The organism is Aquamicrobium soli, from assembly GCF_042646345.1.
GTDB classification, from domain to species: domain Bacteria; phylum Pseudomonadota; class Alphaproteobacteria; order Rhizobiales; family Rhizobiaceae; genus Mesorhizobium; species Mesorhizobium soli_A.
This window is the reverse complement of sequence record NZ_JBHRTK010000002.1, coordinates 1-169,631: the sequence shown is the minus strand read 5'-3', so window position 1 is coordinate 169,631 and position 169,631 is coordinate 1. Positions and strand designations below refer to the sequence as shown.

Annotated in this window: 159 protein-coding genes and 3 tRNA genes; 67 read left to right on the top strand and 95 right to left on the bottom strand. The window is 64.1% G+C overall.

The features are described 5' to 3' along the window. A partial coding sequence (locus ACFOHJ_RS03045) for a DUF1515 family protein (RefSeq protein ID WP_378218395.1) occupies nt 1-535 on the top strand: 535 nt, incomplete at its 5' end. Between the two features lie 130 nt (nt 536-665). Then, a complete protein-coding gene (locus ACFOHJ_RS03040) occupies nt 666-2,459 on the top strand; it encodes a DNA methyltransferase (RefSeq protein ID WP_378218393.1) in 1,794 nt (597 codons plus the stop codon). A 277-nt stretch (nt 2,460-2,736) separates the two neighbouring features. Here ACFOHJ_RS03040 and ACFOHJ_RS03035 read toward each other — a convergent pair whose 3' ends face one another. The 3 genes from ACFOHJ_RS03035 to ACFOHJ_RS03025 form a co-directional block, all read right to left on the bottom strand. After that, nucleotides 2,737-3,078 (bottom strand): hypothetical protein, encoded by a 342-nt coding sequence (locus tag ACFOHJ_RS03035; RefSeq protein ID WP_378218390.1) that lies wholly within the window; start codon nt 3,076-3,078, stop codon nt 2,737-2,739. A gap of 406 nt (nt 3,079-3,484) precedes the next feature. Continuing rightward, the gene (locus tag ACFOHJ_RS03030) at nt 3,485-4,276 is read right to left on the bottom strand and encodes a DUF4145 domain-containing protein (RefSeq protein WP_378218388.1); all 792 of its coding nucleotides are present in this window, start codon (nt 4,274-4,276) and stop codon (nt 3,485-3,487) included. A 44-nt stretch (nt 4,277-4,320) separates the two neighbouring features. After that, nucleotides 4,321-4,773: a hypothetical protein gene (locus ACFOHJ_RS03025; RefSeq protein WP_378218386.1), complete on the bottom strand. Its 453-nt coding sequence runs from the start codon at nt 4,771-4,773 to the stop codon at nt 4,321-4,323. Nucleotides 4,774-4,795: 22 nt separating this feature from the next. Between ACFOHJ_RS03025 and ACFOHJ_RS03020 the strand changes: the two genes are divergently transcribed. From ACFOHJ_RS03020 to mazG, 11 genes are all read left to right on the top strand, one after another. Further along, entirely contained in the window at nt 4,796-5,026 is a 231-nt protein-coding gene (locus tag ACFOHJ_RS03020; RefSeq protein ID WP_378218384.1) for a helix-turn-helix domain-containing protein, read from the top strand. Between the two features lie 17 nt (nt 5,027-5,043). Then, nucleotides 5,044-5,622, top strand: a complete 579-nt coding sequence (locus tag ACFOHJ_RS03015; protein ID WP_378218383.1) for a hypothetical protein — start codon at nt 5,044-5,046, stop codon at nt 5,620-5,622. A 523-nt stretch (nt 5,623-6,145) separates the two neighbouring features. Then, nucleotides 6,146-7,375: a septal ring lytic transglycosylase RlpA family protein gene (locus ACFOHJ_RS03010; protein ID WP_378218381.1), complete on the top strand. Its 1,230-nt coding sequence runs from the start codon at nt 6,146-6,148 to the stop codon at nt 7,373-7,375. Nucleotides 7,376-7,418: 43 nt separating this feature from the next. Beyond that, nucleotides 7,419-8,585: a D-alanyl-D-alanine carboxypeptidase family protein gene (locus ACFOHJ_RS03005; protein ID WP_378218379.1), complete on the top strand. Its 1,167-nt coding sequence runs from the start codon at nt 7,419-7,421 to the stop codon at nt 8,583-8,585. 81 nt (nt 8,586-8,666) lie between these two features. Continuing rightward, the gene (gene tmk, locus ACFOHJ_RS03000; RefSeq protein WP_378218377.1) at nt 8,667-9,341 is read left to right on the top strand and encodes a dTMP kinase; all 675 of its coding nucleotides are present in this window, start codon (nt 8,667-8,669) and stop codon (nt 9,339-9,341) included. After that, on the top strand, nt 9,338-10,393 hold the full coding sequence (locus tag ACFOHJ_RS02995; protein ID WP_378218375.1) for a DNA polymerase III subunit delta': 1,056 nt from the start codon (nt 9,338-9,340) through the stop codon (nt 10,391-10,393). Before tmk ends, ACFOHJ_RS02995 begins: the two co-directional genes overlap by 4 nt. A gap of 88 nt (nt 10,394-10,481) precedes the next feature. Continuing rightward, the gene (gene metG, locus ACFOHJ_RS02990) at nt 10,482-12,035 is read left to right on the top strand and encodes a methionine--tRNA ligase (protein ID WP_378218404.1); all 1,554 of its coding nucleotides are present in this window, start codon (nt 10,482-10,484) and stop codon (nt 12,033-12,035) included. Further along, nucleotides 12,035-12,826: a TatD family hydrolase gene (locus ACFOHJ_RS02985; RefSeq protein ID WP_378218373.1), complete on the top strand. Its 792-nt coding sequence runs from the start codon at nt 12,035-12,037 to the stop codon at nt 12,824-12,826. Before metG ends, ACFOHJ_RS02985 begins: the two co-directional genes overlap by 1 nt. Before the next feature lie 5 nt (nt 12,827-12,831). Continuing rightward, a complete protein-coding gene (locus ACFOHJ_RS02980; RefSeq protein WP_378218371.1) occupies nt 12,832-13,650 on the top strand; it encodes an MBL fold metallo-hydrolase in 819 nt (272 codons plus the stop codon). A gap of 358 nt (nt 13,651-14,008) precedes the next feature. Then, nucleotides 14,009-14,386 carry a YkvA family protein gene (locus ACFOHJ_RS02975; RefSeq protein WP_378218369.1) on the top strand — a complete coding sequence of 126 codons (378 nt, stop codon included), beginning with the start codon at nt 14,009-14,011 and terminating at the stop codon, nt 14,384-14,386. Between the two features lie 116 nt (nt 14,387-14,502). Further along, a complete protein-coding gene (gene mazG / locus ACFOHJ_RS02970) occupies nt 14,503-15,321 on the top strand; it encodes a nucleoside triphosphate pyrophosphohydrolase (RefSeq protein ID WP_378218367.1) in 819 nt (272 codons plus the stop codon). A gap of 11 nt (nt 15,322-15,332) precedes the next feature. Here the strand turns inward: mazG and hflX are convergent, their stop codons facing one another. From hflX to dusB, 9 genes are all read right to left on the bottom strand, one after another. Beyond that, entirely contained in the window at nt 15,333-16,727 is a 1,395-nt protein-coding gene (hflX, locus tag ACFOHJ_RS02965; protein WP_378218364.1) for a GTPase HflX, read from the bottom strand. Next, nucleotides 16,728-16,973, bottom strand: coding sequence for an RNA chaperone Hfq (gene hfq / locus ACFOHJ_RS02960; RefSeq protein ID WP_066989720.1), 246 nt, complete (start codon nt 16,971-16,973; stop codon nt 16,728-16,730). A gap of 140 nt (nt 16,974-17,113) precedes the next feature. After that, nucleotides 17,114-17,977: a D-amino-acid transaminase gene (locus ACFOHJ_RS02955; protein ID WP_378218359.1), complete on the bottom strand. Its 864-nt coding sequence runs from the start codon at nt 17,975-17,977 to the stop codon at nt 17,114-17,116. An 82-nt stretch (nt 17,978-18,059) separates the two neighbouring features. Further along, nucleotides 18,060-19,421: a nitrogen assimilation response regulator NtrX gene (ntrX, locus tag ACFOHJ_RS02950; protein ID WP_378218357.1), complete on the bottom strand. Its 1,362-nt coding sequence runs from the start codon at nt 19,419-19,421 to the stop codon at nt 18,060-18,062. Then, nucleotides 19,411-21,735, bottom strand: coding sequence for a sensor histidine kinase NtrY-like (locus ACFOHJ_RS02945; protein ID WP_378218354.1), 2,325 nt, complete (start codon nt 21,733-21,735; stop codon nt 19,411-19,413). The genes ntrX and ACFOHJ_RS02945 overlap by 11 nt, the downstream gene beginning before the upstream one ends. Nucleotides 21,736-21,924: 189 nt before the next feature. Next, nucleotides 21,925-22,167 (bottom strand): hypothetical protein, encoded by a 243-nt coding sequence (locus ACFOHJ_RS02940; RefSeq protein ID WP_378218352.1) that lies wholly within the window; start codon nt 22,165-22,167, stop codon nt 21,925-21,927. Nucleotides 22,168-22,293: 126 nt separating this feature from the next. Further along, a complete protein-coding gene (gene ntrC, locus ACFOHJ_RS02935; protein WP_378218350.1) occupies nt 22,294-23,748 on the bottom strand; it encodes a nitrogen regulation protein NR(I) in 1,455 nt (484 codons plus the stop codon). Then, the gene (locus tag ACFOHJ_RS02930; RefSeq protein ID WP_378218348.1) at nt 23,745-24,890 is read right to left on the bottom strand and encodes a two-component system sensor histidine kinase NtrB; all 1,146 of its coding nucleotides are present in this window, start codon (nt 24,888-24,890) and stop codon (nt 23,745-23,747) included. Before ACFOHJ_RS02930 ends, ntrC begins: the two co-directional genes overlap by 4 nt. Further along, nucleotides 24,887-25,900 (bottom strand): tRNA dihydrouridine synthase DusB, encoded by a 1,014-nt coding sequence (dusB, locus tag ACFOHJ_RS02925; RefSeq protein ID WP_378218346.1) that lies wholly within the window; start codon nt 25,898-25,900, stop codon nt 24,887-24,889. The genes ACFOHJ_RS02930 and dusB overlap by 4 nt, the downstream gene beginning before the upstream one ends. 163 nt (nt 25,901-26,063) lie before the next feature. On the opposite strand from dusB, the gene ACFOHJ_RS02920 reads away from it, so the two are divergent. Together ACFOHJ_RS02920 and ACFOHJ_RS02915 are read left to right on the top strand one after the other, a co-directional pair. Next, nucleotides 26,064-27,257, top strand: coding sequence for a bifunctional 2-C-methyl-D-erythritol 4-phosphate cytidylyltransferase/2-C-methyl-D-erythritol 2,4-cyclodiphosphate synthase (locus ACFOHJ_RS02920; RefSeq protein ID WP_378218344.1), 1,194 nt, complete (start codon nt 26,064-26,066; stop codon nt 27,255-27,257). Next, nucleotides 27,254-27,769 (top strand): CinA family protein, encoded by a 516-nt coding sequence (locus ACFOHJ_RS02915; protein ID WP_378218342.1) that lies wholly within the window; start codon nt 27,254-27,256, stop codon nt 27,767-27,769. Before ACFOHJ_RS02920 ends, ACFOHJ_RS02915 begins: the two co-directional genes overlap by 4 nt. Before the next feature lie 2 nt (nt 27,770-27,771). On the opposite strand, the gene ACFOHJ_RS02910 is transcribed toward ACFOHJ_RS02915, so the two are convergent. The 14 genes from ACFOHJ_RS02910 to ACFOHJ_RS02845 all read right to left on the bottom strand — a co-directional run bounded on the left by ACFOHJ_RS02910 (nt 27,772) and on the right by ACFOHJ_RS02845 (nt 41,239). After that, entirely contained in the window at nt 27,772-28,230 is a 459-nt protein-coding gene (locus tag ACFOHJ_RS02910) for a type II toxin-antitoxin system RatA family toxin (protein ID WP_378218340.1), read from the bottom strand. A 12-nt stretch (nt 28,231-28,242) separates the two neighbouring features. Next, nucleotides 28,243-29,208 (bottom strand): lipoyl synthase, encoded by a 966-nt coding sequence (gene lipA, locus ACFOHJ_RS02905; protein ID WP_378218338.1) that lies wholly within the window; start codon nt 29,206-29,208, stop codon nt 28,243-28,245. Between the two features lie 136 nt (nt 29,209-29,344). Continuing rightward, nucleotides 29,345-29,602, bottom strand: coding sequence for a GlsB/YeaQ/YmgE family stress response membrane protein (locus ACFOHJ_RS02900; RefSeq protein WP_378218336.1), 258 nt, complete (start codon nt 29,600-29,602; stop codon nt 29,345-29,347). 92 nt (nt 29,603-29,694) lie between these two features. Next, nucleotides 29,695-31,140, bottom strand: coding sequence for a dihydrolipoyl dehydrogenase (gene lpdA, locus ACFOHJ_RS02895; RefSeq protein ID WP_378218334.1), 1,446 nt, complete (start codon nt 31,138-31,140; stop codon nt 29,695-29,697). Between the two features lie 14 nt (nt 31,141-31,154). Further along, nucleotides 31,155-31,793, bottom strand: a complete 639-nt coding sequence (locus ACFOHJ_RS02890) for an SGNH/GDSL hydrolase family protein (protein WP_378218332.1) — start codon at nt 31,791-31,793, stop codon at nt 31,155-31,157. 9 nt (nt 31,794-31,802) lie between these two features. Next, nucleotides 31,803-33,149 (bottom strand): pyruvate dehydrogenase complex dihydrolipoamide acetyltransferase, encoded by a 1,347-nt coding sequence (locus ACFOHJ_RS02885; RefSeq protein WP_378218330.1) that lies wholly within the window; start codon nt 33,147-33,149, stop codon nt 31,803-31,805. 18 nt (nt 33,150-33,167) lie between these two features. Next, entirely contained in the window at nt 33,168-34,553 is a 1,386-nt protein-coding gene (locus tag ACFOHJ_RS02880) for a pyruvate dehydrogenase complex E1 component subunit beta (protein ID WP_378218328.1), read from the bottom strand. 14 nt (nt 34,554-34,567) lie between these two features. Continuing rightward, a complete protein-coding gene (gene pdhA / locus ACFOHJ_RS02875; protein WP_378218326.1) occupies nt 34,568-35,608 on the bottom strand; it encodes a pyruvate dehydrogenase (acetyl-transferring) E1 component subunit alpha in 1,041 nt (346 codons plus the stop codon). 173 nt (nt 35,609-35,781) lie between these two features. After that, the gene (locus ACFOHJ_RS02870) at nt 35,782-36,105 is read right to left on the bottom strand and encodes an FtsB family cell division protein (protein ID WP_378218324.1); all 324 of its coding nucleotides are present in this window, start codon (nt 36,103-36,105) and stop codon (nt 35,782-35,784) included. Between the two features lie 136 nt (nt 36,106-36,241). After that, on the bottom strand, nt 36,242-37,516 hold the full coding sequence (gene eno / locus ACFOHJ_RS02865) for a phosphopyruvate hydratase (RefSeq protein ID WP_378218322.1): 1,275 nt from the start codon (nt 37,514-37,516) through the stop codon (nt 36,242-36,244). Nucleotides 37,517-37,588: 72 nt separating this feature from the next. Further along, on the bottom strand, nt 37,589-38,422 hold the full coding sequence (gene kdsA, locus ACFOHJ_RS02860; RefSeq protein WP_378218320.1) for a 3-deoxy-8-phosphooctulonate synthase: 834 nt from the start codon (nt 38,420-38,422) through the stop codon (nt 37,589-37,591). A 70-nt stretch (nt 38,423-38,492) separates the two neighbouring features. Then, nucleotides 38,493-39,527 carry an L-threonine 3-dehydrogenase gene (gene tdh / locus ACFOHJ_RS02855; protein ID WP_378218318.1) on the bottom strand — a complete coding sequence of 345 codons (1,035 nt, stop codon included), beginning with the start codon at nt 39,525-39,527 and terminating at the stop codon, nt 38,493-38,495. 30 nt (nt 39,528-39,557) lie between these two features. Then, nucleotides 39,558-40,007 carry a pyridoxamine 5'-phosphate oxidase family protein gene (locus ACFOHJ_RS02850; RefSeq protein ID WP_378218316.1) on the bottom strand — a complete coding sequence of 150 codons (450 nt, stop codon included), beginning with the start codon at nt 40,005-40,007 and terminating at the stop codon, nt 39,558-39,560. Between the two features lie 44 nt (nt 40,008-40,051). Continuing rightward, a complete protein-coding gene (locus tag ACFOHJ_RS02845; RefSeq protein ID WP_378218314.1) occupies nt 40,052-41,239 on the bottom strand; it encodes a glycine C-acetyltransferase in 1,188 nt (395 codons plus the stop codon). Between the two features lie 184 nt (nt 41,240-41,423). On the opposite strand from ACFOHJ_RS02845, the gene queF reads away from it, so the two are divergent. Further along, entirely contained in the window at nt 41,424-41,885 is a 462-nt protein-coding gene (gene queF, locus ACFOHJ_RS02840; protein WP_378218312.1) for a preQ(1) synthase, read from the top strand. Nucleotides 41,886-41,918: 33 nt separating this feature from the next. On the opposite strand, the gene ACFOHJ_RS02835 is transcribed toward queF, so the two are convergent. Together ACFOHJ_RS02835 and ACFOHJ_RS02830 are read right to left on the bottom strand one after the other, a co-directional pair. After that, nucleotides 41,919-42,398, bottom strand: a complete 480-nt coding sequence (locus ACFOHJ_RS02835; protein WP_378218311.1) for a DUF3828 domain-containing protein — start codon at nt 42,396-42,398, stop codon at nt 41,919-41,921. 32 nt (nt 42,399-42,430) lie between these two features. Beyond that, the gene (locus ACFOHJ_RS02830; RefSeq protein ID WP_378218309.1) at nt 42,431-43,999 is read right to left on the bottom strand and encodes a trimethylamine methyltransferase family protein; all 1,569 of its coding nucleotides are present in this window, start codon (nt 43,997-43,999) and stop codon (nt 42,431-42,433) included. Between the two features lie 90 nt (nt 44,000-44,089). Between ACFOHJ_RS02830 and ACFOHJ_RS02825 the strand changes: the two genes are divergently transcribed. Both ACFOHJ_RS02825 and mutL read left to right on the top strand, forming a co-directional pair. After that, nucleotides 44,090-44,992 carry a LysR substrate-binding domain-containing protein gene (locus ACFOHJ_RS02825; RefSeq protein WP_378218307.1) on the top strand — a complete coding sequence of 301 codons (903 nt, stop codon included), beginning with the start codon at nt 44,090-44,092 and terminating at the stop codon, nt 44,990-44,992. A 39-nt stretch (nt 44,993-45,031) separates the two neighbouring features. Then, a complete protein-coding gene (gene mutL, locus ACFOHJ_RS02820; protein WP_378218305.1) occupies nt 45,032-46,858 on the top strand; it encodes a DNA mismatch repair endonuclease MutL in 1,827 nt (608 codons plus the stop codon). Nucleotides 46,859-46,861: 3 nt separating this feature from the next. On the opposite strand, the gene ACFOHJ_RS02815 is transcribed toward mutL, so the two are convergent. Beyond that, on the bottom strand, nt 46,862-47,749 hold the full coding sequence (locus ACFOHJ_RS02815) for a DMT family transporter (RefSeq protein WP_378218303.1): 888 nt from the start codon (nt 47,747-47,749) through the stop codon (nt 46,862-46,864). Between the two features lie 196 nt (nt 47,750-47,945). Between ACFOHJ_RS02815 and ACFOHJ_RS02810 the strand changes: the two genes are divergently transcribed. Next, nucleotides 47,946-48,179 carry a DUF2093 domain-containing protein gene (locus ACFOHJ_RS02810; RefSeq protein WP_378218301.1) on the top strand — a complete coding sequence of 78 codons (234 nt, stop codon included), beginning with the start codon at nt 47,946-47,948 and terminating at the stop codon, nt 48,177-48,179. Nucleotide 48,180: 1 nt separating this feature from the next. On the opposite strand, the gene lpxK is transcribed toward ACFOHJ_RS02810, so the two are convergent. The 8 genes from lpxK to ACFOHJ_RS02770 form a co-directional block, all read right to left on the bottom strand. After that, nucleotides 48,181-49,209, bottom strand: coding sequence for a tetraacyldisaccharide 4'-kinase (lpxK, locus tag ACFOHJ_RS02805; protein ID WP_378218299.1), 1,029 nt, complete (start codon nt 49,207-49,209; stop codon nt 48,181-48,183). A 3-nt stretch (nt 49,210-49,212) separates the two neighbouring features. Beyond that, a complete protein-coding gene (waaA, locus tag ACFOHJ_RS02800) occupies nt 49,213-50,529 on the bottom strand; it encodes a lipid IV(A) 3-deoxy-D-manno-octulosonic acid transferase (protein WP_378218297.1) in 1,317 nt (438 codons plus the stop codon). Continuing rightward, the gene (locus tag ACFOHJ_RS02795) at nt 50,526-51,311 is read right to left on the bottom strand and encodes a lysophospholipid acyltransferase family protein (protein WP_378218295.1); all 786 of its coding nucleotides are present in this window, start codon (nt 51,309-51,311) and stop codon (nt 50,526-50,528) included. Before ACFOHJ_RS02795 ends, waaA begins: the two co-directional genes overlap by 4 nt. 2 nt (nt 51,312-51,313) lie before the next feature. Beyond that, nucleotides 51,314-51,559, bottom strand: a complete 246-nt coding sequence (locus ACFOHJ_RS02790; protein ID WP_378218293.1) for a DUF4170 domain-containing protein — start codon at nt 51,557-51,559, stop codon at nt 51,314-51,316. Nucleotides 51,560-51,628: 69 nt separating this feature from the next. Further along, complete coding sequence (locus ACFOHJ_RS02785; protein ID WP_378218291.1) at nt 51,629-52,435, bottom strand: 3'(2'),5'-bisphosphate nucleotidase CysQ; 807 nt, start codon at nt 52,433-52,435, stop codon at nt 51,629-51,631. Continuing rightward, entirely contained in the window at nt 52,422-53,765 is a 1,344-nt protein-coding gene (locus ACFOHJ_RS02780; protein WP_378218289.1) for a TldD/PmbA family protein, read from the bottom strand. The genes ACFOHJ_RS02785 and ACFOHJ_RS02780 overlap by 14 nt, the downstream gene beginning before the upstream one ends. Nucleotides 53,766-53,850: 85 nt before the next feature. Further along, complete coding sequence (locus ACFOHJ_RS02775) at nt 53,851-54,210, bottom strand: diacylglycerol kinase (protein WP_378218288.1); 360 nt, start codon at nt 54,208-54,210, stop codon at nt 53,851-53,853. An 81-nt stretch (nt 54,211-54,291) separates the two neighbouring features. Continuing rightward, nucleotides 54,292-54,711, bottom strand: a complete 420-nt coding sequence (locus ACFOHJ_RS02770) for a GFA family protein (RefSeq protein WP_378218286.1) — start codon at nt 54,709-54,711, stop codon at nt 54,292-54,294. A 326-nt stretch (nt 54,712-55,037) separates the two neighbouring features. Between ACFOHJ_RS02770 and ACFOHJ_RS02765 the strand changes: the two genes are divergently transcribed. Further along, complete coding sequence (locus ACFOHJ_RS02765) at nt 55,038-56,078, top strand: diguanylate cyclase domain-containing protein (protein ID WP_378218284.1); 1,041 nt, start codon at nt 55,038-55,040, stop codon at nt 56,076-56,078. Between the two features lie 74 nt (nt 56,079-56,152). On the opposite strand, the gene ACFOHJ_RS02760 is transcribed toward ACFOHJ_RS02765, so the two are convergent. Then, nucleotides 56,153-57,526 (bottom strand): class II 3-deoxy-7-phosphoheptulonate synthase, encoded by a 1,374-nt coding sequence (locus ACFOHJ_RS02760; protein WP_378218282.1) that lies wholly within the window; start codon nt 57,524-57,526, stop codon nt 56,153-56,155. Between the two features lie 572 nt (nt 57,527-58,098). Between ACFOHJ_RS02760 and ACFOHJ_RS02755 the strand changes: the two genes are divergently transcribed. Further along, nucleotides 58,099-59,985, top strand: a complete 1,887-nt coding sequence (locus ACFOHJ_RS02755; protein ID WP_378218281.1) for an ABC transporter ATP-binding protein/permease — start codon at nt 58,099-58,101, stop codon at nt 59,983-59,985. Nucleotides 59,986-60,012: 27 nt separating this feature from the next. On the opposite strand, the gene ACFOHJ_RS02750 is transcribed toward ACFOHJ_RS02755, so the two are convergent. Then, the gene (locus ACFOHJ_RS02750) at nt 60,013-60,471 is read right to left on the bottom strand and encodes a MarR family winged helix-turn-helix transcriptional regulator (RefSeq protein ID WP_378218279.1); all 459 of its coding nucleotides are present in this window, start codon (nt 60,469-60,471) and stop codon (nt 60,013-60,015) included. A gap of 395 nt (nt 60,472-60,866) precedes the next feature. On the opposite strand from ACFOHJ_RS02750, the gene mgtE reads away from it, so the two are divergent. Continuing rightward, complete coding sequence (gene mgtE, locus ACFOHJ_RS02745; RefSeq protein WP_378218277.1) at nt 60,867-62,225, top strand: magnesium transporter; 1,359 nt, start codon at nt 60,867-60,869, stop codon at nt 62,223-62,225. A gap of 19 nt (nt 62,226-62,244) precedes the next feature. Here mgtE and gor read toward each other — a convergent pair whose 3' ends face one another. From gor to rpiA, 3 genes are all read right to left on the bottom strand, one after another. Next, nucleotides 62,245-63,636: a glutathione-disulfide reductase gene (gor, locus tag ACFOHJ_RS02740; RefSeq protein ID WP_378218275.1), complete on the bottom strand. Its 1,392-nt coding sequence runs from the start codon at nt 63,634-63,636 to the stop codon at nt 62,245-62,247. Between the two features lie 108 nt (nt 63,637-63,744). Continuing rightward, nucleotides 63,745-64,305: a DUF2059 domain-containing protein gene (locus ACFOHJ_RS02735; protein WP_378218273.1), complete on the bottom strand. Its 561-nt coding sequence runs from the start codon at nt 64,303-64,305 to the stop codon at nt 63,745-63,747. Between the two features lie 18 nt (nt 64,306-64,323). Continuing rightward, nucleotides 64,324-65,025, bottom strand: a complete 702-nt coding sequence (rpiA, locus tag ACFOHJ_RS02730) for a ribose-5-phosphate isomerase RpiA (protein ID WP_378218271.1) — start codon at nt 65,023-65,025, stop codon at nt 64,324-64,326. A 162-nt stretch (nt 65,026-65,187) separates the two neighbouring features. On the opposite strand from rpiA, the gene ACFOHJ_RS02725 reads away from it, so the two are divergent. From ACFOHJ_RS02725 to ACFOHJ_RS02710, 4 genes are all read left to right on the top strand, one after another. Next, on the top strand, nt 65,188-65,886 hold the full coding sequence (locus tag ACFOHJ_RS02725; protein ID WP_378218269.1) for a phosphoglycolate phosphatase: 699 nt from the start codon (nt 65,188-65,190) through the stop codon (nt 65,884-65,886). Nucleotides 65,887-65,961: 75 nt separating this feature from the next. Then, a tRNA-Val gene (locus ACFOHJ_RS02720) sits at nt 65,962-66,036 on the top strand. A 242-nt stretch (nt 66,037-66,278) separates the two neighbouring features. Next, a complete protein-coding gene (locus ACFOHJ_RS02715; RefSeq protein WP_378218267.1) occupies nt 66,279-66,803 on the top strand; it encodes a hypothetical protein in 525 nt (174 codons plus the stop codon). A gap of 507 nt (nt 66,804-67,310) precedes the next feature. Continuing rightward, the gene (locus ACFOHJ_RS02710; protein WP_378218265.1) at nt 67,311-67,781 is read left to right on the top strand and encodes a hypothetical protein; all 471 of its coding nucleotides are present in this window, start codon (nt 67,311-67,313) and stop codon (nt 67,779-67,781) included. Nucleotides 67,782-67,811: 30 nt separating this feature from the next. Here ACFOHJ_RS02710 and ACFOHJ_RS02705 read toward each other — a convergent pair whose 3' ends face one another. Then, on the bottom strand, nt 67,812-69,728 hold the full coding sequence (locus ACFOHJ_RS02705) for a L,D-transpeptidase family protein (protein WP_378218263.1): 1,917 nt from the start codon (nt 69,726-69,728) through the stop codon (nt 67,812-67,814). A 419-nt stretch (nt 69,729-70,147) separates the two neighbouring features. Here ACFOHJ_RS02705 and ACFOHJ_RS02700 point away from each other — a divergent pair, with 419 nt between their 5' ends. Beyond that, entirely contained in the window at nt 70,148-71,353 is a 1,206-nt protein-coding gene (locus ACFOHJ_RS02700) for an NADH-quinone oxidoreductase subunit D (protein ID WP_378218261.1), read from the top strand. 36 nt (nt 71,354-71,389) lie between these two features. Here the strand turns inward: ACFOHJ_RS02700 and ACFOHJ_RS02695 are convergent, their stop codons facing one another. The 3 genes from ACFOHJ_RS02695 to ACFOHJ_RS02685 all read right to left on the bottom strand — a co-directional run bounded on the left by ACFOHJ_RS02695 (nt 71,390) and on the right by ACFOHJ_RS02685 (nt 73,395). Further along, nucleotides 71,390-72,022: a hypothetical protein gene (locus tag ACFOHJ_RS02695; protein WP_378218258.1), complete on the bottom strand. Its 633-nt coding sequence runs from the start codon at nt 72,020-72,022 to the stop codon at nt 71,390-71,392. A 117-nt stretch (nt 72,023-72,139) separates the two neighbouring features. Then, a complete protein-coding gene (locus tag ACFOHJ_RS02690) occupies nt 72,140-73,210 on the bottom strand; it encodes a DNA topoisomerase IB (protein WP_378218403.1) in 1,071 nt (356 codons plus the stop codon). A gap of 11 nt (nt 73,211-73,221) precedes the next feature. Continuing rightward, complete coding sequence (locus tag ACFOHJ_RS02685) at nt 73,222-73,395, bottom strand: hypothetical protein (RefSeq protein ID WP_378218256.1); 174 nt, start codon at nt 73,393-73,395, stop codon at nt 73,222-73,224. Nucleotides 73,396-73,606: 211 nt separating this feature from the next. Between ACFOHJ_RS02685 and ACFOHJ_RS02680 the strand changes: the two genes are divergently transcribed. Beyond that, nucleotides 73,607-73,978, top strand: coding sequence for a hypothetical protein (locus ACFOHJ_RS02680; protein ID WP_378218254.1), 372 nt, complete (start codon nt 73,607-73,609; stop codon nt 73,976-73,978). 39 nt (nt 73,979-74,017) lie between these two features. Continuing rightward, on the top strand, nt 74,018-74,461 hold the full coding sequence (locus ACFOHJ_RS02675) for a PPC domain-containing DNA-binding protein (RefSeq protein WP_378218252.1): 444 nt from the start codon (nt 74,018-74,020) through the stop codon (nt 74,459-74,461). A gap of 36 nt (nt 74,462-74,497) precedes the next feature. Here the strand turns inward: ACFOHJ_RS02675 and ACFOHJ_RS02670 are convergent, their stop codons facing one another. Next, entirely contained in the window at nt 74,498-75,052 is a 555-nt protein-coding gene (locus ACFOHJ_RS02670; protein WP_378218250.1) for a hypothetical protein, read from the bottom strand. Nucleotides 75,053-75,246: 194 nt separating this feature from the next. Between ACFOHJ_RS02670 and ACFOHJ_RS02665 the strand changes: the two genes are divergently transcribed. Then, nucleotides 75,247-75,612: a PRC-barrel domain-containing protein gene (locus ACFOHJ_RS02665; RefSeq protein ID WP_378218248.1), complete on the top strand. Its 366-nt coding sequence runs from the start codon at nt 75,247-75,249 to the stop codon at nt 75,610-75,612. A gap of 159 nt (nt 75,613-75,771) precedes the next feature. Beyond that, complete coding sequence (locus ACFOHJ_RS02660) at nt 75,772-76,416, top strand: redoxin domain-containing protein (RefSeq protein WP_378218246.1); 645 nt, start codon at nt 75,772-75,774, stop codon at nt 76,414-76,416. A 30-nt stretch (nt 76,417-76,446) separates the two neighbouring features. Here the strand turns inward: ACFOHJ_RS02660 and ACFOHJ_RS02655 are convergent, their stop codons facing one another. Continuing rightward, complete coding sequence (locus ACFOHJ_RS02655; RefSeq protein ID WP_378218243.1) at nt 76,447-76,626, bottom strand: hypothetical protein; 180 nt, start codon at nt 76,624-76,626, stop codon at nt 76,447-76,449. 127 nt (nt 76,627-76,753) lie between these two features. On the opposite strand from ACFOHJ_RS02655, the gene ACFOHJ_RS02650 reads away from it, so the two are divergent. From ACFOHJ_RS02650 to ACFOHJ_RS02625, 6 genes are all read left to right on the top strand, one after another. Continuing rightward, complete coding sequence (locus tag ACFOHJ_RS02650) at nt 76,754-77,191, top strand: CBS domain-containing protein (RefSeq protein WP_378218242.1); 438 nt, start codon at nt 76,754-76,756, stop codon at nt 77,189-77,191. Between the two features lie 22 nt (nt 77,192-77,213). Beyond that, complete coding sequence (locus ACFOHJ_RS02645) at nt 77,214-77,381, top strand: peptide ABC transporter permease (protein WP_378218239.1); 168 nt, start codon at nt 77,214-77,216, stop codon at nt 77,379-77,381. Nucleotides 77,382-77,477: 96 nt separating this feature from the next. Beyond that, nucleotides 77,478-77,813 carry a nuclear transport factor 2 family protein gene (locus ACFOHJ_RS02640; protein ID WP_378218237.1) on the top strand — a complete coding sequence of 112 codons (336 nt, stop codon included), beginning with the start codon at nt 77,478-77,480 and terminating at the stop codon, nt 77,811-77,813. Nucleotides 77,814-77,841: 28 nt separating this feature from the next. Beyond that, nucleotides 77,842-78,120 (top strand): hypothetical protein, encoded by a 279-nt coding sequence (locus tag ACFOHJ_RS02635; protein ID WP_378218236.1) that lies wholly within the window; start codon nt 77,842-77,844, stop codon nt 78,118-78,120. Between the two features lie 117 nt (nt 78,121-78,237). Further along, entirely contained in the window at nt 78,238-79,227 is a 990-nt protein-coding gene (locus ACFOHJ_RS02630; RefSeq protein ID WP_378218234.1) for a TAXI family TRAP transporter solute-binding subunit, read from the top strand. A gap of 148 nt (nt 79,228-79,375) precedes the next feature. Beyond that, nucleotides 79,376-81,436, top strand: a complete 2,061-nt coding sequence (locus ACFOHJ_RS02625) for a TRAP transporter permease (RefSeq protein WP_378218232.1) — start codon at nt 79,376-79,378, stop codon at nt 81,434-81,436. Nucleotides 81,437-81,613: 177 nt separating this feature from the next. Here the strand turns inward: ACFOHJ_RS02625 and ACFOHJ_RS02620 are convergent. Then, nucleotides 81,614-81,687, bottom strand: a tRNA-Gln gene (locus ACFOHJ_RS02620). 298 nt (nt 81,688-81,985) lie between these two features. Here ACFOHJ_RS02620 and ACFOHJ_RS02615 point away from each other — a divergent pair. Together ACFOHJ_RS02615 and ACFOHJ_RS02610 are read left to right on the top strand one after the other, a co-directional pair. Further along, a complete protein-coding gene (locus ACFOHJ_RS02615) occupies nt 81,986-83,404 on the top strand; it encodes a Ppx/GppA phosphatase family protein (RefSeq protein WP_378218401.1) in 1,419 nt (472 codons plus the stop codon). Continuing rightward, complete coding sequence (locus ACFOHJ_RS02610; protein WP_378218230.1) at nt 83,401-84,117, top strand: RlmE family RNA methyltransferase; 717 nt, start codon at nt 83,401-83,403, stop codon at nt 84,115-84,117. Before ACFOHJ_RS02615 ends, ACFOHJ_RS02610 begins: the two co-directional genes overlap by 4 nt. A gap of 5 nt (nt 84,118-84,122) precedes the next feature. On the opposite strand, the gene ACFOHJ_RS02605 is transcribed toward ACFOHJ_RS02610, so the two are convergent. After that, nucleotides 84,123-85,547, bottom strand: coding sequence for an MFS transporter (locus tag ACFOHJ_RS02605; RefSeq protein ID WP_378218227.1), 1,425 nt, complete (start codon nt 85,545-85,547; stop codon nt 84,123-84,125). Between the two features lie 174 nt (nt 85,548-85,721). Here ACFOHJ_RS02605 and ACFOHJ_RS02600 point away from each other — a divergent pair, with 174 nt between their 5' ends. Continuing rightward, the gene (locus ACFOHJ_RS02600) at nt 85,722-86,927 is read left to right on the top strand and encodes a tyrosine-type recombinase/integrase (protein ID WP_378218226.1); all 1,206 of its coding nucleotides are present in this window, start codon (nt 85,722-85,724) and stop codon (nt 86,925-86,927) included. Nucleotides 86,928-87,545: 618 nt separating this feature from the next. On the opposite strand, the gene ACFOHJ_RS02595 is transcribed toward ACFOHJ_RS02600, so the two are convergent. Both ACFOHJ_RS02595 and ACFOHJ_RS02590 read right to left on the bottom strand, forming a co-directional pair. Then, nucleotides 87,546-90,209 (bottom strand): DUF3987 domain-containing protein, encoded by a 2,664-nt coding sequence (locus tag ACFOHJ_RS02595; RefSeq protein WP_378218224.1) that lies wholly within the window; start codon nt 90,207-90,209, stop codon nt 87,546-87,548. A gap of 211 nt (nt 90,210-90,420) precedes the next feature. Beyond that, complete coding sequence (locus ACFOHJ_RS02590) at nt 90,421-90,633, bottom strand: hypothetical protein (protein WP_378218222.1); 213 nt, start codon at nt 90,631-90,633, stop codon at nt 90,421-90,423. 196 nt (nt 90,634-90,829) lie between these two features. Here ACFOHJ_RS02590 and ACFOHJ_RS02585 point away from each other — a divergent pair, with 196 nt between their 5' ends. Next, nucleotides 90,830-91,237, top strand: a complete 408-nt coding sequence (locus tag ACFOHJ_RS02585; protein WP_378218220.1) for a hypothetical protein — start codon at nt 90,830-90,832, stop codon at nt 91,235-91,237. 70 nt (nt 91,238-91,307) lie between these two features. Further along, nucleotides 91,308-91,559, top strand: a complete 252-nt coding sequence (locus ACFOHJ_RS02580) for a helix-turn-helix domain-containing protein (RefSeq protein ID WP_378218218.1) — start codon at nt 91,308-91,310, stop codon at nt 91,557-91,559. Here the strand turns inward: ACFOHJ_RS02580 and ACFOHJ_RS02575 are convergent. The 5 genes from ACFOHJ_RS02575 to ACFOHJ_RS02555 form a co-directional block, all read right to left on the bottom strand. Beyond that, a complete protein-coding gene (locus tag ACFOHJ_RS02575) occupies nt 91,476-91,922 on the bottom strand; it encodes a hypothetical protein (protein ID WP_378218406.1) in 447 nt (148 codons plus the stop codon). The genes ACFOHJ_RS02580 and ACFOHJ_RS02575 overlap by 84 nt on opposite strands. A gap of 712 nt (nt 91,923-92,634) precedes the next feature. Next, a complete protein-coding gene (locus tag ACFOHJ_RS02570) occupies nt 92,635-93,252 on the bottom strand; it encodes a hypothetical protein (protein ID WP_378218216.1) in 618 nt (205 codons plus the stop codon). After that, nucleotides 93,227-93,526 (bottom strand): hypothetical protein, encoded by a 300-nt coding sequence (locus ACFOHJ_RS02565; protein ID WP_378218214.1) that lies wholly within the window; start codon nt 93,524-93,526, stop codon nt 93,227-93,229. The genes ACFOHJ_RS02570 and ACFOHJ_RS02565 overlap by 26 nt, the downstream gene beginning before the upstream one ends. Before the next feature lie 240 nt (nt 93,527-93,766). Further along, entirely contained in the window at nt 93,767-94,111 is a 345-nt protein-coding gene (locus ACFOHJ_RS02560) for a hypothetical protein (protein WP_378218213.1), read from the bottom strand. A 336-nt stretch (nt 94,112-94,447) separates the two neighbouring features. Further along, complete coding sequence (locus tag ACFOHJ_RS02555) at nt 94,448-95,134, bottom strand: D-lyxose/D-mannose family sugar isomerase (protein ID WP_378218212.1); 687 nt, start codon at nt 95,132-95,134, stop codon at nt 94,448-94,450. Nucleotides 95,135-95,287: 153 nt separating this feature from the next. Between ACFOHJ_RS02555 and ACFOHJ_RS02550 the strand changes: the two genes are divergently transcribed. Then, nucleotides 95,288-96,346 (top strand): D-TA family PLP-dependent enzyme, encoded by a 1,059-nt coding sequence (locus ACFOHJ_RS02550; protein WP_378218211.1) that lies wholly within the window; start codon nt 95,288-95,290, stop codon nt 96,344-96,346. 32 nt (nt 96,347-96,378) lie between these two features. Here ACFOHJ_RS02550 and ACFOHJ_RS02545 read toward each other — a convergent pair whose 3' ends face one another. The 3 genes from ACFOHJ_RS02545 to ACFOHJ_RS02535 all read right to left on the bottom strand — a co-directional run bounded on the left by ACFOHJ_RS02545 (nt 96,379) and on the right by ACFOHJ_RS02535 (nt 107,813). Beyond that, nucleotides 96,379-97,134 (bottom strand): heme ABC transporter permease, encoded by a 756-nt coding sequence (locus tag ACFOHJ_RS02545; RefSeq protein WP_378218209.1) that lies wholly within the window; start codon nt 97,132-97,134, stop codon nt 96,379-96,381. Between the two features lie 79 nt (nt 97,135-97,213). Next, nucleotides 97,214-98,992: a glucan ABC transporter ATP-binding protein/ permease gene (locus tag ACFOHJ_RS02540; protein WP_378218207.1), complete on the bottom strand. Its 1,779-nt coding sequence runs from the start codon at nt 98,990-98,992 to the stop codon at nt 97,214-97,216. 247 nt (nt 98,993-99,239) lie between these two features. Further along, the gene (locus tag ACFOHJ_RS02535) at nt 99,240-107,813 is read right to left on the bottom strand and encodes a GH36-type glycosyl hydrolase domain-containing protein (protein WP_378218205.1); all 8,574 of its coding nucleotides are present in this window, start codon (nt 107,811-107,813) and stop codon (nt 99,240-99,242) included. Here ACFOHJ_RS02535 and ACFOHJ_RS02530 point away from each other — a divergent pair. Beyond that, nucleotides 107,806-108,150, top strand: coding sequence for a hypothetical protein (locus ACFOHJ_RS02530; RefSeq protein WP_378218203.1), 345 nt, complete (start codon nt 107,806-107,808; stop codon nt 108,148-108,150). The two genes, ACFOHJ_RS02535 and ACFOHJ_RS02530, sit on opposite strands and share 8 nt — an antisense overlap. 15 nt (nt 108,151-108,165) lie before the next feature. On the opposite strand, the gene ACFOHJ_RS02525 is transcribed toward ACFOHJ_RS02530, so the two are convergent. Continuing rightward, on the bottom strand, nt 108,166-108,510 hold the full coding sequence (locus tag ACFOHJ_RS02525) for a RidA family protein (protein WP_378218201.1): 345 nt from the start codon (nt 108,508-108,510) through the stop codon (nt 108,166-108,168). A gap of 209 nt (nt 108,511-108,719) precedes the next feature. Here ACFOHJ_RS02525 and aztA point away from each other — a divergent pair, with 209 nt between their 5' ends. From aztA to ACFOHJ_RS02490, 7 genes are all read left to right on the top strand, one after another. Then, nucleotides 108,720-109,517 carry a zinc ABC transporter ATP-binding protein AztA gene (aztA, locus tag ACFOHJ_RS02520; RefSeq protein WP_378218199.1) on the top strand — a complete coding sequence of 266 codons (798 nt, stop codon included), beginning with the start codon at nt 108,720-108,722 and terminating at the stop codon, nt 109,515-109,517. Continuing rightward, on the top strand, nt 109,514-110,386 hold the full coding sequence (gene aztB / locus ACFOHJ_RS02515) for a zinc ABC transporter permease AztB (protein WP_378218198.1): 873 nt from the start codon (nt 109,514-109,516) through the stop codon (nt 110,384-110,386). The genes aztA and aztB overlap by 4 nt, the downstream gene beginning before the upstream one ends. Nucleotides 110,387-110,406: 20 nt before the next feature. Further along, nucleotides 110,407-111,369: a zinc ABC transporter substrate-binding protein AztC gene (gene aztC / locus ACFOHJ_RS02510; RefSeq protein WP_378218195.1), complete on the top strand. Its 963-nt coding sequence runs from the start codon at nt 110,407-110,409 to the stop codon at nt 111,367-111,369. A gap of 83 nt (nt 111,370-111,452) precedes the next feature. Further along, entirely contained in the window at nt 111,453-111,791 is a 339-nt protein-coding gene (locus ACFOHJ_RS02505) for a TIGR01244 family sulfur transferase (RefSeq protein WP_378218193.1), read from the top strand. A 37-nt stretch (nt 111,792-111,828) separates the two neighbouring features. Further along, nucleotides 111,829-112,608: an SDR family oxidoreductase gene (locus tag ACFOHJ_RS02500; protein WP_378218191.1), complete on the top strand. Its 780-nt coding sequence runs from the start codon at nt 111,829-111,831 to the stop codon at nt 112,606-112,608. A gap of 172 nt (nt 112,609-112,780) precedes the next feature. After that, the gene (locus ACFOHJ_RS02495; protein ID WP_378218189.1) at nt 112,781-115,105 is read left to right on the top strand and encodes an NADP-dependent malic enzyme; all 2,325 of its coding nucleotides are present in this window, start codon (nt 112,781-112,783) and stop codon (nt 115,103-115,105) included. Nucleotides 115,106-115,204: 99 nt separating this feature from the next. Next, the gene (locus ACFOHJ_RS02490; protein ID WP_378218187.1) at nt 115,205-116,329 is read left to right on the top strand and encodes a DUF2865 domain-containing protein; all 1,125 of its coding nucleotides are present in this window, start codon (nt 115,205-115,207) and stop codon (nt 116,327-116,329) included. Here ACFOHJ_RS02490 and gltX read toward each other — a convergent pair. From gltX to ACFOHJ_RS02450, 8 genes are all read right to left on the bottom strand, one after another. Beyond that, the gene (gene gltX / locus ACFOHJ_RS02485; RefSeq protein WP_378218185.1) at nt 116,247-117,620 is read right to left on the bottom strand and encodes a glutamate--tRNA ligase; all 1,374 of its coding nucleotides are present in this window, start codon (nt 117,618-117,620) and stop codon (nt 116,247-116,249) included. The genes ACFOHJ_RS02490 and gltX overlap by 83 nt on opposite strands. 101 nt (nt 117,621-117,721) lie before the next feature. After that, a complete protein-coding gene (locus tag ACFOHJ_RS02480) occupies nt 117,722-118,147 on the bottom strand; it encodes a hypothetical protein (protein ID WP_378218183.1) in 426 nt (141 codons plus the stop codon). Nucleotides 118,148-118,401: 254 nt separating this feature from the next. Further along, nucleotides 118,402-120,087, bottom strand: a complete 1,686-nt coding sequence (locus tag ACFOHJ_RS02475) for an NAD+ synthase (RefSeq protein ID WP_378218181.1) — start codon at nt 120,085-120,087, stop codon at nt 118,402-118,404. A gap of 77 nt (nt 120,088-120,164) precedes the next feature. Then, complete coding sequence (locus ACFOHJ_RS02470) at nt 120,165-121,043, bottom strand: patatin-like phospholipase family protein (RefSeq protein WP_378218179.1); 879 nt, start codon at nt 121,041-121,043, stop codon at nt 120,165-120,167. Continuing rightward, nucleotides 121,040-122,410, bottom strand: a complete 1,371-nt coding sequence (locus tag ACFOHJ_RS02465) for a M16 family metallopeptidase (protein ID WP_378218177.1) — start codon at nt 122,408-122,410, stop codon at nt 121,040-121,042. The genes ACFOHJ_RS02470 and ACFOHJ_RS02465 overlap by 4 nt, the downstream gene beginning before the upstream one ends. A 1-nt stretch (nt 122,411) precedes the next feature. After that, complete coding sequence (locus tag ACFOHJ_RS02460) at nt 122,412-123,794, bottom strand: M16 family metallopeptidase (protein ID WP_378218175.1); 1,383 nt, start codon at nt 123,792-123,794, stop codon at nt 122,412-122,414. 91 nt (nt 123,795-123,885) lie between these two features. Continuing rightward, the gene (rsmD, locus tag ACFOHJ_RS02455; RefSeq protein ID WP_378218173.1) at nt 123,886-124,440 is read right to left on the bottom strand and encodes a 16S rRNA (guanine(966)-N(2))-methyltransferase RsmD; all 555 of its coding nucleotides are present in this window, start codon (nt 124,438-124,440) and stop codon (nt 123,886-123,888) included. Then, on the bottom strand, nt 124,421-126,280 hold the full coding sequence (locus tag ACFOHJ_RS02450) for a pseudouridine synthase (RefSeq protein WP_378218171.1): 1,860 nt from the start codon (nt 126,278-126,280) through the stop codon (nt 124,421-124,423). The genes rsmD and ACFOHJ_RS02450 overlap by 20 nt, the downstream gene beginning before the upstream one ends. A 194-nt stretch (nt 126,281-126,474) precedes the next feature. Here ACFOHJ_RS02450 and ACFOHJ_RS02445 point away from each other — a divergent pair, with 194 nt between their 5' ends. Next, nucleotides 126,475-126,927, top strand: coding sequence for a nucleoside deaminase (locus tag ACFOHJ_RS02445; RefSeq protein WP_378218169.1), 453 nt, complete (start codon nt 126,475-126,477; stop codon nt 126,925-126,927). Nucleotides 126,928-126,957: 30 nt separating this feature from the next. Here the strand turns inward: ACFOHJ_RS02445 and ACFOHJ_RS02440 are convergent, their stop codons facing one another. From ACFOHJ_RS02440 to ACFOHJ_RS02430, 3 genes are all read right to left on the bottom strand, one after another. Further along, a complete protein-coding gene (locus tag ACFOHJ_RS02440) occupies nt 126,958-127,635 on the bottom strand; it encodes a hypothetical protein (protein ID WP_378218167.1) in 678 nt (225 codons plus the stop codon). Between the two features lie 186 nt (nt 127,636-127,821). After that, the gene (gene ileS / locus ACFOHJ_RS02435; protein ID WP_378218165.1) at nt 127,822-130,743 is read right to left on the bottom strand and encodes an isoleucine--tRNA ligase; all 2,922 of its coding nucleotides are present in this window, start codon (nt 130,741-130,743) and stop codon (nt 127,822-127,824) included. A gap of 220 nt (nt 130,744-130,963) precedes the next feature. Then, nucleotides 130,964-131,773: a MipA/OmpV family protein gene (locus tag ACFOHJ_RS02430; protein WP_378218163.1), complete on the bottom strand. Its 810-nt coding sequence runs from the start codon at nt 131,771-131,773 to the stop codon at nt 130,964-130,966. Between the two features lie 190 nt (nt 131,774-131,963). On the opposite strand from ACFOHJ_RS02430, the gene ACFOHJ_RS02425 reads away from it, so the two are divergent. Next, nucleotides 131,964-132,521, top strand: coding sequence for an HdeD family acid-resistance protein (locus ACFOHJ_RS02425; protein WP_378218161.1), 558 nt, complete (start codon nt 131,964-131,966; stop codon nt 132,519-132,521). Nucleotides 132,522-132,525: 4 nt separating this feature from the next. Here the strand turns inward: ACFOHJ_RS02425 and ACFOHJ_RS02420 are convergent, their stop codons facing one another. The 3 genes from ACFOHJ_RS02420 to ACFOHJ_RS02410 all read right to left on the bottom strand — a co-directional run bounded on the left by ACFOHJ_RS02420 (nt 132,526) and on the right by ACFOHJ_RS02410 (nt 135,315). Next, on the bottom strand, nt 132,526-133,509 hold the full coding sequence (locus tag ACFOHJ_RS02420) for a bifunctional riboflavin kinase/FAD synthetase (protein WP_378218159.1): 984 nt from the start codon (nt 133,507-133,509) through the stop codon (nt 132,526-132,528). 8 nt (nt 133,510-133,517) lie between these two features. Continuing rightward, a complete protein-coding gene (locus tag ACFOHJ_RS02415) occupies nt 133,518-134,378 on the bottom strand; it encodes a TIGR01459 family HAD-type hydrolase (protein ID WP_378218157.1) in 861 nt (286 codons plus the stop codon). 112 nt (nt 134,379-134,490) lie between these two features. Next, complete coding sequence (locus ACFOHJ_RS02410; protein ID WP_378218155.1) at nt 134,491-135,315, bottom strand: DUF2189 domain-containing protein; 825 nt, start codon at nt 135,313-135,315, stop codon at nt 134,491-134,493. Between the two features lie 208 nt (nt 135,316-135,523). On the opposite strand from ACFOHJ_RS02410, the gene ACFOHJ_RS02405 reads away from it, so the two are divergent. Further along, nucleotides 135,524-136,051, top strand: coding sequence for a CAP domain-containing protein (locus ACFOHJ_RS02405; RefSeq protein ID WP_378218152.1), 528 nt, complete (start codon nt 135,524-135,526; stop codon nt 136,049-136,051). A gap of 6 nt (nt 136,052-136,057) precedes the next feature. Here the strand turns inward: ACFOHJ_RS02405 and ACFOHJ_RS02400 are convergent, their stop codons facing one another. The 3 genes from ACFOHJ_RS02400 to ACFOHJ_RS02390 are packed head-to-tail and all read right to left on the bottom strand — an operon-like array spanning nt 136,058 to nt 139,277. Further along, nucleotides 136,058-137,590, bottom strand: a complete 1,533-nt coding sequence (locus ACFOHJ_RS02400) for a DHA2 family efflux MFS transporter permease subunit (protein WP_378218150.1) — start codon at nt 137,588-137,590, stop codon at nt 136,058-136,060. Between the two features lie 41 nt (nt 137,591-137,631). Next, the gene (locus ACFOHJ_RS02395; protein WP_378218148.1) at nt 137,632-138,801 is read right to left on the bottom strand and encodes an HlyD family secretion protein; all 1,170 of its coding nucleotides are present in this window, start codon (nt 138,799-138,801) and stop codon (nt 137,632-137,634) included. Then, a complete protein-coding gene (locus tag ACFOHJ_RS02390) occupies nt 138,798-139,277 on the bottom strand; it encodes a MarR family winged helix-turn-helix transcriptional regulator (protein WP_378218399.1) in 480 nt (159 codons plus the stop codon). The genes ACFOHJ_RS02395 and ACFOHJ_RS02390 overlap by 4 nt, the downstream gene beginning before the upstream one ends. A gap of 289 nt (nt 139,278-139,566) precedes the next feature. On the opposite strand from ACFOHJ_RS02390, the gene groES reads away from it, so the two are divergent. Both groES and groL read left to right on the top strand, forming a co-directional pair. After that, entirely contained in the window at nt 139,567-139,863 is a 297-nt protein-coding gene (gene groES, locus ACFOHJ_RS02385; RefSeq protein WP_378218146.1) for a co-chaperone GroES, read from the top strand. A gap of 57 nt (nt 139,864-139,920) precedes the next feature. Then, nucleotides 139,921-141,564: a chaperonin GroEL gene (gene groL, locus ACFOHJ_RS02380; protein WP_378218144.1), complete on the top strand. Its 1,644-nt coding sequence runs from the start codon at nt 139,921-139,923 to the stop codon at nt 141,562-141,564. 218 nt (nt 141,565-141,782) lie between these two features. On the opposite strand, the gene ACFOHJ_RS02375 is transcribed toward groL, so the two are convergent. Genes ACFOHJ_RS02375 through ACFOHJ_RS02360 form a run of 4 tightly spaced genes read right to left on the bottom strand, consistent with a single transcriptional unit; the run spans nt 141,783 to nt 145,819 of the window. Next, entirely contained in the window at nt 141,783-142,379 is a 597-nt protein-coding gene (locus tag ACFOHJ_RS02375; protein ID WP_378218142.1) for an ABC-type transport auxiliary lipoprotein family protein, read from the bottom strand. A 55-nt stretch (nt 142,380-142,434) separates the two neighbouring features. Further along, nucleotides 142,435-143,808, bottom strand: a complete 1,374-nt coding sequence (locus ACFOHJ_RS02370) for an MlaD family protein (RefSeq protein ID WP_378218140.1) — start codon at nt 143,806-143,808, stop codon at nt 142,435-142,437. Between the two features lie 8 nt (nt 143,809-143,816). Continuing rightward, nucleotides 143,817-144,626: an ABC transporter ATP-binding protein gene (locus ACFOHJ_RS02365; protein WP_378218138.1), complete on the bottom strand. Its 810-nt coding sequence runs from the start codon at nt 144,624-144,626 to the stop codon at nt 143,817-143,819. A 5-nt stretch (nt 144,627-144,631) separates the two neighbouring features. Next, entirely contained in the window at nt 144,632-145,819 is a 1,188-nt protein-coding gene (locus tag ACFOHJ_RS02360; RefSeq protein ID WP_378218136.1) for an MlaE family lipid ABC transporter permease subunit, read from the bottom strand. A 78-nt stretch (nt 145,820-145,897) separates the two neighbouring features. Between ACFOHJ_RS02360 and dgcA the strand changes: the two genes are divergently transcribed. After that, nucleotides 145,898-146,881 carry an N-acetyl-D-Glu racemase DgcA gene (gene dgcA, locus ACFOHJ_RS02355; protein WP_378218134.1) on the top strand — a complete coding sequence of 328 codons (984 nt, stop codon included), beginning with the start codon at nt 145,898-145,900 and terminating at the stop codon, nt 146,879-146,881. A 6-nt stretch (nt 146,882-146,887) separates the two neighbouring features. Here dgcA and ACFOHJ_RS02350 read toward each other — a convergent pair whose 3' ends face one another. After that, a complete protein-coding gene (locus ACFOHJ_RS02350; protein ID WP_378218132.1) occupies nt 146,888-148,012 on the bottom strand; it encodes a DUF2336 domain-containing protein in 1,125 nt (374 codons plus the stop codon). A gap of 144 nt (nt 148,013-148,156) precedes the next feature. On the opposite strand from ACFOHJ_RS02350, the gene ACFOHJ_RS02345 reads away from it, so the two are divergent. Continuing rightward, nucleotides 148,157-148,609 carry a MaoC family dehydratase gene (locus tag ACFOHJ_RS02345; protein WP_378218130.1) on the top strand — a complete coding sequence of 151 codons (453 nt, stop codon included), beginning with the start codon at nt 148,157-148,159 and terminating at the stop codon, nt 148,607-148,609. Beyond that, the gene (locus ACFOHJ_RS02340; protein WP_378218128.1) at nt 148,609-149,505 is read left to right on the top strand and encodes an HpcH/HpaI aldolase/citrate lyase family protein; all 897 of its coding nucleotides are present in this window, start codon (nt 148,609-148,611) and stop codon (nt 149,503-149,505) included. Before ACFOHJ_RS02345 ends, ACFOHJ_RS02340 begins: the two co-directional genes overlap by 1 nt. On the opposite strand, the gene ACFOHJ_RS02335 is transcribed toward ACFOHJ_RS02340, so the two are convergent. Beyond that, nucleotides 149,481-150,065, bottom strand: coding sequence for a nitroreductase family protein (locus ACFOHJ_RS02335; RefSeq protein WP_378218126.1), 585 nt, complete (start codon nt 150,063-150,065; stop codon nt 149,481-149,483). The two genes, ACFOHJ_RS02340 and ACFOHJ_RS02335, sit on opposite strands and share 25 nt — an antisense overlap. Before the next feature lie 119 nt (nt 150,066-150,184). Here ACFOHJ_RS02335 and ACFOHJ_RS02330 point away from each other — a divergent pair, with 119 nt between their 5' ends. Continuing rightward, nucleotides 150,185-151,150, top strand: coding sequence for a hypothetical protein (locus ACFOHJ_RS02330; RefSeq protein ID WP_378218124.1), 966 nt, complete (start codon nt 150,185-150,187; stop codon nt 151,148-151,150). Between the two features lie 74 nt (nt 151,151-151,224). Here ACFOHJ_RS02330 and thrS read toward each other — a convergent pair whose 3' ends face one another. From thrS to yidD, 3 genes are all read right to left on the bottom strand, one after another. After that, nucleotides 151,225-153,210: a threonine--tRNA ligase gene (gene thrS / locus ACFOHJ_RS02325; protein WP_378218122.1), complete on the bottom strand. Its 1,986-nt coding sequence runs from the start codon at nt 153,208-153,210 to the stop codon at nt 151,225-151,227. Nucleotides 153,211-153,346: 136 nt separating this feature from the next. Then, on the bottom strand, nt 153,347-154,540 hold the full coding sequence (locus ACFOHJ_RS02320) for a serine hydrolase (RefSeq protein WP_378218120.1): 1,194 nt from the start codon (nt 154,538-154,540) through the stop codon (nt 153,347-153,349). A gap of 119 nt (nt 154,541-154,659) precedes the next feature. Continuing rightward, nucleotides 154,660-155,019 carry a membrane protein insertion efficiency factor YidD gene (gene yidD / locus ACFOHJ_RS02315; protein WP_378218118.1) on the bottom strand — a complete coding sequence of 120 codons (360 nt, stop codon included), beginning with the start codon at nt 155,017-155,019 and terminating at the stop codon, nt 154,660-154,662. A gap of 216 nt (nt 155,020-155,235) precedes the next feature. Between yidD and ACFOHJ_RS02310 the strand changes: the two genes are divergently transcribed. Then, nucleotides 155,236-156,285 (top strand): LLM class flavin-dependent oxidoreductase, encoded by a 1,050-nt coding sequence (locus tag ACFOHJ_RS02310; protein WP_378218117.1) that lies wholly within the window; start codon nt 155,236-155,238, stop codon nt 156,283-156,285. Between the two features lie 28 nt (nt 156,286-156,313). Here the strand turns inward: ACFOHJ_RS02310 and ACFOHJ_RS02305 are convergent, their stop codons facing one another. Continuing rightward, nucleotides 156,314-156,760, bottom strand: a complete 447-nt coding sequence (locus tag ACFOHJ_RS02305) for an iron-sulfur cluster assembly scaffold protein (protein ID WP_378218397.1) — start codon at nt 156,758-156,760, stop codon at nt 156,314-156,316. Between the two features lie 230 nt (nt 156,761-156,990). On the opposite strand from ACFOHJ_RS02305, the gene folE reads away from it, so the two are divergent. The 3 genes from folE (at nt 156,991) to ACFOHJ_RS02290 (ending at nt 159,156) form a co-directional block, all read left to right on the top strand. Further along, complete coding sequence (gene folE / locus ACFOHJ_RS02300) at nt 156,991-157,623, top strand: GTP cyclohydrolase I FolE (protein WP_378218115.1); 633 nt, start codon at nt 156,991-156,993, stop codon at nt 157,621-157,623. A gap of 23 nt (nt 157,624-157,646) precedes the next feature. Continuing rightward, nucleotides 157,647-158,102 (top strand): phosphoribosyl-AMP cyclohydrolase, encoded by a 456-nt coding sequence (gene hisI, locus ACFOHJ_RS02295; RefSeq protein WP_378218113.1) that lies wholly within the window; start codon nt 157,647-157,649, stop codon nt 158,100-158,102. An 85-nt stretch (nt 158,103-158,187) separates the two neighbouring features. Continuing rightward, nucleotides 158,188-159,156 carry a patatin family protein gene (locus ACFOHJ_RS02290; protein WP_378218111.1) on the top strand — a complete coding sequence of 323 codons (969 nt, stop codon included), beginning with the start codon at nt 158,188-158,190 and terminating at the stop codon, nt 159,154-159,156. Between the two features lie 3 nt (nt 159,157-159,159). Here the strand turns inward: ACFOHJ_RS02290 and recJ are convergent, their stop codons facing one another. The 6 genes from recJ to ACFOHJ_RS02260 all read right to left on the bottom strand — a co-directional run bounded on the left by recJ (nt 159,160) and on the right by ACFOHJ_RS02260 (nt 164,784). Next, nucleotides 159,160-160,974: a single-stranded-DNA-specific exonuclease RecJ gene (gene recJ / locus ACFOHJ_RS02285; protein ID WP_378218109.1), complete on the bottom strand. Its 1,815-nt coding sequence runs from the start codon at nt 160,972-160,974 to the stop codon at nt 159,160-159,162. Nucleotides 160,975-161,039: 65 nt separating this feature from the next. Then, complete coding sequence (locus ACFOHJ_RS02280) at nt 161,040-161,369, bottom strand: hypothetical protein (protein WP_378218107.1); 330 nt, start codon at nt 161,367-161,369, stop codon at nt 161,040-161,042. A 71-nt stretch (nt 161,370-161,440) separates the two neighbouring features. Beyond that, complete coding sequence (locus ACFOHJ_RS02275) at nt 161,441-161,608, bottom strand: Thivi_2564 family membrane protein (RefSeq protein ID WP_378218105.1); 168 nt, start codon at nt 161,606-161,608, stop codon at nt 161,441-161,443. Nucleotides 161,609-161,729: 121 nt separating this feature from the next. Next, complete coding sequence (locus ACFOHJ_RS02270; RefSeq protein WP_378218104.1) at nt 161,730-163,043, bottom strand: homoserine dehydrogenase; 1,314 nt, start codon at nt 163,041-163,043, stop codon at nt 161,730-161,732. A 49-nt stretch (nt 163,044-163,092) separates the two neighbouring features. Next, nucleotides 163,093-164,310: an LL-diaminopimelate aminotransferase gene (locus ACFOHJ_RS02265; RefSeq protein WP_378218102.1), complete on the bottom strand. Its 1,218-nt coding sequence runs from the start codon at nt 164,308-164,310 to the stop codon at nt 163,093-163,095. Nucleotides 164,311-164,382: 72 nt separating this feature from the next. After that, nucleotides 164,383-164,784 (bottom strand): hypothetical protein, encoded by a 402-nt coding sequence (locus ACFOHJ_RS02260; protein WP_378218100.1) that lies wholly within the window; start codon nt 164,782-164,784, stop codon nt 164,383-164,385. Between the two features lie 97 nt (nt 164,785-164,881). On the opposite strand from ACFOHJ_RS02260, the gene phaC reads away from it, so the two are divergent. The 3 genes from phaC (at nt 164,882) to ACFOHJ_RS02245 (ending at nt 168,359) form a co-directional block, all read left to right on the top strand. Then, nucleotides 164,882-166,714 carry a class I poly(R)-hydroxyalkanoic acid synthase gene (gene phaC / locus ACFOHJ_RS02255; RefSeq protein ID WP_378218099.1) on the top strand — a complete coding sequence of 611 codons (1,833 nt, stop codon included), beginning with the start codon at nt 164,882-164,884 and terminating at the stop codon, nt 166,712-166,714. Between the two features lie 220 nt (nt 166,715-166,934). Next, nucleotides 166,935-168,116, top strand: a complete 1,182-nt coding sequence (locus tag ACFOHJ_RS02250) for a YcbK family protein (protein WP_378218097.1) — start codon at nt 166,935-166,937, stop codon at nt 168,114-168,116. A 168-nt stretch (nt 168,117-168,284) separates the two neighbouring features. Beyond that, a tRNA-Glu gene (locus ACFOHJ_RS02245) sits at nt 168,285-168,359 on the top strand. Between the two features lie 149 nt (nt 168,360-168,508). Here ACFOHJ_RS02245 and ACFOHJ_RS02240 read toward each other — a convergent pair. Next, the coding region (locus tag ACFOHJ_RS02240; protein WP_378218095.1) for a hypothetical protein at nt 168,509-169,631 on the bottom strand (1,123 nt) is incomplete at its 5' end.

Below are 169,631 nucleotides of genomic sequence, written 5' to 3'. Positions count from 1 at the left end.
TGGCGGGCTGCGCAACGACTGCGAGCAGCTGCGCGGGGTGGAAGAAACCACCCAAGGCAAATGCCCCGGTGAGCTTGGTGCAGCGCGAGGAAGCTGTAGCCCGTTATCTCGTCTCCACCGATCGCTTCGGCCAATCTCGGGGATGCTGGAAATGACTGCCAGCCTGAATGAAATCTACAAGGCGATCGGCTCGCTCGAGACTGCGGTCAAGGGGTTGGCCGCGAAAATGGATGAATCGGACGCGCGCGCCGATGCCAGCAACCGCCGTGCCGACGAGCATCGCGCCACGGTCCACCGGCGCGTCGATGAACTGGTCAGCGAGGTCGGCGTGCTCAACAGCAAGGTCGCGCATGTCGAGGGGGAGCTTTCCGGCGTCACAGCGGACCTGGCCGACACGAAAGAGGTCACGGACGAGGTGCGGGCGTGGAAGCAACGCGGCATCGGTGCGCTGGCCATCGTGGGCTTCGGCGCGTCGGGACTGACGTTTCTCATCCAGCACTATTTTGACCAGATCGCGGCGTGGTTCAGGGGGTGATCAAAAGTCGGTTTGACGCGTCCATGCTTATTCCCGAACATTGTTAAAAGTTAACGAGAACTTACCGGCATCGTCTCAATTAATTAATCATACGAGCGCACCATCAAGCTGGGAAAGAAGAGGTGGGGCCATGAGCAAGCTGTTCTTCGGAGACAATCTTGATGTGCTTAGGACTATGCCCGCCGAATGCGTTGACCTGATCTATTTGGATCCTCCATTCAACTCGAACGCCAACTACAACGTTCTTTATGGAACCAAAAGAGGGGGCGCTTCCAAAGCGCAATCTCACGCATTTGAAGATATGTGGACTTGGGGGAGAGACGCTCAGAGAGCATTGGATGAGGCCGCAGACCGGAATCTAGAAGCCGGCGCGTTGCTTGATGCATTTCAAAAGGTATTTTCGGGCAGCAATATGATGGCGTACCTTGCCATGATGACAGTCCGCCTGATCGAATTGCGCCGAGTTCTCAAGGCAACTGGATCGATTTATCTGCACTGCGACCCCACCGCAAGCCATTATATCAAAATCATGATGGACGGCATTTTTGGGCATGGAAATTTCCGAAACGAGATCGTTTGGAAGCGCACCGGGGCTCATGGCGGTGCCGGGCGATGGGGTGATATCCACGATGTCATCCTATTTTATTCGGCATCCGATCATTACACTTGGAACCGAGTTCTCCAAAAACACGATGAAGATTATGTCGACACCAAATACCGCTTCACTGATGAACGCGGCCGTTACCGTTTGGTCGTGTTAACTGGTCCTGGTACGACGCAAGGCGCTTCAGGTCAGCCTTGGAAAGGATATGACCCGACATCTGCAGGGAGGCATTGGGCTGTTCCAAAGCGTGCAATTCAAGCGTTAAAGGACGACGGGATCAACATCCCTGACGGTCTACACGAGCAATTGGATATGCTCTACGAACACGGATTCATTCGCTTTCCAGAAAAAGGCCGCCGTGGTGGTCAAGGAGTACCTGAATTCAAGCTTCATCTTGAAAACGGGCAACCAATCCAAGATGTTATTTTGGACATTCCCCCGCTCAACTCCCAAGCACAAGAGCGACTCGGTTATCCAACGCAGAAGCCGGTTGCCCTCCTCGAACGAATCCTTTTAGCGTCGTCCAATCCTGGTGACGTTGTTCTCGACCCCTTCTGCGGTTGTGGGACAACGGTGCATGCCGCACAGAGGCTCAGACGGGAGTGGATTGGCATCGATGTTACTTATCTTGCCATCCACGTTATCGAGAGCAGATTGGTGCGTTCCTTCGGAGAGGACATAAGGAAGGATTACAAGCTATTCGGCAAACCCAAAGATCCTGACGACGCTCATGTTCTCGCGGCTCGCGACTGGCTCGAGTTTCAGAAGTGGGCTGTTTTGACGCTAGGTGGTTTGCCGAAGGATAAACCCGGAGCCGATGGCGGGATTGACGGCATTATAAGGTACCACCGCGTCGGTATTGAGCAGCCAAATCGGGCAATAGTCTCTGTGAAAGGCGGGCTTCACGTTGGCGTGGATGCCATCCATAAACTGAAGTCTGTCGTTCAACGCGAAGGGGCTGAAATCGGGGTTCTAGTCTGCGTTAATCCCCCGACCGGGCCAATGGTACGTGAAGCCGCGTCAGAGGGAGAAGTGGGCCCAGCATCGAGGCGCGTTCAACGAATTCAAATCGTGACGATTGACCAACTATTCCAACCATACCCGGTGCACCTGCCTGGGATGATCGATCCGCTTGAGGCCATACCCGGACCGGGGCCGTCAAGTAAACGTGGGCGGAAGCGGGTCGAAGGTCAAACTGAGATGCTCTTTCCAATAGGTGGCGCGCACCACGCCGAAAACACGAAGAGGAAGGGAAATCGGCCTATTCGAGCAGTGAACATCGAGGTCACCCGCTCGGAATACAACCGCAAGGCCAAATAGCCCGCCGCCCTGACCATCTTCCCGACGCCAGCAACATAATCGCCAACTGCCGAAAGGTGGCGGGCGCTTTTGTCGTTTCAGGAGAGTCTTGCCCGTGCCTACCGGAAATTCTTGCTTTCGACGTTGATGATATTTCCACAGGCTACACATTCGACCCGGGTATGGCCTCGCAGCCAGCCGATGCTTTTCTTCGTCTGATAGTCGCACCTGTCGCAATAGACGCCTATCTCGTCGGCATTGTACGAGAGGTCATCAGCGGTCTTCATCTTTCGGCGTCTCATAATAGTTGGTTCCGCGCCGCGGATTCTCGATCCCGCCGACGTGTTCCGTCGGTGTCATTGTCGATCCGTCGCCTTGCTTCGGACCTGGGCGCTATCCCAGTGGCACCGCCGTCATCATTCCACTGGGCGAATGCGACCTCGTGGGCATCAACATCATGCAGATAGGCGCGAACACGATTGTGCAGGCCGCTTTCCGTGTCGTCTGGAAAGCGTTCAACCAGGAAGCGCGCAGCTGCGGTTTGGCGATCAGTCCCCGGGATCAGAGCCGGACGGACTCTGCCAAGAATTCTTTCGATCGCCTTCATGTCTTCGGAAGTAAGGTAACTGGAAGACATCATGTCCTCCTTTGGTCGGGGCTAGGGCACGATGGCCGCCCTCATCGGCAGCGCCCTTGAAACGGCTACCGACGATGTCATCATACACCATTTCCCCTGCGCGGTACTTTAATTCGTAGCCTGCGGAAGTTATCAGCAGAGGCGACGGGATTGCGGAACCTTTGTCGGCTCCAGCCGTTGTATGCTCGGTAGAAGACACCCTCTCCTACCGATCGGATGAAAATCCGAGGCCCGACGCTTTTAACGAGGCGGCGGGCTTTCTTTTTCTACTCCATTTCCGGCACGTCACCCGCGACGAACAGCGTCACCGGCGGCCCGTACTCCCCGATATCCGGGTTTGCCTCTCGGCTCCAGGCGATCACTCCGACATGCTTGTCGGCCAGCCCCTTGGCCGTTCGGATAGCTCAGTTCAGGATGGCTTCGTCACGTCTTCTGTCTGTTCGCGACGGCGAGTTTTCCGAGCGCTGGCAACCGATTTCTTTTTGCGTGGCGGCACCCTGGATTTAACTTTTGCAACCCCGTCTGCAGCTTTTTTCCTGAGTTGCGGCACCACGAACGTATCGTTGATAAAGTGTTCCAGCGTGTCCATCAAAGGATCGAGGTCCTGGAACGAAGGGTTCCATCCGCGATGCGCGGACGCATTTCCTGCGTTTATGAGGACCTCGAAACTATCCCGCTGAGATGGAGTGATGAGGCTCTTATTCTCCATTTCCGTCAGCTTATTCTCGAACCGTCTTTCCGGGTCAATCCCGAGAATCTCGGAAGCGACGTCAAATGCAGTTCTGATGCCGATGGCTGCCAAGATATTCAGGTCGTGGTCAAGTGCCTCGTAGACCTGCACGAGACAGGAAGAAAAATCGGAGGACTTGGCATTCTCAATGTCGTGCTCAAGCGTATCGAGCCAGTTGGGGCGATTCCTCTTAAACCGCGCCGGCCAGCTCTTGATGACCGGGTCGTAGTCGTATTCGGTCTTTCCTTCATGGTCATATCCGACGGGAAAATAGGATTCTGAATCGCTGTAGACGGATTGAGCAAACACATGGTCGCAACCGCAGCAGACCAGTAGATACCAATTCTGCCACCAGTCGAAATTGTCATCACCACCACTCTCGCGATGATGGCCCTTTATCTCGCAATTGCGCTGGCCTTTGCAGTTGGCGCAGAACGCCTTCAGCTTTGTCCCGATCTCGCTTTCGCTCATTGCATTCCCCCGCCGCTGCACCATCGCGCCGGCAACGCGGGGCGTCAATCCGTGGCGGCTGGGCCAGCCATTCGCTCGAGATCCTTCACCAAGCTTTCCAGTGCAGCCTTCTCGCTTTCCTCGTCATCGCCGGCCCATCGCTTTCTGACCCTGACCTTCGCGAGCATCCCGGCCAGCGTCCGAGCCCGGGTCGACATGATCTTCTCCATCAGGCGACCGGCCCGCACTGTCCGGCGTTCGAGCCGTTTCTCTGCCCTGTGCAGGCGGCTGGTGAGCTTGTCGATCTCGATCTCGATCTTCTCCACCTTCTCCGCGGTGCGTTCCTCCAGGTCTCGGGCCGCGAAAAACTCGGCCTCCAGCCGCAGGAGCTTTGCGTCGGGCCCTGTGGATATAGCTTCGCCGGTTGCCGGAAGTGATCTTTTCGGCATGGAATTGTTCGTATAGCTGTGGTCTTCTGCAAGAGCGCGATTGAACGCAGAGAAATGGCCGTCTGTCAACGTTGATTTGGACACAGTACAAATGAAGTCAGTTCAAATCAAAATGGCTAGAGCGGCTCTCGGCTGGGGCGTGCGGGAACTGGCTGAGAAGTCCGGCGTCACAGCCAACACGGTGTCGCGGATCGAGAACGGTGCGGATGCCAAGCTCTCAACCATGAATGCCCTGCAGGCAGCGTTCGAGGCAGCCGGGATAGAGTTCATCCCTGAGAACGGTGGCGGGCCAGGCGTGCGGTTGAAGAGCGCCGGGCAATAATCGCCGATGAGGATGCCATGGCTAGCAACTCATTGCTCCGGCGGGCGCTGTTCAAAATAACGCTCGACCACATCGAGGCGGCGTACAGACTGGCGTCGAAGGCGCATGTCGACATACCTAATGAGATCGAGAAGACGGGCCGCCGCACAATCGGCATTGGACCAGACGATCCCTGGCCAGATCGCAATGATGAAGATCCCTATGATCATGTGGGGCGAGCATACGACGACATGGAGGCCGCCAGTACCGAAGCATGGTACGGATCAGCGATCGTCCGCAAGGCTTTTCTGATCAGCTTGTTCCACGCATGGGAGCGCTTCATCAACGCCGAGCGCGGGGTAGAGGACTACGTCCATCCGGAGGAGTGGCTGATTTCGCGCGGCCACCAAGAATGCGCGCGTCCGATACTCGAACTCCAGAAAGCGGCGAACTGCGCCAAGCACGGTCCCGGCAACTCGTGCAAAGCACTTTTCAGGATGCGCCCCGATCTCTTCCCCGGCGTGACCGATGCGAACAAGGCATCAGACGCCCGGCTAGAAATCGGTGATGAGTTGTTGACGCATTTCTTCGAGGTCGTCCGGAAAGCCGCCTCGTAACGAAACGGGAGCGTCATTGCCGCGATTGTCAGGAGCAGAACGTCCGGTGAACATCTTGCTACCATTTTGCTACCGAACTCGGTAGCAGGATCAGGGACAGGACATAACAGATAGGTGAGGGGGACGTCTCTAACAGACTGATATTACAGCACATGAAAGGATGATCGAGTACAGGCCAATACGGCTTTGAGCGAATTTCAAGACCGCTGCCTTAAACCACTCGGCCACCCTTCCGGTTTCCCGCGCTGTATGCTTGAAGCCGCGGCTCTTTTCAAGAAGCTGAAAAAGGCAGGCGTATCGGCCCCGGCTATCGCTATCGATGGCCTCACAAGGCCGGGGCACCTGTTGCCCACAGAGCTGCCACATTCTCGTCGGTTTCCCGACATATTCGGTTAATACGCTCATAAGAAATTCCGGCGTACAAGGAATGGGTTAGGGTGGTCGGACTGTTGCCGCAGGGTTGCGTCGACCTTTCAATTCGTCAGGTGCATTGGCCTACAGTCGGCTGGGGGACGTTCAAGACATGCAGACTTCGACGCGCCTGCGTCTTAGCCGCGCTTCCGCTTTTGTGTTGCTCGCCGCTTCCGCCGCCTTGCTGGCGGCCTGCGCCACGCCGCAGCCGAAGGATTCCGCCAGGAAAAAGCACCCTAAGGAATATTTCGCCGAATCCGAATATGGCGTCAAAGCCAGTCCGCGCGTGGCCTTCAGCAAGTTCAACGTGCCGCGCGGCGGCGGTCGCGACCAGACCGGCAAGCCGTATCAGGTACGGGGAAAATGGTACTACCCCAAGGAGGAGAAGGGGTATTCCAAGGTCGGCGCCGCCTCCTGGTACGGCGATGCGTTCCATGGCCGGCTTACCGCTAACGGCGAAGTCTACGACATGACGCATCTCACCGCCGCGCATCCGACCATGCCGTTGCCGAGCTATGCGCGGGTGACCAATCTGGCCAATGGCAGTTCGGTCATCGTGCGCGTCAACGATCGCGGGCCCTATTCGGAAGGCCGCATCATCGACCTGTCCGAACGTGCGGCTTCGATGCTGGACTATGCCCATTCCGGAACGGCGAAGGTCAAGGTCGACTACATCGGCCGCGCCCCCCTCGACGGCCGCGACGACCAGTACCTGATGGCATCGTACCGCCCCGGCAACAGGGCGCCGGATCCATCGGACGGCCTGCCCACCGGCGTCATGATCGCCATGAACGGCAACACGCCGAGCGCCGATGTCGGCGCGGGCGCAATACCTTTTCCCGGCCAGTTGACCGATACCCGCCCGGCCTTCGCCGCAGAACCGGCGATGACGGCGCAGGCCGCGACCTTCGACTTCGCACCGCTGCCTGAATTCGGGCCGATCGTGCCGCAGCGGCCGGACAGCGGCCTTGCGCCCCAGCCTCCCTTCGCCATGGCGTCCCTGTCCTACGCCGACGAGCGCGTGCAGACCGCATGGGGAGCGTTCGCCGCCCTGGATAAGGGAAGGGCAGCAGCGACTGGCTGGAAGCAGGCCGCCCACCCGGCCGACGCCTCGAGCGCCGACGACTACATCGCCGCCGGCACCTACCAGACCGCTGCCGAGGCGCAGAAGGTCGCCTCGGAACTCTCCGGCATCGGCAGGAGCGTGATCGAACGGACCCGGCACGACGGCAAGGTGTGGTATTCGGTCAATCTCTATCCTACCGGCAGCGACAATCTCGATACCATGCTACAATCGGCCTGGTCGCACGGGGCGCCGGACGCCCTGGCCGTGCGCGACTGATTCATTTCCGGCCCTGGGCCAAGAGGGGAGGTCGGCTTTTCGCATGATATGTCGCCGCTCCCTGTTGTTCAGCGGGCTCTGGGGGCTCGTTCTGTCGTCGCTGCCGCTGGCCGATGCCCACGCGCAGCTTTTCGAGACCAAGGCGGCGCAGGCCTTCATGATCGATGCCGAAACCGGCACCGTGCTGTTTTCCAAGGATGCGGACAAATCCATCCAGCCCGGCTCGCTTGCCAAGCTGATGACGATGGAAGTGGTGTTCGACGCCGTAAAGTCCGGCCGGCTCAGCCTCGACGATACGTTCGTGGTCAGCGAGAACGCCTGGCGGACCGGCGGCGCGCCGTCCGGCACCTCGACCATGTTCGCCAAGATCAAGTCGACCCTGCGGCTGGAGGATCTTATCCAGGGCGTGACCGTCCAGGCCGCCAATGACGGCTGCATCGTCATTGCGGAAGGAATGTCGGGATCGGAAGCGAATTTCGCGCAGCAGATGAGCGAGCGGGCGCGCACGCTGGGGCTGGCGAACTCGGTCTTCGTCAACGCCACCGGCCTGCCGGCGGACGGCCAGAAGACTACGGTGAGGGACCTGACGCTGCTGGCGGTGCATATCTGGCGGAACTATCCCGACTTCTATCGTTACTACGGACAGGTGGATTTCACCTGGAACAAGATCACCCAACGCAACCGCAACCCACTGCTCGCCATGGATATCGGCGCGGATGGGCTCGCCGTCGGTGCCAGCGAGCAATCGGGCTTCGGCATCGTCGGCTCGGCCAGCCAGCGCGGCAAGCGCGTGATCGCGGCCATGAGCGGGCTGCCCGGCGATAAGGAGCGGGCGGAGGAAGCACGCAAGCTGTTGGAATGGGGCCTGCGCGCCTTCGACAAGACCGAACTGTTCGCGCAGGGAGAGACCGTCGGCGAGGCCGAGGTCTTCGGCGGCGCCCAATCCACGGTTCCGTTGAAGGCCAAGGGAGCCGTGGACATCTTCCTGCCCATCTCCAACCGCGACAAGCTGAAGGCGCGCATCGTCTACGAAGGGCCGCTGAAGGCTCCGGTGGAGGAGGGGCAGCCGGTCGGCACGCTGCGCATCTGGATCGGCGATACGCTGAGCCAGGAAACGCCGCTGTTCGCGGCCCAGACGGTCGAAATCGGTTCACTACCGGATCGTGCGCTGGATGCGGCGAAGGAACTGGCGATCGGCTGGTTGCGCTGACACGTCGGCGTAGACCTTTCGGCCGACGCCCATTAAGACGATGCGTCAAGCATCCGTAGCGACGAACAAGCGGCAGGCCTGGTGGCAAACGGCATTTTCATTACGTTCGAAGGCGGGGAGGGCGCCGGCAAGTCGACGCAGATCGACAGGCTTGCCCGCAAGCTCGGCGCCAAGAAATACGACGTGGTTGTCACGCGCGAACCGGGCGGCTCGCCCGGCGCCGAAGCCGTTCGCCACGTGCTCCTGTCCGGCGCCGCGGAATCGTTCGGGCCGGAAATGGAGGCCCTGCTGTTCGCTGCGGCCCGCTCGGATCACGTCGAGCAACTGATCAAGCCGGCGATCGCCCGCGGCGCCATCGTGCTTTGCGACCGCTTCATGGATTCTTCTCGGGTCTATCAGGGCGTAACCGGCGGCCTCGACGCCGATTTCATGGCGATCCTGGAGCGTATCGCCGTCAACGGAGCCGTGCCCGACCTGACGCTGATCCTCGACATCGATCCGGCCGAGGGGCTTGCACGCGCCGCCAGCCGGCGCGCGAAGGACGACATTCCCGACCGGTTCGAGAAGGAAACGCTCGCCATCCACCAGCGGCGACGCGAGGCCTTCCTTGCCATCGCCGAAGCGGAGCCGGAGCGCTGCGTCGTCATCGATGCGGGCGAACCTTCCGATGTCGTCGAGAATGCGATCACGGCAGCGGTGTTTTCCATGCTCGAACGGCGCATGGCGGCCCAGCCGAACCGCACGGCCAGCGCATGAGTTTCGAACGCATTGCCCCAGAACAGCACGATACGCTGGACGGCGTGCCGGAGCCTGCGGAAACCCCCACGCTGATCGGGCACGGCCAGGCAGCCGACATGCTTGTGGCCGCCTACCGCGCCGGCAAGATGCCGCATGCGCTGATCCTGTCCGGCCCCGCCGGCATCGGCAAGGCGACGCTGGCCTACCACCTGGCGCACCACCTGCTCAAGTATCCCGCATCCGAGGCCTCGCCCGATACGCTGGCCGTGCCCGATCCGAAATCGTCGCTGTTCCGGCAGATCGCGACCGGAGCCCATCCGTCCGTCCTGCACCTGACGCGGCCGCTGAACGAGAAGACCAAGGCCTACAAAAGCGCCGTCACTGTCGACGAGATACGCAAGGTCAACCGGTTCCTGTCAATGACCGCGCATGACGGCGGCTACCGGGTGGTGATCGTCGATCCCGCCGACGACATGAACACCAACGCGGCCAACGCCCTCCTGAAGAACCTCGAGGAGCCGCCGCCGCGCACGCTTTTCATCCTCGTCGTGCATGCGCCCGGCGGACTGCTGCCGACCATCCGCTCGCGCTGCCAGTTGGTGCGCCTGACCCCGCTCGGCGACGAAGAGCTGATGGCCGTTCTGGAAGCGATCGACCAGCCGTTGCCGGCCGAATCTGTGGCGCGTCAGGCGCTGGCGAAGCGGGCAGGGGGCAGCGTGCGCTCGGCCATCCTGCTCACCCAGTATGGCGGCGTGGAGATCGCCGAGACGCTGGACGCCCTGATCGCGGCAGGAACGCGCGACATCGCCGAGGCGCATCGCATCGCCGATGCCGTTTCGGGCCGCGACTGGGCCGTCGCGTTCGACCTGTTCAACCGCCACGTCCTCGATCGCCTGGCCGATGCCGCGCGGGAGGCAGCCATGTCCGGCGCGCTTGGCCGCGCCAAAACGCTATCGGACACTTGGCATGAGGCGCGTAACGCGATATCCGAAACCGAGACCTACAATCTCGACAAGAAGCAGCATGCCCTGATGATGATGGACCGCCTGAACGCCGCCATACGAATGTGACCGCGCCTGCCCCTCGGGTGGCGCCCGCATGACCGATGCGCTAACCCACCGCGACCTTTCCTCATTCGGCATTCACGACGGTTCGACCATGGCACGCGAAAAATTCTATATCACGACGGCGATTTCCTATCCGAACGGCAAGCCGCATATCGGCCACGCCTACGAACTCCTGGCGACCGATGCGCTCGCCCGCTTCCAGCGCCTCGACGGCAAGGATGTCTTCTTCCTCACCGGCACCGACGAGCACGGCATCAAGATGCTGCAGACGGCCCGCAAGGAAGGCATCCCCGTGCGTGAATTGGCGGACCGCAACGCCGCCGAGTTCAAGCGCATGGCGAGCGCGCTCAACGCCTCCAACGACGACTTCATCCGCACCACGGAAGAGCGCCACTATCGCGCCTCGCAGGCGATCTGGAAGGCCATGGCCGCCAATGGTGACATCTACAAGGGCGGCTATGCCGGCTGGTACTCGGTGCGCGACGAAGCCTACTACGGCGAGGAGGAAACCGAGGTCCGCGCCGACGATATACGCTACGGGCCGCAGGGAACGCCGGTGGAGTGGGTGGAGGAGGAAAGCTACTTCTTCCGCCTGTCCGCCTACCAGGACCGGCTGCTTGCGCTCTACGAAAGCCAGCCTGGTTTCATCGGCCCGTCCGAGCGCCGCAACGAGGTGATGAGCTTCGTCAGGTCCGGCCTGAAGGATCTGTCGATCTCGCGAACCACTTTCGATTGGGGCGTACCGGTGCCCGGCGACGAAAAGCACGTCATGTATGTGTGGGTAGACGCCCTGACAAACTACCTCACCGGCCTTGGCTATCCGGATGAAAACGCAGAGAAATGGCGATTCTGGCCTGCCGATGCGCACATCATCGGCAAGGATATCGTGCGCTTCCATGCCATCTACTGGCCGGCGTTCCTGATGTCGGCCGGCATCGAACTTCCGAAGCGCGTGTTCGGCCACGGGTTCCTGTTCAACCGCGGCGAGAAAATGTCCAAATCGCTCGGCAACGTCATCGACCCGTTCACGATGGTCGAGCACTACGGACTGGACCAGGTGCGCTATTTCTTCCTGCGCGAAGTGCCGTTCGGGCAGGACGGCAGCTACAGCCACGAGGCGATCGTCAACCGCACCAATGCCGATCTCGCCAACGACCTCGGCAATCTGGCGCAGCGCTCGCTGTCGATGATCGCCAAGAATTGCGGCGGCGTGGTTCCGGCCCATGGCGAACCGATCGAGGCGGACAAGGCCATTCTCGACCAGGCCGCCGCCGCGCTGGTAACGGCGCGGCAGGCGATGGCGGAGCAGGGCATCCATTTGGCGCTGGCGGCGATCTTTGGCGTGGTGGCCGAGGCCAACCGCTATTTCGCCGCGCAGGAACCGTGGGCGCTGAAGAAAACCGATCCGGCCCGCATGGAAACCGTGCTGTGGACGACCGCGGAAGTCATCCGTCGCGTGGCCATCCTGTGCCAGCCCTTCATGCCGGATTCGGCCGCCAAGCTGCTCGACCTGCTGGCTGTCGATGCCGGCAGCCGCGACCTGGCGCAGGTCGACGGCGCCCACAGCCTCGTTTCCGGCGCGGCGCTGCCGCTGCCGCAACCGGTATTCCCGCGCTATGTCGAGCCGACGCCGGACAATTCGTGATGCTGGTCGACAGTCACTGCCATCTCGACTTCCCGGACTTTTCCGAAGAACGGGAAGCCATCGTCGCACGTGCGATCGAGGCCGGAATCGGGCGCATGGTGACGATCTCTACGCGGGTAAGGAAATTTCCGCAGGTACTTGAAATCGCGGAGACTTTCGATCCCATCTATTGCTCCGTCGGCACCCATCCGCATAACGCGGACGAGGAACTGGACGTCTCCGTCGAAGACCTCGTTCGCCTGTCCAGCCATCCAAAAGTGGTCGCGATCGGCGAAGCGGGCCTCGACTATCATTACGACAAGGCCCCGCGCGAGGCACAGGCGCAAGGGTTTCGCACCCACATCGCGGCCGCGCGGCAGACGGGCCTGCCGCTGGTCATCCACGCACGGGCCGCCGACGACGACATGGCCGCGATCCTGAAAGAGGAAACAGGGAAGGGGGCCTTCCCCTTCATCCTGCACTGCTTTTCATCGGGCCGCAGCCTCGCCGAAACCGGCATCGCGCTCGGCGGTTACGTCTCGTTCTCGGGCATACTGACGTTCAAGAACTCGACCGACCTGCGGGCCATCGCGGCGGACGTGCCGCATGACCGGCTGCTGGTCGAAACCGATGCGCCGTATCTGGCCCCGGTTCCGTTTCGCGGCAAGCGCAACGAGCCTTCCTTCGTCGTGCAAACGGCGAAGGTTCTGGCCGAAACGATCGGGGTCAGCGAAGCGGAGATAGCGGAACTCACCACCGACAATTTCTTCCGCCTTTTCAAGAAGATGCCGCGCCCCGGCAGCGAGGCCTGAGCCTCGTGACGGACCGCCTGCGCCTCACCATTCTCGGCTGCGGCTCCTCGCCGGGCGTACCGCGCATTACCGGCGACTGGGGCGCCTGCGACCCGGCCAACCCGAAGAACCGGCGCATGCGCGCCTCCGCGCTGGTCGAGCGCATCTCAACTGCCGGCGGCAGGACGACCGTCGTCATCGATACCGGGCCGGATTTCCGGGCTCAGATGCTGATGGCCGGCGTGGAGCGGATCGACGCCGTCGTCTACACGCACCCGCATGCCGACCACATCCACGGCATCGACGACCTGCGCAGCTACGTGATCGAGCAGCACGACCTCATCGACATTCATGCCGACGATTTCACCATGAAGCGCCTGTACGAGGCGTTCGGTTACTGCTTCGAAACACCGCCCGGCAGTTCCTATCCGCCGATCCTGCGGCCGCACCGGATCGATCACGATACGCCGGTGACGATCGAAGGCGAGGGCGGTGCCCTCATCCTTGAGCCGCTGGTGCAGATCCACGGCGATATCGTTTCGCTGGGATTCCGCGTCGGCACCCTGGCCTATTGCTCGGATATCAGCGACTTTCCCGCTGCAACCGCCGAGCGGCTGCAAAACCTCGACGTGCTGGTGATCGACGCCTTGCAGCATAGGACGCATCCCAGCCATCTGTCGCTTGGCCAGGCCCTGGAATGGATTGCGACGCTGGCGCCCAAGAAGGCGGTCCTAACGCACATGCACGTGCCGCTCGACTATGCCGCCACGGCCGCCGAAACGCCGGACCACGTAGAGCCGGCCTATGACGGCATGGTGATCGAACTGCCGATCGCTTCCGGCTAATGCTTCGATTTCGGTTGTGACATCGCCAAGCTTACCGGAGCCCAGCGCGTCGATCACGAGACCGATTGCAGCTTTCCCAGCAGTCGGCCAGTTTGGTGAAATGGACATCGAACCGCATCGAAACCAAGCCGATACCCGTCGCTTTTTCTATGTCGATGGTTCCATAATACTTGTTATGCGACTTTTACTACGGCGAACGCGGGCGGGATAACATGGCCCCTCAATTGCCATTCGCCTATTGTCGCCGTAGTCACGCAAGCACCACCGGCGGCCGGACGGCCGGCTCCGAAGGAGATGTCGCATGAACGGCTTTGCACAAGATCGACTGAACCCCGGCCGGCACTTCGCCTGAACTCCAATGCGCTGGTTGAACCGTGCCAGGCAATGGGCGAAGGCGATCAAGCGCGACGTCGTCGCGTTGTGGATTGCTGCGCGCGACCCGCGAACGCCGGTGATGGCAAAAGTCGTAGCCGGCGCGATCGCCGCTTACGCGCTTTCGCCGATCGACCTGATCCCGGATTTCATACCGGTTCTCGGCTATCTCGACGATCTGGTGATCGTCCCGCTCGGCATCATGCTGGCGGTCTCCCTGGTTCCCGAGGGTCTGATGCGCGAGTTTCGCGCGCAAGCCAGCGAGCGCTTGGAGCGGCCGACCAGCAAGGCTGGCCTTTGGGCGGTCATCGGCCTCTGGATTGCCGCAGCGCTGGCGCTTGCCTGGCTGGTCTGGCGGCGGTGAAACCCGAAATAACAGCCGAGAAACCCTGCCCCTGTGCCAGACAAGGCTTGTGGACAATCGGGCCGGCCACCGCAGAGGCATTGGCCGGCGGCAAATCGCTGCTGTAACGTCGGTCCATGAAACCCTCCAGAGACATTTCCCGGCTGATCGAGATCATGGCAGCGTTGCGCGCGCCGGAAACCGGATGCCCTTGGGACGTCGAGCAGAATTTCGAGACCATCGCGCCCTACACCATCGAGGAAGCCTATGAAGTGGCCGACGCCATCGCGCGTGGCGATCTGGACGACCTGCGCGACGAGCTCGGCGATTTGCTGCTGCAGGTCGTCTATCACGCGCGGATGGCCGAAGAAGACGGCGTCTTTGCCTTTCCCGACGTGGTCGAAGCGATCACGACGAAAATGATCCGCCGCCACCCGCATGTCTTCGGCGACGAAAAGGCACGCAGCGCCGGCATGGCCAAGGGCGTGTGGGAGAAGATAAAGGCCGAGGAAAAGGCCGAGAAGCGCGCGGCCCGGCTCAAGCGCGGCCTCGATCCGGAAGACAATGGCAAGGGCTATCTGGACGGCATACCGCTCGCCCTGCCCGCCTTGACCCGGGCACTGAAACTTCAGGAGAAGGCTGCGCAGGTCGGCTTCGACTGGGGTGAAGCCGCGCCGATCCTGGACAAGATCGAGGAAGAAATCGGCGAACTGCGCGAAGCGATGGCCAAAGGCGATGCCGCATCCATCAAGGACGAGTTCGGCGACACATTGTTTGCGCTGGTCAATCTCGGCCGGCACCTGCACGTCGATTCGGAGGCGGCGCTTGCTGGCACCAACGAAAAATTCCGCTCGCGCTTTCACTATGTCGAACGGGAATTGCAGGCCGCCGGCCGCTCGCTCGAAGACGCCTCCCTGGAGGAAATGGAAGCGCTGTGGCAGCAAGCCAAGGGATGAGGTTCTGCCTCCTACCCTTTGAATTTACGGCTTAATCTGCTTTTGAATTCCTCACGAGTGCTTTCGGTCGCGTTTACGGAAAGTGTTACGCTGCCGTCTTCGTTATCAGCGCGCGAAACGACGTCGCCGTTGCGGTAAACCCAGTCGATGAAACCGAGTTCGGCCGGGGCGAGCGTCAGCGTCACCTGCTTCAGTTCACCCGACAGCCCAGCCTCGATCGCCGCCTCGAGCTGGGCGATCCCCTCGCCGGTTACGGCCGAAATCGCGATCGGTCGCGTGGCGGGCGGCTGCCCAGCGCTCTCGGCCAGGAGCCGCTCGCGATTGCCGTCATCGAGCCGGTCGATCTTGTTCCAGACCTCGAGAACCTTGCTGTCGTCACCGGCGTCGACGCCGAGGTCGGCAAGGATATGCTCGACATCCTCGGCCTGGGCGGCGGTGTCCGGATCCGAAATGTCGCGCAGGTGGAGCACCAGGTCGGCCTCCACCACCTCCTCCAGCGTAGCCCGGAAAGCAGCGACGAGATGGGTCGGCAGGTCGGAGATGAAGCCAACGGTATCCGATAGGATGATCGGCGTGCCATGCGGCAGGCGCACGCGCCGTAAGGTAGGATCGAGCGTGGCAAACAGCATGTTCTCGGCCAGCACGCCCGCCCCGGTCAGCCGGTTGAACAGCGTCGATTTTCCCGCATTGGTATAGCCGACGATCGCCACGACCGGAAACGGGACCTTCTTGCGCTTGGCGCGGTGCAGGTCGCGGGTTCGCCGCACCGTCTCCAGCTCGTGCTTCAGCTTCACGATCTTGTCCTGCAGGACGCGCCGGTCCGCCTCGATCTGCGTTTCGCCGGGGCCGCCGAGAAATCCGGCGCCGCCGCGCTGCCGCTCCAGGTGGGTCCAGCTACGCACCAGCCGGCCCTTCTGGTAGTTGAGATGCGCGAGTTCGACCTGCAAGGCGCCTTCCTTGGTGCGCGCCCTCTCGCCGAAAATCTCCAGGATGAGACCGGTGCGGTCCAGCACCTTGGCGTTCAGTTCCTTCTCGAGGTTGCGCTGCTGCACCGGTGTCAGCGGATGGTCCACGATGACGAGTTCGGCCTTGGATTCCTTGACCATCTCGGCGAATTCCTGGACCTTGCCGCTGCCGAGAAGCGTGGCGGGTCGCGGATCGTTGACCGTGACGATCGCCGTCCGCACGGGGTCGAGGTCGATGGCGCGGGTGAGGCCTACCGCCTCGTCGTGGCGGGCCTGCGGCGAGCGCGCAAGGCGCGGCCGGCTGGTTTCCTCGTCCCGCTCGGGCTGGCGTCCAAGAATCGGCACGATGACGACAGCACGTGTCGCTTCGCCGGTGCCCTCGCCCGTCTCGCGCTGGGGTTTTCCGCGACGCCTGCGATCTGCGCCCGTTTCGTCAGCCAATCAGGCGCCCTGGCCTTCTTCCCCGTCGAACATCTGAACCGGCTGGCTCGGCATGATCGTGGAGATCGCGTGCTTGTAGACGAGTTGGGAATGACCGTCACGGCGCAGCAGGACGCAGAAATTGTCGAAGGACGTAACAACGCCGGTCAATTTCACGCCGTTGATCAGAAAAATAGTGAGCGGATTTTTGCTCTTGCGAACCGAGTTCAGGAAGAGGTCTTGAAGATTCTGCGATCGCTCAGCCATTGTTTTTGTCTTTCGCCCGATCCCTCGACGTATATGCTGGCAAGTCAGACTTATTCAGCGAATGTCGGTTGCACAAATGTTCCTGCCGTCAAAAACGACAAGCAGAACGAGAATTTATGTCCATAACACCTTTGCGGTTATCAGGCTGGGGTTTTTTCCGCAACGTCAAAAAATGCCTGCCTGAGCGAAAGTGTAATGGAACCCGGATGGCCGTTGGCAACCGGCTGGCCATCGATTGCGACGACCGGCATCGCCGTGGTGGTGGCTGAACTCACGAAGGCCTCGCGGGCAGCCTTGGCTTCCTCCACGGTAAACGCACGTTCCTCGATCTTCATTCCGAGTTTTTCGGCTACCTTGAACAAGGTCGTGCGGGTGATGCCGCGCAGGATACCGTGTTGGGCAGGCCGTGTCACCAGCACGCCGTCCTTGGTGACGATCCAGGCATTGGCCGAGGCGCTTTCGGTGACGAACCCGTCACGGTCCACGAACCAGGCGTCATGCGCGCCCGAAGTCTTTGCCTGTTGCTTGGCCAGCACGTTGGGCAGCAGCCCGACGCTCTTGATATCGACCCGGTCCCAGCGATTCTCCGGCACCGTGACGATCTTCAAACCCGTCTCCGCCCGTCGGGCATAAAACGACGGATCGATCTTCTTCGCGGTCACCACCAGCGAGGGCCTTGTGTCCGGCGCCGGGAAAAAATGATCCCGGCCGGCCACGCCGCGCGTCACCTGGAGATAGACAAGGCCGTCGACCACGCCGTTGCGGCGGATCACCTCTCGCATGACCACCGTCAGCGCCGATCGGGCGATCGGCCACTCGATCGACAGTTCGGACAAGGATCGACCCAGCCTGTCGAGATGCCCGGTCAGGTCGATGATGAACCCACGCGATATCTCGCAAACTTCGTAGACGCCGTCACCGAACTGGTAACCGCGATCCTCGACGTGCACGGCCGCATTGGCATGCGTGAGGTAGCGGCCGTTGACGTAGGCAATACGTGGCATGATCTGTCCCCGAGGCATTCAAAATGATTGTTCTACGCGATTCCCCGCCGCTGGAACAAACCGGGAGGCGCGGTCGCGGTCGTCAGACACCGAGCGACTTCAGCTTGCGATGCAGGGCCGATCTCTCCATGCCGATGAACTCGGCCGTCTTGGAAATGTTTCCGCCGAAGCGATTGATCTGGGCCACGAGGTAATCCTTCTCAAACTGCTCGCGCGCTTCGCGCAATGGCAGCGCCATGATGTGCTGGTCAGACTTGCTTGGCGTACGCGGCATGACGTCGCCGATTTCGGCCGGCAAAAGGTCGGCGGTGATCGGCGCATCCGCGTCGTCGCCCCGCGCCAAAATCATCAGTCGCTCGATATTGTTGCGCAACTGGCGCACGTTGCCCGGCCAGTTGTGGGCCTGCAGCACGGCCATCGCGTCGTCGCCGATGCGGCGCGGCTTGATGCCCGCCTGGCGCGCGATCTGCTTCATGAAGCTGTCGACCAGGTAGGGAATGTCCTCCCGCCGCTCGGCCAGGCCCGGCACCATCACCGGAACCACCGCCAGGCGATGGTAAAGGTCCTCGCGGAAGCGCCCGTCGGCGATCATCGCCTCCAGGTTCTGCGAGGTGGAGGTGATGATGCGGACATCGACCTTGACCCGCTTGGTGCCCCCTACCCGCTCGAACTGCTGCTCGACCAGCACGCGCAGGATCTTGTTCTGCGTCTCGCGCGGCATGTCGGCAACCTCGTCGATATACAGGATGCCGCGATGGGCTTCCTCCAGCGCGCCGACCTTGCGTTCGGTACCGTTGGATTCGGTGCCGAACAGTTCGATCTCCATGCGCTCGGGCGTGATGTTGGCCGCGCTCAGCGTCACGAACGGGCCGCTCTTGCGGCTCGACAGCGTGTGGATGGCGCGCGCGGCCAGCTCCTTGCCGGAACCGGACGGGCCGATGATCATCACCCGGCTGTTGGTGGGCGCGACCCGCTCGATGGTCTGGCGCAGCTGGCTCATGGCCGAGGACATGCCGATCAGGTCGAAGGTCTCGCCGCTGCGCAGCTTGAGGTCAGAAACCTCGCGGCGAAGCTTCGAGGTCTCCAGCGCGCGTTCCGCCACGAGGATCAGCCGGTCAGCCTTGAACGGCTTTTCGATGAAGTCGTAGGCCCCGCGCCGGATCGCCGAGACCGCCGTCTCGATATTGCCGTGGCCGGAAATCATCACCACCGGCATGGTCGGGTGCATGACCTTGATCTCGTCGAGCAGGGCCAGCCCGTCCAGGCGTGAACCCTGCAGCCAGATGTCGAGGAAGATCAGACGCGGCGCGCGATCGGCGATCGCCGCCAGCGCGCTGTCGGCGTCGTGGGCGGTGCGGGTTTCATGGCCTTCGTCGCTCAAAATGCCGGCGACAAGTTCGCGAATGTCTTCTTCGTCATCGACGATGAGAATGTCAGACGCCATGGTTGACCTTTTCTATCTTTCGTCCGTTGGTATTGGCCGGATCGCTGCCGGAAGACGCCGCCAGCGGCAGGAACACGCTGACCATCGCGCCACGCCCGCCGTGGAAGTCGGCGGGGGCATCGCTGAGTTCGAGCCTGCCGCCGTGCTCCTCGACGATCTTCTTGACGATAGCGAGGCCGAGTCCGGTGCCCTTCTCCCGCGTCGTCATATAGGGCTCGAGCAGCCGCTGGCGATTGTCGCGCGGCAAGCCCTTGCCGTTGTCGATCACATCGACGCGGATGAACCCGTTTTCGCTGCCGGACTGAACCCGGATGGCGCCGGGGTCAGTCCGGTTCTCGTCACGCCCGTCAATAGCTTCGGCCGCATTCTTGATGATGTTTCCGAATGCCTGCGCCATCAGGCGGCTGTCGAAGGTGCCGCTCAGCGGCTCGTTTCCGAAGGCGCGCTCGAAGGAGATGTCGGCGCGGCTGACCTCCACCAGGAAGGAAGCCTCGCGCAAGGGATCGCGCAGGTCGATCAGCTTCATTTCCGGTTTCGGCATGCGCGCAAAGGCGGAGAACTCGTCGACCATGCGGCCGATATCTTCCACCTGGCGCACGATGGTATCGGTGCACTGGTCGAACACCTCACGATCCTCGGTGATCACCTTGCCGTAGCGGCGCTTGATGCGCTCGGCCGAAAGCTGGATCGGCGTCAGCGGGTTCTTGATCTCGTGGGCGATGCGGCGGGCAACGTCGGCCCAGGCGGAGGTGCGCTGCGCCTGCACCAGGTCGGTGATGTCGTCCACGGTCACGACATAGGACTTTTCCTCGACCGGGGCGTCGCCGTCCTCAATGGTGACCTGCACGTTCAGGGTGCGCTCGGCGGCCGCGCGATAGAACGTCACCTGCTCGCGATAGACCGGGCGGCCCGACTTGCGGCCGACCTCGAAGACGCGCCCGACATGCGGCATCAACATGGAAAGGTTCTGCCCCAGCGCCTTCTCGCCCGAGATCGCCAGCATAGTTTCGGCCGAGCGGTTGACGATGGTGACGATGCCGTCGGAATCGACGCCGATCACGCCCGCCGTCACCCCCTCCAGCACCGCTTCGGAAAAGCGCCGCCGCTCGTCGATGAGGTCCTTGGCCGAGAGGATTTCGTTGCGCTGCGATTTCAGTTCCAGGAGCATCTTGTTGAATGTATCGCCCAGCGACGCGACATCGCCGTCGGACGGCCTCACCGGGACGGAAACATCGAGATTGCCGGTGGCGACCTCGTCCGCGGCGCCGATCAACTGCCGGATCGGGCGCACCAGGCGGTCGGCAACGGCGATACCGGTCCAGATGGCCGACAGGATGATCATCAGCGTCAGGGACAGGTAGGGCAGCGCGAAGGCGACCTGAGAGGTGCGCCGGTTCGCCTCCAGCCCGCGATACTCGTCCGTGTTGGCGCGCACGATGGCACGCGCCTTGATCACCTCGGGATCGACCAGCTTGATGGTGTAGAGGAACATGCCATCAAGTTCCTTGAGCTTGATGATCGCTCCCATGATGTTGCGGGTTTCCGGCGCGATCAGCAGCGGCCTGCCGTTTTCCGCCTCCTGGATCGAGCCTTCCGGTGGCTCCGGCATGGCGAAGTTGGCATCGGTCTTGGCGCTCATCACGAATGAGCCGTCCGGATTGACGAGGGCCGCATGGGCAAGGCCACGGCCGACCGCCTCCTTGGTCAGCAGATCCAGGAAGCCGGCGCGATCGAGGCCGTAGAGCGTGCGGGCGCTGTCGAGGTCGTAGGCCATGGACAAGGTCGTGCCCTGGAGATTGCGGGCATTCTCCTGGACGTAGGCATCGGCGATGGACAGCGAGGAATTGACGATGGCCTTGGTGCGGATTTCGAACCAGCGGTCGAGCCCGATATCCAGCGTGACCGAAGCGACGATGGCGACCATGATCGCCGGGATTGCCGCCACCAGCGCGAACATGGTGACGATGCGCACATGCAGGCGCGAAGCCGCCTTGCCACGGCGCCTGGCCATGGCAATTCGGTGCAGTTCGCGCGTGACGAGCGCGACCAACGCGACGATGAAAGCGGCGTTGAGCGCGATCAGCGTCCACGTCGTTTTCTCGTCCGGCGTGATCGGCGTCGCGCCGACGAGGATGGCGAACGACACGCCGGCCGCAATCAACGCGCCGACAATGGCGATGACGCCCGGCAGTGCAAGCAATCGCCGTCCCTCGTGCGCCCTGGGCAGACTGAAAGGCGTCGCCTTCATGGTCGGTATCTGAATCGCCATATTTCCATATGATTGCAGCAATCGAGTTGCATCTATGCAGCACATTGTGGCGATTATGCAACAATTTGGGCGCACTAGAAAGTTTCGCGCCTCGATATCGACAGGCATTTCAAAGGCCGTCGGGAAGCCGAAAACGACAGGCGATTCAAGCTTGAGGCGGTGGACCCTGCATCGCTAGCCCACCGCCTCGTAAGTCAATGCGCCGGCTCGCATCCACGCCGGCGCTTCGCAGCGTTATTGGACTTCCGTCAGCATGTCGTCATAGAGCTTGCACACGCCGTCGAGATCGGTCGCCGACTGCGTCTGCGCCGCGGCCATCTTCTGGCTTACTTCGGTAGCCTTCTGCGGATCGCTTGCCGAAAGCTCCTGCAGCTTGGTGGCAAGTTCCGTCGCCTTGGCCTGAGCCTCTTCGGCAGTGCAGGCAAACGACGGAGCGGCGGCCATCAGAATGGCCAGGGCGAGCAGACAAGTTTTCATGGTCAATATCCTCGTATCGCGCCCCCACACGCCGGCCTTAGCAGCCGCTCGACGAGGCGAGAACGACAGGGCGGATCACTTAGTGTGACCAAGCGAAACGACGGCGGCCACAGCGGGCGACGCGGCCTATCTCGGCGCCTTGTAAACGCTGATGCCGAGTTCGCGGACCTTCTTGCGCAAAGTGTTCCGGTTGAGACCGAGCAGTTCCGCCGCCTTGATCTGGTTGCCGCGGGTCGCGGTCATGGCGGCAAGGATCAGCGGCCGTTCGACTTCATCCAGGACGCGCTGGTAGAGGCCGGCCGGCGGCAGGGCCTCGCCAAAGGAGCGGAAATAGCCTTGCAGGTGATTCTCGACCGCCTGCCCGAGCGGCAGGCCATCCGCTGCAGGACCGGCGCTGACCGCCGCGGCCGGCCTGTCCGATGCCTGCAATTCCGTGCGGATGATTTCTTCGGTTATCTCGTCCTGCGGGTAGAGCGCGGCGAGCCGACGCACGAGGTTTTCCAGTTCGCGCACATTGCCCGGCCACGCATAGGCCTTCATCAGTTCGATGCCGGCGGCCGAGATGTGCTTGGCCTGCAATCCCTCATTCGCCACCAGCTTGAAGAAATGGCGCACCAGATCTGGAATGTCTTCCGAGCGCTCGCGCAGCGGCGGCAGCCGCATCGGCACCACGTTCAGGCGATAGAACAGGTCTTCGCGAAAAAGGCCCTGGTCGATCAACGTGCGCAGGTCCTTGTTGGTGGCGGCGACGATGCGGACGTCGGTGCGAATGGGCGTGCGGCCGCCGACCGTGGTGTATTCTCCCTGCTGGAGCACGCGCAGCAGCCTTGTCTGCGCTTCCATCGGCATGTCGCCGATCTCGTCTAGGAACAGCGTCCCCCCTTCCGCTTGCTCGAAACGGCCGATAGAGCGGTTGTGAGCGCCGGTGAAGGCCCCCTTCTCATGCCCGAACAGCTCCGATTCGATCAGGTCGCGCGGAATCGCCGCCATGTTGATCGCCACGAACGGGCCGCCGCGCCGCCGGCCGTACTCGTGCAGGGCACGCGCCACGAGTTCCTTGCCGGTGCCGGATTCGCCGCTGACCATCACCGTCAGGTCGGTCTGCATCATGCGCGCCAGCATGCGATAGATGTCCTGCATGGTCGCCGAGCGGCCGATGAGCGGCATGGCTTCCATCTGGTCTTCGCCGCGCGCCTCGATCTTCGGGCGCCGCGGCTCGGACAAGGCGCGATTGACGATCGCAAGCAGTTCGGTGAGGTCAAAGGGCTTCGGCAAATATTCGTAGGCGCCCGCCTCGGAAGCGCGGATGGCGGTCATGAAGGTGTTTTGCGCGCTCATGACGATGACCGGCAGGTCCGGGCGCGCCTTGCGGATGCGCGGCAACATGTCGAAGGCGTTCTCGTCGGGCATGACGACGTCGGTGACGACAAGGTCGCCCTCGCCCGCCGCCACCCAGCGCCACAGCGTGGCGGCATTGGAGGTGACGCGCACGTCATGGCCGGCGCGCGACAGCGCCTGGTTGAGCACCGTACGGATCGCCGCATCGTCGTCGGCGACGAAGACCGTGCCGCGAACACTCATCGGCCAACCCTCCCGGCGTTGCCGCCTTCGCCTGCCGGTTCTCCCCTCCAGGCCGGCATCAGGATGCGGAAGACAGTACCCTTGCCGACGGCATCGTCGCATTCGACGATGCCGCCATGTTCGCCGACGATCTTGGCCACCAACGCCAGGCCGAGGCCCGAGCCGTTGAGCTTGGTGGTGATGAACGGGTCGAACAGGATCGGCAGGATGTCGCTCGATACCCCCGGTCCGTTGTCCCGCACGCAGAATTCCAGCGGCAGCGAAACGCGATCCGGCGTCCCCGGCACCGAAACGCGCATTCCGGGCTTGAATGCCGTCGACAGCGTGATTTCACCCTCCGGGTCGCTGCCGAGGGCTTCCGCAGCGTTCTTGACCAGGTTCAGGAACACCTGGGTGAGCTGGTCGCGGTTTGCATAGACCGGAGGCAACGATGGATCGTAATCCTCCATTATATTGATATTGCGGGCAAAACCGTTCTTGGCGATGGCTTTGACGTGATCGAGGACGACGTGGATGTTGACCGGGTAGCGCTCGATGGGCCGCTCGTCGGAAAATATCTCCATCCGGTCCACCAGGGCGACGATGCGGTCGGTCTCATCGGTGATAAGGCGCGTAAGCGCGCGGTCGGCATCGGAGGCCGACAGTTCCAGAAGCTGAGCCGCCCCGCGAATCCCGGACAGGGGGTTCTTGATCTCGTGGGCCAGCATCGCCGCAAGCCCGGAGACGGAACGGGCAGCGCCCCGGTGCGTCATCTGCCGGTCGATCTTGTCGGCCATCGAGCGCTCCTGGAGCATGATCACCACCGAGCCCGGATATTCGGGCACCGGCGCTACATAGAAATCCACCACCTTCTCGAGCCCGAGGCGCGGCGAGGAGATGTCGACGCGATATTCGTTCACCGGCACGCGGCGCTCGCGCACCTGCTCGACCAGCGCCAGCAGCGGGCTTCCGAACGGAATGAGTTGCGCCAGCGTGTTGCGCGCCAGAATGGTGGCGCTGGCGCGGAAAAAGTCCTCCGCGTCGGCGTTGGCAAAGCTTACATACCCGCCCTCATCGACCATGATGACCGGCCGCCGGATCGTGTTGAGCACGACCCGGGCGGTGTCTTCGGGGCCTGCGACAGGGATCGCGGCGCTGTTCATGCGGCGTCGCGCAGGATAGGCGCCTCCCGCGCAAAGGCGTCGCGCAACAGCCGGCAGACCTCGACCGGATCGCGCGACGTCAGGATGGCCTTGCGCTGCTCCGCGCCGGTTTCGGGCGCGTGGCGCTCCAGGTACCAGCCGAGATGCTTGCGCGCCTGCCGCAACCCGCTCTCGACGCCGTAAAGCGAAAGCATGTCCTGATAGTGGGCAATAACGTAGTCGCCGAGTGTATCCGGGCGCTCGGGCACCTTCGCGCCGCCGGCTGCCGCGGCGATATGGCCTGCCAGCCATGGCGCGCCATAGTGGGCCCGGCCGACCATGACGGCGTCGGCGCCGGATTGTTCGAGGATCGCCGCAGCCTCCCCAGGCGTGGAAACGTCGCCATTGGCGACGACCGGGACGGACACGGCCTGCTTGACGCTGGCGATTGCCCGCCAGTCGGCCTTGCCCTGGTAGAACTGGCAGCGCGTGCGGCCATGCACGGTCACCATCCGGACGCCGGCCTGTTCGGCCCGCTGCGCAAGCAAAGGCGCGTTGAGCGCATTCTCGTCCCAGCCGAGCCGCATTTTCAGCGTCACCGGAACGGACACGGCCCCGACGACGGCGTCGATCAGCGTCAGCGCATGGTCTAGGTCGCGCATCAGCGCCGAACCGGCATAGCCGCCGGTTATTTTCTTGGCCGGGCAACCCATGTTGATGTCGACGATGTCCGCGCCTTCGCCCACGGCGATGCGCGCGCCCTCTGCCATATGGGCGGCTTCGCGCCCAGCAAGCTGCACCATGTGGACGGGCAGGCCGGAGTGGCGGATGCGCAGGTTGTGCCCCTCCCGGCCCCTGGCCAGCTCGCCGCTTGCCACCATTTCCGACACCACCAGCCCGGCGCCGTGCTCATAGGCGCGGCGACGGAACGGCTCGTCGGTTATCCCCGACATCGGGGCGAGGAAAACGCGGTTGCGAACCTCGGTGCCCCCGACATCGAGCGGCTTTGCCAATTGCGATAAGTCAGCCATGCACAAAAACCATGCAGCGATTTAACCTGCCTATTCACTAGACAGAACGATTCCGTCGCGCAACGCGATAGACGCACATCAAGGCATATTTGGGAAAGCGCTGGCCTTCCCGTGCCGTCACGGTTAAGCCTCCCATAATCGTCCGATCGAGCAGAGTGCGACAGTGACAACAGACGAACAGGCGGCCGTGGTCATCGTGGCAGCGGGCCGGGGCGAACGCGCCGGCCAGGCCGAAGGGCCGAAGCAATATCGCAGGATCGGCGGCCGTGCGGTCATTGCGCGCACTTTGGACGCCTTTCGCACGCATCCGGCCGTCGGCCGGATCGTCGTCGTCATCCATCCCGACGACGGCAAACTGTTCCGCGATGCGGTGGACGGCCATGACGTGACGGCGGTGCCCGGCGGTTCGACGCGGCAGGAATCGGTGCTGCTTGGCCTGAGGGCGCTACAGGCCGAGCAACCGCGCCATGTGCTCATCCATGACGCCGTGCGCCCTTTCGTCGATGCCGACCTCATTACCCGCACGATCGAGGCGATCACGGAGCGCCAGGGAGCCCTGCCCTGCCTGCCGGTTTCCGACACGCTGAAGCGCGAGGCGGGCGGAATGATCGGCGAGACGGTCGCGCGGGCAGGCCTCCATGCCGCCCAGACCCCGCAAGGGTTTCCGTTTGCACCGATTCTGGCGGCGCATGAGAAGGCGCACGCGATCGGTAAGAGCGATTTCACCGACGACGCGGCCGTGGCCGAATGGGCCGGAATCCCCGTCAAGCTCGTCGCCGGTTCCCCCGACAATGTGAAACTAACCTGGGCACGCGATATAACCATGGCAGACCAGCGCCTCACGGCCCATCCGGCCGGCTTTCCCGATATCCGCACCGGCAACGGCTATGACGTGCACTCCTTCGAGCCCGGCGACCACGTCGTGCTCTGCGGCGTTTCGATCCCGCACGGCAAGAAACTGTCCGGCCATTCCGACGCCGATGTCGGCCTGCATGCGCTGACCGACGCGCTGCTGGCCACCTGCGGGGCCGGCGACATCGGCACGCATTTCCCGCCATCCGACCCGCAATGGAAAGGCGCGGCATCGCACCTGTTCGTCGAGCACGCGGTCGGCCTGGTGCGCGGGCGCGGCGGCCGCATCGCCAATGCCGATATCACGCTGATCTGCGAAGCGCCGAAAATAGGCCCGCACCGTACCGCCATGACGGCGGCACTGGCCGGCATGCTGAAGATTTCGCCCGATCGCGTCTCGGTCAAGGCAACCACAAACGAGAAACTGGGTTTCATAGGCAGACAGGAAGGCATCGCGGCGATCGCGACGGCCAGTGTCATCTACCCAGGAGAGGTGCCGGAATGAGCGAAGCGGGCACGGAAGACGCAAAGGCGGAAGATATCGGTGAGCTGGCAAACCGCTTCCTGCAAGCCTGTGCGCAAAGGAAGATTCTGGCGACGACGGCCGAAAGCTGCACCGGTGGCCTGATCATAGCGGCTCTGACCGACATTCCCGGTTCGTCCTCGATGGTCGACCGAGGCTTCATTACCTATTCCAACGACGCCAAGATGGAGATGATCGGCGTCAGCGCCGCGACCCTCGACGCGCACGGCGCGGTTTCGCTGCAAACCGCACAGGAAATGGCGGCAGGCGCGCTCGCGCGTTCACATGCGGGCATTGCCCTGGCGGTAACCGGGATCGCCGGGCCGGACGGCGGCAGCGAGGAAAAGCCCGTCGGGCTGGTCTGGTTCGGGCTGGCACTGAAGGGCAAGCCCGTCATCACCGAAAAGCGGAACTTCGACAATCGCGGCCGCGACTTCATCCGCCGCCAGACCGTCCGCCATGCGCTGGAAATGGGTCTGAAGGCGCTCGGCTGAGATCAGCCAGCCGCCGGCTTTCCGTAGACGGCGTCGGCCCGCTTCTCGAAGGCTTCGGAGAACATGCGGAAAGCCCGGTCGAACATCGTGCCCATGACCGCACCGAGAATGCGACTCTTGAACTCGTAGTCGATGAAGAAGTGCACCTCGCACCCGCCTTCGGCCGGATCGAAGCGCCAGACATTGGTCAGGTACTTGAACGGCCCATCGATATATTTCACGTCGATGAGGTTTTCGGCCGGGTTGAGCAGCACCTGCGTGGTGAAGGTCTCGCGGATCGCCTTGTAGCCGATGGTCATGTCGGCCACGAGCATGGTGCGCCCGTCCCGTTCCCGTCGCGAGCGCACGGTCAATTGCTCGCACAGCGGCAGGAACTGCGGATATTTCTCAACGTCGGCGACCAGCGCGAACATCTCGCCCGGCGCATGGGCTACGCGACGTGTGGCTTCGAATTTCGGCATCTAACCGCCAGTTTACGCGGATTTCTTCAACTGCGCGTCACGCGCCGCCCGCAGCCGCGCGAAATCGTCGCCGGCATGATGAGACGAGCGTGTCAGCGGGCTCGACGCCACCAGCAGGAAGCCCTTGGTCTTGCCGATGACGGCGAAGGACTTGAACTCCTCCGGCGTGACGAAACGCACCACCGGATGGTGCTTCTTCGTCGGCTGCAGGTACTGGCCGATGGTCATGAAATCGACGTCGGCGGAACGCAGGTCGTCCATCAGTTGCAGCACTTCGTTGCGCTCTTCGCCGAGGCCGACCATGATGCCCGACTTGGTGAACATGGAGGGGTCGAGTTCCTTCACCCGCTGCAACAGGCGGATGGAGTGGAAATAGCGGGCGCCGGGCCGCACCGTCAGGTAGTTGGACGGCACCGTCTCCAGATTGTGGTTGAACACGTCGGGCTTGGCCGCCACCACGATTTCCAGCGCGCCTTCCTTGCGCAGGAAGTCCGGCGTCAGGATTTCAATCGTCGTCACAGGGTTCTCGGCGCGGATGGCGCGAATGACATCGGCAAAGTGCTGCGCGCCGCCATCGGCAAGATCGTCACGATCGACCGAGGTGATGACGACGTGGCTGAGGCCCATCTGCCTGACCGCATGGGCGACGCGGGCCGGCTCGTCCGGGTCGAGCGCCGTCGGAATACCGGTGGCGACGTTGCAGAAGGCGCAGGCGCGCGTGCAAATCTCGCCCATGATCATGAAAGTGGCGTGCTTCTTGTCCCAGCACTCGCCGATATTGGGACAGCCGGCTTCCTCGCACACCGTCACCAGCTTGTTCGACCGCACGATCTCCCGCGTTTCCGCATAACCCTTGGAAACCGGCGCCTTGACGCGAATCCAGTCGGGCTTGCGCAGCACTTCCTGGTCCGGCCGATGAGCCTTTTCGGGATGGCGGGGGCGCGGTGCGGTGGCTGTGGTATCGAGAACCGTGACCATATGCTTTCCAATCCAGAAACCGGGCACTGGCCAGCACCCGCCTTGCACTCTCATCTAAGCCATTTGGCCATGGGAAAAAAGGCCGCCGCGGCGCATGCCGCGACGGCCTTTTTTGCATGGCGAAAATTGCCTGCGATCAGCGACGTATCATGCGGCCGACCGCAATCAGGATACAGGCGCCGATAAAGCCGGTAACCAGATAGGCGATCCAGCCGACACCCAGGCTGATGTTCAACGCCGCCAGAATGGCGTTGAGCACGATCGCCCCGACGATGCCCAGAATGATGTTCATGAAGATGCCGGTATTGCTCTTCATGAACATCTCGGCGAACCAGCCGGCAAGGCCGCCGATGATGATGGCTGCAATCCAGCCGACGCCGTTCAAGTGTTCCATTCACCCTCTCCTCGTGTGGTCGATGAAAACGCATCTGGTAACGGACTTCCCGATGTTACGTTCCATTCACGACCACGCGCAAGAGAGAACCGTCAGGCGTTGAGCGCCCGCCCGTAGGCGTCGAGCACGCTTTCCTTCATCATCTCCGAAAGGGTCGGATGCGGGAACACCGTGTGCATAAGTTCTTCCTCGGTGGTCTCGAGATTCATCGCCACGACAAAGCCCTGGATAAGTTCCGTCACCTCCGCGCCGATCATATGGGCGCCGAGCAATTGCCCGGTCTTCTTGTCGAAGATGGTCTTGATGAAGCCCTGGTCCTCGCCGAGCGCGATCGCCTTGCCGTTCGCACCGAACTGGAAGCGGCCGACACGGATATCGTGGCCGGCTTCCTGTGCCTTGGCTTCGGTCAGGCCGACCGAAGCGACCTGCGGATTGCAGTAGGTGCAGCCCGGGATCTTCGACTTGTCGAGCCCATGCACGCCCGGCACGCCGGCGATCTTTTCGATGCAGATCACGCCCTCGTGCTCGGCCTTGTGCGCCAGCATCGGCGGGCCGGCGACGTCGCCGATGGCATAGATGCCCGCCACGTTGGTACGGCCATAGCCGTCCACCGCGATGCAGCCGCGATCCGTCTTCACGCCCAGCCCCTCGAGGCCGAGGTTCTCGATATTGCCCTGGACGCCCACCGCCGAGATCATACGGTCGGCGGTGATCTTCTCCACGGTCCCGTCCTTCTTCTCGACATGGGCGGTGACCGAATCCGCGCCCTTCTCGACCTTCGTCACCTTGGCCTCGAGAATGATCTTCATGCCCTGCTTCTCGAACCGCTTCTGCGCGAATTTCGAGACTTCCGCGTCCTCGACCGGCATAACCGCCGGCATCAATTCGACGACGGTCACGTCCACGCCCATGGTGCGGTAGAAGGAGGCGAACTCGATTCCGATTGCACCCGAGCCCATGACGAGTAGCGACTTCGGCATCGCCGGCGGCACCATCGCCTCGAAATAGGTCCAGATCAGCTTGCCGTCCGGCTCGATGCCGGGCAGCGAACGCGGCCGTGCGCCGGTCGCAACGATGATATGCTTGGCGGTATAGGTGCCCTCGCCTTTCGTGCCCTTCGGCGCCGGCGGCTGCGGTTCCATCGGCTTCTTGGCGGTCTTGGAAACGACGATCTCACCGGGTTTCGACAGCTTCGCCTCGCCCCAGATCACGTCGACCTTGTTCTTCTTCATGAGGAAGCCGACGCCGCCGTTGAGCCGAAGCGACACGCCGCGCGAGCGCGCCACCACGGCGCCGAGGTCGGCGCTGACCTTGCCGTCGATCTTCAGCCCGTAGGCCTCCGGGTGATCGGCGTAATGTTTCACTTCCGCCGACCGCAGCAGCGCTTTGGTGGGAATGCAGCCCCAGTTGAGGCAGATGCCGCCCAAATGCTCCCGCTCCACGATCGCCGTCTTGAAGCCGAGCTGCGCCGAACGCACGGCCGTGACATAGCCGCCAGGGCCGGAGCCGATGATGATGACGTCGTAATTCTCAGCCACGGTTTCTCTCCCGTTCAAAGTTGCAGCATCAGGCGCACCACGGGCGCCAGCGCTTCGCCGATTTTTCGTGTATTGGCCACATCGAGATGCACGCCGTCGCGGGGGGTCGCCTGCGCCACCTTTCCGGCATCGAAGAATCCGCAGCCGGTCTCGTCGGCCACTTCCTCGTAAAGTCCGGCAAGACGCTGGGAAGACGCCTCTCCACCCGCGAACAGTTCGGTGAACTCGGCATTCTCGGTGGCCACGATCGGCGGCGGCGCGACCAGCAGGATATCCGATGCGTGGCCGCCGCCGGGATAGTCATGCGAGCGGATGATCTCGATCAGCCGCGCCATGCCACGCTTCGCCAGTTGGGGGTTGCCGTGGATGGCCGGTTTCATGTCGTTGGTGCCGAGCAGCAGGATCGAAAGGTTGATCGGCGTATGTGTGGAAAGGATGGTCGGCAGGATGCGCGCGCCATTGCGATCAGCGGAAACCAGCGGATCGTCGAACGCGGTCGTGCGGCCGTTGAGCCCTTCGGCGATCACATCCACGTTGCCGAGCGCCGCCTTGAGCACGCTCGGCCACCGATCCGGCAGCGGATGCCGCCCGCCGCCGGTCTCGGCGTCGTAGCCCCAGGTCAGGGAATCCCCGTAGCAGAGGACGGTTTTCATGCGCCGCCCCTAGACCAGCATCCCCATGGGATTCTCGATCAACTGCTTGAAGGCGACCAGCAATTCCGCGCCCAGCGCACCGTCGACGGCGCGATGGTCGGTCGACAGCGTCACCGACATGACGGTCGCCACCTTGACCTCGCCGTTCTTGACCACGGCACGCTGCTCGCCCGCGCCGACGGCCAAGATCGTCGCATGCGGCGGGTTGATGACGGCCGAAAAGTCCTTGATCCCGAACATGCCGAGGTTAGACACCGCCGTGGTGCCGCCCTGGTATTCCTCGGGCTTCAGCTTGCGCGACCGGGCACGGGAGGCCAAATCCTTCATCTCGTTGGAAATGACTGACAGCGTCTTTTCCTCCGCGCGGCGGATGATCGGGGTGATCAGGCCGCCGGGGATGGACACGGCGACGCCGACATCGGCGTGCTTGTGCTTGACCATGGCGCTGTCGGTCCACGATGCATTGGCGTCCGGCACCGCCTTCAACGCCAGCGCCATCGCCTTGATGATCATGTCGTTGACCGACAGCTTGTAGGCCGGGGCCTCCCCCTTCTCGGTCTTCTTGAGCGGGGCGGCGGCGTTCAGCTGCGAACGCAGCGAAAGCAGGGCGTCCAGTTCGCAGTCGAGCGTCAGGTAGAAATGCGGGATCGTGCTCTTGGCTTCCACCAGGCGGCGCGCGATCGTCTTGCGCATGTTGTCGTGCGGCACCAGTTCGTAGCTGCCTTCCTCGAACAGCTTCAGCACGGCGTCGTCGGACATGGGCTTCGGCGCGGGCGCAGCCGAGGCGGCGGCCGGTGCGGGAGCAGCGGCTTTCGCCCCGCCGCCCGCAATCGCTGCCTCGACATCGGCCTTGACCACGCGGCCATGCGGGCCGGTGCCCTTGACCGCCGCGACATCCACTCCCGCATCCTTGGCGATGCGGCGCGCCAGTGGCGAAGCGAAGGTACGGTCGCCGCTCGCAACCGCGCCGTTCGGCGTCGCGGCCGGTGCGGGCTGGGCCGGCGCCTTCGCGGCATCGCTCTTGGGGGCTTCGGCCTTCGCTTCGGGCTTCGCAGTCTCGGCCTTGGCCGGAGCCGCCTCACCGCCGCCCTTGGCGGCAGCGGCCACGTCCTCGCCATCGGCGGCCAGAACCGCGATCAGCGCATTGACCTTGACGCCCTCGGTGCCGGCCGGAACGACCAGCTTGGCGACCGTTCCCTCGTCGACGGCTTCCACTTCCATGGTCGCCTTGTCGGTTTCGATCTCGGCGATGACATCGCCCGGCGCTACCTTGTCACCCTCCTTCACGAGCCACTTGGCGAGGTTGCCCTCTTCCATGGTCGGCGAGAGGGCGGGCATGGTGATGTTGATCGGCATTTATTCCTCCCCCGGCGCTCAGCGATAGGTGACGGCTTTGACCGCCTCGACGACCTCGCCGACATTCGGCAACGCCAGCTTTTCGAGGTTCGCCGCATAAGGCATCGGCACGTCCTTGCCCGCAATGGTGATCACCGGCGCATCGAGGTAATCGAAAGCCTGGCGCGATACCTGGTTGGCGATGAAGTCGCCGACCGACGACTGCGGGAAGCCTTCCTCGACCACTACCAGGCGATTGGTCTTCTTCACCGAGGCGATGATGGTCTCGAGGTCGAGCGGACGGATGGTGCGAAGGTCGATGATTTCGGCGTCGATGCCCATCGCCGCCAGTTCCGCCTCGGCCTTGATCGCATAGGTCATGCCGATGCCGAACGAAACGAGCGTGACGTCCCTGCCCTGCTTGTGGATGCGGGCCTTGCCGATCGGCAGGACGAAATCATCCAGCTTCGGCACGTCGAAATGCTGCCCGTAGAGGATTTCGTTCTCGAGGAAAATGACCGGGTTCGGGTCACGGATGGCGGCCTTGAGCAGACCCTTGGCATCGGCGGCCGTGTAGGGCATCACCACTTTCAGGCCGGGGATGTGGCTGTACCACGCGGCGTAGCACTGCGAGTGCTGGGCGGCGACGCGCGCGGCAGCACCGTTGGGGCCACGGAACACGATCGGCGCGCCCATCTGCCCGCCCGACATGTAAAGCGTCTTGGCCGCCGAGTTGACGATCTGGTCGATCGCCTGCATGGCGAAGTTGAAGGTCATGAACTCCACGATCGGCTTCAGGCCGGCGAAGGCGGCGCCGACGCCGACGCCGGCAAAGCCGTGCTCGGTGATCGGGGTGTCGACCACGCGCCTGTCGCCGAATTCCTGCAGCAGGCCCTGCGTCACCTTGTAGGCGCCCTGGTATTCGGCCACTTCCTCGCCCATGACGAACACGTCGGGGTCGCGGCGCATTTCCTCGGCCATGGCGTCGCGCAGCGCCTCGCGCACGGTCGTCGAAACCATTTCCGTGCCGGCCGGAATGTCCGGATCGGCGGCGACTTCGGCCTTCGGCGCGGCAGCGACCGGAGCAGCCGCCGGCTCTTCGGCAGGCTTGGCATCGGCGGCTGGCGCCGGCGCGTCGGCCTTCGCCGGCGCGGCCGCCTTGCCAAGGTCGCCGGCGCTTTCGCCATCCTGGAGCAGGACGGCGATCGGCGTATTGACCTTGACGCCTTCGGTGCCGGCGGTGATCAGGATCTTGCCCAGCGTGCCCTCGTCGACGGCTTCGACTTCCATCGTCGCCTTGTCGGTCTCGATTTCCGCCAGAACGTCACCGGCGCTGACCTTGTCGCCTTCCTGCTTGAGCCATTTGGATACGTTGCCCTCTTCCATCGTCGGCGAGAGCGCGGGCATGAGAATTTCGATCGGCATGTCCTGCCCTCCCCTTAGCGTACGATATCGGTCCAGAGCTCGGACGCATCCGGCTCCGGGTCCGTCTGGGCAAATTCGGCGGCGTCGGCGACGATGTCGCGGACGTCCTTGTCAATGGCTTTCAGCTCGTCCTCGCTCGCCCATTTCTTTTCCATCAGCCGCGCCTTGACCTGCTCGATCGGGTCATGGTCGGAGCGCATCTTCTGCACTTCCTCCTTGGAGCGGTACTTCGCCGGGTCGGACATGGAGTGGCCGCGATAGCGGTAGGTCTGCATTTCGAGGATGATCGGGCCGTTGCCGTTGCGGCACCACTCCGTCGCCATGTCGCTGGCCGACTTCACCGCGCGGACGTCCATGCCGTCGACCTGGATGCCGGGAATCTTGAAGGAAGCGCCACGATGGGAGAAGTTCGTCTCGGCCGAGGAGCGCGTCACCGACGTGCCCATGGCATAGCGGTTGTTTTCGATCACGAAGATGACCGGCAGCTTCCACAGCGCCGCCATGTTGAAGCTTTCGTAGACCTGGCCCTGGTTGGCCGCGCCGTCGCCGAAGTAGGTCAGCGAAACATTCTTGTTGCCGCGATAGCGGTTGGCGAAGGCGAGCCCGGTGCCGAGCGGCACCTGCGCGCCGACGATGCCGTGGCCGCCGTAGAAATTGTTCTCCTTGGAGAACATGTGCATGGAGCCGCCCTTGCCGTGCGACAGCCCGCTGCGGCGCCCCGTCAGTTCGGCCATGATGCCGCGAGGCGGCAGGTCCATGGCCAGCATGTGGGCGTGATCGCGATAGGCGGTGATCATCTGGTCGCCTTCGATCATCGCCATCTTCATGCCGGTGACGACCGCTTCCTGCCCGATATAGAGGTGGCAGAAGCCGCCGATGAAACCCATGCCGTAAAGCTGGCCGGCCTTTTCCTCGAACCGCCGGATCAGCAGCATATGGCGATAGGCGGAGAGTTCGTCTTCCTTGGAAAATTCGGCTGGCTTCGGTGTCGACGGCACCGTCGCTTTCTTCTCGGTTCTGGATCTGACAGGCGCTTTTTTGGCGGCGGTAGCCATGCATCACTCCCTAATGACGTCTCTTTACGGACACTGCGGGAGACCGTTCTCCCCACCGGCTAGGAGAAAGCTAACATGCCGAATACGCTTCCGCCATGCAGAAAAAACGCATGGCTGACCTGCATCTAAATGATTATGTTTATTGGAAATATAGTCAATTAACCTGAAATAGGTTAATTCGCTGTCTCAGGCAACATGATGGTGATCTCGTCGGTGCGAGACAGATTGAGCGCCCCTCGCGCCTGCTCGTCGAGCATGTCCTTTTCGATGGTGCCATCATGCATCAGCCGCACGCGCCGTTCAAGTTCCATGCGGCGGGCCTTGACGGCGTCGAGTTGCGCTTGCAGGTCGGCGGTTTCGGCCTGCAGGCGATAGCGCGACGTGATGCCGAATTCGCCGTGATAGGCGTGATAGCCGAAATAGCTGACGAAGACCGCACAGAGCGCCGGAATGATCAGGCGGCCGGTGTTTCTCTGCTTATGCTGGCGTGTCCACATGGGGCGAATCCTAGAACCGCCCTTTTATCGGCCGATTGTGCTTAATGGACGGTTACGCGAAGGCGCGGCACCGGGTGGCACAAAAGAAAAAAGGCAGGAATTTCCTGCCTTTTTCATCCTTAACGAGGACGGCCGCTTATACCTTGAGGATCGAGGTCCCGGCGTAGCGAGCCTGCTTGCCGAGCTCCTGCTCGATGCGGATAAGCTGGTTGTATTTGGCAGTGCGGTCCGAGCGCGCCAGCGAGCCGGTCTTGATCTGCCCGCAATTGGTCGCGACGGCGAGGTCGGCGATGGTCGAATCCTCGGTTTCGCCGGAGCGGTGCGACATCACCGCAGTGTAGCCGGCCTTGTGTGCCGTCTCGACCGCGTCGAGCGTTTCCGACAGCGAGCCGATCTGGTTGACCTTCACCAGGATGGAGTTGGCGACGCCCATGCGGATGCCGTCCTTCAGGCGCGCGGTGTTGGTCACGAACAGGTCGTCGCCGACCAGTTGCACCTTGTCGCCGATGAGGTCGGTCAGGTGCTTCCAGCCTTCCCAGTCGTCCTCGGCCATGCCGTCCTCGATGGTGATGATGGGATAGTCGGCCGCCAGCTTGGCCAGGTATTTCGCCTGCGCCTTGGGATCGCGTGTCTTCTTCTCGCCCTCATAGACATAGGCGCCGTCCTTGAAGAACTCCGTCGAGGCGCAGTCGAGGCCGAGCGCCACTTCCTCGCCCGGCTTGAAGCCGGCCTTCTCGATGGACTGCACGACGAAATCGAGCGCCGCCTGCGCGCTCTTGAGGTTGGGCGCAAAGCCGCCCTCGTCGCCGACATTGGTGTTGTGGCCGGCGTCCTTCAAACGCTTCTTCAGCGTGTGGAAGATTTCGGAGCCCCAGCGCACGGCCTCGCGGACCGAGGGCGCACCGACCGGCAGGATCATGAACTCCTGGAAATCGATCGGATTGTCGGCATGGGCGCCGCCGTTGATGATGTTCATCATCGGAACCGGCAGGATATGCGCATTGGCGCCGCCGACATAGCGGTAGAGCGGCAGGCCGGAAGCTTCGGCCGCAGCCTTCGCCACCGCCAGCGAAATGCCGAGGATGGCGTTGGCGCCGAGCCGGCTCTTGTTGGGCGTGCCGTCCAGTTCGATCATCGTGCGGTCGATATGGAGCTGGTCCTCGGCCTCCATGCCGCCGATCGCCTCGAACAACTCGCCGTTGACCGCTTCCACGGCGCGCTCGACGCCCTTGCCGAGGTAGCGCGCACCGCCGTCGCGAAGCTCCACCGCCTCATGGGCGCCGGTGGAAGCGCCGGAAGGAACCGCTGCCCGGCCCATCGATCCTTCTTCGAGGAAAACGTCGACCTCCACGGTCGGATTGCCGCGGCTGTCCAGGATTTCACGGCCGACGATATCGATGATGGCGGTCATTGCAGAGCCTCGCTTGATCGATTGAAAGGTGCGCCCGTCTTAGCCAATGCCGGGCAAAACGCAATGGATTCGCTAACGCCCCTTGGCTACGCGGTCGAAGGCCATCAGCCGCTCGAGCAGGGCCGGCATGTCCTTCAGCGGCACCATGTTGGGGCCGTCGGAGGGGGCGTTGTCCGGATCCTGGTGCGTCTCGACGAACACGCCGGCAACGCCGACGGCAACGGCGGCGCGCGCCAGCGTCTCGACGAAGCGGCGGTCGCCGCCGGAGGAACCGCCCTGCCCGCCCGGCTGCTGCACCGAATGGGTGGCGTCGAAGATGACCGGCGCGCCGAACTCGGCCATGATCGGAAGCGAGCGCATGTCCGACACCAGCGTGTTGTAGCCGAAGGACGCGCCGCGCTCGGTCACCAGCACGTTGGCGTTGCCGGAGCCGGTCACCTTCGCCACGACATTCTTCATGTCCCACGGCGCCAGGAACTGGCCTTTCTTGACGTTGACGATCCTGCCGGTCCTGGCGGCGGCGACCAGAAGGTCGGTCTGCCGCGACAGGAAGGCCGGGATTTGCAGAATGTCCACATGCGGCGCGACGACCGCGCACTGTTCCTCGGTGTGAACGTCGGTCAGCACCGGCAGCGAGAATTCGCGGCGCAAATCGTCGAAGATCGGCAGCGCCGCCTCGAGGCCTGCCCCCCGTTTTCCGGAAAGCGAAGTGCGGTTCGCCTTGTCGTAGCTGGTCTTGTAGACTAGGTCGATGCCGAGCTTTGCGCACATCTCCTTCAGCGCGCCCGCCATGTCGAAAGCGTGCTGGCGCGTTTCCAGCTGGCATGGGCCGGCAATCAGCGACAGCGGACCCTGATTATCGAAAACGACCTTGCCAGCGGTCACGGCGGCGTTGGGCTTGCTCATGGGATCTCCGCAAAACACTGCACGCCGTGTGCCTCAATAGCGCGCCCGGCGCAAGATGGGCATTGCCGCCTCACCAGTCCATGACCACCTTGCCGGAATTCCCGCTTTTCATCGCCTCGAAGCCGGAAATGTAATCGTCGATCCCGATGCGATGGGTGATCAGGCCCGACACGTCGAGCGGCCCCTGCACCAGCGCGATCATCTTGTACCAGGTCTCGAACATCTCGCGGCCGTAGATGCCCTTCAGGTGCAGCATCTTGAAGATGACCTTGTTCCACTCGATCTCGAAACCGGTCGGGGCGATGCCGAGGATCGCGATCCTGCCGCCGTTGTTCATGGTATCGATCATGTCGCGGAAGGCGGGTGCAGCGCCCGACATCTCCAGGCCGACGTCGAACCCCTCGGTCATGCCGAGGCTCGGCATGACGTCCTTCAGCTTTTCCTTTGAAGCATCGACGACATGCTGGACGCCAAGCTTGCGCGCCAGTTCCAGCCGTACCGGGTTGATGTCGGTGATGACCACCTTTCGCGCGCCGACGCACTGCGCCACCAGCGCGCCCATGATGCCGATCGGCCCGGCGCCGGTCACCAGCACATCCTCTCCGACGAGGTCGAAGGAAAGAGCCGTGTGCACCGCATTGCCGAGCGGATCGAAGATGGCCGCGATCTCGTCGGGAACGTCGTCGGGGATCGGCACGACATTGTGCTGCGGAATGGCGAGATACTCGCCGAACGCCCCCGGCCGGTTGACGCCGACGCCGAGCGTGTTGCGGCACAGATGCCCCCGGCCCGCGCGGCAGTTGCGGCAGTGGCCGCACACGATATGGCCCTCGCCGGAAACGCGCTGGCCGATGCGGTATTCGCTCACCGCCGAGCCGACGTCCGCGACGGTGCCGACGAATTCGTGTCCGGTCACCATCGGCACCGGCACTGTCTTTTGTGCCCACTGGTCCCAGTTGTAGATATGGACGTCGGTGCCGCAGATCGCGGTTTTCCGTACCTTGATCAACACGTCGTTGGGGCCGATCTCGGGCACCGGCACTTCTTCCATCCAGATGCCCGGTTCGGCCCTGGCCTTTACCAGCGCCCGCATCATGTTCGACATGAAACCCTCCTGCCAGCCGCCTGCAGCGACCTAATCCTGCTCGGCGGGCGATGCCTGCCTGCCGCTGATCTCGCCGATACCGATCCGGTAGAATAAATGCGGTGTCGGTTGTTCACCCATCGGCTTCAGCCCACCTGGCTCCCACCACTGCGCGTGCTGGCTGAGCAGCGACCAGGCCCTGTCTCGCTGGACCTTGAAACCGATGCGATCCGGCAGTTCCTCATAAAGACCGGATATGACGACGCTGCGCCATTTTTGCGGACCTTCGAGCTCGTCGATCTGCACGCATACCTTCGGATTGATGCGCATCCAGTCGACCTTCTGCCCGAGCAGGGAGAACCCGTAGAGATAGCTGCCTTCGACCACAAAGCTGATCGGGACGACATAGGGCTGGCCGTCGTTGGCGCAGGCCAGCCGGCCGAAGCGGGAGTCCTTCAGCAGGGCAAGGCACGCGGCCCTGTCCATCTCGGTGACGATCATTGTGGTTTCTCCAGGTTTGGCGACACCGCTTCACGAGACCAGCGTCATATCACACCCAGTTCCCTGCCTGTTTGTTCAAAAACATCGACCGCACGGTCGATGTCGGCCGTGGAATGCGCCGCCGACATCTGCGTGCGGATTCGCGCCTGCCCCTTGGGCACGACGGGAAAAGAAAAGCCGATGACGTAGATGCCGTGCTTCAGCATCCGCGCCGCCATTTCCTGCGCCAGCGTCGCATCGCCGAGCATGACCGGAATGATCGGATGGTCGGCCCCGGCAAGCGTGAAGCCGAGTTTCGACATCGATGCCCGGAAATGCCCGGCGTTGTCATAGAGCTTGCGGCGCAGGCCGTCGCCGTGCTCGACCATGTCGAACACCTTGAGCGAGGCAGCGGCGATCGCCGGCATCAGCGTGTTGGAAAAGAGGTAGGGGCGCGAGCGCTGGCGCAGCCAGTCCACCACCTGCCGCTTGCCCGCCGTATAGCCGCCGGACGCGCCGCCCAGCGCCTTGCCGAGCGTGCCGGTGATGATATCGACCCGGCCCTCGACGCCGCAATGCTCGGCCGAGCCGCGCCCGTGCCTGCCGACGAAGCCGACCGCATGGCTGTCGTCCACCATCACCATCGCCCCATATTTCTCGGCGAGGTCGCACACGCCGCCGAGATTGGCGATGATGCCGTCCATGGAAAAGACGCCATCGGTCGCGATGAGCTTGAAGCGGCTGCCTTCGGCCTTCTTCAGTTCCTCCTCAAGTGCTGTCATGTCGTTGTTGGCGTAGCGGAAGCGCTTGGCCTTCGACAGCCGCACGCCATCGATGATCGAGGCATGGTTGAGCGCGTCGGAGATGACGGCGTCTTCCTCCGAAAGCAGCGTCTCGAACAGACCGCCATTGGCATCGAAACAGGAGGAATAGAGGATCGTATCCTCCATGCCGAGAAAGGCTGATATTCGCGCTTCCAGTTGCTTGTGCTCTTCCTGCGTGCCGCAAATGAAGCGCACCGAGGCCATGCCGTAGCCGTAGCGGTCCAGGCCCTTTTTCGCGGCATCGCGCAATTCGGCGCTGTCGGCGAGGCCAAGATAGTTGTTGGCGCAGAAGTTCAGCACCTTGTCGCCGCCCTTAACCTCGATCGCGGCACTCTGCGTGGAGGTGATGACGCGCTCGGATTTATAGAGCCCGGCAGCCTTGAGGCCTTCCAGTTCGCTGTCCAGATGGGAAAGAAAAGTCGCAGACATGCCAGCTCCCGATTTGTCATCGGGACTGTCGCGCCGCGCCTGCGAAAAATCCACCGCAAAATGTGCCAAAACGCCGGCTACCATCGAGACCGGGCGCACGTTCCGGCCGTTTTCGATCTATATCTCTATGCCGGCGCGAACTCTCGCCTTCCGCGACCGGCGCACTATACCCAAGGGGCATGCCATGACCGAAACGACAAATCTTACCCAGCTTGGCGCAAGAGCCGAGACGCCCGACAGCCCCGAACATGCGGTTCTCGAGACGGTGCCGTTTTCGCGTGGCGACGGCGCGCCGGCGATCGTGCGCTTCACCTGCCCGGAATTCACCTCGCTGTGCCCGGTCACCGGGCAGCCGGATTTCGCCCACATCGTCATCGACTACGCGCCCGACCAGCTGCTGATCGAATCTAAGTCGTTGAAACTGTTTCTGGGTTCATTCCGCAACCATGGCGCCTTCCACGAAGACTGCACCCTGTCGATCGGCCGGCGCATCGTTGCCGCGGCCAAGCCGCTATGGTTGCGCATCGGCGGCTACTGGTATCCGCGCGGCGGCATCCCGATCGACGTGTTCTGGCAGACAGGCGCGCCGCCCGAGGGCGCATGGCTGCCTGACACCGGCGTCGCCCCCTATCGCGGCAGGGGATGAGTGCCGGCCGCCATCCAGCGCAAGCGCCCGGACCTAGTCCGCGTCGTCGCCCGCCATGCAGCCGAGCTCGCTCAACCTCCAGTTATGGGTCCTGGAGGCGATGTCGGCGATCTTCCAGTCGCCGCCGACCTTTTTCAGCGACCAGAGCATCTCGCGGTCCGAATCGTCGTCATCCGCGAAAAGGCGGAAAGTCGCCGTCACCTGGGCGCTGTCGCCGTTCACCTGCTCGGAAAGCTTGAGGGTCTTGTTGAGGGTGGACTGGTCGAAGTCCTGCGCATCCAGGCCGGGATCGAAATCGATGCAGGCCAGTTGGTCGGGATTCTTGGTGATCGCCGCATCGTTCAGTTCGAACAGCTTCGTCACCGGTTCGGTGAAGCGGTCGCGATAGTCAGAATCGGCTTCGAAGCGGACCTCGGGCGTGTAGAAGAACCGCACGGCGTCCGCCGCCGGCCCGGCAACAGCCGCAACCGGCATCGAGGCGCAAAGGGCCGCAAGCAACAACAGCGATTTCATTCCGGGGCTCCGGGCCAGGGGATTCGCGGCGATCAATACCACGAATCCTGCATCCCGGCTTTTTTGCGGCCGATGAAATCCTTCAACCCGTCGTCGATGCCCGGGTCGAGCGGCGGCTCGACATAGTCGGCCAGCACCTTCTTCCACCGGCGGTTGGCGCGCACGGCGGCATCGTGGGAGCCCGCCGCCTCCCATTTTTCGTAATTCTCGTTGTCCGCGATCTCGGAATCCCAGAACGCCGTCTCGTAATTCGCCAACGTGTGCTGCGAGCCGAAGAAATGATTGCCCGGCCCGACCTCGCGGAAAGCCTCCAGCGCCAACTGGTTGTCGTCGATCTTCACGCCGTCGAGATAGGTATGCAGCGCACCGCAAAAATCGGTGTCCATGACGAATTTCTCGTAGGACATGGAAAGCAGTCCGTCGAGGAAGCCGGCCGCATGCAGGATGAAATTGGCGCCGCATTGCACCGCCGCCAGCATCGACATGGTGCCTTCGTTCATCGCCTGCGCGTCGGGCAGCTTCGAGGTGGTGAAATTGCCCGAACAGCGCAGCGGCAGCTTCAGCCGCCGCGCCAGTTGGCCCACGACCATGGAGCCGATCGCCGGCTCCGGCGTGCCGAAGGTCGGCGAACCCGAGCGCAGCGACATCGACGACAGGAAATTGCCGAAGATCACCGGCGCGCCCGGCCGCTCAAGCTGGGTGAGCGCGCAGCCCGCCATGGTTTCGGCGAGCGACTGGGCGATGGCGCCCGCATTCGTTACCGGGCCCATGGCGCCGCCGAGGATGAACGGTACCACCACCGCCGCCTGGTTGGCGCGCGCATAGGCGCGCAGCGACGTCGTCATGGTAGCGTCCCACACCAGCGGCGAGTTGACGTTTACATTACCGAGGATGACGCAGTTCTGCTCCACGAAATCGCGGCCGAAGACGATGCGCGCCATGTCGATGGAATCTTCCGCGCGTTCCTCGGCCGTCACCGAACCCATGAAGGCGCGGTCGGAATATTTTATGTGGCTGTAGACCATGTCGAGGTGGCGCTTGTTGACCGGCACGTCCACCGGTTCGCAGATGGTGCCGCCGGAATGGTGCAGCCAGGGCGAAGCCTGCGCCAGCTTCACGAAGTTGCGAAAATCCTCGATGGTGCCGTAGCGGCGGCCCTTGTCGAGGTCCATGACGAATGGCGAACCGTAGGCGGGCGAAAAGACGACGTTGTTGCCGCCGATCCGCACCGAATTGGCGGGATTGCGGGCGTGCTGCGTGAACTCGGCCGGCGCGCTCTTGAGTATTTCGCGCAGCATCCCCGGCTCGAACCTGACCAGCACGCCGTCGATTCTCGCGCCCGCCCGCCGCCACAGGTCCAGCGCTGCCGGATCGTCTCGGAACTCGATGCCGATTTCGGCAAGGATCCGGTCCGCCGTCTCCTCGATGCGCACGAGGTTTTCTTCCGACAGGATGTCGTAGGTCGGAATGTTGCGCACGATATAGGGCCCGCCATGCCCTTCCGGCCCGTGCGAGCGCAGTTCACGCCGGGCGTTGCGGCCGCCGCGCTCGCGGCGCCTGGCAGGCTCGGTGGCGGGCATGTCGATTGTATCGGTGTTCATGGTCGGCCTCACTGAATTCCGGACGAGGCTAGCGGCTGGAATAGCCGCTGTGACGCTGGAAAATCCTGATCACTTGTATAAGCTCTGTTTATGCAGAGCCTTCGCCACCTGCTGCCGTCGGCCGGCAGCCTGATCGTCTTTGAAGCGGCCGGAAGGCTGTCGAGTTTCACCGCCGCCGGGCGGGAACTGGGCATGACGCAGGCCGCGGTCTCCTATGCTGTCCGCGGCCTGGAGGACCAACTCGGCACCAAGCTGTTCGAACGGCGCCACCGGCAGGTGCTTTTGACCGATGCCGGGGCGCGCTTCCTTGCCGACGTCACGCTCGGCCTGTCGCATATCCGCAAGTCGGCCGAAGACCTCCGCGCCCGCTCCGGCGCCGCGCACGTGACGCTGTCGGCATCGACCGCCTTCACCTCGTTCTGGATGATGCCGCGGCTGCAGCAGTTCCGCGACGACTTGCCGGGCATCGACCTTCGCCTCCAGACCGCCGACCGCGACGTCGACCTTTTGGCCGAGGGCGTGCCGCTCGGCATTCGCGGCGGTGCGGCCACCGACTGGCCCGACTACGAGTTGCTGCCGATTGCCCGAGAAGAGATCTACGCCGTCGCCGGCCCGACCTACATCGCGCGCTATGGCCTGCCCGCGAGCCCGGCCGAAATCACCCTGCATCGCCTGATCCATCTCGAGGAGCCGTTCCGCCCTGCGGCGAACTGGAAGGAGTGGTTTCAGTCGGCCGGGGTCAACGGGGCGGTCGCCAACCGCGGCCTCCAGATCAACGACTACGTGCTGGTGATCCAGGCGGTGATGGAGGGTCAGGGCATCGCGCTCGGGTGGCGCCACCTGACCGACCGGCTGGTCGCCAGCGGCCTTTTGGTGCGGGTGACCGGCCATGTCCTGCGCACCGGGCTTGATTTCCACGTCGCCTGGCCGAAGAATCGGGAACTGACCGAGAGCGCGCGAAAAGTGCGGGACTGGCTTGCCTCGCAGGCCTGATTTCTATCGTCTTGCGGCGAATCCGCGTATGGTCCGCTGATGCCCATTCACCAGCTTTCCGAAACGATGATCAACCAGATCGCGGCCGGCGAGGTCATCGAGCGGCCGGCGAGCGTGGTCAAGGAACTGGTGGAGAACGCGCTCGACGCCGGAGCCACGCGCGTCGAGATCGTCACTGCCGGCGGTGGCCTCAATCTCATCCGCGTCACCGACGACGGTTCCGGCATTCCCGAACCGGAACTGGCCCTGGCGGTCTCGCGCCACTGCACTTCCAAGCTCGCCGACGATATCCACGACATCCGCTCGCTCGGCTTCCGCGGCGAGGCACTGCCGTCCATCGGCTCGATCGCGAAACTGTCGATCCGCTCGCGCACCGCGACGAGCGACAGCGCCGTGGAAATCGCCGTCGAAGGCGGTCACGTTTCGCCGGCAAGGCCGGCCGCCGCCAATCGCGGCACCACGGTGGAGGTGCGCGACCTCTTCTTCGCCACCCCTGCCCGGCTGAAATTCATGAAGGGCGAACGCGCCGAATCGAGCGCCACCGGCGACGTGGTCAAGCGCATCGCCATCGCCTTTCCGGCCGTGCGCTTCACGCTGGCCGGCAGCGATCGCTCGACGCTGGAACTGCCCGCCACCGACGACACGCCGGAAGGCCGCCTGCGCCGGATCGCGCAGGTGATGGGCAAGGACTTTCCCGACAACGCGATCCCCATCGACGCCGAGCGCGAGGGGGTGCGGCTGACCGGCCATGTCTCCATTCCCTCCTTCACGCGCGCCAACGCGCTTCAGCAATACGCCTATGTCAACGGCCGCCCGGTGCGTGACAAGCTGATCGCAGGCGCCATTCGCGGCGCCTTCGCCGATGTCCTGCCGCGCGACCGCCACGCCGTCACCGCCCTGTTCTTGTCCCTCGACCCGGCCACGGTGGACGTCAATGTCCATCCGGCCAAGGCCGATGTCCGCTTCCGCGATCCTGGCCTCGTGCGCGGGCTGATCGTCGGCGCGGTCCGGCAGGCGCTGGCGGGTGCCGGCATCCGCCCCGCCACCACCGGTGCGGCAGGCATGGTGGCGGCCTTCCGGCCGGGTGCGGCACCCTACCCCCACTCCGGGCCGGCAGGCGGACACCGTAGCTTCGAGGCGGTGCAGAGGGCGTCCGGCTTCGGCGATTTCGACCTCACCCGATCACCGCAACGGCCGCTCGACATGGGATTCGGCGAAGGCCCGCAGGCCCCGTACAGCGCCGACGCCCGCGCCGGACAGGTGGAAATGGCGGAAGCGCTGCTTTCAAAGGAACTCGGCGCGGCGCGCGCGCAGGTTCACGAAAACTACATCGTCGCCCAGACCAACGATTCGCTGATCATCGTCGACCAGCACGCCGCGCATGAGCGGTTGGTCTACGAGGCGCTGAAGAACGCGCTGCATGCGCGCCCGGTACCGGCGCAGATGCTGCTTCTGCCGGAAGTCGTCGACCTGCCGGAGGAGGACGCGGAACGGCTTGCCCTGCATGCGCCGACGCTCGCCCGGTTCGGCCTCGGCATCGAGCGTTTCGGTCCCGGTGCGGTGGCGGTGCGCGAAACACCGGCCATGCTCGGCGAGACCGACGTGCAGCAACTGGTGCGCGACCTTGCCGACGAGATCGCCGACAACGACACCGTCGACACGCTGGCGTCGAAGCTGGACCACATCGCCGCCACCATGGCCTGCCATGGCTCGGTGCGCTCCGGCCGGCTACTGAAGGCCGACGAGATGAACGCACTGCTGCGCCAGATGGAGGCGACGCCGGGCTCCGGCACCTGCAACCACGGCCGCCCGACCTATATCGAGCTGAAACTGGCCGACATCGAGCGCCTGTTCGGAAGGCGCTGAGCTTCAGCGCCTGAAATTCACCACGGCCACGCCGCCCAGCGCCAGCACGGCGCCGACGATGCCGAGCAAGGTCGGGATTTCGCCCAGCCAGAAGAAGCCGGTCAGGGTCGCGACTGGCGGGATGCAATAAAGATAATTCGTGGCGCGGGCAGCCGGCAGGCGCGACAACGCCACCGCCCAGGTCGCATAGGCGATCAGGCTCGGCACGATCCCCAGATAGATGGCGGCACCGAGGCCCGCGGAACTCGCCAGCGCCGCCTCGGCAAGGCCGCTGCCGAGGAACGGCAACAGGCACAGGGCGCCGAGGACCATGTTGGCGGCGGCCACCGTCAGCGGGTGATGGCGAGCGAAAAGCGGCTTCTGCACGATGGTCGAAACCGCCGTGCACAGCGCCGCCCCCAGCACGAACAGTGCGCCGCGATCGAAATGCAGCCCCTTGCCTTCGCCGACCGCGATAACGCCGATGCCCGCGAACGACAGCGCTGTGCCGAGCCAGCCGGCCGCTGAAAAGCGCTCGCCGAGGATCGGAACCGCCATGATCGCGGTGAGGATCGGGGCGACGTTGATGATGAAGCTCGCCGCGCCCGACGAGATGGTCTGCTCGCCAATATTGAGAAGGGCCGTATAGATGGCGATGAAAAAGACGCCGCCGAACACAAAGCGCCACCACTCGCCCGCCTTGGGCAGCGGCGGCCGCTTGACGGCGAGATAAAGGGCGCAAGGCACCGCCGCGATGGTGAAGCGCAGCGAACCGAGTTCCAGCGGGCCGAAGTCGGCAAGCCCGGCCCGGATCGCCGGAAAGGCCGAAGCCCAGCCGATGATGGTGATCGCCAGGGCGATGGCAGCGGTTACGTCGATACCCGGCTTGGCTGCCGCAGTTGCGGATGGCATGGTGTTCATTCCCTGTAGCTGCATCCCGGCTTACCGCAGGCGCGGGCCGGCCGACACCCGTTTTACGACAGGCGCCGGACGATCCTGACACGATGGCGCAGTTTCCCCAGCGGACCAATGGTGCAACACCGCCCTCGCGCTTGACCGCCGGGCGGTTTATAGCAATGGAAACTGCGACCATTTCAAAGGCCATGCCATGATGAACCGCTTTGAAGGCCCCGGCGGCAGGGAAGCCCGCATCCGCTATCTCGACGGCGATTTCCAGGTGATCAGCCCCGGCGCCTTCGTCCGCTGCGCGGTGACCGGCGAAAACATCGCGCTCGAGGAACTCAAATACTGGAGCGTCGAGCGGCAGGAGGCTTATGTCGACGCCGGCGTCTCGCTCGAACGCGAACTCGCCGCACATCCGGAATGGCGCAAGCGGCGCTGATTCAGACGCCGAGCTTGCGCCGGCCCCAGGCTTCCAGCGTCTGGCCGATGATGCGTTCCGGCATATGGTCGGAATCGAACACCGTTTCGATCTCCAGGACGTGCAACCTGTCCATGAAGCCGGCTGGCACGCGGTCCCCTTGCAGGCGCACGGCGTCTTTCGCCGTGGTGATCAGCTCAAGGCCGGCCTTTCGCGCGGCCGATTCGAGATCGGCGAGTTCGTCTTCCTGATAAAAGTGATGGTCCGGGAAGGGCCGCTTTTCCACGACCTTGCCACCGATTTCCTCGACGCTGGAAAAGAATTTTCCCGGATGGCCGATACCGGCGAAGGCCAGCCATTTCCTGCCCTCCACCGCTTCGCCGCCCCGGGGTCTGGCGCGGGCCTCGAAGACTGGGCGGCCGCTGCGCGCCACGCGCCGCACCAGCGCGTCGGCAGCCGACCCTTCGCCCATTTTCAGGATCGCATCAGCATAAAGCAACTGGTCGTATAGCCGGGCGCGGAGCGGCCCTCCGGGGATAACATGGCCGTTGCCGAGGCCGTAGCGGGCATCGACGACCAGAAGCGCATAGTCGATGTGGATATGCGCGCTCTGGAAACCGTCATCCATGATGAGGAAGTCGCAGCCGTGCTTTTCCACGAGCAGCCTCGCACCGGCCGCACGGTTGCGCGTCACGACCACCGGCGCATGCGCGGCCAGGAGAAGCGGCTCGTCCCCGACATGGCGGGCGCTGTCGTGCTGCGCGTCGACGACATGCAATTCGCCGAACGTGCCGCCGTGGCCGCGTGACAGGAAACCGGGCTTCAGGCCCATCTTGCCGGCCCGCTTCGCCAGAGCGATCGCCACCGGCGTCTTGCCGGTGCCCCCGACAGTGAAATTGCCGACGCACAGGACAGGTGCGGCAATCTTCTCGCGCGGCGCACGCTTCATGCGGTAACCCGCAATGGCGCCATAAGAAAGGGAGAGCGGCCACAACGCCCAGGCGCGCCAGTCCGGCTTTTCCCACCAGAACGGGGGCGCTTCGGAAGCCACGCGCTACCGCCCGTTCGCGCCCTTCAGGCGCGCCTTGAGGACCAGCGGCTGGATGAATGGCTCCAGTGCCTTCAACGTGCGGCCGAGCGCGCCGCGCATCTCGTCGACCGTCGCCAGCCCGGCTGCCATCATGGCATGGCGCGCGCGCTCGTTGGTCAAGAGGAAATTGACGGCGCCGGCCAGCATCGCCGGGTCGCGGACCAGCTTGGCGCCGCCCTTGTCGATCAGGCGCTGATAGGAATCCCGGAAATTCTGCACGTTGCGGCCGGAAAGCACCGCCGTGTCGAGCATCGCCGGCTCGAGCGGGTTCTGGCCGCCTTCCGACATCAGCGAGCGGCCGACGAAGGCGATCTCGGTCAGCCGCAGGTAAAGGCCCATTTCGCCGATCGTATCGCCAAGCAGGATCGCGGTGTCGGGCTCGACCGGCTCGCCGGCGCTGCGGCGCGCAACCTTCAGGCCCATGCCGGAAAACTGCTCGACAAGCGCATCGGCCCGTTCCGGATGGCGCGGCACGATGATCGTCAACAGGCCCGGATGGCGGGAGACCAGCGTCCTGTGAACCTCGGCGGCGACCGTTTCCTCGCCGTCATGCGTCGAAACGGCGGCCCAGGTCGGGCGCGCGCCGATCTCCTGCTTCAGGACATGAAGCGCGCCGTCATTGGCGGGCGGCGGCGGGGTATCGACCTTGAGGTTGCCCGAGACCGAAACCGGCCGCGCGCCGAGTTCCCGGAAGCGCTCGCCGTCGACCTCCGACTGGGCGATGACATGGGCGAGATTCTCGAACAGCGCGGCGGCGATGCTGGAACGCTTCTTCCACGACCGGAAGGAACGGTCGGAAAGCCGGCCATTGACCAGCACCTGCGGTATGCGGCGCGCCCCCAGTTCCAGGATCGTCATCGGCCAGATCTCGGACTCGGCGATAATGGCAAGGTCCGGATGCCAGTGGTCGAGGAACCGGCTGACCGCCGGCTTCAGGTCGAGCGGGACATATTGGTGGATGATCCGCCGGCCGAGACGCTCCTCCGCGACCTTCGCGGAGGTGACCGTTCCGGTGGTCAGCACGATATTGACGCCGTAGTCGAGAATGCTCTCGATCAGCGGCACCACGGCCATGGTCTCGCCGACACTTGCCGCGTGAACCCAGATCAGCGGGCCTGCCGGACGCTCGCGCCGGGTAAAGCCATAGCGCTCGCGGCTGCGATTCCGGTCTTCCTTGCCCTTGGCCACGCGCCAGGCGACGTAGGAGCCCACCAGAGGATAGGCCGCCGCACCGGCGCAGCGGTACAGCATCAACGCGGTGCGGGCCCAGCGCTCGCTCATCGCCGCTCGTCGACCATGCGGTAGGCCTCGCGCGTCGCCGCGTTCAGCGCCCTCGTCAGTTCCTGCCGCTTGCGCTCCAATTCGTCCTCGTCGGCGTCCATCGGAACCTCGACGAGTTCGCCGACCACCGTCGATCCCCGGCCGAAAGGCAGGTTGATGGTGGTCTTGTCCCAGCTCTTTTCCAGAACCTTGCGCCGGCTGGTCGTGAATGCGACCGGGAGAATGGGGCGGCCGGAAAGTTTCGCCAGAAGGATGATGCCCTGCCCCGAATCACGAGGCGTGCCATGGGGAATATCTGCGATCATGCACACGTTGGTGCCTGCACCGAGCGCTTTTTTCAAGGCTATCAGCGCCCGCGCCCCGCCCTTGTCGGTGTTCTGCGCACCTTCGCGACCGCCGGAGCCGCGGACGATCTCGATACCGAACCTCGCAAGCACGTCGGCATTGAGCTCCGCATCCGCGCTGCGCGACACCATCGCGGCAAGGCGGCGCTCCTTGGGGTAGAAGACCGGGGCGAGCAGATGCTGCCCGTGCCAGAGCGCGACGATGACCGGTTCTCGGTCCACATAAGGCCCGCCCAGTATCTTAACCGATCCCTTGACCAGCGGATTGGTCATACGCACGAAGCGCAGCCCCAGCACCAGAAGGTTGGCCAGAGCAGCCTTGACGAAGCGCGACTTCGCCAACGGCTGGCGTATCCGTTTCCACAGTGCCTTCGATTTCCGATCCCGCTTCTTCTTGGATGCGGGGGCCGGAACCTGCTCGCTTGAAGCCTGCTCCATCGTCACGCGTCGGTCTTGCCGTCCGGGTCAAGCAGCCGATGCAGATGCACGACGAAATAGCGCATATGCGCGTCATCCACGCTGGCCTGGGCCTTGGCCCGCCAGGCAGCCTCCGCCGACTGGTAGTCGGGAAAGATGCCGACGATGTCGAGTTCATGAAGATCCCGAAACTCGGTTCCGCCGACCTTTTTCAGCTCACCGCCGAAAACCAGGTGCAGAAGCTGCTTCTTTTCGCTGTCGCCAGCCATGTCGATCCTTCACAATTCGTGAGATTTTCGGCTTGTCTAGACCAAAGCCGCCGACTTGAAAACCGTCTGTTAGCTGTCGATATCCGCAATCACTGCCGCCATCGCGGCGAACAGGTCGCCGCTGCCGGCGGCCAGCACGCCATGACGAATCACGGCGCCGCCATAGGCGGGGCCGAGGCCGTCGCGGGTGACCAGTTCGCCCCCCGCCTCGCGCAGGATGAGGTCGGCCGCCGCGATATCCCAGTCATGCGCATCTGGCTTGACGAAAGTCCCGTCGAGCACGCCGCTGGCGACCATGGCCAGCCGGTAAGCCAATGACGGAATGTGAGGCGCGCGGATGAGTTGCGCCTGCCAGTCCGCGGGCAGACGGTCGATCATCGCTTTCGGCCCGGCGATCTCCATTCGCGGCCTCGCGCTCCTGACCCGGATGCTGCGACCGTTGAGAAAAGCGCCCTTGCCCGGAAGCGCCGTATAGGTTTCCTTCCTGGCGGGACATTCCAGCACCCCGGCCAGCGGCTTGCCGCCTTCGACCACGGCGACGCTGACGCACCATGTATCGAGACCCTGCAGGAAACCGCGCGTCCCGTCGATCGGATCGACGACGAAGGTCCGCCGCGCGGACAGCCTCGCCGGGTCGTCGGCGGTTTCCTCGGAAAGCCAGCCATAGTGGGGGCGAGCGGCCAGCAGCGTATTGCGCAGGAAGGCGTCGGCCGCATAGTCGGCCTCGCTGACCGGCGACGCCCCTTCTTTTATCCAGACTTCGGGATTCCTGCCGAAATAGCGCATCGCGATGGCGCCGGCCTCGCGCGCGGCTTCGCGCAGCAGGGTCAGGTCCTGTTCGGCGTCGGTCAGGGCGGTATCTTCAACTGCCGGCAAGGGTCATGCCTTCAATCAGCAGGGTCGGCGCCGCCGTGCCGAAATCGCGGTCGAGATCGCTGGCGGCGACCATGTTGAGGAACATCGTCTTCAGGTTGGACGCGATCGTCACCTCCGAGACGGGATAGGTCAATTCCCCGTTCTCGATCCAGAACCCGGAAGCTCCCCGACTGTACTCGCCGGTGACCATATTGACGCCCTGCCCGAACACCTCGGTGACGTAGAACCCGGTCTTGAGCGCGCCGATCAGTTCCTGCGGCGTCTTTTCGCCTGGTTCGATGGCGAGATTGGTCGAGGACGGCGACACGGAAGAACCACTGCGCGCGCCGCGCCCGTTGGTGGCGAGGCCGAGTTCCCGCGCCGCTGAGGTCGACAAGAACCAATGGTTCAGGATGCCGTTTTCGACCATCAGCAGCCTCCTGCCTTCGACGCCTTCGCCGTCGAAGGGGCGGGAAGCCTGGCCGCGACGGCGCAACGGGTCGTCGGTGACGGTAATGGCGGAGGCCGCGACCTTCTTGCCCATCATGTCGCGCAGGAAGCTGGTCTTGCGGGCGACGGATGCTCCATTGATCGCCCCGGCAAGATGGCTGGCGATGCCGCGTGCGACGCGGGGGTCGAACACCACGTCGACGGGGCCGGTCTTTGCCTTGCGCGCACCGAGGCGGCGCACGGCGCGCTCGCCCGCCCGCCGACCGATCGCCTCCGGCGCGTCGAGGTCGGCATAATGCTGGCGCGAGGAAAAATCGTAATCGCGCTCCATGGCTGTGCCCTCGCCCGCGATCACGCTGGTCGAGCGGGAAAACCGCGAAGCGACGTACTGGCCGACGAAACCATGCGACGTGGCAAGCACCAGCCCGCCCAACCCGGCACCGGCGGAACTGCCGCTGGAATTGGTCACGCCCTTGACCGCGAGGGCGGCTTCCTCGGCCGCCAGAGCGCTCTCCTTGAGTTGCTCGGCCGACACCTGCGTGGCATCGAACAGGTCGAGATCGACGGGCGCCTTCGCCAGCAGGGAGGCGTCCGCCAGTCCCTGGAAAGGATCCTGCGGCGATACCCTGGCCATCGCGACCGCGCGCTCGGCCAGCGCGTCGGGATCGGACGCGGCCGTGGCCGAAACGCTGGCGACCCGCTGCCCGACGAAGACACGAAGCGATACGTCCTCGCTCTCCGATGCCTCGGTCGCCTCGATCTTGCCGAGACGCACCGACACGCCGCTCGAACGGCCGCGCACCGCGACCGCGTCCGCCGCATCCGCACCGGCGCGCTTTGCCGCCTCGACGAGCGCGGCGACGCGATCCGTCAATTTCGAAGCTTCCGGCGCGTCGATCATCGGGGCGATTCCTGATTGATGGTGGTCTGCCACCGCTCCCATCTATGGTTCCCGCCAAGCTTGTGCAATGGCAGAAGCGGCGCGCTCAGGCCAAAGCCTCGACTATCCGCTCGATGAGGGCGATCGCCCACACGCCGGCGGCAAGGACGATGGCGATCAGCACCGCAAGCGAACCGCAATCCTTGGCCAGCTGAATCTCGATGTTGAACTCACGGCTGACGGCGTTGCAGGTCGCCTCGATGCCCGTGTTCAGTACCTCCACGAGGATCAGGACAAGCAGGATGCCGATCAACAGCGCATAGCCCTGCCAGGAGGTCGCGACGAACCAGCCGACCGGAACGGCCAGAGCCAGCAGGGCCAGTTCCTGCCTGAACGCCGCCTCGCTGCCTGCCAGCCGGCGAAAGGCACGAACGGAATTGAGGTACGCGTCGACTAGCCGCTTCATAACCGGGTCACTCTCGATGCTTCGGCAAGGGAATAGCCCGCCCTGCCTGGTCCACGAAAGGAAGCGCTTATCGGATGTCTTTCAATCCTGCGCAACCTTGATGGCCGGGGTCGATTTCTGGAATTGCGGCAAACCGTCCTCGATCTCGTAGTAATCGCCCTTGTCGGCGACGAAGATATGCGCCTCGCCGGCGAGGCCGGAAGGCTGGTCGAAAGAGCCGGCCATGATCGAGATCGTGTCGAGCTCCTTGTGCTTCCAGAACAGCACCGACCCACAGGTTCCGCAAAATCCGCGCCGGGCGACGTCGGAAGCTTCGTACCAGCGGATCGCGTCCTGCCCCTCGATGACGATGTCCTCATCCTTCGAGTTGGTCGAGGCCACGATGTGGCCGGTCTGCTTGCGGCATTGCGAACAATGGCAATAGACGACGCCCCGCAGCGCGCCTTTCGTCCGGAAGCGGACCGCGCCGCACAGGCATGATCCCATATGGGTGGTGGCCATGAAATCCTCCGCAAGTTTGGAGCGGGTAAGGAAGCCGCCAACCATTCCAGCTTCGGGCCGCAAGCGCCAGAGCGGTTACGACATTCGCCCCGCCCTTTGCGCCAGCGCGCCAAAAATGCATCGCCATCTGCGACCTGACGCGAAAAAACGCGCCAAGTCAGTGCATTAAGGAAACTTTAGCGACGCCGCATCTATGATCCGGTACATGGGGGACGCAATTTGGGGGCGCACTTCATCATATTCGCCTGTTCACAAGACCGCTCCCGTTGTCGTTTCGAGCATGGAGAGGTACGGGCATGCAGGCGGCACGGGCTCAGGGCGAACGAATGACCGATATCGCCGCAGCCGTCGTCGCTACCATGCGCAAGTTGGGCGTCCTCGGCATGCCGCGCAACTACGAAGTCTTCTACGAGGCCCTGACCGGGGCCAACACGGAACTGCAGTTGGCCGTGGTTTCGCTGGGCAAGCACCCGACCCAGGAAGAACTCGACCAGATCAGCCAGCGCTTCTTTGCGCAGAGCCATGGCCACCGGATCGTGGAGCAGGCGCGCGACGTGGTCGCCAGGGAACTGGAAGACATAGCCACGCTGCTTCGCAGCGAGCACAGCCACATCGAAAAATATGGCCGGATTCTCGACGAGACCTCGATCGGGCTGAGCAATCGCAATCTGGTTTCCGGCGACCTGCTGCAAAAGATCGTCAGCGCCATCTCCGCCGCCACGACATCGACCATCGACCACGGCAAGCAGGTGGCGAGCACGCTCAGCGAAAAGACAGCGGAGCTCGACAGCGTCAAGACCAAGCTGGAAGAGTACAAGCGCCTGGCCGATACGGACCCGCTCACCCAGATCTGGAACCGGCGCGCCTTCGACAAGGAAATCGCGCGGATCTACAACAGCAACAAGGGCATCCTGTTCAACGCGCTGATCCTGGCCGACATAGATCGCTTCAAGAGTATCAACGACCAGTTCGGGCATCCGGCAGGCGACAAGATCATCCAGGGCATAGCCGCCCTGCTGCAAAGCGGTGTCCGCAGCGACATCTTCGTCGCCCGCACCGGCGGCGAGGAGTTCGCGCTGATCGTCGAGGGCGTGAGCGAGGACGCGACCTACGAGATCGCCGACCGTATCCGTATCCTGATCGAGCAGACGCCGTTTTCCAGCGGCCCCGCCGGAACGAGCTGCGGTGTCGTCACCGTTTCCATGGGCATGTGTATGGCATCCGAGGCCGAAAGCCCCGAAGACCTCTACACCAAGGCCGACCAGGCGCTCTACCGATCCAAGATGACCGGCCGCAACCGCGTCACCCGCCATTCGTCGATGACCGGCCGTTCGGCCAAGAACTGGCTCCTGTACAAGACCGAATAAGCGTCTTCAGCACACGCCGCATAAAAAAAGCGCCGGACGGACCGGCGCTTTTTTCGTTCGCGATGTGCGAAACCTCAGCCGTTGACGGCCTGCTTGTGCAGGACGGGCTGGTTCTTGCGCAGAAGATCGGAAACCAGGAACGCCAGCTCGATCGCCTGGTCCGCGTTGAGGCGCGGATCGCAATGCGTGTGGTAGCGATCGTGCAGGTCCTCTGCCGTGATGGCGCGCGCGCCGCCCGTGCATTCGGTGACGTTCTTGCCGGTCATCTCGATGTGGATGCCGCCCGGGTGCGTGCCCTCGGCGCGGTGCACCTCGAAGAAGGTCTGCACCTCCTTCAGGATGCGATCGAAGGGCCGCGTCTTGTAGCCGGCCGCCGTGATCGTGTTGCCATGCATGGGATCGCACGACCACACGACGCTGCGCCCGGCCTTTCTCACCGCCCGCACCAGCGCCGGTAGATGATCGCCGACCTTGTCGGCGCCGAAACGGGCGATCAGCGTCAACCGGCCCGGCTCGTTCTCCGGATTGAGCAGGTCGATCAGTTCCAGCAACCCGTCCGCCGTCAGCGACGGGCCGCATTTCAGGCCGAGCGGGTTCTTGATGCCACGGCAGTACTCGATATGCGCGTGGTCGGGCTGGCGCGTGCGATCGCCGATCCAGATCATGTGGCCGGACGTCGCGTACCAGTCGCCGGAGGTCGAATCGACGCGGGTCAGCGCCTGCTCGTACCCCAGAAGCAGCGCCTCGTGGCTGGTATAGAAATCCGTCTCGCGCAGCGCATGGTTCGTTTCCGAGGTGATGCCGACGGCCTTCATGAAGTCCATCGTCTCGGTGATGCGGTTGGCCAGAGACTGGTACTTTTCACCCTGCGGGCTGTCGGAGACGAAGCCGAGCATCCACTTGTGCACGTTCTCCAAGCTGGCATAGCCGCCCTGAGCGAAGGCGCGCAGAAGGTTGAGCGTCGCCGCCGACTGCCGGTAGGCCATGACCTGGCGCTGCGGATCGGGAATGCGCGACTTCGCGTCGAAGTCGATGCCGTTGATGATGTCGCCGCGGTAGCTCGGCAACGTCTCCCCGCCCTTCGTCTCGTTGTCGGCCGAGCGCGGCTTGGCGAACTGCCCGGCGACGCGGCCGACTTTCACGACCGGCTGCGAACCAGCGAAGGTCAGCACCACCGACATCTGCAGGAATACGCGGAAGAAGTCGCGGATGTTGTCCGCGCCATGCTCGGCGAAGCTCTCGGCGCAATCGCCGCCCTGCAGAAGAAAAGCGTCACCGGCAGCGACAGCCGCAAGCTGCTTTTTCAGCTTGCGCGCCTCGCCTGCAAAAACCAGCGGCGGAAAGGTAGCGAGTTGGGCCTCCGTGGCATTCAGCAGATCCACGTCCGGATAAGCCGGAACCTGCTGAATAGGCATTGCTCTCCACGAATTAGGCGACCACTTCGTCATTGTAACACCAACACTTTCCGGCGGGCAAAATTACCCGCGACGCTGCTATATAGGCATGCCGGCTCCCTTACACGATGCCCTGCCGCTATTCTAGACCGGATTTGTGCGCGTGGCGACGACGCGAATCGCCCCGCGAATCACGATCACGCTTTGTTACCACCGCCGCATTTGTGTCGCGTTTCTGTCATGAAAGCCGGCGTAAAAGCGCTTCATGAAACGCGAACCGGCCCGGATTCTCCGACAAGCGCCTGCGCCCGGCCCTGCGGCCGCCTCTTTCGCTCGGTCTCGAAGACCACTAACGAATCTCAGCAACCATTTGAAACTACAAGACAATATGTATCGTCTAACTGGATGTCGCGGTTTTCCCTGTTGCCGCCAAGCCACGTCGGGCGCCTCTCGTTCGGAAGTTGGAAACTAAATTCATTGAAAATGATCAATTGCTGTTACCATCTGTAACAAAGCAAGACCGAACTGGACGGACAGTGATTCGCGACGACCGACCGCGACCTTCAATACAGAAACGATGGTACCGTGGAAGCGCGACGGAGCCGCTCCACACGCCAGTGTCCTCGATGCGAAGCTTCTGGGGACTGATCCGGGCCTACTGGTTCTCGGACCACTGGAAGGAAGCCTGGAGCCTGACGATCATCATCGCTTTGCTCACCGCGCTTTCGAGCAAGACCGGCGTGTGGTTCGCCGAGATGTCGGGAGAACTGATCAACTCGATCGCCTTCTATCACGACGCCGCCAACACCACGCCGCTGCGTTCCCTGCTGACGAGCGCCGGAATGCTGGTCCTGCTGGTGATCATCAAGGATGCCGGCATTACCGGCACCAAGACCTACATTTCCGCGACGCTGCACCGCAAATGGCGCAGCTGGCTCGACAGCCGCTTCAACGAGGCGCTGCTCGACCAGAACCACACCCATTTCCATGCGCAGAACGGCGGCGACGTGCAGGCGCCGGACAACATCGACCAGCGCATCCAGGAATCCATCAAGGGCATGACCGGCGGTGCGATCGGCCTGGCCATGGGCATCATGGCGGTGGCGAGTTCCCTTTTCTTCGTCGGCCAGAAGCTGCTGTCGATGTCGACGGAAGTTCATGGCCTGGAGATGTTCGGAGAGTACGGCAGCGCCGTGCTGGCTCTGGCCGCGGTCGCCATCTACGTTCCGCTCAACACCTACATCGCCATCCGGCTGGGCGGCCTGCTGGAGCGGCTGTCCATCCGCATGCAGACGGCGGAAGGCAGCTATCGCGGGGAGTTGACGACCTTCCTTCGCCGCAGCTTCCATGTCGCGGCCTCCCGCGGCGAGGCGGCGCAGAAAGCGATGCATGAGCGCCTCTATGTCGATATCGACCGAACCTGGGCGCGCATGAATGTCGTCAACGCCGGCTACGGCTCGTTCGAGCGCATCTACAATTTCGTCGGCGCGCGCATCGTCGCCTACGGGCCGGGCCTGGTGCCCTTCATCACCAACCGCGTCGACCTCAAAGGGTACATAACCGGGGCCGAACTGGTGAACGCGCTCATCACCCAGTGCTCCTGGTTCATCCATGTGATGCCGGCCATCGCCTCGCTGCGTGCCAACAGCCGGCGTGTCATCGACCTCGCCGAAGCCATCGAGACCGTGCAGGAACCGCGCGCCTTCTACCAGCGCAGCGGGCATTCCGATTTCCACTACGGGCTCCAGAATCCGGTCTTCGGCCTCAGTATCCAAGGGCTGGAGCTTACCCACCACGGGCAGGACGCCGCCCCGTTCCTGTCGGCCGAGCGCCTGCGCTTCAAACGCGGCGAGTGGACGTTCATCAAGGGCGAATCCGGTTGCGGCAAGACCTCGCTCATCAAGGCGATCAACGGTCTCTGGGCTTATGGACGCGGCACCGTCGTTTTCCCGGAGGGGGTGAAGACCTTCTACGCCGCGCAGGAGGTCAAGCTGCCGCCGCTGTCGCTGAAGGAACTCGTCTGCCTGCCCGAGGCCCCGGCCGACTATTCCGACACGCAGGTTGCGGCTTCGCTGCACAAGGCCGGGCTCGGCGATTTCATCGAATACCTGACCGACGACAACCAGAAGGGAAAAAGCTGGGACCAGCTTCTATCCGGCGGGCAGAAGCAGAAGCTCGTGGTGGCGCGCATCCTCCTGCAGCAGCCCGGCCTGCTTTTCCTGGACGAGGCGACCGGTGCGCTCGACCCGGACGGCAAGATCGCGTTCCACCAGGCCATCAAGGACAATTGCCGCGACGTCACCGTCATCAGCATCATGCACGAAGCCGTGCCGCCGAAGGCGGCCGACGGGACCAACTTCTACGACAGCGTCCTGGCCATCGCCGACGGCGTCGCGGTCAAGACGGCGCTCGCTCCGGTGCTGCCGGCCGAACTCACGACCATTCTCGCCCATCCGGAGAATTTCGAGGACCGCTGGAAGCGCCTGCCCCGCATCCGCATCCGCCAGAAGTAAGCCGCTTCGCCGGCCGGTGGCCGCCTCTCACGCCGCAGGATCGTGGCGTCGGCCCTCCGCCCTCGAATACCGCCCCTTGCCGTGCGTCAGGATGCGCGTCAGCACCGGCTCGATGCGCGAGAGTTCATCCAGATGCACGGCCGACAGTTCCTTCAGATAGGCCTCGGCACGCGCGGTCAGATGCAGGATGACCTTGCGGTTGTCGTTCGTGTCCTGCACGCGCACGACCAGGCCGGCCTCGACGAGGCGATCGACCAGTTCCACCGCGCTATGGTGGCGAATGCGCAGGCGCTCGGCCAGGATGCCGATCGTCACCGGTTGCTCGAAGGCCTTGATCGCCAGCAGCGCCTGATGCTGGCGCGGCTGGATGCCGGCCTCGCGCGCGGCCTTTTCGCTGAATTCCAGGAAACAGCGCAGCAGATAGCGGAAGTCCGACAATGCCTGATAGTCGGCCGGCGTTACCTCCGGCGTCGGCTTTCTGGTCATTTCCACGATTACCTTTTCTCCGACAACACTATGCGCCGTTTTTTCATCGCGCGGACCATACAAAAATAGGTGGCCACCTCAAGCGGTAACCTCGCATGCCCGCCCCTATTCAACCAGACAAGGTGAATTCGCCGGCGCCGAAGCCGTCTTCGACGGCCGGAACCGCAGGCTTCGATCACAGTATCGCGACGCTCCACGTCGCCGATGCTCCGAGCCCGGGTTCGCGGTTGACAGAAGGCGCCGCCGGCCTATGTTGCAGCCGGCTCGCACGATCTCAATGGCGAGCGGAAAGGTCACAACGCCATGCCTGGCGACAGTCACAGTCGAATAGAAGTGCCGTCCGTCTCGATGTGACCTGAAGGGCTCGCATCCTGCTGGACGGCAAGGAGTGAGCCATGAACGAATTTTCGCCCGTTGACGACGGCGACGTTGCCGTCCGCATCGCCGCCCACGATCACGTCGCCGACATCGTCGAGGCGCTGAACGACCAGCCACGCGACGCTGCCATTGCCGCCCTGAACGAACTGCCGTTCGAGCAGACGGTCGACGTCTTCGACCAGCCCGATTTCGACGACGCCGCCGAGATCATGGGCATGCTGCCGCGTGACCAGGCGACCCGCCTTCTCTCGGCGATGTCGGTCGACCGCGCCGCCGACATCATCCGCGAGTTCCCGGACGACGAGCGCGGCGCCATGCTCGGCGCGCTCGATCCGATGCTGCGCCATACGCTGCTGAATATCCTGGGATACCCCGAGGGCAGCGCCGGCTCCATCATGACCACGGAATATGTCAGCGTCCCCTCGGACTGGACGGTGGCCCGGACGCTCGAGCACATCCGCAAGGTCGAGCGCACGCGCGAAACCGTCTATGCGATCTATATCGTCGAGCCGACGACCCATGCGCTGCTTCGCGCCATTGGCTTGCGCCGCCTCATCACCGGCGCACCCGACGACAAGATCGTGTCGATCGCACCCGACAGGCAGCCGGTCACCGCCTCACCGCTGATGGACGTCGAGAAGGTGGCGCAACTGATCACCAAATACGACCTTCTGGCCGTACCTGTCGTGGAAGGCGACCAGATACTCGGCATCGTCACCGTGGACGACATCATCGACACGATGATCGAGGAAACCACCGAGGACGTGCACCGTTTCGGCGGCATGGAAGCGCTGGACGAGCCCTACATGAAGATGCGCTTCCTGCCCATGATCAGCAAGCGCGGCGGCTGGCTCTGCGCGCTGTTCCTCAGCGAGATGCTGACGGCAAGCGTCATGCAGCACTACGAGGTGGAACTCGAGAAGGCCATCGTGCTGACGCTGTTCATTCCGCTGATCATGAGTTCCGGCGGCAATTCCGGCTCGCAGGCGACGTCGCTCGTCATCCGCGCCCTGGCGCTGCGCGAAATCTCGCTGTCCGACTGGTGGCGGGTGGCGCTGCGCGAATTGCCGAGCGGGCTGGTACTCGGTACCATGCTGGGCCTGGTCGGCGTCGCCCGCATCACGCTGTGGCAACACCTGGGCTTTTACGACTATGGCTCGCACTGGTACCTGATCGCCGCGACCGTCGGCGTCGCGCTGATCGGCATCGTCACGTTCGGATCGCTGACCGGTTCCATGCTGCCCTTCATCCTGAAGCGGCTGGGCTTCGACCCGGCCAGCGCGTCGGCGCCGTTCGTCGCCACGCTGGTCGATGTCACCGGACTTGCAATCTACTTTTCGGTCGCGCTGGTGATCCTGCGCGGAACACTGCTCTAAGCAGGCAAGGGCGGACGGGTCAGTCGATCCGCTCGCCCTTCTTCACCCGGTAGCTCGGCTTGTACATGGTGACGAGTTCTTCCGCCGCCGTCGGATGAACGGCCATGGTGCGGTCGAACGCGTCCTTGTCCAGGCCGGCCTTGATCGGGATGGCGAGAAGTTGCGCCATCTCGCCGGCATCGGGCCCCAATATGTGCGCGCCGAGCACCTTGCGCGTGGCGGCGTCCACCACCAGTTTCATCAGCATCTTCTCGCGCCTGCCGGACAAGGTGTGGCGCATCGGCCGGAACGAAGCCCGGTATATCTCCAGTTCGGCGAAGCGCTTGCCCGCCTCGTCCTCGGAAAGCCCGACGGTGCCGATTTCGGGCTGCGAGAACACAGCCGTGGCGATGGTGTCGTGGTCGGGCGCGGTCGGATTGTCCTTGAACGCGGTCTCGACGAAGCACATCGCCTCGTGGATCGCCACCGGCGTCAGTTGCACGCGGTTGGTTACGTCGCCCACCGCCCAGATATTGTTGACACTGGTGCGCGAATAGGCATCGACCTCCACGGCGCCGAGCTTGTCCAGCTTCACGCCCGCCGCCTCGAGGCCGAAGTTTTCCGTGTTGGGGACACGCCCCAGCGACAGCAGCACCTGCCCCGCGACCAGCTTCTTGCCGTCGTTCGTCAGCACATCGAGTTGGCCGTCGCTCCGCTTGCTGACCACTTCGATCAGCGTCTGGCACAGGATGCGAATGCCCTTGGCTTCCATCGCCTCGTGAAGGCCGCGGCGGAGATCCATGTCGAAGCGGCTGAGGATTTCCATTCCGCGATAGACGACCGTGGTTTCGACGCCGAGCCCGTGCAGGATATTGGCGAACTCGATGGCGATATAGCCGGCGCCCTCGATCACGATGGCCTTCGGCAGTTCTTCGAGATGGAACATCTCGTTCGAGGTCACGCACAGTTCATGACCGGACAGGGAGGGATGCGCCGCGGGCCGCCCGCCCGTGGCGATGAGAATCTGATCGGCGGTCACGGTTCGACCCTCGGCTTCCAGCCGCACCGTGTGCCGGTCCACCAGGACTGCGCGCGACTGGAAGGTCTCGCCGCCCGCACCCTGGATGTTCTTTTTGTAGAGCCCTTCCAGCCGCGCGATCTCGCGGTCCTTGTTGGCAACCAGCGTCTTCCAGTCGAAGCTTGCCGGCGGAACCGTCCAGCCATAGCCGGCGGCGTCCTCGAAATGCTCGGCGAACTGCGAGGCATAGACGAACAGCTTCTTGGGCACGCAGCCGCGGATGACGCAGGTGCCGCCATACCGATATTCCTCGGCGATCCCGACACGCTTGCCGAGGGCGGCCGCCACGCGCGCCGCCCTTACCCCACCGGAGCCGCCGCCGATAACGAAAAGGTCGTAGTCATACCCGGCCATGACGGTCTCCTGAGTTATCCGGAACTGGACCTCACAGGTATGTCGTAGCCGGGAAAAAGAAAAGCCCGGTTGCCCGGGCTTTGGTTGTCGGTTCGCGAAGCCGCTACATCAATTGCCGCTGTTTTCGGCCGGGGCGGCCTCCGGCGCCGGCGCGGCAGGCGCCGTGCTGCCCACCGCCTTCTGCAGCGCTTCGCCGACCTGCTGGGCGAGGTCGCGGGCGATGCCGTTCTGCCAGATGTCGGCGGCCTTCACCAGTTCGCCGCTGACCTTGGGGCCGTCCTTCAGCAGCTTCTTGCCGGCGTCGGATGCGTAGAACGCGGCGATCGCCTTGAGGTCCTCTTCGGAAAACACCTTCGCATAGGCAAGGGCGGCTTCCTTCTCGAGGTCGGAGCGGCGCGCGGCCAGCGCCAGCGCCTTCTCACTTACGGTGCTGGTGATCAGCGCCTGCAGGTCGGGGTTCTTCTGGATCAGCTGCTGTTCCAGCGCGCCCGCGGCGCTCGGCAGGATGCCGTCGAACGAATCGGTCGCATGGATGGCGGCAATGGCGTCGCGCGCGGCCTGCAGGTGTGTTTCGGAAACTTCCTGGGAAAAAGCCGGCGACGAGAGGGCAAGCACGGCCGAAGCCGCGACGACGGCGAAAAGGCGGCGGGCCGGTTTATGCAGCATCATAGTCGGTAAAGCTCCCTGTTATCGAACAACGGCATGGATTATTTCGGCACCGCCGTCGCTGGCGATAACGGCGGCCGATGCCAGTCCGATGAAAAGACCGTGCTCGACCACCCCCGGAATGGCGTGGAGAACATTCGAAAGCGCTCTTGTATCCGGAATGCGGCCAAAAGATGCATCGAGGATAAAATGCCCATTGTCTGTAACAAAAGGCTGGTCGCCCGTCATCCTCAATGTGAGAGGTCCGGAAAGCCCCAGTTCGGCAGCGCCCACACGGATCGCGATCTCGGTCGCGCGCAGGCCGAAGCGGTTGACCTCGATCGGCAGCGGGAACTTGCCCAGCACGTCGACCACCTTGGAGCGGTCGGCGATGACGATCATGCGCTCGGAAGCCGCCGCCACGATCTTTTCGCGCAGCAGCGCCCCGCCGCCGCCCTTGATGAGGCTGAGTTCGGGATCGATCTCGTCGGCGCCGTCGATGGTAAGATCGAGCTCGGGCGTCTCTTCGAGCGTTGACAAGGGAACGCCCAGTTCCCGGCACAGCGCCGCGGTTCTCTCCGAGGTCGGCACCCCGATGACGGAAAGGCCGCCCGCGACCCGCTCGGCCAGCAGCCGCACGAAGGCCTCGGCGGTCGAGCCGGTGCCGATGCCGAGCTTCATGCCGTCGCTCACATGCGTGAGCGCGACACGTGCGGCCTCGATTTTCAGTTGCGCAGCATCCATGCCTTCACGTGCCCCAAACCACCCGGAATCCTAAACGGTGTCGGCTCCTAGCATTTTTGCCACACGGATCAAAGGCCCGCCCTGCCCGATCCGTGCTTCGACTTGCCTGAAACGGCCCCAGCGGCTATCGCCTCGCCTTGAAGAATAAGGACAGGATGAACCATGACGCGCCCGATCATTGTTTTCGACCTGGACGGTACGCTGATCGATACCGCGCCGGATCTGCTGGAAAGCCTCAACCACAGCCTGGCGACCGGCCCCATCCCGGCCGTCGACAGCGCCGGCTTCAAGCGCTTCGTCGGGCACGGTGGCCGCATCATGATCGAGCGCGCCTACCGCGAACACGAGGTGGAACTGCCCCTCGACGAGCATGATCGGCTGTTTGACCTGTTCATCGACCACTACAACATCAACATTCCGGGCAAATCGCGCCCCTATCCCGGCGTCGTCGCCGCCCTCGATCGCTTCAAAGAGGCCGGCTACCTGCTGGCGGTGTGCACCAACAAGCACGAGGTGCCGGCCAAGGCTCTGCTGACTGCGCTCGGGCTGGACAAATATTTCGCCGCCATCACCGGCCAGGACACGTTCGCCTTCCGCAAGCCGGACCCGCGCCACCTGACCGAGACGATCGCGCTGGCCGGCGGCGACCCGGAGCGCGCGGTGATGGTCGGCGATTCGCAGACCGACATCGATACCGCGAAGGCCGCCGGCATCCCGGTCGTCGCCGACGACTTCGGCTACACCGACCGCCATGTGCGCGAGTTCGAACCCACGAAAATCATCTCGCATTTCGACGAACTGACCGTGGATCTCGCCGAACAGCTCATTGCGGCCGCACATGGACGGGCGGCAGTGGCCTGAACATTTCGGACGGTAGTTGACTTCGATGGCGCGCCTCCCTTATATCGCGGCGCGCTTGGCCTTCGGGCAACGAGCGGGCGATTAGCTCAGCGGGAGAGCACACCCTTCACACGGGTGGGGTCGCAGGTTCAATCCCTGCATCGCCCACCATCCGCTCATAAATCGGCAGGACAGCTTTTACGGCCTCTGGAACACGCAGAGCGGCAGCCTCCGCGCGTAATCCTCCGCGCATGCAACTGTCGGCGAAATACGGAATCACTGCGGCCACTATGGGACACAGGCGGCCTATGAAGGAGCCCGACCGAGCAGCCGGGCTCCCGGGATTTAGCATGACGACATCAGGGCGAAGCGTCCTTACTGGTTAGCTCGGACCGCTACTTGTGGCCGCCACCATGGCTGGTGCCGCCATTCCCGTTGTCGATTCCACCGTTTCCGCTACCGGGGCCGCTGCCGCCGTTGTCCCCGCCACCATTGCCGGTATTGCCATTGTTGCCGTTCCCGTTACCGGGTCCGTCACCCGCCTGGCCGTGGTGGTTGCCGTTGTTGCCGGCACCGCCGGTATCTCCGCCACCGCCGCCCGTGGCGCCCCCACCGTTGCCGCCGTCACCCGTTACGCCACCGCCGCTGCCGCCATTGCCGCCGCTACCACCGGTACCCCCGCCCCTGTTGCCACCGCCGCCTGTACCGCTACCACTACCGCCGTTGCCTCCGGTGGTTCCACCGCCTGTACCGCCGCCGCCAGTAGTCCCGCCGCCGGCACCGCCGCCAGTATTGCCGGCGCCACTCCCGTGGTGCCCGCCGGCCCCGTTATTGTTACCGCCGGGGTCCTGGTTACTTGCAAGAGAGGTCGAAGCCGTCGCATTGCACAGCGTATCTGCATGAGGAAACTGTTTCTGGAACCGGGCCAGCGCCGATGAAGACCCGGACTCCAATATCGAAGCGCAGGTTCTCGTGAGTTCCGCTCGACTATGCTCCGGCTTTCCCACTGCAGACATCGCGTTATTTGGGATGACAATGCCGTAGCCAAGCGTAAGAGCTGCGGAAAACGTGGTTACTTGCATTGCCTTCATTACATTCGTCAGAGGGACATCATAGCCACCCTTTTTCTCAATAGATAAGAGCCCACCATGCATAAATGCCAACGATGCTTATCGTTAACACTGCATTAACCGATGTAATGAAGAGATTTGGTCAAATTTTCTGCTACACGCGGCAGTCGCGACAATTTGATCGGCATAGTCCAGGTTAGAGGCCAGCCGATATTTCTGCGGGTAGCGCCCGAGCCAGGGCGGGTCGCTTAACCGAAATTTAATGTAGATGGGGAAGAATTTTAGAATCTTCTAATTCTTATCGGCCTGGCCATCTGAACCTTCGTTTCCGCACAGGAGCATCGACTGAACTGCTATGACGACCGGCGGACGACCATGAGGTTTACCAGGGCAGCAGCCCTACTCGCACCGGCGCTTCTGGTCCTGGCTGCCGTTTCCGCTGCCAACGCCAAAGATATAGCCTCTAAAGACGGAGCGAGCCCGAGGGCAGAAGTCGTCATCCGCGACGATAGCGGTGGCTATGTGGTTGGTTATGCGATGCGCGCGGCGCAACTCAAGCGCAGCGAAACTCACGTTCGATTTGCCGGGCGTTGCGATTCCGCCTGTACGATCTATCTCGGATTGCCAAAAAGCAGCTTATGCCTGGAGCGCGGCGCTTATTTCCGGTTTCATCGACCGTCCGCGAATTCCGCGGCAACCGTTTCAGAAGCCACCCGCTTCATGATGCAAAACTATCCGTCCTGGGTACGCCAGTGGATTGCCGACAGCGGCGGCCTGACGAGTTCCCTGAAGACGATGGATTTCAGCTACGCCAGCCGGTATCTCCCGCTCTGCACCGATATCTGATCCATCGGGCGGCACCGTCGACGCCGGCCGTCACGTTGCCGGCAGGCGCACGGATTCGGTGGCCGCGATCGCTTCCTTGAGCCTCGCGTCGCGGTCGTAGACATCCGCAAAATACTCGATCTTGCCGGACTTGTCCGGCCACGCGGTGAAATAGGCCACATAGACCGGAATCTTGCGCGTGACCTTCTCGCTCGAGTGCCCCTTCTTCAGCTTGTCGGCGACGTAATCGACCGAGGTGCCGAGGACGGCGGCGGCCATGCCGCGCGGATCCTGCAACCGCACGCAGCCATGGCTGAGCGCGCGGTTGTCGCGCTGGAAAAATGACTTCTGCGGCGTGTCGTGCATGTAGATGGCATGCTTGTTCGGGAACAGGATCTTCAGTTCACCGAGCGCATTGGCCTCGCTGGGCGCCTGGCGCACGCTGAACGGCACCTTCGATCCGTACTGGCTCCAGTCGATGGCGGAGGACGGCACGCGCTTGCCCTGCGCGTTGGTCACCTCGTAGCCGGACCGGTCGAGATAACCGGGGTCGCTGCGCAGCCGCGGCAGCATCTCGTTGACGATGATCGACTGCGGCACGCCCCAGTAGGGGTTATAGTCGACCTGCTCGATCTCGTCGTAGAAGAAACTCGTCTGGTTGGTGACCCTGCCGATGACGGCGCGCGTCTTCAACTTTTCCTCGCCCCCTTCGATATAGCTGGCGGTAAAGGCCGGCTGGTTGATGAAGACGCGGGTGCTGCCGAGGTCCGAAGGCAGCCAGCGCAATTCCTCCAGCGCATACTGGACCTTGGCCAGCCTGTCGGCCTTCGAATTGCCGGCAAGCGCGGCAACCGTCCGCGGCCCGACGACGCCATCCGGCTTCAGCCCGGCCTTCTTCTGCGCCGCCTCGATGACAGGGACCAGTTCCGGCACATAGGTGTCGCTGGCGCCGAACTTGAGCAACACCTCGCTGTAGTCCCCACCCGCCTCGTCCGCGAGGTCGCGCCCGATCAGCGTCAACAGTTTCGGCAGTTCGGTACTCGTCTCGCCCGGCTTCAGGAGCAGTTTCGGATCGACGACGATCTCGTTTTCGGCGCTGGCCTCCAGCGCTTCAAGCTCGACGCGCAGCGCCTGGTATTCGGGGTTCTGCGGGTGGCGCGATTCAAGGTAGGTGCGCACCTCATGGGTGTGCGCGAGCGTGTTCAGGACGCCCTGCAGGTCGAGCGGCTTGGCTGGAAAGTCGTAGTAGGCCGAGATGCGGTTGGGGTCGATCCGCCCGTTCTGCGCATCGCGGACATAGCGCAGCACCCGCGCCGAAAGCGCCATCTCGAAACGGATGAGCTGCTTCTGCCGCTCGGTGGCGTCGACGCCCACGACTTCCGCCGGGGGAACGTCTACCGTGTAGTCCAGCGGGTTGAGCCCGTACGTGCCGGCCTCGCCGAGAACCTTGAGCGCCTCCGAGGCGTTGGCGTTCACTGCAGCATCGCTCACCCACAGGAACGAGGGATGGGCGACGTAATAGGTCGTCAGGGCCTTGGCGATGTCGCGCTCGGCCAGCAGCTCGTAGTCGGCAAGGCCGTCAAGCGCCTGGCGAAACGCATCATTTTCGGGCGCCGTGTCGGTCTTTTCTTCGGCCGGCTGGAATGCGGCGTTCTGCGCCGCCGGCGAGTCGGTTGGCGCCGGGGCCGCCTGGCTGGCGCCGGCCAGCGCCTTGAAATCTACCGACACCAGCGAATCGGCCTTGTATTTGTTGTAGGTCGGGCTGGAAATCCTGGTAATCGGCGCCGGGGCTTTTTTCTTCGCCTGGGGCGGAGGCGGAAATTCCCCCTTCAGCTTCTGGCCGTTTCTGGGGACGCCGCCGAACAGGACGTCGAACAGGCCCTGGGCACTGGCCTGCGGCAGGCCGAGCGCCAGCAGCGCTGCCACCGAAAGCGGCACCATGACGGTTCTTTTCCTGAACGAGATCATGACTTGTCTGCTCCGCTAGAGGCTGGACTGCTGCTGGCCGGCGCGACGGACATTCAAGAACGTAACCCGCTGCTCCAGCCGGTTTCCTTCGCGGCACACGCGCCACGCCAGTCACCGTGCATCGCATGTACGACGCACCTCTCTCGATTCACACCGATTCCGTTAAGCTTTCATAAATTCTGTTGGATTTGTTGCCAAACGGCTTCACATGCGCGTGACTCGCCGGCTTCAACCGGGCCAGGTCCGGCGCACGCAAGCGCCGTGATCGTCGTCACAGGCAAAAATTCGGAACCTGCCACGGCTGAACGGGTTGTGCCTGCACAGCGTGAAGCGACGCCGTGCGTATCGTTACGCCCGTCGTTCCCCTTTCCGGTCGGGCGCGACACCTAGACAGCCTGACCGAAACATGCCTCGGCAGAATGCAGGAGGCCCTGTTGCCTGAAGCACAGGTTCGCAATTTCACGATCAACTTCGGCCCGCAGCATCCTGCCGCACATGGCGTGTTGCGCCTCGTTCTCGAACTGGACGGCGAAGTGGTGGAGCGCGTCGATCCGCACATCGGCCTACTGCACCGCGGCACGGAAAAACTCATCGAGAAGAAGACCTACCTGCAGGCCCTGCCCTATTTCGACCGGCTGGACTACGTCGCGCCGATGAACCAGGAACACGCCTTCTGCCTGGCGGCCGAGAAACTGCTCGGGTTGCCGGTACCCCGGCGCGGCCAGTTGATCAGGGTGTTGTACTGCGAGATCGGGCGGCTGCTTTCCCATCTGCTCAACGTCACCACGCAGGCGATGGACGTGGGCGCACTGACGCCGCCGCTATGGGGCTTTGCCGAGCGTGAAAAGCTCATGGTTTTCTACGAGCGGGCGTCGGGGGCGCGCATGCACGCCAACTATTTCCGCATTGGCGGCGTCCATCAGGACCTTCCGCAGCAACTCATCGACGATATCGGAAAATGGACTACCCCCTTCCTGAAGGCGCTGGACGATCTGGACGAATTGCTGACGCCCAACCGCATCTTCAAGCAGCGCAATGTCGGCATTGGGGTCATTTCGGAAGCCGACGCCTGGGCATGGGGCTTTTCCGGCGTCATGGTGCGCGGTTCGGGCGCGGCCTGGGACCTTCGCAAGTCGCAACCCTACGAATGCTATTCCGAGATGGATTTCGATATCCCGGTCGGCAAGAACGGCGACTGCTACGACCGCTACCTCGTCCGCATGGAAGAGATGCGCCAGTCGGTGCGCATCATGCGCCAATGTATCGACAAGCTGGCTGCCCCGGAGGCGAGCGGACCGGTGGCGGCGCCGAGCAACAAGATCACGCCGCCGAGACGCGCCACCATGAAGCGATCGATGGAAGCGCTGATCCATCACTTCAAGCTCTACACCGAGGGCCACCGCGTGCCGGCCGGAGAGGTCTACGCGGCGGTCGAAGCGCCCAAGGGAGAATTCGGCGTTTATCTCGTCTCGGACGGAACCAACACGCCCTACAGATGCAAGATACGCGCCCCCTCCTTCGCCCACCTGCAGGCGATGGACTATCTGTGCCGGGGCCACATGCTCGCCGATGTGGCGGCGATCATCGGCACGCTCGATATCGTCTTCGGCGAGATCGACCGATAAGGTCGACGTGCGGCGTAGCCCGGCACCCCGTGCGCCTTATAGCTGCTGCGCAAGTTCGCGCGCCAGCCGTCGCCGTTCGCGGGCGGACGTTATCTGATGCGTCTCCACAGTCACCGATCGCAGGCATGCCTTGCCCCCGACATGCTCGATCGCGAACCGGCGGGACGCGCCGATCATCATGTCCTCCGAGCCATACATGCCGATGATCGTGATCTCGAACTGGTGGATGGCGCGCCCTACCGTTGAGCCGGCGAAGGTCCGTTCGCCGGTCGCTTCGCGAACCGCATAGTCGAGGATACTTTCGAAGCTGCCCATATCGATGAGTTTTCCGGGACCTAGCGGTCCCTGGCGCGTCATATGCTTCCAGTCGGAAGGCCGCGCGGAATTCCTCAGGTCCTCGGCGTCGGAAATGAAGGTGCGGTAGTGGCCGGAAGAAGCTTCCAGGTCCACCACGACGCTTTGGATGAAGACCGCCCCTTCGCTCATGTTGGTGATGAAGCAGCGCGCGGACAAGGCACGGCCCTCGCCCCAGTTGATGATGAGCTTTGGTTTGCGCCGTCGCTGATGGCTGCGCCAGAAGATGTGCAGATACATGGACCAGATCACCAGCATGCCGATGCTGGCGCAGGCGGAGATCAAGGCAGCGTTGCTGACCAGCCATTCGTGCATGGCATTCGTGGAACCTCCTCTTGATCGTGGAGTAGCCACCGTTGCAACGGAACGTTACGGCCGCTTCGTTGGTTCCTATACATTGAGGCAGGCTCCCGGCCAGCGGGCCCCAAATCCTCAACCGAATTTCCGCAGCCATCTGAGAACGATCAGCTCGGTTCCGTCCAGCTGGCCGTTGGCCCTGAGACGCCCGGGGCGCAGGGAGCGAATATCGGCATCAAGCACGCCCCGCTCCCAATGGTCGATGACGCCCGGGTGGATATAGCATTTGCGGCAGACGGAGCGGGTGTTGCCGAGATGGCCGGCGACCGTATCGACAACCCGGTTCAGGATGCGCCTCGCCGCCGCTTTCGATGCCGGCGGCTCCTCGTCGGCCAGAAGCACGAAGGCGCGCACGGTACCAGCCCAGGTGCGAAAATGCTTGGACGTGAACTCCGCTCCCGTCGTCTCCTGGATATACGAATTGACGTCGTGAGAACTGATGCCGTGGCGTTCTCCCTGGTCATCCAGATACTGGAACAGTTGCTGGCCCGGCAGGTCCTGCGCACCCCGCACGACCTTGGCGATGCGCCTGTCCGTCAGCTTCAGGCGCCATTCCTTTCCCGCCTTGCCCTTGAACGCGAAACGGAGCGTCGATCCTCGAATTTCCACGTGCCGGTCGCGCAGGGTGGTGAGGCCGAAGCTCCGGTTGTCGCGCGCATAGGCGGCGTTGCCGACCCGGATCATGGTGTTGTCGAGAAGCCAGATCACCGATGCCAGGACCCGCTCGATCGACAGTTTGCGGCGACGCAGGTCCGCGTCGATTCGCCGGCGCAAAAGAGGCAGCGCCTCGGCGAATTCGACCAGGCTGGAGAACTTCATCTCGTCGCGGCAGGCGTACCATTGCGGATGATAGAGATATTGCTTGCGGCCGCGCTGGTCGCGGCCGGTAGCCTGCAGATGGCCGTCGGGGTCGGGCGAAATCCAGACATCCGACCACGCCGGCGGGATGGCAAGTCCACGGATACGCTCCATCGCGGCAGCGTCGCGCAGCGTTTTCCCGCCGGGCGTCAAATAGGAGAATCTGCCCGAATGCCGTTTCCGGCGAATGCCGGGCTGTTCGTCGCTGACATAAGTGAGCGAGGCCTCTCGCGCTGATTGTCGGGGCGTCGGAAACGCCGTGGAGTTGCCTTCGTCCAGCAACGTCAGCTCCGGGGTTGCTAGCTTTCGGCCTTCATGTTGCGTGCGAGTTCCAGGAGCTTTTTCCGGTCGTTGCCGTATTCTTCAATGAGCTCGCGGGCCTGCTTCGGCGACAGATCGGTATTTTCGGTCAGGAACCTCACATTCGGATTGTCGCCGCCGGGCGTGGGAAGATGCTCTTTGCTTTTGGCCATGGTGCTCTCCCGAATTGCTTCAACCTGACCGTCGTCGAGGACTTTGCGCGCGGCAGGTCAACCGACGAGGAAACGGCAAGCCGGAAGGTTGGTTCCTCCAAGCGTTGCCGCCTCCGGCCCGTGGAACCTTCGACGCCGGCCGAAATAAAGCGGAACCATCGGCTCCTGCCTTGGTTGGTCGTTATGACGCCCGGCAAGTGGGAGGCAGGAGATGCGCACCGCCAAGGAAGAATGGATCGCACAGCGAGCAGACGAGCTCTGGACCGCCGAAGGCCGCCGCCCCGAACGCGAACAGGCGTGCTGGGACAAGGCGGTTCAGGAATATGAGGCCGGCACGTCGGAAGCCCAACGAAGCCAGGTCCAGCCGGATCCGGCGACCGAGGGGGATGCCGGCGAAGCGCCCGTCCTGCCTCCGGGCGCGGCTGAGACCGAAGGCGGACCGGACGAGGCGTCCGGCGACCTGCCGGAAGAAAACGACGACAATCCCGACCAGGTGAGCGATGAGGCGCTGCCCGACGACGAGGAGGAAAAGGCCATGCGCCACGACCTCGGTGGAGCAGGCATTCGCTACGAACCTGAATAGATGGCCGGCTGCCGCCGGCGGCCAGAGAAGGATCGCGATATGGAATCCAGGATTCTCGGAGAAAATGCAGCGGAACGAACCTTCGTGCTCGTCCTCGACGAAGGCGAGGAGGCTTTCGGCGCGATCCAGAAATTCTGCACGAGCCAGCGCATTTCGGCCGCCTCCATCACCGCGATCGGTGCTTTCGCCAGCGCCAAGGTGGGATGGTTCGATTTCCAGTCGAAAACCTACCGCGAAATTCCCATCGCCGAACAATGCGAGGTCCTTAGCCTGATCGGCGACGTGGCCGCCGGTGACGACGGCCGATCCAGCCCCCACCTCCATGCCGTGCTCGGACTGCAAGACGGCGCGACGAAGGGAGGGCATTTCCTGAACGGGACCGTGCACCCGACGCTGGAAGTCGTCATACGCGAAACACCGGCCCATCTTCGGCGCCGCTTGCGCAAGAACCTCGGCATCGCCCTTATCGACCTTGGCGACTGACAGAAGCGCGTCCGGATCGAGAAAATCGGGCGCGCTTTACTTCGGCGTCTGTTGTTTCGGCACGGCTTCCGGAGGAATGACAGGCGTGGGTCCGACATCGGGTGCAGGCTCTTCGATCTGCTTGTCTCCGGTCTTGGGTGGAACGAGAACACCGTTGCAGCGGTCCAGCTTGCCCGACAGCGTCTTGTTTTCCCCGTTCTCCCGATCGGCGGCTTTGTCCTTGTCTTTCCCGGTCTGTTCGTTGGGCTGGGCCTGGCACGGGGAAGCCGGGCTCTGATCCGGCGTCTTGTCGGTGGCCTGGGCAATCGCCGAAGCACTTCCCGCGATGCAGGCCATCACGAGCGCTACGACGAAAGAAAGCCTGGGCACGCCCGGCCGGGAAAACCTGTCGACAGCCGGCAGTTCGGGCGGCACCTGTGGCGGCACTTCGCCTGGTTGCGGTCCGGGAACGGGATTAGGCGCCGGAGGGGGAACGCCGGGCGGCTCGGCGGGCTGGGGAAGATCGGGCGGAACAGGCGGTTGCGTCGGCTCCGGATCGGGAATCTCCGGTGCCGGACGCGGCGGGTCTGGAACAGGTGCGAGTACAATCATCTCAACTCTCTCGGACTCTAACCCCTGTGCACCCGATGTGTTCCCGTCAGGGCAGCAAAGAGCGGGACTGCGAGCGCAGCCAGCTGAATTACGGCAGGCACGGCCCCCTGCCCTGCTCGGTCCGCAAAAAATGGGGAACCAAGGTTGGGCGCCACGATTACCTTGGCGTCACCCTTTCAGAAAGGAGATCAAAGATGCCTACCGCAACAGGCCATACCGATGCCATTCCCGCCAGCCGCGTCATCGGCACGGACGTTTACAACACCGCCGGCGAACACATCGGCGAAATCCAGGATGTCATGCTGGAGAAGACCTCGAACGGCATCATGTTCGCCGTGGTCGGATTCGGAGGCTTCCTTGGAATCGGCGAAAAATACCACGCGATTCCGTGGGCTTCGCTGGACTACGACACGGACAAACGGGGCTATGTCGTGCCGTACAGCAAGGAGGAACTGAGGGCGGCGCCGTCCTATTCGGTCAACGAGCTGACGGAAGACGACGGCATGAAGGTGCGCAACGCCTCGTACGACTATTACAAGGCGGATCCCTACTGGCAGTAGCAAACTGGAACCTGCGACGATAATCGCGAATTGGCGCTGCCTGCCGTCCCAAGCGCCCGATCGGCAGGCAGCGTCCACCGCAGGAAGCTGCCGTCGCCCTCCGTTCGCGAACCGCACCGCCCGTTCGCCGACTACCGGAATCCAACGGGAGCCACCGAGATGAGACAAGATATCGTGACGGGAGCGAAGTTTCCCGACTACATCCTTCCCGACCATACCAGGACGCCGCGGCGACTATCGGACCTGCAGGGCGACCAGTTCATGGTCATCATGCTGACGCGCGGATTCTTCTGCCCGAAGGATCGCCAGCAGATGCTGGAACTGGTGCGCTTCCACCCGCAACTCACCGTCGGCTACACCCAGGTCGTCACCATTACCACTGACGACTGGCACACCACCAATAACTACCGCCAACAGACCTCGGCGCCCTGGCCCTTCCTGTACGACGAGGAACGGATCGTGCAGAAGGACCTGGACATCAAGGAATACACCGATACCTCGCATGACGTGATGATCCCGCACACGATCGTGCTCGGGCGGAGCCTCGAGGTCGCCAAGGTCTATAACGGCTATTACTATTGGGGCCGCCCGTCGGTTGCCGAACTGCACGCCGAATTGCGGGAACTCGCCCGGCGAACCTACAGCGACTGGGACATCACCCGACCCGAGTTGCGGAAGAAATGGCAGGAAGGCGACAAGTCCGACTTCTATCCCTACGGCAAGAACTTCATTTCGATGGAAACGCTCATGCTGCAAACGGCCGGGGCGGTGGATCAGTATGCCGGCCGGGCGAAAGGACACTGAGGCTCGCGGCCGGTTCCTTCCCGATGCAGCTTAGCGCTTCAGGTTCGGCCTGATCGTTTCGACCTCTTCCCGCGTGTTGGTATCGGGGAGTTCGCTCGGCCCCTCCGCCTTGGGGGCGGGCTCGTGCGTATCCTTGGGAGGTTTGTCCTTCGGGTTGTCACCGGCCGGCTCGTGTTTGCCAGCATCTTTCCGTTTCAGTGATTCCGGCATCGCGCAATCTCCTTACTTCCCACGCCGAGCCACCGCCCATGTTGTGATGGAACGTTACGGGCGGCCGGTTGGTTCCTATCCTGAGGCCGACCCGGCGGTGGGCGTTGGAAACCGATGGGAGAGCACGATGAAAATCAGCACATGTATGACAAGGCAGGTCCAGGTGGCCGATCCGGAACAGTCGCTTCACCAAGCCGCGAAGATGATGGACGAACTCGATGCCGGAAGCATCCCCGTGGGTGAGAACGACCGCCTGGTGGGCATGATAACCGACCGCGACATCGTCATCCGCGCAGTGGCGTTGAGCAAAGGCCCCGACACCAGCATACGCGAGGTAATGAGCCCGGACGTCATGTATTGCTACGATGACGAAGAGGTCGAGGACGTCCTCGAGAACATGGGTGACCTGCAGGTGCGGCGGCTCCCGGTCCTCAATCGGGACAAGAGGCTCGTCGGCATCGTTTCGCTTGGCGACCTCGCGAGAAACGGCGAGACGATGGAAGCCGGACAGGCCTTGAGTGGCATCTCGCAGCCCGGCGGCGAGCATTCGCAAACCGCGCATTGACGCCGGTCCGAGGCAAACGGCGATGGCCGAAGGTCCCGATCCGGAGCAGCGGCGCCAGAACATCAGCGCGCAGAACGCACGCCAGGGCGAGATCATCCTGCGCACGCGGGCCCGGCGGATCATCTTCATCGCCGGGTTGGCCGGAGCCGTCGTTCTGGCTCTGCTCGTATCTTTTTTCGGCCATGGATGAACCGGCCTGTGCCAGCGAGACGGAGGGCATAGGCCGGGGCGCAGGTATCAGGAACCCTGTGGCCGCGATCCCGTTGTCACGATGAAGGAGGCTGAAATGGACACCCCTGAGTGGCAATTGGAAAAACGTTTCTGGCTCGAAGGCGCCCCGGTCTACGAAACTCATCTGCACGAAAACGCCCTGATGATATTCCCTGAAGCCGGCATCCTCGATCGCGCGGCCGTCATCGAAAGCCTCCAGGCGGCACCCCGCTGGGAAAGTGTCGAGATGAGCGAACAGCGCACCATCCGAGGCGGGGCGTTCACCGTGCTCGCCTATGCTTCGGAAGCTCGCCGTAGAGGCGACCCGCCATACAGGGCGTTCTGTTGCTCCTCCTATATCCGCACCGACGGCGGATGGCTGATGACAAGCCACCAGGAGACGCTCCGATGACCTGAATGATGCGAATGGAGGTCTCGAGATGGCTGACGACATCGAAGAAATGGCCGGGCCCGAACTGGAGCAGGTCAAGATCATACTCAACACGCTCTATCTGTGCATCGAATACGCCGTGAAGCATGTTGCCCAGCACGAGGGAGCGCAAGCCGCCTCCGATCTCAAGGCCAGTATGCTGAAGGCGCTGAAAAGCGGCGATATCGATATGGCCCTTTTGGAAAATGCGAGGACCTTCGATCTCGTTATCCCCAAGATCGAGCAGCTTCCCTGGGACGATCCGATCGCCGAGCGGCATCGCAGATAGGCGCTTTTTCGGGCATCGGTCCCACAACCGGCGACCCGTCCGCAGCCAAAAAGCACGCGCCGGTTGACAACCCTTGGCCTGCTGAAACATCCTGCCGGTCTTTGACTGGGAGGTAGCATGACCATTTCGATCAACCGACGCACCTTTTCCATCGGCGCGGGCGCTTTCGCTCTGGCGGCTGCCGGGCTTTCGCCGGCACGCGCGCAGCAGGCGTTCTTCCGCATCGGCACCGGCGGCACGTCGGGCACCTACTATCCGGTGGGCGGCCTGATCGCGAACGGCATTTCGGCAACGGGCCCGGCCGGCGTCGAAGGCCTTGTATCGACCGCAGTGTCCTCCAACGGGTCGGTCGCCAATATCAGCGCCATCTCGTCGGGCGCTTCCGAATCGGGTTTCACGCAGTCCGACGTCGCCTACTGGGCGCATTCGGGCACCGGCCTCTACGAGGGCAAGCCCAAGGTCGAGGACCTGCGCCTCATCGCGACGCTCTATCCCGAAACGATCCATCTGGTGGCGCGCGCCGACGCCGGCATCAAGACGGTGGCGGACTTGAAGGGCAAGCGCGTCTCGCTCGACGAACCCGGCTCCGGCACCATCGTCGACGCCCGCCTCGTGCTCGGCGCCTATGGCCTGACGGAAAAGGACGTGAAGCCCGAATACCTGAAACCCGGCCCGTCCGGCGAGCGGCTGCAGGACGGCGCCATGGACGCCTATTTCTTCGTCGGCGGCTATCCGACGGGCGCCATCGTCGAACTTGCCAGCACCAACAACATCACGCTGGTGCCGATCTCAGGCCCGGAAGCCGACAAGCTTCTGGCCGAGCAGAAGTTCTTCTCCACCGACACCGTGCCGGAAGGCACCTACAAGAACGTCGGCGAGACCAAGACCATTTCGGTCGCGGCCCAGTGGGTGACCAGCGCCAAGCAGCCGGACGACCTCGTCTACAAGATCGTCAAATCGCTCTACAGCGACGAGACCCAGAAGGCGCTGCAGGCCGGCCATGCCAAGGGCAAGCTGATCACGCTCGAAAACGCGACCACCAGCGCCGGCATTCCGTTCCACCCCGGCGCGGAGAAATATTACAAGGAAGTCGGCGCCCTGAAATAGGAGCCATCCGAACCGGCTGACAACGAAGAGGCGGAAGGCGTGCTTTCCGCCTCCTTTGTCTAAAGCGTCCAGGAACCACCTCCTGAAGCGTGGCAGGCGAATCTGAAGATCGCGACGTGCTTCGTGAGTCCCCGATACGGAACCGGCTATGAGCGACGACGACAAGATCAAACTTTCGGCCATGGAGTTCGACGAGGACAAGGCTCGCGAACTGGAAGAGAAATTCGACTCCGAAATCCGCTTCCGGCCGCTGATGCCGGCCGCCGGCTGGCTGGTCGGCTTCCTCCTGGTGGCGCTGTCGCTGTTCCACTACTACACGGCCGGCTTCGGCCTGCTGCAGGAAATGATGCATCGGGGCATCCACCTGTCGATGGTATTGGCGCTGGTCTTCCTCGTCTTCCCGCTGGTGAAGAAAGGGTATGACGAGCCAGCGCAATCCAGCCTGCTCAAGCCGCTCGGCATCCCGGTTTTCGACTGGCTGCTGGCGATCGCCGCCGTGGTCGCAGTCCTGCACGTGCCCCTGATCCCGCTCGACGATCTCGCCTTCCGCGTCGGCAATCCCACGACGACCGACGTGGTGCTCGGCGTCACCCTCATCCTGCTTCTGCTTGAGGCGACGCGCCGCTCCGTCGGCATCCCGCTCCCCATCATCTCGATCGTCTTCATGGCCTATGCGCTGTTCGGGCCATACATGCCGAGCATCCTGGTGCATCCGGGCGCGTCCGTCTCGCAACTCGTCGATCATCTCTACCTGACCACGCAAGGAATTTACGGCATCGCTCTCGGCGTCGTCGCCACCTACGTCTTCCACTTCGTGCTGTTCGGCGTCTTTGCCACCCGCATCGGCCTCGGCCAGCTTTTCCTCGATTGCGCCGCCTGGGTCGCCGGCCGCTACGCTGGCGGTCCCGCCAAGGTGTCGATCTTCGGCTCGGCGCTGTTCGGCATGATCTCCGGCTCGTCGGTCGCCAACACCGTCACCGTCGGCTCGCTGACCATCCCGGCGATGATCCGTCTCGGCTACAAGAAGCACTTCGCGGCGGCCGTGGAGGCGGCGTCCTCCACCGGCGGCCAGGTGACGCCGCCGATCATGGGGGCGGCCGCCTTCCTGATGATCGAGTTCCTCGAACTGCCCTACACGACCATCATCCTGGCAGCGATCGTACCCGCCTTCATGCACTTCTTCGGCGTCTTCATGCAGGTGCATTTCGAAGCCAAGCGCACCGGCCTGCGCGGCTTGCGGCCGGACGAGATGCCCGACGTGGTCGAAGCGCTGAAACGCGACTGGCCGACGATCATCCCGCTCGTCGTCCTGATCGGCGTGCTGCTTTCCGGCTACACGCCCTACCTGGCCGCCTTCTGGGGCATCACGCTGTGTATCGCCGTCGGCCTGCTCAATCCGCGCCGGCGCATGTCGGTCGCCGATATCGTGGTGTGCCTGCGCGACGGCGCCAAATACGCGCTGGCCGTCGGCGCGGCAGCGGCCACCGTCGGCATCGTCGTGGGCGTCGTCACGCTGACCGGCGTCGGCTTCAAGCTTTCCTACATCGTCACCTCGACGGCCGGACACCTGTCGCTCCTGTTCGGCACCTTCATCCCCGACGCGATCTTCTCGACGCAGGGGCTGACGCTGCTGTTCACCCTGCTCATGACCGGGGTCGTCTGCATCCTGATGGGTTGCGGCATTCCGACGACGGCCAACTACATCATCATGGTGACGATCGCCGCGCCGGCGCTGGTCATGCTCGGCACCGAGCCGATCGTCGCCCACTTCTTCGTCTTCTATTACGGATTGCTGGCCGACATCACTCCGCCGGTGGCGCTGGCGGCCTATGCCGCCGCCGGCATGGCCGGCTCCGACCCGTTCAAGACCGGCAACACCGCCTTCCGGCTCGGCCTCGGCAAGGCGCTGGTGCCGTTCGTCTTCGTCTTCTCGCCGTCGCTGCTTCTGGTGACGAAGGACTTCACCTGGTCGAATTTCTTCCTCGCCTTCTTCGGCTGCGTGCTCGGCATCACCTGCCTGGGAGCCGCCCTGTCGCGCTATCTGCTGGTGCGCACGCGACCATGGGAAAACGCGCTTCTGGTTCTCGCCGCCTTCCTGTTGGTGGCGCCCGAACTCTATTCGTCGCTACTCGGGCTTGCGCTTGTCATCCCGGTCGCCCTGCGGCACTGGAACGCGCGGAACACGGAAGAGGCACAGCCGGCCGCCTGACGAGCGCCGCGACATGCTCGTTGCTGGCGCTTGCAGTGATTCCGATGCCCAGCTCATCCGGGCAATCATGGAAGTATCCGCATAAGCCACATGTGGCGGTTCCCAGCACCGGAAAAGTTTCCGGCTGCGATTTTGCCGTTTCGCCTAAATGACTGGTTTTATTGGTATAATGAGTGTTGGCTGGGGAACCTGGATTCGAACCAGGACTAACGGAGTCAGAGTCCGTGGGTCTACCGTTAACCTATTCCCCAAGACGGCGCCGGTGTCCGGCGCATATGATAAAACGAGGTCGACCAAGGGCCGTTCGGCGGCGCGATCTCGTTTCTGGGCTGCCTTTTATCCGCCACCGCGAAATAGTCAAGCCTTGTGCGCCGACTTCTGTACGCGCGATGCCACTATCAACCACCTTCCCCGGCGCGCCCAGAAACCCGCGGAAATGTGCCGTACCCGCGCCCTGCAGCAGATCCTGCGTGGCAGGCGACTATCTTTTTGCGGCTGGCGCTCTTGGTGATCGCGCAAGGCGCTGCTAATCTGTTGCCAACGTAAGAAATAGATGCGCACGCTGCGTCGGCAAGGCCGGTTCGCGCGGCGCCGGAAGGAACGACAGTGGAAGACCGCGACTCCGGCGCAGGTGCGTCGGCGCCAGGCGTGTCGAGCGGTTTGCCGAAGCCTCCGGGCGGCGGAATTCCATCTGCGGCATCGCCTGCGGACCAGATTGCAGCCCCCTCGCCCGCAAACGGGTCGGCGGGCGAGCGCAATCACGAACCCAAGAAAAGGCGGCGGAAGCGAAAGCGAGGCCGGAAGGTTTTTGCGCGCGGCGAATCGCCTTCGGCGCGTGGGCCCGCCAATGAAGCCCCGGCAGCCAAGCTGGCCGAACACCCGGCGCCGGCAGCAGCCAAGGCGGTGCCCGGTCCCGCCCCTGGCCGACCCTCATCCGGCCGGCCGCCGGTGCCCGCACAGGAACTCCCGGTCTTTGCCGCGCTCGATCTCGGCACCAATAACTGCCGCCTGCTCGTCGCCGTGCCGACGCGCTACGGGCAGTTTCGCGTCATCGACGCCTTTTCGCGCATTGTACGGCTGGGCGAAGGCCTGTCGTCGAGCGGCAGGCTGGGGGACGCTGCGATGGACCGCGCCGTCGAGGCACTGAAGGTCTGCGGAGACAAGCTCGCGCACCGCAAGATCAAGCGGGCACGGCTGATCGCCACCGAGGCGTGCCGTTCGGCAGCGAACGGCGAAGCCTTCATCGGCCGAGTCAAGCGCGAGGCCGGCCTCGATCTCGAAGTCATCGACCGCCAGACGGAGGCGCGGCTCGCCGTGTCGGGATGCGGCTCGCTGATCGAGAGGGACACGCAAGGGGTGGTCCTGTTCGACATCGGCGGCGGTTCTTCCGAAATCGCGCTCATCGACCTGACCGGCCGCCGCTCGCCGCGGCTCGCCAACCACATCGTCTCCTGGACCTCGCTGCCGGTCGGCGTCGTCTCGCTGGCCGAACGCTTCGGCGGCCGCGCCGTTACCCGAGAAATCTTCGCCGCAATGGTCGACGATGTCGCCACCCATCTCAAGGCCTTCGAAGGACGCGACCGCCTGAAGCATGTCGTCGCCGGCTCGAAATTCCACCTGCTCGGCACGTCCGGCACGGTCACGACCCTTGCCGGCGTGCATCTCGACCTCGAGCGTTACGATCGCCGCCGCGTCGACGGGCTGTGGATGGACCGCGACAGCGTCGATGCCATGGTCGAGCGGCTGATCGGCTGGGATTTCCAGCAGCGCGTCGCCAATCCCTGCATCGGCGCCGACCGCGCCGACCTGGTGCTCGCCGGCTGCGCCATTCTCGAAGCGATCCGCGCCGTGTGGCCGGCCGAACGCCTCCGGGTCGCCGATCGCGGCCTGCGCGAGGGCATCTTGAGCGAACTGATGGCGGACGATGGCGCCTGGCGCAATCGCTGGCGGGGTGGCTACCGGCAATGACCAAGAAACCTGGAACCTCCACGTCGGCCGGCATGCGCGTCATGCGAACGCGCGTAAAGAAGAAGAGCGGCCTGAAGGAATCGTCGCGGCGCTGGCTGGAGCGTCACATGAACGATCCCTATGTCCAGCGCTCCAAGGCCGACGGCTACCGGTCGCGCGCGGCCTACAAGCTGATCGAGATCGACGACCGCTACCAGTTGCTCAAGCCCGGCATGAAGGTCATCGACCTCGGCGCGGCACCGGGCGGCTGGTGCCAGGTGGCGGCGGCGCGCACCGGCTCGACGGCGGAAAAGCCGCATGTCGTCGGCATCGACTATCTCGGCATGGATGCGGTTCCCGGCGCGGTCGTGCTGGAGATGGATTTCCTGGACGACGCGGCCCCTGCCCGGCTGATGGAAGCGCTCAGCGGCGAACCGGACGTGGTGCTGTCCGACATGGCGGCACCGACCACGGGACACCGGCGAACCGACCACCTGCGCACCGAGCATCTGTGCGAGGTCGCGGCCGACTTCGCCATTTCCGTCCTGAAGCCCGGCGGCCATTTCCTGTCGAAGACGTTCCAGGGCGGCACGGAGCACGAAGTGCTGGCGCTGCTGAAAAAGCACTTCCGTTCCGTGCATCACGTCAAGCCGCCGGCCTCGCGCGAGGAATCGGTCGAGCTTTACCTGCTGGCCAAGGATTTCAAGGGCCGCGCATCGTCGGACGCCGAGTAGCCGGATCAGTGCGAGGAGACGGCGGTTTCCGCCGCCGCACGCGAACCGTTGCGGTGCCCCGACACGGCGCTGCCGGCATCGGGCGCTAGGCGCACGAACCAGATCGCCGCCAGCGCCGATATCCCCGCCACGATGAAAAAGGCGATGTGGAAATCCGTCAGCGTCAGCGTACCGCCGTGGAAATGCGTTGATGTCTCCAGGATGCCGCCGGCGACCGCCACGCCAAGGGCGATGGAAAGCTGCTGTGCGACGGCGGCGATCGGTGTTGCCTTGCTGGTGTCCTCGGGCGAAATCTCGGCATAGGTCAGCGCGTTGATGCCGGTGAAGAACATCGAGCGCAGGAAGCCGCCGGCGAGAAGCACCGCGAGGATCAGCACATAGGGCGTCGCCGGCGTGAACAGGCCGTTGATGCCGACGGAAGCGGCCGAGATCAGCGACCCCAGGACCAGCACGTTGCGGAAGCCGCCGACCCGGAACACCCATGTCGTGACGAGCTTCATGCCGAGCGCCCCGATAGCCGACACGAAGGTGATCATGCCGGATTGGAACGGGGTCAACCCGAAGCCGATCTGGAGCATCAGCGGCAGCAGGAACGGCACCGCGCCGATACCGATGCGGAACAGCCCGCCGCCCAGCACGCTGGCTCGGAACGTCTGGTTGTCGAAGAGGTTGAGCGCCAGCAGCGGGTTAACGGCGCGGCGCGCATGAAACATGTAGGCCGCGCCCGACAGCAGGCCGACCACCGTGGTCACGATGCCGACATACGGCGGCAGCGCCGCCAGCCCCATGACGGAAAGGCCGAACACCACGCCCGACGCGGCGATCCCGCTCAGGACGAAGCCGGGAACGTCCAGCCGCGGCGTGACGGCCGACGGCGTCATCGGCAGGAACCGGGTGGCGAGCCAGATGCCGATGATGCCGATCGGCACGTTGATCAGGAAGATCCAGTGCCAGGAAAGGTAAGTGGTGATGAAGCCGCCGACCGGCGGGCCGACCAGCGGACCGACCAGCGCCGGTATGCTGAGCCACGACATCGCCGCCACCAGGTCCTTCTTCGGCGTGGCTCGTACCAGCACCAGCCTGCCCACCGGCGTCATCATCGCGCCGCCCATGCCCTGCAGGAAGCGCGCGACGACAAAGGCGGTCAGCGAGTTCGACAGCGCGCAGGCGACCGACCCTGCCATGAAGACGGCAATCGCGGTGCGGAAAATGTTCTTGGCGCCGAAACGGTCCGCCATCCAGCCGCTCACCGGAATGAAGATCGCCAGCGACACCAGATAGGCGGTCAGCGCCAGCTTCAGCGCGATCGGGCTGGTGTCTATGTCGACCGCGATCGCCGGCAAGGAGGTCGCAATGACGGTCGAGTCCATGTTTTCCATGAACAGGGCGACCGCGAGGACGAGCGGGACAATGCGGTCATTTACGGACATTTAATACCCGGATTTCATTGAGCTTTTAGACACGATGGCGTCTAATGTGCACATAAGCGCACATTGTCTGCACATACCCGAACGACTGCACCAATTATGAAACGACATCCTTGTTTCATAAATTTCACTATCTTATGAATGACATGTTTAGTGGCACAACCACCGGGGTATTGCATGGCGCGGGTGACGAAAAAACTGACCGACACATGGCTGAAGAGAGCCAATATCGGGAACGGGATTCATGGCGATGGCGGTGGTCTGTATCTGAGGGTGCAAGGGGCAAATCGGTCATGGGTCTACATCTACTCGCTCGACGGCAAGCGCCGCGAGATGGGCCTTGGTGCATACCCTGCTATCGGTCTCGCCGACGCGAGGGGGAAGGCCGAGGAGGCCAGAAAGGTGAGGGCCACAGGGGGCGATCCGATAACTGCTCGCGACGCCGCGAAGCTAGCTGAACAGGCCGAACGCACCCGCCTCGCCCGCGAACAAGAACGAGAGGCGTCCAATACGTTCCATAAAGCTGGCCTGCAATATATCTCCGTCAAGGAGCGTGGCTGGTCTCACGACATTGTGACGAAGTACAAGGGCTATCTGACCAACCACCTAACCAGTCTTGGCACCATGAGTTGCGGCGAAATCACGACCGGCGACATAGCAAAGGCGATCGAACCGACATGGGACACGCCGACAGGGCCATACCTGCGGTCCTTCGTTGAGCGCGTCCTTGATTTCGCGATGGTCAAGGGCCTCTGCCCTGAGCGCCTGAACCCTGCCCGCATCCAAGCCGTTCAGCAGGTGCTCCATGACCGCTCGCACACCACAAAACATCACGAGGCCATGCCCTTCCGTGAAGTGCCGGCTTTTGTGCAAGGTCTGCAAAGCCAGGGCACAATAGCGGCCAAGGCGCTGACGTTCTGCATCCTCACGGCGACACGCCAACTGGAAACGCGCGCGGCCGCATGGCGCGAGTTCGATGCCGATCTGACGCTTTGGACAATCCCGTCGACACGCTACAAGACGCGGGTCGAAGGTGGACACCGCGTTCCTATTGGCGAGCAGGCCCGCGCACTGTTGCTGAGCCTGCAATCAAACCGCGAACCCGACACGCTGGTCTTTCCGGGACGCTTGAAGGGTCGACCGCTATCGCAGCATCGGTTTCAGAGCTTATTGCCCGGCGATCTCAAACCGCACGGCTTCCGGACATCGTTCGTTGGTTGGGCAACCAAGGTCGGTGGGTTTAGCGACGACAACGCTCAGCGGTGCCTCGGCCATTTGATCGGCACCGCCGTCACCAGATCGTACGACCGCGACGACCGCTTGGACGAACGCCGGGTGATGCACGACGACTGGGCATCCTATCTGTTTGCAACAAACAGATAGAGACGCGAATTTTCACGGGGTTTCGCGCGCCGGCGACCCCTTTCATAAGGTTTGGTCATAATTCAGGGCAGGCTCGGTCCCGTGCGGAACCCAGAGGGGCGTTTTGACCCCGCGATGACCAACGACACGCCCCAGGTCACCAACGACGTTGCACGGGGTTAGCAGGGCGGTGTGACGGGCGTTAGCACTGTCGAGGTACGATCTCGACGCTGCCTTCGCTGACAGCATGCAGGAACCAGAGCCACAGGGGCGTCTGGCCGAGCGCGACCTGCCTTCCCTGCCGTCCCGCTCGCTGCCGATGCAGCGTGCCCTCTCCTGCCCCTTTCCGAACCGGAGCCACAGTGATGGATGGGGCTTGCCCTTCGCAGCTAGCCGGCAGTTCGGAATAGGGTCGCATCGAAAGGGCAACTGTCAGGACTGTCATATGAGGCATTCTCGGATCGTCCTAGCGGAGCAGGATCGAGTCGGGGCAGACTGTCAGAAGTGTCATATGCGCGTCATGACTCATAAAAAATGATCGACGTTTTTTCTTTATTTGCGCGAAAACGAGCGCCCCTGTTTTCTTCATATGACACTCTGACACTCGACCTGCATCCTCTAAACTCTTTTGCAACACGATCACGAAGTCTGCGACTTCTGCGCCCTCCGAATAGCGGTCGCCTCCTCGATTGCTTCACGTGCTGCGGCGCGCCTGGCCGTGACCGCCTGCGCCTTGGCCGCAAATCTCCTGTGGCACTCTGCATTGACGAACCACGCGAGCGAGTCCTTGCGGCCGGTGTTCTCGACTTGGTCAACCCAGCCGTACTGTTCAAGTTGTCTCATCGCCGCAATCAGCGACTCATGCGTCGAGTCCTTGCGCTGCACCCCGCGCTGAATGTCGCGGAGGCTCACGCGCGCCTTGCCGCTAGCGAGCAGAAACTCGGCCGTCGCCTCGACATCATCCTGCATGTCGGACGTTCCCATGACGTTCTTGTGGAAGGCGAGCAGGTGTTGAAGCAGGAACACCTTCATGAACTCCCAGACGTTGCGGGCAGTCTGTTCTGGGATCAGATGGCTGAACTGGCGCGGTCCATCTCCGACATGGGGAACCGTTGCGTTCTCGATCAGATGGAACAACAGCGCGAGGCGACCGAACACGCCATCCCACTTACCGATTGCAGTAGCTAGCTTGCTGTTGATGGTTTCTACCGCTTGCAATTTGGCCGTCCAGGCGCGGACTTCATCGAAAATTCGCTGCGCACCGTCTGAGAAGTGAACCGTCGCGGTCTCTATCGTACCGCCGTTGATGTCCACTCCTGTCAAATTGTACAGCGTACGGACGAGTACGTGGTAGTCCGCGAGGGCTGTGCCGCACGAAGGGGCGTCGCGACCTATGCCACCACTGCGGAGGATAACCGGGAACAGCCGCTGCATCGTGCCATCGTCCTCGGTCTCCTTGTATACCTTCTTGAGCACTTCGGGCTGAATGCCTCCGAGCATATTTACCGACAGGTACTCTACGAACTTATTCCCGCGCCCGACGCGGTCGAGGAAATACGATCCGCCGTTGTATGATTGCAGCCAAAATCCGCGATCTGCCGACGCTCCGCGACCGCCGCCCGAATAGCGATCCATCGCCCCGAACCACGAGCCAAGTTCGTCGCGACGGCACAGAACGCACTCCATGTTCTCATTGAGCACGTTCTGGAGTGCCTCGATCGTGGTGTCCTCAATGATACGCCGTCTGAGAATCGGAGGAGATACCTTTGTTTTCTCTTCTTTTTCGAGCATCTCGTATGCCTTGACCGCTTCTTTGTACCTATAGCGGTTGTCCGCCTCGATTTTGTCTAGCGGCGCTGACGCCTCTTTTATGATCGGCGACTTCTTGATCGAAGGATTGCCGACGAGCGCCAACCAAATGCGCGTCGACTCACGCCAGTGGTCGTGACGCTTCATCTTGATCTTTATCCGATCAGTGATCGCGGCCGCGCATACAGTCAGCGCTGACATGGCTAGTCCAGACTCGTCGCAGCCGATGATGTCGGCGCGTTCCCGCGCAAAGCTCTCAATGACAGGTGGCAGGAGACCCATTGGAAGTTCAGGCGGATCAAACATGGCCCAAGGGTCATGCGGAGATGGGTAGTCGAACCCGATCGGATTCTTGTTCGCGTCACGGATCAGGTAATCGGTTGCCGCAGCGGGTAGTGCGCTTGGATCAGCTTTTGGAAGGTCGGCGATTGTGCGGCTCGCGTCGGCAAGCGCCTTTTCCACTTTCACCTTTGCATCATAGGCGAGCGTCGTCGCCATGATGGAGTTAAGGCGCTCGCGTTCCTCGGGCGACACGTAGAGGGTAAACGGAATCGACTCCGTGTTGTCGCGCCTCGCATCACGAACCCAATACTCGAGCATTGACGCGCAGTTCTGTTTGGCCAGCCATTTCCCGTCGCGCTCGTACCGTTCGCGATTGTACCCGTTCTTGAAGCAGGGAGACTTGCGAATGATGCGGTCTATCTGCTTGGGGTCACCCGTGATCTTGTCGAGGTCACCAACGATCTTCATAAAGGTATCGGAGCGGTCGGCGAAATCGTTCTGGCTTGATAGAAGCATAAACGTCGAATGACGGCGGACCATCAGCGTCTGTATGACATCGGCGTCAGAAAGGTCTAACGCGCGCCCTAGAGAGGTTGTGGCAACCTGTGACCCTACACTTGCCACAGGTGGGGGCAGGTTCCAGCTATCGACAAGCGACTGACCGTTGCGGACGTCGTGTGTCGAGCCTGGCAATGCGTTTCCCGTGATCGCTATAAACTGGCGCGCATAGATTTCGAGGTTGAGTTGCTCGATCACGCCACCGACGCGGTCGTGCGGAAGTGTTGCCCTGTAGAACAGGTGCCTGCCCCCACCCTGAAGTGATCGCTCAGCGTAGGTGGGGTTCATGCCTAACGCGTCGGATGCGTATTCGGCGCCGAGCGCGACAGCTTCCTTGTCGTCATCAGCGTGGTCGTCGAAGTCGAGGCAGATGATGCCCGTATCGTCGAGCACGAGCCCGATCCCGAAACGACCCTGCTCGTCGGAACGCATTGCGGCAACGACCTGGTCGAACATGCCCCAGTATTCGCGGGCGTGCGCGTTGATCGCGTCGCCAAAGGGCTGCTGCCACCACACAGGGGTTTTGGTAATTTTGTTCCCGCGCTTGACGGGCTTCCATAGAATCCATTGCGGGATTATTCGCAATGCGGCGGGGATTCCCGCGAGGTTGGTTATTTTACCGGGACTCGGTAGTATTATATCGGACATGGACATGAACAGAACCCTTGCATTCGCAGTTAATACATGCGATATACAAGGAGCGTATACTTGCATATCGCGATTGATCCCGAACTAACCCCGGCAGAAATGTCGGGGTTATTCTTTTGACCGTTTCGGTTTGGATCAAACGCGGTGCTGCAAGAGCGCCGATTCCGTTGCTGCGCCACTAAGCTGCAAGAGCCATGCGCGGAAACGTAGGGCTATATTACGCTGCCGCCTGCTGGCTTGCAACCGTCGGCGCAACCAGCCGATAGCCGGTGTACCGCATTAGTGCCTCAAGTATGTCTTCAGGCGGGCGCGGATTGCTGTGGCAGACAACATTTCGCAGGCGAAAGTAATCAACACCAATCTCTCGCGCCAATAGAGAAACATTACCATCGCATTTAGCGAGTGCGGCTTGCCTCATTTCCTTAATCATTGTTATATTTCCTTGCAGTGCGTCGAATAACCATTTGACAAATACGTTAGCCACCATAATTTTACAATACATCGACAGAATTTATTTGATAACAAATTCCAGTTTAACTTGCTACAAAGAAAGTATATCTTGAAAGCGGCGATGATCTCCTACTCGAAAAATTTGAGAGAGGCTTCGATAAGACTCGGGATGATGCTTGGTGCTAGCGGTCGGTGACAGGGTTTTTAGGGGCGAGCAGGAATTCAAGTGCGTCGGGCATCAGTCATACGTCAGAAAGGACGGCAAGGAGACTGTTCTCCTCGTGCTAGAAAGTGCCTGCTGCTATTGCGGCACGAGCTTCACGCAGATCGTGAGCATGCGCGTTCGTTCGCAGGACCGACTGCGCCATCGCTGCAAGAAACATCGAAAGTTCAGGACAGACAACGATCCAGAGGGGCGCGTGCTGCTGCTGGCGCACCAACTTGTCAACGAGAAGTTCCCCGATGGTCGAGACGATCTCGGAACGTTGGTCGAGGTCTACACGCATCTCTGGCAGAGATTTCATTCCGGCGAAAGCCTCGATGCATGGTGTGAGAAACAATACTCAGAATATAAAACAAATTGAATTTGGTATGATTAGAACAGAAATAAAAATTTCCTTTACGGAAATGTTTGTCATGTGACAATATTTTCACATGACCACAAATCACGCCGACGAACAAATACCAACGCGACTGCGTGACCTCGCAGATGACTTGCGCAACCGCGTTCAGTCAGAGCCCGACATCAAGGCTATCTACCAAGGCATCGGCCTTTCGTATCACGGACTCTACCAGTTCGCGACAGGTCGCCGGACTACACCGTCAATCGATACGCTGCAGAAGCTCTGCGACTACTACGGCATTGCAATCAATGTCAGAGAACAAAACGGGAACGGTATAATATGAAAATGGAAGTAACTCTGACCTCTGCTTTTCTTGCGGGGATAGCTGAAGCTTCATCAGATTGGCGCGAGCGTCATCAAAAGGGCCGGACTTCTTACCCTCCGCGATCTGCTTGGAGACATTGACTGGCTGGCCATCCCAGCCGATGTACTGCTTGCCCTTCCAGAAGAGGTCGACCGATCCCTTGGACAGTTCCGCGATCTCGTTGGCATTTTTGAACCCACGTGACAGCAGACGGACCGCCGCCGAAGGGGAGATAGCGTGTCGCAGCGTCGATGCCGCCTCGCGCGCCGCAGTCCTGCCCGAAACAAGACCGCTCTTAACGAGATGTTTCTCGAACTCGCTGAGCTTAGTGAACTTTAGCATCGTCGTCTCCAAAGTAAAATTTAGCAAGCGTAATCACGGCCTTAGCATCGCGTCTGGATTACACGAGACAATTGGCAACCAGCCACGCTTCAAACTGTTGGATTGTCTTGATTTCTGAGACAGCTAAATGTGACTGCATGAGTCTTTCCGGAAATATTCACAATGCGACACGCGCACCGCCTCGTTACAGTGACCATACGAACACAGTAACTATATTTCCGTCAAACGATAAAACGTTTCCGTTCTTAATATTCTAAATTATTATACCCACCGATGCACATCACTACTAAGAACACCCGAATGTTGCACCCTGATTTTACTATATAGTTTGGCACATCGATGGTATATTTAGGTCTCGGCTCCGCTCCGATAGTGCCTTCCTGCACCCGTTCAGTTCAGAACGATCTGCCCGCACTTGCTCTGCGACACCCATCTTTTTTTTCTGCACGCTCACAACCCCTTAATCCAACCCGCCATCCGATCCAGCGCAGCGCCCAGCTTTGATCGAACTTGGCGTACGTCTTCTTCGTATGGGGAAATGCCACCGCGCTGCACAGCGCAACGCCTCCGTAACTCAGCGATATATTCTTCGTTCGCCTGTCGCCGCTGTTCCCGTATAATCTCGCGCTGGACGACCCACTCGCGCTGCTTTTCACGGAACGCGGCCCAACTATTTTGATCTTCGAGTGAATCCTTCTCGACTATCCGAAGGTTAAGCATCGCTATTCCTTCCCTGCGTCGGCGCGAGCGCCATCGGCTTCGCAGTATTCGGCGAGGGTTTCATCTGCCCGAGCAGGCGTTCCATGATCTCGGTAGCACTCTCGCGCCGAGGCTGGGGCTTCTTGCGATGTTCTGCGAGATCAATCAGCACGGCACCGCGATCTATGTCAGCGGGAAGCCGCGTTCGGGCGCTTGGGGTACCCGACGCACGTTTGTGTGCGGCGTCCGCGTGTACGGGTGCGGATGGGGCGTCTGCGCCCCCTTCTTTGGGCGTGTTGGTGATAGCGTTCGCTTTCGGAGGTAGGGGCGCGTCACACAACACCGGCACAGGGGGAAACTGTTCGGGCAACTCCGTCAGATGTGCAAACATGCGAACCCATCGTTCGGATGGAATTCTCCGCGCGCTGTCGACGCCTTCGGTGAGGAACTTCCCTGCCGGAATGGAAATCATATCGATGCCGGCAACACCCGCGTTCTCACCAATGCGAACGATCTCTCTGTCCGTAACTTGCCACAGATGAACGTTGGTGGGGGCACTATCGGCAGGAACGTCTCCGTACTGCTTTTTGAAAGCGTCGAGTTCCTTACGAAGGTCGAGCTTGGACATCATGCGCTCTCTGTGCTTTCAGGTGTTGCAACTCGGCACGCATCTTCTCGACCTCGGTCAGGTCAACGCGCTTCTTGAGCATGTCAACCAGCGCCTCCCCGTCCTCAAGCGAGCATGCGCCGCGCGCCGTTGCTGCGATCACCTCGTCCACGGCTTCGAAGACGGTCAGACCTTTCAGATTGCCGATGTCCACGTATCGGCCCGGCTTGCCCGCACCCCACGCGATAATGTTCTCGCAGGCGCGCACCTGCGCCGACGCGGCCTTTGGATCGTCCATCAAGACGGCCAGTGTAGTGATTGCGTTCTCCAAATAGTCGCGAGCATGTCGAGAGACTGTCGCTCGTGAGTTGGCTTGGCGCGTCGCCTCGGACGGTTCGTCATCCTGTGGCAGGTTGATCAGTGGAGGGGGTGGTGGAGGTATCGACATGACGGTTGCCTTTCGTGCGCACGTCACGCGACGATGAGTCACCACGTGCGGAAACGTCAACGGCAACTATTCGGCAACGGGGAGCCGCGATCAGTCCTCGCTGTAGGGGTCCTCAAGGTGGGCGCTTTGCTTCAGCCGCTTTGCCTCACGGACGGAGTCTTCAAATTCCTCGACCGTAATGTGCTCGAAGCCCTTGGCGACAGGCAACCCCGCATCGATTGCAAGGCGTGATTTGGACGGTTCGTTACGCGCCAACCGCTCGACCTGTTCCTTATCGTAGTAGTTCCTACCCCTATCCACGATGGGGGTAAGCTGCCCTTTGGCGATACGGTCCCGAAGCGAGTTCCGGTGTGTAAGGCCGAGCACAGCTAGGGTTTGTTTTGTCGAGAGCCTTTGCATGCCGTTTATTTGCGGCGCTCTCGGTGTTTCCGTCAAGGCGTGCGCTGCTTGCACCAGCGCCAGGCGTGCGCGATTTAGGGTTCAGTTTATGAACCGTAGCGGGACAACCCGCACATCTGCGCACACTGCAAGGGTTCTATCTGTTTTCCATGAACAGGGCGACCGCGAGGACGAGCGGGACAATGCGGTTCACGATCGGGTTCCAGATAAAGCGGGCATGCCCTTATCCCGGAACTGGAGCCACTTTCGGGAGACATGCAGCAAGGAATCGGCCGCCGATCGGGGGCGTATCGGCAAAAAATGCGGTTATCACGGCCGCGCGGCAATGTCGCCTGCGGTCCCCGTCACATTTGCGCGAAGAAGAAGTGCGCCCTACCCCACCCATTTCTCGTAGTCGGAAACCAGCAGGTGCAGCGGTGCCACGTCTTCCTCGACATCGGCAAAGCGGCCGATGGGCTCGCGGAAGATGTTGTCGGTAAGGTCGTCGTTGACCGTCGACACCTCGCCGATCAGCACGTCCTTGCCCTCGCCCCAGAAGGCGTGCCAGACGCCGGGCAGGAGTGTCACGCTCTCGCCGGGGTCGAGCTTCAGCAGCCCGCCCGCCGGCAGCTTGCGGATGGTGCCGTCGACCGGAACCGAGACTTCCGCCGTCGGGTCGATGCCGCCTTCGGCATCCGGCATGAACAGTTCCAGCACCAGCTTCCCGCCGCCGCGGTTGATGATGTCCTCGGCCTTGATGACGTGGCGGTGCATCGGCGACAACTGGTCCTTGCGCGAGATCATGATCTTTTCCGCATAGAGCATGCCGGAGCCTTTCTTCATGTCCTCGAAACGGCCGTTGCGCACGGTGAACAGGAATAGCCCGAGTTCACCGAACTTGCCCTGCCCGTAGTCGGTGATGTCCCAGCCCAGCCGCGACCTGAAGATGCCGGCGGAGCTTTCCCGCCGGGCTTTCATTTCTTCCGGGCTCCAATAGGCGAATGGCGGCATGATGTAGCCGAACGAGCGGATGAAGGCGTCGGCCTCGCGGATGATGGCGTTGATAGCGGAGCGTTTCATGACGGTGGCCTCCTGAGCCTGCATCATCATCGGATAGACGAATGCCGCGGCGCTGTCGATAAATCCGTGCCCGGCAAGGCTCACCGGCTGCCGAGGCGTGACACGAGACGGGATCGGAGCCATAACCGGCGCTGTCTTTCACGAGGGACGGCCATGCCTACGATCCACGATCTCGATACGCCCGCGGTCCTCATCGACGTGGACCGGGCTGAGGCCAATATCTCGCGCGCCCAGGCGCATGCCGACCGCCATGGGCAGAAACTGCGCCCCCACATCAAGACCCACAAGCTTCCCTATTGGGCAGGCAAGCAAATGGAGGCAGGCGCGGCCGGCATCACCTGCCAGAAGATCGGCGAGGCGCAAGTCATGGCCGACGCCGGGCTGACAGATATTTTCCTGCCCTACAACATTCTTGGCCGCGCCAAGCTGGAACGCCTGCTTGCCCTGCACCGGCGCGTCACCCTGTCCGTCACCGTCGACAACGCCGTCGCGCTCGACGGGCTGGCCGCCACCTTCAGCGATCCCGGCCGGCGGCTCGATGTGCTGGTCGAGTGCGATACCGGCATGGGCCGCTGCGGCGTCCAGGACGCCGGCGAGGCGGTGGCGCTGGCGCGCGGCATCGAGGCGGCGCGGGGCCTCAGCTTCGGCGGGCTGATGACCTATCCGGCGAACGGGCAACCCGAAAAGGCCGAAACCTTCCTGAGGGAAGCGCGCGACGCGCTTGCGGCATCGGGCCTCGATTGCCGGCGCATTTCCAGCGGCGGCACCCCCGACATGTGGCGGACGGGCAGCGACACCGTCGTCACCGAATATCGCCCCGGCACCTATATCTACATGGACCGGTCGCAGGTCCGGGACGGCGCGGCCACGCTGGACGATTGCGCGCTCACCGTACTGGCCACGGTAGTCAGCCATCCGACCGCGACACGCGCCATCGTCGATGCCGGCTCGAAGGCGCTGTCCAGCGACACGCTGGGGCTGTCCGACTTCGGCGAGGTGCAGGGCATGCCCGGCGCCACGGTCAGCGGGCTTAGCGAAGAACACGGCAAGCTGCTGTTGTCAGGCAGCGCCCGAGTGTCGGTCGGCGAGCGCGTGCGCCTTATCCCCAACCATTGCTGCGTCGTCGTGAACCTGTTCGACAAGGTGCACCTGATCTCGGGCGAGAAAGTGCTGGAAACGCTGCCGGTCGCGGCGCGCGGCCGCTCCGACTGACGACAGTCGTTCGCTGTATCGGGCGGCGCCTGCTACCGCTCGGCGCTGCGCGCCGCGATGCGCCGCATGGCGGCGACGCGCCGGCGCCAGATTTCCGTGCGCATCGCCATCAGGTGAAGCGTGAAGAAAAGCACGGTAAAGCCGAGCGCCATGACCAGCAGCGGCCACAAAAGGCTGGGGTCGATGGTCGGGCCGTCCAGCCGGAACACCGATGCCGGCTGATGTAGCGTATTCCACCAGTCGACCGAAAACTTGATGATCGGGACATTGATGAAGCCCACCAGCGTGATGACCGCGGCGGCCCAGGCGGAGCGCCCCGGATCGTCCAGCGCCCGGGTCAGCGCGATGATGCCGAGATACATGAGAAACAGCACGAACACGGAGGTAAGCCGCGCATCCCATACCCACCAGGTGCCCCACATCGGCTTTCCCCAGATGGAGCCGGTGATCAGCGCCAGCGCGGTAAAGACCGCGCCGATCGGAGCGGCGGACTTGAGCGCGACATCGGCCAGCGGATGGCGCCACACCAGTGTGCCCAGCGCCGAAACCGCCATCAGCGAGTAGCACATCATCGACAGCCACGCGAACGGCACGTGGATATACATGATGCGGACGGTGATGCCTTGCTGGTAATCCGCCGGCGCGGCAAAGCTCATATAGAGGCCGACCGCCAGGATGACCGCGGCGACGGCCGCCAGCCATGGCACCAACCGGTCGGCCAAGCCGACGAAAAACGTCGGATTGGCGAAATCGGTCCAGGTCGCGGGGCGCTCGCTTGTGTCGCTCATGCCCCGTTACATAGCCCGGAGGAACGGCGGCGGCAATCGATCGCCGGTGTCGCAGGCTGAAGTCCGGGAGACCGAAAAATCAGGCCGCGGCATCCTTCACCGCAGAGATGCGGCTCAGGCGGCGAACTTCCTCGTCGTTGAGCAGGCCGCCGGCGCGCAGCAGGGCGGCAAAGCGCCCGTTGCGCAGCGACAGTTCGGCAAAACCGCCCATCTCGACGATGCGGCCGTTATCCATGAACACCACCAGATCGGCATCCCGCACCGTGGTGAGGCGATGGGCGATGATGAAGGTGGTGCGGTGGCGCCGCAGTTCGTCGATGGCATCCTTGACGCGGTCTTCCGTTTCCACGTCGAGCGCGCTGGTCGCCTCGTCGAGCACCAGGATCGGCGCGTCCTTGAGCACCGCACGGGCAATGGCGATGCGCTGGCGCTCGCCGCCGGAAAGCTGCCCGCCACGTTCGCCGACCATCGTGTCGTAGCCGTCGGCCTTGGACAGGATGAAGTCCTGCGCGGCGGCAGCGGCGGCGGCGGCATGGATCTCGTCATAGCTGGCATCGGCGCGGCCGACGCGGATATTGTCCTCGATCGACCGGTTGAGCAGCCCGGCATCCTGGAACACGGTCGCGATCGAATGGCGCAGCGACTTGCGCGTCACCATGCGGGTGTCGATGCCGTCGATCAGGATGCGGCCGGAATCCGGGGTGAACACCCGCTGCAACAGGTTGATGACCGTGGTCTTGCCCGCGCCGGTCGGGCCGACGATGGCGATGGTCTGGCCGGCCTGGACCTCGAACGAGACATCGTGCACGCCCTGGCCCGACTTGCCGAACTCGAACGACACGTTGTCGAAGCGCACATGGCCGGTGACGGCGCCGAGGTCCCGCATGCCCTCGGGCTCGACGCCCTCGGCAGCGGCATCCTCCAGCCGGTAGAATTCTTCCAGCTTGGCCCGGTTGTCGGAAATCTGGTTCACGAAAGCCGAGATCTGGTCGAGCCGGGCAATCAACACCGTGGCGAAGCCGGTAAAGGCAACGACGTCACCGATGCGCAACTGGCCGTGGGTCACCAGATAGGCGCCGATCAGCAGCACCACCATCATCGAAATGGTCGAGGACAGCCGCTGCAGCGCGCTGGCGATCGCCCACCAGTCGAGCACGGGGTACTGAGCATTGAGAAGGTTGCGCACATGCTGGCGCAGCATCTCGGCTTCCAGCCCGATGCGGTTATAGCTCTGCAACACCGAGACGTTGCTGACGGCGTCGGTGACGTGGCCGAACACCTGATGGTAGTGGCGCTCGACATTGGCCTGGCCGGCCTTGGTCTTGCGCATCACCAGCCGGCCGACGGCGACATAGATCGCGCCCAGCACCAGGAGCACGGTCGCCATGCGCAGGTCGAGATGCAGCGCGGTCGGGACCAGCAGGCACAGCGCCACGGCCGCCGAAAGATGCTGGCGCATGAATTCGAGCCACAGGCTGAACAGCGCCTCGGTGGCGCGCAGCAGCGTGTGCAGCGCCGTGGAGGTGCCGCGCTGCTGGTGCCACGACAGCGGCATGGTGATCACGCGCTCGAAGGACTGGCACAACAGGTCGCCGCGCCGGGCATGCGCAAAGCGGTCGGCGCCGCGCGCCACCCATACGAAGGCGATGATGTTGAATGCGCCGAGGCCTGCCCACAGCACCAGTGTCGGCACGACGTCCTGCTTGTCCGACATGGCGTCGATGACGCGGCCGAACAGGATGGGCTCGAGAATGGTTATGATGGCCAGCGTGACATTGGCGGCGCAAATGAAGGCAACGCGCTTTCTGTCGGACGCAAGATAACCCAGTGCTCTCCAGTAGATTTGCAGAAGCGACACTTGCCTACTCCACCGAACTTATTGCACAGCGTTCTGTTGCAGCAGAGACCTATCGATTGACACCCCGCTTAACAATGGCCCGAACCCCCTTCTGTTCCGATTTCGCGAACAAAACATGACAACGGAAGGAAATTTGGCGTGATCGTCTAACGGATTGAGAAGAAAGCTAAAATGTCATCCCTGCGGCAAAATAAAGGCAGCGGTCGCCCGCTGCCTCAATTTTATGCAGTCGCCGTCAGGCCGGCATTCAGGCAGGTATTGTTACCGTAACCTCGATTGAAGCATTGGCCTTGAGGTCGAAGGAAAGACCCTTCTGCCGCACGCCCGCCTTCTCGATCGTCACCGCCCTGGCGGCCTTGTCGCGCACGACCTTTATCGTGCACTCGCCCTCCGGCATTTTGAGGATGGCCGAGTAGCCGTTCCAATGGCTTGGCAGGCGTGGTGAAACCTCGATGCGCTTGCCTTTCTTGCTGATGCCGAGGATGCCTTCCACCGCCGCGCGGTAGAGCCAGCCGGCCGAGCCGGTATACCAGGTCCAGCCGCCGCGCCCGCCCTTGTCCTCGCCGGCGTAGACGTCGGCGGCGACCACGTAAGGCTCGACGCGATAGCGCTCGGAAGCCTCTGCGTCCAAGGCGTGGTTGACCGGGTTCAGCATCGCAAAGCACCGGTACGCCTCGTCGAAAAGCCCCATTTCGGCCAGCGCGATGACAAACCAGGTCGCGGCATGGGTGTACTGGCCACCATTTTCGCGGACGCCGGGCGGATAGCTCTTGATGTAGCCCGGATCCTTCTGGGTTTTCGAGAAGGGCGGCGTAAACAGCTTCAGGATCTTGAGGTCGTCGTCGACGAGGAACTTTACCGCAGCCTCCATCGCGGTACGGGAACGCGCGGGATCGCCGTCGCCCGACAGCACGCTCCACGATTGGGCGATGGAGTCGATGCGGCATTCGTCGGAATTATGGGAACCGAGCGGCGTGCCGTCGTCGAAACTGCCGCGCCGGTACCACTGGCCGTCCCACGCCGAACTTTCGAGCGCGCGTTTCAGGGCGCGGGCGTGTTTTTCCCAAGCCTGCGCATGCTTGGTGTCGCCCTCGGCCTTGGCGATGGGCGCGAAGTCGCCCAGCGCCGCCAGCAGGAACCAGCCCAGCCAGACGCTTTCGCCCCGACCCTCCTCGCCGACACGGTTCATTCCGTCGTTCCAGTCGCCGCCGAGGATCAGCGGCAGGCCGCCCTCGCTGCTGCGCTGGATGGCGAGGTCGAGCGCACGGGCGCAATGCTCGTAGAGCGACGCGGTCTTCTGCGAAGCGATAGGCACGAAGAAGGAATCGTGTTCCCCCTCGGCCAGCGCCTGCCCCTCGATGAACGGCAGTTGCTGCTTCAGGATCGCCTTGTCGCCCGTCACAGCGATGTAGCGGGCGACGGCATGGGCGAGCCAGACGACGTCGTCCGAGATGATGGTGCGCACGCCGGCGCCGGTGCGCGGCAGCCACCAGTGCTGCACGTCGCCTTCGGCGAATTGCCGGCCGGCCGCGTTCAGAATCTGCTCGCGGCCGAGGTCCGGGTCATGCGCGAGCAGCGCCATCGTGTCCTGCAACTGGTCGCGGAAGCCGAACGCGCCGCTGGCCTGGTAGAAGGCCGAACGCGCCCGGACGCGGCAGGAAAGCGCCTGATAGGGCAGCCAGTGATTGACCATGGCGTCGAGCGCCTTGTCCGGCGTCTCGACCTGGATCGTATCGAGGAAGCCGCGCCACTGGCGCTCGTTGTCGGCAAGGCGCTGGTCGTAGTCGACCTTGGCGTGGCGCGCAATCAGCTCGCTCGCTTCCTCGGCGGAAGCCGCGTCGCCCATCAGCCACAGCATCGTCACGTCGCCGCCGGCCGGGATTTCGACATCGTGCGCCATCGCCGCGCAAGGGTCGTCGCCGGCCTCGATGCGGCCGGACAGGCTGGCCCCCTCGAGCACCGCGCGTGGCGCTTCGCTGCTGCCATGCCGGCCCAAAAACTCCTGCCGGTCCGCGCTGACCGATTGCGGCGGGCGGTCGCTGCCGAGGAAGGCAACGCGGTCGCCGAAATCGAGCCCGTACGGGTTTTGCGCCAGAAGCGCGCCCGTCGCCTCGTCGCGCGACGGGATGACGGTCGGCGCGGTCCGGGAGCGATGGCCGCCCAGCACCCACTCGGCATAGGCATAGACGCGCAGGCGCACCGCGGCGGTTCCGCTGTTGCGGACGCGCAGGCGCGAAACCTTCACCGGATCGACGGGATCGACGACATGGGTCAGGTCCATCTCCAGCGGTCCTCTCGCCGCCCGGAACGTCGAGAAGCCCTGCCCGTGCCAGGCCTCGTACGTTATCCCCGTATCGCGCACGACGGCTGCGATCGGCGAGAACGCCTCGCCGCTTACGAGATCGTGGATATAGATGCCTTCGCCGGGCCGGTTGGTCACCGGGTCGTTCGACCACGGCGTCAACTGGTAATCGCGGCTGTTGCGGCTCCAGGTAAAGGCGGCGCCCTCCGCCGAGGTATGGAAGCCGAACGAGGCGTTGGCGATCACGTTGATCCAGGGCTGCGGGGTCGTGTCCCGGCCGCTCAGCCGCACGACGTAATGGCGGCCATCGCCGTCGAAGCCGCCGAAGCCGTTCCAGTAGGCCAGTCCGGTGCCGTCGGCCGGTGCTGCCGGCACCGGGCTGGGCTCGACCGGAGCCGGCACCGAGGCGGGAACATCCTCGGAGGCAGCCGCCCCCTGCGGCACGAGCGCATCCCGCGCCTGCAGGCCAGCCGTCTCGGCGCGCTCGATCTGGTCGAAGATGGTGCCGTTGCGGGTATGCAGGACCACGCGCGCGACGGCGAGCAGGGTCTTGTAGGTGGTCTCGTCCATCAGGTCGCGGCGCACCGCGAAAATATGCTGGCGCGGACCGAGCTCCGTGCCGCGCGCACGGCTGTTTTCGCACAGCCTCTCGATCGACTGCTGCAGGTCCTGGACGTAGGACGAAGCCTGTTCGTTGACGATCACGAGATCGGCCATCATGCCGCGGGCGCGCATGTATTCCTGGAAGCGCAGCGCCTGGGCGACGATCTCGATATCGGCAATGTCGGCGATCCTGACCGCGAAGATCGGGTAGTCGCCCGAGATGCTGGTCGGCCACAGGCTGGACTGCTTGCCGAGCCCGGAAACGATCGTCTCCGCCGGAGCGCGCAGGAAGCCGTCCGGATAGATGAGGTAGCGCGCCAGCTTCTGGACATTGGCGGCGTCGGCGAGGCTGAGGCCGAGATGACGGGTCTGCACCTGCGAGCGGGTCCAGGCCAGCATGGCCTGTCGCGAAAAGCTCTCGGGATGGTCGAGCCGCGAAACCGTCTCCTCCATCTCCTTTCGGTCCGAGCCGACGATGGTCCAGAACGTCAGCGAAATCTTCTTCCTCGCCGGGACGCGCACGTGCCGCCGCAGCGAGGCGATCGGATCGAGCGTGAAACCCGCCTGCCCCGAAAGCGTCGCGCCCGGATCGAACGCAGCCGCGTTGGCGATGGTGCGCCCGCGCCCGATAAAGGCGCGCCGGTCCGTTTCCGCCTCGGTATCGCGGGCAAGGCCGGACGGATTGGTGACGAAATGGGCGGCTGCGACGCCCTGCTCATTGGGGTCGCGCTTGCGCCGGGTGGCGAAGATGACCCCGGTATTGGGAACGATCTCGGTCTCCACGAACATCTTCGAGAAGGCCGGATGGGCGTTGTCGGTAGCCTCTGGCGCGAGCGCCAGTTCGGCGAAGGACGTCACTTCGATGTGGCGGTCGGTCGGTCCGTCGTTGAAAAGCGTGACGCGGCGCCCCTCGCCGTTGCCTTCGGAAATGACGATGCACTCGACTTCCGAACGCAGCGTGCCGACCGTCTTCACGAAGCTCGCCTTGTCGTCCGAAAACTGGGTGTGCGCGGTTTCGCCTGGCACGCGCTTGGGCTCTACGGTGGTCGACCACCAGTCGCCGGTATCGGTGTCGCGCAGGAAGATGTAGGTGCCGAGCCGGTCCTCGGTCGGATCGGGCTGCCAGCGCGTGACCGCGACCTCGCCCCAGCGGCTGTAGCCGGAGCCGGTGGCGGTGAGCATGACGCAGTAGCGCCCGTTCGACATCAGGCTGGTCGAGCGCAGCGCCCACAGCGGGTCGAGGATGATGCGGGTGTCCGGGCTCTGCACCTCGGTTTCGCCCTTGGCCGTACGCTCGTCGGCCTCGGTGCGCACCGTCGCGGCGAGAATTTCGCGCGGCGCCTTCTCCTGCAAAAGAAGCTCGGCCGATTCGATCACCGGATCGCTGTGGAAACGGTCGCGCAGGCGGCCCTCGAAGATCGCGTCGGCGACGGCGGCGATCGACATGCCCGAGTGGTGCGCCATGTAGTTGCGCACCACCGCATGGTCGGCGCCTTCGGGCAGCCGTTGCGGCGTGAAATCCACCGCGTCGTGGTAGCCGTGCCGGCCGAGCGCGCCGATCTTCTTCAGGCGCTCCAGGTTGTCGACGGCCTCGCGCGGCATGAACTGCGCGGCCAGAACCGTCGCATAGGGCGCGATCACCGTATTCTGGCCGAGGCCGCGCTTTAGCCCGAGGCCCGGGACGCCGAAATTGGTGTACTGGTAGTTCAGCTCCCGGTCGCGCGCATTGTAGGCGGCCTCGGAAATACCCCACGGCACGTTCTTCGAATTGCCGTACTGGATCTGGCGCTTGATGATCAGCTTGCTGGTCTGGTTGAGGATGCTGCCCTGCGGCTCCTTCATCACCAGCGGCGGCATCAGATATTCGAACATCGAGCCGGACCAGGACATCAGCGCGCCCTGGAAGCCGATCTCCACCACCGGCCGCCCGAGGCGGAACCAGTGGTCGGTGGGCAGGTCGCCCTTGGCCACCGCGAACAGGCTGGTCAGCCGCGCCTCGGAGGCGAGCAGGTCGTAGCAGCTCTCGTCGAGCTGGTGTTCTTCCACCCGGTAGCCGATCGACAACAGCTTGCGTTCGGTGCGCAGAAGGAAGGAAAAGTCCATCTCGAAGGCGAAGCGGCGCGCGCGTTCCCGCAACTCGATAAGCTTGGTCCGCAGCGCGGCGATCGTCGCGTCGTCGCTGTGGGAATCCAGCACATGCGCCTCGCAGGTGGCCTCGAGCCGTGCCGCCCAGTCGGCGATGACGTCGCTGCGCACCGATGCCGCCTCGGTGTGGATGGCGACCGCAAGCTTGCGTATCTCGCCGGCCAGCACCGCGAGGTTGATGGTGCGGATCGAAGCCATCTCCGGCTGCTGCTTGATGGTGTAGACGGCCCGGCGCATGCCGTCGAGCCGGTCGGAAAGGCGTTGCCTCAGCGGCCGCAACTGCCGGCGGTCGTCCGGCAGTTCGTCCAGGCTCTCGTCCAGGATGGCGACGACGTCGAGGATGCCGTCGAAATCGGCTTGCAGGTGCACGGACGGCGCTTCCGCCCATTCGGCGCAGGTCGCTGCCACCGCGACGAGATGGCCGGCGAGGTTGCCGCTGTCGACGCTCGAAATATAGAGTGGATAAAGCGGCTTCAGCGAAACGGTGTCGTACCAGTTGAAGAGATGGCCGCGGCTGCGCGGCATGCTCTCGATGGTGGTCATGGTCGCTTCGATGCGCGCGACCGCGTCGGCGAGGCTGATCCAGCCGAAGTCGCGCGCGCTCACCACCGACAGCAGGTAGACGCCGATATTGGTCGGCGACGTGCGGTGGGCGATGACCGGCGCCGGCGTCTCCTGGAAATTGTCCGGCGGCAGATGGTTGTCTTCGGGGGTGACGAAGGTCTCGAAATAATGCCAGGTCCGGCGCGCGGCGATGCGCAGCGCCTGGATGTCGCGGGCCGAAATGCGCAGCCGGTCTTCGGTCTCGGCCGAGCGGCTGATGACCCAGGCGAAGGCCGGCGAGCCGATCCAGAACAGGGCGAAGAAGAAGGCGACGAACGCGCCGGTGGAATCGGCCAGGACAGGAATGGCAAGGCCGATGAGCCCGACGATGACCGCGCCGTGCATCAGCGCGTAGTAGGAGGCGAAATCGTTGCCGCCGCTCTTTTGCGCCTGCGAGGCGGTGCGCCATTCAAGCAGGTTCTTGCGGCTTATGAAAAGCCGGTAAAGCGTGCGGATGATCGCATCGCCCATCATCCAGGCGGTATGGGCCATCAGCACGATCTTGAGCGCGACCATGGCGGTGCCGAACGCCACATCGTGCACCAGCGCCGAAAAATGCCCGCGCGCCGTAGCGTCGCGGCTCTTGGGCAGGATCGAATTGACGATGTCGAAGGTGGGCGCCATGAACAGGCTGAGGATCAGCAGCGCCTGCCATTGGGCAGCCTGCGTGAAGGGCAGCAGCGTCCAGCCGGCAATTGCCGCCATGACCCAGAAGATCGGCGTCAGCGACCGGCGCAGATTGTCGATCATCTTCCAGCGCGACAGCGCCGGCACGCCCGAGCGGGGTCCGAAGATGAAGCCCAGCAACTGCCAGTCGCCGCGCGCCCAGCGATGCTGGCGCGAGGCGTCGACCGAATAGCGGGTCGGATAGTCCTCGACCAGTTCGACATCGGTCACCAGCGCCGAACGGGCAAGCGCCCCTTCGAGCAGGTCGTGGCTGAGGATGGTGTTTTCGGCGATGCGTTCGCGCAAGGCCGCCTCGAAGGCGTCGATGTGATAGAGCCCCTTGCCGGTGAAGGAACCGGCCTCGAAAAGGTCCTGGTAGAGGTCGGAGACGGCGAACACGTATGGATCGAGCCCGCGGTTGGCCGAAAAGACGCGCTGGAAGAACGACGCCTCGTCGCCCGAGGTAAGCGACGGCGTGATCCGCGGCTGCAGGATTGCGTAACCGGCCGTAATGGTGCGGCCGGCGGGATCGAAATGCGGGCGGTTGAGGGGATGGCAAAGCTTGCCGATCAGGCGGGTGACGGCGTCGCGCGTGGTGCGGGTGTCGGCATCGAGCGTCATCACGAAGACGACGTTCTCCGGCAGCGGCGCCTCGACCGGCATGAAGGTGGTGTCGCTGTCGCCGCGCAGAAGCAGGTTGAGTTCGTGCAGTTTGCCGCGCTTGCGCTCCCAGCCCATCCAGCACCCTTGCGAGGGGTTGTAGAGCCGGTGCCGGTGCAGCAGGTGGAAACGCGGCACGCCCCCTTCACTCGGGTAGCGCTCGTTCAGCCGGGCGATCTGCGCCTTGGCGAAGTCGAGGATCTCGATATCCGCCTGCTCGACCTCGTCGGCGCTGTCGGGCCAGTCGGACAGCAGGGCGAAATAGAGTTCGTCCGAGGTATTGGCGAGATGGTGGACCTCGATGTTGCGGATGTTCTCCTCGACATCGTCGCGCGAACCGATCAGCGACGGCACCACCACCAGCGTACGCGCGGATTCCGGCAGGCCGTCCTTGAACTCGTAGCCGACCAGTCTCGTGGGCTTGAGGAACAGGAGAACCACAGTTGTAAAGAAGCCGAGCGCGCCTTCGCTGGCCGGAATGGCGAAAAGCACCAGCATCAGCACGATGACCGGAAGCGGCAGGCCCAGCGTCTGCAGGGCGCCGCCGGTGAGGCCGAGCAGAAGCGCCGTCAGCGCGAATACCGGCAGCACGATGCCGATCCAGCCCGTTTTCTGGTAGGCGCGCCGCAGCCTCAGGAGCGGGCCGGAACGATAGGCGATCTCCCGTTCCAGTTCCTTGCGCCGCGGCCCGACCAGGAAGAACCCGACATCGGCCTGCGCGGCAGCCGCCAGTTCGGTCGCCTTCTCGGCCACGCGGTATTCCGAAAGGTTGGAACGGCGCGCCAGGTCCTCGATCGACTGGCGGTATTGATCTCGCGAGGTGAAATCGAGCGCGTTGAAATCCGTGCGTTCGCGCAAAAGCGCGTCGACGCGGCTTACCTCCTCGAACCAGTATGTCCAGTCGACGTCGTTGATGAGACGCAGGCCGCGAATGATGTTGCCCGTCGTGACGTTGCCGCTCGACAGCGTCTGGTGCTCGCGGATGATGATTTCCTCGGCGTCGGAACCGGACTGCTCCAGTTCCGCCTCCAGCCATTCGAGTGCCTTGCCGGCATTCTGCGAACCGTCGCGCAGCCGATAGAGAAGCTGGGTCGCAAAGGTGGTGTCGCGGGCATGTGCCCGGTGAGCGGAAAGGATCGCTCCGTCGTCGTCCGTCTTGGAGGCGAGCACCTGGTCGGCGACGTCGTTGGCCACCAGACGCATGTCGCGCGAGCGGTTTACCCGTACCGCCAGCCGGCGCAGGTTCTCCACCAGCACGAAGCGCAGCAGCGGCGGCAAGGCCCAGATCTCGCCGATCTTCATCGGCTCGATCGACTGGAAGCCTTCGACGAGGGCCTTGAACATCGACGCGGAGACAGAGCTGTCCGAATGCGCCACATAGGCCCACGCAAGGGCCAGCGCGCGCGGAATGCTGGTTCCGTCGGCCAGTTGCAGCGTCGGCAGCTGCCGGTAGAAGCGGCGCGGCAGGTCGCGCTTGATCTGGAAGATGGTTTCTTCGACCAGATAATTGTTGTCGAGCAGCCATTGCGCGGCCGGCGTCACCACCTCGCCCCTGCCCTGCGCTGCGTTGGTGGCGCGGTAGACTTCCAGTATCTTCTTGGCGTTGTCGCGCAGGCGCGCATGAAAATCGAACGGCGTCAGGTCCGCAAGGTCGCTGACGTCGCCGCCCGCAAGGCTTTCTCCCAACGCCCGCAGCCGCTCTTCGTCCATGAACGGCAGGCGGATCGGCTCATCCGCGTCGACCGGCATGCCACCGCCCCGTCCGGGCGCACCCGCCTCGGCGCCGCCTGGCTTTGCGGCATTTGTCTTTTCCGTTCGTGACAGGCGGGATTGTATGTTCATTCAAAATTCCATGAGCGCGACGCGTGGCGGCATCGTCATCGCGGCTGCAATTTCTAGACCTGATTCAACCTGCTGTGGTTGCATCGCAATAAAGACCGGGCGAACCCGACGACAATATCAGGCATGGCTTTGGCTACAACAGCCCGGCTTCGTTTTTTGTTCCGGCCCGGACCGATGGAAGGGCGAGGATTCGGGCAATTTCGTGAACGGCCGCCGCTGTCGGCCCGATATCTTGATCAGCGGCCATCGCCGCGCTTCCGGGCAGGCGTCGGCGGCGGTTGCCCAAAACCGAGCGGCCAAAAAAAGCGCGCCGTCGCGAAACGGCGCGCTTTCCTGAAACCCCGCGAAGAAATCAGATCGCCGCGGTGATGATCATCTCGACCTTGTATTCCGGCGCGGCGAGCTTGGCCTCTCCGGTGGCGCGGGCCGGCGTGTTGCCCTGCGGCACCCACTTATCCCATTCCGCGTTCATCTCGGCAAAGGTGCTCATGTCGGAGAGCCAGATGATGGCCTGGAGAATCTTGGTCTTGTCCGTGCCGGCCTTGGCCAGCAATTCGTCGATGGTGGCAAGAATGTCCTTGGTCTGCTGCCCGACCGAGCCGCCCGGATTGCCGACCTGGCCGGCGAGGTAGACGGTATTGCCGTGAATGTTGATATCGCTCATGCGCGGGCCAACATCGATACGACGAATGCTCATAGCGTTTCCTTTCAGATGAGGGTCGAGTCTGTTTAGGGATGAGCCGGCGATTGGGCAACCCCTGCGCCGGCGATCCACAAGGTTCCGTCGTGCCCGTGCGCAACCCGCATTTTTTACACGACCTCCGTTGACATATGTAATAACATCACATATCCGACCTTTCCGTCGGCCACGTTCCCAATGGTGGGAGCCGAGAGATTTCATTTCGAATGACCGAGACCTGCCTTGCCTTTCATGACCTGACCCTCGGCTACGCCAGCCGTGCGGCCGTTCATCATCTCGACGGCAAGGTGGACAAGGGGTCGCTGACGGCCGTGGTCGGATCGAACGGATCCGGGAAATCGACCCTGCTCAAGGGCATCGCCGGCGTGCTCAAACCCATGGCGGGCGGGATCGACCGGGCCGGCGGCGTGCGGATCGCCTACCTGCCGCAGCAATCCGAACTCGACCGGTCCTTCCCGGCGCGCGTCGTCGATCTGGTTTCGCTCGGCCTGTGGCCCCGGCGCGGCCTGCTTGGCCGGCATACGGCACAAGACAGGCAGGCGGTGAAAGAGGCGTTGCAGGCGGTAGGACTCGCCGGGTTCGAAACGCGCGCGCTCGACACGCTGTCGGGCGGCCAGTTGCAGCGTGCCCTGTTTGCCCGCGTCCTGGTGCAGGACGCCGACCTCATCCTGCTTGACGAGCCGTTCAACGCCATCGACGCCAGGACCGTGTCCGACCTGGTCCTGCTGATCAAGCGCTGGCATGGCGAGGGACGAACGATCCTTGTCGTCGTCCACGACCTCGACATGGTGCGGCAGAATTTTCCCGAAACGCTGCTGCTTGCCCGCCGCAAGGTGGCATGGGGCGACACGGCGGAAACCTTGCGGCCGGAAAACCTGCTGCGCGCCCGCCGTTTTCATGAAGCCTGGGAAGACGACGCCCCGTGGTGCGAGCCGGAGGAACACGACCACGCGCATCTCCACGATCCGGCCAAGACCGGCAGCGAGCGAAGGGCCGCCGAATGAGCACCCTGTTCGACCTGCTTATCGCTCCCTTCGCCGATTTCGGCTTCATGCAGCGCGCGCTCTTCGGCTCGCTGATGCTGTCGCTGGGCGCATGCCCGGTCGGCGTCTTCCTGATGCTGCGGCGCCTGAGCCTGGCGGGAGACGCCATGGCTCACGCGATCCTGCCGGGCGCGGCCGCCGGTTTCCTGATCTTCGGCCTCGATATCCTGCCCATGACCGTGGGCGGCCTGCTGGCGGGCGCCGTCGTTGCGCTCGGCGCCGGCGCCGTTTCCCGCTTCACCATCCAGCGGGAAGACGCCTCGATGGCGGCGTTCTACCTCATTTCGCTGGCGCTCGGCGTGCTTCTGGTGTCGCTGCGCGGCTCCAGCGTCGACCTCATGCACGTCCTGTTCGGCACGGTGCTGGCGCTCGACAACGAAGCGCTGGCGCTGATCGGCGGCATCGTTGCCGTCACGCTCGGCTGCCTTGCCCTGTTCTGGCGCGCGCTTGTCGCCGAGTGCCTCGACCCGCTGTTCCTGCGCTCGGTCAGCCGGCTGGGCAGCCCGGTGCATTTCGTCTTCCTCGGCCTCGTCGTGCTCAACCTCGTCGGCGGCTTCCAGGCGCTCGGCACACTGTTGTCGGTCGGGCTGATGATCCTGCCGGCTGCGGCGGCGCGATTCTGGGCCTCCCGGGTCGGCTCGATGTGCGTGGTGGCGGTGCTGATCGGTTTTGCCGCCTGCGTTTGCGGCCTGCTTCTGTCCTATCACGCCTCGCTGCCGTCCGGGCCGGCGATCATCCTGTCGGCGGGCGTCGTCTATCTGGCCTCGATCCTGCTCGGCACCCGCGGCATCGTACGCGCCCGCGTCGCCCATCGCCACAGGACCGCCTAATCCAATCAAGGAGATTGCCGATGTTGAAGACGATTCATGCCGCCCTCGCACTGAGCGTTATAACATTAACCGGCTTCGCGACCTTGCCGGCCTTCGCCAAGCCGCTGAAAGTGGTGGCCAGTTTCTCGATCATCGGCGACTTCGCGAAGAACGTCGGCGGCGGCCGGGTGGAAATCACCACGCTCGTCGGCCCCGATGGCGACGCCCATGTCTACGAACCGAAGCCCGCCGATGCGGTGGCCATGGCCAAGGCCGACGTCGTGCTGGTGAACGGGCTCAATTTCGAAGGTTTTTTGCAGCGGCTGGTTGACGCCAGCGCAACCGGGGCAGCGGTCGTGGAACTGACCAAGGGCATCGAGCCGATAGAGTTCAAGCCGGAATTCGCCGAAGAAGCGCAGGAAGAAAGCCATGAGGGGCACGCCCATGACGAGCATGAAGGGCACGATCACGGCCCGCTCGACCCCCATGCCTTTCAATCCGTCCCCAATGCCAAGGTCTACGTGAAAAACATCGCCGATGCCTTTTGCGCCGCCGATGCGCAAGGGTGCGCCGACTATCGCGCCAATGCCGACGCCTACAGCCGGAAACTCGATGCGCTGGACGGCGAAATCCGGGCGGCGATCGCCTCCATTCCGCAGGCCAAGCGGGTGGTCATCACCTCGCACGACGCATTCGGCTATTTCGAGCACGAATACGGCCTGACCTTCCTCGCCCCGCAGGGCGTCTCGACCGAAGCGGAGCCCTCCGCGGCCGATGTCGCCACGCTGGTGAAGCAGGCCAGGCAGGACAAGGCCGCCGCCCTTTTCGTTGAAAACATCACCAATCCGAAGCTGGTGGAAAGGATCGCCGCCGAGGCCGGTATCAAGGTCGGCGGCACGCTCTATTCCGACTCGCTGTCGCCTTCCGGCGGCCCGGCCGCGACCTATATCGACATGATGCGCAGCAACACCGCCGAGATCAAAGGCGCGATCCTCGGAAGCTGACGGCACAGAATCGCTTCCGCGCGGTTGCCGGCCGGCATCGGGAATGGCAGAACTGTCGCCGACGCAGGAACAAGGACAAGACCATGGACATTCGCGAGATCACCGGCAACTACTCGGTTTCCCCGCAGATCACCCCGGACGAAGCGGTGGCCATCAAAGCTGCCGGCTTCAAGAGCGTGATCTGCAACCGCCCCGACAACGAGCAGCCGGACCAGCCCTCGCACGACGCCGTCAAGGCGGCAGTCGAGGCGGCGGGGCTGACTTTCCGCTACATTCCCGTCATCAGCGGCCAGATGACCGCCCAGAACGTGGAGGACCAGGCAGCAGCCCTGGCGGAAATCGAGGGGCCGGTGCTCGCCTATTGCCGGTCCGGCACCCGCTGCACCAACCTTTTCGCCGCGATCCAGCAGGCCAAGGGCTGACCGCGCCGGCATCACGCACGCTCAAGGAGTTCAGCCGATGGACCTCGGTATCCGTGGAAAGAAAGCGATCGTCTGCGCGTCGAGCAAGGGGCTCGGCCGAGGCTGCGCCATGGCGCTGGCGGAAGCCGGATGCGACCTCGTCGTCAACGGCCGCAACGCCGACCTGCTGGCAAGGACGGCCGCCGAGCTTCGGGACCGCTACGGCGTCATGGTGACCGAGGTCGCCGGCGATGTCTCGCGGCCGGAGGTCCAGCGCGCCCTGCTCGCCGCCTGCCCGGAGCCGGATATTCTCGTCAACAACAATGGCGGCCCTCCCTTCCGCGACTTCCGCGAACTCGACCGGGAAAAAATCCTCCAGGGCGTGACCAACAACATGGTCACGCCGATCGAAGTGATCAAAGCCGTCATCGACGGCATGGCGGCGCGCGGCTTCGGCCGCATCGTCAACATCACGTCGCTGTCGGTCTATGTGCCGATTCCCGGCCTCGACCTGTCGTCGGGCGCCCGCGCCGGGCTGACGTCGTTCCTGGCCGGCGTGGCGCGCACCGTGATGGACCGCAACGTCACCATCAACAACCTTCTGCCCGGTAAGCTCGACACCGACCGTCTGCGCGGACCGCACGAGCCCGGCTCGGTGGAGGACCCGAAGGCGGCCGCCGCCCGCAAGGCCCGCATCAGCGCCGACGTTCCGGCCAGGCGCCTCGGCACGCCGGAGGAATTCGGCCAGATCTGCGCCTTCCTGTGCTCGGTCCACGCCGGCTATATGACCGGCCAGAACATCCCGGTGGACGGCGGCCTCTACGTCAGCGCTTTTTGACGGCCGGACCGTTGCCGGCTTCGAGTCGTTTCCACGGTTTCCGCTCTAAAACTTGAATGTAATTAAACTTTCAGGCCCTAACCTTGCCATGTGTGACTGTGCTATTTGTCGCCTCGAAAAATCGCGGCCTCATGGTAGAAAGGGCGCGAAGCAGTAAGCGGGGAGAGCGGCCATGGAAGGCGACAGTACGAAAGCGAAATGGGCCGACCTGGAGGAGGCCGCCCTTCACTTCCACCGTTACCCTACCCCCGGCAAGCTGGAAATCCAGGCCACCAAGGCCCTCGGCAACCAGCGCGACCTGGCGCTGGCCTACTCCCCCGGCGTCGCCGCTCCCTGTCTCGCCATCCAGGACGACCCGGCCACCGCCGCCGACTATACCGCCCGCGCCAACCTGGTCGGCGTCGTCTCCAACGGCACCGCCGTGCTCGGCCTCGGCAATATCGGCCCGCTCGCTTCCAAGCCGGTGATGGAAGGCAAGGCGGTGCTGTTCAAGAAATTCGCCGGCATCGACGTGTTCGACATCGAGATCGACGCCCCTGGCATCGACAACATGGTCCAGACGATCGCGGCGCTGGAGCCGACCTTCGGCGGCATCAACCTGGAGGACATCAAGGCGCCCGAATGCTTCGAGGTCGAGGAGCAGTTGAAGGCCCGCATGAGCATTCCGGTCTTCCACGACGACCAGCACGGCACCGCCATCATCGTCGCCGCCGCCATCCTGAACGGGCTCGAATTCGCCGGCAAGGCGATCGAGGACATCAAGGTGGTCACCTCGGGCGCCGGAGCCGCGGCCCTCGCCTGCCTCAACCTCCTGGTGCTGCTCGGCGTCAAGGTCGACAACATCTGGGTCACAGACCGCCACGGCGTCGCCTACAAGGGCCGCACTGAGGAGATGGACCGCTGGAAGGACCCTTACGTCAAGGATACCAACGCGCGCACGCTGAGCGACGTGCTGCCCGGCGCCGACGTGTTCCTGGGGCTGTCGGCCGCCGGCGTGCTGAAGCCAGAAATGCTGGCGCTGATGGCCGAAAAGCCGCTGATCCTGGCGCTGGCCAACCCCAATCCGGAGATCATGCCGGACGTGGCCCGCGCAGCGCGGCCCGACGCCATGATCTGCACCGGCCGCTCGGATTTTCCCAACCAGGTCAACAACGTGCTTTGCTTCCCCTATATCTTCCGGGGAGCGCTGGATTGCGGCGCAAGCGCCATCAACGAAGAGATGAAGATGGCGGCGGTGCGGGCCATCGCCGCCCTCGCTCGCGAGGAACCCTCGGACGTGGCCGCGCGCGCCTATTCCGGCGAGACGCCGATCTTCGGGCCTGAATTCCTCATCCCCTCGCCCTTCGACCCGCGCCTCATCCTGCGCATCGCGCCGGCCGTCGCCAAGGCCGCCCAGGAAACCGGCGTCGCCACGCGGCCGATCGCCGACATGACCGCCTACATGGACAAGCTGAACCGCTTCGTCTTCCGCACCGGGCTCGTCATGAAGCCGGTGTTCTCCACGGCCAAGGCGGCGGTTTCCAAGCGCGTCATCTATGCCGACGGCGAGGACGAGCGCGTGCTGCGCGCCGCGCAGGTGGTGCTCGAGGAAGGCATAGCCCAGCCGATCCTGATCGGGCGCCCGCATGTGGTCGAGGTCCGCCTCAAGCGCCATGGCCTCAGCATCCGGCCGGGGCGCGATTTCGAGCTGATCAACCCCGAGGACGATCCGCGCTACCGCCACTATGTCGACCTTTTCATCGAACTCGGCGGCCGGCGCGGTATCACGCAGGAAGCCGCCCGCACCATGGTGCGCACGCACACCACGGTGATCGCCGCGCTGGCGCTGAAGCGGGGCGACGCCGACGCCATGCTGTGCGGGCTGGAAGGACGCTTTGCCCGACACCTGCGCAACGTCGACCTGATCATCGGCCCGCGCGCCGGCGTCAAGGACCACGAACTGTCGACGCTTTCGATGCTGATTTCGCAGCGCGGCGTGCTGTTCTTGACCGACACCCATGTCTGCGTCGACCCGACCGCCGAGCAGATCGCCGAAATGACGGTGCTGGCGTCGGAGGAAATCAAGCGCTTCGGCATCGAGCCGAGGGCAGCGCTGCTGTCGCTGTCGGACTTCGGCTCGCGCGACACCCAAAGCGCCCTGAAAATGCGCCAGGCGGCCGCCATCCTCGCCAAAATCGCGCCGGACCTGCAATGCGACGGCGAAATGCACGCCGACACCGCCCTGTCGGAGCAGCTTCGCCAGCGCGTCTATCCGCATTCGCGCCTGAAGGGTGAAGCGAACCTGCTGGTCTTCCCCAGCCTTGACGCCGCCAACATCACTCTGACTGCGCTGCAGGCCACGCTGGACGCGTTGCATGTGGGGCCGATGCTGCTCGGCACCGACAAGCCGGCCCACATCCTGACGCCTTCGGTGACCTCGCGCGGCGTGGTCAACATGACGGCGCTGGCGGCGGTCGAGGCGATCCACAAGGCGCAGGCGTTGCAGCCGGCGGGCTGAGCCTCGGTCGCCCTAGGAAACGGTTAACCATAAGCGGGCTACGGTCGCACCGGCGCCCGCAGCGTGGGCGCGCAGGTTTCCAGGCGGCATGGAGGGCGGATGACAAGCGGGGCTGGCAGGCTGGCGGTTCGCGCCGTGCTGCTCGGCGCCGTCGCCCTTTCAAGCACCAGCGCGGCCGATGCAGCCTCGCGTCTCTGCCGTCAGCTTCAGGCAGAGCTGGCCGGCCTCAGCAGCGCCGGGCCGGCAAGCCCTGCCCGGCTCGGGAAATACGATTCAGCGATCGCCCGGCAAGGCAGGGAGATCGCCAAAGCGCGCAGCCGCGCGCAACGCGCCGGCTGCGGCTTTTCGATTTTCGGCGGCGACATCGCCACCTGCGCGGCGCTGAATTCCACCATCGAGCGCATGAACGCCAATCTCGACAGCCTGCGCAACAAGCGCTCCAGGCTTGCCAAGAGCGTCACCCGTGGCGAGCGGGCGCGCCTCTTCGCGGCACTTGAAAAGCATGGCTGCACGGACGCCAAGCCCGCCCGCAAACCGACCACTGCGGAAAAGATCGCACCGGCCGCGCCGGAGAACCGGGAAATCCTCGACGGCGCTCCCCTCTCGGACAACGCCGGCAGCGAGATCATCGAGAACAACTACCTTGCGCCCCTGATCGACTTGTCGCTCAATAAGGGCCCGCAGCCGCAAGGCGAGTTCCGCACATTATGCGTGCGCACCTGCGATGGCTATTTCTATCCGATGTCGAATGCCGCGACGCTGCGCGACTTCGAGCGCGACCAGAAGAATTGCGAGGTAAGCTGCCCGGGAACGCAGATGCGGGTCTTCTATATGCGCGGCATCGGCGACGATCCGGCCGAGATGACCTCCGCAGCCAGCGGCAAGCCCTACCGGGAATTGCCGACGGCGTTCCTCTACAAGAAGCCGACGCCGGCGGGCGCGCCGGCCTGCGGCTGCAACGCCCCGTCCGGTTATCAGGTGATCGGCAATGGCGCGGCCGCATCGGCCAGCCGGGAATCGCCAAGCATCATGTCGTTTGGCTCGCCCCCGGCAACTCGGCCAGCACAGTCGAGACCGACAGGCGGCGAAGCTGCCGGCACCCTGCCCGCACCCGCGCAGCCCCTGCCCGCCGACCGCAAGGTCAGGGTCGTCGCGCCAGCGTTCCTTCCCGCCCCAGAAGCGGCAACAGATCTGCGAGCTCCGGCCCCGACTCCAGGCCGGTAAGTGCCAGCCGCAGCGGCATGAACAGCGCCTTGCCCTTGCGCTCGGTCGCCTTCTTCACCGCATTCGTCCAGTCTTTCCAGACGGAAGCGCCCCACGGCCCCTCCGGCAGCAGATCAAAGGCCGTGCGCAGGAAGGCGATATCCTCATCGGAAAATTCCGGCTTTTCCTTCGGGCCATCGACAACGATACGCCACCACGCCTCCGCATCGCCCAGCCGGTCGAGGTTGCCGCGAACGGCCATCCAGAACGGCTCCGCGCGCTCGTCCGAAACGCCGAGCAGGAAAAGCCGGTCGCGGGCTTCCGAAAAAGGCATCCGATGCAGCAGCGCCCGATTGAGCACCAACAGCTCGTCGGGATCGAATTTCGACGCCGACTTCGAGGTCGCCGCCAGGTCGAAATGCTCGCCAAGCTCCGCCATCGTCGTTATGGCCTGCACGTTCTCGGAGGTGCCGACCAGAACGGCGAGCGAGGCGACGGCCATCGGCTCGATGCCGGAATCGCGCAGGCCCTCGATCGAGAGCGCACCGGTGCGCTTGGAAAGCCCCTCGCCCGAAACGGTGGTCAGAAGGTTGTGGTGGCCGAAAACCGGCGCTTCGGCGCCCAGCGCCCGGAAGATCGCCATCTGCACGCCGGTGTTGGTGACGTGGTCGTCACCCCGGATAACATGGGTAATCCCCATGTCGATATCGTCGACCACCGAGGGCAGCGTATAGAGATAGGTCCCGTCCTCGCGCACCAGCACCGGATCCGACAAGGAAGCGAGGTCGACGGTTTCCTCGCCGCGAACCAGATCGTTCCAGTGGATTTCGGTGCGCTGCGGCTCCTGCGGATCGCTGGCGAAGTTGGGGAGCAGGAAGCGCCAGTGCGGCTTGCGGCCGTCCGCTTCGAACTCGGCGACTTGCTCGGGCGAGAGCGCCAGCGCCTCGCGGCCGTAGACCGGCGGCAGTCCGCGCGTCCGGCGTATCTTGCGGCGAAGGTCGAGTTCCTCCGGCGTTTCGTAGCAGGGATAGAGAAGGCCTGCCGCTTTCAGCTTCTCGACAGCGGCATCATAGAGGTCGAAGCGCTTCGACTGGTATTCGGTCGCGTCCTGGAAAATTCCCAGCCAGTGCAGGTCGTAGAGCGTGCCGTCGGCGTATTCCTGCCGCGAGCGCGCGACGTCGGTATCGTCGAAGCGCTGGATGAAGCGGCCCTTGTTCTTTTGCGCGAAAAGCCAGTTGAAAAGCGCGGTGCGCGCGTTGCCGATATGGATGCGGCCGGTAGGCGACGGGGCGAAACGGACGGTGACGGTCATGTGCGGGGCCTAAAGGATGACACCGCTTTTTGCAACCATTCGCGCCCGTGCGCAACGCGTGGCTGGACCCGCCACGCACGGGCATCATGCCATCGAAGCGGCTAGTTGACGGACTCCTGCTGCGGCGCGGTTCCCGTCGCGTCCGCCGCCAGCGGCGCCTCGGCGCTCGCCAACTGGTCCGCGCACAGTTCCGCAGCACCGCTCACCGGCTTGTCCATCTTGGCGAAGGTCACCCATCCGCCATCGCTGACGAAGCTGTCGCGCTTCCAGGAATCGACCTTCTTGAACTCGGCCAGTTTCGCGGCCGCGTCCGGCGCCTTGAGGAAACGGTTGACGCATATGTTCGCGGCCAGCTGTGCCGCCGCATGCTGGCCCGCTGCCTGGGCCTGTTTCGCGGCGGTTCCTCCCGTCACCCAACCACCCCAGGAAAAGCCGACGATCATGGTCAGCACCGCGGCACCGACGCACGACCAGAACCAGATTGCTTTCGATGGTCGATAGGCGTTCCAGCTTTCTCCAACGGACATGGTTTTTCTCCCTTTGTGTTTATCCCTGGTGTTCGGAAACTACCGCGACGATCAATCACGATGTGACACACTCTATCACAAATCGTGATCCACGACACCCCTGCGGGCAACTTGCGGTTGGAGCGGTGGAAATCCGGTTCGCCCGGTGCGTGAATCGTCAATGAGAAAACGCGCCGCACACCGCGCATTTCCTCCTGATTCTTGTCGGGGAGTTTGAGCTAACGGGACAACCCTGCCCGCTTGCGCAGGCAGTATCAGCCGCGATCCCGGAAACGATTGGTGATCGGGTAGCGGCGGTCGCGCCCGAAATTCTTCCTGGTGATCTTCACGCCCGGCGCCGCCTGGCGCCGCTTGTATTCGGCGATGTAAAGCAGGTGCTCGACACGGCTGACGGTGGCGCGGTCATGGCCGCGCGCGACGATCTCGTCGACGCCCATCTCGTTTTCGACCAGGCATTCGAGAATGTCGTCCAGCACCGGATAAGGCGGCAGCGAATCCTGGTCGGTCTGGTTCTCGCGCAGTTCCGCCGACGGCGCCTTGTCGATGATGTTGACGGGAATGACCTCGCCCCCCGGCCCGAGCGCGCCGGACGGCACATGCGCGTTGCGCCAGCGCGACAGCGCATAGACCTGCATCTTGTAGAGGTCCTTGATCGGGTTGAAGCCGCCGTTCATGTCGCCGTAGAGCGTCGCGTAGCCCACCGACATTTCCGACTTGTTGCCGGTGGTCACCACCATCGAGCCGAACTTGTTGGAGATCGCCATCAGGATGGTGCCGCGCGCGCGCGATTGCAGGTTTTCTTCCGTGGTGTCGGCCTTGGTGCCCGCAAACAGCGGTTCGAGCACCCTGGTAAATCCTTCGACCGGCTCGGCGATCGGCACGATGTCGTAGCGGCAACCGAGCGCGCGGGCGCAATCCTCGGCGTCCTTCAGCGATTCCCGTGAGGTGTAGCGATAGGGCAGCATCACCGCATGCACCCGCTCCTCGCCCAGCGCATCGACGGCCAGGGTCGCGCAAATGGCGGAATCGATGCCGCCGGAAAGCCCCAGAACGACGTTCTTGAAGCCGTTCTTGTTGACGTAGTCACGCAGGCCCAGCATGCAGGCGCGGTAATCCGCCTCGCCGTTTTCCGGGATCGTCACCATCGGCCCCTGCGAACAGACCCAGCCGTCGGCGCCGCGCTTCCAGGTGCTGACGTCGACCGCCTCCTCGAACTGGCTCATCTGGAAAGCGAGCGACTTGTCGGCCTGGATGGCGAAGGAGGCGCCGTCGAACACCAGTTCGTCCTGCCCACCGAGTTGGTTGGCATAGACCAGCGGCAGGCCGGTTTCGATCACCTGCCTCAGCACGACTTGCTGGCGCGCATCCATCTTGCCGCGATAATAGGGCGAGCCGTTCGGCACCAGCAGGATCTCCGCGCCGGATTCGGCCAGGGTCTCGCAGACGCCCAAGTCACCCCAGATATCCTCGCAGACCGGGATGCCGAGGCGAACGCCGCGGAAATTCACCGGACCGGGCAAATCCGGCCCAGCCTGGAACACCCGCTTTTCATCGAACTCGCCGTAGTTGGGCAGGTCGACCTTGTAGCGCTCGGCGATGATCTTGCCGCCATCGGCGACGACGATCGAATTGTGCGTGCCGCTCTTGCGCCGGAGCGGCGTGCCGATGATGACGCCCGGACCGCCGTCGGCGGTTTCGGCGGCAAATTCCTCGATCGCCCGCTCGCAGGCTTTCAGGAAGGCCGGCTTCAGGATCAGGTCCTCGGGCGGATAACCGGAAATGAACAGTTCGGTGAACAGCACGATATCGGCGTGCTGGCGGGCCGCATCCGCCCTTGCCGCCCGCGCCATGGCCAGGTTGCCGGCAATGTCGCCCACCGTCGGGTTCAACTGGGCGACGGCGATGCGGATCGTATCGGGGGCAGCGGAATGAGAGCTCATGAACCGCCTCTTATCGCGCCCCGCTGCCGGGAGCAATGCGCATCGCGGGACGGTACCGGCAGCGATTGACCCGCAGCCTAGCCTGAATTCGGCTCCGGCAGGTTCGCCGGCCTGGGTTTTTCGTCGACAAGCCGGGCCTCGATCGCCGTCTCGATGGCGCGCTTCGCTTCGTCCTTCACCGAAGCGGTCTCGGCCAGCACGGCATCGACTTTCATGAAATCGAGCACGCGGAACCGCGAGACCGGCGGACGGATCAGGATATCGGGGCGGCATTGAGCGAGCTTGCTGGCGATGATCGACTGCATCATCAACTGCGTCGCGCCATACATCAGGTCCACGGTGGTCGGGCGCTTGCGCTCGGTGTCGGTGGGCGCGCCGACCACGTCGATGGCGATGGTGATGTCGGCCTCGTGGTCGATCAGGTCGAACGGCACCGGGTTGTAGATGCCGCCGTCGATCAGCACGCGGCCGTCGCGCACCACGGGCCGGAACATCGCCGGGATCGCGGCCGAGGCGGCCAGCGCAGAATGCAGGTCGCCGCCCTCGATCACCACCAGCCGGTGGCCGAAGAAGTCGGTCGCCGTCACCTTCAGCGGTATTTCCAGTTCCGCGAACGAGTCCGGCACGGCGTCCGGCAGGAAGGCGTTGAGGATGCGCTCGACATTGAACTGGCCGACGCGAAAGCCGCCCTCCATCATTTCGGCGATCGTGCCCGGGCGCGCGCGCCACATGCGGCTCGCGACCTCGGCGCGCCGCGTCAGGATGGAATGGGCGTGCTCGCGGATATCCCTGCCGGTAAGGCCGGCGGCCATGCCCGCGCCCATGATGGCGCCGATCGAGGAGCCGGCGATCGCCACCGGCCGGATACCCAGTTCATCCAGCGCCTCGATGACGTGGATATGCGCCAGCCCGCGCGCACCGCCGCCGCCGAAGGCGATGCCGAAGGTCGGGCTCATCCCTTGCCTCCGCCGGCATCCTTGTCCTTCAGGGCCGGCCCTACCACCATGATCGCCGGCTTGGCCGACAACAGCTTCGTCGCCACCGCCTTGACCTCGCCCAGCGTCACTGCACCGAGATAGTCGGTGCGGCGCTCCATGTAGTCGATGCCCAGCCCCTGGAGTTGCAATTCGAGCAGGGTGCCGGCAATGGCGCCGGAAGAATCGAGATTGTTGATGGCGTAGGAGCCGATGACGTATTTCTTCGCCGCCGCCAGTTCCTGCTCGGTGGGGCCGCCCTCGGCCATGCCCTTCACCACGTCCCGGATCACGCCCAGCGTCTCTTCCGCACGGTCGGAACGGGTCGCCGTGCCGATGACCAGCGACGAGGCGTGCTTGCGATTGACCAGCGCCGAATCCACGCCATAGGCGAGGCCGCGTTTTTCGCGAACCTCCTTGAACAGGCGCGAGGTGAACGTGCCGCCGCCGAGGATTTCGTTCATCAGGGCCGCCGCATAGAACTCAGGATCGGCACGCTTCATCCCCGGATAGGCCAGTTGCAGCGAGGTCTGCGGCTGGTCGTAGACGACTTGCATTTCCTCGCCGAGCCTTGGCTCGACATCGGCAACCGGCGTCAGCACCTGCTTTTCGGGAAGCGCGCCAAACAGGCGGCCGAGCTGCGTTTTCAGCGTTTCGGCATCGATGGCGCCGACCACCGCGACATGCAGGCCGTCGCGGGCGAACAGCGCCTTGTGGGCGGCATGCAGGTCCTGCGCCGTGATCGCGGCTAGGCTCTGCTGCGTCCCCTCATCGCGCCGCGAATAGGCATGTCCGGGATAAAGCGCCGTGGCCCATTTTTGTGCGGCCACCGTATTGGGGTCCCGCTCGCCGGCGACGATGCCCGCCACGACCTGGGCGCGGATGCGATCGATCGGCGCCTGGTCGAAGCGAGGCTCCTGGATGGCGAGCCTGAGCAGGTCGAGGGCCTCGTCCTTGTGGTCGGCGAGCATGCGCATGGTGCCGTAGATGCCGTCGCGCGTCTGCCGGAAACCCATCTCGGCGCCCGCATCGTCCAGCTTGATCTGGAAGGCCTCGCTGTCGAGGTCGCCGGCGCCTTCGTCGAACAGCCCGGTCATCAGGTTGGCGAGCCCCTCCTTGCCGGCCGGATCCTGCGAGCTTCCGCCGTCGAAAGCGAACTGGATGTTGATGATCGGCACCGAATAGTCTTCGACCAGCCATGCCGACACGCCGGAATTGGATTTGACCTCCTGGATGGTCACCGCCGCGCGCGCCATGATGGCCGGCAGCACGAGGAAAAGCATCGACAACAGGAGGGTGGCCGCCGGCATGGCAAAGCGTGTGCGCAGCAGGGTGAGGCTTGCCGTCATCTCAATTCTCCGCCCGCGGCTGCGGCAGCAGATAGCCGGTCGTCGCATGGTCCATGCCGAGATAGCGCGCAGCCACGGCCTTCACCTGGTCGGCACTGACCCGTCGGATACGCTCGGGCCATTCCTCCACGTCCGCCACCGTGCCGCCCGTCGCCAGCGTAGCGCCATAGATGTTCGCCATCGCCGCCTGCCGGTCACGGGCGAAGATCATCGAGCGGACGAGGCGGTCCTTCGCCTTCTCCAACTCGTCGGCGGTAACGCCGTCGGTGGCGATCCGCGAGACTTCCGCATTCGCCGCCGCTTCCACGTCCTCGAGCTTGGCGTCGCCGCGCGGCGCGCCATAGACGACGAAGCTGGTGTCGTCGAGCATGGTGCCCTGGAAGGATGCGCCGGCGCTGGCGGCGATGCCCTTCTTGACGACAAGCTGCTGGTAGAGCCGGCTGCGGCTGCCGCCACCCAGTATCTCCGACAGGAGGTCGAGCGCCTCGGCCTCGCCGTTCTTTTGCGAGTGATAGGACGGAACCACCCACTGCGTCGAAAAGCTCGGCACGCTGACGCGCGGGTCGCGCAATGTCACCGTGCGCGCGGTTTTCTGCTCCGGCTCGACGGGGCGGATGCGCGGCGGCAGGTCAGGCCCGCGCGCGAGCTTGCCGTAGGTCTGCTCGGCCAGTTGCTTGACCGTCTGCGCGTCGACATCGCCCGCCACCACCAGCACCGCGTTGTTCGGCGTGTAATAGTGATCGTAGAAGGCCTTCGCATCGGTACGGTTCAGTTGCTCTATCTCCTGTTTCCAGCCGATCACCGGGATGCGGTAGGGCTGGTTCTGGTAGAGCGTGGCGTTGACTTCCTCGTCCAGCAGCGCGTCGGGGCTGTTGTCGATGCGCGAGCGGCGCTCCTCCAGGATGACGTCGCGCTCGGTGGCGACCACCTCGTCGCTGAGGATCAGGTTGCGCATCCGGTCGGCTTCGTAGCCCATCATCTCGCCCAGCGCCTCGGGCGTAACCGTCTCGTAGAAGGCGGTGTAGTCATACGAGGTGAAGGCGTTGTTGGAGCCGCCGATGGCCGAGATCGCCGCATCGAACTCGCCGGCCTTGTGATTGGTCGTCCCCTTGAACATCAGGTGTTCGAAAAAATGGGCGATGCCGGATTTTCCCGGCGGCTCGTCGGCGCTGCCGGCCTTGTACCAGACCATGTGTGTGACGATCGGCGCGCGGCGGTCGGGTATGACGACGACTTCCATGCCGTTGTCGAGCCGGAAATCAGCCACCTCGGCGCTTCGGGGCGCAGTCTGCGGCAGGCTGTCGGCCAGCACCGGCCCCGCCAGGAAGAAGGCCATCGAAGCGGCAAGGGCGGGAAGGCGCAGCCAATCGACCTGAAGGTTCATCGTGACTCCGAAACGGTTCTGCGCGGCAACGATAGGGTCTTGGCGGCGGAAAGTGAATTGTTCGTCATCTGCCCGGCAAACAAGGCCGAAGTCAGGCCGCGCGGATATAGCGGATGATCGTCTCGCCATAGCCGCGCTCGTCCACCACCGTGAACCCCGGCCCCGGATCGAACGAGGCTGAAGCCGCTTCCTCGACCACGCACAGGGCATCGGCGGCAAGCCACCCGCCGGCGCTCGCGCAACGCAAGGCCCGCTCGCCCAAGCCCTTGCCATAGGGCGGGTCGGCAAAGACCAGGTCGAAGGGGGCAAGCGTACCCGCCTCGCCCAGCGCGGTCGCGTCGCGCCGGAAAATCTTCGAGCGCCCGGTCAAGCCGAAGGCCTCGACATTGGTGCGGATCAGGCCGCGTCCTTCCGTCGATTCCTCGATGAAAACGCCATAGGAAGCCCCGCGCGACAACGCTTCGAGGCCGAGCGCCCCGGTGCCGGCGAACAGGTCCAGCACGCGCGCACCCTCCAGCTTTTCCGCGAAGCGGTGCGCCAGGATATTGAAGACGGCTTCGCGGGTGCGGTCGGTGGTCGGGCGAATGGCTGAGGTTCGCGGCGTCGCCAGCGGGCGGCCGCGAAACTCACCGCCGACGATCCGCACCGCTTCCCCCCCGGCCCGGACCACGTGGACCATTACCACGCGGACCATCGCCACGCGGCCGTCCGTTATCCCCGCCGCCGTCGCGCTTTCCAGCCGGACGGTCATCATGGCCGCCGCGCTTTGCGAACGTCTTGCCGTGCCCTTCGGGCTTGTGCCCCTTCCGCTCAGGCGCACCGGCCTTTTCGGCTTCCGCCCGGCCCTTGCCCTGCGGACGCGCGCCCGGCGCCATCCAGACATTGGCCTTGCGCTGCCCCGGCGGCTCCATCGGCCGCTGCTCGCGCTCGCCCCGTTTGCCGCCCGGCTTGCCGGCGAACCCGCCGCGAACCGGTCGTTCGCCCCTTTCCGTCCTCTCGCCTCTCTCCGGCCGGGTCGACAGCTTGCCGAGCGCCTCGTCGCGGCTGTCCTCGCGCCGCCTGCGGCTCTTGATCAGCCCGCCCTCGCCGATCGGGCGGCGATCGCCTTCCCTCGCCGGCCTTGGCCTTTGCGGCTCCTCGGCATGGCGTTCGGTGCGCCGCACCGGCTTGTTGGAAAACGGCTTGGCGATCTCGGCATCGAAATTCGCCCCCGATTCTTCCACCAGCCGCTCGCCCAACTGGTCGCGCAGCATGCGGCCCTTGATCTCCAGCACATGCCCTTCCGGCAATTCGTTGAGCTGGAACGGACCGTAGGAGACACGGATCAGCCGCGTGACCTCGAGGCCGAGGGCGCCGAGGATATTCCTCACCTCGCGATTCTTGCCCTCGCGCAGCGCCAGCGTCAGCCAGGCATTGGACCCCTGCTCCCGGTCGAGCGTCGCTTCCACCGCACCGTAGAAAACGCCGTCGACGGCGATCCCTTCGCGCAGGCCCTCTAGCGCGCTTTCCTCCACCTTGCCGTGCACGCGCACCCGGTAGCGCCGCAGCCAGCCCGTGGCCGGCAGTTCGAGCACGCGGGCAAGGCCGCCGTCATTGGTGAGCAGCAGCAGGCCCTCTGTATTGATGTCCAGCCGGCCCACGGTCATCAGCCGCGGAAGGTCGGTCGGCAGGACATCGAAAACGGTCTTGCGCCCTTCCGGGTCGCGGTTGGTGGTGACCACGCCAGCGGGCTTGTGGAACAGGAACAGCCGCGTGCGCTCGATCGGCGGAATCTCCATGCCGTCGAGATGAATGATGTCGTTCGCCATGACGTTGAAGGCAGGCGAGGAAAGCACCTGGCCGTTGACCCGGACGCGGCCCGCGGCGATCAGTTCCTCGGCGTCGCGGCGCGAGGCAAGGCCGGCCCGCGCCAGCCGCTTGGCGATGCGCTCGCCGGTCTCCGGCTCTGCTGCTACAGGGCGCGGACGCGGCTTGAACCCGCCCGAGGCGTGCGGCTTTGCGCGGTCGCCGCCGCCATCTCGCTCGAAATCGCGCCGCGGCCGGTCAAAACGCCGCTCGGCGCGCTCGCCATCGGCCGCCATCGGTCGCTCGCCACGCGGCGCATACGGCTTGCGCGGCCCGTCGCGCTTGACGAAAGGCTTCTGTTCCGAACGCGGCCCCTTGCCGAACGACCGCTCGCCCCGGCGCGCCTCGTCGCCGTCACGGGGCTTGTATTCGCGCCTGAACTCGGAGCGCGGGCGCTCCCCTTCCCGGGCCTCGCGCGGGACGAAATCCCGCTTCGGCCGCTCGCCTTCGGCAGCCAGCGGGCGCTCGCCACGCGGCGCATAGGGCTTGCGCGGCCTGTCGCGCTTAGCAAAAGGCTTCTTGGCGCCGAAGGCCGGCTTGCCGCCGCCCCTGCCCTTCGGCTCGCTATCCGCGCCACGCCCACGCGGCCCCATCGGTTTCGGGCCACGCTTGCGCGGGTATTTCTTGTCGTCGTCGTCCATGGTGGCCTTTGCCCGTTGGCGCGCCTGCAGCCTATCGCGTGAAAAGGATTCTCGCGACAGGCTGTAGGCTTTTGCTTTTGCGCATGTCTTTGTCCCGAAACCGCTGCACACTTTCGGGAGACATGCTGTAGATAACAGGATCATGCCCCAGTGGCGAGGCAATAAGTGGCGAATGCAGCGATAAGGACCCCGGCATGAAGCGGCCCGATTTCATGGCGCTGGCGCTCGGCGAAGCGCAGGCGGCCGCCGCACGCGGCGAAGTTCCGGTCGGGGCCGTCATTGCCCTCGACGGGGCGACCGTGGCGGTGGCGGGAAACCGCACGCGCGAACTGCGCGACCCGACCGCCCACGCCGAAATGCTGGCGATCCGACACGCCTGCGAGGTCCTTTCCCAAGAAAGGCTGACGGGATGCGATCTCTACGTGACGCTGGAGCCCTGCACCATGTGCGCCGGAGCCATCTCGTTCGCGCGGTTGCGTCGCATCTACTTCGGAGCCGCCGACGAAAAGGGCGGCGCCGTGACCAGCGGCGTACGCTTTTTCGCCTCGCCGACTTGCCATCACGCCCCCGAAGTCTACCCGGGGCTGGCGGAAGTCGAATCGGCGGCCATGCTCAAGGCATTCTTCGAAGACCGCCGCTTACCTTGACGACCGGGCGTCAGCCCGGCCGGATTGCCCTTACCAGGGCAACCAGTCGAACAGGCCCTTGCTCTTGGTGGCTTCCGCCTTGAGACGGCGCTCCTTCTTGTATTCGTCCTCGCCCAGTTCGCCCTGCGGCGCGGTGGAGGCTGATACGCGGTAGGACAGCGGCGGCTCGCTCAGATATTTGCGGCTCGTCGGGTCGCCCTGCTTGCCTTCGGCCGTCCGGCGGGCGATTTCGGCACGCCGTGCGGCGGAATTGCCCAGCATGTTGCCGGGCGGTGGCGGATGGTCCGACCGCGATTCGGCAAGTGCCTGCTTCCAGGCCGCCTGGTCCACCTGCACGTCATCGACGATCTGTGCCTGGTAGGTCGGATCGCCCTGGTGAGCGGTCGCCTCGTCACGCAACCTCTTGCGGCGCTGCTCCGGCGATTCCGGCCATTGGTTGGAAGCCGTCTGCGTGATGCTGTCCTGCGGAGCCGGCAACGTTTCCCTCTGCCCGGGAGCAGGCTTCACCAAGGCGGCACGCGGCTTGTAGTCGATCCGGTCCTTCCTCTTGGGCGCGAACGAGAAAGCGTTGCCGATGTCATCCGCAAGCTGCGCGCTGGCGGTCTTGTCGGTGCCGTAGGTCGGCGAACTCACGCAACCCGTCAGCGCCAGTCCGGACACCACGAGCGGTGCCAGCAGCGCAATGCGCGCAGGGTGTCTTCCGGTCATGCCAAAAAGTCCCACTTCTACAAAACCTCTGATCGCTGCCGAACAAGGGCCAGCGCGTCCCTTTTCCGCTCACTGTACGGGGAATCCGGCGAGAATTTGTCTTCCGTCGTCCAGTGCTTTTACCTTAACCCCACGCCAAGGGCAACGCGCGCGCCATCGATGGCCGCGCGCGTCGTTATGTATCGTTCAAAGCCTGCCGAGCGCCTGCAACTCGTGCAGCACGGCGGCATCGCGGGCCGACACGTCCGGAAAGGCAGCATCGCGGCCGACATCGGCGGTATAGCGCCACGAGCGCGCGCACTTCACCAGGCCTCGGTCCTCCGCCTTCTCCACCACCACGGCGACGCCCTTCACGTCGTCGAGCGTGAAGGCGTCCGATGGCGCTTCGCCTTGCCGAAGGTCGAAGCCGCTGGTGATCGCCATCTCGGCCATGTCGACATCGGCAATCGCGGCTTCCAGCACCGGATCGTTCAGATAGACCACCGGCACCGCTTCCAGCGAGGAACCGATGATCTTGTGGGCGCGCGCGATTTCCAGCGCGCCGGTGACGACACGGCGAACCTGCCGCACGGCCCGCCACTTTTCCGCCAGCGCCTCGTTGCGCCACGCGGCGGGAATCTGTGGGAACTGCTCGAGATGCACCGATGCGGCCTGCGGGTAGCGATCGAGCCAGGCCTCTTCCATGGTGAAGGGCAGCATCGGCGCCAGCCACTTTGCCAGGCAGTCGAACAGGCGGCGCACCACCTCGACCGCCGCCTTGCGCTTCGTGCTCGAGGGGCCTTCGCAGTAGAGCGCATCCTTGCGGATGTCGAAGTAGAAGGCGGAAAGCTCGACCACCATGAAATCGAGCAACGCGCGGGTGATGCGCTTGAACTCGAAGGCATCGTAGCCCGTGCGCACCATCTCGTCGAGTTCGGCAAGCCGGTGCAGCATCAGCCGCTCCAGTTCCGGCATGTCGGCAAGCGCGACGCTCTCGCCGTCATCATGGGCGAGCGTTCCAAGCATCCAGCGCACGGTGTTGCGGAGCTTGCGGTAGGCGTCGATATTGGTCTGCAGCACGGTCTTGCCGAGCCGCTGGTCTTCCCAATAATCGGTCGTCATCACCCACAGGCGCAGGATATCGGCGCCGGACTGCTTCATCACGTCCTGCGGCACCACCGTGTTGCCGAGCGACTTCGACATCTTGCGGCCTTCCTCATCCATGGTGAAGCCGTGGGTGACGACCGTGTCGTAAGGCGCGCGACCGCGCGTGCCGCAGCTTTCGAGCAGCGAGGAATGGAACCAGCCGCGATGCTGGTCCGAACCTTCCAGATAGACGTCGGCCGGCCATTTGAGGTCGGGCCGGTCCTCCAGCGTGAAGGTATGGGACGAGCCGGAATCGAACCAAACGTCGAGGATGTCCTTGACCATCACCCACGGCTCGCCGGCCCGAGCCCCCAGGAAGCGCTCCCGCGCGCCCTCGGCGAACCAGGCGTCAGCCCCCTCCTTCTCGAAAGCCTCGGTGATGCGCGCGTTGACCGCCGGGTCCTTCAGGACGTTGCCGTCGGCATCGGCGAAGATGCAGATCGGCACGCCCCAGGCGCGCTGGCGCGACAGCACCCAGTCAGGCCGCTCCTCGATCATGGCGCGGATGCGGTTCTGGCCGGCGGCGGGCACGAAGCGGGTGTCGTCGATCGCCTTGAGCGAACGCGAGCGCAGCGTCGTCCCGTCGCCCAGTTCCTTGTCCATGTAGACGAACCATTGCGGCGTGTTGCGGAAGATGACCGGCTTCTTCGAGCGCCACGAATGCGGGTAGCTGTGCTTCAGGCGGCTGCGCGCGAACAGGGCGTTGCGCTTGATCAGTTCGTCGATCACCGCCTTGTTGGCATCGCCCTTCTTGCCGTTGTCGTCGATGACGCGCGCCGGTCCGCCCTCGCGATCCGGCCCGAAGCCCGGCGCGTCCTTGGTGAAGAAACCGGCGTCGTCCACGGTGAACGGGATCGCCGCATCGATGCCGCGTGCGCGCAACTGCTTGGCGGCGTCCATCCAGGCATCGAAGTCCTCGCGGCCGTGGCCGGGTGCGGTGTGCACGAAGCCGGTACCGGCATCGTCGGTGACGTGGTCGCCGGGCAGCATCGGGACGGCGAACCCGTAGCCGCCGGAAAGACCCTTGAGTGGGTGCGAAAGCGTAATGCTTTCAAGCTCGTCGGCCGAGACGCTACGAAGGCGGTTCAAGCTGATTTTCGCCTTGGCCGAACAGTCCTCGGCCAGTGCGTCGGCGAAGATCAGCTTTTCGCCGGGCTGCGGGCCGAAATCGTTCTCGGCCGCCGTCACCTCGTAGAGGCCGTAGGCGATGCGCGGCGACCAGGCGACGGCGCGGTTGCCGGGGATCGTCCAGGGCGTCGTCGTCCAGATGACGACATGCGTGCCGGCGAGGGATTCCGGACCGCTCGCCACCGGGAACTTCACCCAGATCGTGTCGCTCTCATAGTCGTGGTACTCGACCTCGGCCTCGGCCAGCGCCGTGCGCTCGACCACCGACCACATCACCGGCTTGGAGCCGCGATAAAGCTGGCCGGACATGGCGAACTTCAGCAGTTCGCCGGCGATGCGCGCCTCGGCATGGAAAGCCATCGTCGTATAGGGATTCTTGAAATCGCCGACGACGCCGAGCCGCTGAAACTCGGCGCCCTGCACGCCGATCCAGTGCGCGGCGAATTCGCGGCATTCCTTGCGGAACTCGTTGACCGGCACCTCGTCCTTGTTCTTGCCCTTGGCGCGATACTGCTCCTCGATCTTCCACTCGATCGGCAGGCCGTGGCAGTCCCAGCCGGGCACATAGTTGGAATCGAAGCCCCGCATCTGGAACGAGCGGGTGATGACGTCCTTGAGGATCTTGTTCAGCGCATGGCCGATATGGATGTTGCCGTTGGCGTAGGGCGGGCCGTCATGTAGCACATATTTGGCGCGGCCCTTGGCGTCCTCGCGCAACCGCGCGTAAAGGTCCATGTCCTGCCAGCGCTTGACCAGCAGCGGCTCCTTCTCGGGCAGGCCCGCGCGCATCGGAAACTCCGTCTGCGGCAGGTAAAGCGTCTTGGAATAGTCGATCTTCCCGGCGGTATCGTTCATCGGTCTGCCATATGCGTTGCCCGGCTTCATGCGGCCTGCGGCGTTGAACTATCATGATATGGAAAAAGCGCGAGGAATTTACGCGCAAAAGCCCGGCGGCTCCGGCGGCCTCAGGCCGCCTGAAACACCGGGCTGGTAATTCGTATCGCGAAGATGCAGCGCATAGCGGCGCTTCTAGCGGATCGAACGGCGGGAATAAAGCCACTCCCGGCGGATTTCGCTAAAGCGTGAAATCGAAGCGATAGGTCGCTGATACGCCGAACATGTACTGGTTGCGGTCGCCCCGCTCCTTGACCAGGCTGGAATCGGCGGCCGGCCCCATCAGGCGGGAATATTCGCCGAAGACGCTGGCCGTCACCGGGTCGGTCACCTTCCAGGTGACGGCGCCGCCGACACCGGCCGATTTCAGGCCGCCGCCCGGATTGTAGCGGCTGAGTTGGGAGGCGACGGACTCGGCCGCGTTGACGCCGGAATAGGCATCGAAATAGCCCGCCGACGCCATCGAGAGACGCGGGCCGCCGGAAACGCGGATGTCCGGCGTGACGTCGTAGAAGGCATCGGCCGCGATGTCGGCGACGATGCCGTGGTGCGAGCGGATGCCTTGCCTGAGTTCGCCGCGAAGCCGCATCCAGTCCAGCGGATAAACCTCGATGAAGCCGCCGACCTCGCCACCCCAGCGCACCGGATCGAGCCCGCGCAAGGCATCGTCGCCATTGTCGCGGCCCCACAGGAACTTGCCCGTCAGGCCGGCACGCACGTCGCCGTCATCCACCAGCGCCAGCGAGATATTGTCGTTGCGGGAAGAAAAGCGGACCGCGTTGCCCGCCTTGCCCAGCGAAATGAGCGGCGAGGCGTTGAACAGATATTTCTTGCCGCCCTCGAAATCGGGCGCGACGATGCCGGCCACGCCCACGCTCAGATACCAGTCGCCGGAGAGCCCGCCGAAGGCGCCCTCGCCCGCCTTGGCCGAGAAAGGCAGAAGGAAAAGAGCGGCGGCAAGTGCCGCCGAGAAAGAGTTCACCGAGCGCATTGCTACTCCATACCATGCTGCAACCTGCGGTCGGCCGGACCATGCTGCGCCTACGGTAAAATTTGATTTAAATTGGTAACGACTTCCCGCTTTCCGCACCGGCCGGCCAAGCCGCGCCGCTGGACGAAAGCACGGGCTGCGTCTATCGTTTCTGCAAGCGGTACGGGTGTTTAGGCAACAGGAGGTTGAAATGACACTCAGTGGCGACGCGTTGAGAGAGGTCGTGGACCAGACAAGGGCGAAATGGGGCTGGTTCGTTGCGCTGGGCGTCCTGCTTCTGCTGTTCGGCATCATCGCATTCGGCAACCTGTTCGTTGCGACGGTCGCCTCGGTCTACCTCGTCGGCTGGATGATGCTGTTTGCCGGCGTGGTCGAGATCATCCACGCTTTCGGCGTTAAGACGTGGGGACGCTTCTTCTACTGGCTACTGTCCGGCCTCCTCTATGCGGTCGCAGGCTTCTTCGCCTTCTACAATCCGCTGCTCGCCTCGGCCGTGCTGACCTTCCTGCTCGCGGTGGCCCTCATCGCCGCCGGCGTGCTGCGCATCTGGGTCGGTTTCCAGCAGAAGGGGTCGAGCGGCTGGGGCTGGGTCGTGGCGGCCGGCGTCATCACCCTGCTCGCCGGCGTCCTGATTGCCCTGCGCTGGCCGGTGAACAGCCTATGGGTCCTGGGCCTGTTCCTGGCCATCGACCTGATCTTCCAGGGCTGGGCGTTCATCGCCCTCGGCATGGCTCTGAAAAAGGCGTGAGCCGTTAAAAGGCGACCTGGCGGTCGAGGTCCGAAAGCGGCCTGACGCCGGCCAGCAGCGCTCTCGCCTCGCTTTCGTCGCGTTTCATCTGCGCGACGAGAGCGTCGAGCCCGTCGAACTTTTCTTCTCCGCGCAGATAGCCGAAGAACGACACGTCGCAGACTTCGCCGTAGAGATCGCCGGAGAAGTCGAACAGGAACGTCTCCAGCAGCGGCACCCCGTCTTCGTCGACCGTCGGCCGGCGCCCGTAACTCGCCACGCCGTCGTAGAGCGTGCCGTCGGCCCGCCGGAACCGCACCGCATAGATGCCCTCCTTCAGCGTGACCTCTGGGGACAGCTTCATGTTGGCGGTGGGAAAGCCCAGCTTGCGGCCAAGCTTCTGGCCGCCGATGACCTCACCTTCGACCGTGAAGCGGTAGCCGAGAAGGGCCGCTGCCTCCGCCGGCTCGCCATTGTCGAGCAGTGCGCGCACGCGGCTCGAAGACACCACGTTGGCACCCTCGTCCCGGAAGGCATCGACCAGGGTGACGCCGAAGCCGTGGCGCTTGCCCGCTTCCATCAGGTAGGCGGGGCCGCCCTGCCGGTCCTTGCCGAAGTGGAAATTGAAACCGGTCACCGCATGGCAGATGCCGAGATTGCGATCCAGGATGTCGGTCACGAACGTCTCGGCCGAAAGGCTGGCGAAGTCGCGCGTGAAGGGCTGCACGACCAGCGCGGAAAAGCCGAGGAACGAAAGCAGCTTCGCCTTAACCGGGGGCGGCGTGAGGACGAAAAGCGGCATTTCCGGCCGGAACACCTTTCGCGGATGCGGCTCGAAGGTCAGCGCCAGGGCTGGCACGCCGCGCTTGCGTGCCTCCTCCAGGGCGCGGCCGAGAACGGCCTGGTGCCCACGGTGCACGCCGTCGAAATTGCCGATCGCCACCACGCCGCCGCGCAATGGCTCAGGCAGCGGCTCGGCCCCCGAAATATGCTCGCAGAAGGTTGCCATCGCGAGCCTTACCGCAATCTCGGCATGGTCGCGACCGGACGGTAGCCGTGCCGGCCAAGGAAGGCCGCCATCAGCGCCGCATCCGGCTCGTGCGGCTCGCCATGCTCGCGCGCGTGGATACCGCCGGAAATGTAGAGCGCGTCGAAACCGTTGTCGGAAGCGCCCTTGATGTCGGTCATGACCCCGTCGCCGATGCAAAGGATCTCGACCCGCGCCACGTCGCGGCCAAGCACGGAAGCCGCCGCCTTCAGCGCCGCCTCGTAGATCGGCGCATGCGGCTTGCCGGCGATCAGCGTGCGCCCGCCAAGCTGGGCGAAGTCGCGCGCCAGCGCGCCGGCGCACCAGACGATCTTTTCGCCGCGCTCGACCACCACGTCGGGGTTGGCGCAGATGAACGGCAGGTTGCGGGCGCGAAGCCGCATCAACTGCTCTGCATAGTCTTCCGGCGTCTCGGTGTCGTCGTCGAACAGGCCGGTGCATACCACCGCGTCGGCCTCGAATTCCTCCACCAGTTCGACATCGAGCCCGTCGAAGATCGGGTGGTCGCGATAGGGGCCGATATGGAAAATCCGGCGCGGACCGTCCACGATCAGGTCGCGCGTCACGTCACCGGAGGTGACGATGCGGTCCCATGCACCGGAAGGCACGCCCAGCGCATCGAGTTGACCCTCGACACCGCCATGCGGTCGCGGCGAATTGGTGAGCAGGACCACCGCGATCCCCCGGTCCCGCGCCGCAGACAGGGCGCGTGCCGGCTCGGCAAAGGCCGTTTCGCCGTTATGGAGAACGCCCCAGACGTCGCAGAAGAGCACCGGGTAGCGGCCGTCCAGTTCAGAGAGCGAGGCAATCGTATCGGGTAAATGCACCATGCCAATCCGGGGTCAGGCTTCTTGAACCCGGCCGCAGGCGGCCGGCCCGCCCGGATTAGCCGAACCGCCTCGCCCTGTCATCCGCTTTCACGCGGTCGGGACGCACGAAACGCTACATCGGCCGGCGGACACGCTCGCCGCCCACCGGTTCGACCAGCTTGCGGTAGAGATGCCACGTCGCATGGCCGAGGATAGGAATGACCACGGCAAGCCCGGCAAACAGCGGTATGGAGCCGACCACCAGCAACAGGGCGACGATGATGCCCCAGGCGGCCATCGGCAACGGGTTCATGAGTACGGCGCGCGCCGAGGTCTCGATGGCGGCCACCGCGCCGACATCACGGTCGAGCAGCAGCGGAAAGGCGATCACGGTCGTGGCCAGCGCGATGATGGCGAAAACCAGCCCGGCCGCGTTACCGGCGACGATCAGCGTCCAGCCGCGGCTGGTGGTCAGCACGTCCTCAAGGAAGCTGCCGATCGAGGCCGGCGGCTGCGCGCCGAACAGGCTCGTATAGATCGACTGCGCGGTGTAGAGCCACACTAGGAACAGCGCCACCAGCATGGCGCCGATCAAAAGGATCGATGGCAGCGCCGGCGAATGGCGCACGTCCAGCGCATGGGTCCAGCGACTGTCGAGCCCAAGTTCCCGCCGCCGGCTGATCTCGTAGAGGCCGATCGCGGCCAGCGGGCCGAGCAGCGCAAAGCCGGCCATCAGCGGATAGGCGAGATGGATCGCATTGCCGCCCGTCGTCCACCGGGCGAGGATGACGCCGACGATGGGATAGATCAGGCACAGGAAGACGTAATGCGAGGGCTTGGCCCAGAAATCCTCGAATCCGAGCCGCAACACGTCGCCCAAATCCGCCAGGTCGATCCGCCGCACCGTGGGTTGCGCAAGGCTTCCGTGCGCATCCGCCATGACATGGAAACTGGCCATAACCTTTCTCCCTTGCTGTCGGGGACGGTCACCGCCGGGATGGCCGCCCATGGCTGCCACTGTAGAAGTCGTGCCGAAAGTATAGCCAATGATGGTCGCCTTGTCGCCGTTTTGCCCGTAGCCTCGCAGAGGTTTGAACACACCTCGCTGGCGTGTTTGTTCGGCGCCTGCCCGGCAAAAGCCATGATCGCGGTTATTTCAGGCAGCCATGAGCCTCATCGAATCTGAAAACCTCCCCGCCCCGACACGCCCCCTCGATACGCTCGACCGCAGAACCGTGCTGGTGGCCGGCACGCTGGCGCTGCTGTCGGGGCTGGCCGGCTGCGGCACCGTGCGAACGACGGGAAGCGGCGCGGGAGCATCGGCGTCGGCGGCCAGCCTCGTCGCCGGCATTCGCCGGGCAAACGGGCTCGGCCAGCTAACGCCCGACACGCAACTCGAGCGCGCGGCTCTCCAGCAGGCGGGCTACATGGCGGGTGCCGGCCGCATGGTTCACACCACCGGCTGGGGCAAGGATTTCTCCTCGCGCGTCAAGGGCAACGGCATCGAAGGGGCGGCCGCCGAAAACATCGCCGAAGGCCGGATGGACCTGATGAGGCTTTTCGACATGTGGATGCACTCCCCGCCCCACCGCCGGAACCTGCTCGACCCGCGCTTCACCCGCTTCGGCCTTGCCTATGCCGGCAATGGCGAAAAAGCCGATTGGCGCTACTGGGCGCTGGTGCTGGGAAAATAGGCGGCCCTATTCCATGGCGGCCGGCGCGGAGTCGCCAGCCGGTGCGTATTTCGGCCGCCGCAGCAGGAAGACAAGCGGCAAGGCCAGCAGCGTGACCAGCATCATCAGCTTGAAGTCGTCGACATAGGAGATCATCAGCGCCTGGATGTTGACCAGGCCGTCGATCTGCGCCAGCGCGGCCGGATCGCCGCTCGCGGCCGCCGGAGAAGCCGCCCACAAATTGGGGTCGAACGGGTTGATGAAGGCCGACAGTTCGGCGTGGTTGATCTGCGTGTTGCGCACCAGCATCGCCGACACGATGGAGATGCCGATCGACGAGCCGATATTGCGCACCAGCGAAAACAGCGCCGTCGCGTCGGTGCGGTAGCGCGCCTCCAGCGTGGCGAAGGCAACGGTCGACAACGGCACGAACACCAGCCCGAGGCCGAGGCCCTGCACGACGCCCGACGAGATGATCAGCCAACTGTCCATCTGTGGCGAGAAGCCCGCCATCGTGTAGAGCGACTGCGCGGTCAGGATCAGGCCGACGACGACCAGGATCCGCGCGTCCATCCTGTGGACGATACGGCCGACGACCAGCATCGAGATCATCGTGCCGACACCGCGCGGCGCCATCACCACGCCTACGGTGATCGTCGGATAGCCGAAGATCGTCGACAGCATCGGCGGCAGCAGCGCAAGGCTCGCCAGCAGGATGACGCCGATGACGAAGATGAACACCAGCCCGGTCGCGAAATTGCGGTCGAGGAAGATGCGCGGGTCGATGAACGGCGCCCTGGACGTGAGCATATGGACGATGAACACCCAGAAACCGGTGATCGCGAGGCCAAGCTCGATCCATATCTCGGCGGAGGAGAACCAGTCCATTTCGCCGCCGCGGTCGAGCATGAGTTGCAGCGCCCCTACCCCCAGCGACAGCATGGCGAAGCCGAAGAAGTCGAAGCCGCGCAGGCGCCGCTCGATGCTGGGCAGGTAGGCCGCCATGCCGAGGAAGGCGGCGATGCCGATCGGCAGGTTGATGAAGAACACCCAGCGCCAGTTGAAGCTTTCGGTCAGCCAGCCGCCGAGCGTCGGCCCGATGATCGGCCCGACCATGATGCCGGCGCCCCAGATCGCCATCGCCTGGCCGTGGCGCTCCCGCGGGTTGATGTCGAGGAGGAAGGTCTGCGACAGCGGCACGATCGCCGCGCCGAACACGCCCTGCAACAGGCGGAACAGCACCATCTCGTTGAGGCTGGTGGCGATGCCGCACAGCATGGAGAAGATGACGAAGCCGACGACAGAACCGAGGAACAGTTCCTTGCGCCCGAAGCGGTCCGCCAGCCAGCCGGTGACCGGCGTCATGATCGCGGCCGCGACGATATAGGAGGTCAGCACCCAGTTGATGGTATCGGTCGAGGCACCGAGGTCGCCGACCATCGAGGGCAGCGCCACGTTGGCGATCGTGGTGTCGAGCACCTGCATCACCGTCGCCAGCATGATCGACAGCGTGATCAGGCCGCGATGCGGCACCTCGCGATGGGTTTCAACCTGGCTCATGGCAGCGCCAATCTAAGGTCGTCTAAAAGGCAGCGGCCGCTTTACTCGGCAGCGGCCGCATGGCTGAAGAAATGCGGAAAGCCGCGCGAAACGCCGGTATCGACGGTCACGGTCGCGCTCATGCCGGTGCGCAGCGCAAGCTTCGCATCCGGATCGGTGAGCTGCAGCCGCACGGGGATACGCTGCGTGACCTTGACCCAGTTGCCGGTGGCGTTCTGGGCCGGCAGCAGCGAGAACTCAGCACCGGTACCCGCGCCCACCGCCTGCACCGTGGCCTCGAACGTCTTGTCGGGATAGGTGTCGAGAACGACGTCCGCCTTCTGGCCGGGCTTCATGTGGGTAAGCTGCGTTTCCTTGAAGTTGGCGTCGATCCAGGTGTCATCGGTCTCCACCAGCGAAAACAGCGGCGTCCCGACGCCGACGAACTGGCCGACCTTGAAGGACGACGCCTGCGCGATGATGCCGTCGGCCGGTGCCTGCACCGTGGTCTGCTCCAGGTCGTAGGCAGCCTTGTCGCGGGCCGCCAGCGCCGCCAGCACGGTCGGGTGCTTGTCCGTCTCTATGTCGGGGTTGCCGCCCAGCGCCGCCTTGGCGCTCTCGATGCCCTGCTTGGCCACGGCCAGTTGCTGCTTGGCCTTGTCGAGGTCGTTGCGCGCCTCATCGAGCGAGGACTTCGTATTGATGCCCTTGTTGGCGAGATCCGCGGCACGGTCGTATTGCGACTGCGAGTAATCGACTTCGCTCGCCGCCGAACGCTCCTGCGCCATCGCCTGGTTGTAGGCGGCACGCAGTTGCTCCACGTTGAGACGCGCGGCGGCAACGGCGGCGTCGGCCTGCGCCAGCGCGATTCGGTAGGGCTGCGGGTCGATGGCAAAGAGCAGGTCACCCTTCTTCACCACCTGGTTTTCCGCGATATCGGCGGTGACCACGCGCCCCGCCGTATCGGACGAGATCGTGATGCGGGCCTGCCGCAGATTGGCGTTCTCGGTTTCCTCGTAGCGGCCGCCGGTCACATAGACATAGGTGCCGACCGCCGCGAGCGCGAGCGGCAACGCCACCATCAGCGCAAAGCGGCCGCCACGGCGAGCCTTCTTTCTCGGCGCGGGCTCCGGCTTCTCGGCAAGCGCCACCGAAACCGGCGCGGTCGGCTTGGCAGGGCTTTCCATCTCGAGCGTGGTCACATTCTCGTCGATCTTCGTTACGGCGTTCATGATGCTGCGCTTTCTGCAGTTTTGACGGTCGGACAAGACGATGTTTCGCCGTCCGAAAGGTTTTCGATTATGGTCGACAGCCCCTTGACCAGAATGCCGCGCTCCTCCTGCGACAGGCCGGCAAGCGCCTCGGCATAGACTTCGCCGGCCAGGCTCTTCACCTGCGCATAGGCGTCACTTGCCTTGGCCGTCGGAAAGATCATGCGGACCCGCCGGTCGGAGGAATCGGCACGCCGCTCGATCCAGCCCAGCCCTTCCATGCGGTCCAGTAGCCGCGAGACGCTGATCGGCTCGATTTCGAGCAGTTCTGCCAGCCGAGCCTGGGCGACGCCCTCTTCCTTCACGACGCGAACCAGCAGCCGCCATTGGGCCGAGGAAAGGCCGTGGCCGCTTGCCCGCGCCTCGAAGCGCCGACGCATCAGCCGTGCCGCGTCGTGAACCAGAAAACCGAGCCTGTCCGTGCCGTTCGTAACCATGAGCGGCATATATAATAAGCATGCTTATCAATCAAGATGCTGCGCTGCATCAAAATGCACAAAACCGTGTATCCGCCACGGGCACGGCGCACGCCACCCACCGTCATTGAGGAAGCGCATCGCGACGACGCGCAAACATTCGCCGCCACGATGCCGCGGCTCCTTGACTCTGCAGCGCCTTCTGCTTATTTCACCGGCACGTTAGCACTCACCACTAGCGAGTGCTAACTTCGGTCCGGGCCTCACCCGGACGGAGGAACCAATCAACATTCCCACTGAGGACGTAAAAATGGCAAAGTCGAAATTCCGGCCGCTGCATGACCGCGTGGTGGTTCGCAGGGTCGAGTCCGAGGAAAAGACCGCTGGCGGCATCATCATCCCCGACACGGCCAAGGAAAAGCCGCAGGAAGGCGAAATCATCGCTGTCGGCTCCGGCGCGCGCGACGAGAGCGGCAAGCTGATCCCGCTGGACGTCAAGGCCGGCGACCGCATCCTGTTCGGCAAGTGGTCGGGCACCGAAGTCAAGCTCAATGGCGAAGACCTTCTGATCATGAAGGAATCCGACATCATGGGCATCATCGGCTGATCCTTTTTCAACCGCACCATCAACTGAATTTCGGGCCTGGAGCCCAGGAGCACAATAATGGCTGCTAAAGACGTAAAATTCTCCCGTGATGCCCGCGAGCGCATGCTGCGCGGCGTCAACATCCTCGCCGACGCGGTGAAGGTGACACTTGGCCCGAAGGGCCGCAACGTCGTCATCGACAAGTCGTTCGGCGCCCCGCGCATCACCAAGGACGGCGTTTCGGTCGCCAAGGAGATCGAGCTGGAAGACAAGTTCGAGAACATGGGCGCCCAGCTCGTTCGCGAAGTCGCTTCCAAGACCAACGACAAGGCCGGTGACGGCACCACCACCGCGACCGTTCTCGCCCAGGCCATCGTCCAGGAAGGCCACAAGGCGGTTGCCGCCGGCATGAACCCGATGGACCTGAAGCGCGGCATCGATCTCGCTGTCTCGGAAGTCGTGGCCGAGCTCGTCAAGAAGGCCAAGAAGATCAAGACCTCCGAGGAAGTCGCCCAGGTCGGCACCATTTCGGCCAACGGCGAAGAAGAAATCGGTGAAATGATCGCCAAGGCGATGCAGAAGGTCGGCAACGAGGGTGTCATCACCGTCGAGGAAGCCAAGACCGCCGAGACCGAGCTGGAAGTCGTCGAAGGCATGCAGTTCGACCGCGGCTACCTCTCGCCCTACTTCGTTACCAACCCCGACAAGATGGTTGCCGAGCTCGAGGACGCCTACATCCTCCTGCACGAGAAGAAGCTCTCCAACCTGCAGGCCATGCTGCCGGTGCTCGAGGCCGTCGTCCAGACCTCCAAGCCGCTGCTGATCGTGGCCGAGGACGTCGAAGGCGAGGCGCTCGCCACGCTGGTCGTCAACAAGCTGCGTGGCGGTCTCAAGATCGCCGCCGTCAAGGCTCCGGGCTTCGGCGACCGCCGCAAGGCCATGCTGGAAGACATCGCCATCCTCACCGGTGGCCAGGTCATCTCCGAAGACCTCGGCATCAAGCTTGAGAACGTGACGCTCGCCATGCTCGGCCGCGCCAAGAAGGTGCGCATCGAGAAGGAGAACACCACGATCGTCGACGGCGCCGGCAAGAAGGCCGAGATCCAGGGCCGCGTCGCCCAGATCAAGCAGCAGATCGAGGAGACCACCTCCGACTACGACCGCGAAAAGCTCCAAGAGCGTCTGGCCAAGCTCGCCGGTGGCGTTGCCGTCATCCGCGTCGGCGGCTCGACCGAAGTCGAGGTCAAGGAGAAGAAGGACCGCGTTGACGACGCGCTGAACGCCACCCGCGCTGCGGTGGAAGAAGGCATCGTGGCTGGCGGCGGCGTCGCCCTGCTGCGCGGCGTGTCGGCCATCAAGGCCACCGGCGCCAACTCGGACCAGGCTGCCGGCATCAACATCGTGCGCAAGGCGCTGCAGGCTCCGGCCCGCCAGATCGCGTCCAACGCCGGTGCGGAAGCTTCGATCATCGTCGGCAAGATCCTCGAGAACAAGAGCGCGACCTACGGCTACAACGCGGCCAAGGACGAGTACGGCGACCTGATCGCCCTCGGCATCGTCGACCCGGTCAAGGTCGTTCGTACCGCCCTGCAGGACGCCGCTTCGGTTGCCGGCCTGCTGGTCACCACCGAGGCCATGATCGCCGACGCTCCGAAGAAGGATAGCCCGATGCCGGCTATGCCCGGCGGTGGCATGGGCGGAATGGGCGGCATGGACTTCTGATCCAGCCGATCTTTTCACAGAAAGGGCGCCTTCGGGCGCCCTTTTTGTTGTCGGTGGAAAACGCCGCCGGCAAGGTCCAGAAGGCCCATGGCGATGTCAAGAACGACATCAGGACGGCGCTCTAACCCAGTACTTCCAAACGAAAATACGGATAACAAAAAGCCCCGCGCTACCCAGGCGGGGCTTTTTCATGCGGAGCGTATCCGACTGTCGGTCGACTAGATGACCGTATCCGTCCAGCCCACGATTTCCCGCGCGGTCTCGCCGAAGGCCCGGTCCAGCGCGTCGATATAGGCCTGGTTGCCACCGCCCGACACCGGAACCGACGCCGTGAAATCGCGCGCGGCGCGCACCTCGCCGTTGCGGTCGTTGAGGATGCGCACGAACAGGTCGACGTCGGCCCGCTCGCCGCCGGCGACGCGCACTTCGAACGAGCGGATTTCGACGATGATCTGGTAGTCGATCGCCAGTCCCTCGCCCGGCTTGCCGACGCCGGCGAAACTGCCGGAGCGCTGAAATGTCTCGGCGAGCCTTGCCTGCACGATCAGCGGCAGGCGGTCGGCCCATTGCGCGCCCTTGAGGTACTGGATGGCGCGCGCCGACGACTTGATGACGATGTTCTGGCCATCGAGGGCCTTCAGCGCCGACGGCTCGGCGATCAGGATCTGGCGCCGGCTATGCGGCCTGGCCGGCACCGAAGGCGCCGACAGTTCAAACGTGTCCAGCGGCGGCGGTCCGCCGCCGGGCAGCGCGGCGCACCCCGAGATGGACAGCACCAGCAACGCTGCCCCCGTATGAAGACCGAACAGTTTCACCGGCTTTCCCCGCTTTCGATCCTGCTTCCCTGAACTGGCCGACGCCCGTATCCTCTCAACGCCGCGCCCGTCCGTCATACTGGCGCACTTCCCCCGCCCCGCCCGACAGGATTTTCTGCGGGTTGCGGCTGAGGTCGGTGACGGCCTCCTCTATGCGATTGATGGAGCGGCGGCTGTCCTGCACCAGCGCCTCGACATTCTGCAGGCCCTTGCCGGAAAACCGCGCCAGATTGTCGGTGATGGTGCCGAGGCGCGCGTTGAGCGTGTCGGCCACCTGCTTGAAGGATTTCAGCGTGGCGCGCGCGTCGGCCATGACGCCGTTCGCCTCGCCCGATCCCAATAGCTTGTCCACCTTTTCCAGGATGCCGTCGACGCGTACCGAGGCATTGTTGAGGCGCGCCGTCAGCTTATGGGCATCGCGGATGGTCTGGTCGATGTCGTCGGAGCGGTCGGCGAACTTGTTCGTCACCGTGGCGATGTCGGCGGCCGCCTTATTGGCGTTCTCGCTGGCCTTTTGGATGTTGGCCAGTGCCTCACGCACGTCCTTGGGGTCGACGCCGTCGAGGATGCCGTTCACCTTGGCCAGCGTGCCCTGCGTGCTCTGGGCAAAGGTATTGATGGAGCCGATGGCGGTGTCGGCATTGCGCACCACCTTGTCGAACTGGCCGCTGGTTTCCTTGAGGTTGCCGGTGACCTTGTTGATGTTGGAGACGATCTCCTTGACCTGCTCCTTGTCGACCGCGCTGAGCAGGCCTTCCGCCGCTTTCAGAGTACCGTCGAGCTTGCCCGAAACGCCCTGCAACTCGGTGGAAAGCGCGCTCACGCTTTCCAGGAACTTGTCGATACCGTCGGAATTCTTGGCCAGCGCGTCGGAAAAGGTCTGCACATTCTGGACGGTCTGCGTCAGCGGGCCGCGAACGTCCTTGGTGAAGCCTTCGAGCTCGGAGAGCACCTTGTCGGCACGGCCGAAAATGTCCTGTGCGGTCTGCAGCAGGTTGGTCACCGCCGACGGGTTGGCGACGATCTCGGGAACCTTGCCCTCCGCCTCGGCCTGGTCGAGCAGGTTGACCTCGGCGGGGTTGCCGCCTTTCAGCTCGATGTTGGCCTGGCCGGTCAGCCCGGCGAGGCCGATGTCGGCCTTGGTCGATTTCGTGATCGGAGTCGTACGATCGACTTCCGCATCGGCGATGGCCGCCGTCGGGTTGCTGACGTCGATGTAGACGCGCCGCACGTCGCCCACCTTGACGCCGTTGAACAGCACGAAGCTGCCGCGGCCAAGGCCGGAGGCCGAACCCGGGATGCGCACGCGCAACAGCACCGTCTCGCCCCTGTCGCCGATCGCCGCCGTCCAGTAGACGAACGCGAACGCCGCCAGGATGGCCGCCAGGGTGAATATCCCCACGATGACGTAGTTGGCTCTGGTTTCCATTGCCCTACTTATGGTTGTTCCCGCGCGGCAAGATCAAGCTGCCGGGCACGTTTTCCGCGGAAATAGGATTTTACCCACGGCTCGTCGCTTTTCATCATGTCCTCGATGGTGCCCTCCACCAGCACTTTCTTGTTTCCGAGAACAGCGATGCGGTCGCAGGCGGTAAACAGCGAATCGAGGTCATGGGTGACCATGTAGACCGTCAGGTCCATGGTGTCGCGCAGCTTGACCACCAGTTCGTCGAACTCGGCGGCGCTGATCGGGTCGAGCCCCGATGTCGGCTCGTCGAGGAACACGATGTCGGGATCAAGCGCCAGCGCGCGTGCCAGTGCGGCGCGCTTTACCATGCCGCCCGACAGTTCCGACGGGTATTTGCGCGCCGCATCCGGCGGCAGGCCGACCAGCTCGATCTTGAGCATGGCCAGTTCGTTCATCAGCTTCTTGGGCAGGTCCAGGTACTCGCGCATCGGCACCTGCACGTTTTCCAGCACGGTCAGCGCCGAAAACAGCGCACCATGCTGGAACAGCACGCCGAGCCGCATGTCGATCCGCAGACGCTCGACATCGCTCGCCTGCTCCACATCGACGCCGAACAGGCGGATGGTGCCCGACTGCTTCCTGTTGAGGCCGAGGATGGTTCGCAGCAGCACGGACTTGCCCGCGCCGGAAGCCCCGACGAAACCGAGGATTTCGCCGCGCCTGATGTCGAGCGACAAATGATCGAGAATGATCTTGCCGGAAAAACCGACCGTGATATCGCGCGCAGACAGGACGATGTCCTGCTGGTCCTGGTCCCTCGCTGCCTCGGTTGCCGGCATCGCGCTCAAAACCCGACCGCTGCGTAGAACATGGCGAAAAGGCCATCGAGGATGATGACGACGAAGATCGACTTCACCACTGAGGCGGTGACGTGCTCGCCCAGCGATTCGGCGCTGCCGCCCACCTTCATGCCCTCGACGGAAGCGATGATGCCGATGATCATCGCCATGAACGGCGCCTTGATCAGGCCGGCGAAGATCGTGCTGGTGTCGATGGCGGCGCGCAACCTGTCGAGGAAGGCGGCCGGCGGGATATCGGAATAGAGATAGGCCGCGAAGATGCCGCCGCCGAGTGCTGCGAAATTGGCGACGATGGTGAGGCAGGGCAGCGCGATCACCAGCGCGACGAGGCGCGGGAACACCAGCACGCCGATCGGGTTGAGGCCGATGACCTTGAGCGCGTCGACCTCCTCGCGCATCTTCATCGAGCCGATCTCGGCGGTGATCGCGCTGCCGGAACGGCCGGCGATCATGATCGCCGTCATCAGCACGCCCATCTCGCGCAGCACCAGCACGCCGACGAGGTCGACGACGAAGATGTCGGCGCCGAAATAGCTCAACTGGTAGGCGCCCTGCTGGGCGACGATGGCGCCGACGATGGCCGACATCAGCACCACCACGGGGATCGCGCCGACCCCCATGCGGTCGATCTGGTTGAAGATCGCGGCCGGATTGACGGCATGGCCGCGGCCGAGCTTCATCTGCGCGCCGCGGATCGTGGCGCCCAGGATGTTCATGCCGGACAGGAAGTCGTCGCGCATCTCGTAGACGCGCCGTCCCACCGCCTCCAGCGCGCGGATGACGATATTCGGCACGGGTTCCGGCCCGCTGTCCTTCTCGCGCCGGCCCGCCTCGCCGACGGCGTCGAGCAGGATCGAGGTGATCTTGCTTTCGCCCTCGATTCGGACCTCCCCGCCGCCCTTCCTGAAGGCGCCGGCCAGCCGGTCGATCAGCCAGGCGCCGGCCGTGTCGATCTTCTCGATACCGGAAAGATCGAGAGAAAGCGCACCGGACCCGCCGCGCTTTTCGAGCTTGCGCATATCGGCATCGACCAGCGCAATGGTGCGCGTCGTCCATGTTCCGGACAGGCCGCAGGCGAGCACGCCGTCCTTCTCCGCCACCGCGATACGCGGCTGGTGGTTGGCGGCGGCGCTGCCGGTCGTGCTTGCGTCCCGTTTGCCGATGGTCAACATGGCCCCTTGTTTAGCCCGGCGAATCGGGGCTGTCGATTTGGCGACGGTGCTGTTGTCGCATGGCCGGAGAAGAAAAACATGGCGCGTGTCATTTCGGTCGAAGCGCAATCCTTTCCGATCGCGGGCGTCTTCACCATTTCCCGCGGCTCGAAAACCGAAGCCGAGGTTATCACCTGCACGATCCGCGAAGGAGATAATTCGGGGCGCGGCGAATGCGTTCCCTACCGGCGCTATGGCGAAACCATGGAGGGTGTGCAGGCGCAGCTCGCCGCCATGCGCACAGCGGTGGAGGAAGGCATCGACCGCGTCACCCTGGTCGAAGCCATGCCGGCGGGCGCGGCCCGCAACGCCATCGATTGCGCGCTGTGGGACCTGGAAGCCAAGACCAGCGGCATCCCGGCATCGGTCCGGCTCGGGACGTCTCCCGGCCCGCTCGAAACCGCCTACACGCTGTCGCTCGGCGAGCCCGGCGCGATGGCCGCGCAGGCACGTGATAACGCCTCCCGACCGCTGCTCAAGGTCAAGCTCGGCGGCACCGGCGACGACATCGCCCGCATCCGCGCGGTGCGGCAGGCAGCCCCTGGAAGCCGGCTCATCCTCGATGCCAACGAAGGCTGGACGGACGAAAACATCGTCGCCAACATGCAGGTGGCAGCCGAACTCGGCGTCGCCCTCATCGAGCAGCCGCTGCCGGCCGGCAAGGACGGGATCTTGCGCAGGATTCCCCGCCCGGTACCGATCTGCGCCGACGAAAGCGTGCATGTGGCGGCCGATCTGCCCGGGCTCACCGGCCTCTACGACGCCGTCAACATCAAGCTCGACAAGTCCGGCGGGCTCACCGCCGCGCTGGCGCTGCGCGACGAGGCGCGCCGGCTTGGCTTCGGCATCATGGTCGGCTGCATGGTCGGCACGTCGCTGGCCATGGCGCCGGCGGTGCTGCTGGCGCAGGGCGCGGATTATGTCGATCTCGACGGCCCGCTGCTCTTGGCGCGCGACCGCACGCCGGGACTCATCTACAAGGGATCGCTCGTCTCGCCGCCTGTGCCGGCGCTGTGGGGTTGAGCGCGTCTAGGCTGCTGCGATCGCCAGCGCATGGCCGCGCGCGTTCTCGCGCAAGGCGTCGAGGTGGATCGACCTGACCAGCCCGGCCAGGTCGCCCTCGGCCGCCTGCCCGCCCAGTTCCTTCAGCATCAGCCAGCTCACTTCCTGGACGCCGGCCGTGCGCTTGCCGTTGGCGACCTCGCGCCAGATTTTCAACGCGCGCAGGATGATGGCGTGCGTGGCGGTGGCGAGGCCGGCGCTGCGCAACAGCGCATGCAGCGCCACGTCCTGCCCCGAGGCAAGCAGCGCCCTCACCCGCTGTTCCGACTGCCGCGTCAGCGCCACCAGCGCCGAGCCGAAGAAATCGACCTTGCCGTGGGCGACGGCGCGGATGATGAAGCTGGCGGTCAGGTCGCCGCGCAGGCGCAGATGCTCGATCAGCGCGGCATGCTCGTCCACGCGCACATTCTCGATCAGCGTCAGCGACGCCTTCACGCAGGCGTCGCGCATGATCCGCTCGGCCCGGGCGGCGCCCATCAGCGCCAGTACCAGCGGAGAGTTCTTCAGCGTCTCGCCGAGCTTGACCAGCAGCATATGCCGGCAATCGGCTGGCAGCCGCGGATCGGCGACCAGCGCCTCGCGCAAGGCCGGCACATGGCCGTGGCGCTCGGCCATGCGGCGGAAGCTGAGCGAGGCGATCGCTGCATCACTGTTGGCGAGCAGGGCCGCGCACGCCTCCTCGTCGCCGATCTCGGCAATCGCCGCCGCCAGCGCCATGGAAACGGCCGGGCGGCCGGCGATCAGCACCTGCGTTGCCTTCTGGCTGGTGGCGACACGGTCGATCAGGTCGGCATCGGTCAGGAGCGGCGAACGCGCCAGGACGAAGGCCGCCACTTCCGGCTGGTCGGAAGCGAGCGCCGCGATCACCTGCACCGGCGCGTGATGGCTCATCGACAGGGCCTCCGCCATGGCCTGGCGAACCTTGGAAGACGGATCGTCGAGCAGCAGCGTCAGCGCCGCTTCCGCCGCGCAGCGATCCTCGAAAGGTAGATCGGCGCCGACATAGGCATGGGCAAGGGCGCTCGCCGCCGCCGCCCGCTCCGAGACCCGCGCGGTGTCTATCCATCTCAGGAAATGCGAAACGATCGTCATGCCCACGCCACCTAGCCAAACCCCGGGGAGACGCTAGGCGCAAAACATTTACAAACGGTTCACCATATCCGTTAAGAGATGGGCTTGGCCAAGCTTGCGGCTTGCCGAGGCCGGGCCTATCAAGCGGAGAGAAGGAGACCGACCATGGCTGGGCTTTATCTGGAAGACTTCGTCATCGGCCACACTTTCCGCCACCCGTTGCGCAAGACGGTCACCGAGAGCGACAACATGCTGTTTTCGGTCATGACGCTGAACCCGCAGCCGCTGCACATCGACTTCGACTTCGCGGCGAAGACCGAGTGGGGGAAGCCGCTGGTCAACTCGCTGTTCACGCTCGGGCTGATGATCGGCATTTCGGTCAACGACATCACGGTCGGCACCACGCTCGCCAATCTCGGCATGAAGGAAACCGTCTTCCCGCATCCGGTCTTCCATGGCGACACCATCCGCGTCGAAACGACGGTAATTTCGGCGCGCGAATCGAAGTCGAAACCCGACCGCGGCATCGTCGAATTCGAGCACCGCGCCTATAACCAGGACGACGCGCTGGTGGCCAAATGCACGCGCCAGGCGATGATGCTGAAGAAGCCCGCCTGATGCGCTCGCTGCTGTTCGTCCCCGGCGATTCGGAAAAGAAGCTGGCAAAAGGCTTTGCCTGCGGCGCGGACGTGCTCATCGTCGACCTGGAGGACTCGGTTTCCCTGCAGAACAAGGCAGAGGCCCGCACGATCGCGGCAGGCTTTCTTGCCGCGCTGGAGCGCGAGCCGCGGACCACGCTCTACATACGCGTCAACGACCTTTCCACCGGCCTTACCGACGACGACCTTGCTGCCCTGATGCCGGCCCGCCCGGATGGCATCATGCTGCCGAAGTCGAGCGGAGGGCAGGATGTCCAGCAGCTTGCGGTAAAGCTGAGGGTATATGAGGCCGAAAACGGCATCGACGACGGCCACACGAAAATCCTCCCGATCATCACCGAGACGGCCCGGGGCGTTTTCGCCGCCGCCACCTATGCGGGCGCGAGCGAGCGGCTTGCGGGTCTGACCTGGGGCGCGGAAGACCTCTCGGCCGCCATCGGCGCCAGCACCGCGCGCGGCGAAGACGGTCGCTACACCGAGGTTTTCCGCCTCGCCCGTTCCACGACCATTCTCGCCGCCTCGGCGGCGGAAACGGCCGCGATCGACACGGTGTTCACGGATTTCCGCGACATGGATGCCCTGAAGGCCGAATGCCTGGAAGCCGAGCGCGACGGCTTCACCGGCAAGATGGCGATCCACCCGGCACAGGTGCCGGTCATCAACGCCGCCTTCACGCCCTCGGCCGAAGCCATAGCCCACTCGGCCGCGATCATCGAAGCCTTCGCGGCGGCGGGCAACCCGGGCGTCGTCGGCATTGGCGGCAAGATGGTGGACCGCCCACACCTGAGGCTCGCCGAACGGCTCCTGGCGCGGGCGAAGGCGGCCGGCGTCTACCCGGCGAAAGGCCCCGAATAGTCGGCGTAGAGCGTGGCCGGATCGGGGCGCTGCCGCTGCGGCGGCACGTCGTTGTAGGTGCCGATATGGACGAAGCCGACCACCCGCTCCTGCGGCGAAAGCCCGAGGATCGCCCTGCCCTCCGGCACGTCCGAATACCAGTTGGTGATCATGTTGGTGCCGTAGCCAAGCGCATTGGCCGCCAGGATAAGGCTCATCGCCGCCAGTCCGCCCGACAAAAACATCTCCCATTGCGGGATCTTGGCGCTTTCCTTCGGGCTGGAGACGACGCCGATGACCAGCGGCGCGCGCGAAAAGCGCGTCAGTTCCTGCTCGTGGCGGGCGTCCGGCAAGGGGCCTTCGCGCTGTTCGGCCAGGGCGGCCAATTTCTTGCCGACCTCGATCTGCGCCTCGCCCCGGTAGAGGATGAAGCGCCAGGGCGCGAGCCTGCCATGGTCGGGCACGCGGGAAGCAACCTCGATCATGGTGGCGATCTCGTCGTCGCCTGGCCCCGGCGCGCGCAGTTCCGCGATCGGCACGGAGCGCCTGGCCAACAGGAAATCGATGATCGGCGACGTCATATATTCAAAACCTCTGCTGATTGTTGGGGCCGAAGCGGGCTTGGCCGGCTTCGGCCGTGGCGCGAATGCGCTGGCGAATTAGCCTTGAAATTGCCACCGCCTTGGGCTTCAACGCAAGCATGATTGAGGGGATTTCTCGCCTTCTGCCGATCGTGCTCGGCGCGGCCATGGCCGCGGCCGGCGGTTTTGCCGCGCAAGCGCAGGACCATGACGGACTCGACAAGCTGAAGCTGCCGGGGCTTTCCGGCTATGCCAACCCGACGCACCAGGGGCCGCTGGCGACAGGCAACGGCGAAATCACGCTCAGCGCCCAACTGACCGACAAGGGCGCCGACATCACGCGCGGCATGGTGTGGCGGGTCTTCCGGCCTACGCCCGACCAAAGCGGCAAGCTGCCGCTTGTCGCCTCCGCCCATGGCGGCGTCGCCAAATTCGACCTCGAGCCGGGCAGCTATCTCGTCCACGCCGCCTATGGCCGGGCCGGCGCCACCAAGCGCATCACGGTTGGCCGCGAATCGCGGCGCGAGACACTGGTGCTCGATGCCGGCGGTCTCGAGCTCGACGCGATCCTTTCCGGCGGCGCGCGCATCCCGCGCGAAAAACTGCGCTTCTCGATCTATGAAGGCCATTCGTCGACCGGCGACGACAACGGCAACCTGATCGTCCCCAATGTCCGGCCCCAGACGGTCGTGCGGCTGAACGCCGGCACCTATCACGTCGTTTCCAACTATGGCGGGGTCAACGCCGTCATCCGTTCCGACATCCGCGTCGAGGCCGGGAAGCTGACCGAGGCGACCGTCGAGCACCACGCGGCCGAAGTGACGCTGAAGCTCGTTCGCGAAGCGGGCGGCGAAGCCATCGCCGACACCTCGTGGTCGGTTCTCAACGGCTCCGGCGACCCGATCAAGGAATCGGTCGGCGCGTTCGCGCCGATGGTGCTGGCCGAGGGCGACTACACCGTCGTCGCCAAGAACCGCGACCGCATGTACCAGCGCGATTTTACCGTGCAGGCGGGAAAGAACGAGGAAGTCGAGGTCATCGCCTCGGAAGACACGGCCATCGACCCCGAGGAAGGGGCCGACTAACGGCCGCAGAACAAGCGCGAACGGGAACGAAAAACGGCGGCCGCTTCATACGGCCGCCGTTTTTGTGAGCCTTGTCAGGCCGAAGCCTGGCGCTGCAGGTCCGGCGGCACGGCTTCTTCGCGAAGCGCGCCGATCGCCTCGGCAAGGCCGAGCGAATGCTGGTCGCGCGAGCCCAGCCGGCGGATGTTCACCGTCTCTTCTTCGGCCTCGCGCCTGCCGCAGACGAGCAGGACCGGCACCTTGGCCAGCGAATGCTCGCGGACCTTGTAGTTGATCTTCTCGTTGCGCAGGTCCGCTTCGGCCGACAGGCCCGCCGCCTTCAGCTTGCGCACCACCTCCATCGCGTAGTCGTCGGCGTCCGAGGTGATGGTGGCGACCACCACCTGCAGCGGCGCGAACCACAGCGGCATCTGGCCGGCATGGCTCTCGATCAGGATGCCGAGGAAGCGCTCCAGCGAACCGCAAATGGCGCGGTGCACCATCACCGGCTGCTTCTTTTCCGAATCCGAGCCGATATAGAAGGCGCCGAAACGCTCCGGCAGGTTGAAGTCGACCTGCGTGGTGCCGCACTGCCACTCGCGGCCGATGGCGTCGCGCAGCGTGTACTCGAACTTCGGCCCATAGAACGTGCCCTCGCCTTCGTTGATGCCGGTCTTGATGCGATTGTCCTCGCGCGCCATGCGGGCGAGCGCACGCCGCAGGATATCCTCGGCGTGGTCCCAGGCCGCATCGGTGCCAACGCGCTTCTCCGGCCGCGTCGCCAGCTTCACCACCACTTCCTCGAAGCCGAAGTCCTTGTAGACCGACATCATCAGGTCGTTGATCTTGAGGATTTCCGCCTCAAGCTGGTCCTCGGTGCAGAAGATGTGCGCATCGTCCTGCGTGAACGCGCGGACACGCATGAGACCGTGCAAGGCACCGGAAGCCTCGTAGCGGTGGACGTTGCCGAATTCCGCAAGGCGGATAGGTAGATCGCGGTAGGACTTCAAGCCATGCTTGAAGATCTGCACGTGACCCGGGCAGTTCATCGGCTTCAGCGCGAAGATGCGCTGGTCGGCTTCCGGGTCATCGGGATGGGTGAAGGCGTGCGCCGACTTCACCGCGAACATGTTCTCCTGATACCAGCCCCAGTGGCCGGACGTCTCCCACAGGCTCTTGTCGAGCACCTGCGGGGCGTTGACCTCCTGATAGTCGTCGCCGAGGCGGCGGCGCATATAGGCGATCAGGTTCTGGAACATCTTCCAGCCCTTGGCGTGCCAGAAGACGACGCCCGGCCCTTCTTCCTGGAAATGGAACAGGTCCATCTCGCGGCCAAGCCGGCGATGGTCGCGCTTCTCGGCCTCTTCCAGCATGTGCAGATACTGGTCGAGCTGTTCCTGGTTGGCCCAGGCGGTGCCGTAGATGCGCGTCAGCATCGGATTGTTGCTGTCGCCGCGCCAATAGGCGCCGGCCACCTTCATCAGCTTGAAGGCGTTGCCGATCTGGCCGGTAGAGGCCATGTGCGGGCCGCGGCACAGGTCGAACCAGTCGCCCTGATGATAGATCTTGAGGTCCTGGTCCTCCGGGATCGCCTCGACCAGTTCGACCTTGTAGGCCTCGCTCTTGTCGCGAAACACCTGCTTGGCCTTGTCGCGCGACCATACTTCCTTGGTGAACGGCTTGTTGCGCTGGATGATCTCGCGCATCTTCTTCTCGATCACCGGGAAATCTTCGGGCGTGAACGGCTCGTTGCGGGCGAAGTCGTAATAGAAGCCGTTCTCGATCACCGGGCCGATGGTGACCTGCGTTCCCGGCCACAATTCCTGCACCGCCTCGGCCAGCACGTGCGCGCTGTCATGGCGGATCAGTTCCAGCGCGCGCGGGTCGTCGCGGGTGACGATCTCGACCTTGCCGGATTGCTGCAACGGGTCGGAAAGATCGCGCAGCTCGCCATCGAAGGTGTAGGCGACGGCTTTCTTGGCCAGCGACTTGGAAATGGATTCGGCAAGGGCGGCGCCGGTCATGGCGGCGTCGTATTCGCGCACCGAGCCATCGGGAAATGTGAGGGAAACGTTCGACATCTTCTTCTCCTGTCCAGTCCCGCAAACGAGCGCGGGTGGGTTCGACGCGGCGCCACACGCGCCGCTGCCGGTCTGATAGTGTCAGTTCATGCCGGAGTAAAGGCGCGCGCAGGCATCGCCACGCCAAAGCCCTGCCTCAGGGCGCTTCCACGGTGATGCAGTCGAGCTTTCTCTGCTTGAGCACGGAACAGGCCCAAGCGGCGGCCTCGCTGTCCGCGAAGCCTTCGAAGCGGGCGCGATAGAGCGTCTTGCCGCCGCGCCTGGTCGGCTCCACCTGCGCTACGGCGTCGGCATGAAGGGAACGGACCAGGCCGCTCGCCCTGTCCAGCAGCGCGCGCGCCGCACCCTCAGTCGGCAGGGCGGCGATCTGGATGCTCCAGGCCGAAAAGGCCGGCACGGCAAAGCCGCCGTCGCCCTGCTCGATCGGCGCTTCTTCGGCCATCGCAAGCTCGACGGCCGACCGGGGCGTCGGCAGCGGCACCCGCGCGGCAATCGGCGGCGACGCCTTGGCCTTGGTCTTGCGGAAACGGTCGAGCAGGGCCGCCATGCGGTTATCGCGCTGGCGCGCCGTCTTGCCGCCAAGCACCGCCCCGATCAGATGGCCGCCGTTGACGTTGAGCGAACTCACCAGATTGAAACCGGCAGCGCTCGTGTAGCCGGTCTTGATGCCGTCGACGCCGTCATAGCGGTACATGAGGTTGTTGTGGCCCCGCCGCCGCTTGCCGCGAAAGACGAAGGAGCGCTGCGAGAACAGCCGGTATTCCTTCGGAAAATCACGCTGCAGGGCAAGCCCGAGCAAGGCCATGTCGCGTGCCGTGGTCGTCTGCCTGCGTCCGTCGGTCAGGCCGGACGGGTTGGTGAAAACCGTATGCTTCAGCCCCAGTCTCTTGCCCTTGCGCGTCATCAGCCGGCCGAAGGCGGCTTCGGAGCCGGCCAGGTGCTCGCCGATGGCCGCTGCCGCGTCGTTGGCGGAAACGACGATCATGCCGTTCACCGCCTCCCTGACGGTGATGGAACTGCCGGGCTTGACCCAGAGCTTGGTCGGAATCTTGCGGGACGCGTTGCGCGACACCACGATCCGGTCGTTCCAGTGCAGGCGGCCGTCGCGGATCGCCTCGAACACCAGATAGATGGTCATCATCTTGGCGAGCGAGGCCGGCGGCTGGACGCGGCGGCCACCGTCCTCCCCAACGAAGACGCCCCTGTCGGCATCGAGCACTGCCCACGAGGTCTTGGCCATGGCTGCGCCGGCGCTGAGCACCACCGCCCCCGCCACGGCCAATGCGGCCAAGCCGCGACGGAGCCGCCTGCGCGCACAACCAACCAGCATCCACCTCTCCCCGATCGAAATCCGCTTATGGGAAAACAAAAATCTGCCGAAACCGCAAAACGGACGCGGCTTCCGGCCCCACTATGGTAACGGTTCGCTAATAAAAAATGAGCGCAATATTAACGATTGCCGCCGGCCCTGCGGCCGATCTCGCGGTAGCGCCAGGGCGTGAACCAACGATAGCGCGGCGAAAGCACCTCGGCGACGTTGTCGATGCCGCTGGTGCCGCCGGGGCCGCAGCGTGCCACCCGGAACAGGCCCATCCAGCCGCCGGCCCACAGCCCATGCCTCGCGATCGCCTCATAGGCATATTCCGAACAGGTCGGCATGTGCCGGCAGGAATTGCCGACGAAGCCGGACAAGGTCAGTTGATAAAGCCGCACCAGGGCCGTGCCGAGCACCCTGCCCGGCGTCTTGCGCCAGGGACCGCCCCAGTTGCGGGAATAAGCCTTGTGCCGGTGCTGGTAGTGTTCGTTCATGACGCCTCCGCCACATCATAAGCCCTTCGCAGCCGCCATGCGAGGCCGCCTTCACCGTCAAATTTTATCGAACAGTGAGTGCTGTTCGTTCAGTTTGAACATCAGCGCCGCCGATCCTATCTTGCTCGTCAAACAGTTCGGCGCGTCACAGGAATCATCCGGCGAAGCGCCCTCACGCGACCGGCTCGACCGGAAACCCGCGGAACGAGAATGACCATGACCAAAGCAATTGAATTCGGGATGGACACCTTTGGCGACGTCACGGTCGATGCCGACGGCAAGCTGCTGTCGCAGGCGCAAGTCATCCGCAACGTCGTGGACGAAGCCATCCTCGCGGACGAGACCGGCGTCGATTTCATCGGCGTCGGCGAGCACCACCGCTCCGATTTCGCGGTTTCGGCGCCCGAGGTCGTGCTGGCAGGCATCGCGACGCGCACGAAACGCATCAAGCTGGGCTCGGCCGTCACCGTGCTGTCTTCCGACGATCCGATCCGGGTGTTCGAGCGGTTCTCGACCGTCAACGCGCTGTCGAACGGGCGCGCCGAAGTCATCCTCGGCCGCGGCTCCTTCACGGAGTCCTTCCCGCTGTTCGGCTACAAGCTCAACGACTACGAGGTCCTGTTCAACGAAAAGCTCGACCTGTTCGCCGCGCTGCTGGAAAACGGCCCGGTGGACTGGGAAGGCCAGCTGCGGCCGCCGCTCAAGGGGGTCACCGTGCATCCCGAGATCGAGCATGGCCGGCTGAGCGCCTGGATTGGGGTCGGCGGCAGCCCGGAATCGGTCGTGCGCTCGGTCCACTACAAGATCCCGATGACGCTCGCCATCATCAGCGGCGACCCGAAGCGCTTCCTGCCCTTCGTCGAGCTCTACGGCAGGGCGCAACAGCAGATGGGCACCGGCCCGATGCCGCTCGGCGTGCATTCGCCCGGCTACGTGGCCGAAACCGACGAACAGGCGCGCGAGGAACTGTGGCCGGGCTACAAGGCCATGCACGACCGCATCGGGCGCGAACGCGGCTGGCCGGAGACGACCAAGGACAGCTTCATCCGCGAGATCGAGCACGGCTCGACCTATGCCGGCTCGCCGGAAACGGTGGCGAAGAAGATCGCCGCGACCGTGCGCGCGCTGGGCAACGACCGCTTCGACCTGAAATATTCGTCTGGCACCACGAGCCACGAGAAGATGATGAAGAGCATCGAACTCTACGGCACCAAGGTCATCCCGATGGTGCGCGACATGCTCTCGCAAAAGGAAAAAGCGGCTTGAAGCCGATCCGACAAAGCCGGGAGGCGGCTCAGGCCGCCTCTTCGGCCTGCCTCTTCTCGATCTGGTCGAGACAGTCCACCACCGCGTCGAAGGTCAGCATGGTGGACGCGTGGCGCGCCTTGTAGTCGCGCACCGGTTCCAGATATTTCAGGTCCGCGAACCGGCCTTCCGGCGGCGGCCCGTTTTCCTTCAGCATCTTCTGCATGGTCTGTCGCACCGCGCGCAATTCCTCGGCGCTCGCGCCGATCACATGCCGCGCCATGATCGAGGACGACGCCTGCCCCAGCGCGCATGCCTTCACATCGTGGGCAAAGTCGGTGACGACGCCGTTTTCCATCGAAAGGTCGACCGTGACGGTAGAGCCGCAAAGCTTGGAGTGCGCCTTCGCCGTCGCGTCGGGGTGTTCGAGCCGGCCGATGCGTTCGATATTGCCGGCAAACCCGAGAATTTTCGCATTATAGATGTCGTCGATCACGATCCCGCGCTCCCGCGCCGCCGGATGAGCAGCGATTGCCGCTTGCACATCTTTCATTCGCGACGCCGATCTCTATATAATGCTCATGGTCCGGGAACGACAAGGCAAACGCAGCGTCTATTGACCGGAACCATGTCACGCCGCTTTCGGGCCCATTTCAGGAGATCCGTAAAGGCTGTGGTCCGTTCAACTCGTCCCTCCACCGAGGGGGACTACGGGAGACACCTTCTATGGATGCCGTAATCAAGAAATTCTCGTCGCAGACCGACAAGCCCGAAACCCACGACAAGGGCCGGCCGAGCCAGGCCGAGGTGGAAGCCGCGGTGCGCGTGCTGCTGCGCTGGACCGGCGACAATCCGGACCGCGAAGGCCTGCTCGACACGCCCAAGCGCGTCGCCAAGGCCTATCGCGAAATGTTCTCCGGCTACCACATGGACCCCGCCGAGGAACTTGGCCGCACCTTCGAGGAGGTGGCGGGCTACAACGACCTCGTCATCGTCAAGGACATCGAGTTCCATTCGCACTGCGAGCACCACATGGTGCCGATCATCGGCAAGGCGCACGTCGGCTACCTGCCCGACGGCAAGGTCGTCGGCCTGTCGAAGATCATCCGCGTGGTCGAAATCTTCGCTCATCGCCTGCAGACGCAGGAAGCCATGACCGCGCAGATCGCCGGCGTCATCCAGGACGTGCTGAAACCGCGCGGCGTCGCCGTCATCCTGGAGGCCGAGCATATGTGCATCGCCATGCGCGGCATCCGCAAGCAGGGTTCGACGACGCTGACCTCCACCTTTACGGGCGTGCTCAAGGACAACCCGGAAGAACAGGCGCGCTTCATCAACCTCGTTCGCGGCGCCAAATAGACCAGCCAGGAGAAGGGCCGGCGATGACGGTACTGAATTTCCCCCCGGCCCCGAAGGACAAGAGCGAACTGGAGCAAGGCAGCGTCTTTTCGCCGCGCTTCGACGCCAATGGCCTCGTCACGGCCGTCGTCACCGACGCCGCCGACGGCATGCTCCTGATGGTCGCCCACATGAACGCCGAGGCGCTGGCGCTGACACTGGAAACCGGCGTCGCGCACTATTGGTCGCGCTCGCGCAAGGCGCTGTGGAAGAAGGGCGAAACCTCCGGCAACGTGCAGGAAGTCGTATCCGTGCTCACGGATTGTGACCAGGATGCCGTCTGGCTGCGCGTGAATGTGTTGGGCCACGACGCAACCTGCCATACCGGGCGGCGTTCCTGCTTCTACCGGACGGTGGAAATGGCCGATGGCCAGGCCAAGCTTACCATGGACGGCGCAAAGCCGCTGTTCGACCCGCAAAAGACGTATCGAAGCATCTAGCCGACAGTCTGGTGCAACCTGAACCAATGTTCACTGTTTCGACACGCCAACGATGCTAGGGTGAACATGGGACAAGGAGATCGTGATGCTCGACTGGGCGTCATTGCGCAGTAAACCAGACCTGAAGGAGGCCAACGGCCCCGCCTCGGCCGGAGGCGTCGCCGTTACCCGCAGAGCCGGAAAAACCGGAATAGCCCTGGCGCTGGGCGGCGGCTGCGCGCGCGGCTGGTCGCATATCGGCGTCCTGCGCGCCATGGACGAAGCCGGCATCGAGATATCGATGATCGCCGGCACCTCGATCGGCGCACTCGTCGGCGGCTGCTATCTCGCCGGCAAGCTCGACCAGCTCGAGGAATTCGCCCGCAGCCTGACCAAAAGGCGCATTTTCGGCCTGCTCGACCTCAATCTGCGCGGCAACGGCCTGTTCGGCGGCATGAAACTCGACGCACGCCTGCGCGATCGCCTCGACGGCACGCTGATCGAGGACCTGCCCAAACCCTTCGTCGCCGTCGCCTCCGAAATCCGCACCGGCCACGAGATCTGGCTGACCAGCGGCTCGCTGGTTACCGCCATGCGCGCCTCCTATGCGCTGCCCGGCGTGTTCGAGCCGGTGACCTGCAACGGCCGCACCCTGGTGGACGGCGCGCTGGTCGATCCGGTGCCGGTTCCGGTCTGCCGCGCGTACGAGCAGCCGCTGGTCGTCGCCGTCAACCTGGCCTACGACAATTTCGGCCGCTCGGCGGTGATCCGGCACAATGCCGGAGAACTGGCCGTGGCGAACATGGCGCCGGCCTCGCCGCGCGCGCAAAGCGAAGCGGAAGCCAAGGAAAGCCGCCTCGGCATCACCGGCGTGATGGTCGATGCCTTCAACATCATCCAGGACCGCATTTCACGGGCAAGGCTCGCCGGCGACCCGCCCGATCTGTCGCTCTACCCGAAGCTCGGCCATATCGGCATGACCGAATTCCACCGCGCCAGCGAAGCGATCCAGATCGGCTACGAGACCACCATGGTGCAGATCGCCGAGCTCGAACGGCTCCAGGCGACGCTCTGACCTTCAGGCAAGCGCCGCGTCGATGATGCGCAACTGCACGGTGCGGCTGCCGTTCCAGTAGTTTCCCGACAGGGATCCGGCGACGTGGACCAGTTGGCCACGGTTGCCGAGCAGGAAATCGCCCAGCGCGGTATCGGCCGCCCGGAACGCGATCGCCTGTACGCGCCCGCCGCTCTGCGATTGCAGTTCGACGCGAATGTGGTTCGTCCCGACCAGGCGCGCATCGGCCAGCCGGTGGCGCGGCAGCACGAAAACCGGCGCCACATGGCCGGCCCCGAACGGCCCGGCCTTTTCGAGCGAATCGAGCAGGTCGAGCGTCGCCCCCTCGGCCGCGAGCGCCGCGTCTATCGACAGCGCCTCCTCGCCCTGGAGACGAAAAACGTCTTCGGCGGCGTGCTCCTCGAAGAACGCCCGCAGCGCGCCGAGCTTGTCCCGCTCCACGGTGATGCCGGCCGCCATGGCGTGGCCGCCGCCCTTGACCAGCAGTCCGGCCTCGGCGGCCGCGCGCACCAGTCGGCCGAGATCGAAACCGGTGATCGAGCGGCCCGACCCGGTACCGGTGCCGTTGGCATTGAAGTGAACCGCGAAGGCCGGCCGGCGCGCGTGGTCCTTCAGCCGCGAGGCCAGAAGGCCGACGATGCCCGGATGCCAGCGGTCGCTGGCGGTGACGAGCACGGCGGGGCCGGCACCCCCGGCGATTTCGGCATCGGCCTCGGCGCGCGCCTCGGCCAGCATCTCCTGCTCCATCGCCTGCCGCTCCTGGTTCAGGCGGTCGAGCGTCTCGGCGATGGTGCGCGCCTCGACCGGATCGTCGGTGGCCAGCAGCCGGCTGCCCAGCGCCGCATCGCCGATGCGCCCGCCGGCATTGATGCGCGGCCCGATCAGGAAGGCGAGATGGAAGGGACTGACCGGTTCACCGATGCGCGCCACCTGCGTCAACGCGGCCAGGCCGACGTTGCGTTGCTGGCGCACCACCTGCAAGCCCTTGACGACAAAGGCGCGGTTGACGCCGGTAAGCGGCACCACGTCGCAGACCGTGCCGAGCGCGACCAGGTCGAGCAGGGCAAGCAGGTCTGGCCGGGGCGCGTCGGGCAATCGCTCGCGCAGGCTTTTTGCCGTCTGCACCAGCGTCAGGAACACCACGCCGGCCGCGCACAGATGGCCCTGCCCGGAAAGGTCGTCCTCGCGGTTCGGGTTGACGACGGCGCTCGCCGCTGCCGGCAGCGCGCCGCCGACCTGATGATGGTCGAGCACGACGACATCGGTCCCCGCCGCCTTCGCCGCATCGATGGAAGCGGCGCTGTTGGTGCCGCAATCGACCGTGACGATCAGGCCGGCCCCGCGCGAGACGAGTTCGCGCATCGCGTCGGGATTAGGCCCGTAGCCCTCGAAGATACGATCGGGAATGTAGATTTCCGACTGGATGCCGAAATGGTCGAGAAACCGCTTCATAAGCGCCGAGGACGCGGCCCCGTCGACATCGTAGTCGCCGAAGATCGCCACCCTTTCTCCGGCGACGACCGCATCGGCGATCCGCGACGCCGCCTTCTCCATGTCGGTCAGCGAGGTCGGATCGGGCAAGAGGTCGCGGATGGTCGGGTCGAGAAACCGCTCAGCCCCCGCGGCATCGACGCCGCGCCCGGCCAGCACCCGCGCCACCACGTCGGGAACGCCGAGCGCCTGCGCGATGGCCAGCGCGCCCATGTCCTGCCGCTCGGTCAGCCGGTGTTGCCAGGAAACACCGGTGGCCGAGCGCCGCACATCGAGAAAATACCGCTTGTCGCCTCCCACGCCGGCAGGCCGCCCATGAATCGTCATGCCCTACAATAGGCGACGCTCTCCCGGGAAGGTACTGGAATTTGCCGCCCTGATCGGTTGGCGGATCAATACCAGCGCCGGTCGTGCGAATTGGACGCCTGCCCGGCGAGCATTCCCAGGACAAAGCCGAGGACGCCGCCGAGAACCAGCGCCGAGGAAACGGTGCCAGGGTTTTCCTGGACGGCTTCTGAAACCGTCTGTGCCCTGTTGCGCAGTTGCTGCGCGGCCCTCGATGCGCTGTCGGAAGCGCTGCTGACCCAGCCCGAAGCTTCCTCCGAGACTTCCTCGGCCCGCGCCGCCAGGGCCTTGTTGATCTTGTTCATCTCCCGGCGAAGCTCGGCGATCTGCTTCTTCATGGCTTCCTGGACATCGTCGGCCTTGGGGGTGTCGACCATTTAGAATTCCTTTCCTTGTCTCATCATCGCGAAAACGGCGACTGCCTGCTTTGGTTCCACCCGGCGAGGGATCAGAAAACAGCCAGGTATTTCAGCAAGGAAATGATACCGATCACGATAACGACGATCTGCACGATCTGGCGTGTACGCCCGTCCAAGGGCAACCGTTGCACGAGGTAAAGAACCAGAATGATGACGAGAAACGTGATCAGAACGCTGATCAAAAGACTTGCGGCCATTTATCCCTCACTTGAATGATACTTCAAACAAGGGAGATAACGGCATTCCCGGGCCGAAAGTTCCACAGCAGGGGCACGGCCGTGCCCTGCAATCCACTTCACCGCCCAGAAATGAGCTTCATCAGCCGGCCCGCTCGATACGGATGACCTGCGGCTTCGAAGTCAGGTGACCGTCCCTGGTTACGTTGTCGACGGCCTTGCGCACCGCCTGCTCCGTAGTTTCATGCGTGACCAGGATGACGGTCTTCTGCTGGGCGGCGCCCAGCCCGTCGGCATGCTGGACGATCGATTCCAGCGAGATGTCGTTCTCGGCCATGCGCTTGGCGATCGCCGCGAAGACGCCGATGCGGTCATGCACGGTCAGCCGGATGAAATAGCCGCCGGCATGCGCGCGCATCTGCGCTTTCTTGTAGGGCACCAGCTCCTTCGCCGGCCGGCCGAAGACGGGTCCGTGCTGGAAGCCGGGGCGGCTCTTGGCGATGTCGGCGATGTCGCCGATGACGGCCGACGCGGTGGCGTTGCCCCCTGCCCCCGGCCCCGACAGCAGCAGTTCGCCCAGAATGTCGGTCTCTATCGCGACCGCGTTGGTCACGCCGTTGACCTGCGCGATGACGGAAGCGGTCGGCACCATCGTCGGATGCACGCGCTGCTCGATGCCGCTGTCGGTGCGCTGGGCGACGCCGAGCAGCTTGATCCGGTAACCGAGTTCGCCCGCGGCCCGGATGTCGGCCTGCGTGATGTTGGAGATGCCTTCCAGATAGATGCTGTCGGCGGCGATCTTCGTGCCGAAGGCAAGGCTGGTCAGGATGGAGAGCTTGTGGGCGGTGTCGTTGCCTTCGATGTCGAAGGTCGGATCGGCCTCGGCATAGCCGAGCCGCTGCGCGTCCTTGAGACAGTCCTCGAAGGAAAGGCCCTCGGCCTCCATGCGGGTGAGGATATAGTTGCAGGTGCCGTTGAGGATGCCGAACACGCGCGAAATGCTGTTGCCGGCCATCGCCTCGCGCATCGTCTTGATGACCGGGATGCCGCCGGCCACCGCCGCCTCGTAGTTCAGCAGCACGCCCTTCTTCTCGGCGATCTCGGCCAGCGCCACGCCATGCTTGGCAAGCAGCGCCTTGTTGGCGGTCACCACATGCCGCCCGGCTTCCAGCGCCGCCTTGACGCAGGCCCGCGCCGGGCCTTCGTCGCCGCCGATCAGTTCCACGAAAACGTCGATGCCGTCGGCCTGGGCAAGCTTTACCGGATCGTCGAACCAGCTGGCAGTGCCAAGATCGATGCCACGCTCGCGCCTGGGATCGCGGGCCGATACGGCGACCACCTCGATGGCGCGGCCGCACTGGCGGGCAAGTTCCGCCGCCTTGTCGTGCAGGACGCGCACCACCGAGGCCCCGACCGTGCCCAATCCGGCAATTCCAACACGCAATGCTTCGGCCATGACTGGCGGCGTCCCCTATTCGAATTCGGCAAAATGCGGCAAGGCTGGCTCAGCGATGAGCGGAAAGCGGCACCACATTGTCGGTTGGCTTGGCGCTCGTCGACAGGAAGCGCTTGATGTTGCGCGCGGCCTGGCGGATGCGATGCTCGTTCTCGACCAGCGCCACGCGCACGAAATCGTCCCCGTATTCGCCAAAGCCCACGCCCGGCGCCACCGCCACGTCGGCATGCTCGATCAGGAGCTTGGAGAATTCCAGCGAGCCGAGATGGCGGAATGCCTCCGGGATCGGCGCCCAGGCGAACATCGAGGCCGCCGGCGCCGGAATGGCCCAGCCGGCGCGGCCGAACGCATCGACCATGACGTCGCGGCGCTTGTGGTAGACCTCGCGTACCTCGGCGATGTCGGAGCCATCGCCGTTCAGCGCAGCGGTAGCGGCGACCTGGATCGGCGTGAAGGCGCCGTAGTCGAGATAGGACTTTACCCGGGTCAGCGCCGAGATCAGCCGCTCGTTGCCGACGGCAAAGCCCATGCGCCAGCCCGGCATGGAAAAGGTCTTCGACATCGAGGTGAATTCGACCGCGACATCCATCGCGCCCGGCACCTCGAGCACGGACGGCGGCGGGTTGCCGTCGAAATAGATCTCGGAATAGGCAAGGTCGGAAAGGATGATGAGGTCGTTCTTCTTCGCGAAGGCCACCACGTCCTTGTAGAAGTCGAGCGAGGCGACCAGCGCCGTCGGATTCGACGGATAGTTGAGGATCAGCGCCAGCGGCTTCGGGATCGAATGCTTGACGCCTCGCTCCAGCGCCGGGATGAAGCCGTCGTCGGGCTCGACCTGCATGGAGCGGATGACGCCGCCCGACATGATGAAGCCGAAGGCATGGATCGGATAGGTCGGGTTCGGGCACAGCACCACGTCGCCCGGCGCGGTGATCGCCTGCGCCATGTTGGCGAAGCCTTCCTTCGAGCCGAGGGTGGCCACCACCTGGGTGTCGGGATTGAGTTTCACGCCGAACCGGCGGGCATAGTAATTGGCTTGGGCCTTGCGCAGGCCGGGAATGCCGCGCGAGGAGGAATAGCGGTGCGTGCGTGGGTCGCGCACGACCTCGCACAGCTTGTCGACGATGGCCTTGGGCGTCGGCAGGTCGGGATTGCCCATGCCGAGGTCGACGATGTCGGCCCCACGTGCCCGCGCGGCTGCCTTCAGCCGGTTGACCTGTTCGAAAACGTAAGGCGGCAGGCGGCGAACCTTGTGAAATTCTTCCATGACGAATCCCGGCAGCAGACGTCGAGCGAAACAGGCGGAACCCAGCGTTCCGACCTGTCGCGGGCTATAGACTCATTTGCAGGTCGGGTCGAGTGCGGGATCGCACTTGCCTTCGATTTGCTTGAGCGCGTCGCCGGCGTGATTCCTGGCCAGTTTGTCCAGCGCGGCCGCGTCCGCCGCCTCCGTCGTCACGCCCGGCGAAGCCGCCGCCCGGTCCCGCACGGCCTTAAGCTCCTTGAGCTTGGCGTCCCTCTCGGCATCCGTGAACTGTTGCGCCGCGACTTCCGGCTTGATGTTCAGGTTGGGATAGGTCCCGGTGTCGCGCGCGCCCTGCGCCACGGGAACCGCCTCGCCGGCCGCGCTGCCGCCGCCGCAACCGGCGACCGCCAGCCCCGCCGCCAGCACGGCCGCGGTGACCGCGACGCGGCAAAATCCGGCGCCTGAAAAGAGGGCATTCCCCGTACGAATGGTCATATTGTTTCCCTGGCGATCAAGGTAGTGCGTATTGGACCGGGCTTGCCGTCCCGTGATAACATGGCAACATCAGCGACGGGAGGAAACACTTAATCCTATGGGAAAGGCAAGCGACCCGCACAAGACGCCCGACGCCGAAATCCCGTCCGTCGACCAGTATGTGGTGAAGGACCCGGAAAGCTTCGCGCTCAACGTGGCGCGCATGGTCGAGCAGGCCGGCAAGGCCGCCTCCGCCTGGGCCCAACCGCGCGAGCGCGGCGAAGTGCGCGACCATGTCGCCGAACCGGCGGCCGACATGGTCAAGACGTTCTCCAAGCTCACCGAATACTGGCTTTCCGATCCGCAGCGCGCGCTCGAAGCGCAGACGCGTCTTTTCGCCGGCTACATGGGCGTGTGGGCGAACGCCGTGCAGCGCGCCAGCGGCAATGACCAGCCCGACGACGCGGTCCAGCCCGAGCGCGGCGACAAGCGGTTCCTGGACCCCGAATGGGGCCGCAACGCGTTCTTCGATTTCCTGAAGCAGACTTATCTCGTCACCTCGCGCTGGGCTGCCGATCTGGTCGAACACGCCGAAGGCCTGGACGAGCATACCCGCCACAAGGCCGGCTTCTACGTCAAACAGGTCTCGAACGCCATCTCGCCGTCGAACTTCATTCTCACCAATCCCGAGCTGTTTCGCGAGACGGTGGCCTCGAACGGCGAAAACCTGGTGCGTGGCATGAAGATGCTGGCCGAGGACATCGCCGCCGGCAAGGGCGACCTCAAGCTGCGGCAGGCCGACAGCGCGACCTTCGAAATCGGCCGCAATCTCGCCGTGACGCCCGGCAAGGTGGTGGGGCGCAGCGACGTCGCCGAAATCATCCAGTACACCCCCGCGACCGAAACGGTGCTGAAGCGGCCGCTGCTGATCTGTCCGCCATGGATCAACAAGTTCTACATCCTCGACCTCAACCCGCAGAAATCCTTCATCCGCTGGGCGATCGAGCAGGGCCATACGGTGTTCGTCATCTCGTGGATCAACCCCGACGAGCGCCATGGCGCCAAGGATTGGGAGGCCTATATCCGCGAGGGCCTGCAATATGGCCTCGACATCGTGGAGACGGCTACCGGCGAGCACGAGGTCAATGCCATAGGCTACTGCGTCGGCGGCACGCTGCTGGCGGCGGCGCTGGCGCTGCTGGCGCAGGAAGGCGACCACCGCATCCGCTCGGCCACCCTGTTCACGACCCAAGTCGACTTCACCTATGCCGGCGACCTCAAAGTGTTCGTCGACGAGGACCAGGTGGCCGCCGTCGAGCGGTCGATGAACGAAAAGGGCTATCTCGACGGCACCAAGATGGCGACGGCCTTCAACATGCTGCGCTCCGGCGACCTGATCTGGCCCTATGTCGTCAACAACTACATGCGCGGCAAGGACCCCCTGCCCTTCGACCTGCTTTACTGGAACGCCGATTCCACCCGCATGGCCGCCGCCAACCACTCCTTCTACCTGCGCAACTGCTATCTCGAGAACAACCTGTCGCAAGGCCGGATGGAACTGGGCGGCCGTACCGTGTCGCTCGCGGACGTCACCATCCCCATCTACAACCTCTCCACCCGGGAAGACCACATCGCCCCGGCACGCTCGGTCTTTCTCGGCAGCCGGTTTTTCGGCGGCGACGTCGAGTTCGTGATGGCCGGCTCCGGCCATATCGCCGGCGTCGTGAACCCGCCGGCAGCGGGCAAATACCAGCACTTCACCGGCGGCAAGCCCGTCGGCGAATTCCAGGACTGGGTCGCGAAAGCGCAGGAAAACCCCGGCTCCTGGTGGCCGCACTGGCAAAACTGGATCGAACGCCAGGACAACCGGCGCGTTGCCGCACGCATGCCAGGCGACAACCTGACAGTTCTCGGCGACGCGCCGGGAAGCTACGTGAAGGTGCGCGTGTAACATTCTGTAATGTGCGGTGAGTTGACGGGTCGCCAAAAGCTGGCGAAAGGTAGCGTCAATACACGGGCGGCCCGAATCTGCGCGTTTTTGCGAATTTATTTCGGGGGTTGCCTGTTTGACACAGGTCTGGCTTCCGGTTTTTGGAGCCTGGCGTTTCCGACGGGCATCGCTTCAACGGCCGACGACTAGGCATGGCGCCGACAGTGAGGGGAACTGTAGTTTGAAACCAGCAGGATCGCGCCTTGCGAAGGGGAAGGGCCGCGCCGTTCTGGCCGCGCTTTTTTCCGTGCTCCTGGCCTCCTGCACCTCCACCAGCATGACCGAGATGTCCACCGGCATGCCAGGCTACGCGGCGAATGCGCCGACAGCCGCCGCGTCCGAGGCCTCGCCCGACGCCGTCGCCTCTTCCGAAGCGCCCGCCGCAACCAGCGAACAAACCCTCATGACGGCCGAAGGCAATACCGAATTGCCGGCCGAAGTCGCTTACCTGCCCACGCCCAGCCCCGGCGCCGGCTTCATGGTCGCCGAAGCGGCCGGAGCCGACACCATTGCAGGCAGCACGCCGGCGCCCTTGCAGGCCGGCGCGCAGCAACCGGCCGCCCAGACCGCCGCCGCGGCGTCCGCGCCGCAGCCCGAGGCTACGCAGCCGTCGGCCGCCTCGAACGATACCGCGCTTGCCGCCGCCAGCGAGACGCCAAAGCCGCAGCCGCAGGCTTACGCCGCACCGAAGAAGAAGGGGTTCCTCGCCTCGCTGTTCGGAGGCTCGCGCACGGAAGCGCCCGCTCCTGCCGTGGTCGAGATCAACCCGGCGCGAGAGGCGGTGAAGCCGGTCCTGGCTTCCGTCGAGGTCAGCGAGAAGCCGCTCATCGTTGATGCCAACGAAATAAACCGCGCCTCGATCAACGGCTCGTTGCCCGGCGTGCGCCAGACGGCCCTGTTCGAGATCAGGCGCAAGTCCGGCATCGACGACGAAAGCGACGTCGACCTGCATGAAGACGAAGGCGCCGGTCTCTATCAGGTAGCGTCCGCCGCCGGGCTGGCGCGACTGGCGCCCAACGGCCTGCTGAAGCAGACCGAAAGCGTCGACGTCGCCTGCCTGAAACCGTCGCTGGTTCGCGTCCTCAAGATGATCGAGGCCCGCTACGGCAAGAAGATGATCGTCACCTCCGGCTTCCGCGACCCGAATCGCAACCGCCGCGCCAATGGTGCGCGCAACTCCCTGCACATGTACTGCGCGGCAGCCGACGTCCAGATCCCCGGCGTGAGCAAATGGGAACTGGCGAGCTACGTGCGCTCCATGCCCGGACGTGGCGGCGTCGGCACCTACTGCCACACCGAATCGGTGCATATCGACGTCGGCCCCGAGCGCGACTGGAACTGGCGCTGCCGTCGCCGCAAATAGCTTTTATCGCACGCAAAGCAGGCAATGCCGCCGCTGACCGGCCCTGTTACGGCCGGGAACGGCTGGTCTTTGCAAGCGCGGCGCCTGGCTGTGGAAAAAAGTTGCATGAAGCGCGGCAGACGGGTTGCCCGTTTGCATTCGCCCCACTATAAGCCGCTGCAACTGAGCGCGCCCATCGTCTAGCGGTCAGGACACCGCCCTTTCACGGCGGCGACACGGGTTCGAGTCCCGTTGGGCGTACCAGTCTTTCCATGGACTCACGAATGCCGGGCGTTGCAGAAGTTTCTGCCAACGGCTCGCTTGTGCGCGATCTCGTCTCTTGCGGCTTTGGCGACCAGCGCTGGCCTTGCTTGCCTGCGCGGCATTTTCACCGCCCGACCGATCCCTGCCCGTCAGAAGCCGGCAGGCGCTGACCGTTGCAGGGTGGGCTTGCCGCCCTTGAGCCGATAGATGGCCAGGCGCCGCTCGACACGGCCGTCCGGCCCGAAGCGGAAGACGCCGGTGGCGCCGGCGAAACCGGCCGAGCCGCGCAGGGCGTCGGCCGATATGGTCTGGCCGCCCTTCGTCCGGGCAAGGCCCGCGGCGACGGCGACGGCATCGAAGCCATACGCCGCTTCAAGCGACAGCGGCCGCCCGTAGGCCTGCTCGAAACGCTTTGAAATCCGCTTCAGCGACGTCTGGTCAATCAGCGCCAGCAGCGAACCCTCCAGCGCCGGCTCGCCATAGCTGCCGCTTGGCCAGGCGTGGCTGCCCAAGAACGGAACCTGCGCACCCAACCCGCCGCGCTGCCGCAGCGCCGGTGCCACGACGCTCGGCGCCTCCGCGCCAAGCAGCAGCATCGCCTGGGTCTCCCCAAGCTTTTCCAGGCTTTTCTGACCCGCGCTGGAACCGGGATCGGTCACGATCCCCAGCAGTTGCGCCCCGCCCTTCGTCATGCCGGCGCGCAAGCGCTGCTCCTGCGCCTTGCTCAACGGGCGTGTCGCCACCACCATGACCTTCGACTGGCCCTGGCCTGCGGCATAGGTCGCGGCCTCCAGCGCCGCATCGATCTCGTCCGAGACGATGGCCACGCTTCCCGGCTGGGGCTCGCTGCCCAGAAGCACGACGGCCGGATTGGCGGCCACGCCCTTGAAGGCCTTGCCGAGCGACGGCGAGCCGATGAGAAACCGCGTATCCGCGGCCAGCTGCCCCTTCACCTGGGCAGCGGTATCGCCCGGTTTTCCGCGAAGGTCATGTACCGTCAGCGCCAGGGTGCCGCCGCCGAGCGCCTTCGCCGCCAGCAGGGCGCCATCGCGATAGTCATCCGCGGCCCCGCCCATGCCGGCATCCATGAACAAGGCGATCTGCGCGCCCTGCCCCGCGCTCGGCGGGTCGACAGGCGTCGAGGCGTCCGCAGGCGGCGCTACGCTTTCGAGCGCCCCCGAGGGGCTCGACGACTGGCAGCCGGAAAAAACCGCAAGCGCCGTCAACAGCGCAAAGACAGTGCCCGCACGACCGAAGAGCGCCCCCATGCGG

What these genes read in the sequence shown, in the direction of transcription:
- ACFOHJ_RS03040 (WP_378218393.1), top strand. Translation starts at nt 666, where the DNA reads ATGAGCAAGCTGTTCTTCGGAGACAATCTTGATGTGCTTAGGACTATG.
- ACFOHJ_RS03035 (WP_378218390.1), bottom strand. Translation starts at nt 3,078, where the DNA reads ATGATGTCTTCCAGTTACCTTACTTCCGAAGACATGAAGGCGATCGAA.
- ACFOHJ_RS03030 (WP_378218388.1), bottom strand. Translation starts at nt 4,276, where the DNA reads ATGAGCGAAAGCGAGATCGGGACAAAGCTGAAGGCGTTCTGCGCCAAC.
- ACFOHJ_RS03020 (WP_378218384.1), top strand. Translation starts at nt 4,796, where the DNA reads ATGAAGTCAGTTCAAATCAAAATGGCTAGAGCGGCTCTCGGCTGGGGC.
- ACFOHJ_RS03015 (WP_378218383.1), top strand. Translation starts at nt 5,044, where the DNA reads ATGGCTAGCAACTCATTGCTCCGGCGGGCGCTGTTCAAAATAACGCTC.
- ACFOHJ_RS03010 (WP_378218381.1), top strand. Translation starts at nt 6,146, where the DNA reads ATGCAGACTTCGACGCGCCTGCGTCTTAGCCGCGCTTCCGCTTTTGTG.
- ACFOHJ_RS03005 (WP_378218379.1), top strand. Translation starts at nt 7,419, where the DNA reads ATGATATGTCGCCGCTCCCTGTTGTTCAGCGGGCTCTGGGGGCTCGTT.
- ACFOHJ_RS02995 (WP_378218375.1), top strand. Translation starts at nt 9,338, where the DNA reads ATGAGTTTCGAACGCATTGCCCCAGAACAGCACGATACGCTGGACGGC.
- metG (WP_378218404.1), top strand. Translation starts at nt 10,482, where the DNA reads ATGGCACGCGAAAAATTCTATATCACGACGGCGATTTCCTATCCGAAC.
- ACFOHJ_RS02985 (WP_378218373.1), top strand. Translation starts at nt 12,035, where the DNA reads ATGCTGGTCGACAGTCACTGCCATCTCGACTTCCCGGACTTTTCCGAA.
- ACFOHJ_RS02975 (WP_378218369.1), top strand. Translation starts at nt 14,009, where the DNA reads ATGCGCTGGTTGAACCGTGCCAGGCAATGGGCGAAGGCGATCAAGCGC.
- mazG (WP_378218367.1), top strand. Translation starts at nt 14,503, where the DNA reads ATGAAACCCTCCAGAGACATTTCCCGGCTGATCGAGATCATGGCAGCG.
- hfq (WP_066989720.1), bottom strand. Translation starts at nt 16,973, where the DNA reads ATGGCTGAGCGATCGCAGAATCTTCAAGACCTCTTCCTGAACTCGGTT.
- ACFOHJ_RS02955 (WP_378218359.1), bottom strand. Translation starts at nt 17,977, where the DNA reads ATGCCACGTATTGCCTACGTCAACGGCCGCTACCTCACGCATGCCAAT.
- ntrX (WP_378218357.1), bottom strand. Translation starts at nt 19,421, where the DNA reads ATGGCGTCTGACATTCTCATCGTCGATGACGAAGAAGACATTCGCGAA.
- ACFOHJ_RS02945 (WP_378218354.1), bottom strand. Translation starts at nt 21,735, where the DNA reads ATGTGCTGCATAGATGCAACTCGATTGCTGCAATCATATGGAAATATG.
- ACFOHJ_RS02940 (WP_378218352.1), bottom strand. Translation starts at nt 22,167, where the DNA reads ATGAAAACTTGTCTGCTCGCCCTGGCCATTCTGATGGCCGCCGCTCCG.
- ntrC (WP_378218350.1), bottom strand. Translation starts at nt 23,748, where the DNA reads ATGAGTGTTCGCGGCACGGTCTTCGTCGCCGACGACGATGCGGCGATC.
- ACFOHJ_RS02930 (WP_378218348.1), bottom strand. Translation starts at nt 24,890, where the DNA reads ATGAACAGCGCCGCGATCCCTGTCGCAGGCCCCGAAGACACCGCCCGG.
- dusB (WP_378218346.1), bottom strand. Translation starts at nt 25,900, where the DNA reads ATGGCTGACTTATCGCAATTGGCAAAGCCGCTCGATGTCGGGGGCACC.
- ACFOHJ_RS02915 (WP_378218342.1), top strand. Translation starts at nt 27,254, where the DNA reads ATGAGCGAAGCGGGCACGGAAGACGCAAAGGCGGAAGATATCGGTGAG.
- ACFOHJ_RS02910 (WP_378218340.1), bottom strand. Translation starts at nt 28,230, where the DNA reads ATGCCGAAATTCGAAGCCACACGTCGCGTAGCCCATGCGCCGGGCGAG.
- lipA (WP_378218338.1), bottom strand. Translation starts at nt 29,208, where the DNA reads ATGGTCACGGTTCTCGATACCACAGCCACCGCACCGCGCCCCCGCCAT.
- ACFOHJ_RS02900 (WP_378218336.1), bottom strand. Translation starts at nt 29,602, where the DNA reads ATGGAACACTTGAACGGCGTCGGCTGGATTGCAGCCATCATCATCGGC.
- ACFOHJ_RS02890 (WP_378218332.1), bottom strand. Translation starts at nt 31,793, where the DNA reads ATGAAAACCGTCCTCTGCTACGGGGATTCCCTGACCTGGGGCTACGAC.
- ACFOHJ_RS02885 (WP_378218330.1), bottom strand. Translation starts at nt 33,149, where the DNA reads ATGCCGATCAACATCACCATGCCCGCCCTCTCGCCGACCATGGAAGAG.
- ACFOHJ_RS02880 (WP_378218328.1), bottom strand. Translation starts at nt 34,553, where the DNA reads ATGCCGATCGAAATTCTCATGCCCGCGCTCTCGCCGACGATGGAAGAG.
- pdhA (WP_378218326.1), bottom strand. Translation starts at nt 35,608, where the DNA reads ATGGCTACCGCCGCCAAAAAAGCGCCTGTCAGATCCAGAACCGAGAAG.
- ACFOHJ_RS02870 (WP_378218324.1), bottom strand. Translation starts at nt 36,105, where the DNA reads ATGTGGACACGCCAGCATAAGCAGAGAAACACCGGCCGCCTGATCATT.
- eno (WP_378218322.1), bottom strand. Translation starts at nt 37,516, where the DNA reads ATGACCGCCATCATCGATATCGTCGGCCGTGAAATCCTGGACAGCCGC.
- kdsA (WP_378218320.1), bottom strand. Translation starts at nt 38,422, where the DNA reads ATGAGCAAGCCCAACGCCGCCGTGACCGCTGGCAAGGTCGTTTTCGAT.
- tdh (WP_378218318.1), bottom strand. Translation starts at nt 39,527, where the DNA reads ATGTCGAACATGATGCGGGCGCTGGTAAAGGCCAGGGCCGAACCGGGC.
- ACFOHJ_RS02850 (WP_378218316.1), bottom strand. Translation starts at nt 40,007, where the DNA reads ATGATCGTCACCGAGATGGACAGGGCCGCGTGCCTTGCCCTGCTGAAG.
- ACFOHJ_RS02845 (WP_378218314.1), bottom strand. Translation starts at nt 41,239, where the DNA reads ATGTCTGCGACTTTTCTTTCCCATCTGGACAGCGAACTGGAAGGCCTC.
- queF (WP_378218312.1), top strand. Translation starts at nt 41,424, where the DNA reads ATGACCGAAACGACAAATCTTACCCAGCTTGGCGCAAGAGCCGAGACG.
- ACFOHJ_RS02835 (WP_378218311.1), bottom strand. Translation starts at nt 42,398, where the DNA reads ATGAAATCGCTGTTGTTGCTTGCGGCCCTTTGCGCCTCGATGCCGGTT.
- ACFOHJ_RS02830 (WP_378218309.1), bottom strand. Translation starts at nt 43,999, where the DNA reads ATGAACACCGATACAATCGACATGCCCGCCACCGAGCCTGCCAGGCGC.
- ACFOHJ_RS02825 (WP_378218307.1), top strand. Translation starts at nt 44,090, where the DNA reads ATGCAGAGCCTTCGCCACCTGCTGCCGTCGGCCGGCAGCCTGATCGTC.
- mutL (WP_378218305.1), top strand. Translation starts at nt 45,032, where the DNA reads ATGCCCATTCACCAGCTTTCCGAAACGATGATCAACCAGATCGCGGCC.
- ACFOHJ_RS02815 (WP_378218303.1), bottom strand. Translation starts at nt 47,749, where the DNA reads ATGCCATCCGCAACTGCGGCAGCCAAGCCGGGTATCGACGTAACCGCT.
- ACFOHJ_RS02810 (WP_378218301.1), top strand. Translation starts at nt 47,946, where the DNA reads ATGATGAACCGCTTTGAAGGCCCCGGCGGCAGGGAAGCCCGCATCCGC.
- waaA (WP_378218297.1), bottom strand. Translation starts at nt 50,529, where the DNA reads ATGAGCGAGCGCTGGGCCCGCACCGCGTTGATGCTGTACCGCTGCGCC.
- ACFOHJ_RS02795 (WP_378218295.1), bottom strand. Translation starts at nt 51,311, where the DNA reads ATGGAGCAGGCTTCAAGCGAGCAGGTTCCGGCCCCCGCATCCAAGAAG.
- ACFOHJ_RS02790 (WP_378218293.1), bottom strand. Translation starts at nt 51,559, where the DNA reads ATGGCTGGCGACAGCGAAAAGAAGCAGCTTCTGCACCTGGTTTTCGGC.
- ACFOHJ_RS02780 (WP_378218289.1), bottom strand. Translation starts at nt 53,765, where the DNA reads ATGATCGACGCGCCGGAAGCTTCGAAATTGACGGATCGCGTCGCCGCG.
- ACFOHJ_RS02775 (WP_378218288.1), bottom strand. Translation starts at nt 54,210, where the DNA reads ATGAAGCGGCTAGTCGACGCGTACCTCAATTCCGTTCGTGCCTTTCGC.
- ACFOHJ_RS02770 (WP_378218286.1), bottom strand. Translation starts at nt 54,711, where the DNA reads ATGGCCACCACCCATATGGGATCATGCCTGTGCGGCGCGGTCCGCTTC.
- ACFOHJ_RS02765 (WP_378218284.1), top strand. Translation starts at nt 55,038, where the DNA reads ATGACCGATATCGCCGCAGCCGTCGTCGCTACCATGCGCAAGTTGGGC.
- ACFOHJ_RS02760 (WP_378218282.1), bottom strand. Translation starts at nt 57,526, where the DNA reads ATGACGAAGTGGTCGCCTAATTCGTGGAGAGCAATGCCTATTCAGCAG.
- ACFOHJ_RS02755 (WP_378218281.1), top strand. Translation starts at nt 58,099, where the DNA reads ATGCGAAGCTTCTGGGGACTGATCCGGGCCTACTGGTTCTCGGACCAC.
- ACFOHJ_RS02750 (WP_378218279.1), bottom strand. Translation starts at nt 60,471, where the DNA reads ATGACCAGAAAGCCGACGCCGGAGGTAACGCCGGCCGACTATCAGGCA.
- mgtE (WP_378218277.1), top strand. Translation starts at nt 60,867, where the DNA reads ATGAACGAATTTTCGCCCGTTGACGACGGCGACGTTGCCGTCCGCATC.
- gor (WP_378218275.1), bottom strand. Translation starts at nt 63,636, where the DNA reads ATGGCCGGGTATGACTACGACCTTTTCGTTATCGGCGGCGGCTCCGGT.
- ACFOHJ_RS02735 (WP_378218273.1), bottom strand. Translation starts at nt 64,305, where the DNA reads ATGATGCTGCATAAACCGGCCCGCCGCCTTTTCGCCGTCGTCGCGGCT.
- rpiA (WP_378218271.1), bottom strand. Translation starts at nt 65,025, where the DNA reads ATGGATGCTGCGCAACTGAAAATCGAGGCCGCACGTGTCGCGCTCACG.
- ACFOHJ_RS02725 (WP_378218269.1), top strand. Translation starts at nt 65,188, where the DNA reads ATGACGCGCCCGATCATTGTTTTCGACCTGGACGGTACGCTGATCGAT.
- ACFOHJ_RS02715 (WP_378218267.1), top strand. Translation starts at nt 66,279, where the DNA reads ATGGCTGGTGCCGCCATTCCCGTTGTCGATTCCACCGTTTCCGCTACC.
- ACFOHJ_RS02710 (WP_378218265.1), top strand. Translation starts at nt 67,311, where the DNA reads ATGAGGTTTACCAGGGCAGCAGCCCTACTCGCACCGGCGCTTCTGGTC.
- ACFOHJ_RS02705 (WP_378218263.1), bottom strand. Translation starts at nt 69,728, where the DNA reads ATGATCTCGTTCAGGAAAAGAACCGTCATGGTGCCGCTTTCGGTGGCA.
- ACFOHJ_RS02700 (WP_378218261.1), top strand. Translation starts at nt 70,148, where the DNA reads ATGCAGGAGGCCCTGTTGCCTGAAGCACAGGTTCGCAATTTCACGATC.
- ACFOHJ_RS02695 (WP_378218258.1), bottom strand. Translation starts at nt 72,022, where the DNA reads ATGCACGAATGGCTGGTCAGCAACGCTGCCTTGATCTCCGCCTGCGCC.
- ACFOHJ_RS02685 (WP_378218256.1), bottom strand. Translation starts at nt 73,395, where the DNA reads ATGGCCAAAAGCAAAGAGCATCTTCCCACGCCCGGCGGCGACAATCCG.
- ACFOHJ_RS02680 (WP_378218254.1), top strand. Translation starts at nt 73,607, where the DNA reads ATGCGCACCGCCAAGGAAGAATGGATCGCACAGCGAGCAGACGAGCTC.
- ACFOHJ_RS02675 (WP_378218252.1), top strand. Translation starts at nt 74,018, where the DNA reads ATGGAATCCAGGATTCTCGGAGAAAATGCAGCGGAACGAACCTTCGTG.
- ACFOHJ_RS02670 (WP_378218250.1), bottom strand. Translation starts at nt 75,052, where the DNA reads ATGATTGTACTCGCACCTGTTCCAGACCCGCCGCGTCCGGCACCGGAG.
- ACFOHJ_RS02665 (WP_378218248.1), top strand. Translation starts at nt 75,247, where the DNA reads ATGCCTACCGCAACAGGCCATACCGATGCCATTCCCGCCAGCCGCGTC.
- ACFOHJ_RS02660 (WP_378218246.1), top strand. Translation starts at nt 75,772, where the DNA reads ATGAGACAAGATATCGTGACGGGAGCGAAGTTTCCCGACTACATCCTT.
- ACFOHJ_RS02655 (WP_378218243.1), bottom strand. Translation starts at nt 76,626, where the DNA reads ATGCCGGAATCACTGAAACGGAAAGATGCTGGCAAACACGAGCCGGCC.
- ACFOHJ_RS02650 (WP_378218242.1), top strand. Translation starts at nt 76,754, where the DNA reads ATGAAAATCAGCACATGTATGACAAGGCAGGTCCAGGTGGCCGATCCG.
- ACFOHJ_RS02645 (WP_378218239.1), top strand. Translation starts at nt 77,214, where the DNA reads ATGGCCGAAGGTCCCGATCCGGAGCAGCGGCGCCAGAACATCAGCGCG.
- ACFOHJ_RS02640 (WP_378218237.1), top strand. Translation starts at nt 77,478, where the DNA reads ATGGACACCCCTGAGTGGCAATTGGAAAAACGTTTCTGGCTCGAAGGC.
- ACFOHJ_RS02635 (WP_378218236.1), top strand. Translation starts at nt 77,842, where the DNA reads ATGGCTGACGACATCGAAGAAATGGCCGGGCCCGAACTGGAGCAGGTC.
- ACFOHJ_RS02630 (WP_378218234.1), top strand. Translation starts at nt 78,238, where the DNA reads ATGACCATTTCGATCAACCGACGCACCTTTTCCATCGGCGCGGGCGCT.
- ACFOHJ_RS02625 (WP_378218232.1), top strand. Translation starts at nt 79,376, where the DNA reads ATGAGCGACGACGACAAGATCAAACTTTCGGCCATGGAGTTCGACGAG.
- ACFOHJ_RS02610 (WP_378218230.1), top strand. Translation starts at nt 83,401, where the DNA reads ATGACCAAGAAACCTGGAACCTCCACGTCGGCCGGCATGCGCGTCATG.
- ACFOHJ_RS02605 (WP_378218227.1), bottom strand. Translation starts at nt 85,547, where the DNA reads ATGTCCGTAAATGACCGCATTGTCCCGCTCGTCCTCGCGGTCGCCCTG.
- ACFOHJ_RS02600 (WP_378218226.1), top strand. Translation starts at nt 85,722, where the DNA reads ATGGCGCGGGTGACGAAAAAACTGACCGACACATGGCTGAAGAGAGCC.
- ACFOHJ_RS02595 (WP_378218224.1), bottom strand. Translation starts at nt 90,209, where the DNA reads ATGTCCATGTCCGATATAATACTACCGAGTCCCGGTAAAATAACCAAC.
- ACFOHJ_RS02590 (WP_378218222.1), bottom strand. Translation starts at nt 90,633, where the DNA reads ATGATTAAGGAAATGAGGCAAGCCGCACTCGCTAAATGCGATGGTAAT.
- ACFOHJ_RS02580 (WP_378218218.1), top strand. Translation starts at nt 91,308, where the DNA reads ATGACCACAAATCACGCCGACGAACAAATACCAACGCGACTGCGTGAC.
- ACFOHJ_RS02575 (WP_378218406.1), bottom strand. Translation starts at nt 91,922, where the DNA reads ATGCTAAAGTTCACTAAGCTCAGCGAGTTCGAGAAACATCTCGTTAAG.
- ACFOHJ_RS02570 (WP_378218216.1), bottom strand. Translation starts at nt 93,252, where the DNA reads ATGATGTCCAAGCTCGACCTTCGTAAGGAACTCGACGCTTTCAAAAAG.
- ACFOHJ_RS02565 (WP_378218214.1), bottom strand. Translation starts at nt 93,526, where the DNA reads ATGGACGATCCAAAGGCCGCGTCGGCGCAGGTGCGCGCCTGCGAGAAC.
- ACFOHJ_RS02555 (WP_378218212.1), bottom strand. Translation starts at nt 95,134, where the DNA reads ATGAAACGCTCCGCTATCAACGCCATCATCCGCGAGGCCGACGCCTTC.
- ACFOHJ_RS02550 (WP_378218211.1), top strand. Translation starts at nt 95,288, where the DNA reads ATGCCTACGATCCACGATCTCGATACGCCCGCGGTCCTCATCGACGTG.
- ACFOHJ_RS02545 (WP_378218209.1), bottom strand. Translation starts at nt 97,134, where the DNA reads ATGAGCGACACAAGCGAGCGCCCCGCGACCTGGACCGATTTCGCCAAT.
- ACFOHJ_RS02530 (WP_378218203.1), top strand. Translation starts at nt 107,806, where the DNA reads ATGTTCATTCAAAATTCCATGAGCGCGACGCGTGGCGGCATCGTCATC.
- ACFOHJ_RS02535 (WP_378218205.1), bottom strand. Translation starts at nt 107,813, where the DNA reads ATGAACATACAATCCCGCCTGTCACGAACGGAAAAGACAAATGCCGCA.
- ACFOHJ_RS02525 (WP_378218201.1), bottom strand. Translation starts at nt 108,510, where the DNA reads ATGAGCATTCGTCGTATCGATGTTGGCCCGCGCATGAGCGATATCAAC.
- aztA (WP_378218199.1), top strand. Translation starts at nt 108,720, where the DNA reads ATGACCGAGACCTGCCTTGCCTTTCATGACCTGACCCTCGGCTACGCC.
- aztB (WP_378218198.1), top strand. Translation starts at nt 109,514, where the DNA reads ATGAGCACCCTGTTCGACCTGCTTATCGCTCCCTTCGCCGATTTCGGC.
- aztC (WP_378218195.1), top strand. Translation starts at nt 110,407, where the DNA reads ATGTTGAAGACGATTCATGCCGCCCTCGCACTGAGCGTTATAACATTA.
- ACFOHJ_RS02505 (WP_378218193.1), top strand. Translation starts at nt 111,453, where the DNA reads ATGGACATTCGCGAGATCACCGGCAACTACTCGGTTTCCCCGCAGATC.
- ACFOHJ_RS02500 (WP_378218191.1), top strand. Translation starts at nt 111,829, where the DNA reads ATGGACCTCGGTATCCGTGGAAAGAAAGCGATCGTCTGCGCGTCGAGC.
- ACFOHJ_RS02495 (WP_378218189.1), top strand. Translation starts at nt 112,781, where the DNA reads ATGGAAGGCGACAGTACGAAAGCGAAATGGGCCGACCTGGAGGAGGCC.
- ACFOHJ_RS02490 (WP_378218187.1), top strand. Translation starts at nt 115,205, where the DNA reads ATGACAAGCGGGGCTGGCAGGCTGGCGGTTCGCGCCGTGCTGCTCGGC.
- gltX (WP_378218185.1), bottom strand. Translation starts at nt 117,620, where the DNA reads ATGACCGTCACCGTCCGTTTCGCCCCGTCGCCTACCGGCCGCATCCAT.
- ACFOHJ_RS02480 (WP_378218183.1), bottom strand. Translation starts at nt 118,147, where the DNA reads ATGTCCGTTGGAGAAAGCTGGAACGCCTATCGACCATCGAAAGCAATC.
- ACFOHJ_RS02475 (WP_378218181.1), bottom strand. Translation starts at nt 120,087, where the DNA reads ATGAGCTCTCATTCCGCTGCCCCCGATACGATCCGCATCGCCGTCGCC.
- ACFOHJ_RS02470 (WP_378218179.1), bottom strand. Translation starts at nt 121,043, where the DNA reads ATGAGCCCGACCTTCGGCATCGCCTTCGGCGGCGGCGGTGCGCGCGGG.
- ACFOHJ_RS02465 (WP_378218177.1), bottom strand. Translation starts at nt 122,410, where the DNA reads ATGACGGCAAGCCTCACCCTGCTGCGCACACGCTTTGCCATGCCGGCG.
- ACFOHJ_RS02460 (WP_378218175.1), bottom strand. Translation starts at nt 123,794, where the DNA reads ATGAACCTTCAGGTCGATTGGCTGCGCCTTCCCGCCCTTGCCGCTTCG.
- ACFOHJ_RS02450 (WP_378218171.1), bottom strand. Translation starts at nt 126,280, where the DNA reads ATGGACGACGACGACAAGAAATACCCGCGCAAGCGTGGCCCGAAACCG.
- ACFOHJ_RS02445 (WP_378218169.1), top strand. Translation starts at nt 126,475, where the DNA reads ATGAAGCGGCCCGATTTCATGGCGCTGGCGCTCGGCGAAGCGCAGGCG.
- ACFOHJ_RS02440 (WP_378218167.1), bottom strand. Translation starts at nt 127,635, where the DNA reads ATGACCGGAAGACACCCTGCGCGCATTGCGCTGCTGGCACCGCTCGTG.
- ileS (WP_378218165.1), bottom strand. Translation starts at nt 130,743, where the DNA reads ATGAACGATACCGCCGGGAAGATCGACTATTCCAAGACGCTTTACCTG.
- ACFOHJ_RS02430 (WP_378218163.1), bottom strand. Translation starts at nt 131,773, where the DNA reads ATGCGCTCGGTGAACTCTTTCTCGGCGGCACTTGCCGCCGCTCTTTTC.
- ACFOHJ_RS02425 (WP_378218161.1), top strand. Translation starts at nt 131,964, where the DNA reads ATGACACTCAGTGGCGACGCGTTGAGAGAGGTCGTGGACCAGACAAGG.
- ACFOHJ_RS02420 (WP_378218159.1), bottom strand. Translation starts at nt 133,509, where the DNA reads ATGGCAACCTTCTGCGAGCATATTTCGGGGGCCGAGCCGCTGCCTGAG.
- ACFOHJ_RS02415 (WP_378218157.1), bottom strand. Translation starts at nt 134,378, where the DNA reads ATGGTGCATTTACCCGATACGATTGCCTCGCTCTCTGAACTGGACGGC.
- ACFOHJ_RS02410 (WP_378218155.1), bottom strand. Translation starts at nt 135,315, where the DNA reads ATGGCCAGTTTCCATGTCATGGCGGATGCGCACGGAAGCCTTGCGCAA.
- ACFOHJ_RS02405 (WP_378218152.1), top strand. Translation starts at nt 135,524, where the DNA reads ATGAGCCTCATCGAATCTGAAAACCTCCCCGCCCCGACACGCCCCCTC.
- ACFOHJ_RS02400 (WP_378218150.1), bottom strand. Translation starts at nt 137,590, where the DNA reads ATGAGCCAGGTTGAAACCCATCGCGAGGTGCCGCATCGCGGCCTGATC.
- ACFOHJ_RS02395 (WP_378218148.1), bottom strand. Translation starts at nt 138,801, where the DNA reads ATGAACGCCGTAACGAAGATCGACGAGAATGTGACCACGCTCGAGATG.
- ACFOHJ_RS02390 (WP_378218399.1), bottom strand. Translation starts at nt 139,277, where the DNA reads ATGGTTACGAACGGCACGGACAGGCTCGGTTTTCTGGTTCACGACGCG.
- groES (WP_378218146.1), top strand. Translation starts at nt 139,567, where the DNA reads ATGGCAAAGTCGAAATTCCGGCCGCTGCATGACCGCGTGGTGGTTCGC.
- groL (WP_378218144.1), top strand. Translation starts at nt 139,921, where the DNA reads ATGGCTGCTAAAGACGTAAAATTCTCCCGTGATGCCCGCGAGCGCATG.
- ACFOHJ_RS02370 (WP_378218140.1), bottom strand. Translation starts at nt 143,808, where the DNA reads ATGGAAACCAGAGCCAACTACGTCATCGTGGGGATATTCACCCTGGCG.
- ACFOHJ_RS02365 (WP_378218138.1), bottom strand. Translation starts at nt 144,626, where the DNA reads ATGCCGGCAACCGAGGCAGCGAGGGACCAGGACCAGCAGGACATCGTC.
- ACFOHJ_RS02360 (WP_378218136.1), bottom strand. Translation starts at nt 145,819, where the DNA reads ATGTTGACCATCGGCAAACGGGACGCAAGCACGACCGGCAGCGCCGCC.
- dgcA (WP_378218134.1), top strand. Translation starts at nt 145,898, where the DNA reads ATGGCGCGTGTCATTTCGGTCGAAGCGCAATCCTTTCCGATCGCGGGC.
- ACFOHJ_RS02350 (WP_378218132.1), bottom strand. Translation starts at nt 148,012, where the DNA reads ATGACGATCGTTTCGCATTTCCTGAGATGGATAGACACCGCGCGGGTC.
- ACFOHJ_RS02345 (WP_378218130.1), top strand. Translation starts at nt 148,157, where the DNA reads ATGGCTGGGCTTTATCTGGAAGACTTCGTCATCGGCCACACTTTCCGC.
- ACFOHJ_RS02340 (WP_378218128.1), top strand. Translation starts at nt 148,609, where the DNA reads ATGCGCTCGCTGCTGTTCGTCCCCGGCGATTCGGAAAAGAAGCTGGCA.
- ACFOHJ_RS02335 (WP_378218126.1), bottom strand. Translation starts at nt 150,065, where the DNA reads ATGACGTCGCCGATCATCGATTTCCTGTTGGCCAGGCGCTCCGTGCCG.
- ACFOHJ_RS02330 (WP_378218124.1), top strand. Translation starts at nt 150,185, where the DNA reads ATGATTGAGGGGATTTCTCGCCTTCTGCCGATCGTGCTCGGCGCGGCC.
- thrS (WP_378218122.1), bottom strand. Translation starts at nt 153,210, where the DNA reads ATGTCGAACGTTTCCCTCACATTTCCCGATGGCTCGGTGCGCGAATAC.
- ACFOHJ_RS02320 (WP_378218120.1), bottom strand. Translation starts at nt 154,540, where the DNA reads ATGCTGGTTGGTTGTGCGCGCAGGCGGCTCCGTCGCGGCTTGGCCGCA.
- yidD (WP_378218118.1), bottom strand. Translation starts at nt 155,019, where the DNA reads ATGAACGAACACTACCAGCACCGGCACAAGGCTTATTCCCGCAACTGG.
- ACFOHJ_RS02310 (WP_378218117.1), top strand. Translation starts at nt 155,236, where the DNA reads ATGACCAAAGCAATTGAATTCGGGATGGACACCTTTGGCGACGTCACG.
- folE (WP_378218115.1), top strand. Translation starts at nt 156,991, where the DNA reads ATGGATGCCGTAATCAAGAAATTCTCGTCGCAGACCGACAAGCCCGAA.
- hisI (WP_378218113.1), top strand. Translation starts at nt 157,647, where the DNA reads ATGACGGTACTGAATTTCCCCCCGGCCCCGAAGGACAAGAGCGAACTG.
- ACFOHJ_RS02290 (WP_378218111.1), top strand. Translation starts at nt 158,188, where the DNA reads ATGCTCGACTGGGCGTCATTGCGCAGTAAACCAGACCTGAAGGAGGCC.
- recJ (WP_378218109.1), bottom strand. Translation starts at nt 160,974, where the DNA reads ATGACGATTCATGGGCGGCCTGCCGGCGTGGGAGGCGACAAGCGGTAT.
- ACFOHJ_RS02280 (WP_378218107.1), bottom strand. Translation starts at nt 161,369, where the DNA reads ATGGTCGACACCCCCAAGGCCGACGATGTCCAGGAAGCCATGAAGAAG.
- ACFOHJ_RS02275 (WP_378218105.1), bottom strand. Translation starts at nt 161,608, where the DNA reads ATGGCCGCAAGTCTTTTGATCAGCGTTCTGATCACGTTTCTCGTCATC.
- ACFOHJ_RS02270 (WP_378218104.1), bottom strand. Translation starts at nt 163,043, where the DNA reads ATGGCCGAAGCATTGCGTGTTGGAATTGCCGGATTGGGCACGGTCGGG.
- ACFOHJ_RS02265 (WP_378218102.1), bottom strand. Translation starts at nt 164,310, where the DNA reads ATGGAAGAATTTCACAAGGTTCGCCGCCTGCCGCCTTACGTTTTCGAA.
- ACFOHJ_RS02260 (WP_378218100.1), bottom strand. Translation starts at nt 164,784, where the DNA reads ATGACCATTCGTACGGGGAATGCCCTCTTTTCAGGCGCCGGATTTTGC.
- phaC (WP_378218099.1), top strand. Translation starts at nt 164,882, where the DNA reads ATGGGAAAGGCAAGCGACCCGCACAAGACGCCCGACGCCGAAATCCCG.